Source organism: Parachryseolinea silvisoli (assembly GCF_021190955.1).
Taxonomy (GTDB): domain Bacteria; phylum Bacteroidota; class Bacteroidia; order Cytophagales; family Cyclobacteriaceae; genus Ohtaekwangia; species Ohtaekwangia silvisoli.
Genome location: NZ_JAIOAO010000004.1, coordinates 288357 through 519042, shown reverse-complemented (window position 1 = coordinate 519042; position 230686 = coordinate 288357). Strand labels below are relative to the sequence as shown.

At 53.3% G+C, this 230686-nt stretch carries 175 protein-coding genes and 1 pseudogene (2 of these 176 only partly in view); 61 read left to right on the top strand and 115 right to left on the bottom strand.

All coding sequences use genetic code 11. The features are described 5' to 3' along the window. From K7P01_RS25025 to K7P01_RS25005, 5 genes are all read right to left on the bottom strand, one after another. Nucleotides 1-2801: the 5' portion of a SusC/RagA family TonB-linked outer membrane protein gene (locus tag K7P01_RS25025; protein WP_267297399.1), read on the bottom strand. Its footprint begins 361 nt before the window's first position; 2801 of the gene's 3162 nt are visible here — the first part of the coding sequence; its start codon is at nucleotides 2799-2801; its stop codon lies off the left edge, out of view. A 96-nt stretch (nucleotides 2802-2897) separates the two neighbouring features. Further along, entirely contained in the window at nucleotides 2898-4358 is a 1461-nt protein-coding gene (locus tag K7P01_RS25020; RefSeq protein WP_267297318.1) for a glycoside hydrolase family 76 protein, read from the bottom strand. Between the two features lie 16 nt (nucleotides 4359-4374). Next, on the bottom strand, nucleotides 4375-6198 hold the full coding sequence (locus K7P01_RS25015) for a carboxypeptidase-like regulatory domain-containing protein (protein ID WP_267297317.1): 1824 nt from the start codon (nucleotides 6196-6198) through the stop codon (nucleotides 4375-4377). Between the two features lie 449 nt (nucleotides 6199-6647). Beyond that, a complete protein-coding gene (locus K7P01_RS25010) occupies nucleotides 6648-7721 on the bottom strand; it encodes a hypothetical protein (RefSeq protein WP_267297316.1) in 1074 nt (357 codons plus the stop codon). A 63-nt stretch (nucleotides 7722-7784) separates the two neighbouring features. Next, entirely contained in the window at nucleotides 7785-9044 is a 1260-nt protein-coding gene (locus K7P01_RS25005; protein WP_267297315.1) for a hypothetical protein, read from the bottom strand. A gap of 203 nt (nucleotides 9045-9247) precedes the next feature. On the opposite strand from K7P01_RS25005, the gene K7P01_RS25000 reads away from it, so the two are divergent. From K7P01_RS25000 to K7P01_RS24990, 3 genes are all read left to right on the top strand, one after another. Beyond that, nucleotides 9248-10831 (top strand): AAA family ATPase, encoded by a 1584-nt coding sequence (locus K7P01_RS25000; protein ID WP_267297314.1) that lies wholly within the window; start codon nucleotides 9248-9250, stop codon nucleotides 10829-10831. Between the two features lie 169 nt (nucleotides 10832-11000). Beyond that, nucleotides 11001-11414 carry a DUF6157 family protein gene (locus K7P01_RS24995; RefSeq protein WP_267297313.1) on the top strand — a complete coding sequence of 138 codons (414 nt, stop codon included), beginning with the start codon at nucleotides 11001-11003 and terminating at the stop codon, nucleotides 11412-11414. A 26-nt stretch (nucleotides 11415-11440) separates the two neighbouring features. Beyond that, nucleotides 11441-11869, top strand: a complete 429-nt coding sequence (locus K7P01_RS24990) for a DUF1801 domain-containing protein (RefSeq protein WP_267297312.1) — start codon at nucleotides 11441-11443, stop codon at nucleotides 11867-11869. A gap of 16 nt (nucleotides 11870-11885) precedes the next feature. Here K7P01_RS24990 and K7P01_RS24985 read toward each other — a convergent pair whose 3' ends face one another. The 4 genes from K7P01_RS24985 to K7P01_RS24970 form a co-directional block, all read right to left on the bottom strand. Continuing rightward, nucleotides 11886-12584 carry an SIP domain-containing protein gene (locus K7P01_RS24985; protein ID WP_267297311.1) on the bottom strand — a complete coding sequence of 233 codons (699 nt, stop codon included), beginning with the start codon at nucleotides 12582-12584 and terminating at the stop codon, nucleotides 11886-11888. 86 nt (nucleotides 12585-12670) lie between these two features. After that, complete coding sequence (locus K7P01_RS24980; RefSeq protein ID WP_267297310.1) at nucleotides 12671-13528, bottom strand: helix-turn-helix domain-containing protein; 858 nt, start codon at nucleotides 13526-13528, stop codon at nucleotides 12671-12673. A gap of 104 nt (nucleotides 13529-13632) precedes the next feature. Then, nucleotides 13633-14550, bottom strand: coding sequence for a helix-turn-helix domain-containing protein (locus tag K7P01_RS24975; RefSeq protein WP_267297309.1), 918 nt, complete (start codon nucleotides 14548-14550; stop codon nucleotides 13633-13635). A 12-nt stretch (nucleotides 14551-14562) separates the two neighbouring features. Next, nucleotides 14563-15459, bottom strand: coding sequence for an NmrA family NAD(P)-binding protein (locus tag K7P01_RS24970; RefSeq protein ID WP_267297308.1), 897 nt, complete (start codon nucleotides 15457-15459; stop codon nucleotides 14563-14565). 333 nt (nucleotides 15460-15792) lie between these two features. Between K7P01_RS24970 and K7P01_RS24965 the strand changes: the two genes are divergently transcribed. Both K7P01_RS24965 and K7P01_RS24960 read left to right on the top strand, forming a co-directional pair. Next, nucleotides 15793-16911 (top strand): IPT/TIG domain-containing protein, encoded by a 1119-nt coding sequence (locus tag K7P01_RS24965; RefSeq protein ID WP_267297307.1) that lies wholly within the window; start codon nucleotides 15793-15795, stop codon nucleotides 16909-16911. Next, complete coding sequence (locus K7P01_RS24960; protein WP_267297306.1) at nucleotides 16883-17212, top strand: IPT/TIG domain-containing protein; 330 nt, start codon at nucleotides 16883-16885, stop codon at nucleotides 17210-17212. Before K7P01_RS24965 ends, K7P01_RS24960 begins: the two co-directional genes overlap by 29 nt. Before the next feature lie 88 nt (nucleotides 17213-17300). On the opposite strand, the gene K7P01_RS24955 is transcribed toward K7P01_RS24960, so the two are convergent. The 4 genes from K7P01_RS24955 to K7P01_RS24940 form a co-directional block, all read right to left on the bottom strand. Next, nucleotides 17301-19544: an excinuclease ABC subunit UvrA gene (locus K7P01_RS24955; RefSeq protein ID WP_267297305.1), complete on the bottom strand. Its 2244-nt coding sequence runs from the start codon at nucleotides 19542-19544 to the stop codon at nucleotides 17301-17303. A 159-nt stretch (nucleotides 19545-19703) separates the two neighbouring features. After that, the gene (locus K7P01_RS24950) at nucleotides 19704-20957 is read right to left on the bottom strand and encodes a YdcF family protein (protein ID WP_267297304.1); all 1254 of its coding nucleotides are present in this window, start codon (nucleotides 20955-20957) and stop codon (nucleotides 19704-19706) included. Nucleotides 20958-20963: 6 nt separating this feature from the next. Beyond that, on the bottom strand, nucleotides 20964-22499 hold the full coding sequence (locus K7P01_RS24945) for a RagB/SusD family nutrient uptake outer membrane protein (protein WP_267297303.1): 1536 nt from the start codon (nucleotides 22497-22499) through the stop codon (nucleotides 20964-20966). A 14-nt stretch (nucleotides 22500-22513) separates the two neighbouring features. Further along, nucleotides 22514-25795, bottom strand: coding sequence for a SusC/RagA family TonB-linked outer membrane protein (locus K7P01_RS24940; RefSeq protein ID WP_267297302.1), 3282 nt, complete (start codon nucleotides 25793-25795; stop codon nucleotides 22514-22516). 500 nt (nucleotides 25796-26295) lie between these two features. On the opposite strand from K7P01_RS24940, the gene K7P01_RS24935 reads away from it, so the two are divergent. From K7P01_RS24935 to K7P01_RS24910, 6 genes are all read left to right on the top strand, one after another. Next, nucleotides 26296-26964 carry an RNA polymerase sigma factor gene (locus tag K7P01_RS24935; RefSeq protein ID WP_267297301.1) on the top strand — a complete coding sequence of 223 codons (669 nt, stop codon included), beginning with the start codon at nucleotides 26296-26298 and terminating at the stop codon, nucleotides 26962-26964. Nucleotides 26965-27082: 118 nt separating this feature from the next. Further along, a complete protein-coding gene (locus K7P01_RS24930; protein WP_267297300.1) occupies nucleotides 27083-28126 on the top strand; it encodes a FecR family protein in 1044 nt (347 codons plus the stop codon). A 158-nt stretch (nucleotides 28127-28284) separates the two neighbouring features. Next, nucleotides 28285-31692, top strand: coding sequence for a SusC/RagA family TonB-linked outer membrane protein (locus tag K7P01_RS24925; RefSeq protein ID WP_267297299.1), 3408 nt, complete (start codon nucleotides 28285-28287; stop codon nucleotides 31690-31692). Between the two features lie 10 nt (nucleotides 31693-31702). Beyond that, nucleotides 31703-33340 (top strand): RagB/SusD family nutrient uptake outer membrane protein, encoded by a 1638-nt coding sequence (locus K7P01_RS24920; RefSeq protein WP_267297298.1) that lies wholly within the window; start codon nucleotides 31703-31705, stop codon nucleotides 33338-33340. A 16-nt stretch (nucleotides 33341-33356) separates the two neighbouring features. After that, complete coding sequence (locus K7P01_RS24915; RefSeq protein WP_267297297.1) at nucleotides 33357-34511, top strand: SusE domain-containing protein; 1155 nt, start codon at nucleotides 33357-33359, stop codon at nucleotides 34509-34511. 34 nt (nucleotides 34512-34545) lie between these two features. Further along, nucleotides 34546-35736, top strand: a complete 1191-nt coding sequence (locus K7P01_RS24910) for a glycoside hydrolase family 76 protein (protein ID WP_267297296.1) — start codon at nucleotides 34546-34548, stop codon at nucleotides 35734-35736. A gap of 99 nt (nucleotides 35737-35835) precedes the next feature. Here the strand turns inward: K7P01_RS24910 and K7P01_RS24905 are convergent, their stop codons facing one another. Next, nucleotides 35836-36978, bottom strand: a complete 1143-nt coding sequence (locus K7P01_RS24905) for a TlpA disulfide reductase family protein (protein WP_267297295.1) — start codon at nucleotides 36976-36978, stop codon at nucleotides 35836-35838. Nucleotides 36979-37293: 315 nt separating this feature from the next. Between K7P01_RS24905 and K7P01_RS24900 the strand changes: the two genes are divergently transcribed. Both K7P01_RS24900 and K7P01_RS24895 read left to right on the top strand, forming a co-directional pair. Beyond that, the gene (locus tag K7P01_RS24900; protein WP_267297294.1) at nucleotides 37294-37686 is read left to right on the top strand and encodes a ribosomal maturation YjgA family protein; all 393 of its coding nucleotides are present in this window, start codon (nucleotides 37294-37296) and stop codon (nucleotides 37684-37686) included. Between the two features lie 46 nt (nucleotides 37687-37732). Beyond that, nucleotides 37733-38500: an oxygenase MpaB family protein gene (locus K7P01_RS24895; protein WP_267297398.1), complete on the top strand. Its 768-nt coding sequence runs from the start codon at nucleotides 37733-37735 to the stop codon at nucleotides 38498-38500. 1 nt (nucleotide 38501) lies between these two features. On the opposite strand, the gene K7P01_RS24890 is transcribed toward K7P01_RS24895, so the two are convergent. From K7P01_RS24890 to K7P01_RS24880, 3 genes are all read right to left on the bottom strand, one after another. Next, nucleotides 38502-39119, bottom strand: a complete 618-nt coding sequence (locus tag K7P01_RS24890) for a MarR family winged helix-turn-helix transcriptional regulator (RefSeq protein ID WP_267297293.1) — start codon at nucleotides 39117-39119, stop codon at nucleotides 38502-38504. A 129-nt stretch (nucleotides 39120-39248) separates the two neighbouring features. Further along, entirely contained in the window at nucleotides 39249-39506 is a 258-nt protein-coding gene (locus K7P01_RS24885; protein WP_267297292.1) for a DUF2024 family protein, read from the bottom strand. 91 nt (nucleotides 39507-39597) lie between these two features. Beyond that, entirely contained in the window at nucleotides 39598-40341 is a 744-nt protein-coding gene (locus K7P01_RS24880) for a hypothetical protein (RefSeq protein WP_267297291.1), read from the bottom strand. Nucleotides 40342-40540: 199 nt separating this feature from the next. Between K7P01_RS24880 and K7P01_RS24875 the strand changes: the two genes are divergently transcribed. Continuing rightward, nucleotides 40541-42391, top strand: a complete 1851-nt coding sequence (locus K7P01_RS24875) for a glycyl radical enzyme family protein (RefSeq protein ID WP_267297290.1) — start codon at nucleotides 40541-40543, stop codon at nucleotides 42389-42391. A gap of 61 nt (nucleotides 42392-42452) precedes the next feature. On the opposite strand, the gene K7P01_RS24870 is transcribed toward K7P01_RS24875, so the two are convergent. From K7P01_RS24870 to ric, 3 genes are all read right to left on the bottom strand, one after another. Continuing rightward, the gene (locus K7P01_RS24870) at nucleotides 42453-44261 is read right to left on the bottom strand and encodes a hypothetical protein (protein ID WP_267297289.1); all 1809 of its coding nucleotides are present in this window, start codon (nucleotides 44259-44261) and stop codon (nucleotides 42453-42455) included. A gap of 137 nt (nucleotides 44262-44398) precedes the next feature. Next, nucleotides 44399-44992 (bottom strand): Crp/Fnr family transcriptional regulator, encoded by a 594-nt coding sequence (locus K7P01_RS24865; RefSeq protein ID WP_267297288.1) that lies wholly within the window; start codon nucleotides 44990-44992, stop codon nucleotides 44399-44401. A gap of 118 nt (nucleotides 44993-45110) precedes the next feature. After that, complete coding sequence (gene ric, locus K7P01_RS24860; RefSeq protein WP_267297287.1) at nucleotides 45111-45827, bottom strand: iron-sulfur cluster repair di-iron protein; 717 nt, start codon at nucleotides 45825-45827, stop codon at nucleotides 45111-45113. Between the two features lie 159 nt (nucleotides 45828-45986). Between ric and K7P01_RS24855 the strand changes: the two genes are divergently transcribed. Continuing rightward, entirely contained in the window at nucleotides 45987-46949 is a 963-nt protein-coding gene (locus K7P01_RS24855) for an NAD-dependent epimerase/dehydratase family protein (RefSeq protein ID WP_267297286.1), read from the top strand. A 113-nt stretch (nucleotides 46950-47062) separates the two neighbouring features. Here the strand turns inward: K7P01_RS24855 and K7P01_RS24850 are convergent, their stop codons facing one another. Continuing rightward, on the bottom strand, nucleotides 47063-47845 hold the full coding sequence (locus tag K7P01_RS24850; RefSeq protein WP_267297285.1) for an ABC transporter permease: 783 nt from the start codon (nucleotides 47843-47845) through the stop codon (nucleotides 47063-47065). Between the two features lie 2 nt (nucleotides 47846-47847). Then, nucleotides 47848-48765 carry an ATP-binding cassette domain-containing protein gene (locus tag K7P01_RS24845; protein WP_267297284.1) on the bottom strand — a complete coding sequence of 306 codons (918 nt, stop codon included), beginning with the start codon at nucleotides 48763-48765 and terminating at the stop codon, nucleotides 47848-47850. 111 nt (nucleotides 48766-48876) lie between these two features. Between K7P01_RS24845 and K7P01_RS24840 the strand changes: the two genes are divergently transcribed. Continuing rightward, a complete protein-coding gene (locus K7P01_RS24840) occupies nucleotides 48877-49413 on the top strand; it encodes a DinB family protein (protein WP_267297283.1) in 537 nt (178 codons plus the stop codon). An 89-nt stretch (nucleotides 49414-49502) separates the two neighbouring features. Here the strand turns inward: K7P01_RS24840 and K7P01_RS24835 are convergent, their stop codons facing one another. The 5 genes from K7P01_RS24835 to K7P01_RS24815 are packed head-to-tail and all read right to left on the bottom strand — an operon-like array spanning nucleotide 49503 to nucleotide 56914. Further along, nucleotides 49503-50519 (bottom strand): hypothetical protein, encoded by a 1017-nt coding sequence (locus K7P01_RS24835; protein ID WP_267297282.1) that lies wholly within the window; start codon nucleotides 50517-50519, stop codon nucleotides 49503-49505. 2 nt (nucleotides 50520-50521) lie between these two features. Beyond that, the gene (locus K7P01_RS24830; protein WP_267297281.1) at nucleotides 50522-51499 is read right to left on the bottom strand and encodes a hypothetical protein; all 978 of its coding nucleotides are present in this window, start codon (nucleotides 51497-51499) and stop codon (nucleotides 50522-50524) included. Between the two features lie 6 nt (nucleotides 51500-51505). Next, the gene (locus K7P01_RS24825) at nucleotides 51506-54190 is read right to left on the bottom strand and encodes a hypothetical protein (protein ID WP_267297280.1); all 2685 of its coding nucleotides are present in this window, start codon (nucleotides 54188-54190) and stop codon (nucleotides 51506-51508) included. 7 nt (nucleotides 54191-54197) lie between these two features. Then, nucleotides 54198-55403, bottom strand: a complete 1206-nt coding sequence (locus K7P01_RS24820) for an amidohydrolase family protein (protein ID WP_267297279.1) — start codon at nucleotides 55401-55403, stop codon at nucleotides 54198-54200. 2 nt (nucleotides 55404-55405) lie between these two features. Next, entirely contained in the window at nucleotides 55406-56914 is a 1509-nt protein-coding gene (locus K7P01_RS24815; protein ID WP_267297278.1) for a hypothetical protein, read from the bottom strand. Nucleotides 56915-57277: 363 nt separating this feature from the next. On the opposite strand from K7P01_RS24815, the gene K7P01_RS24810 reads away from it, so the two are divergent. Beyond that, nucleotides 57278-57685 carry a hypothetical protein gene (locus K7P01_RS24810; RefSeq protein WP_267297277.1) on the top strand — a complete coding sequence of 136 codons (408 nt, stop codon included), beginning with the start codon at nucleotides 57278-57280 and terminating at the stop codon, nucleotides 57683-57685. Between the two features lie 172 nt (nucleotides 57686-57857). Here K7P01_RS24810 and K7P01_RS24805 read toward each other — a convergent pair whose 3' ends face one another. The 8 genes from K7P01_RS24805 to K7P01_RS24770 all read right to left on the bottom strand — a co-directional run bounded on the left by K7P01_RS24805 (nucleotide 57858) and on the right by K7P01_RS24770 (nucleotide 67380). Beyond that, entirely contained in the window at nucleotides 57858-58634 is a 777-nt protein-coding gene (locus tag K7P01_RS24805; RefSeq protein ID WP_267297276.1) for a phosphatase PAP2 family protein, read from the bottom strand. 88 nt (nucleotides 58635-58722) lie between these two features. Further along, on the bottom strand, nucleotides 58723-60000 hold the full coding sequence (locus K7P01_RS24800) for a sensor histidine kinase (RefSeq protein ID WP_267297275.1): 1278 nt from the start codon (nucleotides 59998-60000) through the stop codon (nucleotides 58723-58725). Further along, nucleotides 59997-60671 (bottom strand): response regulator transcription factor, encoded by a 675-nt coding sequence (locus K7P01_RS24795; RefSeq protein WP_267297274.1) that lies wholly within the window; start codon nucleotides 60669-60671, stop codon nucleotides 59997-59999. Before K7P01_RS24795 ends, K7P01_RS24800 begins: the two co-directional genes overlap by 4 nt. A 159-nt stretch (nucleotides 60672-60830) precedes the next feature. Continuing rightward, nucleotides 60831-61142, bottom strand: coding sequence for a hypothetical protein (locus K7P01_RS24790; protein WP_267297273.1), 312 nt, complete (start codon nucleotides 61140-61142; stop codon nucleotides 60831-60833). Between the two features lie 211 nt (nucleotides 61143-61353). Then, the gene (locus K7P01_RS24785; protein ID WP_267297272.1) at nucleotides 61354-63762 is read right to left on the bottom strand and encodes a TonB-dependent receptor domain-containing protein; all 2409 of its coding nucleotides are present in this window, start codon (nucleotides 63760-63762) and stop codon (nucleotides 61354-61356) included. After that, complete coding sequence (locus K7P01_RS24780) at nucleotides 63759-65720, bottom strand: LTA synthase family protein (RefSeq protein WP_267297271.1); 1962 nt, start codon at nucleotides 65718-65720, stop codon at nucleotides 63759-63761. The genes K7P01_RS24785 and K7P01_RS24780 overlap by 4 nt, the downstream gene beginning before the upstream one ends. 360 nt (nucleotides 65721-66080) lie before the next feature. Then, entirely contained in the window at nucleotides 66081-66884 is an 804-nt protein-coding gene (locus K7P01_RS24775; RefSeq protein WP_267297270.1) for a hypothetical protein, read from the bottom strand. Nucleotides 66885-67176: 292 nt separating this feature from the next. Then, nucleotides 67177-67380 (bottom strand): hypothetical protein, encoded by a 204-nt coding sequence (locus K7P01_RS24770; protein ID WP_267297269.1) that lies wholly within the window; start codon nucleotides 67378-67380, stop codon nucleotides 67177-67179. Nucleotides 67381-67604: 224 nt separating this feature from the next. Here K7P01_RS24770 and K7P01_RS24765 point away from each other — a divergent pair, with 224 nt between their 5' ends. From K7P01_RS24765 to K7P01_RS24755, 3 genes are read left to right on the top strand one after another with little or no spacing between them, the layout of a single operon-like run. Next, entirely contained in the window at nucleotides 67605-68366 is a 762-nt protein-coding gene (locus tag K7P01_RS24765) for a hypothetical protein (protein ID WP_267297268.1), read from the top strand. Between the two features lie 5 nt (nucleotides 68367-68371). Continuing rightward, nucleotides 68372-68806, top strand: a complete 435-nt coding sequence (locus K7P01_RS24760) for a DUF5675 family protein (protein ID WP_267297267.1) — start codon at nucleotides 68372-68374, stop codon at nucleotides 68804-68806. Then, nucleotides 68793-69044, top strand: a complete 252-nt coding sequence (locus K7P01_RS24755; protein WP_267297266.1) for a hypothetical protein — start codon at nucleotides 68793-68795, stop codon at nucleotides 69042-69044. Before K7P01_RS24760 ends, K7P01_RS24755 begins: the two co-directional genes overlap by 14 nt. Before the next feature lie 49 nt (nucleotides 69045-69093). Here K7P01_RS24755 and K7P01_RS24750 read toward each other — a convergent pair whose 3' ends face one another. The 9 genes from K7P01_RS24750 to K7P01_RS24710 all read right to left on the bottom strand — a co-directional run bounded on the left by K7P01_RS24750 (nucleotide 69094) and on the right by K7P01_RS24710 (nucleotide 78545). Further along, nucleotides 69094-69708 (bottom strand): P-loop NTPase family protein, encoded by a 615-nt coding sequence (locus K7P01_RS24750; RefSeq protein WP_267297265.1) that lies wholly within the window; start codon nucleotides 69706-69708, stop codon nucleotides 69094-69096. A gap of 94 nt (nucleotides 69709-69802) precedes the next feature. Continuing rightward, on the bottom strand, nucleotides 69803-70405 hold the full coding sequence (locus tag K7P01_RS24745; RefSeq protein WP_267297264.1) for a hypothetical protein: 603 nt from the start codon (nucleotides 70403-70405) through the stop codon (nucleotides 69803-69805). A 54-nt stretch (nucleotides 70406-70459) separates the two neighbouring features. After that, the gene (locus K7P01_RS24740; protein WP_267297263.1) at nucleotides 70460-70681 is read right to left on the bottom strand and encodes a hypothetical protein; all 222 of its coding nucleotides are present in this window, start codon (nucleotides 70679-70681) and stop codon (nucleotides 70460-70462) included. Between the two features lie 5 nt (nucleotides 70682-70686). Beyond that, nucleotides 70687-70983 (bottom strand): helix-turn-helix domain-containing protein, encoded by a 297-nt coding sequence (locus tag K7P01_RS24735; protein WP_267297262.1) that lies wholly within the window; start codon nucleotides 70981-70983, stop codon nucleotides 70687-70689. Nucleotides 70984-71146: 163 nt separating this feature from the next. Continuing rightward, complete coding sequence (locus K7P01_RS24730) at nucleotides 71147-72385, bottom strand: hypothetical protein (protein WP_267297261.1); 1239 nt, start codon at nucleotides 72383-72385, stop codon at nucleotides 71147-71149. A gap of 350 nt (nucleotides 72386-72735) precedes the next feature. Then, nucleotides 72736-74082 carry a DUF3526 domain-containing protein gene (locus tag K7P01_RS24725; protein ID WP_267297260.1) on the bottom strand — a complete coding sequence of 449 codons (1347 nt, stop codon included), beginning with the start codon at nucleotides 74080-74082 and terminating at the stop codon, nucleotides 72736-72738. Nucleotides 74083-74085: 3 nt separating this feature from the next. Then, nucleotides 74086-75531, bottom strand: a complete 1446-nt coding sequence (locus tag K7P01_RS24720) for an ABC transporter permease (RefSeq protein ID WP_267297259.1) — start codon at nucleotides 75529-75531, stop codon at nucleotides 74086-74088. 4 nt (nucleotides 75532-75535) lie between these two features. Continuing rightward, a complete protein-coding gene (locus K7P01_RS24715; protein ID WP_267297258.1) occupies nucleotides 75536-77839 on the bottom strand; it encodes a TonB-dependent siderophore receptor in 2304 nt (767 codons plus the stop codon). Between the two features lie 10 nt (nucleotides 77840-77849). Next, the gene (locus K7P01_RS24710) at nucleotides 77850-78545 is read right to left on the bottom strand and encodes an ABC transporter ATP-binding protein (protein ID WP_267297257.1); all 696 of its coding nucleotides are present in this window, start codon (nucleotides 78543-78545) and stop codon (nucleotides 77850-77852) included. A gap of 209 nt (nucleotides 78546-78754) precedes the next feature. Here K7P01_RS24710 and K7P01_RS24705 point away from each other — a divergent pair, with 209 nt between their 5' ends. From K7P01_RS24705 to K7P01_RS24690, 4 genes are all read left to right on the top strand, one after another. Then, nucleotides 78755-78985, top strand: coding sequence for a hypothetical protein (locus K7P01_RS24705; protein ID WP_267297256.1), 231 nt, complete (start codon nucleotides 78755-78757; stop codon nucleotides 78983-78985). 308 nt (nucleotides 78986-79293) lie between these two features. Further along, on the top strand, nucleotides 79294-79587 hold the full coding sequence (locus K7P01_RS24700; RefSeq protein WP_267297255.1) for a hypothetical protein: 294 nt from the start codon (nucleotides 79294-79296) through the stop codon (nucleotides 79585-79587). Nucleotides 79588-79904: 317 nt separating this feature from the next. Continuing rightward, nucleotides 79905-80675 (top strand): slipin family protein, encoded by a 771-nt coding sequence (locus K7P01_RS24695; RefSeq protein ID WP_267297254.1) that lies wholly within the window; start codon nucleotides 79905-79907, stop codon nucleotides 80673-80675. A gap of 195 nt (nucleotides 80676-80870) precedes the next feature. Further along, nucleotides 80871-81821: an alpha/beta fold hydrolase gene (locus K7P01_RS24690; RefSeq protein WP_267297253.1), complete on the top strand. Its 951-nt coding sequence runs from the start codon at nucleotides 80871-80873 to the stop codon at nucleotides 81819-81821. Between the two features lie 197 nt (nucleotides 81822-82018). Here the strand turns inward: K7P01_RS24690 and pdxR are convergent, their stop codons facing one another. After that, nucleotides 82019-83431: a MocR-like pyridoxine biosynthesis transcription factor PdxR gene (pdxR, locus tag K7P01_RS24685; protein ID WP_267297252.1), complete on the bottom strand. Its 1413-nt coding sequence runs from the start codon at nucleotides 83429-83431 to the stop codon at nucleotides 82019-82021. Between the two features lie 96 nt (nucleotides 83432-83527). Between pdxR and K7P01_RS24680 the strand changes: the two genes are divergently transcribed. The 3 genes from K7P01_RS24680 to K7P01_RS24670 all read left to right on the top strand — a co-directional run bounded on the left by K7P01_RS24680 (nucleotide 83528) and on the right by K7P01_RS24670 (nucleotide 86750). Next, the gene (locus K7P01_RS24680) at nucleotides 83528-84001 is read left to right on the top strand and encodes a cupin domain-containing protein (RefSeq protein ID WP_267297251.1); all 474 of its coding nucleotides are present in this window, start codon (nucleotides 83528-83530) and stop codon (nucleotides 83999-84001) included. A 21-nt stretch (nucleotides 84002-84022) separates the two neighbouring features. Next, entirely contained in the window at nucleotides 84023-84901 is an 879-nt protein-coding gene (locus K7P01_RS24675) for a dihydrodipicolinate synthase family protein (RefSeq protein ID WP_267297250.1), read from the top strand. A 295-nt stretch (nucleotides 84902-85196) separates the two neighbouring features. Further along, a complete protein-coding gene (locus K7P01_RS24670; protein WP_267297397.1) occupies nucleotides 85197-86750 on the top strand; it encodes a sulfatase family protein in 1554 nt (517 codons plus the stop codon). 3 nt (nucleotides 86751-86753) lie between these two features. On the opposite strand, the gene K7P01_RS24665 is transcribed toward K7P01_RS24670, so the two are convergent. Both K7P01_RS24665 and K7P01_RS24660 read right to left on the bottom strand, forming a co-directional pair. Then, nucleotides 86754-89120, bottom strand: coding sequence for an ABC transporter permease (locus K7P01_RS24665; protein WP_267297249.1), 2367 nt, complete (start codon nucleotides 89118-89120; stop codon nucleotides 86754-86756). A gap of 86 nt (nucleotides 89121-89206) precedes the next feature. Continuing rightward, on the bottom strand, nucleotides 89207-89617 hold the full coding sequence (locus K7P01_RS24660; RefSeq protein ID WP_267297248.1) for a winged helix-turn-helix transcriptional regulator: 411 nt from the start codon (nucleotides 89615-89617) through the stop codon (nucleotides 89207-89209). 137 nt (nucleotides 89618-89754) lie between these two features. On the opposite strand from K7P01_RS24660, the gene K7P01_RS24655 reads away from it, so the two are divergent. Further along, on the top strand, nucleotides 89755-90765 hold the full coding sequence (locus K7P01_RS24655; RefSeq protein ID WP_267297247.1) for a zinc-dependent alcohol dehydrogenase family protein: 1011 nt from the start codon (nucleotides 89755-89757) through the stop codon (nucleotides 90763-90765). A gap of 127 nt (nucleotides 90766-90892) precedes the next feature. Here K7P01_RS24655 and K7P01_RS24650 read toward each other — a convergent pair whose 3' ends face one another. From K7P01_RS24650 to K7P01_RS24615, 8 genes are all read right to left on the bottom strand, one after another. After that, nucleotides 90893-93946 carry a galactose-binding domain-containing protein gene (locus K7P01_RS24650; protein ID WP_267297246.1) on the bottom strand — a complete coding sequence of 1018 codons (3054 nt, stop codon included), beginning with the start codon at nucleotides 93944-93946 and terminating at the stop codon, nucleotides 90893-90895. 369 nt (nucleotides 93947-94315) lie between these two features. Further along, entirely contained in the window at nucleotides 94316-95314 is a 999-nt protein-coding gene (locus tag K7P01_RS24645; RefSeq protein ID WP_267297245.1) for a glycoside hydrolase family 43 protein, read from the bottom strand. Between the two features lie 213 nt (nucleotides 95315-95527). Further along, nucleotides 95528-96595, bottom strand: coding sequence for a family 43 glycosylhydrolase (locus tag K7P01_RS24640; protein ID WP_267297244.1), 1068 nt, complete (start codon nucleotides 96593-96595; stop codon nucleotides 95528-95530). Continuing rightward, on the bottom strand, nucleotides 96592-98298 hold the full coding sequence (locus K7P01_RS24635; RefSeq protein ID WP_267297243.1) for an exo-alpha-sialidase: 1707 nt from the start codon (nucleotides 98296-98298) through the stop codon (nucleotides 96592-96594). The genes K7P01_RS24640 and K7P01_RS24635 overlap by 4 nt, the downstream gene beginning before the upstream one ends. Before the next feature lie 176 nt (nucleotides 98299-98474). Next, nucleotides 98475-100040, bottom strand: a complete 1566-nt coding sequence (locus K7P01_RS24630; protein ID WP_267297242.1) for a RagB/SusD family nutrient uptake outer membrane protein — start codon at nucleotides 100038-100040, stop codon at nucleotides 98475-98477. A gap of 18 nt (nucleotides 100041-100058) precedes the next feature. Beyond that, nucleotides 100059-103373 (bottom strand): SusC/RagA family TonB-linked outer membrane protein, encoded by a 3315-nt coding sequence (locus tag K7P01_RS24625; RefSeq protein ID WP_267297241.1) that lies wholly within the window; start codon nucleotides 103371-103373, stop codon nucleotides 100059-100061. 258 nt (nucleotides 103374-103631) lie between these two features. Then, entirely contained in the window at nucleotides 103632-104582 is a 951-nt protein-coding gene (locus K7P01_RS24620; RefSeq protein ID WP_267297240.1) for a FecR family protein, read from the bottom strand. 74 nt (nucleotides 104583-104656) lie between these two features. Further along, on the bottom strand, nucleotides 104657-105241 hold the full coding sequence (locus tag K7P01_RS24615; protein WP_267297239.1) for an RNA polymerase sigma-70 factor: 585 nt from the start codon (nucleotides 105239-105241) through the stop codon (nucleotides 104657-104659). A gap of 65 nt (nucleotides 105242-105306) precedes the next feature. Here K7P01_RS24615 and K7P01_RS24610 point away from each other — a divergent pair, with 65 nt between their 5' ends. Continuing rightward, nucleotides 105307-105438 carry a hypothetical protein gene (locus K7P01_RS24610; RefSeq protein WP_267297238.1) on the top strand — a complete coding sequence of 44 codons (132 nt, stop codon included), beginning with the start codon at nucleotides 105307-105309 and terminating at the stop codon, nucleotides 105436-105438. Here K7P01_RS24610 and K7P01_RS24605 read toward each other — a convergent pair. Together K7P01_RS24605 and K7P01_RS24600 are read right to left on the bottom strand one after the other, a co-directional pair. Then, nucleotides 105430-107814: a beta strand repeat-containing protein gene (locus K7P01_RS24605; protein WP_267297237.1), complete on the bottom strand. Its 2385-nt coding sequence runs from the start codon at nucleotides 107812-107814 to the stop codon at nucleotides 105430-105432. The genes K7P01_RS24610 and K7P01_RS24605 overlap by 9 nt on opposite strands. A gap of 20 nt (nucleotides 107815-107834) precedes the next feature. Next, on the bottom strand, nucleotides 107835-108314 hold the full coding sequence (locus K7P01_RS24600) for a T9SS type A sorting domain-containing protein (protein WP_267297236.1): 480 nt from the start codon (nucleotides 108312-108314) through the stop codon (nucleotides 107835-107837). A 529-nt stretch (nucleotides 108315-108843) separates the two neighbouring features. Between K7P01_RS24600 and K7P01_RS24595 the strand changes: the two genes are divergently transcribed. Together K7P01_RS24595 and K7P01_RS24590 are read left to right on the top strand one after the other, a co-directional pair. After that, nucleotides 108844-110217, top strand: coding sequence for a glycosyl hydrolase family 18 protein (locus K7P01_RS24595; RefSeq protein WP_267297235.1), 1374 nt, complete (start codon nucleotides 108844-108846; stop codon nucleotides 110215-110217). A 357-nt stretch (nucleotides 110218-110574) separates the two neighbouring features. Then, nucleotides 110575-111780, top strand: coding sequence for a hypothetical protein (locus K7P01_RS24590; protein WP_267297234.1), 1206 nt, complete (start codon nucleotides 110575-110577; stop codon nucleotides 111778-111780). Between the two features lie 235 nt (nucleotides 111781-112015). Here the strand turns inward: K7P01_RS24590 and K7P01_RS24585 are convergent, their stop codons facing one another. From K7P01_RS24585 to K7P01_RS24550, 8 genes are read right to left on the bottom strand one after another with little or no spacing between them, the layout of a single operon-like run. Then, nucleotides 112016-114367, bottom strand: coding sequence for a GMC family oxidoreductase (locus K7P01_RS24585; RefSeq protein WP_267297233.1), 2352 nt, complete (start codon nucleotides 114365-114367; stop codon nucleotides 112016-112018). Further along, entirely contained in the window at nucleotides 114364-116103 is a 1740-nt protein-coding gene (locus tag K7P01_RS24580) for a metallophosphoesterase family protein (protein WP_267297232.1), read from the bottom strand. The genes K7P01_RS24585 and K7P01_RS24580 overlap by 4 nt, the downstream gene beginning before the upstream one ends. Continuing rightward, complete coding sequence (locus K7P01_RS24575; protein WP_267297231.1) at nucleotides 116093-117532, bottom strand: patatin-like phospholipase family protein; 1440 nt, start codon at nucleotides 117530-117532, stop codon at nucleotides 116093-116095. The genes K7P01_RS24580 and K7P01_RS24575 overlap by 11 nt, the downstream gene beginning before the upstream one ends. Beyond that, a complete protein-coding gene (locus tag K7P01_RS24570) occupies nucleotides 117522-117938 on the bottom strand; it encodes a DUF4345 domain-containing protein (RefSeq protein WP_267297230.1) in 417 nt (138 codons plus the stop codon). The genes K7P01_RS24575 and K7P01_RS24570 overlap by 11 nt, the downstream gene beginning before the upstream one ends. Then, nucleotides 117925-118311: a patatin gene (locus K7P01_RS24565; RefSeq protein ID WP_267297229.1), complete on the bottom strand. Its 387-nt coding sequence runs from the start codon at nucleotides 118309-118311 to the stop codon at nucleotides 117925-117927. Before K7P01_RS24565 ends, K7P01_RS24570 begins: the two co-directional genes overlap by 14 nt. After that, entirely contained in the window at nucleotides 118308-118781 is a 474-nt protein-coding gene (locus K7P01_RS24560; RefSeq protein WP_267297228.1) for a hypothetical protein, read from the bottom strand. Before K7P01_RS24560 ends, K7P01_RS24565 begins: the two co-directional genes overlap by 4 nt. Then, nucleotides 118778-119662: an acetoacetate decarboxylase family protein gene (locus tag K7P01_RS24555; RefSeq protein ID WP_267297227.1), complete on the bottom strand. Its 885-nt coding sequence runs from the start codon at nucleotides 119660-119662 to the stop codon at nucleotides 118778-118780. Before K7P01_RS24555 ends, K7P01_RS24560 begins: the two co-directional genes overlap by 4 nt. 20 nt (nucleotides 119663-119682) lie before the next feature. Beyond that, complete coding sequence (locus K7P01_RS24550) at nucleotides 119683-120699, bottom strand: alpha/beta hydrolase (RefSeq protein WP_267297226.1); 1017 nt, start codon at nucleotides 120697-120699, stop codon at nucleotides 119683-119685. A gap of 240 nt (nucleotides 120700-120939) precedes the next feature. Between K7P01_RS24550 and K7P01_RS24545 the strand changes: the two genes are divergently transcribed. The 6 genes from K7P01_RS24545 (at nucleotide 120940) to K7P01_RS24520 (ending at nucleotide 124977) form a co-directional block, all read left to right on the top strand. Further along, on the top strand, nucleotides 120940-121263 hold the full coding sequence (locus K7P01_RS24545; RefSeq protein ID WP_267297225.1) for an ArsR/SmtB family transcription factor: 324 nt from the start codon (nucleotides 120940-120942) through the stop codon (nucleotides 121261-121263). 1 nt (nucleotide 121264) lies between these two features. Next, a complete protein-coding gene (locus K7P01_RS24540) occupies nucleotides 121265-121732 on the top strand; it encodes an SRPBCC domain-containing protein (RefSeq protein ID WP_267297224.1) in 468 nt (155 codons plus the stop codon). Between the two features lie 7 nt (nucleotides 121733-121739). Next, the gene (locus K7P01_RS24535) at nucleotides 121740-122144 is read left to right on the top strand and encodes a DoxX family protein (protein WP_267297223.1); all 405 of its coding nucleotides are present in this window, start codon (nucleotides 121740-121742) and stop codon (nucleotides 122142-122144) included. A 4-nt stretch (nucleotides 122145-122148) separates the two neighbouring features. Next, a complete protein-coding gene (locus K7P01_RS24530) occupies nucleotides 122149-122724 on the top strand; it encodes a YdeI/OmpD-associated family protein (protein ID WP_267297222.1) in 576 nt (191 codons plus the stop codon). A 12-nt stretch (nucleotides 122725-122736) separates the two neighbouring features. Next, a complete protein-coding gene (locus tag K7P01_RS24525; protein ID WP_267297221.1) occupies nucleotides 122737-123318 on the top strand; it encodes a DUF4256 domain-containing protein in 582 nt (193 codons plus the stop codon). Nucleotides 123319-123408: 90 nt separating this feature from the next. After that, on the top strand, nucleotides 123409-124977 hold the full coding sequence (locus tag K7P01_RS24520; protein ID WP_267297220.1) for a glycoside hydrolase family 43 protein: 1569 nt from the start codon (nucleotides 123409-123411) through the stop codon (nucleotides 124975-124977). Nucleotides 124978-125071: 94 nt separating this feature from the next. On the opposite strand, the gene K7P01_RS24515 is transcribed toward K7P01_RS24520, so the two are convergent. From K7P01_RS24515 to K7P01_RS24475, 9 genes are all read right to left on the bottom strand, one after another. Then, a complete protein-coding gene (locus K7P01_RS24515) occupies nucleotides 125072-128977 on the bottom strand; it encodes a T9SS type B sorting domain-containing protein (protein ID WP_267297219.1) in 3906 nt (1301 codons plus the stop codon). Nucleotides 128978-129116: 139 nt separating this feature from the next. Next, complete coding sequence (gene katG / locus K7P01_RS24510) at nucleotides 129117-131360, bottom strand: catalase/peroxidase HPI (protein WP_267297218.1); 2244 nt, start codon at nucleotides 131358-131360, stop codon at nucleotides 129117-129119. Nucleotides 131361-131586: 226 nt separating this feature from the next. After that, nucleotides 131587-133749 carry a xanthine dehydrogenase family protein molybdopterin-binding subunit gene (locus tag K7P01_RS24505; RefSeq protein ID WP_267297217.1) on the bottom strand — a complete coding sequence of 721 codons (2163 nt, stop codon included), beginning with the start codon at nucleotides 133747-133749 and terminating at the stop codon, nucleotides 131587-131589. 134 nt (nucleotides 133750-133883) lie between these two features. Then, nucleotides 133884-135827 carry a tetratricopeptide repeat protein gene (locus K7P01_RS24500; protein WP_267297216.1) on the bottom strand — a complete coding sequence of 648 codons (1944 nt, stop codon included), beginning with the start codon at nucleotides 135825-135827 and terminating at the stop codon, nucleotides 133884-133886. 39 nt (nucleotides 135828-135866) lie between these two features. Further along, complete coding sequence (locus K7P01_RS24495; RefSeq protein ID WP_267297215.1) at nucleotides 135867-136169, bottom strand: YciI family protein; 303 nt, start codon at nucleotides 136167-136169, stop codon at nucleotides 135867-135869. 113 nt (nucleotides 136170-136282) lie between these two features. Continuing rightward, a complete protein-coding gene (locus tag K7P01_RS24490) occupies nucleotides 136283-137710 on the bottom strand; it encodes a TolC family protein (protein ID WP_267297214.1) in 1428 nt (475 codons plus the stop codon). 1 nt (nucleotide 137711) lies between these two features. Then, complete coding sequence (locus K7P01_RS24485; protein ID WP_267297213.1) at nucleotides 137712-140921, bottom strand: efflux RND transporter permease subunit; 3210 nt, start codon at nucleotides 140919-140921, stop codon at nucleotides 137712-137714. A gap of 23 nt (nucleotides 140922-140944) precedes the next feature. Further along, the gene (locus K7P01_RS24480; protein ID WP_267297212.1) at nucleotides 140945-142024 is read right to left on the bottom strand and encodes an efflux RND transporter periplasmic adaptor subunit; all 1080 of its coding nucleotides are present in this window, start codon (nucleotides 142022-142024) and stop codon (nucleotides 140945-140947) included. Nucleotides 142025-142197: 173 nt separating this feature from the next. Beyond that, complete coding sequence (locus K7P01_RS24475) at nucleotides 142198-142638, bottom strand: hypothetical protein (protein ID WP_267297211.1); 441 nt, start codon at nucleotides 142636-142638, stop codon at nucleotides 142198-142200. Between the two features lie 488 nt (nucleotides 142639-143126). Here K7P01_RS24475 and K7P01_RS24470 point away from each other — a divergent pair, with 488 nt between their 5' ends. Further along, on the top strand, nucleotides 143127-143582 hold the full coding sequence (locus K7P01_RS24470; protein ID WP_267297210.1) for a hypothetical protein: 456 nt from the start codon (nucleotides 143127-143129) through the stop codon (nucleotides 143580-143582). A 65-nt stretch (nucleotides 143583-143647) separates the two neighbouring features. After that, nucleotides 143648-144508: an energy transducer TonB gene (locus K7P01_RS24465; RefSeq protein WP_267297209.1), complete on the top strand. Its 861-nt coding sequence runs from the start codon at nucleotides 143648-143650 to the stop codon at nucleotides 144506-144508. Nucleotides 144509-144511: 3 nt separating this feature from the next. On the opposite strand, the gene K7P01_RS24460 is transcribed toward K7P01_RS24465, so the two are convergent. Both K7P01_RS24460 and K7P01_RS24455 read right to left on the bottom strand, forming a co-directional pair. After that, nucleotides 144512-145075, bottom strand: coding sequence for a DNA-3-methyladenine glycosylase family protein (locus K7P01_RS24460; protein ID WP_267297208.1), 564 nt, complete (start codon nucleotides 145073-145075; stop codon nucleotides 144512-144514). Nucleotides 145076-145201: 126 nt separating this feature from the next. Then, nucleotides 145202-145690 (bottom strand): methylated-DNA--[protein]-cysteine S-methyltransferase, encoded by a 489-nt coding sequence (locus tag K7P01_RS24455; RefSeq protein ID WP_397311137.1) that lies wholly within the window; start codon nucleotides 145688-145690, stop codon nucleotides 145202-145204. A gap of 162 nt (nucleotides 145691-145852) precedes the next feature. On the opposite strand from K7P01_RS24455, the gene K7P01_RS24450 reads away from it, so the two are divergent. From K7P01_RS24450 to K7P01_RS24435, 4 genes are all read left to right on the top strand, one after another. Beyond that, complete coding sequence (locus K7P01_RS24450) at nucleotides 145853-146371, top strand: DinB family protein (RefSeq protein ID WP_267297206.1); 519 nt, start codon at nucleotides 145853-145855, stop codon at nucleotides 146369-146371. Nucleotides 146372-146629: 258 nt separating this feature from the next. Next, entirely contained in the window at nucleotides 146630-147334 is a 705-nt protein-coding gene (locus tag K7P01_RS24445; protein WP_267297205.1) for a carbohydrate-binding family 9-like protein, read from the top strand. A 230-nt stretch (nucleotides 147335-147564) separates the two neighbouring features. Beyond that, entirely contained in the window at nucleotides 147565-148689 is a 1125-nt protein-coding gene (locus K7P01_RS24440) for a Gfo/Idh/MocA family protein (protein WP_267297204.1), read from the top strand. A 226-nt stretch (nucleotides 148690-148915) separates the two neighbouring features. Beyond that, the gene (locus K7P01_RS24435; RefSeq protein WP_267297203.1) at nucleotides 148916-150712 is read left to right on the top strand and encodes a right-handed parallel beta-helix repeat-containing protein; all 1797 of its coding nucleotides are present in this window, start codon (nucleotides 148916-148918) and stop codon (nucleotides 150710-150712) included. Here K7P01_RS24435 and K7P01_RS24430 read toward each other — a convergent pair. The 5 genes from K7P01_RS24430 to K7P01_RS24410 all read right to left on the bottom strand — a co-directional run bounded on the left by K7P01_RS24430 (nucleotide 150709) and on the right by K7P01_RS24410 (nucleotide 156032). Then, entirely contained in the window at nucleotides 150709-151473 is a 765-nt protein-coding gene (locus K7P01_RS24430) for a LytR/AlgR family response regulator transcription factor (RefSeq protein WP_267297202.1), read from the bottom strand. The two genes, K7P01_RS24435 and K7P01_RS24430, sit on opposite strands and share 4 nt — an antisense overlap. Continuing rightward, a complete protein-coding gene (locus K7P01_RS24425) occupies nucleotides 151470-152480 on the bottom strand; it encodes a sensor histidine kinase (RefSeq protein ID WP_267297201.1) in 1011 nt (336 codons plus the stop codon). The genes K7P01_RS24430 and K7P01_RS24425 overlap by 4 nt, the downstream gene beginning before the upstream one ends. A 21-nt stretch (nucleotides 152481-152501) precedes the next feature. Then, complete coding sequence (locus K7P01_RS24420; protein WP_267297200.1) at nucleotides 152502-152699, bottom strand: hypothetical protein; 198 nt, start codon at nucleotides 152697-152699, stop codon at nucleotides 152502-152504. 139 nt (nucleotides 152700-152838) lie between these two features. After that, entirely contained in the window at nucleotides 152839-153876 is a 1038-nt protein-coding gene (locus K7P01_RS24415) for a glycerophosphodiester phosphodiesterase (RefSeq protein ID WP_267297199.1), read from the bottom strand. A gap of 80 nt (nucleotides 153877-153956) precedes the next feature. Then, complete coding sequence (locus K7P01_RS24410) at nucleotides 153957-156032, bottom strand: helix-turn-helix domain-containing protein (protein ID WP_267297198.1); 2076 nt, start codon at nucleotides 156030-156032, stop codon at nucleotides 153957-153959. A 194-nt stretch (nucleotides 156033-156226) separates the two neighbouring features. Between K7P01_RS24410 and K7P01_RS24405 the strand changes: the two genes are divergently transcribed. The 3 genes from K7P01_RS24405 to K7P01_RS24395 all read left to right on the top strand — a co-directional run bounded on the left by K7P01_RS24405 (nucleotide 156227) and on the right by K7P01_RS24395 (nucleotide 160091). After that, nucleotides 156227-156814 (top strand): ankyrin repeat domain-containing protein, encoded by a 588-nt coding sequence (locus tag K7P01_RS24405; protein ID WP_267297197.1) that lies wholly within the window; start codon nucleotides 156227-156229, stop codon nucleotides 156812-156814. 21 nt (nucleotides 156815-156835) lie between these two features. Next, entirely contained in the window at nucleotides 156836-157885 is a 1050-nt protein-coding gene (locus tag K7P01_RS24400; protein WP_267297196.1) for an acyltransferase family protein, read from the top strand. Nucleotides 157886-158009: 124 nt separating this feature from the next. Next, a complete protein-coding gene (locus tag K7P01_RS24395) occupies nucleotides 158010-160091 on the top strand; it encodes a TerD family protein (protein ID WP_267297195.1) in 2082 nt (693 codons plus the stop codon). Nucleotides 160092-160235: 144 nt separating this feature from the next. Here K7P01_RS24395 and K7P01_RS24390 read toward each other — a convergent pair whose 3' ends face one another. The 3 genes from K7P01_RS24390 to K7P01_RS24380 all read right to left on the bottom strand — a co-directional run bounded on the left by K7P01_RS24390 (nucleotide 160236) and on the right by K7P01_RS24380 (nucleotide 167412). Next, nucleotides 160236-162830 carry a T9SS type A sorting domain-containing protein gene (locus tag K7P01_RS24390; RefSeq protein WP_267297194.1) on the bottom strand — a complete coding sequence of 865 codons (2595 nt, stop codon included), beginning with the start codon at nucleotides 162828-162830 and terminating at the stop codon, nucleotides 160236-160238. 238 nt (nucleotides 162831-163068) lie between these two features. After that, a complete protein-coding gene (locus K7P01_RS24385; RefSeq protein ID WP_397311136.1) occupies nucleotides 163069-164739 on the bottom strand; it encodes a M1 family metallopeptidase in 1671 nt (556 codons plus the stop codon). Nucleotides 164740-164907: 168 nt separating this feature from the next. Continuing rightward, the gene (locus K7P01_RS24380) at nucleotides 164908-167412 is read right to left on the bottom strand and encodes an alpha-L-arabinofuranosidase C-terminal domain-containing protein (protein WP_267297193.1); all 2505 of its coding nucleotides are present in this window, start codon (nucleotides 167410-167412) and stop codon (nucleotides 164908-164910) included. A 267-nt stretch (nucleotides 167413-167679) separates the two neighbouring features. Between K7P01_RS24380 and K7P01_RS24375 the strand changes: the two genes are divergently transcribed. Further along, complete coding sequence (locus K7P01_RS24375; RefSeq protein ID WP_267297192.1) at nucleotides 167680-168567, top strand: AraC family transcriptional regulator; 888 nt, start codon at nucleotides 167680-167682, stop codon at nucleotides 168565-168567. 13 nt (nucleotides 168568-168580) lie between these two features. Here the strand turns inward: K7P01_RS24375 and K7P01_RS24370 are convergent, their stop codons facing one another. The 8 genes from K7P01_RS24370 to K7P01_RS24335 form a co-directional block, all read right to left on the bottom strand. Further along, nucleotides 168581-170983: a glycoside hydrolase family 127 protein gene (locus K7P01_RS24370; protein ID WP_267297191.1), complete on the bottom strand. Its 2403-nt coding sequence runs from the start codon at nucleotides 170981-170983 to the stop codon at nucleotides 168581-168583. A gap of 35 nt (nucleotides 170984-171018) precedes the next feature. After that, complete coding sequence (locus tag K7P01_RS24365) at nucleotides 171019-173418, bottom strand: glycoside hydrolase family 127 protein (RefSeq protein WP_267297190.1); 2400 nt, start codon at nucleotides 173416-173418, stop codon at nucleotides 171019-171021. Nucleotides 173419-173573: 155 nt separating this feature from the next. Continuing rightward, the gene (locus tag K7P01_RS24360; RefSeq protein WP_267297189.1) at nucleotides 173574-174821 is read right to left on the bottom strand and encodes an NAD(P)/FAD-dependent oxidoreductase; all 1248 of its coding nucleotides are present in this window, start codon (nucleotides 174819-174821) and stop codon (nucleotides 173574-173576) included. A gap of 17 nt (nucleotides 174822-174838) precedes the next feature. After that, nucleotides 174839-175843, bottom strand: a complete 1005-nt coding sequence (locus K7P01_RS24355) for a 4-hydroxyproline epimerase (protein ID WP_267297188.1) — start codon at nucleotides 175841-175843, stop codon at nucleotides 174839-174841. 22 nt (nucleotides 175844-175865) lie between these two features. Next, on the bottom strand, nucleotides 175866-177350 hold the full coding sequence (locus tag K7P01_RS24350; protein WP_267297187.1) for an aldehyde dehydrogenase (NADP(+)): 1485 nt from the start codon (nucleotides 177348-177350) through the stop codon (nucleotides 175866-175868). Beyond that, nucleotides 177347-178282 (bottom strand): dihydrodipicolinate synthase family protein, encoded by a 936-nt coding sequence (locus K7P01_RS24345; protein ID WP_267297395.1) that lies wholly within the window; start codon nucleotides 178280-178282, stop codon nucleotides 177347-177349. The genes K7P01_RS24350 and K7P01_RS24345 overlap by 4 nt, the downstream gene beginning before the upstream one ends. Before the next feature lie 232 nt (nucleotides 178283-178514). Beyond that, complete coding sequence (locus K7P01_RS24340; protein WP_267297186.1) at nucleotides 178515-180128, bottom strand: RagB/SusD family nutrient uptake outer membrane protein; 1614 nt, start codon at nucleotides 180126-180128, stop codon at nucleotides 178515-178517. A 12-nt stretch (nucleotides 180129-180140) separates the two neighbouring features. Continuing rightward, entirely contained in the window at nucleotides 180141-183140 is a 3000-nt protein-coding gene (locus tag K7P01_RS24335; RefSeq protein WP_267297185.1) for a SusC/RagA family TonB-linked outer membrane protein, read from the bottom strand. Nucleotides 183141-183751: 611 nt separating this feature from the next. On the opposite strand from K7P01_RS24335, the gene K7P01_RS24330 reads away from it, so the two are divergent. Beyond that, nucleotides 183752-185383: a hypothetical protein gene (locus tag K7P01_RS24330; RefSeq protein ID WP_267297184.1), complete on the top strand. Its 1632-nt coding sequence runs from the start codon at nucleotides 183752-183754 to the stop codon at nucleotides 185381-185383. Next, the gene (locus K7P01_RS24325) at nucleotides 185380-186153 is read left to right on the top strand and encodes a hypothetical protein (protein ID WP_267297183.1); all 774 of its coding nucleotides are present in this window, start codon (nucleotides 185380-185382) and stop codon (nucleotides 186151-186153) included. Before K7P01_RS24330 ends, K7P01_RS24325 begins: the two co-directional genes overlap by 4 nt. Nucleotides 186154-186158: 5 nt before the next feature. On the opposite strand, the gene K7P01_RS24320 is transcribed toward K7P01_RS24325, so the two are convergent. Beyond that, nucleotides 186159-187034 carry an NmrA family NAD(P)-binding protein gene (locus tag K7P01_RS24320; protein ID WP_267297182.1) on the bottom strand — a complete coding sequence of 292 codons (876 nt, stop codon included), beginning with the start codon at nucleotides 187032-187034 and terminating at the stop codon, nucleotides 186159-186161. 381 nt (nucleotides 187035-187415) lie between these two features. On the opposite strand from K7P01_RS24320, the gene K7P01_RS24315 reads away from it, so the two are divergent. The 8 genes from K7P01_RS24315 (at nucleotide 187416) to K7P01_RS24285 (ending at nucleotide 196400) form a co-directional block, all read left to right on the top strand. Further along, a complete protein-coding gene (locus K7P01_RS24315) occupies nucleotides 187416-187766 on the top strand; it encodes a DUF7674 family protein (RefSeq protein WP_267297181.1) in 351 nt (116 codons plus the stop codon). A gap of 118 nt (nucleotides 187767-187884) precedes the next feature. After that, complete coding sequence (locus K7P01_RS32185; protein ID WP_397311139.1) at nucleotides 187885-187965, top strand: potassium-transporting ATPase subunit F; 81 nt, start codon at nucleotides 187885-187887, stop codon at nucleotides 187963-187965. 13 nt (nucleotides 187966-187978) lie between these two features. Then, nucleotides 187979-189694, top strand: a complete 1716-nt coding sequence (gene kdpA, locus K7P01_RS24310) for a potassium-transporting ATPase subunit KdpA (RefSeq protein WP_267297180.1) — start codon at nucleotides 187979-187981, stop codon at nucleotides 189692-189694. Nucleotides 189695-189702: 8 nt separating this feature from the next. Continuing rightward, nucleotides 189703-191772 (top strand): potassium-transporting ATPase subunit KdpB, encoded by a 2070-nt coding sequence (kdpB, locus tag K7P01_RS24305; RefSeq protein WP_267297179.1) that lies wholly within the window; start codon nucleotides 189703-189705, stop codon nucleotides 191770-191772. Between the two features lie 17 nt (nucleotides 191773-191789). Next, nucleotides 191790-192356 carry a K(+)-transporting ATPase subunit C gene (locus K7P01_RS24300; RefSeq protein WP_267297178.1) on the top strand — a complete coding sequence of 189 codons (567 nt, stop codon included), beginning with the start codon at nucleotides 191790-191792 and terminating at the stop codon, nucleotides 192354-192356. A gap of 19 nt (nucleotides 192357-192375) precedes the next feature. Further along, complete coding sequence (locus K7P01_RS24295) at nucleotides 192376-193461, top strand: porin (protein WP_267297177.1); 1086 nt, start codon at nucleotides 192376-192378, stop codon at nucleotides 193459-193461. Between the two features lie 99 nt (nucleotides 193462-193560). Beyond that, the gene (locus K7P01_RS24290) at nucleotides 193561-194685 is read left to right on the top strand and encodes a sensor protein KdpD (RefSeq protein ID WP_267297394.1); all 1125 of its coding nucleotides are present in this window, start codon (nucleotides 193561-193563) and stop codon (nucleotides 194683-194685) included. After that, nucleotides 194682-196400, top strand: a complete 1719-nt coding sequence (locus tag K7P01_RS24285) for a HAMP domain-containing sensor histidine kinase (protein WP_267297176.1) — start codon at nucleotides 194682-194684, stop codon at nucleotides 196398-196400. Before K7P01_RS24290 ends, K7P01_RS24285 begins: the two co-directional genes overlap by 4 nt. Before the next feature lie 18 nt (nucleotides 196401-196418). Here the strand turns inward: K7P01_RS24285 and K7P01_RS24280 are convergent, their stop codons facing one another. From K7P01_RS24280 to K7P01_RS24210, 15 genes and pseudogenes are all read right to left on the bottom strand, one after another. Next, nucleotides 196419-198128 (bottom strand): phospholipase D-like domain-containing protein, encoded by a 1710-nt coding sequence (locus K7P01_RS24280; protein WP_267297175.1) that lies wholly within the window; start codon nucleotides 198126-198128, stop codon nucleotides 196419-196421. A 192-nt stretch (nucleotides 198129-198320) separates the two neighbouring features. After that, nucleotides 198321-201530: an error-prone DNA polymerase gene (locus K7P01_RS24275; RefSeq protein WP_267297174.1), complete on the bottom strand. Its 3210-nt coding sequence runs from the start codon at nucleotides 201528-201530 to the stop codon at nucleotides 198321-198323. Nucleotides 201531-201549: 19 nt separating this feature from the next. Next, nucleotides 201550-203049: a Y-family DNA polymerase gene (locus K7P01_RS24270; RefSeq protein WP_267297173.1), complete on the bottom strand. Its 1500-nt coding sequence runs from the start codon at nucleotides 203047-203049 to the stop codon at nucleotides 201550-201552. A 1-nt stretch (nucleotide 203050) separates the two neighbouring features. Continuing rightward, complete coding sequence (locus K7P01_RS24265) at nucleotides 203051-203776, bottom strand: ImuA family protein (RefSeq protein ID WP_267297172.1); 726 nt, start codon at nucleotides 203774-203776, stop codon at nucleotides 203051-203053. Nucleotides 203777-203899: 123 nt separating this feature from the next. Beyond that, entirely contained in the window at nucleotides 203900-204436 is a 537-nt protein-coding gene (locus K7P01_RS24260) for a carboxymuconolactone decarboxylase family protein (protein ID WP_267297171.1), read from the bottom strand. A 350-nt stretch (nucleotides 204437-204786) separates the two neighbouring features. Next, nucleotides 204787-205956 (bottom strand): zinc-dependent alcohol dehydrogenase, encoded by a 1170-nt coding sequence (locus tag K7P01_RS24255; RefSeq protein ID WP_267297170.1) that lies wholly within the window; start codon nucleotides 205954-205956, stop codon nucleotides 204787-204789. Nucleotides 205957-205969: 13 nt separating this feature from the next. Further along, complete coding sequence (locus tag K7P01_RS24250) at nucleotides 205970-206785, bottom strand: SDR family NAD(P)-dependent oxidoreductase (protein WP_267297169.1); 816 nt, start codon at nucleotides 206783-206785, stop codon at nucleotides 205970-205972. A 27-nt stretch (nucleotides 206786-206812) separates the two neighbouring features. Further along, nucleotides 206813-208999 (bottom strand): catalase, encoded by a 2187-nt coding sequence (locus K7P01_RS24245; RefSeq protein ID WP_267297168.1) that lies wholly within the window; start codon nucleotides 208997-208999, stop codon nucleotides 206813-206815. Nucleotides 209000-209002: 3 nt separating this feature from the next. After that, on the bottom strand, nucleotides 209003-209575 hold the full coding sequence (locus K7P01_RS24240) for a YciE/YciF ferroxidase family protein (protein ID WP_267297167.1): 573 nt from the start codon (nucleotides 209573-209575) through the stop codon (nucleotides 209003-209005). 192 nt (nucleotides 209576-209767) lie between these two features. After that, nucleotides 209768-210577 (bottom strand): non-homologous end-joining DNA ligase, encoded by an 810-nt coding sequence (gene ligD / locus K7P01_RS24235; protein WP_267297166.1) that lies wholly within the window; start codon nucleotides 210575-210577, stop codon nucleotides 209768-209770. A 235-nt stretch (nucleotides 210578-210812) separates the two neighbouring features. Next, nucleotides 210813-212444: pseudogene (ligD, locus tag K7P01_RS24230) on the bottom strand (non-homologous end-joining DNA ligase); the annotation flags it as partial. Nucleotides 212445-212489: 45 nt separating this feature from the next. Continuing rightward, nucleotides 212490-213389, bottom strand: a complete 900-nt coding sequence (locus tag K7P01_RS24225; protein WP_267297165.1) for a VOC family protein — start codon at nucleotides 213387-213389, stop codon at nucleotides 212490-212492. A 202-nt stretch (nucleotides 213390-213591) separates the two neighbouring features. Then, nucleotides 213592-214173 carry a hypothetical protein gene (locus K7P01_RS24220; RefSeq protein WP_267297164.1) on the bottom strand — a complete coding sequence of 194 codons (582 nt, stop codon included), beginning with the start codon at nucleotides 214171-214173 and terminating at the stop codon, nucleotides 213592-213594. A gap of 6 nt (nucleotides 214174-214179) precedes the next feature. After that, nucleotides 214180-214917: a hypothetical protein gene (locus K7P01_RS24215; RefSeq protein ID WP_267297163.1), complete on the bottom strand. Its 738-nt coding sequence runs from the start codon at nucleotides 214915-214917 to the stop codon at nucleotides 214180-214182. Continuing rightward, nucleotides 214914-217025 carry a M48 family metallopeptidase gene (locus K7P01_RS24210; RefSeq protein ID WP_267297162.1) on the bottom strand — a complete coding sequence of 704 codons (2112 nt, stop codon included), beginning with the start codon at nucleotides 217023-217025 and terminating at the stop codon, nucleotides 214914-214916. The genes K7P01_RS24215 and K7P01_RS24210 overlap by 4 nt, the downstream gene beginning before the upstream one ends. 323 nt (nucleotides 217026-217348) lie before the next feature. Here K7P01_RS24210 and K7P01_RS24205 point away from each other — a divergent pair, with 323 nt between their 5' ends. Together K7P01_RS24205 and K7P01_RS24200 are read left to right on the top strand one after the other, a co-directional pair. Next, nucleotides 217349-218140, top strand: a complete 792-nt coding sequence (locus K7P01_RS24205) for a DUF72 domain-containing protein (RefSeq protein ID WP_267297161.1) — start codon at nucleotides 217349-217351, stop codon at nucleotides 218138-218140. A gap of 190 nt (nucleotides 218141-218330) precedes the next feature. Continuing rightward, a complete protein-coding gene (locus K7P01_RS24200) occupies nucleotides 218331-220946 on the top strand; it encodes an alpha-amylase family glycosyl hydrolase (RefSeq protein WP_267297160.1) in 2616 nt (871 codons plus the stop codon). 58 nt (nucleotides 220947-221004) lie between these two features. Here K7P01_RS24200 and K7P01_RS24195 read toward each other — a convergent pair whose 3' ends face one another. From K7P01_RS24195 to K7P01_RS24175, 5 genes are all read right to left on the bottom strand, one after another. After that, the gene (locus K7P01_RS24195; protein ID WP_267297159.1) at nucleotides 221005-222579 is read right to left on the bottom strand and encodes an alpha-N-arabinofuranosidase; all 1575 of its coding nucleotides are present in this window, start codon (nucleotides 222577-222579) and stop codon (nucleotides 221005-221007) included. 129 nt (nucleotides 222580-222708) lie between these two features. Further along, entirely contained in the window at nucleotides 222709-223398 is a 690-nt protein-coding gene (locus K7P01_RS24190; RefSeq protein WP_267297158.1) for an NUDIX hydrolase, read from the bottom strand. An 82-nt stretch (nucleotides 223399-223480) separates the two neighbouring features. Then, nucleotides 223481-224974, bottom strand: a complete 1494-nt coding sequence (araA, locus tag K7P01_RS24185; RefSeq protein ID WP_267297157.1) for an L-arabinose isomerase — start codon at nucleotides 224972-224974, stop codon at nucleotides 223481-223483. Between the two features lie 32 nt (nucleotides 224975-225006). After that, entirely contained in the window at nucleotides 225007-225708 is a 702-nt protein-coding gene (gene araD, locus K7P01_RS24180; protein WP_267297156.1) for an L-ribulose-5-phosphate 4-epimerase AraD, read from the bottom strand. 13 nt (nucleotides 225709-225721) lie between these two features. Further along, nucleotides 225722-227437, bottom strand: a complete 1716-nt coding sequence (locus tag K7P01_RS24175) for a ribulokinase (protein WP_267297155.1) — start codon at nucleotides 227435-227437, stop codon at nucleotides 225722-225724. A 355-nt stretch (nucleotides 227438-227792) separates the two neighbouring features. Here K7P01_RS24175 and K7P01_RS24170 point away from each other — a divergent pair, with 355 nt between their 5' ends. Both K7P01_RS24170 and K7P01_RS24165 read left to right on the top strand, forming a co-directional pair. Next, nucleotides 227793-228620: an arginase family protein gene (locus K7P01_RS24170; RefSeq protein ID WP_267297154.1), complete on the top strand. Its 828-nt coding sequence runs from the start codon at nucleotides 227793-227795 to the stop codon at nucleotides 228618-228620. 1 nt (nucleotide 228621) lies between these two features. Then, nucleotides 228622-229686: an FUSC family protein gene (locus K7P01_RS24165; RefSeq protein ID WP_267297153.1), complete on the top strand. Its 1065-nt coding sequence runs from the start codon at nucleotides 228622-228624 to the stop codon at nucleotides 229684-229686. A 6-nt stretch (nucleotides 229687-229692) separates the two neighbouring features. Here the strand turns inward: K7P01_RS24165 and K7P01_RS24160 are convergent, their stop codons facing one another. Beyond that, complete coding sequence (locus tag K7P01_RS24160; protein ID WP_267297152.1) at nucleotides 229693-230256, bottom strand: hypothetical protein; 564 nt, start codon at nucleotides 230254-230256, stop codon at nucleotides 229693-229695. Further along, nucleotides 230253-230686, bottom strand: partial view of a hypothetical protein gene (locus K7P01_RS24155; RefSeq protein WP_267297151.1) — the final stretch only. It continues 949 nt past the right edge of the window; the window shows 434 of its 1383 coding nt (coding positions 950-1383); the start codon falls outside the window, past its right edge — the gene reads right to left on this strand; it ends in the stop codon at nucleotides 230253-230255. Before K7P01_RS24155 ends, K7P01_RS24160 begins: the two co-directional genes overlap by 4 nt.

Genomic DNA, 230686 nt, shown 5'->3' with positions numbered 1-230686 from the left:
CCATTCGTTCCCCAAATGGCATACAGCGGCTCTTTGTAGGCCATAGAACCCATCGCAGTACCCTGGAAGAGGAAGTTCAAATCGAAATTCTTGTACGTAAAGTCAGCGCCCATGCTAAAGTTCAACCACGGTGTTTGATCGTACGCGTAGGGATGCTGATCCTGATCGTTGATCTCGCCGTCACCGTTCCAGTCTTCATATTTGTAGTCGCCCGGCAATACGTTGCGGTCTTTGTAAACCGGATAGGACCAAATGTCCTCCCAGCTTTCATAGCGTCCGGCAGATTCGAAGCCAAATTGTACGCCTTGATAGCGGTTGTTCAGGTTGTCATTGCGCCACTGATCGTACGAGTTCGCGTACGGTCCGTTGGCGGCGCCGAACAAATACTTGTTGCGCGTAATGGTCGCGATGGCTTTTACCTTGTAGGACAAATCACCGATTTTATTACGGTGATTGATCTCGAGGTCCATACCGAATTGACGGTCGCTATCCAGGTTCTCTCGGGGTGCATCCGTTCCCACAACGGTAGGAACATCGCGGTTAAGCCGCGTCAGGAGGCCCGTCCGCTTCCGTTGGAAGTAATCTACCGAGAAACCAAACAAACCGTTCCATCCTTCATAGTCGATACCGATATCGATCGTCTGAGCTTCCCACCACGTGGCCTGGTTATTCGGAACGATCAGGTCAACAGCATTGACAAATTGGCCTCCGAACATATTACCGGGAGCATATTGGTTATAATATCCCTTCTCAAAGTTCGAGTTTGTGGACGGGTATAGATAGCCGGGATACCAGTCGTACTCGAGCTGGGCATCATCGGCTGTGACGCCATAGCTTGCGCGCAATTTCAACTGATCAACAAACGACAAGGCTGAAATAGATTGGAAGAAGGGCTCTTCCGAGATCCGCCAACCAATAGACCCCGAAGGGAAAAAGCCCCATTGGTTGTCCTGAACAAATTTCGAAGAACCATCATAGCGGAACTGGAATTCAGCAATGTAGCGATCCTGGTAGGTATAATTTAACCTTCCGAACGTTGCCGCATTGGCAATTTCATAAAGATCATTCGGGTTTGGCGACATGCCGCTTACCATTCCTTCGTTTGTACCGGCCAGCAGGTAATCAATACCGAACGCCAGGTTGCGTTGTGAGAAGTAGTTATCTCCCTTCCGGTTCTGGCTTTCGTAACCTAAGAGCCCCACCACTTTATGATCGCCAAAGGTCCGATTGTAGTTCAACAAGAACTGGCCCAGCCACTGCCGTCTGTCCGTCATGGAACGTTGCAGCTGGTTCGGTGAGCTCGCTGTGTACACGCGGGAGATATACGCCCCGGTTGCAGGATCGGTGGAATACAAGGAATACTCGCGACGGAAGGCGGTATTGTTATTCTGACGATAGTCATAGCTAAACAACCCTTTGGCCGAAAAACCTTCCAGCGCAGAGGATAAAGTCGCTAAATCGAAGTTGAGGGAAATAGATGACTGGAAGTTCTTTTGCTGATACTTTCGGTAACCCGATACATCAGAAGTCATTTTCGCTACCGTGTTTTCATCCAGGTCCAGGCCTTCATAGCTCAGCATGGTATTTTCCGGGTCAGCATACGCCGGGAACAACACACCCTGTCTCCAGTAGTTCCGGATGATATCCACCGAGCTGGAGTATGGATTATTTTGCTCGTCCGCAAACCCTGCCAGGTTGAGATTCAATGACAACCCTTCGGTCAGCTCCGTGGTGATGTTGGAGCGCAGGTTAAACTTTTTGTAGTTCAAATCACCTGACTTGAAAAAGCCTTCCTGGTAAAGATACCCGCCACCGATATAGTATTGAGTCTTGTCCGTTCCTCCGGAAATACTCAGATCGTGCTGTGTTTGTGGCGCCGATTTGGCAATGATCAACGAGTTCCAATCCGTGGAGCGGCGCGTGCCATTCCGGAAGGCTTCGAAATCCGCCGCATCGTAGATGATCGACGGTTTATCAATGTCCCTCATGGTCTGCTCGTTGTAAAGCGTCATCGTTTCGAACGCATTCGCGAGCTTAGGCATATTCGACGGCGTTTGTATGGTATACGAACCGCTATACGAGATGACCGGCTTCCCTTTGCTACCTTTTTTGGTAGTCACCAGGATCACACCGCTCGCCGCGCGCACACCGTAAATAGCAGCCGAAGCATCTTTCAGGGCCGAGATATCTTCGATATCGTTCGGGTTCATCCGTTGAAAATCCTCCATCGTACGCTGCACACCGTCGATCACAACCAGCGGCGCACCCATACCACGGATGTCGAAGTTGGCGCTGTACGAACCTGGCTCAGCGCTTTTTTGCCATACACGCACACCGGCAATACGGCCCGTCAGCATGTTTTGTGGGTTTTCGTTTTTGGTTCGCAGCATTTCGTCGCCTTTGATGGCTGCCACAGAACCCGTCAACGTAACTTTTTGCTGTGTACCATACCCTACTACCACAACTTCTCCGAGCTGTGTAATATCAGACACCAAGGACACGTCGACATTGGTTTGCGCACCCACGACTACCTCCTGCTGTACATACCCGATGAAGGAGAAGACCAGTATATCCTCACCGTTGGTAACATTGATCACAAACTTTCCATCGGCATCTGTCGTGGTGCCACGGTTTGTGCCTTTGACAAGTACGCTCACACCCGGTAAGCCCGTTCCGTCATCCGATGACGTAATGGTACCCGTTACCGTAACACCCTGAAACGGTAAAGCAGTAGAGATGGCGATTGCATTTATATGTATATCTTTTCCGTTGTTTGCTTCTGATGCAAAAACAGAAGCCATCACAACGCACTGGGTCACTATTCCGTAGGCGGAATACTTCAGCAGTTTCTTTGATAATGATTTGTATTTATTCTGCATATGCTAAAGATCTTAAGTTCATTTATCCAGTTGATAGCGTGCCAATACAGCATACTCAGCGGCATAGGTAAAATTGAACATACCCTCCGCCTGGTTCTTACTGTTGTCACGATTCCATCCGAGCAGCAAATTGGTGGGCAGAAAACCCTTGTATGCAAAGTTGTCGTAACCGTAGTCCAGGTTCTTTTGGAAAGACTCGGCGTACGTACCAGCCGTGGCATATTGCGGGGCCGTCTCTGTGAAGGCACGTAGTAAAACGCCATTAAACCAGGTGCTAAAACCTCCGATGTCATACGTATAATAGCCGGTTTTAGTCTGGTCCAGTTTGGCAAAGTACTTGAAGCTGTCGTCCGACAATTTCTTAGCATCTTCCAGATAGGCATTATCGGTGGTTACCCGGTACAGATCGGCTGCGCCGGAAAGCATCGAGCCGCTGTTATACGAATACGCAGGGCCAACGCGATCCTTGCACACAATGCCTTTGCGGTAGGTACCGCCACCGACAGACTCTGTCTCAGGTCCGCCGGGTGTACAGCCACCCATGAAATCATCGTATACACCTTCGCTGCTGCGCACCAGCGCTTTCTTCTGCCAGGCATATATTTTCTTCGCAAAATCCAGGTAGTAGTCGCTCTTCTTTACCTCTTCGGTCAGGCGGGTTTGTTTGTCCGTAGCGTCGATGTACCGGCGGGTGATTACATCGGCTTTGCCTTTGTATACCTCGTGCAGCCATACCAGCGGGCTTACCATAGGACCGTTGCTGCAAGAGTGTTTAGTCACATAACCGGGTCCCCAGGTTATACCACCCACCTCTGCGCCATTGGCATCCAGGGTACAATCCCAACCATCCAGTACGTATTCGGTTAAATACTCCGCTTTGTCCAGGTACTTCTGCTCGCCCGTCAGTTTATAGGCTTCGATCATCTCGCGCACGAACCACATCTGGTCATCATACACGTTGTGAATCCCATCTACCTGGGCAGAGCCCTTGGCGCCGCCGCGGTCCACGCCGTACACCGACCAGCTTTTGGTCTGCGTGTAGGACGTCAACTGAAACGTTCCCTTGTAGAAATCCGCATTCTCGTATAAATTGGAAAGCAGGTCCTTGTACTTGCTAAAATTGGCATCGTATAGGGCGGAGTTTCCGTCGTCTTTCTGCGCTTGAAGGCCATGAAGAATGGCATTCACCGCTTCTATCCCGGCGGTATACATCCATACACTTCCCTTTTCGTCCGAACGGGCGCCAGTATACGGATTGTAAAACCTGGCCATCGCCATGCCGTCGCCCGTAAAGTGGGCAGCGACTGTAGCGTCGGTAAGTTCCATTGCACGCTTCAGGTTTTGTTCCGGCACGTTCACCTCACCGTCGCCATCCGGATCAGTATCCGGTCCATCGTCCGATGATGTATCACTACAGGCAGCGATGATGAATAACAACACAAGACTGCAGGTAGCAAAAAAATTACGAAATAGTATCATTGTATAATCTCTTCTTTTAGTTCAAGTTAATCTGATGGAAAACCAGCTTGTTCTCACCGGAGTCGGCAACACCATTGTACACACCGATGACAATCGTTACATCTTGCCCATCAAATTGTGACAGGTCATACGCGAACTTGGCGTAGTCGTCCGGATTACCGGATCCACCTTGCTGGTGGGTGAATTTCCAGGTACCATCTTCGGCGGCACTGGCATTTACCACTGCTGCATTAAACTGAGGATCTACATGTGTGACCGTACCATCATTTTGTATGGCCGTAACTTTAAAATAAGTAGGGTTATTGCTGAAATTACGCGTGCTCAAGGTGAGCTGATCGCTGCCAGAGGCGATGGAGAACTTCGCGTACAGATAGGCTTCGGGCACCACGGTGTTTACTTCGTTCGTGCCGCGTGTTTTGATCAGATAGCCTTCTCCCGCAAACACTTCCGGATCTTTCTTCAACGGAACAAAAGACCAATTTGCCCCGATATGATTATTATCACGCCAGCTACGATAGGCCTGGATATAGTTGTCACGGTTTTTGTCGCCGGTATACGTGGTAAGTCCGGAGAAGACCTTTTTGTTTTGAGGCATGGTCGAGCGCACAGTCTCAACAGACAACTTCCATCCGGGAACAACTTCAGTACCTGGCAGCCATTCCGTACCAACTACTTTCCGGTCGGCAAAGCGAATGGCCCGAAGAACAAGTTGTTTCCAATAGTCGCCGGTAGCCGCACGGTAAGTACCAATAACAATAACGACCTCTTTGCCGACGTAGGTACTTAGGTCAAAGTCAAAGTCCTGATAGGCTTCCGAATTCAAACCTTTCGTGTCGCCAATTTTTTTAGCAACAGGTTCTGCCTCGGAAAGGTCGATCACCTGTACACCCCAAACGGTAGGAGCCGCATCCGAAGCACTGTGGGTGCGCACGCGTAGCGACATGATTTTGTTGTCATCGGTAATCTTTTTGCTACCCAACACGAATGAGTCAAATACTTCCAGGTCAGCTGGATTTGTACGCTCGGCGTCACCGTTGCGGATTTGCAGCGTCGTACCTTCATTCTGTTCTTCCCAGGCGCCGCGGAAATCAAGCGTACCCATATAGTCGGTCGACCAGTCCCAGTGCGGATACGCATCGGCGTTACGGCCACCGCGATATTCGTTGTAATACCACTTTTCAGCCGACGCCAGATCGTCCGCGGTGAGACCACGCAACACTTCCTTGCCACCCATCCTTACGTCAACAGTAGCCACGCCGGTTATAGCATCAAAGTCGGTTTTGGCAACGGTCTTCGTAACGTCTACATAGTTCTTTTTGCTGAAGGTCACAGAATAGTTGTCGACAATCAGGTTCTCGATGGAGAATTTACCATCACTGCCGCTGGTTGCAGAACCTGCGACGCCTACAGTAACCGTTACACCTTCCAGCGGAGCATCGCCATTGGTGGCATCGATAATAGTACCGACAATCATCTTGGAGGCGTCCAGCATCATCACGTCGACGATCACCCGTTTGTCCTCGTCAAAGTCGCTGGCATCGACGCTCTTGCTGGTTCGCAATAGCCCGGTCTTGGAAAACGTCACAGCGTGCAGTTTCATCGACACGCCGTCTACGCTGTATTTTCCATTGGCATCGGTCGTCAGGACGATATCCTCCTCCTTAACGCCGGAAATGGTCACTGTAACATCGGGAATGGCTTGCCCATTCTCCCCTGTAACGGTGCCGGAAATGGATCCTAACTCGGTTGTGGGGCCATCGTCCTCCTTACAGGAGCCGAACGACACAGCGAATGCCCCCAGCAAAACAACGTACCGTAAGAATTGTAAAGCTTTACTCATTGGTTTTTAGGTTTAGATGAAAAACTGGTCCAGTAGCTTTTTAAAAAAGTTTTGACTTGCCAATTATCGATTGCGGGATGGTTGCTATCGATTGCAAATTGTACCGAGTTTACCAGTCAGGTGGTTAAAGAATGGGTTAAAACCGGGTTAACGGAGAGAAAAAAATCGTTAATCTGCGAATTAGGGCACTTTCGCTGTTTGCGGTGGTAGAAATATTTTGAGCGTAAAACGGAAAAATTAAACATCGCACACAGACGCGCACACCGTCGGCTAAACCGATTTATAAAGCATTCAGCAAACGTTTGGGAAGGCACCCCGACACTGAGTGTTCGAGGAAGGTTATTAACCCGATTTTCAACGACATCTAATACATTGAAAATCAAACAGTAATCTATATTAACCCGTAGATAAAGGGTCATTTTAAGGCTACAGCCGGGGACTACGGATGTTTACGTGACATCCGTTGCGGAAATGTATGCGGGGCGCGTGCGGATGACAGCAGGCACCTCCTCCGGCACGTTTACGAACTTGCAGATTACATCGCCACCGGCATTCTTCATGATCTTTTGCACAACCCCCAAATCCAGGGTCTTCAACGTCCGACACAGTGCGGAATCTTTGTCAGCCACCGTAATGGCGGAATGCACCTGATATCTTGCCAACAAGGCTTCAATTAACCGCTGCAGATCGGCTTCGCATCCATCGGCATGATAGATTCCTTCCAATGCCAGAAACGTGTACCGGTGCTTCATGACGCGGTTAAGCAATGGCAAACGCGACATCAGCGACAACAGCAATTTGCCATAACGCCCCGGCAAGGAGCGAACCTGCCAGCAGTCCGGTGTTGCCTGAACGCCCGCGACAACCTCCCCGTTCGGGTTGCGTAGCACAAAGTACTGCCCGTCCCGAAACAGGTTTTCGATACTGAACATCGTATAATCGGCGTAGAAGTACGCCAACCGCCGCTTCATATCGGCCAACGCATCGTGCCCCTGAAGCGGTTCGGGCCGCGCATCGCTTCGGAGGGTAAATCGTGTGAATATAAAAGTGGAATAGCGCCGGACCCGTTCGAAACCAAACGCACGACATAACCGGACCGACCGCACGTTCCGCGGATCCACATACGCATAGTGAAAATAGCTGCCGCTCGACCGCGCCCACGTGTCGGTCTCCAGAAGCATGGCAATCTCCTGCCGCAAGGCACTCGTACGTCGCCCAACCCTGTGCTCGCGCGGCATGCGCTTAAACTGATCCAGGAAAGCAAAATACCGGATATAAAAGGCCGGTATCCAATTACCCGCCGCAGAAACTCTCCGGAAACAAAAACAGCACGTGCCCACCGTCTGGTCACCACGCTTCAGGCTGATAAAATAAGGATCGGCAATCCCGTCGATCTTTCGCGCTACTTGTGTATGCTGATAACACATACTTAGCCCGGGTGTACCGATAACGTTGTGAGCCAGGATGTGCCGCACCTGGGCGGATGGTGAGGGATGTATGGTTAAATACCTAAACTGTGTCATGACGAACCGGGTGCGACCAAGATAGAGCACTCCTCCCGGAAAATCAATCCGCTGATTCCCCGTCTACTTTCTATTGACACCAAAGAATGCTCCAAGCGCCGAAAAGGTGCCAACAGCTACCTCATTAAACGCCTCGCTCACTTTCAAATCAAGAAGGTTCAATCCCAGCACATAATACGCCGCGGCACACAACAACCCAATCAACGCCGCATACAGGAAAGGATTAAAACTGAATTTTTTACCGCCTTTTAAGAACGTCAGCAGCGCGCCAAACAGCCCCCCTCCCAACGCCGCCACCAGGAATACCCACGGGAACGTATACGCTACCGTAATCTGATATTGCTGCGTATTATCCTCGGCCGAAATGGTCACATCGCCGATTCCCTCCGACCGCAACATCACCGTCACCGGCTCATTATATTTCACCTCCATGGCCGACGGCGTAATCGTTCCGCGCTCCGCCTGCAAAATTACCTTTCTTGACTTGCCGGAGTTTGAGCCGATATAGCGAATGGTCACGGGTACTTCTTGTATCCCCAGACCTTGTATCGATTTTCGCTCGATGGATAATTGTAACGCAGGCTTGACCGGCACAAACACATCATAGCCATTCGGGTTAAAATTGGTCACGAGCTTTACCAACGCCGAATCCTGAACGTCGCGCTCCATGAGCTCGACATCGGACAACGGCAGGAAAAGATGAGAAAGCTCGAGGCTCTTGGGAGTAATCGTACGAATGGTATTGGAGGTAATTTGCAGCGGGATCGGTTTATCCAACGCCGTCGTGGCGTCTCCCGACTCGTCTACCAATAAAAAGCTAATGGCCCCCGTAAACACATCCTTCTCGGCATTAAACTCCAACGGCACGTTCGAAGCAAACGCAATACGGTACGTCCGGCTGGTGCCATCGCTGGAAGACTTTTCAAAATGCAGCTCCGGAATAATTTTCAACTGCGACACATCAATCTTCGAGGCCAGGGAGTCTTCCATTTTACCGACTACCATCCGGGTCTCTTTTTCATCAAGCTTGCCGAGAACAGTACTGTAACGAATCGTCTGAAGCCCGTCCACTACTTTAATCTCATCGCGGCGCATCAGCTCCTTCGACCCGTCCGGCTGCAGGACTTCGACCTTTTGCGTTGGACGTATATATTCCCGTACGGCAGGTGACACGCGTTGCAACTGGGGCTCCTGCTGCCGGGGAAGGACTTGTGCAGAAACACTGGCATTGTTCAGGGTGGCGGACCGGCGGCGTTGGCTCTCGGCCGGCAACGCGACCGTCAGCAATACAACGAGTAAATAAAAAAAGGTTAGTTTCTTCATGAGCAGAGATTATATATAAAAACCCACCATGTGTCAAGTATATTGACGCACGATGGGCCCCCTCGTATAAAGATAAGAAGATTTAGGTAAACACCTCACAACCCAAAAGTGTCAAAATAGACCTGAAACACAGCCTCTTTAGGGGATTACTTATGGCAATCTTACCGTATTAAACAGCGTCTATATAACCGATTGCGCCATCCATGTCACGTGCGTTAAACAAGGAGTTTCTGCAAATTCTGCATACGCTCAACAATACCTCGGACAACCTCTATATTACGGGCCGCGCCGGCACGGGCAAATCCACGCTGCTGAAATATTTCATCCGTACCACCTCAAAAAAGCACGTTGTCCTCGCCCCTACGGGCACGGCGGCGCTGAATATCGGCGGTCAAACGATACATTCCTTTTTTCGATTTGAACCGGAAATCATTAATCCAGCCACCATTAAAATAGACCACAAAAGAGCAGACTTATTTCGAACACTCGAAATGATTATTATCGACGAGGTCTCCATGGTCCGTGCTGACCTGATGGACGGAATCGATATAGCTTTGCGCAAGAACTGCCGAAAGCCCCATACTCCCTTCGGGGGAATACAGATGGTCTTTGTGGGCGACTTATTTCAGCTCCCGCCGGTGCTACACGATAAAGACGAGGAAGTGATATATACCCGCTATGGCGGCGAATACTTCTTTCATGCGCCGGTATTCCAGAATTTCAATCTGCAGGTCCGCGAGCTTACCACGGTCGTACGTCAGTCACCGCAGCAGACAAAATTCAAAGCCCTGCTGGACAACATCCGCGTCAACCGCGTGCACGACAAAGACCTGAAGCTCCTCCAATCGCGTTGCAAGAAGCCGACGGCAGCCCACAAGCACGCCCTATGCCTGACAACAACCCGCAAAGCCGCAAATAGTTTTAATAAAAAGAAGCTGGATGAGATCGATTCGGTGCCATTCCAATTTGAAGGCACCTTACTGGGCGAATACGAAAAGCTTCAGGATTTGAGCCACCACGAGCTAAACGACAAATTTCCGGCACCCTATATACTCGAGCTTAAAAAAGGCGCCCAGATCATGATGGTCAAAAATGATCCGCAGAAACGCTGGGCCAACGGTAGCATCGGAAAAATCAGTAAAGTAGGCCGCCGTGGCATCGCGGTAATAATCGACGACAAAGAATATAAAGTAGCACCCGAGCAATGGTCGGAAATCCAATACGAACTGAACAAAGATACGGGTGCCATCGAGCCCAGGGTAGTCGCAGCGTTCGTTCAATACCCCTTGCAGTTGGCGTTTGCCATGACCATCCACAAAAGCCAGGGGAAAACATTTAGCAAAATCACCATCGATACCGGCACTGGCGCGTTTGCGCACGGACAGATGTATGTCGCGCTCAGTCGGTGTACAACGTTACAGGGGATTACGCTGGTCAACCCGGTAGACAAACGCGACATCATTGTCGACCCGCGCATCATCGACTTTTATACCGGGGGAAAAATCACCCGCACAAAATTCCAGAAACAGTCACCTGCTGTTAAAAAGGCGCTCCTGGAAGCTATCTCCCGCGGTAACCCTATCACCATCGAATACCGTAAAACCAGGGACGAGATCAGCAAGCGCACCATCAGCCGTGTGGAAATTTGTAACGACTACCAGGACAACGGCTATGAAGACGCCCACATCAGAGCCTATTGTCACCTCCGAAAAGCTGAGCGTACATTCAAGATCGACCGAATCATAACGATCAAGACACTTCGCTCGCTGGGCCGCGTATCCGCCTGAAGAACAATGGAATCTGACGTCGGTCAATAGACTACCGACAGTGGTGTAAGACTTGCGGCTATATCCCGACTTTCACTGAGCACCATACCTGATTTTTCCGGGTGTCAGTACCCTCCCGCATTTGCACTAAACCCGCCACTCACTATCTTGTAAGCCAGTTGCAAAAAATATGAAAACCCATACTACCAATTATTTCGATACGTTTATCGAGGTAGCCGAAGATACAAAGGCCGGCAGTGGCACAAAACCACCGTCGAAAGGCGACAACAAAACCGTGGCCGAAATGCAGTATGCTTTAGTCGCCAGAAGCCCGTATAAATATACCTCGGACGACGTACTCTTCCGGGTATACGCGGAGCGGAACGATATTCCCAAAGAGCAGCACAAAGAAGCCAGGGAACAATTCTTCTCAAAAGGACAGGCCTGTCTTCGCGCCTCTCCACTTACAAAAACGTATGGCTTCGGTATCCACAGCAACAGCGAAGGCAAGATCGCCCTCTATGGCATGGAAACTCCGGAGTACGAAAAACTGACAAAAGACACCAAGGTCAAAAAAGTAAAGGCCATGAAGTCAGCCCGCTAAGACCCGCCCAATAGTATTACCATAGTATGCCGCCCTTTGCAAGCGCTACCGATATTGACAACATGATCGCAGCCCTCCCACGCGACGAGCGAGTACTGGTAACCCGACTGCGTACCCTCGTGACTGAATGTCTTCCGAAAGCAACGGAGAAGGCATACAAAGACCAGGCGATGCCGTTCTATACCCGCAACCGGCTGATCTGTTTCATCTGGCCCCCGTCCGTGGCGTGGGAAGCGAACACCCACTACGAAAAGCAAAAGACCAAAGGCGTAGCCCTCGGCTTTAACCAGGGAAATCTAATGTCTAATGATAATGGCATCCTGCTGGCAGAGGGACGCAAACAAGTATACATGGTATACTTCAAAAAACTGGCCGACATAGACGACAATCAAATCCGGGCCTTGCTGTTCGAAGCGGCCCTGGTCGATGAGCAGTTTCGAAAGACTTCTCCCTAGCCAACCCTACGGTCCATCAGGACCAAAACCCGGTTGCAAACACCTTCGCACGAAATCCGGGAAGAGCCTTCAAAGCCTTCCGCACTTTTTGCACCATCGGAATGTGTCCCGCGATATACACCGCGCTATAGCCGGTTAAATCTTTTCCTTGAACAGACTTCAACAACAGCTCCGCCGGATCGGCGTCTTTTCGCATCATAAAATTAAAGCCCCCCTGCTCCACCACCAGGGACATGGGCAGCGTGTATACTTCGCTCAGATAAACAAAGGCATCCAACGGCTGGCGCTCGGAAGAGATCATTTGCCTCAACGCCATAAAGTGCCCCAGCGCACTCCCATCCCCCAGCCCCAACACAGGGCCATCCGACGAAGGTAACGATGCCGTGCTCGCAGGTGAAAACTGTATCGTGTCGCCTACTCGCAGTTGCTGCGCCCACGCGCTTCCAAACCCTTTGTGTCCGGTTTCAATCAGTACGGTGCATTGTTTCTTCTCCGCATTCCAGGTTGCAGGGCTGTAATCGCGGTATTCAAACTCGCCTACCTTGCACTTGATCCGGGGGATAGACTTCCATTTAGTCATATCGACTGTGGGAAGATAAAGCACCAGCTCCACCATGGCCGCCGGTTCCCAGTGCCGGATTTCCAACACCTCGCCCTCATCAATGAGGGCCTTCTCTAACAGATTGAATACTGCCTTCTTAATGCCATTCGCCATACCTTGTCCTTGCAATTAACACCACGCAAAGGACGGGCAACCGTCACGCGGCAACAATGGCCGATCCGCGGCAATGATAGGACAAATCACGGTAACTTGATTTTTTGCCGGAACTGCAGCGGCGTCTGCCCGGTCATCTTACGGAACAAACGGTTAAAATAGCCCGGGTCAGTATACCCCAGCTTGAAAGCGATCTCCTTTACCGATTGCGCTGTATAGAAAAGCGTGCGCTTAGCCTCCAGGATAATTTCGTGATGGATCCAATGACTAACAGGATATCCGGTGGTCTCTTTCACCACTTCGTTCAAATAGGCTGGTGAGATATGCAACGACGACGCGTATTGCGCCGGGCTTTTCATCACACGAAAGTTAGCCAGCACCAATTTCCGGAATTGCTCGGTGATCAGCGCCGGACGCGAACGGTGGCGTGTTTCCAGGTCCAGGTTCTGTTGAATCGCGCACGAAAATAAATTGAGACAAACATCCAACATCGAACGCAACGTAGGTTCTAAACGAGGGTCCTGTTGCCAACGTGCATCCAACCGTTGCAGCAACCCAAAGCTCTCCTGAAAAAAAGAAATCTGCGAAGGCTCAACAGCAATAGGCCGGTTCCGAACTGCACTTTCCATCAACACCGAACGGAACGAATGATGGATCCAATCAGCATCCACCGCGATAAACCAGAACACGGCATTTTTTGCATACGCACCATGGTGCACCTGTCCAGGCAGAATACAGAGCGCGGCACAGCCCTTCGTCTCCACTTCCTGAAAATCAACTACCACCCGACTCAAACCACGCTCCTGAAAAAACAGTATATAGTTTTCATCCCGGTGCGGCTTGTTGATATGCGACAACAAATGTTCGGAAACCTTCGCGATCTCAAACATCTCCTTGCCCCGCCCGCGAAGATTAAATGTCGGAATCCCGGCCCGCTTTTTCATAGCACCAAAATTGACAAAAGCCTGCCGTAAAGAAAAGGAATCCCGACACCCGGCAAAATAAAATCCATGGGACAAATCGTGGGTTGCAGATTCTTGCAGCTTGCTCAAAACGATTGCCTAAACTCCAACGGCGAAAGATTCGTCTTCGCCTTAAACAACTTACTAAACGACTGCGGATGCGAAAAGCCCAATTGATACGCAATCTCACTCACGGTCAGATCCGTCGTCGACAGCTTCTCCTTTGCCCGATCAATCAGCTTATCATGAATATGCTGCTGCGTATTTTTCCCCGTTAGCATCCGTAACATACTCCCCAAATACCCCGGCGACACATTCAGCTCATTCGCCAGATACGTCACCGTCGGTACGCCTTTTTCCATCAGGGTATCACTCGCCAGATACGCCGCCAACAGGTCCTCCATACGCGCCAGCAACTTATGATTGCTGACCTTCCGCGTAAGAAACTGACGGTTATAAAAACGATCCGCGTAGTTCAGCAACACTTCCAACTGCGAAATGACGATCGCCTGACTAAACTGATCCATGTTCGCCCGGTATTCATGTATAATGCTTTGCATCACCCCTATCACAATCGCTTCCTCTTTCTCCGACAGGAAGAGCGCCTCGTGCACCGCATAATCAAAAAAGGCGTATTGCTTAATAGACTTTGCCAACGGCGTATTCCAGAGAAAATCGGGATGGATCAGCAACATCCATCCCGTATGTTCAACTTCTTTGTCCGGCTCCCACTCGATGCGAAGCACTTGCCCCGGCGCCATAAACGTCATGATCCCCTCGTCGAAGTCATAAACCTGCTGACCGTATTTCATCTTCCCGCCAAAGTTCCGCTTCAACGCAATCGAATAGTGATTCAATACCATCGTCAGCGCGTTGCTCGTGTCCGAATGACGGACGTCCTCAAACCGAACCACACTGATGAGCGGATGCTCCGGCTTCGGTAGCTGCATCAGGCGATGGTATTCGCTGATGGAACGGATGTGCTGCGGTTGGCTCTGACTCATACGACAAAGGTATCAGCTTTGATGATAGACTGCTGCAAACTCCTTCGCAAAATCAGTCAGCTTAACCTTGCCAAAAACGGGCTTATGCTTGTTATAGTCCTCCGCCAGCTTTCCCGTGTGAAGACTGTCATACAAGTCCACATACAGCCGGGCTGAATGCGCGTTAAAACCTGCCTGCAGCGCACGGGCCAACATCTCTTCGTTGGAGATTACTTCCCATCGCAGACCCGGTTTGCCGATGGCATCGCCTAAGACGCGTGCAATCTCATTCGCCGTCAGCTCCTCGCTGGCCACATACCGTATCTTCCGGCCCGTGGCAGGATGTTCTATTTCATCCGCGATCGCATCCGCAATATCCAGCGGTGAAACAATGGCCACCACATCCTCCGCCCCATAATTGGAGGCGATCTTTCCCGTCACTTTGATCTGCCCGATAAAGCTCAACAGGTTGTAATGAAAAGACGTAGGCCGCAGGGTGGTAATGTTTATCTCCGCCGGCAACGCTGCGAAGACCTGCTCTACCGCGTGCGCGCCTAAAATAAATCCCGTCCCGGCGTCCAGGTCCGCGCCAAAGCTGCTCAGGTGAATCACACGCTGTACGCCCGAAGCAACAATAGCTCGTGCGTAACACTCACCCAACTGCCGGGTATACGAGATGGGCTCCAGCGACTGGTCATAGTAATAATTGGGCGGCGTCATACAATATACTACGTCGGCGCCTTTGAACGTTTCTGTCAGAAAGGAAACATCCTCCAACGATCCAATCGCGGCCACGGCGCCCAGTGATTCAATAGCGTCCTTCTTATCAGCCTTACTGCTGATCACGATCACCTGGTGCCCGTTGGCAACGATTGTTTGGGTAAGCGGCTTGCTGATATGGCCCAGCGAGCCTGTAATAACAATTCTCATATGCGTTGATTTTTTTATACCACAAATCTCCGTCAGGAATTGCCAGGCATTTTAGTCGAATCGACTGGCGTTGTAGCCATACCGAATGCTGTACATCGATCGCACGTAAACACACGGCCTGTCAGAACCTCGCTGGGTAGCCTTCATCAGCGGTTACCAATGATATACTAACTATTTATAGTCCTTCTCTTGGATATTCTGGCGGGGTAGCTACCTTCGCAACGCGATTTAGTAGTATCAGAAATTATGTTGAGGCTCTTCCAGAGCTATTGGCCAAATTTTAACTGTATCAGAAATAACGATTGTCTAATCTCAAATTAGTAAGCTGTGTTAATGAAAAAAGTACAACTCCTGTTTGTTCAGGCTGCCGTGTGTTTGTCACTTCTTGTTGCGTGTGGTGAGGACAATGACGACCTCTCCACCAATCCTGATGATGTTGCGTTTTTAGACTTTTCGCCGGCGACGGCTTTCATCGGCGAGGAGATAACGATCCAGGGTAAGAACCTGGGCACCAATCCGCATGCGCTCATCGTTACCTTCGGCGATGTTGTCGCGAACGTCGTGAGTGTGGACGGGACATCCGCCAGGGTGATTGTGCCCGATGATATAGAAGCAGCTTCTGTCGGGTTAGCGCTCCGGATAAGCCTGGCGTCTTTAAAAGCGGGTAAAGCCTTTACCCTGAAAGCGCCAGTGATCGAATCTATCTCGCCGACTTCGGTATTGCCCGGGCAAGAGGTGGTCGTCAAAGGCAACGGGTTTAGAAACTCCCAAAGGTTTGAGCAGGTAAAGTTTGGGAATACCCTGTTGAAAGGTGAATCAGTCGACCCCGGCAATACCGAGCTTCACCTATATATTCCCGCCGATGCGACGCCGGGAAAATATACTGTCGGCGTCACGGTAGCCGGATTGACCGCCACGGCCGCCGACCTGGTGGAAGTCACCGGTCCACCGGTGTTTTCAGGCTTCTCCCCGGCGACAGCGTTTATCGGTGATGAGATTACCCTGACCGGCGAAAACCTGGGTACGGATCCCGACCGGTTGGCCGTCAGCTTTGGAGGCGTTGATGCTACGGTGGTGAGCGTCGACAAGACGTCGGCAAAGGTCATTGTGCCGGATGATATAGAAGCGTCTTCGGTACAGATTCGAATCAGTATACCGGGTGAAGAGCTTCTGACCTCGGACAATAATTTTATACTGAAGGCTCCTGTCATCGAGTCGCTTTCGCTTACCCGCGGATACTCCGGGCAGTTGGTGAAGATTATCGGTAAGGGTTTTAGAGATTCTTACCGGTTCGAGCAAGTGGCCTTTGGCAGCAAAGTCATCGAGCGGGGCTCCGTTGCCAGGCCCGGACATAACGAGCTGCTCGTCAGCGTACCACAGGCTCGCGGCAGGAAAGTATCCCGTGTCTGTTACCGTAGCCGGCATGACGGCCACGGCGCCCGAGTCCTTTGAGGTTATCGTGCCATCCGTTACGTCGTTTACGCCATCCTCGGGATCCCAATACGCTACCATGACCATTACTGGAACAAACTTTATCGATAAAAACTATACCGGCAATAAGGGCGGAAATACCAGTGTCAGTTTTTCTGATTTTGCCACAGGGCTCAATTCACGGACAGGCCTCGTGACGTCAATCACCGATACGCAAATAACGGTGATCGTGCCGCAACTGTGGCCCGGGACGTATAAAGTGACGGTAGGCGTGCAGGCATCTTATGTTTCCGCGGAAGCGGCTTTTACATACGAAGAGTAGCAAAAAAGCAGCGTGAGTGTGAGCGCGAGAGCGAATACAGGTGTTCTGTATTTTTCTTCGCGCTCACACCCACACGCACACTCTTTCATCATGCCCCTATATAACCACTCGTAATCGACCCCTCCGCGTGCAGCAGCTCCTGCGGCGTTCCCTCAAACACAACGCGTCCGCCTTTATGCCCGCCGTCGGGGCCCATGTCGATGATCCAGTCTGCGTGGCGCATGACGCTTACGTTGTGCTCGATCACAATCACCGTGTTGCCGGCGTCTACCAGGCGGTTCATGATGCTCAAGAGGTGATCGATGTCCGACATGTGTAACCCCGTAGTGGGCTCATCCAGTACATAGATACTGCCTTTCTTGTGCAGCTCGCTGGCCAGCTTGATGCGCTGGCACTCCCCACCCGACAACGTGCTGAGCGGCTGCCCGAGCGTCAGGTAATCCAACCCTACGTCGCGCAACGCCTGCAGCTTCTTTTGTATCTCCTTTTGCTTAAAGAACTCGCTGGCCTCCGTCATCGTCATATCCAGCACATCGGCAATCGACTTGCCGTCGAGGGTATACTGCAGCACCTCCTCTTTAAACCGCTTCCCTTCGCAAACATCGCAGGGAACCTTTACGCCATCCAGAAACGCCAGGTCGGTATAGAGCACACCGGCGCCCTGACAATTTTCACACGCCCCGGCGGAGTTGAAACTAAACAGCGAAGCGCTTACATTGTTCTTCGCAGCAAAAACCTTTCGCACATCATCCATAATACCCGTATAGGTAGCGGGATTGGAGCGCGTCGACGTACCCACGGCCGACTGGTCAATAACCACGGCGTCGGCATGCTGCTTTAAAAAGACGTGATGAATCAACGAGCTTTTGCCGGATCCCGCGACACCCGTCACCACGGTCAGGATACCGGTGGGGATCTGGACACTCACGTCGTGTAGATTGTTGACGCGGGCGTGCCGAATGGCCAACGACCCCGTCGCCCGGCGAAATGTACTCTTGATCGGCGTCGCCTGCCGCATGTGCCGCCCCGTCAGTGTACCCGACGTCAGCAACGCATCAAACGTCCCTTCAAACATAATGGTACCGCCGCGATTGCCGGCGTGCGGCCCCACATCCACAATGTGGTCGGCGACTTTAATCACATCCGGGTCGTGCTCCACGACGATTACCGTATTGCCCTTGTCCCGCAACTTCTTCAACAGATCATTCAACCGGTGCACATCGCGCGGGTGCAGCCCCACGCTCGGCTCGTCGAAGATATACATCACATCCACCAGGCTGCTGCTCAGGTGCTTTACCATCTTGATGCGTTGCGACTCGCCGCCCGACAAGCTGCTGGTCTCACGATCGAGGCTCAGGTAATCCAGTCCAATATCCACCAGGTGTTGCAGTCTTTCTTTCAGTGTGCCCAGCATAGGCCCTGCGACGGGTGCATCGATCGCTTCGAGTACGTTGATCAGCTCGGTAATCTCCAGCGCCGAAAGCTCGGCAATATTCTTACCACCAATCTTACAGTGCAACGCCGCCTGACTCAACCGCGCGCCTTTACACAACGGACACCGCTGCAGGCCGATGTAGGGTTCCACACGCTTTTGGGTTCGCTCCGACATCGTCTTCAGGTCGCGCTTGATAAAGGCTTTCGTAAATTTCTCGATCACGCCCTGGAAAGTAATATTCATCTCACCACCACCAAACTGCATCTTCACCTTGCGGGGTTTGCTGTGCAGCAGCAGGTCCATCTCTTCGGGCGAGAAATCGCGCAGCTTCTTGTCGTTATCAAACAACCCCGAGCCCTGATACATTGCATTCTCCCAGGTCGCAAACACCGGCACCTGCACCGCCCCTTCGTTCAAGGACTTGTCCAGGTCTACGAACGAGTCGGCCAGCACGCCCATTTTTTTCCCCAGCCCATGGCATTCCGGGCACATGCCCTGGGGATCGTTAAAGGAAAACACATTGGAGTTGCCCGCATACGGCTGGCCTACGCGGGAATAGAGCAGCCGCAACACCGGGGCGATATCCGTGATCGTCCCCACGGTAGAGTGCGACCCACCGCCCAGGCGCTTCTGGTCCACGACCACGGGCATACTCAGATTTTCGATGGCATCGGCTTGCGGGGGTGCATACCGCGGCAGGAAGTTGCGCACAAACATCGTGAAGTTCTCGTACAGCTGCCGTTGCGCCTCCGTGGCAATCGTGTCGAAGACGATCGACGACTTGCCCGAGCCCGAAACACCGGTGAAGATGGTGATCTTCCGTTTCGGTACGCGGAGAGAAATGTCTTTCAGGTTGTTTTCGCGTGCGCCGCGGATCTGAATATACTCTTGCATCATAACATTTTGGGGGTTCGTGAATCTGACTTTAACGGATAACGGCCCCCTGGGGTTACAACGCTGCAAACTTCACGACGTGGCCCCCGATAAAAAGAAAACCCACCCTGCGTCATAGGCTATGACGCAGGATGGGCAAGTCTCTCTGGCAACACGCCGGCACTACGGGTCCAGCGGATCCAGGGGATCCATATGCAAACACTCCATAACCGGATAAAACTCGATGACGTGATTCGTCAGTTGTTTTTTCCGCGTGTACGGCGTGTATCCCAGCTCCCGGATATTTCGAGCATCAAAACTGTCGGCGGCGGCGTATTTGGTTTGTGACATCGATGTTACAAACAACGCTGGCCCCGTGACGGGAATTCCATACCGGACCATCAACCGCACCGCATTGCGAATATTGGTCGTCGTGTGCCGCGCCTGCGGCTCGACAATAATGGCCGAGGCGGGAATGTTATACTTCTCCATCAGGTACTTCTTCATTTCCACGGCTTCGTTGTACGGCCCCTGAAACGGGTAACAATACCCACCCGAAGGAATAATGAACGGTGCATCCCCGGCCAGGTATCGGCGCGCCGCCATATCACAATGAATTTTTCCATTCGGACTCACCGGCGTCGTGGTCAGCGCAGGCCCCGCCCCCGGCAACACAATGGCAGCATACCGGTATTTCTTCCAGTCGGTTTTTTTACTCTGCTCGAAGGCGGCCTTATTAACACCTTCTTCCAAAGGTTCCAGACGCGCCGGCTCATCCCGGTCGTTTGCCTGCATCAGCTGCATGGCCACCGCAAGCGATGGCTTGTAAAATACATCCAGGCCTTCACTCACCTCTGCCAGAGACGACATGATATCTTTCAACGTCGTGCGGTACATGCGTGAGGTCACGACATAACTAACCGAGTCGATGTGCGGATAGCGCATGCGTTTGCCCAGCCCGTATTGATTTATAATATAATCCATCCCATAAAAGCACTGGCTCCACGCCCTGGCCAGCAATACACCGTTTGCCATACCCGCAAAGCGCTGGTAATAACCCGACGGCCGCAGATGCGCATCGATCATTTTGTCAAACACCTTTTTATTGGCCGCGTAAACATGGTTTAGCTCCCCGGCGAGCGACGCCGTATCGCTCTTCCAGAGAAAGTCAGGCATCAGGCTGGCAGGATACGAGCATGTATCCGTAACGTGCGCCTTCAGAATTCCGACCTTCGCCTGTAGAAAAGACTTCAAGGCAACGTTCCCCGCCAGAACAGCCCTCACGTCCGACGTCTTGTCGATCACCGTGAGTAAATAAAAATTCTTATCCGCCGTCAGGTCGCCGGAAGACAGCCTGCGATAATTTTTATCATACCCCTGCGCGGCCGCACACGCGGCCATCAGCATCAAAACAATAATGGCGTTGATTCTCTTCATGGTATCTTATTTATATCCCTCGTTCTGATACATCTTCTCGGGATCGAGCTTGTATTCATCGAACGGTATCGGAAAATAAACATCTTTGGTGGACACGTTTTTCAGATCCGAAATGCCGTAGTCCGCCGGATTCTTGCTCTTCATATAGTCGACAAAACCCTGAGGTTCCGAGCCGAAGGTACGGAGCAGATCGAACAGGCGGTGGTTTTCAAACGCCAGCTCGACCCGACGTTCGTGCAATATAGCCAACTGCAGCGTCGGATATTTCGCGTGATACACGGGATCTGCATCCGCCGTGGCATACGGCAGAAGGCCGGCCCGCGTGCGCGCCTGATCCAGGTAGCCAATCGCCTCCGCGGTGTTTCCAAGACGCTCGTTCACCTCGGCAAGCATGAGGACGATATCGGCATACCGCATCAGGATAAAGTCGTTGCCGCCATACGCGTTGATACCCGCCGCGCCGCTTGCATCGCGATACTTGGTGATAAACCAGGCTTTTGCTTTCGCATGGTCGGCCCACTTCACCGAGAAGTCCTTCCGGATGTCGTTTGCTTCGTAGTCGTTTACCAGGTCGGTGTTGACATACGTTCCCTGCCCCGTGGCCGGTTTCTGCGAGTTGATGGTCTCCCCGATGGATTGATTGCGTGCTGCCAGGCCCGACGCGTAGTTCTGATCGCCTTGCTTGTAGACGATCTGGAAAATAATCTCGGGACAGGTATTCTTCTTCGCCACGTCGAACACGTCCGCATACGGAATTTCAGACAGCTGGCCAAAGCTACGCATGCCATACGCTGCTTCCAGGTAGGTTTTGGCGTTGGTGAGATTCTCCTGGCGGCCCGCGGTAAAGAGCTCACCCATGGTCAGGTATACCTGGCCGAGTAAACCGTTGATGGCTGCCTTGCAGGTACGCCCCTTGGCCGCAGCCGCCTGTATGTTGGGAATTTCAGATTCCAGGGCGGCTTTCAGATCGGCAACGATCTGCGCATACACATCTTCCTGTGGCACGCGATACGTGTGGGTCACGATCGCATCATAGGACGTCAGGTTTTCCGTTACCATCGGCACGTCTCCCCACTTGCGCACCAGGTGGAAATACGTGAGGGCACGCAGGAACAGAGCCTCTGATTTATAGATGGAACGATTGGCCTCGTTCGTGAATTTAATAGCAGGATTGTCCACGTACGACAACACATAATTGGCGCGCGACACCGCCACATACAGGGCGCTCCAGTGCGACTTCAGGTTGGTGTTACCCGGCAGCAATGAAAAATTGGTAAACTGAAAGGGCTCTCCCGCGTTGCCCTGGTTGTCCAGCCGGCCGGTATTGTCAGAGCGCTCCTCACTGAACAAGTCACTGGTCTCACCTAAACAATCGTTGCTCCGGATGGCACTATAGATCCCGGCCACAGCTTTGTCGACGTCGATCTCCGAAGAAAAATAACGATCGCTGGGCACCGCATTCGGGTTGGGTACATCCAGATAATCGCTGCACGATGCCAGCACCAGCGCAACGACTACGAATAGGAAACTTATATTTTTCATGGTAAAAAGTCTGTTTAGAATTGAACTCTGATTCCTGCGTTATACGATCTCATCAGCGGATACTTACCGTAATCCACACCGGGCGTCAGGTTTCCGCCATTGGCATAGTCCACTTCGGGATTATAGCCTCTGTATTTCTGAAAAGTGTGCAGGTTATCCGACGATACATAGAAACGTACGTTCGAGATCGTATTTCCCGTAAGCGCCGCCATGTTCCACGTATAGCCTATCGTTACGTTGGTAATTCTGAGGAACGAGGCATCGTTTAAATAAAATGTAGACAAGCGCGTACTGTTACTTTGTGTCCCGCCGCGTGACGCACGGTAGATCTCACCGTTACCGGGATTTTCGGGCGTGCGGAAACGCTCGTCTACGATCGCGTACTGGTTGCCCGAACCTTCCATGTTCAGGTTGTAGTAGTTTTGTCCATCGAGCACCTTGTTGCCATAGGAGCCGTTTGCCGATGCCGAAATATCGAAGCGCTTATACCGTCCCGACAAATTGAATCCGTAGATAAACTTCGGGTGCGGGTTGCCAATGATCGTCTTATCCTTGTCGTTGATAACACCGTCGGGAAACAGATCGGCAAAGTACAGGTCACCGGGCTGTATCTTGGTACTCTGCGCCGACGACGGCGCATGCCCCGTGCCGTTGTTCATGGCGTCCGCTTCCTCCTGCGTCTTCACCATACCGGCCACCTCAAATCCGTAGAACATCCCGATGGGTTGCCCCTCTTGCGTAATGTGCGTCATATACGAGCGCTCCGCGCCGTTCGTAATGATGGTCGACGCCCCGCCAAGGTCGAGCACCTTGTTCCGGTTCAGCGAAAAGTTTCCGCTCGCACGGACCTCATAATCGTCTGACGATACAATCAGTCCATCGAGCTGAAGATCAATACCGCGGTTGTTGATCTTCGAGTTGGGTAAGTTCGTGAGCATCGACGTAGAACCCGCCACCGCCGTGATCGGTTTGGAGAACAGCAGGTCGTATGTATAGCTGTCATAATAATTGGCGATCACCGACAAGCGTCCGCCGAACAAACCCACATCGACACCCAAATTGGTCTGCGAGGTAGATTCCCACCCCAGCTCGTTATCGCGGAACGGACCCGGATACATCGCCGTGGCAACATTATTACCGATCACCACGCCACCCCGGGTCATCGTCTGCTGGTAATTGTATGCGCCGATCCCGTTGTTACCGCTCAAGCCCCAGCTTGCCCGAAGCTTCAACGTGCTTTGCTCGCCCAACAGATCCCGGTAAAAAGTCTCGTCGGAAACCGTCCAGCCTCCGGATACGGAAGGGAAATAAGCCCACCGGTTTTCAGGACCGAAAAGTGAGCTGCCGTCTCCGCGGAAGGTAGCCGTGAGATGGTAACGGTCCAGGTAGGTAACGTTCACGCGACCGAAGGCCGACGCCATCGTATATTCGGTAATAGCGCTTTCTTTATTGCGCGTAAAGTTGCTGGGATCGGCTCCGCCACCCGTAACATAAGGCACTTTGTCGTCTGTAAATCCATTGGCCGAAACATCAACCAAATCCGTATAGTGCGATTGTGCCGACGCACCAAGCACACCGCTTACGCCGAACTTGTCGAATTTCTTCGTATAGTTCAACGTAAATTCCGTGAGGTAATCCCGTTCGTCCGACCGTGCATTGCGCGCGTTGGCCGCTGTAATAGCCTGAGGCGAATACGGTCCAAAATTACCCGAGGTAATGCTGGTCGGCCGGTAAAACTCCCAGTTGTCGGTATAGTTGTAGGTACCGAACGAGAGCCTCGCCGTCAGCGGCTCGATGATTTTATATTGCCCGTATACATTGTACGTGGCACGTGTGGTCTTACGCAAATTCTTTACCTGTTGCACGTACGCCACCGGGTTTTCGATATCACCCTGGAAAGCATAATCCGCCGCTTGCGATGCCATGCCATACTGTGCCGGCGTGCCGTCCTCATTGTATGCCGGCAGAAAAGGAAGGTAAATCAACGCCGTGAGTACCGGGCTTTGGTGGAAACGCCCTTCCGTCACCTCTTTCGACTCCGTATCGGTATACGCCAGACTCGCGCCCACCGTCATCCGTTTCGAAACGTCAATGTCCAGGTTCGAGCGCAGGTTATACTTCTTCAGACCGGTGTTGATAATTATCCCTTCCTGGTCCTGGTATCCGCCGGAAACGGCATAGCGCACACCGTTACGTCCCCCGACCACCGACAAATTATGACGGTTGTTGATGGCATTCCGGTAAAGCTCATCCTGCCAGTCGGTATCATACTGCGGGTCTTTGATCGTACCCGAAGCGAAGTCATACATATACTCGGGAATTCTGATCGTGTTGGCATTGGTGTTGTTGGTATAGGCCGTCCGCGTGGCGTTGTCGTCACGCACCATGTTGTCGTTCCACGCCTTGCCTTGTGAGGTCACCAGGTCTTTATAGGTCTTGTTGTGCGCGTCGACAAAGAGATCGTAGAATTGCCGGGCGTTCAGGACATCCACCTTGCGGGCAAGTTGATTGACACCAAACTGGTAGTCGTAGGTGATCGTCGGCTTTTCTTCCTTCCCTCGCTTCGTGGTGATCAGGATCACACCGCCGGATGCCCGCGATCCATAGATGGCGGCCGAAGCGGCATCCTTCAATACCTCGATGGATTCGACATCCTCCATGTTCATGAAAAGATCGCCGTTCTGCGGATAGCCATCGATTACATACAGCGGATCGGAGCTCGCGTTGATCGAGCTTGTACCCCGCACGCGGATCTTCGTGCTTTTGTAAGGAGCTCCCGTTACCTGCGAGATTTGTACGCCGGCCACTTTGCCCACCAGCGCCTGCCCTACGGTGGGCGAGGTACGATTGAGCTCACTGGCCTTCACGCTGGCAATGGCACCGGTAACATCGCTCTTGCGCATCGTTTGATAGCCTACCACTACAAATTCGTCCAACGCTTGTGTGTCGCTCTCCAGCGCTATTTGTAACATCGTGCTGGTACCGATCGCCTGTTCAACCGTTTTATACCCCAGAAAAGAAACGACAAGCGTCGTGGCATCATCCGGAACGCTCAGCGAAAAAACCCCGGCGGCATCGGTGATCGCGCCAAGCGATGTCCCCTTTATCTGGACAGTCGCACCGGGTATAGGCTCACCCGTCGCCGTGTCGGTAATTTTACCGCTTACTTCTTTTCGTTGTTGAAAAAAAGCGCCGGCGCTTGTCTCGCCCGCAGCATCCAGGGGTGCATAATAAAACACGACCGACAGCAGGCATGCGATCGCGTGTAGCAATTTGTTGGTAAATAGTTTACTCATATGCATAAAGTTTAAAGCGCTGTGAATGTTAGAGGAGTGACCACGCTCATGGGATCTTTCAAAGGCGGCAAAAATGAAAAAATCATCGGATGACTGCCGCGCAGTTTCATTAAGCAATCGTTACGCTTGATCGATTCGTTTTAAAGGCGTGTTAAGACGCACGCGTGGCAATGATTGTGATTTCGTTACCGAAGACCTCCGTCGCGGCATGACATGCCCCTCTCCACGGGCGGAGGTTGCTCATTCTTCACATAGACATAACGTTGTATCGTCGCCGGTCCTGCACATGGAGCCCGTCGCGGCGTGCGCGAATCCCATCGCGGTGGTCGCGAAAACGAATGTGCCTCCTAACGTGCCGACGAGCTTGCTGCAGGGCGCACAGGCTTGCGTCGGTTTCATATTATCTCAAAAAGAAAATCCGCGTGCTTGCCACCGCCCGCGCTGAAAACCGAATCATTTTGATTTTTCCCCAAAAAGGAATAATTTCATCATTACAAACGATGGAAAACCATTCGTACCATAGAGAAGTGAACATCTTTCTGTCCGCGAGGAAGGAAGAAACCGAGCGTGCCGCCGACAAGGCCAGTGACCTGGAGCTCTGGAGCGCCTTTCGGCAAGGCGACGAAGCCGCCTTTGTGGACATCTACAAAACCTACGTCAACAAGCTCTATAATTATGGAACCAAGTTTTGCAGCGACCGCGAGCTGGTAAAAGACTGCCTGCAAGACTTTTTTATCTACCTCCGCAAAAACCGCGAGACCCTCGGCGACACCACATCCATCAAATTTTACCTGTTTAAAGCCTTTCGCCGGCGCGTCGTAGACTACATAAAAGCACAGGAAACCGAGCAAAAGAAAAATCAGCTGGCCGACATCTTCCAGCTGCAGATCGAGGTCTCCGACGAAGTAAAGTTTATCGACCGGCAGCTCCACGAGCAACAGCTCTTGCGGCTCAACAACGCCATCGCGGCCCTGACAGAAAAAGAACGCGAGGCCATCTTCTATTACTTCTATGAGGGACTCAGCTATCAGGACATCGCCAAAATCCTGAACTTCACCCACATCGCCTCCGCCCGCCGGCTGATCTACCGCTCGCTGTCTAATATTAAAGACATGCTCATCATCCTATCCTGCCTGGTCGCCCCCGGCCTCCTGGCATTCCTTCGCTGACCCAGGCTGTCGGCCCAAAAGCCGCTTTTCACTCCGATTTTCCCACCTTTCAAAAAAAAATCAACTTTTTCGGTATCATTCCAACGTTTGCGCCCTTTTAGGGGTAAATAGTCAGAAAATGTCTGTAAACGATCCGGAAGAAGATGTTGTCGTCACACTGTTGTCTAATAAGGACTTCAAGGATTGGGTATTAAACCCTTCCGGAGATAGAGACTTTTATTGGCAGAATTGGATAAAATCCAACCCCGACAAGCTCCCGGCGCTAAACAAGGCCCGCGAGCTGGCGCTACAGCTCAAGTTCAATGAAGACCATCTCACACCCCAGGAAGTAGACCAGCTGCTGGGCGATATCATATCCGAAAAGACCTCCACCCGCGCCGGCAAAGCCGTCAGCCTCCAGCGGCATAGCTATACGCGGTGGATAAAAATCGCTGCGTCCCTCCTGTTGGTCCTCTCCAGCAGCGTATACCTGTACCGCTATGTTGCAACCGCATTCAAAGCCGAGGTAGCCGTCAAAAAGGTGCAAACGCGCAAAGGGCAGCGCCTCCGCATCGACCTGCCGGACGGAAGCGTCGCCTTCCTCAACGCCGGTAGCACATTAACCTTCCCCGAAGCATTTTCCGATACACTGAGAAGCGTCGCACTCACCGGCGAGGCTTTCTTCGAAGTCGTTAAAAATCCCGAAAAACCCTTTGTCGTCAAGACTGCAGACATTCAAACGCGGGTGCTTGGCACCTCCTTTAATGTGCGGTCGTTTGAATCCGACAGCGCCACCGCTGTATCACTGGTTACGGGAAAAGTGCGCGTCGCCCCCGAGCATCCGTCAAGCAAAAAGCAAGAATACGTGCTCGCCGCCGGCGAACGCCTGGTATACCGTCAGACGGATCACACCTTTGAGAAAGCAACCTTTGAAATAGCCGATATAACCGGCTGGAAAGACGGTGTGCTGGTATTTAGTGATACCGACTTTGCGGCCACCATCCAACGCCTGGAACAATGGTATGGCGTGGAGATCACGGTACAACATCCGCCTTCAAAGGACTGGCACGTCAACGGGCATTTCGAAAACGAACCCCTGTCGGAAGTGCTCGCCAGTATCCAGTTTGTATACGATATCAAGTATACCATAAAAGATAGTAACGTAGTCCTAACATGTAACTAACCCATGAGACAACAGACAAACCAAAGCCCCTAAAAAAAAACGGAAGATCAACACGTGACCTTCCGCATTCCTTCGCTCCGGTTGCACCAGCCGATCTCGACAATCACAGGTATACCGGAACTGCGATAAATAGTAACTATTTACCCAAACTCAAACTTATGGAAAAAAGCTTACGCAATTTGCTTTTCCGACTGGCCCGTGGCCTTTTTTTTAGTATAATCCTACAATCGATTCCGATGACGTTGCTCTTCGCCCACGAAGGCGGAGCCCAGGTCAACGAAGTCTCTCAGGATCTGAAAAAGGTCTCCATTCAGATCGATGTACAAAACGCCTCTCTCGAACAGCTCTTTAAGCTCATCGAGCAAAAAACAGAGTTCAGATTCTTCTACGACAAAAAGGCACTTGCTTCCGACAGCAAGTTCACGCTCAACAAAGAGCTCTCGCTGTTTGAGCTGTTATCGTGGATCACCGAGCGCACCAGCCTCCAGTTCAAACAGGTAAAGAAGAACATCAACGTTCGCCTCGCGCCCCCCACGAAAGCCGCTGTCGTTGGCCCACCGCAAGACATCACTGTCAGTGGCCGCGTGATCTCTGGAGACGATCAAACGGGGTTGCCTGGTGTAAACGTGGTCATCAAAGGCACCTCCGGCGGTACGATTACGGATGCCGACGGAAATTATAGCCTGCGCGCGCCCGATGATGCCGTGCTGGTCTTCTCCTTCGTGGGCTATACCCAGCAGGAAATTACCATCGGCGGTCAGACCATTATCAACGTCACGCTCCAACCCGATATACAATCACTGGGTGAGGTCGTTGTCGTGGGCTATGGCACCGTGTTGCGCAAGGAGCTTGTAGGCGCCGTCGACCAGGTCAAGGCCGACGGCATCGAAAGCCGGCCGGTATCGAACCTCACGCAGGCATTGCAGGGCCTCTCGCCCGCCCTCGTCATCCAGCAACGAAGCATGAACCCCAATGACAATACCATGAATATCAACATCCGGGGTATCAACAGCTTCAACAACAACGAACCGCTGGTGGTAATCGACGGGATGATCATGGAAGACGTAGGCAGCATGAACCTGCTCAACCCCAATGATGTGGAAAGTATCTCCGTGCTGAAAGACGCCGGCGCATCCGCCATCTATGGCTCACGCTCCGCCAACGGCGTGATCCTGATTACTACCAAGAAAGGTCGCGTAGACATGCGTCCCGTCGTGAGCTTCAATGCCTCCGTGGGAACGCAAAATCCGAAAGTTTTACTCACGCCTGTAAAAGGCTATCAGAATGCGCTGCTGCGCAACGACTCCTACGTCAACGCCGGCCTCGATCCTATTTATACCCCCGAGCAGATCGCCAATTTTGCCAAAGGCGATAGCGAGTGGGGCATGGACGCAATTATGCAAAATGCTCTGCAGCAAAGCTACAACGTCGGTGTGCAGGGTGGTTCCAAAACAGGCTCGTATAATTTATCCTTTGGGTACTTTGATCAGGAGAGTAATTTCAAAGGACCGGACTACGGAATGAAACGGTATAATATCCGCGGCAACTTTGTCAATGAAATCGGAAAGGTAAAGGTCACGACCGTCCTCGCCTACAATCGGCAGGCAGGTTTCTCTGACCGCGGCGGGCTGTTCCTGGCCGACGTTATGCGGGTACCTACGTATAACACCTACAACTTGTACCCCGATGAAAACGGGCATTATTATAACAACGATATCACGACCGGTGGTAACATGTTGGCCACACTATACCACGGCGGCAGTACGACCAACGACAACGACCAGTTCCAGGGCATTGTTACCGGCGAGCTCGATATCTGGAAAGGCCTGAAGGCCCGGGCCGTACTCGGCTACGACCTCAAGTCCGAGCACCGCGTCATCAGAAGGCGGTATTACCCGGTGTATGACTTCATCAACCGCAACAATATTGCAAACGCGGGCAGTGCCACAGACTTCCAGATCGAAGATTACAACGCCAAAATGACGACGCTCAACAGCCAATTCCTCTTGGATTACAGGAGAACGTTTAACGAGCAGCACACCATCACAGGTCTTTTCGGCTACACCAACGAATCGTGGCGTCGCGAACGCAATGAAATAAAAAAGACGTTTGTTGACGAATTGTATCAGAACACCGACAATACCATCATCGGGGCCGACAGCTACAACACGCCCAGCGGTACGGCCGAACGGGGCCTCCACTCCTGGCTGGGACGTCTGAACTACGCCTACGGCGACAAATATTACGCAGAAGTAAGCGGCCGCTACGATGGTTCATCACGCTTCCTGAGCGAACGCCGTTGGGGATTCTTCCCGGCGGTCTCCGCCGGCTGGCGTGTCTCCGAAGAACCCTTCTTCGAACCGGCCAAGTCGATCCTTGATGAGTTCCGTCTCCGCTCGACCTACGGTGTACTCGGCGCTCAAACTGTCGGTGATTATGAATTCATGACCACCTATGACATCTATACCAACCAGTATGCATTTGACAAAAAGGGCGTGACTGGTACCGGCTATACTCTCGGTAACGACCAGCTGACGTGGGAGAAAACCGCGACGTTCAACGTGGGCTTCGACGCGGCCGTATTGAACAACAGTCTGGCATTCTCCGTCGATTACTTCGACAAACATACCTCCGATATATTAATGGCACCTCCGGTACCGAAAACGCTGGGCGGCGCCCAGGCCCAGAGGAATATAGGTGAGATGCGAAACCGCGGTTTTGAGCTCAATGTAAGCTATCGCCTCAACCACGGCGACTTCAAGCACGTGATCAGCGCTAACCTCGGCGACTCGTACAACGAAGTTGTGAAGTTTGGTCCCCAGGCCATTTCCAAAGCTGACGAAGTGGAGCGCATTGTGCGCGAAGGTGTACCGCTGTACAGTTACTATGGTTACAAAACCGCCGGCCTGTTTCAAAACACCGCCGAGATCGAGAACTCCGCCGTCTGGGTGGGCGCCAACGTGCAACCCGGCGATGTCAAGTATGTCGACCGCAACAAAGACGGTGTGATCGACGACAACGACCGGTTTATTCTCGGTAATGCCTTTCCCCGGTACACTTTCGGTTTTACCTATAACATGACCTGGAAAGGTTTCGACTTCAGCATGATGTGGCAGGGCGTAGGCAAACGCGACATGGCGTTGCGCGGCGAAATGATCGAACCGTTTCACGGCAGCTACTACTACGTCATGTTCGAACACCAGCTCGACTACTGGCGTCCCGGCAACACCGACGCCCGGTACCCGCGCCTGGTCAACAGCGCGTCACCGTCGTACTCCAACAACTACGGCCACGGGTCCGACCGGAATATCTACAACGCGGCCTACCTGCGTCTGAAGAATATCCAGATCGGCTATACCGTGCCCCGCGCCATCACGCAAAAAGCGCGCATCAACAAGCTACGCCTGTATGCTACCGGTCAAAACTTGCTGACGTTCTCCAAAAACAGCTTTATCGATCCGGAATCCTCCGAATTCGGTAGCAGTATGAACGCCAGCGGTGCCAACAGCGGGCGTAACTACCCGACCTTATTGTATTACGGCGGCGGTATTGAGGTTGAATTTTAACAGCGAACGCATGAGAACCAAAAATATGAAACCGAGCATCAATTACCTGTCAGGGTGCCTGACTGCCTGCATCTTGTTGCTGGCCGGATGCGTCGAGCTCGACGTGGTGCCCACGAATAAATTTACCGACGACACCTACTGGACGTCCGTCGAGAAGGCCTCGTCCCTACTCAACATGGGCTATCGCCAAATGAACGACGCAGGGCGGATTTTCCGCGACGAGCGGCTTAGCGATAACCTGTACAACAGCTATGGCAACGACGACGCGCGCGTCATCGCCAACGGACAGGCCAACACTTCTACCGCGATGTTTGACAACTACTGGGGCGATATGTACGGCGGTATAAAAACCACGCATACCTTCCTGGCCAATGTCGACCGCGTGGAAGGCATGGATGAAGACCTCCGGAATCGCATGAAGGCGGAAGCCCGCTTCATTCGTGCGTTCCTCTTCTTCCAGCTCACGAACTGGTATGGCGATGTTCCTTTCTTTACCGAAGACATCACCCTGGAGATTGCCACCACCATCACGCCGACGCCGCAGGCTACCATTGTAGACTTTATCCACAGCGAGCTCGAAGAAATCGCCGAGATCCTGCCGACCAGCTATGGCCCTGGCGACCGGGGTAGAATTACCGCCGGCGCGGCTATGGCTTTCAATGCCCGTGTAGCCCTCAATTTCAACGACTGGGAGCGTGTCAAGACATATACCGACAAGCTCATCAACAGCACGCAATACGGCACGTACACACTCTTTCAAAACTACGAGGGTATCTTCCACTTCGCCAACCAGTATAATTCAGAGATCATCCTCGATATACAATATGCACCGGAAGTGCGTACTTGGAATGAGATTTTCACCTACGTTCCGTTCAGCCTGGCCGGTGTGCAATATATCCAGGCCAGCCCGACGCAAGACCTGGTGGACACCTACCTCATGAAAGACGGTAGCAAATGGGATGAAAGCAAAGACCCCTACGCCGATCGCGATCCGCGCCTGGACATGACCATCTATCGCCACGGCAGCGCTATCCAACAAAGAGGCAACACCGGAAGCGTCTACAATGTCAACGTCGATCCGAATGATGCCGACAACGACACCAACGATAAGATCGGCCGGGAAAACGGTACCCAAACAGGTTATTTCTACCGCAAGTTTTATGATCCAAACCCGGCCGCCTGGACCGGCGGCACGTCCTGGGATTGCAACATCAACTTCGTCGTGCTACGCTTTGCCGACGTGCTGCTGATGTATGCCGAAGCCATGAACGAGCTGGACCAAATGGATGCCGCCGTGTGGGATAAAACCATCCGGCTCCTGCGCGAACGCGCCGGCTTTGACAATACGGCCCTCGCCCTCGATTTTCCTAGCGGCGGCAAAGACGCTCTTCGCCCTATCATTCGCGACGAGCGCCGCGTAGAGCTGGCGTTGGAAGGTACCCGCGTGTATGACATCCGCCGCTGGCGCATTGCCGAGACCGTCATGAATGCGCCCCGTCGCGGAGCGAAATTCGATCTGAGCACCGGCACGCTGAAGTATTACGAATACCGCAACAACACCTTCAACGAAAACCGCGACTACCTGTGGGCCATTCCACGCCAACAGTGGCTGATCAACAAGAACCTGGGACAAAATGATGGATACTAACATTAACCGAACAAACATGAATACGCTCTATAAAAACATACTGGCCCCCGCCACGCTATTCGTCCTGATCATGACCGTGCTGATCGGTTGTAAAGACGATGAAGGTTCCTTCAACGATGTAACCGTCACCTCCGTCGGGCAATTTTACGAACCTGCCAACGCCAAACATATAACACTGCAATCCGCCGGCAGTACGTATTTCGAGTGGGAGAAAGCCATCGCGGCCGACAACAGCATCGTGTATTACGATGTGCTGTTCGATAAAGCCGACGGCGATTTCACCAACCCGGTCTACGTTGTCAGCTCCGACAACAAAGGCACGTCGACCGGCGCCACCATCACGCACAAAACGCTCAATAAGATTGCCATGATGGCCGGCATCGAGCTGGCCGAAGAAGGCGCCTTGAAATGGACGGTGCGCTCGAGCCGCGGCCTGAACTTTAACCTTGCCAATGAGAACCGCAGCATCTCGGTCATCCGCATCAACAATGTAGATGATCTCGAAGGTGCAACGTTGTATATCAACGGCGAAGGTTCAGAAGACGGCCAGCAGGTGAAAGCCAGCGGCGCGATCGGTGAATACGATATCTACACCAAACTCGAAGCAAACAAACCGTACTACTTCACCTCCAGCAGCCAGCGAACGTTCATGCTCAACCCCGATCAAACATCGTTCAAAGAAACCCTGGACGCTCCCGAAGGTGCTACCGTAAGTGAAACCGGCGTATACCACATTCACCTGGATTTTGGCGCGGCTGCCGCCACGATCGAAAAAATCGACAAGGCAGAGATCGTGGTAAGCTGGACACAGCGTCGTACTGCCTTTACATACAAAGAAAAAGGCGTATGGGAAATAAAAGACTACAACGTGCAGTTAGCGTCCGCCCCGTGGGGCTTCGACGAACGCTACAAGATCGTCTTCACCATGGCCAACGGCAGCGAACAACACTGGGGACAAAAAGGCCCGCACTTCGACGACAGACCGTCCATTAACAGACCGGGCTATCGCGACATGGCGCCGACCGAAGGCGGCCAATGGGGTGGTTCACAATTCAAATTCCCCAGCGAGCTGGCCGATGGCAATGACCTCGAAAAGTACACGGTTGACGCGACCATGTCCCTGACGGCCGACAAGAACTATACACACGACTTCACCAACGTACGGCCATAACAGGCGCCATGTATAACGCTAAAAGCTTTTAAACATGAAGAAACTATTTTTAGAAACACTTTGCGTGGCACTGCTGCTCATCTCGTGTGATTCGTACGAAGACGAATATATACCGGTGAACAAGTTTCCCACGTTTACCTGGCAACCTGCTGCCGACAGCAGCACCAGCGCGTTCGTGAGCCGCTACTTCAACGCCACGTACCACGTCTTTAATAATACGTACGACGGCCAGATTACCTGGAACGACTACTGGCCGGAAGCGCACGGCTTGGATGTCTTAGTCGATGCCTACGCTCGCACCGGTGACGATGTCTATAAACAAGCCATCTACGACTTCTACGAAGGTGTGCGCCAAAAGAACTGGTATAGCGACAACTGGAAGAACGAATATTACGATGACATGGGCTGGCACGGGCTGGCGCACCTCCGCGCGTTCGAAGCCACGGGCGACGCCCGCTACGAAGAGTCCGCACGTAATCTGTGGCACTGGATCACCGAAGGCTGGACCGAATTCGACGGCGGCGGCATTAAGTGGCGCGACACCGACGACGAGGCCGGCAACTCCAAAGGCATTCCGGCCAACGGCCCCGCGGCCATCATCGCGGCCCGCCGCTACCAGAAGTATCCCGACGAAGTCATTGACGGCCTGAATAATTTACAATGGGCGCAGCGCATCTACGACTGGATGAAATACAACCGCACCGTACTGGCGACAGGCCGCGTCTACGAGAAATTTAACGACACCAACGGCGATTACTCCTACGACGTGGGCACCTTCATCGGCGCCGCCCTCGAGCTGTACAATATCACGAAGGAACGGGTATACCTCAACGACGCCATCAAAGTAGCGAACTACCACATCGGCGCGAACATCAACACCAACAATCGCGTCATGACCGATTTTGGTGAGCAGTCCGGCAACGGCGGCGGCCACGACGTAAACCTGTTCAAAGGCATCTTCGTGCGCTACTTCACCCTGCTGATCCAGCACCCCGATCTGCCCGAAACAGCCAAGACCCGGTACATCTCGTTTCTGCAAAACAACGCCAACTATTTGTGGGCCTACGGCACCGACAAGTCCGCCGGCATAAAATTCAGCTACTCCTGGTGGGAAACCCCAACCGGCGACACCAAGTGGGGCGACCTCCGCTCCGCCATCAGTGGCGCCACCACCCTCGAGGCCATGGCTTTGCTAGAAAAAGAAGGCTACTTCACAAAAGAATAATAGTCGCGGATCCAAACAGCTTGAGTGTGGGCACGAACGTGAGCACACCCAAGCTGTTTTTTTCTTCGCTCTCACACCCGATGGCTATCGGGTCCACGCTCACTCTGATTTCCCCAACGTCTCCTCCAACGTCTTCAGCAACATCTCCCCCCGGAGGTCCTTCGCCAAAATCTTCCCCGCCGGATCAATCAAAAAATTCTGCGGAATAGACCGTATCCCATAGATCTTCGTCGCCGCATTCTCCCATCCCTTCAAATCCGAAACCTGCGTCCACGTCAATCCATCGTCCCCGATCGCCTTCAGCCAGGCAGCACGTTTCCCCGGATTATCCAGCGACACCCCCAGTACCTCAAACCCTTTTCCCTTATACGCTTTATAAGCAGCCACTACGTTGGGATTCTCCGCCCGGCAGGGACCACACCAGCTCGCCCAGAAGTCCAGCAATACATATTTACCGCGGAAGTCCGACAGCTTCACAACCTTTCCGTCTGGCGTCTTTTGCTCAAAGTCCGGCGCGACCTTGCCGATCTCGGTATTGCTGATGGACGCCAGCTGCACCGGTATACCTTTCCCCAACGGTGTATTCTTCAGCTTCTCATCCAGCTGCGCATAAGCCTCCCGTGCCCCATCCCCCACGCTCTGTTGCGGCGCAACATGCGCCAGGCTAATGACACTGAGGTACGAATGCGGATGCGCTTTGGCAAACGCCACGTGGATTTTATAAGACTCCTCCAGCAACTCCATCTCGCGGTCCATCACCGCCTTCCGGACTTCTTCCTCCTGTTGTTTCTCCGGTGCCAGCGATTGATAATACTGGATATTCTTAGCGTATTGCTTGTCGTTCTCCGCCAGCATCGCCCGAAGCTCCGCCTGTTCGCGGTTGGCCGGCGAGCCGGAGATTTTAATATTCTTCAGCGAATCCTTCGCCTGTAACGTCATCACAACCGGCTCCAGGTAAAGCCTGAGATAATCGATCTTTTCCCCTTTCGCCAGCGGTGTAACGTACGGGTTCTTGCCCAGAAAAATGCGCGCGTCCACGGGATATTCCAGCGGCCCGGTAAACGTAAAGCGGCCTTTGCGAACAAGCGTCGAGTCGCTGATCCGCTGGTCGTCTACGGCATACGACAAAAACACTTTGTCGCCGTTCTTTAACTGCGCCACATTCCCCTCCAGGGTAAAACGGCTTTGCGCACCTGCCAGCAACGGCAGCAGCCCAATGGATAATAAAAATATACGTCGCACGGTAAATTGTTTAGTCCGACAATATAGACAATCCGCTTTCACCTGTCGTTACCGTTGACAGAAGCTCCCGGTCATTTAAAACAGCCGCATGACCGCACCCTCTCCAGGTGCAAAACCATTCACGCGCAAACGCGAAAGAATGAGTTATTCACTTTTAATTACAAAGTTCTTTAATATCTTTGCAACCAACAGAAAAAAAAACCGTATCCAAGCCTAAGCACCTGGCGCAAGTCTTAGCCCGTCTCGGGCGGAGACTTGTGCCCACCCCTGGTGCCAGTCTTCAGACTGGCATGGACAATGCCAAACACTTCGTCAATGCTAACATTCAACAAAAACTACTTCGCCCTCTTCCTCCTGATTCTAACCCTGGAATTCATAATCGCCCTATACATCCACGACGCTTTCATCCGCCCTTATTTCGGCGACGTCCTCGTCGTCATTCTTCTATACTGCTTCGTCCGCGCCTTCCTCCGCACTCCCATTCTCCCAACAGCCATCGCCGTTCTGCTCTTCTCCTGCCTGATAGAAACGCTCCAATACTTCAACATCGTAGCGCTCCTCGGCCTGGGCCGATCAACCGTTGCCCGCATCGTCATCGGCAACCTATTCTCCTGGCTTGATATACTGTCGTACATCGCCGGCATCGCCATCCTCTTGTTCGCCGAAAAGTATGGCTTTAAGAAACAGCTTCGCACAAGCCCTCAATAAAAAAACCATGGTCGCACGCATCCACCCGATCCCAACTGATAGAAGTATAGAATACTTCGTAGACGAACACTCCATCGTACGAAAGATCTGGGGCAAAAGCGATACGATCCTGTTCATCTTCGCCGGCGCCTCCGCCGAGTTCGCACTCAACAAAGCCGTGGACTGGCTCTACTTCACCGGCCGCCTACCGGCCGATCCCCTCGGACGACTGTTCTCGACCGTATCCTACGCACAGGCGATCGTATTCTCTGAAAAGCAAGCCGCCCTGCGCGCCATCGACGCCATGGCCCGAATACACGCCGAGGTAGAGACCAAACGCGGCGCGAAGATTCCCGACTGGGCTTATCGCGATGTATTGTTTATGCTCATCGATTATTCCATCCGGTCGTTTGAAGTCCTCGAACGCACGCTAAGCATTGCCGAGAAAAGGGAAATATTCGACGTCTTTTATCGCATGGGAAGCCGCCTGGGCGTAAAAGACCTACCCGGTACGTTGGACGCCTGGGAATCTATGCGCCACGAGCACCTGCATCAAAACATGCACCGCTCGCACTACACCGACGACCTGTTCCGGCAATACCGGAAACACCTCGGCGCGATGCGCTATAAAATTCTCCTCGAAGCACAAACCCTGGTCGCCCCGGAACAAGTACGTCGACTCCTCGCCTTCCGGAAGACCTCACTCCTGCACCCCGTTGTTATCCTCTACAAGATCAGCCGAACCCTGCGCCTCGACGGACTGCTCAAAGCGCTGATCCTGCCGTCGAAGTATAAAAAAGAGATCGACGCGCTGGACCATGCGCGAAAACACTAACCTACGCACTCACCGCGAGCACATGCTCCGGGCAATCCAGCCGCAGGTCCGCGCCATGCAACGTCTGCCGCATCAACGCACAATAGTGTTTTACCTTTCCCTTTCCCGGCGCGAAGAACCTGCACGTCTTACACATCCGTTGTGTATGAATAACGCCCGTCTTCTGGAGTAAATGGATCACCTCCAGAAGAGCCTGGAGTAAACCCGATTGCTGACTTGCTTCCAGGGTACGAACCTGGTGTTTGATCACATTCGCAAAAACGCCGCTCGATTCAGCCACGTCCCGCCCGTTGGCCGTTAATGATAATGTATAGCTCCGATTGTCGGCTTCGTTGCCCGTGCGTACAACCAGCCCCTTCCGCTCCAGCACCTTGATGGCATCACTCACCGTCGGCTTTGTCATGTTAAACTCCCGGGCAAGAACTGTGACCGTCGCCCGCACCGTTGGCTGATACAACAGGAAGACCAGCAGCTGCACCTGAATGGGACTTAGTCCCGTACGTTTACTTTCCGCCCACAGCAACACCCGGAACGCCTCCGACACCTTCTCCAGCGAAGCCACAATCCGGTCCTCCACCGTTGCATTCTGCACCGTCAAATCAAATACCGAATCTTCCATAGCGGTTAACCTTTACACATCGTAACCTCCGGCCCCGTCTCCAGTTCCTTTGGATTCTCCTCCACCTTCCGGGTGCAGGAGCAAAACAGCACCATGCACCCGGCACATAAAATCAGGTATAGTCTCATATCAGCAGCCTTGCATTTCAAGAATATAATAGCCTTGCTGCCGGATATTGTCCTCCATGTACGACTGCAAATGCTCCACATGGCAGAACTGGCATTGTTTGGAATTGATCTCCTGTCCCTCCTGGCCCTTCTTCTTCAAATACTGCGCGCCAAACGCATATACGAGCTTTTCCGCTGTATTCGTAGGAACAATGATGTCGAAGTGCATGATGTTACCGTCGCGCTTTGTCACATAGGTATCGAAAACTGAAACTTGCATATACTTACTGGTTCGATGTATAATTTCTGTGTATGGCTCTCTCCGCGCCCGACCGTATTCATCGGCGGGTCGCGGAGAAAGCAGGTATGGTTTATTGAACTTTGTACGGCAGCAACAGATCTTTGGAAAGCACGCTATACACATTGTATACACCCAGCATCGGCATTTTCATGCTCGCCGAGTGTCCACCCTCCGGCGCACTTACCTCCATGTAACACGCCACCGCATCATACTGAAAGGACGTCCGGTTCCGCACGCGATATACCGGTACCGACACGCGGATCGTATTTCCCTCCGTTACCACCGGGAAGCCCGGCGAGTCCATATACATCGGCATGGCCGGAGCCGTCGGAGGCAACGTAACCGACTTGTCATTCTTATCAAACTCCTTCACGGACAAACCGCCCTTCACGCGATCGTCCTTCGTCAGGATCACCCAGTGCGGGTGCCATACGATGCCGTCGTTGTTAAAGATGCCGTCGCCGCTCTCGTCCCACAGCGGGCTGTCATCAAAATCCGGGTGCGCTGTCAACGCCAGGGCTACAATACCCTCCGTTTTACCAAACCCGATATCTTCTGACTTCAACGTCGTGGGAAATACATAGCCCAGCACCGGCGCGCCGTCCAGCTTTCCGGCCGGCTTGGGAACCGTCTTTCCGGCAGTACCCTCCACGGTAATCTCAAACTCCAGCTGACCGAATTTTTTATTGAGCTTCACCGCGGCCGATTTGATCTTAAAGTCAGGATTGTTGTCATACAACTTACAGCGTTCACAGGCAAACGCCACAGGCGATGCCAGCAACACAACAAATAGAAAGGCGATCATGTGTTTCATACGTAGAACTGTTTTATGGTTAATTCATGCTTCAAAAGTATTGGTTAGGACTCCTAAGCATCTGTTCCAGTTTTCCGAAAAGCACACAAAACTGGACCAGCAAAAAACAGTGTGAGCACGAAAGCCAACATGACGCCGGTCATAGGCGTCGCTCACCCCCGCGCCTATATTTGAGCCATACCACAAAACAAACACGCCTATGCACCTCAATCAGCGCATCCTCAGCGACCTCATCATACACATGAAATACGCACGCTACCTCCACGCGCTCCAGCGACGGGAGCTCTGGCCCGAGATCTGCGACCGCTACGCCACCATGCTGATCGGGCGGTACCCTGCCCTGCAGGAAGAGATCCGCGCACAGATGCAATTTGTACGCGACAAAAAAGTACTCCCCTCTATGCGTGCCATGCAATTCGCCGGACCGGCCATCGAGCGAAACAACAGCCGCATCTACAACTGCGCCTATATGCCCGTAGGCGACATCCGCGCGTTTTCCGAAGCGATGTTCCTGCTGCTCGGCGGCACCGGCGTGGGCTTTTCCGTACAACGCGAGCACATTGAAAATTTACCGGCCCTTCACAAAGCCCAAAAGCGAAGACGCTTCCTCGTCGGCGACAGCCTGGAAGGTTGGGCCGACAGCGTCAAAGTATTACTCAAAGGCTACTTCGGCCTGAGCGAATACCTCCCCGATTTCGACTACTCCGACATTCGTCCCAAAGGTGCGCGCCTTGTCACCGCCGGCGGAAAAGCGCCCGGCCCCGAGCCGCTGAAGATCTGCATCGCCCGGCTCTCCGCCATGCTCGACAGCAAACACGACGGCGAGCGGTTGTCATCCCTGGAATGCCACGACATGATGTGCCACATTGCCAACGCGGTGCTGGCCGGTGGCATCCGGCGATCGGCCATGATCTCCCTGTTCTCGTACGACGATGAAGAAATGCTCACCTGCAAATTCGGAAACTGGTGGGAGCTGAACGAGCAACGCGGCCGCGCCAACAACTCCGTCGTGCTGCCCCGCGACACCACCACCCGCGAGCAGTTTTTCGCGCTCTGGCAAAAGATTGAATTGTCGGGCGCCGGCGAGCCCGGCTTCTACTTCACCAACAACACCGACTGGGGCACCAACCCCTGCTGTGAAATCGCCCTGCGTCCCTTCCAGTTCTGCAACCTGTGCGAAGTCAACGCGTCGGACATCGAAAGCCAGGAAGACCTCAACCAACGGGCGGGCGCCGCGTCGTTCTTCGGCACGCTGCAGGCAGGCTTCACCAACTTTCATTACCTGCGCGAAGTCTGGAAAACCACCACGGAGAACGAAGCCCTCATCGGCGTCGGCATGACCGGCATTGCCAGCGGCGAAGTATTTAAGTACGACCTGCAAGAGGCCGCCGAAGTCGTCAAACGCGTCAACATGCGTACCTCCGGAAAGATCGACATCCAGTTCGCCGCGCGGTGCACAACGGTCAAGCCCTCCGGTACATCGTCGATCGTCTTGGGCACATCCTCCGGGATCCACGCCTGGCACAACGACTACTACCTACGCCGCGTGCGCATCGGCAAAAACGAAGCCCTCTACGACTATCTGCGCGACAACCACCCGGAGCTGCTGGAAGACGACCTGCTCAACTCCAAACAAGGCATCATCCGCATTCCGCAAAAGGCGCCCGCAGGTTCCATCCTGCGCACCGAAAGCGCGCTGAGCCTCCTGGAGCGTATCCGGAAATTCAACGCCGAGTGGGTCCGCAACGGCTACCGCAACGGCAGCAACGCCAACAACGTATCCGCTACTGTCAGCATCCCCGACGGCGACTGGGGGAAAGTAGGTGAATGGATGTGGCAAAACAAAGCCTCCTACAACGGCCTGAGCGTCCTTCCCTACCACAACGGCAACTATAAACAAGCCCCCTTCGAAGACATCCCCCGCGAAGAATTCGAACGCCTGGAACAAACCCTAAAAGACCTCGACCTCGCTCACGTCTTCGAACCCGACGACCTCACCGAGCTCCAGGCCGAAGCCGCCTGCGCCGGAGGAGCTTGTGCAATAGTGTGAGAGTGAGAGTGAGAGCGGGAATGAGAGCGAATACGGCGCGTTGTTTTCTTCGCTCTCACACTCACACTGACTCACACACTACCTCTAATTTCTTCACAAGCTTCCCAATCTCCCCTTCACAATCCGTCAGCTGTTCATTAAACACAGCATCATCCCGTGTAATACGCGACGATAGTTCCCGGTAATACGCAATCCCCTTCAACAGGTTCAGGCTAAAATGCAGCAAGTCCTTCGCGGCCTTCGCATCCATCTCCGTCAGTGCCGGCATCTGTCCCTCCAGGTATTTAATATTTAAAAGCAGCTCCTTTATAAACATATGCGGTCGGTTCTTAGCACGGATTAAATCTCCCCGCCCATAAATATGATCCGCCATCTCCGCCAACGTAGCAACCTGATCGAAGTACGCGATATTCGGCCCCGGACAAATCGTCACCGACTCGAGCTTCTTAAAAGGCGGCAGACCATACGCATGGATCGCCGCATTGCTCAACCCTATACACAAACACTCCTTGTTGACGATGTCGTGATACCGTTTTATATACTGCTCGGGGGGTAGCCCCAGCGAGCGCAGCTGGTCGATCTTCTTTTTCTGATACGCGTGCGACGCCGTACAGATTGGCTCCGTGGTAAACTCGGTATTGGAAACCAGGTGTTTCTCCGTACACGGACTGCCCGGCCGCCCTTGCGTCACCCGCAGGAGCCGCTCCCGTTGCCCAGACGTGCCCTTCAGATAATTGAACCGCACACCCAGGGGCGATGCATGACTCAGGATCACGTCTTCCTCCCGGGCGGCGCCCAGCAACTGCAAAGTCTCCGCGTCCACCGTTGTCGCCTCGGGGCATAACAAAAAAGGTGTACCCCACCCGATGCTCGCCAAATCGTAGTGCGTCGCCAGGAACGTCGTCTCTTCGCACGTACCGACACCACCCTGCGCCGTGATCCGAAGCGGATGCGGCGCATCAAAGGTGGGGATCCCTTTTGCCACGGCGGCGGGTTGATACAACGTGTGGAGCGACTCCACCAGCTCGGCGCGCTTCGTTTTAAACTCTTCGAGAATCGGTCCGAGCAACGTTCCGTCTGTAGCAAAGGCATGGCCGCCACAGTTCAACCCCGACTCGATCCGGAACTCGCTCACCCAGATGCCCTTCTTCGCCAGGTATTTACCCTGCACCAGCGCCGAACGATAGTCGCTTACCTTAATGACCACCTCCTTACCAAACACGCCATGCCCCCGCGCATGAAACGCATCCAGCCGCTCCAGGTAGTTGAACAACCGCGGGTTCAATCCCGCGGAGAATATAACAGACGAGTTCTCCAGCACACTATTCGCATAGCCGCGCAGCGCCGCCAGCGCATCCGACGAATCCGCCAATACACTGCCGTCTTTCGCGTAGTGATTCCGGTCCACCTTGGTCATAATGTTTACATCAATTCTTCCCGGCTGAATCTGACTGCGCAGGTATTTCTCCAGCGTCTCTTTTTCGCGTTTGTCGACACTCTCCGTCATGTGCTCATAAATACCACGCAAAGGATTACTGCCCGGTAACATTTCGAAATACTTCGAAATTTCAGAGCCTGTCGTAAACACCGCGCTGCGCAACGTTTGCATCTGCTCGTTCACCAGGTCATGAACAAGGTTCAGATAATCGGAAATACGTTTGGCCCGGTAGTCCGGCTCTTGTGGTGTGATCGGAAAAAAGGTCCGGTTGGCTTGCTTATAATAATGTTTGCGCATGGCTTCGATCAGGTTGTCCTCGATGATCGAAATCACGGAGTCGATACCGTATCGCGCCACCTTTACCGGCGTGTCGATCGTAAAAGCCAATCCCATCACCGGAATATGGAAGTTGTGTTGAGCGAGTGTTTGCATGGATGTTGATTACATATAAAGACACCGAAAGAAACAACGCCCAGGCGCAATGTGGTATGATTAAAATCACAGATCCCGGCAACTGACAAAAATCAGTACACAACCGTTGAAATGGAAGGCCGACAAAATAGGCGTATTTAAAAACGGATCTTGTGATCCTGTAGCGTCAGCTTCTTTTCCTTTTCCATTTTCTTTACCGTACGGATCACGGTCTCTACCCGCAGCCCGGTCATATCAGCCAACTGTTGTCGTGTAAAAGGAATGATTATGCCGGTACTTTGTGACATGGCGTTTTTGGCCTTATAGTGCTTGAGTAATGAAAGAATCCTGTGCTCAGGCTCATAGCTGGAGATCTCCGACAACACCATGGACTTATACCGTAGCCGCGAACACAGCACCTCGTCCATCTTCAGATGCAGATCGAAATTCTCCTTTAGCATCTGGAAAAAATAATCCGCCGGCAACTTCCACACCTGCGAGGGTTCGAGGGCGGCCACATTACCGGGATATGGAAACTTACCGATCAGCGCGGGTTCGCCAAAGCTTTCGCCGGCACCAAAAATTCCCTGGATAAATTCCTGGCCCAGCGGGTTCACAATAAACATCTTCACCGTCCCGCGCTCCACCTGCAGGTAGTCCGTTGCGGCGTCACCTTCGCACACCAGCATCTGATCTTTCCGAACCGATACCAGCTTCGCATGATACCGGACCATTGTCTTTTCAGGAAACACTTTTCTTTTTGTTTGCCCATAAAGTTACCCGCAACGCCTGCAAATAATCCTGACATACATCACTCCACGCCATGACAAACGCTGGAGCGGCAGATGAGTGCGGGCAATGCTAACCACATCACACCCAAGCCTGCTTAAACCGCTCGAATAAAATATTATTCTCCAAATGAATATGGCGCATCAAATCTTCGTCAAACTCCCGCAGCCGCTGAAATGTGATGCGAAACGTGGGGCACGCAAACTCCGGCGGTGTGTAGTTATCCGACAGCAACCGGATCTGCCTGATCAAATTCCCGGCCGCCTTGTGCTCATCTTCCATTGCCGCAATGGGCGCCTGCAGCATCCGCCCGAGGGGGTGGTGATAATCCGGCTCCGGGTTCTCCAGCCGCTTGATCGTCGGGAACAAAATAAGCTCTTCCTTCTCCATATGCAGCGTCAACTCTTCCGCCAGCTCCATAAAGGCATTCCTGATCGGCAGCAACGCCGGCGTATCCTGCCCATGCCGTTCGCACACCCGCTCCAGCAACGCCTCCAGCTCCGGTATAGCCTTTCTTACAAACGCATGATGCTGCTGCACGATAAAGTCCGTCAAAAACGCGGACCCCCACGTCTCCGGCCGCAGCACCTGAACACCCGCCGGGGCCTCCTGAATCTCCGACTGGATCTTTACTGGGTCCAACCCCATACGCATACACGCCTCCTCCAGGCTGCGATGCCCCCCGCAGCAGTAATCGATATTATACCGCGTAAACACCGACAAAGCGCCCGGGTGATCGATCGCCAATTGCGCCACCGTCGGCACTCCGCCTTCCGCAGCTGTAGATTGAATGTCCATAGTAATTTTCGTTATACGCCAAAAATAAACTATAGACTATAGGTGTCCTTATGACCTCAATCATACAGCACTATAAAACGGTTATCCTGTTTTTTCTTTGCTGTCATACTCACGCTGTATTCCCGAAACCCAAACCAAACCGGCTCCGTATTACCTTCCATGAAAATCCTCGTCACCGGCAGCGCCGGCCACCTGGGTGAAGCCCTGGCGCGCACGCTGCAGCAACTGAACCGCAATGTGATCGGCCTGGACATCAAGCCTTCTCCCTACACCACAAAGGTCGGTTCCATCACCGACCGCGCCTTCGTCAAGCGCTGCCTGGCCGGCGTCACCACCATCTTCCACACCGCCACCCTGCACAAACCCCACGTCAACACCCACAGCCGCCAGGAGTTCATCGACGTCAACCTCACAGGTACGCTCACCCTGCTAGAAGAATCTGCGGCGGCGGACGTACAGCAATTCATCTACACCAGCACGACGAGCGCCTTCGGCGACGCCCTGGTCCCACCTGTCGGCCAACCCGCCGCGTGGATCACCGAGACCATACCCAGCGTGCCCAAGAATATCTATGGTGTAACAAAAGAAGCCGCGGAGAACCTCTGCCAGCTCTTCTGGCGCAACCACAAGCTGCCCTGCATCGTGCTGCGCACGTCGCGCTTCTTCCCGGAAGACGATGACGATGCAGCGAAGCGCACCGCCTACAGCGGCGACAATGCTAAAGCCAATGAGTTCCTGTTTCGCCGTGTGGAGATCGGGGACGCTGTGCAGGCTCACCTGCTGGCGGCGGAGAAGACGCGGGAGATCGGGTTTAGCCGGTATATTATCAGTGCGACGAGCCCGTTTACGATGGCGGACTTGCAGGAGCTTCGTAACGATGCCCCCGCAGTAGTGCGGCGCGTAGCGCCGACGTACGTGGAACTATACGATCACCTGGGATGGAAAATGTTTTCGGAAATTGATCGGGTGTATGTTAATGAGAAGGCGCGCCGGGAGCTGGGGTGGAAGCCGGTGTATGACTTTGCGTATGTGTTGAAACAGCTGGAGGCGGGGAATGAATTGACAAGCCCGTTGGCGAAGGTTATTGGCGTAAAAGGATATCATGGACATGCGGCGAAGTGACTCGCCAGTCTGAAGATTGGCATTAGAGAGGCACTCCCGATAGCTATCGGGACGCCCTCCCTTCGGTCGGAAGACTTGCGCCAGATATCGTCGTTATTGGCTCAGACGTAGCGTTAGCCTTTCACCTTCTTATTAACATATAAAATATACCCCACGACCGTAAAGGCGACAAAGTATCCTACCGCCAACAAATGAAAATTAACCGCCGGCACAATCGCCTTTCCGCGTTCGCTCGCGCCTAAGAAATTAAAGATCGTGTAGCTATAGGGCATAATATAGCTATACTTCCACCGCAGCACACCGATCGATGCCACCCACAGCAGGAACCCCGCACCCACCGGCACCAGAAAGTTCCGGTAATTCAAGCTGATCAAATACTGTAACGCCACCATCGGCAGGCAATCCAAAAAGTAATACGCATTCTCTTTCAGAAAAAACAACACATCCGGGGATCCCGGAAACGGAACATGCCCCAGCACCAACGGTGGCACTAACGCGGCGATTACCATCCCAACGTTAAACAACACAAAGAACGCCACGACCAGCGTGAGGATCACCGCGAGCTTGGAGAAGTAAATCGTGGTATAGCGCAGCGGCGTTGTATGCACCTGCTTCCAGGTATTGTTCTTATACTCCAGCTGCGTAATCAAACTGACCGACAGCATCACCCCCATCGGCAACAGAAAGACCGCCATCGACTCCCACGACGTGCTCCAATGGTTCATCCAGAATCCCTCGGAAGTATACACCTTGCGAAGGCCCGGAGCATGCGCCGGCCGTGCTACCACCACCACGGCGGGTGTAAAGAACGCACCGATCACCACCAACCACGACGCCAGGCTCCTGCGGCGCTTGATCCATTCGCTTTTATAGCTATCAATAAATGTCAACCGCATCGTTAATCGCTGATTAAATCCATGAATAAAGTTTCGAGATCACGTTTGTGCGTCGTGATGCTATAAATGCCGACACCCTGGTTCACCAGGTGCGCGGCCATCGACGGTATATCTTGTCTCATCAGGCCGCCCACCGTCAGCTTTTCTCCGGCCTGCAGGCTTGTCACGCCCAGCTCCTGAAAGCTCCGCGCAGCGTTGGGCATATCGTCCACTTCGAAGGTTACCGTCCCGTCCAGGTCCGCCAGCCGGTTTAGTGCCGGAAGCGTACCCTGAAACCGAAGCGTACCGCGGTGGATGACGCCGACATGGCTCACCAGCTTTTCAATCTCCGCCAGCAAGTGACTGGAGATGACAATCGTGATGCCATGCTCTTCGTTCAGGCGCCTGAGCAGGGCACGCATCTCGATGATGCCGTTGGGGTCGAGGCCGTTGGTGGGCTCATCGAGAATGAGCAACGAGGGGCTGTGAAGCAGCGCCGCCGCAATGCCGAGCCGTTGCTTCATGCCCAGGGAAAACTGGCTGACATACTTGCGACCGGTGCCGGCCAGGCCCACCAGGTCGAGCACTTCGTGAATCCGTGACGATGGACACCGGTATAACACACGCAGTATTTCCAGGTTCTCGTGCGCGGTGAGATGGCCATACAACGAAGGATTTTCGATCAGGGCGCCTACCTGCCGAAGTATATCGATGCGATGCCGCCACAGGTCCATCCCGAAGATCGACACGCTGCCCTGCTGCAAGGTCAGGAGGCCAAGCACGAGGCGTAAGGTGGTGGTTTTGCCGGCGCCATTGGGGCCGAGGAATCCATAGATGCTCCCGGTTTCCACCTGGAGGTTGATGTTTTCCAATGTCTGCTCGGTGTTGCCGTAACGGTGTGTGAGACCGGTCGTCTCAAGACAATAAGTTGATGCCTGCATGGCGCTGATTTTCGGGCAAGACGGCGTATAGCCGCGAATGTTACAATCTATACCAGAATGGGGGAGAAATATTTCAACAACGATCGGTACCTTAGCCTAAACCTAATTCCTATGAACATGAAGAATCACATCGTTATCCTCGCCCTGACCGTCGCCCTCGCGGCATGTTCCAAACCCCAAGCCGACGAAAGCGCGCAAGACGACACACTTCGAAAAGTATTACTTCAGCAGCTCAAGAACAGCCACTCCCACGAAGAGTGGTTTGCCCCCTTTGTTCCGGCCCTCGACGGCGTCACCGCCGAACAAGCCGCCTGGATCGACTCCACCGACAACCACTCCATCGGCCAGCTGGCTTCGCACCTTGCCTTCTGGAACGGCCGCATCCTCCAGTCCTTCCAGGGCAACACCCCACCCGAGTTCAAAGACGACAACAAAACCACCTTCCGCCAGCTCAACGAACAAGAATGGAAAGCCGTTACCAAACAACTCGACAGCATCCAAACCGAAATCGAAAAGCTCGTCGAGAACGGCACCGACGCACAAGTAAAAGAATGGAGCTCTACCATCGCGAACCTGTCCATGCACAACGCCTACCACACCGGGCAGATACTATACATCCGTAAGAAGAACGGGTGGTGGAAAAAGTAGCATCATAGGGAAGCCCATCTACGAGGTCACTTCGCTCGAAGCCCCCTGTAGATGGGCCGCGTCAATTCTGAGGTCCAGCAACCTCGCGATTAAACAGGAGATTTTTGCGTTATTCTTATCTGCTTCCCGCGTTTTCCGGTGGAGCCTGGTTTACCGTCTTCACCCTTTAAGACGCTGAAGCCGTTCTCTGGATGGGGGGTTCCGCCCTTACCGCCTTTCCCTCCACTCCCTCCCTCGATATTCACAGAAGGGTTCCCCTTGTCAATAATTTCGAGATAAACCGCACCGCCATTTCCACCCGCACCGCCGCCACCACCTCCGCCTCCGGAATACCAATTGGAATCGGCATCACTTCCGCGTCCGCCAGGGCTGCCGGATACATCTATCACGCCGTGAGAAATGAAGTCTCCTCCAACATAAATATATAGCAATCCACCAACCCTGCCGGGCGATCCGCCTGCTGCACCTTTCCCAGGCGAGGAATGCCCTCCCGAAGGGCCACGGTTTGATGGGTTATCACAGGCATCACACGCATGACCCTGCACCTTATATTTTTGATCGATACACAGGTAACATTCTTCACATTTGCCCGGATTGGCACACGCCATCGCCTCTTGATTCGACATACCTCGGCTGCCACGTCCCCCCGTGCCTAAAGAGTCTCGCTTGCCCGAAAAGCAAGCGAGTTGCAAACACGAGCTCTGATGGCATTCCTGTAGCCTACCTCCATTTCCACCTCGGCCTCCTGCTGTCGGCTCATCGTAGTCATGTCCAACCCTGTTGCCGTTATAAACGATTGTATCAAGTGATTTTCCTGTCACTTCAAATCCCTTCGATCGTATCGTGCCTTCAAGACGAAAATTCCCATAACAGATTATTTGCGTCCATGCCGGAGTATCGCCGTAAAATTCCAGCACGGCGCCTTTGTGAATGAGGATTGTCTCATATTCTAATTTCTGCCCCGCCGGCAGTCGGACGGGATATCCACTTCGCACGATGAGCTGACCAAAATGGCTCCGTTTTTCTTTCTCGCCCGGAAGAAAAAACATAAACAAGAATATAACTGCGATAGCGCAGATGACCAAGGCTGACAATTTCGCGCGCATAGCTATTCAACAATTAGGGTTCGGGTTGCGGTATAATAAGTACCGTCTCCTTTGGGCGTTGATGCTGTGATCGTAATAACATCGCCCACATGAAGACTACCTTCGTTATAAACAAACTGCGTTTCCACAGTCGCTGATTCGGCCGTCGTATAAACGGACGCCGGCGTGAGATTCCCTGCAGAGGCAGTAAATATCACCGGCGTTTGAGGAGTCACCAGGCCGATGCTGCGGTCCAGCATTGCTGTCACGGGCATTTGCCCGCCAGTACTATCTACCGTGACCTGGGGAAGGTCAAGTACAATTTGCTCGGCATATGCGGCGGTCAGTGTAAATGACACGAGGGTATCGTATGACCGGTCCGCTGTCGCGATGCTTACGCGGTACAGGCCCGGCGCACGCCCTGCCGTAAAAATGGCGGTCACCTCTCCCGTTCCGACGGGGTCGATCGTTACCCGCGACAGATCGGGGCCACCGAACTCCCGCAGTGTTGCATGCTCTGTCGCAAACACCAACGGTTCGTTCAGTCCCATACTTACGTTGATCGTGCCCTCGGATGTACCATCTGCCACCATGCCTGTAAATCCTAGCAGTTCCACACTCTTTATGGCCGCGGCATCTGGCAGTTTTTCAAGCGTAAGCAATTTGGAGATCTTATATCCACCGGCGCCGCCATATACTTCAAAAACCCCCGGGCGGCTTCCGACTTTCAACAAAGTAGTGCTGCTATTCTCCAGGCGAAGGTCCATGACCATTGTCGTATCGCCGTTCTGAAATTTCCCCGCTTTCGTGGACAGCGTCACTAACCGGAAACCGGATGCGGCATCCTCCGGTAGTGAAACCGTTATTTCGATTGTGGTATTTCCATCCGCGCGGTAGGTTTCTTCTTCGTCCCATTGCAGATCAATCGTTGAGGGCGCGCTATCGTGGTCGTATCCACAAGCGCCGATACAAAAAAGTGTTATCCAAAACAGTTTTTTCATACTTCGTTATTTAGGACTTAGCAGTGTGCCCAGCTCTCCGAGGGCGCTCACCACGTCGACATCAAAAGAGAGTGAGATATAGAAATTGGCCCGAACGCGTTCCGAATCAATCAGCGGGCTCGGGTTCACATCTTTGGTCCAGATGGTGCCCATGCTCAGGCGAGCTGCGTCGGTTAACCGTATGCCGGCGCCCGTCAGCAGGTTGAGATTAGCGCCGCCGTTACTGATCAGGTTTTCACGTTTGCCATCTTCTTGCAGATTAGCGACCGTGACGCCCAACACAAAACTTGCGCCTTTCCACATCCTCCTCCAGAACGGGCATTTATGCAACAATGCCTTTTCACTTACTTCGTCATACAACAGGTATCGCTTCTTATGGCTCTTCGCCAGCAACCCGTAAAAGGCATTCCGATTGATCGGGTGGAAATTAAAATTCGCCCCGAAATACGGCGTCACCGAAGCGCCGACAGTCTTACTGGTAAGCAGGGCAATACCGACGTCGGCCGTTACCCGCCACTTGGTTCGCGTTTCGAAGTCTCCCGAGGTAAAGCCCCCGGTATTCCTGGCCGTCGCCAGTTGTATGTTCCGATTATTGTTTAGCAAAGAGTCCACCAGTTTACTGGACTGGTCATTTATGCGAAGAACATTGTCGCGATAGTTTTCGTACACGTTCCCCACACGCTGAATATCATTCCGATGGGAGTCCAGGCTATCGTAAAGAGCAGAAAATTGCCCCTTCAGTCGGTTATCCCGGGCGGTAAGTTCGCGACGCGTACTAATCGGATTTGGTGTATCGGCAAACAATTTGCGTCGTTTTCCGGCCCCTACAATTACCTCATCGCGAATAAACGCCTGAATCTGCAAAAGATACGCTTCATATTGTTGCAACGACCGGATGTATTCATTGGCGGTGGCGGTGTCAAAATCATTTACCTCATCTAACTTGCGCAGCCCAATCTTCTGAAGATTGTCGTAGGGAATTAACCCCGTCGGGACATCCCGCTTAATGTTTTGGTATAGAAGGGGAACACGTTGAAGAGAATTACCTCTGTTCGCGCCTGCGATGTCCAGCAACGTCTCGAACATCTTGTATTTATCAAGTTGGCCAGCCTCGAGAAATCGCCTTTTGCTATCTCGCAACAATGTGCCGTCACCAACAAGAAGGGTATACACATCCGGAGCTTCTTCGTTACGTTTATAGTATTTGTCGAGTTGCATCAAATAAAACCGATTCAAGATTATCTTATCTAACAGGTTTTTCCGTGTTTGCTGATCTTGGATACGGTCAATGAGAATAATCTCCGATTTCAACTGACTGCCGAATTCCAATTTCAAATATCCTGAAATAGCCTCCTTCACGATGCGAATATCCAGTAAAGGATAATTTTGATCGCTGAGATAATTCGATCGAAGTTCATCGAATTCCTTCGCCGTCGTCGGATCATATCCCCGGATCATGTTTTCAATGACACTATCGATTCGTTGCACGATACTCTTCGAAAGAAAAAAATGCAATTTATCTTTCTCACCATCGTCCATGCGACGAGTGACTTCGAAGAAAAACAGATATTCCCTATCGGGTTCGAGCGGCGGAATAGGTAACAAAAAGGCATCGGATTTACCTTGAATCTCGTTTTGCTCCCAGGGCCAGGGACAAATGGCATTACATCGTCTGCCGTCAAAATCACAGGACGGGCAAAACATGAGGGAATCCATTTTGATCATCTCCTGGTATTTGCCCGTAAGATCTTTCCATCGGCGCCCCTTTGTTTTTTCAACCATGTTCTGGTGCGCCGCAATGTATCCGTTAATCGCCGCTTCGAATTCCGAGATCGAACCCATGACGGAATAAATCTCGTTATATGCAAGAAGACCAACCTGATGTTTGACAAATCGTGACAACCTGCTGGAGTCGGCTTGCAATTCACTGATAAGATTGGATGCCTGCAATGTCGCCCCGTTTAATTGTATACTGACACGAATGGCACTGTTTTTAGTTTTATCTTGTCCATTCAGGTAAGCCTCCACCTTGCTCACCAGATCACGCAACTGTAACTTTTCTGCAAGCGCAGTATTCTCCTCCTTGAGCCGCACGGCATATCGACCGACGTCACGAGTCATATCTCTAGGAGCAGCGCCCTTACACGCATAACATATCGAATGAAGGGCATCATCTATTTTCTTTCTAGTTTCAGGTGCAAAATAACTAACGTCCTTTTTGTCATCAGGAACAAGCCATTTACTCTTATCCAGCTCTCTTAGTAACATATCCATCTCGCCCCGAATGATTCTGAGCGTATCAAGCTTTTTCGCCAGCCGTGTTATCTCCCCTGTGTGTACACTCCGTACCATGCGAAAAAATTCCAGCCGCTTATCATAGATGCTTTTACAGTCGCAATCACAATCCGCGAGTTCGTCGTCTTTATCAAATAAATCGTAACCATCTCCCTCACATGCCTGGTACGCATCATCGATGATCTTCAATCGAACAGACTCTATATTTTTCGCATCACCGGTCACATGAAAAGGAACGTCAAACGGGACATACTTTGTACCGATGACCGCACCCGGCTTCAAACTCACCTGCACCGTATCGAGAATTTCATTGCCTTTATCACGCTGTGCAAAACCTGTTACAGCGCACATTTGAACCAGGCATATTGCTGTACTTTTTATAAAAAGGTATCTCATGATCATTTTATTTCGGTGCCTCAGAAGTGAATAATTCATCTGCTATAGACAAAAACCTGCCAGGGTTTTTTGACATTATTTTTTCAAACAATTCTTCTTTGTTATCGAACGATTCCAATTTCCGCCGTAACAATATATTAGCTTCACTTTCCTGCCCCCTCCTGTAGAAGGAACTTGTACCCCAAAGAATCCGATTCTCACATTCCGCCACCGCACTGAGATTCCGCATAAATTCTTCCTGTGGGCCGCCCGACACTTCGGCATATACATTGGGAAAGGTGTTCATCAAACCAATGATTTCGTCATTTCTGCGCTTAACTTCTTTTTCCCTCATCCCGTTAGATTCACTGCCCAGCCTGAAACACGTAAAACAGAGTTTAAGCCGTGGAAATAGATTCAATACCTCCCGATAGGCAGCGGGATCTGTGAAATTGTGTCGAAACACATCCATGCTTTGCCGGACATATACCCGGGGGAGATTTGCCGCCTGAATGTGCGGGATACTAGCATCTATCTTATCAGACCGCAAATCACGCGCAAGGGCCACGGCCGAATCAAGCTCCGAAAGATGCGCCGGCGCAAGTTGTTGTCTCATAAGACTTCCCCGAAGGTGCATTTTTCCTATATTGTTATCCGTAATAACCGGTATGCTGTATTCCTCGGCAAATCTATAAAGCTCAAAGAGGGACGGGTCGAACGGGTAGAAGCCAAGGGCCGGACACAACTGAACTCCCCCGAAGCCATGCTTTTGAATATAGGTCGCTACAAAATTCGTTAGCTCAGCCCCCTGATATCGCCGAGGATCTGCGCACACAAACGGGATAATTTTATCTTTATACTTGTGTTTTAAACGGATCAGCTCATACAGTTGTGTGGGATAATTTATCAGGGACGCACCTGCTTCCATATAGTCAAAATCCAGGGGAAGCACTACAAACCGCATGTCGGGCACATCCGTATAGTTCTTCACTATTTCTTGCCAGACTTCATCCTGCGTCTCGTGGCGATTAACGACGACCATGCGCGCCAGCAGGTTCCCTTTGTCAAAAGCGTTGAAGGGATTGATAACTTTTAGGCCCTCGACGATTGTCTCCCGGATGTCGTCGATGTGGATCATCCGCCCGATAAACGACTTGGGTCGGCTACGATGGAACCGAACCGGGACGCACGCTTCGTTGAAGATATGGGTATGAATGCTGTAGTAGGAGCTCATCGTTATTCTTCTTTTTTCGGGCGTACCCCGGTATTTCTCAACTGGAATAATCTCAGCAGAATCTCAAACCAGGCTGTCGACCCCACGCTGGCGAGCAAGCCCATGACGATAGCACCCGCCAGATAGGTAATCAGCTCGCGTGGCGAGCGGATGTTATAAGCGGGAATGGTGCGGAAATAATGTATCCGTTCTTTCACCGTCTGCACAAAACTCGCCTGATAGAGCTCATCGTAAACACTCAACTCCATTTCATCTTCTGCAATCCGGTTGTGAATAGATTCCTCGATCGCGGCCTCCATATCGGTCAGATCGAGCTGGCTACAATCTTCGAGACACGCTGTGTGGCCGGTTCGCATCGCCGCGTCGGGGCGACAGGCAGCCTCTTTTACCGAGTCGATAGGAACAACAAGAAAGTGCGCAACATACCGCGCCGTGGACGGTGTCACATCGATCTTGAATTTTTTGGCATACGCAACGACGGAATCCTGTGTCAGGCTGTCGGCCGAAATAAGATCGACGGTAAGTGCATGTACGTGCGCCGGAGTGGACGGCAAAAGTGATTTAATATAGCAGTAGCGTGTCCGTAATCTCCGGACGGTATCGCGCAGCAGGCGTGAAGCCTGTTCAATATCCTGTTCCAAAAACTCCACATTGATTTCGCGGGAGGACTTGGGAAGGCTCCAGCCCATCGGGAGGCCCGAGGTCTTTAGCACCCCTCGCAAGCTATCGGCCCGCGCGATAGACAGGGCCAGGTACAGACGGTATCGCTCCTCATACTCATCGTCGGTGCACCCCTTACACGTAAAATCGGTATCCTGAAAAAGCTTGTCATGAACGGATTTCTCTGCAACCCCTACCAGGCTTTGCCGTAGATCTTTGTCGGAAAAAATCCGGAGACCAATGTGAAAGATATTTAAATTGAGGATCAGCGCCAGTGTAATCCCAAACCAGCGCAGGTCCTTGCGTATACTTTTTTTGTATTCACCCGTAACACGGTCCTGATAGTTATTGAACCAGGCTTTGATGTTATTTTGGAGCCCTTCAAGCTTCTTTTCACCGCTGATAATTAAAAATCCTGTCATTAGTCTTTTGAACTCACCGTCGTCCAGGTCCTTAATAATATCCTGATAGAGCTTGAATTCATCGCCGTTATTTGCCAGCACAGGCAGCCTGGGAATATGATTGACAACGATCGTCCGGGTCGTAAAATAATGCTCGCGCAGCACAGCCAGCAGCGTATCGGCAAACGTCGCCGCGGAGATATACGCCGGATATCGCCTGGCTTCCGACTTCAATGCCCGGACGTGGGGATGCAGATACAGCAGTGATCCCCAATTGATACCCTGTGGTTCATCCAGTGCTTTACGTATACTTAAATACAGGTACATCTGGCGTTTTTGGCGAACGTTTAGATTGTTCACCCATTCGACCATGAGCGATACGATGGAACTATAGATCAGCAACGTGACCGTAATCGCTACTATTGACTCAAGAATCGGTGAGTTAAACATTCTTTCGTTCGGCTAATAAAAAGTACATAGCAACATGGATCACCCCATGCTCGTTGGGGCGCCTGCAGTGATACATTATAACATATGAAAGGCCACGACAACGCGCGGACTTACGCCTGAAAAGGCTATTAGATGGGCTGCAATAAAGATATAATAAAAACGGCGATATTCTCGATATCGAATCAGAAATTTAATTGAGCATCAAAATCGCAGCCTCTACTATATATTATTATCTGGTAACATCTACAAGTGGCACGCCCAGGCTAACGATCGGGGCTAAACACTCGCTAGATACCGCCGCGAATCCAGAAATTATCCAGAATCACCACTGTCATTGCTCCGGAACACAATTCTGCAAGCACCATGGCCACAGCAAAAACACATTTCATTATCAGCCTGATCGCTCTACTCTCAGCCTGCCACACAAACGAAAAAAAATCCACCTCCCCGGAGGCAACGGTCCTGGAATGTGTCACGGCATTGGAAAATTTTGATATTAAGACTGTCCGCTCCTTGTTGGCGCGGAATGCGCAGAACGACGCCATGCTGGCCTCCCTGGAGTCAGCATCCGCATCAATGAGTGATGCACAAAAAGAAGTGTACAAAAGCCAGTTCAAAAACCGCCAACATCAGGTTACGGTCACGAACGAAGATGATGAGTCTGCATCCGTCACCGTGACAAGCGAAGGCGGAGCGCCTGGTATGGGATTTTCGTTTGAGTTAACGTATGAAGATACCGCGTGGAAGATCGAGAGCATCATGCCTCGCTAATACAGCACATGCAGGTACTACGTATTAGTGCTAACGCCTTTGACAACAACGTATACCATTGCGTCAATTATAACCATTGCCCACTGCGGTCGGGAGACCGCAACCATACTGGGCACAAGTGTCGCACCTGCGCTAACGCTCGGTGCTAACACTTGCGCCAGATACCGTATCATTAGTGCAAGATATGCACGACACTCAGCATGCCCGTTTTCCCGTCGTACGATGGAACGACCAATGTTTGCGAACGGCCATGCTTGTGACGGCCCCACTTGTATTGATGTGTTAAATAGACCACGTTGGTGGAAAGTATTCCCACGGCGGCACCCGCCAGCACGTCGCTTACCCAATGGCGATTGTTCATCATGCGCATCACGCCCACACCCGTCGCCACGCTGTACGCGCCAATGCTATACCATTTACTGATGTGGCCATATTCCTTCGCCATGAACGTCGCCGCAGCGAAGGCCGTGGCCGTATGCCCGGAAGGAAACGAGTTGCGCTCGCCGGTGTCCGGGCGTGGCACGGCGGTGATCTTCTTCAGGGGAAAAGTCATGGCGGCGACGAGCAGTCCCGACTTGACCATCAGCGCCGTGCGATTCGCAAAATCATTCTTCCCTTTTATCCCGGCCAAATTCAATCCATAGACGGCCGCCATCGGGGCGTATTGAAGATAATTGTCTATACGATGACGATACGTCGGAATCGTCCGGTCCCGCAACTCTTTAAACTCAACCCGGTCAAACGTTTCGTTGTCGGTATACGAAAGCAGGCTTAACGCCATCAGCGCCACGGGAACGCGGGTGGCCCTTACCCATTGATATTTCTTTGAAAGTGATAGCGTGGCGTCCTGTATATACAGATCTCTGCGAAAGTGTGTAGAATCAGATCTTTGCGCGAAGGCCGTCACCAGGACAAGCTGCCATAAGAGAACCAATGCCGTTGTCTTCATTCGATTAAGCGTTGCTATAGAGCAGACTGAATTTATTCTGCTCCCGCAAGGCTAACCAAAGACTTTGGAGAGATTCTGTGCTTTTCGGCTAATCAGAAAACGTAATCGAAAAGGTGTGCGTCATGCCATCAAATGAATACGCCAGTGTATACCCGGCACTATCGCATATTTTCTTGACGATCGCCAGCCCCAAGCCTGTGCTGTTCGGGTCGGCGCTTTCCTTGCTAAAGCGTTCGGTCATTTTCTCAAAACTGATGGCCAGCTGCTTGCCTTTGTTGGATACCGACAACGTGCGACCCTGGGTCGTTACGATAATGTCTTCGCCCCTGGTGCTGTAGCGGATCGCGTTGTTAAAAAGATTTGTGACCAGGATCTCGACCAGTGTTTTGTTGGCGTTCAGGTGAAGTGGTGCGAGGGTGGTTAAAATTCCGATACCATGGAGCTCCGCCACGGGCTTTTGACTATCGGCGTGCTGCTGCACCATGGCAGGGAGATCGACAGATTCTTTTTCCCAAAACTGCCCGTTGTCAATCTTGCTTAACAACAGCAAATTTTTGTTCAGCCGCGACATGCGCTGTGCCGTCGTCTCCAGCTCCAGGAGCGTTTCCGCCTCGGGCTGCGCCAGGTGCGGGCTTTGCATGAGCGCATCGATCTTGGTTTGAAAGATGGCGATGGGCGTCTGAAGCTCATGCGACGCATTCTCAATGAACTCCATTTGATCGAGATATACCTTCCGGCTCCTCTCGGTCAGGTAGCTCAGCGCCTTGTTCAAATCGTTGAATTCTATAATCGGCGATTCCACGAGCGGGATAGTCTCGTTCTTGTCCAGCTCAAAGGCCCTGAGCCGTTCCAGCGTGTTGTAGAAGGGCTTCCAGATGCGCTTGGCCAGCCGACGGTTGAGCAGTAATAAACCTGCGGTGAGCAGGATGGAGACAATCACCTGCACGAAGCCTATCGCCAGTACCAGGTCGTGGTTGTCTACCAGTGACGTACGCGCCGTGAGCGCGTAGGGTTTGCCCTTCACCACAAACGTGGTGGTCAGTTGTCGGAAGGGCTTTGTCTCCTTGCCCAGCTCGTCGTATAGGTAGACCGTATTAAATATCGGATCAGACGAGGATCGGTCGGCGGGCTTAATGTCGATATTGTACGACAACTGATCAAAGACCCTTAAATCCATCTCCAAATCGTCGAGGTACTCAAAACTCTGAATATGCCGGGCAAACTGATCGGCCTGCAACGACAGGGACTCATCGATCTCTTCGTTCAGAATCGCCTGAATGGACAGGAAGGAAATCGGGATACTGATCAGAAGAAGGACGAGCGAGTAGAGCAGCAGGCTTCTTAGGTTAACTTGCAGGAGTCTCATGTTGAAAATTTATAACCCAGTCCATAGACGGTTTTGATATAGTCCTCACTACCGGCATCGGTAAGCTTCCGCTTCAGATTTTTCATGTGTGAGTAGATGAAATCAAACTTATCGAGCAGCTCCGCGTTGTCGCCGGACAAGTGCTCGGCAATCGCATTCTTCGAGACAACCCGGTTTTTGTTCGCCAGCAGAAAGATCAGCAAAGCATACTCCATTTTTGTTAAATCCAGCTCCCGACCATGGACGGAAACGGACTTGCCAATCAGGTCTACGGAGATCTCCTGGAAGACGATCTTATTACTACCATCGAAACGTTTTCTCCGGATGATGGCCGACACCCGCGCGATCAGCTCGGGCATAAAGAACGGCTTCGCCAAATAGTCGTCCGCACCGAGGTTGAGCCCCATGACTTTGTCTTCCAGGGAATTCCTGGCGGTGATGATGATCACACCGTCGGTTTTGTTGTGCTTCTTGATCGTCTCGAGAATCTTTAACCCGTTGCCATCGGGCAGGTTGATGTCAAGCAGGATGCAGTCGTAGTCGAAAATCGGGATTTTCTCTTCGGCCTCGGCTGCCGTGTAGGCAATTTCGCAGACATATCCCTCTGTTCGGAGGACGGCGGCGATGCTTTTGACAAGTTGCTTCTCGTCTTCGATGATGAGGATCTTCATCTATGCTCGTGGTGAATGGGGATGAACACATCCCAAGTTAAATAATTCAGAACAGTCTGTCACGGGCCATTTTAACACGTACCCCGCATTTCTGTAAAAATGGCGAGGTTATGGCCTAAGCTACCCGGCAATTCTGTACGAAATCTGAATTTTTAAAAGCTAATCCCCTTTCTTCAGAAGCTTTCCATCTACATCAAAAGAGAGCTTATACGACGACGCCCCCTTTTCAATCTCCGCCTCATATTTAATCACGCCCTTATCCGTCACCTTATTTGCCTCTTCCAGTGTATAGCCTGCATACTCCTGTTGAATTACCTCTTGCGCGTGGCGTGGGAGGTCCGTTTTGGTTATCTCTTCTTCCGTGCCCACCATTACCCCGCTCGCAGCAAAGATGGCCGACATCTCTTTACCGTTCTTTTTAAATTCAGCCTCGAAGTTCTCGCCTTCTTTTTCCCATTTTGCGTCTTTCACCTGAAACCTCTTTTCAAGCGCGGCCTTCACAGGGACCGGCACAGTTTTCGACTCGACCTTTTGCGCAAAGATCTGCGCACCGATAAAACACAAACGATTGCGATAGCTGTTTTCATAGTTATTATTTTTTCCGGCAAGTAACAGTATGACTCTGGAGCGAATCTGTTTTTATCGACCGTTTCGTTAGCTTCTAATCAGAATATATACAACATTAAAACTTATACGTATACCCTACCCGTATTACTTGCGTCTCGTAGTAGTCCGTGCTGACATAGCGGAATCCATCGCCCAGTACACGGCGTTTTATGCGCAGGGTATTGGCCATGTCGGTGGCATTCAGGAAGAGCTCGCCCCGGTCGTGTTGGATGGGCTTTTTAACACCGGCGTCCAGCGAGAATCGCGCGTAGAGCTTGCCTTGAGGAACGATGTCGGGAGCCAGGTAGGTACCCGAAACCTGCACATCGCATTTACCGCGAAGGTGAACGACGCTCGTGAGCTTGACACTGCCCGAATAGATCTCCTGCCGTTCGGCGGAGAACGTATTTTCCTGCGGATACAGGTTCACGACGCTAAAGGCATCCATCCTGTTTTTATATCCATTCAAATTGACATTCAGATCCATCATGTTGCCAAAGCGCTGTGACACGATGATTTCGGCGCCCGTCATGCGGCTCTTGCCGGCGTTTTGAAAGATGTTATAGATCAGGGTGCTGCCCGGCACAACGCTTCCGATGCGCGTGATCGTCGCCTCCATGGCTTTATGGTAGACCGACGAATACCAATAGCCTGCCTGCCAGCTTGCTTTATACCCCAGCTCGAATGTATTCGTAAACTGGGGCCGCAGCCCCGGGTTTCCGACCTTGATGATCTCCGCGTCGTCATACTTCGGAAAAATGCGGATATCGACTTCGTTGGGACGATCGACCCGCCGGTTATAAAAAGCAGACAGGGTACTCTGCGGCGTCAACTTGTAGGCCAACCGCACGTTGGGGAACGGCTGCGTGTAGTGGTAGCCACTGCTCTTATAGGTTCTATGCTCGGGATTGACCGTGTAATAAATATCGACATACTCGACCCGAAGGCCGGCCTCGACTTCGAAATACTCATTCTCCAGCATATAATTACCATAGACCGCCGGGATCACTTCATTATAGTCAGCCCACCCGCCGGCATGTACATCCATTTGAGAATTGAGCCCGGGAATAAAGCGCATGTTCGTCGGAATGTCACGACTCCTGAACTTAAACCCCGTCTCAAACCGACCGTACCGCAGCGGCTGCACGTAGTCGACGGTAATGTCCGTTACATGCTCATCCGAGATGAGCTTAAACGTGTCCAATCCCACAAACGTGCTGTAGATGTTTTCAAAATAGTATTGCTCGTCCTCCCGGTGAAAGGTATAGCTGAAGGTTGTGTTGAGCACCCGGCCGGGTTGACGGAATTTATGCTGCCACGAGGCCGACCCGGTGGCCGTGGTCTTGAGCTCGTCTTCCAGAAATTTCCAGAGGCGCGTGCGCTCGATAAGCGACCCGTTAAAAAACGGCTCATCGCCTCGGTCCAGGATCTTCTCGCTGCTGAAGAGCCCCGAAACCGTAATCGTATTCCGGTCATCGGCATACCAGTCAACACCCGCTTTAGTAGTGACCACGTTCGTGGTACGGTTGCGCTTGGTCTGCTGCAGCACCGTGTCCCCGTTATCGTAGAACCGGTCCACGAACTCATTCTTGTTGAGCGTTTTTGTATAGAGTTCGTCCGCTTGAAAGAACAGGTTGGTTTTCTTTCTCCGGTAGTTGAGCGAAACAGAAGGGTTGATCTTGGGTGTGTTCTGATATTGGGGACGAATGGTCGGATAATTATCGCGCTTTACCCACAAGGCGCCCAGGCCGCCCGTGAGTCCCACCTTGCCGTTAAGTCCCTCCCGAACTTCCTTCTTATAGATAATATTGATAATACCCGCATTTCCGTTGGCGTCGTACTTTGCAGAGGGGTTGTTAATGACCTCGATCCGCTCGATGGCCGAAGCAGGAATGTTGTCAAGCGCACGTTGGTTGCCAAAGCCCGTAAGCGCCGTTTGTTTTCCGTCGATCAGCACGGCTACCTTATCGCTGCCGCGTATCTTGATCGTCCCCTCTTCGCTGACAGTAACACCCGGCAGGTTCTGCATCGCCTGAAGCAGGGAGCCGCCGCGTTGCGACACATTTTCGGCAATAGTAAAAGTCTTTTTATTCATCGCCTCGTCCACGGCATCCTGTGTTCCCGTGATGGTAACTTCCTGTAAGGATGTAGCGCCCTCCCGCAGCGCCAGCGTACCCAGGTCCAGGAACTCGCTGAGCTTCCCCACCAGGATGGGCATGGCAACCGGGCCGTATCCCACCACGCTGGTCTTTAAAACATAATTGCCGGGGATGATGCCACCGAGGGTATATTGACCCGCCTCCGTCGTGATCGTACCGGTTACGAAGACGCTGTCGGTAGCCGTCGTCAGCATGACGTTAACATAGGGTACCGGGGCGCTGGAAGTCTTATCGACGATCGTCCCCGACACAGTGACCCTGGTCGCCTGCGAAAACGCAGACACCACCGCCAGCGACAGGAGGAAGAGTAAGACGATTCTTTTCATGGTGCCGAATGCTTTGCCGATACTGTTGATACGCTGCTTTTGGTCGCCTTCATAAAGCCGTTCTGGAACGAGTAGCTGGCACACTCATACCAGGCAATCGCTTCTTTTGTCAAACTATCGTTGGCTACGACGCGTGCAATATCATTGTCAGGAGACAGCAGGAATGTTTCCGCCTTCGCCTGTGGCGAAAGAATGACCAGCTCGCCCCGGCGTATATAGCCCAGGCTCTGATAGGTACTCACAAACGCACGCTCCCGGCCAGGCTCAAGCTGAAACATGTCAAAGCCATAGAAGTTGCTGACATAGGAAAAATTCAGAAGGCCGAGGACCGTGGGGCCAATATCAATCTGGCTCATCAGCCTGTCCATCGTGCCGGGCGCAATGTTGCCGGGAGAATAGATCAACAGGGGAATATGATACTTGTCCACGGGCAGGTCGGTCTTGCCGGCGCTGGACGCGCAATGGTCCGCCACGATCACAAACACGGTTTTGGCAAACCACGGTTTTCTGGAAGCCTCGCGGATAAACTTGCCAATAGCATAATCAGTATACTTCACCGCGCCGCGACGCGAGGTATGCGATGGAATATCGACCCGGCCCTCCGGATATGTATAGGGCCGGTGGTTGGAGGTCGTCATGATGTGTGAAAATACTTTGTGGTGTGCGGTGTTCTTATCCATCTCCCGGATCGCCAGCTCGAAAAGATTCTCGTCGGCCACCCCCCAAATATTCTCGTAGTCGATCTCGTCGTCTTTTAAGGCAGACCTGTCCGTAATGGCATATCCATTGTTCTCGAAAAAATAGCTCATATTGTCGAAGTAGCTATACCCGCCGTAAAGGAACTGACTGTAATAGCCTTTTTCGTTAAACACGCCGGCTAAGGAAAACAGTTCCTCGTTGTTGGGCCGGCGGACGATCGACTGCCCCGGCGTCGGCGGTACACACAGGGACAATGCCTCCAGTCCCCGCACGGTACGGGTACCCGTTGCATACAGGTTGGTAAACAGCAGGCTGTGATCGGCGAGCGAATCTAAAAAGGGCGTAATGCCATCGCGGTTTCCGAAATGCTTCATAAAATCGGCGCTAAAGCTCTCGACGCTGATCAAGACGACATTCCAGTCTTTTGCAGGTCCCGCATGGTGAATGGCACGGGTGATGCTGTAGGGATTGGTGTTCGTGAACTCGGCTTCTTTCGTTTTTACCCGGTCGCGGATCAGGCTAAACGCATCCGTTGTTTTGATACTGCTATAAAACCGCTCATAGTCGAGCTCGTTGTGCCGGTACGCCGCAAACAGCTCATACATGCCGTTGCCCGCCAGCTCGCTGGCAAACGCGTTCCGGGCGAAATGATGCAGCTTGCTGTTGACCATGAGCAGCGACGCGACGAGCATGCCAACATACAGCGCGAACCCGAAGGTCCTGTTTTTAAAACATACATAGTGTACCGCAGAATTTTGGATCCACGACCGAACTCCAAAGACAATCGCTCCCGTCACGCCGATGACCCCAGCAATGATCCACGCAATCGGATACGACTGACGGATATTGCCGATCACCTCCGTTGTATAGACTAAATAATCGACGGCAATAAAATTGAACCGCGCGCTGAACTCGTCCCAGAACAGCCATTCGGCGATGCCATTAAAAACCAATATAAAGATCAGGATACTAAACCAGCCGTACAGTATATAGATATGCCCCGGCCTTGCATAAATCCGTTGCGGGATCAACCAGAGATAGGTTACGAACGGCAAACAAAAGTACACCGCCGTCACGACATCATAGAATAGCCCGATGACCGTAACCTCGGCATAGGTAAGCGCGCCAAAGTCAATCTGCGCCGACGTTTTGAACGTCAGCAGAATACGGGTAAGCGCCGAGATCACAACCAACACTGCAAAGAGCAGAAATACCAGTCCCTCACGACGATTTCTAGCCCAGGATAATGAAAGATTCATCCCGCAAAGCAGCAGGATGACTTTGTAGGAAATCTGGATTTCTAAACGTGTATAATTTGACGATAACAACTAAAAATTAAGGATACGACGTTCACGCACAACCTGCATCACTTCCTGTCTAAAATCTGTACATATTCTGGATTTTACTATTTTTAAATTTTATCTGACGTGTCACGTAAACACCGCGTCCCTCAACGCAGTCTCCAGACTGCTTTTCCGCGACGAAGTCGGGGCCGCCAGCAAATTGTTTCGCCAGTCTTAGACTGGCAACAGTTTAAGGCACAAGTACCGCGCCTGCGCTAACGCTCGGCGCTAATACTTGCGCCAGATGTCGTCCCCTTACCCTTATACCATAAACCTTTACCCCATCGCCAGCACCTTCGCTGCTCCTACCCTCCTGTTCTGCAACACCGTACCATCGCCGAGAAACATCCCATACCGTACCCCCACTGACAGCATCACACTAAACTCCAGCTCCGGCGGCTGTTGGGGAAACCGAACCTCTAAACTAGCGGCTTCAGCCGGTACGCCTGCCGACAGCCACGCTGTGGATGCCATGACGGGGGCATAGGTAGTGTCAAACCACCGTGGGGTGATGTACTTCTTCAACCCGATGTCGAACTCCGCGTCCGGCACAATGCCCAGCACCGCGGTAACGCTATACATCGATTGGTTGTCCGCGGGGTAAAAATTGATTCCGGGCAATAGCTCCGGCACCACGATCCGTGCAGACAGAGCGTCGCGGTCGATGCTTGCGGTGATCGTGCTGCGAATCGTCAGATCGAACAGCGAGGTCTTGCTGTTCAACGAAAAGCCCGCCAGGAGCTGGGGCATGTGTGAGAGGCGGATCGCACGCTGGCCCAGCTCGTTCGCGGTATCACGTCGTTGTACCTGCAACAGGTATTGATTTAGCTTGGCGCACAGACTCTGATCCGCCAGCGCGCGGTTCGGACCGAACATCATGCGGATGGCTTTGCCCGCCACCGAGCATCCGCCGAGCTCTTGTCCATAGCGGCGCTGCACGTCGAACTTCGCATCGTTCTTTACCATGGCGCGCGACGGACCACCCTTGCGCCGGAGAATGATCTTGTCACTGCCTTTCCGGGTATAGGCCGTAACGTTGCCCAGACCACCGATGAATGTAATGCCGTTAAGGTATGCCATGGCCTGAAAGTACCGGCACAAACAAGAGAAAGTCAAGCAGGAACGGGTATATATTTTCACAACACCCGGGCAGCCAATGCACAACGATATATACCGGTATACACACAGGAACCGAACATGAACCACGGATAAAGCAACGCCCCCTATGTTGGCTCATCTATGCTTTATCCATGCTATATCGTTGGAATATCGATGCTATAGCGACGGTTTTGCCCGGGCTCGTCACAACCCTTCATGACGCGATGGCTTACCAGCCTATTACCCCAACCCTGCGCATACCGGTATATACAGGTCACTTCTGTAACCCGAGGTGCCGGGCCACATCTTCCTCCAGCAAACCGGTGTACCGGCAATATTCCTGAATAGAAACGTGCTGGCGTGGCTGTTTACCGAGAGACTTGCGCACGCCGGCCAGGATCGCACGCGACTGCCGTTCACTCCGGCCGGTGATGCGTTCGATGTCCTTTGTACTTAGAATGATTCGGTTCAGACTCATGATTCGAATATACAATTTTCACAACACAAAGATAGTATATATCACCTGTTGCGCTCCGGCGAAAACAGGAAATAACAGGAAATTATATACCTTAAACGGCGGAAACCGGCAGTGCACTTTTTTATCCTTCGAATCTTTCCTGCTGTTTTGTGCTGTTGTTGCAACGACGGCTTACCCCGACTGTGCCTGACACGAGGGAACAAAAAACAAATTATACTGTACACATGGCAAGACAAGATGGAATCATCAAACTGAAAGGTCAACTGGGCGGCATTTCGTTTTACAAATCCTCCCTGAACGGACACCTGGCGCGGCAAAAAGGCGGCGTCGATGCTAAACGCATGCAAACCGATCCGGCCTTTGCACGCACCCGCGAAAACGGCCGTGAGTTCGGCCGCGCGGGCACCAACGCGAAGCTGCTGCGTACGGCCTTCCGTTCGCAGTTGCTCAGCACACGTGACGGCCGCATGTCGAATCGGCTCAGCAGCCTGTTCAACGCGGTGATCAAAACCGACGAGCTCAGCCTGCGCGGCGAACGTACCGTCGCCAACGGCGACATCACGTTGCTACGCGGCTTTGACTTCAATGAAAGCGGTAAGCTTACACATACGTTCTTCGCGCCGTATACCGCAGACGTGAACCGTGCCGCGGGCACCGTGACAATCAACGTGCCGGCCTTCATCCCCACCGACATGATCGCCTACCCGGACGGTGCCACGCACTTCCGGCTGGTAGCCTCGGCGGCGGAGGTCGACTTTGCTGAAAACGCGTACAACGTCGAGTCGCTGGAAACCGACGAGATGCTGCTTACGGCGGTAGCGGTGCCGCCGGTCAACCTGGTGCTGACGATGAGCGAGGACAATACCGATCCGCTGTTTGTGGTGCTGGGCATCGAGTTCACGCAGCTGGTGAACGGGCAGATGTATACGCTCAACAACGGCGCGTATAATGCATTGTCGCTGGTAGCCGTAGAACCCGGAGCATAGGCAGAATGGAGCTGGCACTGATCAGGACAAAATACCCTGACGGAACCAATGGGGAGTTTCGATATGAAGGCAACTTGATTTGCTATGCCATCGAGCTCCCCTGGCTCCTGAACAGGCGCAACGTGTCGTGTATACCCGACGGCCGGTATCGGCTGCTGTCGCGGTATACGCCGAAACACAAGCTTCACCTGTGCGTGGCCGATGTAACCGGGCGCAGCGGCATCCTGCTACACCCGGCCAACAACGCCAAACGTGAGCTGCTGGGTTGTATCGCGCCCGTGCTGGAACTGACCGGCCCCGGCCAGGGCCGGCAGTCGCGGTTGGCAAACGAGATACTGAAAAGCCTGGTACTGCCCGTGATCCACAGTGAAGAAGTGTGGTTGACTATTACCGCTAAAACAAGTGAAACTTTAAACGAACAAAAACATGAACATTCTTGAACGCGCAAAAGCGCCAACCCCTAAGTTCTTTCGCGTGCTGCGCACCATAGGCCTGTCGTTACTGGCAGCCGGCGGTGCGCTGGTCGCGGGCCCCATTGCCTTGCCCGCCGCCGTGGCCACGGTTGCCGGATACCTCACCGTCGCCGGTGGTGTACTGGCCGCGGTAAGCCAGGTAACGGTGGAACAGAGCGAGCGTGAGAGCGAGAGCGACGATGATCCTGAAGAGGATGTGGATTAAATGAAGAAAGGCCGTCTCCTTTCGGCGACGGCCTTTTTTTTCCCTGGTTTTACCTCCCGCGCTTGTCGGGCGCTTTTTCATCAAACGCTATCAGGTTCATTTGTTCCCGCAGCCGTGAACGCACGCGGTCGCCATACGTCTTCTCCAACAAGCCGGCTGGCAGGTTGGTCGTGATATGCGTGACCATACCCTGACTGACGAACATGTCATATCGGCTTAGCAATATCTCGCCCATGACATTGCAGTCATTACCGAAATATTTGAAATTCCGTTCTGCCCCCAGGTCATCAAAGCAATAGATCTTCGGCGTGGAGCCGTTGTACGAAAACTTGCTGTATCGTCCGATCACTTCGTATCCATCTTGTATAAAATCAAGGCTGACGTCACGACACGGCCGCACGGTATAATTACGACCGGGACCCGGAATATAATTCATCAATGTCATCAAGGCCGTCTTTCCACAGCCGACAGGACCCGAGAGCAGGATGCCCTTCGCCAGGTCGATGCCGAGCGCCATAGCCTCGCTTTCCAGTTGTAAGAAATAGACCAGCAGTTTCCGGATGACGGGATGATCTTCGCGCCGGATGAGAAACGACGGACCAAAGAGCTTCTTGCCGTGCCGTTCCAGAAACGACACGCACCAATAAAAATCAAAATTTTTCATGTAGGCTAGAAATTGAAAGTTAACGCCACCATGCGTGAGAGCGAAGAACGGGTTTGTATTTTATCCCCGCTCTCACACTCACACGCACGCTGTCTCAAAGGGGTTCAGCATAATTCTGCGGCCCTGGTGAGGCCAACGAACCGGGCGTTGGTCCGTTGTGTGGATTGAACCGTACCGCGTTCAGGATCCAGTGACGGGCCGCCGATCGCCAGTTGTGCATCGGAGATTTCTCTCCTATTCGCCAGCCTTTGGCGTTAAAGTAGTGGTAGAATTTTTCAGCTTCGACGCGCGTGCTATAGAGCGAGGCGAAGAAGGGATAGACTTCATCGAGGCTGGCGGGGATGGCTTCGGTTCCATCACCGGCGGGTGGGTCGCCGGCGCCGGGCCCGCCCCCCCGGGTGTCACTTTTTTCTTCCGCGCCGAGCGTCTGTACCGGATGGGTAAAATCGTTACCGAAATTTGAAATTGAATTGGCTTGCTCATTATCGTTTAAATTGTTTTGAATGTTTGTATTGTTTATATAGTTTATAGTAGGTGTACGGCCGGTTGACTCAGATGTTGACGCACATGCTGTCTCACCTGTTGTCTCGGAAACATGGCCCTCCGATGTACGGGCAACTGTCCCGGAAACAGACGCCTCCGGTGGATCGCCCGCGGGCCGTTCGCGGACATTTTTTAGGCCATCGAGCCTGCGCATGGCGACCAACCACGGCCCAAAGCAATGCGCTGCCGGATCATACGAAATGTAATTCTATTCGGATAGTTCCCGCATACATTTCGCATACGTATTGCGTGTTCGAATTTTTGCACGCGTCATGATCTCGTCCCGGTAAACGTGAATGGGCGTCTGAAAGCTGTGCTCATTCCACGTCTGGAACAACGCCCAATATAAACCGAGATGGTAAATCGTAACACGGCTATCCGCCTCCATCTTATACTGGATCGCGCGGAAGTGTCTGACATAGTTCACCATGGCGTTTACGCGTTTACGACCTGCTGAGAGGCCAGGAAGTTGTTGATATCGCTTACGCGCAGGTATAAGAGTCCCTCGACGCGGATCGAAGGCAAGCCGCTTTTGCGAAGCTTGTACAAGGTGCTGGAAGAAATCTGCATAAAGCGACAGGCCTCTTCCGGGCGCAGGTAGTCAGGGGGTGGCGCATTCGGTCGCTGGGCCACCAGGGTCTGTACTTCGTCGAGCAGGTCTTTGCGTAAATCGCGGTGCAGTTCTTTGCGGAGCGCCTGCAGCTCATCGGTTGTTAAAGGATGTAATGACATATACATGGATTTAAATATGTCACCAAAATACTGTGGGCCGATACTGCCGCGCCAGCGGTAAGGAGGGGGTAAAAAAAGTTACCCCCCCGTTACCCCCCGCTGTAAAAACGCCGGAACGAGGCATTGTGAACACCGGTATAGCATACTTTACCTAAAAATATTTCTACCTTTTTTTACCCTTGCGGAACGCTTCGATCTGGCGGAGCATTTCATGGCATAGATCGGATGCGTATCGACAGGCCGCTTCGGAGGGATTGTTGAACGCTTCTATAACACTTTTCCACGACGGCGCTTTGGCACACGGTGTCGAAAATTTCGCGGCGACATGCCGGCAAATCTCGCTGACATTGGTCTCTCTATAAAATTTACTTTCAAACAGAAACTTGTAAAATCCGGATGCGTTGTCGACAGACGGCGCAATATCCAGTCGCTCCTTCCGTGGCACGTCCTTCTGCGGTATGCGGTCCTGCCGGGACTTTACTTTTAGCGATGTTTCTGCCAACGTCTGATGATACGCATAATCCTCGTCCATCCATGTCATCAGCCGTGTGTGAAGCGCCTCGTTCTCCGGTAGCAACGCAATTTTCCGTGTGGGGCGGGCCTCCATAATCAAGCGACGGTAATGCCTTGTACGGACCGCGTATTCTTCCTCCGCCGATTCACCCCGGGCCAGCTCCGTCGAAATGTATTGCATGCAATAATCCAGGTATTGATCCCTATTGAAATTATAGCGTATCAGTACCTGCAGCAAAGCCTCTTCGGTGTCGGCAACCTGGGTACGTGTGAGATCCAGCAGCTGGCTCCACAGGTCACGCAGGTATTGCCACTCGCGATGGGTCAGGAGCGGCAGTCGCTCGGGCATGATCACTTCGCAGAATGGCGCGATCACGACTTCACGCAGGTATCCGGAAAGTTCCTCCGCCCGGAACCAGGTGAAGATAGCCTCCATCTCATTCGAGATTTTTGCTTTCCACACTTCGCGCTGACCGTCGCAGAGCGGTATACCGTAATCAAACTGTTTCGGATAATGATGTTCTATATACACCAGGAGCCCGTCCAGCTCTTCAAACAAGTGACTTGCGGGCGAGCGACGGTATATTCCATGCTTTTCCCGCGCCCGCTGGATTTCCTCGGCTCCGCCCCGCGCAACGACTACATTGATCAATTCCATTAGCTTCTGCTGTACCCACCGGACCTGATACCGGGAATCAACCTGTTCCGATATCCGTATGGACAACAACGCTTGTTTTATATGCTCCACCTCCAGGTGGAGCGTATCTCTTACATACTTCATGTCCTTGCCGGAGCCTTTTGCATTCCGTTTGGGTAATAGATGTTTATGCACCAATTCTGTCAACGACGTCAGAACCTGAAGAAGTGCCGGATTTTTAGAATCTTCCATACAAACAATACTTTAGCATTACGGACGACTGACGGCCATCCGGTTGAGTTAAAAAAATAAAATACTGGATCGGTCGTCTTTCGACCGATAGGTTAAAAAAAAATTATGATTGGATACTATCCTACAGATATACCATAACGACTAACATTCGGCGGAGCGAGATCCTGCCAGTAACGATACAATTGAGACATCATATAGTTTTAGGTTTAAGTGACAACAGCTATAGGGGTCTTTCGATTTATGGTGTCAATTATACCCTAAAATACACAAATGTCATATATACATGTATGTTTTATTATACTTTTACAACGTTACCGGCCGGGAACGTCCCGGCCGGTATATAGTTAATATTAAATTGAGTAAATATTTCGTGAACGAACCCAGGCCCATCCCAGCAGAACCAGGATGATGACGACCAACGGTAGCACCAGGGGACTCCAGCAAACGGTATCCCTGGGCGGCAAATATTGAGGTTTAACGGCTGCCCAGTCTTCGTTTTTCACGGCGGCGTGCTCAAAGATCTTCGGATAGAAATACAGCCGGGTTCGTTCGTGAAAGGTTGTGGTACTGTCGAGCAAGCGGATATAGTCGGCCAGGCTGGTTTGGGCCAGGTCGTTAAAATATAGTTGGGTATGCAGTGTGGGAATGGCACGCGCGAGAGAACGACTGGTCTCTTCCCGCTGGAGCATCTTTTCGCGCATGGCGCGGCTGTCAGCGCGCGCATCTTCGTCGCCCATTTGCTGCATGGCGTAGTACCACAGCCAGTGGAAGGTCTCGTCGGGCACACCGTATTTTGCAAACTGGGGATATCGGGCGTAAAACTTGTCCAGGGTAACTTTTTTGTCCTGGTCCCACTTTTCGTGGTAACCGTCCCGTTGTTTGACCAGGGTGCTGAGCGATTCGGGCACCGGGTGCAGCGTGGCAACAAGATTGTTAACCGACGCCGGCAACAGGATGGTCAGCGTCACCCAGATGGCCAGCAACGTCAGCACCGTAAACCCCGAGCTCTTTTTAAAGAGCGCCAGCCAGAAGGTCAGGGCAAACCAGCATGTACTATAGAGTACGCTTAGCACGACAAATGCCAGGTAGGACTCTCCCAACGGCAACGACAGTATGACGGCCGCCGCCAGCAGTAAAAAGAGCAGGAGCCCATACAGAAAGAACGCCCGGACCAAAAACTTCGCCAGCAAAAATTGAAACGCCGAACGCGACTGTACCACGATCGTCTTCCAGGTACCCGACTCCCGGTCTTCCGACAGGATATTGAAGGTGAAGGCAATGATGACTAACGGAAATAAATAGAGAATGACAAACCCGAGGTCGAGGTTTCCCGATTGAAGCTGAACGGGGTTCGTCAGGTCGGTGTCGTACTTTTGCCCCTCCAGGGTACGGATGGTAATGCTTTGAATACCGGGGTTAACGTCGCGTTGTCCGATGGACAGGGCCGACAGCTTGTCGGGGGGACTGATGAGGGAAAATTTGAGGTAATAAAGCAAGAGGCCCATCTCGTCGTGGGCCGCGACGTTGCGTACGATATGCTCACGTTGATGTTCCGTTACCTGGACGATCCGTTCCTGCTGCTGGGCCAGAAATTGTTTTCCCATCAGGATCGATACCAACCCCATGACCAGCAACAGTGCCAGGGCACCTAGCGTGATGCGGGACCGGATAAATTGTTTTATCAATAGTCTATACATAGCTCAAATTGCTTTTAGTGTTTTTGACAGACGACCTACCCACCAGCAGGAGCCTACGCTCCACAGCAGCAGCGCCATCGCCGAAAACCATGCGCCGCGCAACGATGCACCGATGGCAATTCCCTGCGGTTTAAAGTCGGGCAGCTCTTTCCAGTGATCGTGGCTGATGGCAAGGGGTTTATCCTGCGGCCCGGGCTTCCGGTTGCTGATCAGCTCCATCTGGAGTGCATTCATTTCCTGCGCCATGGTATAACGATAGGCTTCGGCTTCGCTTTGAAATACTTTATAGGATTCAACGTCTGTTCCGGAAAGCGCCATCGAAAGGTTTCGGATGGCAGTAAACGGATTGACCAGGGCGGCGGCCGTGGTCAGGCTGTTCTGTTTGTCGTAGAGGCGGGTCAGGGCCTGCAAATGCTGTTGATAGATACGCGCGCTGATGCGTTCGCCCTCGCGCATCACAAACCCGCTATAGTTAAAGGGAAGGTGCTCGACCGAGTCCACCGCATGTACGCGCAGCACCGAGTCGCGCAAGTGCTTGTAGTGCGGATCGTCGGGGTTGTGGCTATCGCCTTGCTTCAGCACATCCTCTTCGATCACGGTCTCAAACGCAACCCGGGAAGGCGCCGGGAAAAAGTAGCTTCCCAACGCCTGCGACGTTCGGGGAAGCAGCACGGCCAGCAGCAGCCACACCCCTAACAGCTTCATCAAGGCCGCTTTGGACGACTGGCTGCCGGCCGATACGGCTACCGTGATGACGCAGACAATCGCGTTAAAAAGAAAATACGCCAGTGCTATGCCGGCGAGCCGCCCCACCAGGTCCAGGTCAACGGAAACGCCCGAGGCGATCAACAACAGGGCGGCACAAAAAAATGCGGGAACAACGACTACCATCGCGACGGCGAACAGCCCCAGCGACCTCCCGGTCAGGATCTCGCGCCCCCTTGCACCCTGCGTTAGCAAGATTTTCAACGTGCCGTTTTCGCGATCGACGGCGACCGCGCCGAATCCCAGGAACACGATGATCAACGGCACGACCATTTGCAGCAGCATGGCCAGGCTGATCTCGCCAAACCGGAGCAGCCCGGTGGACATGCTTGCTTCTGAAAAGTTGATTGTATTTTGTTTGTGGGCTTCCAGGTACACGGCGTTGCCGGTGAAGCTCTCCAGCCCAAAATCAAACAGGCTCAGGGGGTGTTTGATGCGAAAGGCAAACGTGCCGAAGTGCGCCATGCGGTGGGGATGTTTGTCGGGATTGTCCTCCCAGCGCTCGCGCGCAACTCGTTGATAGTGCTCACGCATCTCGTTTTGAACGGTATACATTTTCCACCCGCTGTACGCCGCGTAGCCGATCATCAGGAACAAAACGACCAGGACACCATAGATCGCGCGCGAATGGAAGGCATTCTTCCAGCTTTGCCGCGCCAGTAATACTACAATAGAACGGTTCATGACGTTAGAATTTATAGGTGGCTGTCAGCATAAAATTTCGCGGCGCCGCGGGAAAGAGCCGCAGGTAGTTTTGCGCGCCGATCCAGTAGGTGGTATTCAACACGTTGTTGACATTCAACGCCAGCTGCATGTTTGCCTTTGACGGCGTATAGTATACCGCCAGATCCACGACGGTATAGTCGGGAACTTCAAACGCCCGCGTGAACCAGGGCACTTTTGCGCCGCTATACTGCACGCCCAGCCCCACCCCGATGTCGCGCAGCGCCGGCTGTGAAAAATTGTAGCGCATCCAGACGCTGGCGCTGTTGACCGGGGTATTCTCTTTACGCTTGCCGCGAAGCGTCTCATCGTCGTCCTCGATGATGCGCGCATCGATGTGACTATACGAAGCGGTGAGCTGCAGGCCCGGCAACAGGTAGCCGGCGAGCTCCCACTCGACGCCGCGGCTCCGGTCCGCGCCACGTTGTACGAGGGAGTCGGGATACTCCGGGAGGTTGGCGTTGATGAGAATGTTCTCCTGGTTGATCTCGTAGGCGGCCACGGTCATGGTAACGCTCCCCTCGAAGAATTCGCCTTTGGCGCCGAGCTCTTTTAAATCGCTGATGAGCGGTTTAAACCGCGCCGGGGAGTTCGGATCCCAAAAGAATGCACCCGTGCTGGGCATGAGCGAAACGGTATTGGATTGCGGTTGATACCCCTCCAGGTAGGTCGCATAGACATGAATTTGTTTAATCACCTCATAGGTGATGCCCACCCGGGGTATCCACGCTGCGTTCTCAAACGAGCCTTCGCCGGGTGCCTCGTAATTCGTGATGTCTTCAAACCACTCCCGGCGCAGGCTGAGCAACGCCGACCATTTTCCAATCTTCACATGCTCTTGCAGATAGACTGCGTCGGTGCGCGTCATGGCCGACGGCACGGCGGTGCGGCCGTTGAGCACATAGTCGTCTACGTTGCGAATGGTATAGGACGGATTGTTGAGATTAAAATGCGGCACGTTTGGCTTCGGCAACGTTTTGCCGTCCACCGTGATGGTTTGATAGCGGGCGGCATTCGCGGGAACGAACGCATTGGCTACGGTTCCATCGTTGAGCAGATAGCCCCGGGCGGAATTCTGGCCGCCTCCCTTGCTTTTGTGCCAGCGGCTGAGGTCATATCCTGCCAGTACTTTATGCTGTGCCCGTCCCGTCGTAAAGTCGATGGTAAAATACGCGTTCAGGTTGTCGGTGTTCCAGTATTGCTGCCGTTGAACAAACTGCATGGCGGCCAGGTTGGTCATCGATTGGTTGTCGATGTCCACGGCGAAGGCGTTGGTGGTGCGGTGTTCCTGGAGATTTTCAGTCCAGGTTTGTTTCATATAGGACACGTTCACGCCGATCTTCTCCGTGAACTTGTGCCGCACGCCGGTCATGACGATGACTTCTTTGGACTTAAAAAAGTCGTTGGCGGCGCCCAGGTTCAGGCTGATCGGCGTGCTGTTCAAATCGGTCACGCCGGCGGTAGCACCGAAAATGGGTTGTCCCCGGTCGAGCGTGCCGGTGCTGTTGCTGAAGATCATTTCTGCGTTGATGGCCGTTTTGTCGTCGGGGATATAGCTGATCGATGGCGACACCAGCAGCGCGTTGTTTTTTACCAGGTCGCGGTACGACCTTCCTTCTTGTAGACCGGCGTTAAGGCGGTAGAGAAGCGTTTTCGATTCGTTCAGCGGACCGGTAAAGTCCAGCGTGGTGCGCAGCGTGCTGAAGCTGCCTACGCTCATGCTGACCTCCCGGCGCTCGGTCGCCAGGGGCTTCTTGGTCACCATATTGATGCTTCCGCCCGGATCGACGCTGGAGAAGGTTACCGACGCCGGTCCTTTTAAAACTTCTACCCGCTCGATGTTTGATGTGATCGGCTGCAGAAAGTAATACTGCCGCGTACGCATGCCGTTGATGATCTGCCCTTCTTCGTTTTGGCTGATGCCGCGGATGTTGTATTGATTGTAAAAGCTCGACGGCGCCACGCCGCTGACGGTCTTTACCGCATCGGCCAGCTGAAACGCCTGCCGATCGGCGATCAGCTCTTTTGTAATGGTGGAAAGTGACTGTGGAAGCTCCTGGTTCCGGATGGCGGACCGGGTGGCGGAAAACGAATAGTCGCTTTGATAGTCGCGGTCTATTCTTCCCACCACTTCCACAGTCTGCAGCTCCTGGTTGTTCAGGACAATTGTGTCGGGATCGACAACCTGCTCCGGCGCGCGCGTCTGCGCAAAGGCCGGAACACCGAGCGTTGCCAACAGTATCACTATACAGTATAGTATTCTATTCATAGCCGTGGATCTAGATCGTTTCGAGGTATAATTGCTGGAGCTGGCTGGCGTTGATGTCGCGGGTAACACGTTCGTGCACCAGGCTTCCTTCCTTCATGATGCCGATGCGCGTGCCAACGTTCACGGCATTAAAAATGTCGTGGGTGGCCATGAAGATCGATTTGCCTTCCGCGACAAATTCCCGGCAGAGCACGGTAAACTCCGCGGTTGCTTTGGGATCCAGCCCCGACGTGGGCTCGTCCATAAAGATCACGTCGGCCTTTTTCGCCAGGGCGATGGCGATGCCTACTTTCTGGCGCATGCCTTTGGAGAAGGTCGACAGCCGCCGGCCGTGCGCTTCCGCTTGCAAGCCGGCCTTGCTCAGAAACCGGGTCAGCTCGCCGGAAGTATAGATAAACCCCGCCAGCCGGCTAAAAAAATCCAGGTTCTCCCGTCCCGAGAGGTTTCCATAGAGCTGTACCACTTCGGGGATATACGCGATCATTTTATTTGTTTGCGCCCGATGGGACTGCACGTCTTTTCCGTTGATGAGCGCCTGGCCGGAGGTGGCCTCGAGAAAGCCGAGGAAGATATTGATTGTCGTGGTTTTACCCGCGCCGTTCTGGCCGAGCAAACAGTATACTTCATTTTTGTCAACCGTGAGGTTGACCTGGTTTAATACCGGGCGGGCATCAAACTCTTTGGTAAGATTTATAGCGTGTAGCATATACATAAAAAGTGACACGGATGGAATACGATTGACAATACAGAACGCCGCCCTACAGGTCAATCGACCCGCTGGTGTTAGCATTTGTCGGAAAATGAATCAGGGAATAGCCTGCCGAAATGGAAAGAATGAACGGCAGGTCGGGAAAATCAGGCGTGCGCGGGAGGCGCCCGCGACGAAGACAGGACAGCCCAGTAGCTGTCCAAACGTTGTTTATAGCACGAGAAATAATGTTGGGTATAGACCGGCTGTGGAACGATCACGCTGGGAACAAGGATCTGATCGGCGTGGCAAACGCCGTCACACATCGGGCATTCGTCCGAATCAACCAAATGGGCGTCGTGATCGCAGGCAGCGGCCTCGCCGTGGTAGAGCACGCGGTGACAAGGATCATTCTCGTGCGCAACGGTGTGGGGCACTGTGACCGTGTTGTCATGTAGAAGAGCATGTAGCACCCCCGGAAGAGACGCGCATACTATATATAAAACGATTACCAGAAACGAAAGCCCCTGACGTATGCCCCGCCTGTGTCTCTTTGTGATCATTCCTGATATCCTGCTTGCATCCGGGGGCAAGATAGCGGGATGCTTTTATTAATGCAACACTATTGCATAAAGAACGTTTCGCCAGTTAACACGAATATTTTCTCTTCTATTCACTTTGCAATTAAAAGTTCTTTTCATATCTTCGATCAGTCAAACTTCAACGACTAACAAAATCACTACTACACATGACAAACCCTGTGGAAATGAAAATGAATGACCAATCGATGGGTTGGAAGTTTTTTAACGCTTTCTTCGGCGTAATCGTGATCGGCATCGGCCTGGTAAATGTTTTTTGGGGCAATGACCCTGGATTCGGGGTTTTTCTACTCGTATTATCAAGTGCATACTTTCCACCCCTGCAGGCACTTTTTAAGGAAAAGACAGGACGCAGCATCCCTGGACTTGTCAAATTCCTGCTCGGAATCTTTATCCTGTGGGCTGCCCTAGGTGTAGGCGAATTGTTCCCCAAGGTAAACCTGATGTTAAACGGGCTGTAGCCCGGCGTCACAAGATATGTCTCCCGGTCCGATGGCGCACGCCATCGGACCATTCGTTGTTTCATTAGTCGATTCATAGCGTCTACCGACGATCCATTTCCAGGGATCGCACCTCTTCCAGTGAAATCCGTGCCAATATTACTTCCCGGTGTAAATCAATCAGTTGAATAACACATGATAAAATCGACCCTTCGGAATCCGAAGGGTTTTCCGGTTTTGGAAATAGCCCTCTTGAAATCCGCTGTCAAAACGTTGTTTTTGACCTGGTATAGAAGTTGCCAGGGACCGTACTCGTATCAATAAACATACACTTCCTTATGAATATTTTAGTTTGGATCGTTATCGGTGTACTCATCATGATCTTCCTTTCCGGTTTTAGAATCGCGCAAGAGTTTGAGCGTCCGCTCGTTTTCAGACTCGGCCGGTTTACAGGGACGCGGGGGCCAGGATTGTTCTGGATCATACCCTTCATCGAGCGATCACAAATCGTTGACATCCGGACGCGCACCGTTGATCTCGAGCGGCAGGAGACCATTACGAAAGACAGCGTCACGATCAAGGTAAATGCCGTCTTGTGGTATAAAGTTATTAAACCTTCGGACGCTGTCATTCGCGTGGTAAACTTTAACCAGGCGGTCTATCAATTTGCCGTGACGACGCTTCGAAATATCATCGGTCAGCACCAGCTGGACGAAGTCCTGAAGGAGCGCGAAAAGATCAACAGGACGTTGCAGCAAATTGTCGATGCGGCGACGGTACCGTGGGGTATCAAAATAGAAATGGTGGAAATGAAAGACGTCGAAATACCCGAGCAGATGCAGCGCGCCATGGCCCGGGAGGCGGAAGCCATTCGCGAAAAACGCGCGCGGCTTATCAAAGCCGAAGCGGAATTCGACGCTTCCGAAAAGCTGGCGCTCTCGGCCAAACAGATGGCCGACAACCCGATGTCGATGGAGCTGCGACGGATGCAAATGCTGTCGGAGATCGGCATCGACAACAATACCACGACTGTTATTCTGATGCCTTCGGAATTTCAGAACGCCGCCAAGAGCTTTACTGATTTTGTAAACTTGCAGAAGAAGGATTAATATAAAATGGCAGATGGCAGGTGTTTTACCTGCCATCTGCGTTACCAGTCATCTTTTTCCGCTCTTCCCTCCCTTTTTCTCTCTGCCCGGGAAAAAAGTACAAGTGACATGGATGTTTGTCCATTTTTCCGCGGGTCCGGTTGCCCCACCTTTGTATCATCAAATCATTTACAACAACACTAAAACACAACAAATATGAATCGTTTAACAAACAACCGGCTCCGTCAACACATTGCCTTGAGAACAATCCTTTTTGCCATGCTCTTTATTATCGCGACGGCATTCGACTCTTCCGTTTTTGCACAAGGAAAAAGAGTACCGGCATCGGCCGGCCGGGAGGAATACATTGAAGTAGAAAAGAATGTGCGCCTGCACGTCACCGACCTGGGCGACGGTCAGCCCATTGTATTGATCCACGGGTGGCCGTTGAGCGACGCCATGTATGAGTATCAATACCAATACCTGGTACAAAAAGGGTTCCGCGTCATCGGCATCTCGCTGCGGGGCTTTGGCAAGTCCGACAAACCGTATGGCCGCTATGACTTCGATGTATTCTCGGACGACATCAAGGTCGTATTAGACAAGCTCAAGATCGAAAATGCCGTGTTGGGCGGATACTCGCTGGGCGGTGCCGTGGTTTTACACTATGTTACGAAGTATAACAGCGCACACATCGGCAAACTGGCCTTGTTCGCCGCCGCCGCACCGTCGTGGTTACAGCGCCCGGGCTATCCGTTTGGCCTGACGGCAGAAGGTGCCGCCGGCTTTATCCAACTGACCCGTACCGACCGTCCGCAAGTGCTCGATAATTTTGACAAGGCTTTTGGTGCTACGGAAACCAGTCTTTCGAAAGGTATGTCTGAATGGTTGAAAGGTATCAACCTGGAGGCATCGCCCTATGCTGCGACACAATCTATCTCGGCGCTGACACAGCTCGACTTGCGCCCTGAGCTGCCGAAGATCAAAATACCTACTGTGATCTTTCACGGTGTAAAAGACAAGCTGTGTGACTTTGCCTTCGCCGAAGAGCTGCACAAAGGGATCAAGAATTCATATGTGGTAAAGTTTGAAAATAGCGGGCACGCACTGTTTGTAGAAGAGATGGAGAAGTTTAATACGGAGCTGGAGAAGTTCGCGTTGAAGTAAACACTACTTGGTAACTGGCGCGCGCTATTGTTATAAAAATCAAGATCGTCCCGAGACCTCACACAAGCAAAAGAATCCATAGCCCTAAAAGGGCGAGATACAGTAGCCCAGGCTTTCAGGCCTGGGCTACTCATTTATACAAAGGCATAGCCCTGAAAAGGGCGTAACAAATCGGACACACGTGCACCCCGAATTCTCTACAGTAATTTGGCGATAGCCTTCACTCCGTCTTCCAACTGGTCATCCTGTAACGACGCATAGCCCAGGCGAAGGCCATTTACGGGCTCGCGGAAACTGAAGTCTTGCGGGGAGATGATTTGTATACCTTTCTGCAGCAACGTCTGTGATACTTTTATCAGGTCGGCCGGCTTTTTGGGCACAACCCAGAAGGCCAGTCCGCCTTCGGGTTTGTCAAACGTGACTTTGCTGCCCAGGTGTGTTTGGAGAATTTGATCAAACAGATCTCGTTTGATTTTATATACCTGGGTGGCGCGGCGCAGGTGGCGTTTGATGTGTCCTTCGTTGATGAGCTGTAAAATGGCCTGGGCCATGATGTTGTCGCCTTGCACGTCGATGATCTTTCGGAGCTGCGCTACTTTGGCCACGAAGTCCTGGGAAGATGCCAGGTAGCCGATGCGAAGCGCCGGAGCCACGATCTTACTCATCGTGCCGATGTAGACGTAGTGCTGTGCATTCTCAAAACTGCTGATGGGAAGAATCGGACGCTGGCCAAAGTGGAACTCGTTGTCGTAGTCGTCTTCGACGATGGTAAAGCCGTACTCATTGGAAAGGGCGACGAGCTCCAGGCGGCGTTGGAGGCTTAACGTTACCGTTGTCGGAAACTGATGGTGGGGAGTGGTATAGATTGCTTTTATTTTCTTGCCGCTGCGCAGGTGTTTTTTTAATGCATCGATCCGCAGCCCTTCTGCATCGACATGAATTGGAAGCAGCCTGGCTCCCGCATTTTCGAAGGCAAGCCAGGCGGGTCTATAGCCTGGATTTTCCACCACGACGTGATCGCCTTTTTCGATCAGGCAGTGGGCGGTGAGGTACGTGGCCATCTGGCTGCCACGGGTAACAAACACCTCGTCGGCCGTTAGCCGCATGCCGCGCTTATAGTTGAGCATTTGAACGATCGCATGGCGAAATTCGAGATCGCCTGCACCGGGGCTGTAGCCCATCATCTGCCATCGTCCTTTATGGTTGAAGATCTGCCGGTAAGCGCCGGCCAGCTCGTTGATGGGGGCAATGCGGCTATCGGGAAGGCCGTCGTCAAAGATGATGTTCGGTTTTTTGGCCACCGTTTTTTCGGCGGGCCTGGGAACCTCGCGTTTTATTTCTGGCAAGGTGGGTAGACGCCCGGCAACGAACGTGCCCTTCCGTTCTTTTGAGACCAGCCAACCTTCGGCCAACAACACGTCCAGCGCTTCGACAATGGTGTTGCGGTTTACTTTTAGTTTGGCGGCCAGTTGCCGGCTACCCGGCAAGGCATCCCCGCCGTGTAGTTTGCCGGTCTTGATAGCGTGTATGATCGCGTCGGCAATCTGGATATAGGCCGCTTTGTCTCCACGTGTGGAGAGCGTAATCTGAAACTCCCAGGGTCTAAGCATCTGGACTACCTGATTTTGTTATTTCTGTACCACTAAGGCAGTCCAATATTACGGCATTTTTGTGAAGCAATACTGCAAACCAAAAAAATTCTAATCATGGCTACCAACACAAAAAATGAGCAAACACCGTTTAGCTCCAAAGATTTTCATCAGACATTCGCGCGACCCCAGTATCAAAAAGCCGCCTACCTGATCCATCGCAATGTAGAGAACGCGGGCGAGCACACGCAGTTTTCGACGGAGCGTAAACACCCCGTATTCTTTGTAGACCTGCCCAGCCGGAACGTGAGCATGACCATCGGCGGGCTTCTGCCCGGTCAGATCACCAATAAACATCGCCATACCTATGAAACCGTACTTTATGTATTGGAAGGAAAAGGTTATACCGAGATCGAGGGTGAAAAAGTGGAGTGGCAGAAAGGCGATGCCGTATATATACCGGCCTGGGCCTGGCATCGGCATCAGAATCTGAGCGACCGTGAATCCGCCAAATATATCGCCTGTGAAAATGCGCCCCAGCTGCAAAATCTCGGCGTGGCACTTCGTGAAGAGGAAGGAAGAGATCTCTAATCCATCTATATAGAAAATAACATGAAACATATTCCCTTTGCAGGTATCATTGCCTATCCCATTACACCGTTTACCGCGGATGGGACGGTGGACATCCCTTTATTCAAGCGATTGGTAGAACGACTGATCACGTCGGGCGCGCACGGCATTGCTCCCCTGGGTAGCACCGGGGTGTTGCCCTACCTGACAGACGAAGAGAAGGAAGCCGTTACCACCGCCACCCTTCAGCAGGTAGCAAACCGTGTTCCCACGTTGGTGGGTGTGTCGAACCTGACGACAGAGCGAACACTCTATCATGCGCGGTTTGCCGAAAAAGCCGGTGCTACGGCGGTTATGATCATCCCGATGAGCTATTGGAAACTAACGGACGACGAGATCGTAAAGCACTATGATACGGTCGCTTCGAAAATATCCATACCGATCATGGCCTATAACAACCCCGCTACGGGTGGTGTCGATATGTCGCCCGCGTTGTTAAAGCGCCTGCTTGAAATCCCGAATGTAACGATGATAAAAGAAAGTACGGGCGATATTCAGCGGATGCATTTTCTGAGAAAGGAATTGGGCGAAGACGTTGCTTTCTACAACGGTTCGAATCCGCTGGCATTAGCGGCATTTTCGGCGGGCGCGAACGGCTGGTGTACGGCCGCACCGAACCTTATTCCGGAACTAACGGTCGCGTTGTATAACGCTATTGTAAAAAATGATTTGGTCCTGGCGCAACATGTATTTTACCAGCAACTTGACTTGCTGAAATTTATGGTTGCCAAAGGACTTCCCCGGGCCGTTAAAGCGGGGCTCCATCTTTTGGGAGAGGACGGAGGTCACTTGCGCGCGCCACTACAGCCCCTCACACCGGGTGAAGTCGCGGAGCTTTCCACTATGCTGAGCCGCGTTTAAGCAACTTCATCAAACTGGTATAACGCCGTGCCCGGTTCGGGAATCCTCTTGTAAAAGGGCTCCTGATAACCGGGCACGGTATTTTATGCCTTCGTCTATCAATCCACATAAATCACATGAATAATCTTTTCAGAGGACTTATCGCCGGGTACGGCGCAAAAAAGTTAGGCGGCGGCTGCCTGGGTACGATCGTTGTTTTTATTATCATCTGGGTGGCGCTCGGGCAGTGTAGCTAACCGCTACGTGGACGTTCGCCACAATAGGCGTATATTCCGCCATGAAAAAAATCGTTCTGATGATTGCCGCGTTGGCCCTCACGGGGTCGATACGGGCACAGGAAAAGAAAACGGCGGCACGCCCGAATGTCATTTTTATTCTCTCTGACGACCACGCCTACCAGGCCATCAGCGCATACGGCAGCAAGCTGACGAAGACGCCGAACATCGATCGCATTGCCAACGGCGGCGCGCTGTTGTACAACAACGTGGTGACGAACTCGATCTGTGGCCCGAGCCGCGCGGTGCTGCTCACGGGGAAGTATAGTCACCTGAACGGCTACAAGCTGAACGAACGCAGCTTCGACATTGCCCAGCCGGTCTTTCCCGAGCAGCTGCAAAAGAACGGATACCAGACCGCCTGGATCGGCAAGATGCACCTGGGGGCACTCCCCCACGGCTTCGATTACCTGCATGTCTTACCGGGACAAGGCTCGTACTATAATCCGGACTTTATCAATAGTAAAAATGAAACGGAGACGTATACCGGGTATGTAACGGATATCATCACCCAGTTGTCGAAGGAATGGCTTGACACGCGCGATCGCTCCAAGCCGTTCTTCCTGGTAGTAGGCCACAAAGCCACGCACCGCGAGTGGCTGCCCGCCCTCGAAGACCTCGGTGCATATGACGACGTTACCTTCCCGATACCCGCGACATTCTACGACGACTATAAAAACCGGATTGCCGCACGGAAGCAGGACATGACCATCGACAGCACGATGGTACTGATGACGGACCTGAAGGTGCACGCTGACTACGACAGCAGTACCGGTACCCGACGCTATAATCCCTACACACGGTTTACCGCCGAACAACGGGCGGCGTACTACAACTATTACGAAAAGAAAGTAAGCAAGGAGTTCGATGAGAAGAAGCTTACGGGCAAGGCGCTCGCCGAATGGAAGTATCAGCGTTACCTGCGCGATTATTTATCTACGGCCAATTCCCTCGATCGTAACATCGGGCGGTTGCTAGACTACCTGGATCAAACGAAACTGTCGGAGAACACCGTCGTGATTTATGCTTCCGACCAGGGCTTTTACCTGGGCGAGCACGGTTGGTTTGACAAGCGGTTTATGTATGAAGAGTCGCTGAAGACACCGTTTGTGATTCGGTACCCGGGCGTGATCAAGCCGGGCACCAAAGTAGACCGGCTCATTTCAAACATCGACTGGGCGCCAACGATCCTGGATATTACCGGCACCACGATACCGCGGGAGATCCAGGGCGAATCATTCCTGCCCATCGTCAGCGGGAAGCCGGTGCCATGGCGAACCGCGGCATACTATCACTACTACGAATATCCGCGTCCGCACCGCGTCGCCCCGCATTTCGGGATCCGCACGGAACAGTATACATTGGCGCGATTCTATGGACCCGATGATTTCTGGGAGCTCTACGACATCAAAAAGGACCCGCACAACCTAACTAACCTGTACGGCCAGAAGGGCTACGAAAAGGTTACGGCTTCCCTGAAGAAAGCGCTGCGCACGCAGATCCTGAAGTATCAGGACGACGAGGCGCTGAAACTTTTAGAACAAACGCCTGCCGTCACGCTGCAACCGAAATAGGCACTATTCACTCCGCAAGGAGTTTACGGGATTGGCATGTGCCGCGCGCAAGGCTTGTGTGCTGACGATGATCAACGCAAATACCAAGGATACGATACCGGTTGCCGGAAATACCCACCATTCGATCGATGTACGAATGGCATAACGCTCCAGGTATTTCGTCAACAGCCACCAGGCGACGGGTGAAGATATCGTAAAGGCTATAATCACCAGAATAGAAAAATCGCGCGAGATCATTTGTACAATGCTTGGCACACTGGCTCCGAGCACCTTGCGTATGCCGATCTCTTTGGTACGTTGCTCCGCGGTAAACGATGCGAGGCCAAATAACCCGAGTCCCGTGATCAGGATGGTGAGCGTTGCAAAGAGACTGGCCAGTTGGCTCGTCAGGTTGATGGTTGTGAATTTCTTCTGAAACTCCACATCGGCAAATCGATATTCGAACGGGTATGCCGGCGCATGCTTTTCGAAGACGGTCTTGACGGTGTTGATCGATGCCTGCAGGTCGTTGGTTTTCTTCAGGCGAATGGTGACGGCATTGCTCCACTCAGGATCCAGTATGGCAAACATCGGCTTTACAGGGTCGGACGGTGAACCCATCAATACATCCTCTACAACACCGATCAGCTTGCGTTTGCCGCCCCACAGCGGCAGCTCGGTGCCAATGGGGTCTTTCAGGTTCATGAGCTGCAGCGCAGTCTTGTTTATGATGATCGACGCGGTATCGCTTTTGAAATCTTCCGAGAAGTCACGCCCTTCCAGGATTTTGATCCCCATGGTCTTCGTCCAGTCGTATTCGGTGGCAATGGTAGTGAAGATCACCCGCAGCTCTTCAGGCTTACCGGGCCAACCGAGAAAGTTATTGGAGTTGATTTCCGTGATCGCGCTGTTGGATTTGGTCACGGCCTCGACCGCGCCCGATGCCAGCAGGTCCAGCTTCAACGGCCGGTAATTCTTTTTTACCTCGTTGGTATAATTTACCGTCATGAGGTTTTCCTGATCATAGCCGAGTGTACGGCCTTTGACAAGCTGGATCTGCTGGTATATTACCAGCGTGCCGATGATGAGCAGGATCGAGAAGCCGAATTGCAACGTCACCAATATTTTGCGCGGCAAGCTGGCGCCTTTACCCGCGGTAGGTTTTCCTTTCAACACCTTTACCGGCTGGAAGGAAGAAAGATAGAACGCGGGATAGCTGCCTGCCACCAGTCCGGTGATCAGGATAAGTCCCAGTGAAAATAGCCAGAATTCACCCGACAGGTACGGTATCGTCAGTTTTTTCTCCACCATGTCGTTGTAGTACGGCAACAGCAATTGCGCCGCCAATACGGCAATGGTGAATGCGATAAACGATATGAAGGTAGACTCGCCGATGAACTGCAACACAAGCTCCCGTCGACGGGAGCCTATGCTCTTGCGTATACCCACCTCGCGCGCACGCCGCTCAGACCGCGCCGTGGCCAGGTTCATAAAATTGATACAGGCGATGATCAGGACAAACACAGCAATGATTGTAAAGAGCTGTACATATTCGATCATGCCGCCCGATTCTACGCCGTTGTCGAACGATGATTGCAGGCGCCAGCGCAGCATGGGGTATAAAAAGAATTCGGGCTTGGTATCCTTTTCGCCATGTTCCTGTAGCATCATCTTCACCCGGCTTTCCACCGCCGCGTGATGGGCAGGGTCATTCAGCTCGACAAATACCTGGAAGGAATAGTTGCCCCAATTGGTGGTGTTACGCCGCACCCACTCCTCGGCTTGCTCGTGGAATTTCCAGGTCATCAGGAAATCGAACTGGAAGCTTGAGCTTGACGGCACGTTGCGCAGTACACCGGTCACCTTCAAATCATGTTCGTTGTCGACGCGGATTACTTTGTTGATCGGGTCTTCGTCTCCAAACAATGCCTTGGCCGTGGCCTCGGTAATGACGATCGAACGGGGGTCTGCCATGACCTGGTTTGCCTGGCCGATCAACAGCGGAAACTCAAACATCTGCAGGAAATCCTCACCGGTATAGTAACCGCGCTTGGTCAGCCGGTTCTCTCCTACCGTCAGCAGGTGGTCACCACCCCAGTCTGTCACCGCAGCCCGCTTGATGTGACTGTCGGCAGTTTTCATGGCCTCGTAGGTGGGCAGCGGCACGGAGGTCCACGACTGAATCTTGCCGTCAAACTTCGCGTTGGCCCACACCTGGTAGAGCCGGTCGGCCTTCGGCAGGAACTTGTCGTATGACATTTCGTCGTTGACCCACAACAAGATCAGGATGCTGCAGGTAATGCCGGTAGAAAGACCGGCAATGTTAATGAACGAATAGAACCCGTTTTTGAACAGGTTTCTCAGGGTGACCAGGAAGTAATTTTTGAACATAACCCAAGCTTTGCATAAAGACTACGGTTCGTTGCAAAAGGTAACAGAAAATGGAAAGTTTTTTTTCGGGGTGTCCGCTGCGACCGTTATCGGTCGGTTGTCGCGGTGACACGTCCCGCGTTGGGTGCACAAACGAGATCGTGTTCCGACGTTTTATAGTAGCGCGGAACACCGAGGGCATCCATTTGCTGCATGGCCCATTCGTTGAGCATGGTGATGAACGGAATAAGGCCCTGACCTGTGGACGTGAGTGTATACTCTACGCGTGGTGGCAGCTCAGCAAACGCCTGGCGGGTAATGAGGCCATCCTGCTCCAGCTCACGCAGCGCCTGCGTCAACATCTTGTGTGTGACGCCCAGGATGCTTTTGCGCAGCGAACCATACCGGCGTGTGCCGGTGCCAAGTTGCCAGATGATGCGACCTTTGTATTTGCCGCCGATGCGTTGAAAGGCATAGTCAACGGAACAGATCGGTGCAGGCGGGGTAGTTTCTTTCATATCGTTCTTTATATCGTTCAAAATTTTTTCTTCCTCATCCTCAGCATTACTCACCTTTTGGTAAGCAGGGAACGGAAAAGTGCATACTTGATTACAGGGGCCGGGGCCGCCAGTTTTGCCGTCATAACAAAAATGACATGAAAGCAATTCATTTAAAACAGTTCGGTATCGAAAACCTGCAGCTGGCCGATGAAAAAATTCCCACTCCCGGCCCACACCAAGTGCTGGTGCGCATCGAAGCCGTAGCCTTGAATTACCTGGACATCGCCCTGATATCGGGCACCTATAAACCATCGCTCACGCTGCCCCGCATACCCGCCTCTGACGGCGCCGGCACCATCGAACGTATCGGCAGCGAAGTAACTCGCTGGAAAAAAGGCGACCGCGTGATGGTAAATTTCTATCAGCAATGGATCGGCGGCAGGCGCACGCTGCAAAACGCCGAGAGCCAAACCAGTCAGGCCACGCCTGGCCTGATGGTGGAATACGCCTGCGTTGCTGAAGAGGCGCTTGTCAGAACACCCGCGAACCTCACGGCCGAAGAAGCCTGTACGTTGCCTATCGCCGGTGTAACCGCGTGGAACGGATGGTTTGTACATGCCGGCCTCAAGCCCGGACAGACCGTCGTCACCCAGGGCACCGGTGGTGTCTCGATCTTCGCCCTGCAACTTGCCAAGATCGCCGGCGCCCGCGTCATCGCCACCTCGGGCAGCGACCACAAGCTCGACACGCTCAAAAAGCTTGGTGCCGATGAGGTGATCAACTATAAAAAATATCCGAAGTGGCACGAAGAGGTACTCCGTCTTACGCAACAGGAAGGCGCCGATGCTACGCTCGACATCGGCGGCGCTGAAAGCATCGACAGCTCCATCCGGTCACTGCGGATGGAAGGCTTTGTGGGCCTGGTGGGATTCCTCGGCGGGCCGGTGCTGCCGGTGGATTTTTTTCGATCGGTAGTTTATACTGTACGGATGAAAGGGATCTCGGTGGGAACGCGGGAAGACTTTGAAGATTTGGCGCGAGCGGTGGAAGTGAATGGTTTACGACCGGTGATTAGTCAGGTGTTTCCGATGGAGAAGGTGCAGGAGGCGTTTCGGTATATGCAGGGCGGGAGTCATGTGGGAAAGGTTGTGGTGAGAGTTGACTGACGGTTCGAAGACGATTTGAAGCCCCGAAGGGGTGTGACATAATAGCCCAGGCTGGAGCGATAGCGAAGGCCTGGGCTATTGTATTACGCCCTTTCAGGGCTGTATTTTCGGTGTTCACGACGACTATTTATTGCACCGATAGCTTTTTCTGTTCGGGGTGGCCGTATTGTTTTAGTAAAATATCAGCGCCGCCCTGGAGCTGCGTTGCGTCGGCTTCGATGATGATGAGTTTTTCCTCGCCGGGCATGAGGGTGATATAATTATCCGAAAGGATGACGGGTAGGATGCGCTCCTGGGTATTTTGTTTTACCAGGCGCAGGCGGTTGCCGAAGGCTACGGTTTGTGAATTGTTTTTGATGGCCATGTGAAGTTTACCGGTTTCTTTGCTCCGGAGCGCGCACGTTATGTCCGCGGCGGGTAGTGTGTTAAGCGGCGTATAGTCCAGGTCTTTTACGCCGTTTCTCCAATAGAAGTTATCGGACAGCAAGGTTCCTTTGGCATCTGTCAGCTCCAGCTTGATAAAGTGAAGCGGGGTCATGTCCTGAATGGATCTGTCTTGTCCGTATACTTCCATTTCATAGATTGAATAACCGAATTGTGTTGCGCGCTTTAGGCCCAGCATGCGGACATACCGCGTCGATACCGGCTTGATGGCAATTTCTTCGGTTCCGCCTTTGCCGTCCGTGGTTTTGTAAACGGTCTTCCAGGTTTTGGCGTCGTCGGAGATTTCGAGCGTATATTCTTTGGCGCAGGCGACTTCCCACTTTAACACGACGGTTTGGATCTTTTGCTTTTGACCGAGGTCAACGTAGAGCCACTGCGCATCGCTATATTCGCTTTCCCAGCGGCTGCCGGCGCCGGCGTCTGTCGCCAGGGCGGCCGGTTGAAGAGCAGAGGATGCGGCGATGGTTTTGCCGTACGCCAGATTAGAGGGGTTGAAGTTCAACGTGAAGGCTTCGGCTATGTTGCTGGACGCAACATCGACCGTTTTCTCTTTTCTAAACTGCGACACTTCCTTACCCTGCAGGGTATAGACCCTGGCTTTTGCGATCGCACCGTTCAGATCAGTCGCAGTGGTGTTAATAGCTTTTATACTGTTGCTCGAGGCATTCCACTGAATGTGTACCGGCTCGCAGGCTTTCCTGGCGCCCCAGTAGGCGCCCGTGGCGTCATAATAATAATCATAGGTCTGCCAGACGAAGGACGGATACGCCGACTGGCTCATCCAGATCAGCAACCCTGATGCGTCGTTCCACATCCTGTCGTTCCACGCTTCGTACATGCCTTTCATTACTTCGATGTTGATGAACTGCGACTTTTCGCAGAATGCTTCCAACCCCGATGACTCGCCGAACTGAGTATTTACCGCCGTCTTATAGTGTATCGGATTGGCGTTCGAGGCTTCCTTTCCGAAGTAGTGTTTGTTCCAGACGTTGTCATCTTCGTTTTTCAATTGCTCGTCCGTGGGCAGCGGCCACAGTTTGTCCTTTGGAATAAACTGGATGACACTCTCGTACGTCGGGAAGGTCGCGGTGCCGATCTCGGAGCGCATGCCATAGCCGCGATCGGAGCCATAGGGGTATGGCGGATTGTTCCAGGCCAGGTTGCTGCCCGATGTTTCGAAGTGATGTTTCGGCGGTTGATTGCCCCACCAACCGCTGCCCGACAGGCCGTCCTGGTTGGACGATGATTTATACAGGCGATCGTTGTGATCTTCGCGGGCCACAATGGTGCGCAGGTAGTCGTCGAGCGCAGGCTTGGGATGCGTTTCATTGGCGCCGCACCACAGCGCGATACTGGGGTGATTTCGCAGACGCTTTACTTTGTCGAGGGCATTGGCCTTAAAGTCTTCGTCACTGGCTACGTCGTTGTAGGCCACGTACAACCAAAAGTCGTCCCATACCATGATGCCATACTTGTCGCAATAGTTATAAAACTCGTCGTCGGTGACACAGCCCGTCCAGAGGCGGATCACGTTGTAGTGCATGTCTTTGTGGAGCCTGATCTTTGTTTCATATTCTTTACCGTGACAACGCAGCAGGTATTCGTCCATGCCCCAGCTGCCGCCCTTGAGGAATAATTTCTGCCCGTTGATGTAGAAGGTCATCACGGGCCACCCCGCGGCATTTTTTGTGAACTGATATTCATACTTCTTGATACCAAATGTAATTTCTTTTACATCCGACGTTTTACCGTCCACCGAGCACGTTAACGTGCAGGTATACAGGTTGGGCTCGCCATAGCCGTTGGGCCACCATAGTTTGGGGTGACGCACGATGAGCTGTGAAAATTCTTTTCGGTCGATGTATACGGTTGCGGTAGCGTGTGGGTCCAGCGTTATTTTCTTTGAGAACCCGATGTTGCCGGGCTGAATCACGCCGGCCAGCACTGCTTCCTGCCTGGAGGCCGATGAGTTTTTTATAGCGGAGGAAAGGCTTAGATATGCAAACTCGTTCGATTCCAGTTCCGACCGGACCCAGGGGTCCTGCATCGTCAAGTCGCCGGTGACGGTCAGGTATACATTGCCGGTGATGCCGGCCAGCCGCCCGGGTACGTAGGGCATCCAGTCCCAGCTTGCGGCGGAGAGATAGGTCGGGCTGGCGGTCACGCCAAAGCCTTCTTTATCGGTACGATGTTTCTTCTGATCCGCATCGGTAATTAATACGGCGATGGCATTTTTACCGGGTTCGCGGATCAGGTCGGTTATATCATATTTTGTTCGAAGCATGTGGCCGCTGACGTCCCGCGTCGATGTCTTCGTGCCGGACAGTTTTGTTCCGTTAAAATAGAAGTCTGCGTAGCGGTTGGTGTTGTCGAAATGCAGCCAGATCCGGCCGCGTTTTACAAACGACGGCGGCAGCGCAAATTCAGTTCTATACCAGAAGGGGCGATTGTAGAACGACTCATCGACTTTCCAAATATTGTCGGCGTAGTTGGGATCGGGTACTTTTCCCGCTTGCACGTAGGCCGTGAAGACTACGCCGGGGACGACGCCTTTGACGGCGGTGGAAAATTTATAGCCGGGGGTGGCGATTTCGGTGCCGGCGCTGTGTACATCGGCCTGGGGTGTTAGCTGCCATTCGGTATCGGCGCTGTTTAGCGGGATTGTTTCGGTTTGTGCATGCGTGAGCAACGGCATGGCTAGGGCCATACTGATGAACAAGTGTTTGAATGTCTGCATGGTATATGAAGGCTCAGAGGCGCGTCGGGCGAATTCTGCTTAGGTTTTAGTTAATCGTTTTAGCAAATGAAACGACAATTGGGCTATAATGCAATGAAGAAGGTCGATTTTTGGATGAATGGAGTGTGTTGCCGAGCACAGGGCATTCCGGTGTTGCTGGCGCAAGTATTAGCACCAAGCGTTAGCGTAGGTGCGGTACTTGTGACTGAAACTGTATGCAGTCTTAGACTGCCGTGTGCCCCGCGAAGCGGGGCTGCATTAAAATGTTCCCCGCCAGTCTAAGACTGGCGGCAGTTTCAGTCACAAGAGACGCGCTGCGCGCTAACTCTTGCGCCAGCATTTCCATAGAGGCGCCTATACACGCACGAATTAGCGCGCTGGTATTTGCAGTACTGAATCGGCTTTCACGGGCTGCCCGAAATCTGGGCGGCCGTCTGCTGTCCAGGTGAAGGATTGCAAACGAGGTGAGCGGCGGTGGTCGCAGCCCTGGCCGGGGCCGGTGTTGGCGTGGTATAATAACCAGTTTTCTTTGCCATTGGGGGATTGGACGAAGGCGTTGTGGCCCGTGGCATAGACGTTGTGGGCGGGGGATTGTTGGAATACGGGCGTGGATACCTTGGTCCAGGTGCGTGGGTCCAGCAGGTTGGCGTTGGTTTTGGCGGCGAGCATGCCGAGGGCATATTCGTCGGCCCAGCACGCGCTGGCGGAGTAGACGATGAATACTTCGTCTTTTTTACCGGCGAGGAATTCGGGGCCTTCGAGGATCTGGCGGCCGCCGAATTTTTCCCAGGCGTGTGTCGGGGCGGCGATGATGGTTTGTGTTCCTTCGAGTGTCCAGGGGTTTTTCATCCGGGCAATGACCAATACGCTTTGCGGGCCGACATAGGCGGAGTATAGAAAGTATCGGGTGCCGCGATGTTCGAAGACGGAGCCGTCAAGGCCGGCGTGTTCGGTGTTGACTTTGCCTTTGTCTACCCAGGTGCCTTGTAACGGGTCGGCGGCTGTATTTTCCAGTACGAAGACGTAGCGGTTGGCGTCGCCGTCGTTCGCTTTGTCGGTGGCGGTGTAGTATATATACCATTTGTTGTCGAGGCGGTGTAGCTCCGGGGCCCAGATGGCTTTGGAGTTTGGGCCGGCTGATGGCGGTGTCCAGATGGTTTGGGGGGTGATGTCTTTTAGTGCTGTCAGGTCTTTTGTCTTCCAGAGGGCGAGGCGGTTGCCGAGGGTGTGGGTGTAGTAGTAATAACCTTCGTGGTAGATGGCCCAGGGGTCGGCGCCGGAGGGGAGAATGGGGTTGGTGAAGGTTTGGGCGGTCGAGGGTAGCAGGCACGCCAGGAAGAATATGAGAAGAATTATACGATTAGTCATTTCATTGCTATTTATACTTTATTGTAACCTTTCTCCACGCCAGTCTGGAGACTGGCTGCAGTTTTAGGCACAAGTACCGCACCTCTCCGCTAACGCTTGGTGCTAATACTTGCGCCAGCAACCGTTTCGTCGCTCTCACACGCACTCTGTTGCTAGTGCGGGGAATATACGCTTCTTCGCTCTCGCTCTCACACTCACGCTGTTTTATCGCGCTCACTCTGTTTTTGGTTTGCGTTGCGCGGTGTCGCTTGGGGTGGTGTTGGCGATCTGGGGCCAGTCGTTTGCCCACTCAATGCGGTCGAGCATGAGGGGGCGGCGGGTGGCGCCGTTGGGGAGTAGCGGGCGGCTTTTGTCGACGGCATGGTATAGGAACCAGTCGGTGCCTTCTTCGTCGGTGATGATCTCGGCGTTGTGGCCGGGGCCGGCGAAACCTGTTGTTACGCCGGGCGACGGATCGCCTTTGAGGAATGCGTTGCCGGTGTGCGTCAGGAGCGATTGGCCTTGTTGGTTTACGTAGGGGCCTTCGATGGATGAGGCTCTTCCGATCATCACGTTATACGGCGTCTCGCGGCCCAGGCAGCAGTGGCCGTTGGAGCCGAAGAGGTAGTAGTAGTTGTTGCGTTTTAAGATGTAGGTGCCTTCCATCCAGTCGCCGGCAATTTGGAATTTGTCGCCGGTGATGGCTGTGCCATCGGTAGTTAATGAGATGCCGTAGATGCCGCGGAAGCTGCCCCAGAACAAGTACTTTTTGTCGCCCTCCTCGTAGTAGAAGGGATCGATGGAGTTTTGCACACCGACCTCGTCGCTCAGCAGTATTTTGCCGCGGTCTTCAAAGGGGCCGGCGGGCGAGTCGCTTACGGCCAGGCCAATGCCGGGGTTGGGATCATCCCAGAGGGACAACGAGTAGTATAAATAATACTTTCCGTTGATGTGGTTGATGTCGGGTGCCCAGACAAAGGCGGGGTTCTTCCACGCGGGCTTGGTGTCGAAGGCGTCGCGTACAAACTCCCAGGTGACCAGGTCGCGGGAGCGGATCACGGGTACGATGTGCGCAGGCTTGCCGTAGTCCCAGCCGTCTTCGGTGGCGTAGGCATAAAAATATCCGTCGTTGGCCTTGATCACGGTGGGGTCGGCGAAGGTGGGTATAAAGACAGGGTTTTTATAGTATCCTTCGGGTACGTCTCCCTCCCCTTCGTCAACCCCGGTGTCGCTATTGTTGTTGCATTGTATAAAACAGGCCATCAACAAGAAGGCCATGCAGGTATTTTTCATGCTTTTCATGGATGTTCATTTTTGGCGGTAACCAGTTTTACGGAAGACCATGTATAGGGCTTCTCACGATCGTTGCCCGACAACGGTTCAGTATATGCCTGGCCGTTGGTGGCGACGTCATTCAATACAGCATGGAAGCGGATTGCCGCGCCTGGTTTTGCCCGCAGCACGGACCAGGGTATGCGCACGTCGATCTGATAGCCGCCGGATATGCGCGTGACGGTCTTGTCTATCGAAGCGGGTTTCCGGGTGGTCCATTTCCCCTTCTCCCCTTCTTCGAGCGTCAGCACTCCTGCGGCGTCTATCGAGATGTTGAAAATTCCGTTTACGGGTGCTGCCGAAGATTGATTGCCGGGGTCAAGGTAAAATCGCAGTCCATCATTCGACTTTTGGTTGTCGACGACATCCGCATCGTTTACCGTGGCCTGGAGATAAAGTTGCCGATCGTCCCAGGTTAGTCCCATGCGCGCCTGCGTGGGGCCGTAGCCGCCGATGAACAACGGATGCTTTACGCGCGCGGTATGTCGCGGTGCTGTTACCGGCGGAACGACATAGCCTTTGATCATCCACACGGCGGTGTTCGGGCCAAAGCCGTTGGTGGACCCGAGCGCTACCACGGTGGTGTCGTTTAGCACGGTGACGGAATTCCAGAGGCAGGTTTTCGTCGAGTCGGGAAAGTAGAACGGCCGTGACTTACGGTTGAAGTTCCGGGCCTCATCATCGCCGATGGCCACCACCATGTCACTGCGATCCCACGGCGCCTGGCGGCGCCACTCCGTGCTTTGATACGAGAGCAGGGTTTCGCCCGAGGGCAGCTGGCGGAGATACGGTGCGCCGGCATAGGCAGATGCCGGCACGCGGTTGCGGGCTTCCAGGGCCTGTGCGCGATCGGCGCTCGCCGCCAGCACCGGCGCATTCTTCCACGCGCCGGTAGCCGGTGTGCGAATGATCACGGGTACAAACGACTCGCCGCTCATGCCGTTGTCTTCGGTGGCATAGACGATCTCCCGACCATTCTTTAACAGCAACGGTACGGGCATGCCGTCGCGGTGCTTGCTGCGAAAGCTTACCGTTTCGCCGGTCGTCCAGTGCGCGCCGTTGTCGTGCGAGCGAAAGAGCGTGATCTCCTGCTCGTTGGTTTGCGTATAGGGACCCTCGTTGGCCGTGAACAATTGAATCTCGCCGGTCGGCAGCTGTAGTTGTGCGGGCTCCCAGCAGCCGTTTATAAATTCATGGCCCGCGGTATAGATGCGCACGGGCGCCGACCATTGCCGGCCGTCAACGCTGCGCCTGACCTCGATGGCAAAACGTTTGGAGGAATCGGTGTTGTTGCCCGGCGGGCGCAGGTTGTAGGAAACGAGGATGCTGTGGTCGCGCAGCTGCAGCACTTCCGGCACGACACGGGCAATGCCGTTCTCCGGGGCGGCGACGACGGTGGGCGCCGTCCACGTGTTGCCCTGATCGACGCTGCGAATGGCCTGGGTCGCGCCCTGGCAGTCATAGACACAGAACAAACTGCCGTCGTCCAGTACGATCATGCGGGCATAGCCGGCGTATTTCGGGGCCGTTGGCGAAAGCTGGCGCAAGGTGGTACGGTCCCACGCGATGCGGATGCCTTCGACAGGCTCTTCCCGTTGGGCCGTGTCAACGGATATCCCGGGCGTTAGACAAGACACGATCCAAAAGAAACAATACAGCGGTATGTTTGCCATGCTATGCAAAGTTTATAACGTCGGAGCCCCCTGCCATACTGGGCACAGGTGCGCACCTACGCTTCGCTTGGTGCTAACACCTGCGCCAGCAAGCGAACAGGTATTCCTTTTTTTCTTCGCTCTCACGCTCACACTCACACTATTTCCCGCTCTCACACCCACACTCACACTGTTTCCTAGTAGGGGTTGTTCTGGTCCAGGTGTTCGTTGTTGTCGACTTCGACCTGCGGAATGGGCAGGCGGTGGTTTTTGCCTAACGCAAAATTATTGAAGTCCAGGTCGCGTGTTTTCAGCTCGTCGATGCCGGCCTGCGTGGTGAGCAGATCCCAACGTTTCAGATCCATCCACCGGACGGCTTCGAAGCAGAGCTCGAGGCTGCGCTCCATTTGCAGGCGCTTTTTGAACAGGTTGTAGTCGGTGCCGATTTCGGGGTAAGCATCCTCCAGCTTGGGCAGGTTGGTGCTGGGGCGCTCACGTACCATGTTCACATACTGGTAAGCGTCGGCGGTCTGGTTTGTCTCGTTCAGCAGTTCGGCGTAGAGCAGCAGCACGTCGGCATAGCGGATAAACCGGAAGTTGTTCGGAGCATGGTAATCTTCGCGGTCGCGGTAATAATACGTCGAGTACTTTTTGATAAAAGTTTCGTTGCCCCAGTCGACGTTGTTCCAGGGGCGGTTGTATACCAACGTGTCGTTGTTGGCGGCCTCCGGAAAGTCCTTATACGCTTGCTTGTAGAATATATTGGTAAGCAACCGGCTGTCGTTTTTACCGTCTTTCGTTTTCTCTTTTTTGTATTCGTCGATCAGCCAGGCGCGGGCTTTACCATCCTGCCAGCCGATGCCGCCCGGCGCAAAGAATTGCGTACGTTGAAAGCCCATCGACGCGCTGAGGTTGTCGCCGTCACCGCCCTTGTTGCGATCGCTGAACTGGATCTCGAACACCGACTCGATGTTGTTCTCGAAGTTATGGGTAAAGTTCTCGCGGTAGTTATCGATCAGGCCGTAGTATTGTTTGCCTTCGCCCACCACGAGCCAGTCCAGCTCGGCTTTGGCCTCGGGGTATTTTTTTTGCTGCGCATAGGCGCGGGCCAGCAGCGCTTTCGCGGCGCCTTTCGTGGCACGGCCCATGTTGGGGTCATCCCATTTCTCGGGCAACCGGTCTTTGGCCCAGTTCAGGTCTTCTTCTACCTGCGCCCAGACTTCGGCCTCGGTGCGTTGCTCGGGTTGATCATCGGGTTTGGAGATCTCCAATACGATCGGTGCCTCTTCCCACAGCAGGGCGATCTGAAAATAATACAGCGCGCGGATAAAGCGCGCCTGCGCCAGGATGCGGTCGCGACGGGCTTCGTCAAAAGGAATTTGGGGCACATAGGTCAGCACCTGGTTGGTGCGGAAGATCGCTTTGTAGAAATCGCGCCAATGCCAGTTGTTGCCATCCCAGAAGTTATAGTTGGAATACTTAAAGCGTGTCCAGTCGGCCAGCTCGCCCCACGGGCTGGTGCTATGCCCTTCGTCGGAGGTGAGGTCATAGCGAAAGTAGATCCAGCGTGTCCAGGTAGACGGTTTATAGAACATGTTATAGGCCGCGTTAAGACCCATTTCGGCGTCCTGTTCTGTTTTCCAGAAACTTTCTACCGTCGGTGTATTCGGGTTCTCGATATCGAGCAGGTCTTCGCTGCAGCGGATGCTGGTCATGACGAAGGCCGCAATGAGTATAGGTATATAGAATTTGATGTTTTTCATGTCGCTGTGCGTTAGGGATCAGAAATTAAACTGCAGGCCTACCAGGAATGAGCGCGCGTTGGGATAACGCACTTCGTCGTAGCCGCGGCGCCACATGTCGGGTGCGGTGAAATCGGGGTCCAGGCCGGTATATTTAGTAAACGTCGCCAGGTTTTGCCCCGTGACAAATACACGCGCGTTGCTGACGTGCAGGCGCTGCGCGAGCGGCTGCGGGAGGTTATACCCCAGCGTGACATTGCGCAGGCGGAAGTAGGAACCGTCTTCCAGCCACCGGTCGATGTCGCCGCGGGCATTGCGATCGTCGCCGTACAGCAGGCGCGGAAAGTCGCTGTTGGGATCTTCCTGGTATGGCTTTTCATCGTCGAAGGCAAAGTAGTTCGAGTTGTCGTCAAAACGCTCGACGGCCGCGCGGGAACCGTTGTATACATCCTGACCAAAGGCGCCATACCAGATCATCGACAGATCGAAGTTTTTATACTCGAAGTTGGTGATCAGGCCCAGGTCGAAGTTGGGCCAGGGGTTGCCCACGATCTGACGGTCGGCATCGTTGATCTCGCCGCTATCGTCGAAATCGACATAGCGAATGTCGCCCGGTTTGGCATTCGGTTGAATGACCTTGCCCTGCGAGTTGACGTGGTTCAATACATCCTCTTCACTGCGGAACAATCCGTCGGTCTTGCGCAGGTAGAACATACCAATGGGCTCGCCGACCTTCGTACGGGTAATGCCGGTGAAGACGTCGTTTCGTCCGTAGCCCAGCTCGAGCACCTCGTTGCGCAGGGTCGATACGTTGGCGGTGATGCTATACTTCAACCCCTGTATATTGTCCTTCCAGGTGGTGGTGATCTCGATACCCTTGTTGCGAATGCTGGCGGCGTTTACCCAAGGGTTGCCACCGTCGTTGCCGGTAGACAGCAGGATGGGCATTTCGGTCAATACGTCCGTCGTCGTGGATATGAAATACTCGAGCGTCAGGGCGAGGCGGGAGTTGAGGAAGGCCAGGTCTGTACCAAAGTTCACCTGTTTCTTGGTTTCCCAACGCAGGTTGGCGTTCGCCAGCTTTACCTGGCCCGCACCATTTACCAGGTGCTGATCTGTGCCGACGATCGAGATGATGGTGGCGTTTACCTGCGACAGATAATCCCAGTTGCCGAGGTTGTAGATGTTCGAGCTATAGAAGCTGCCGCTATAGCCAATCGTGCGGCCGATGCTGGAATTACCCAGCATACCGATGTTGGCGCGGAGCTTCAGGTCGTCTATCCAGGGCACCTGAAAGAACTCTTCGCCGCTGATACGCCAGCCGGCGCTCACCGACGGGAAATTACCCCAGCGGTTTCCCCGGGCAAACCGCGACGAGCCATCGCGCCGGACTGTGCCGGTGAGATAGTATTTATCACCATACGAATAGTTCACGCGCCCCAGGTACGAGATCAGTGCGTCTTCGTTGTTGAATCCGCCCGACTCGGGGTCGGATGTACCGGCATCCACCACATCGTAATATTTACCGCCGATGAACAAGAGATTGCGTTTCGTACCCGACAGTTGATCGTACTGCTGCCGCTGGAAGGTTGTACCCACCACGGCATCTACTTTGTGTTTACCGAATTCTTTATTGAAGTGAAGTGTATTCTCCATCAACGTGGATACATACTGCCCACGGTTCTCAATCACGGCCGAAGGATCGAAGGGCTGGTTCAGCGTCCAGTTGCCGACGCGGCGCACGTACTTGTAATGTTCCTGGCTGGATTCCAGGCCGGCATTGACGCGATAGGTCAACACGCCCGGTTTGAGGAGCTCCACTTCAGCGTAGAGATTACCCCGCAGGCGCAGGTTGTCGTTAGTGGTCTCCTCCAACGCTTCACGGGCGATGGGGTTTGTTCCAAACGTACGGGCCTTGCCTTCATTGCCATACCCAAAGCCACCGGGATTTGCCGCATCGTGTACCGGTATGGTGGGCAGCATGCGCAACATATCCCAGAAAGGATTTGTGATCAGGTCATCGGACGCGCCACGGGCAATGGACAGATTCTCGCCGATCTTAAAGCGGCCGCGCCGGCCTTCCGTATTCACGCGGAAACTATAGCGCTCGAACGACGAACCCACGCTGGTGCCGGTGTTGCCAAAGTAGTTGCCCGATACCAGGTACGTTCCGAATTCATTTCCGCCCGAGACCGTCACGTTGTAATCCTGTGTTTGCGCGGTGCGGAATGTTTCTTCCTGCCAGTCGGTATCGACGCCGTCGGGATATTGCTGATAGCCCTGCCCGATAATCACCGGGGACTTTTCTACTTCAATGGCCTCGCGGTAGGCCATGGTATTATACTTTTTAAAATCGGCGGCATCCATAAAATCATAGCGCGGCAATGTCTGTGCGCCGTAGCGTGCGCTGATGTCCACTTTCATCGGCCCGGACTTACCCTTCTTGGTGGTAATGATAATGACACCGTTGGCCGCGCGCGATCCGTAGATGGCCGCGGCGGATGCATCTTTCAGGATCTGGATAGATTCTACGTCGCTGGAGTTAAAGTCGCGTGTGGCGATGGTCGGCACGCCGTCGATAACATAGAGCGGCTGGTTGTTGGAGAAGTTACCAAGGCCGCGGATCTCGATGGTCGACTCGCTGCCGGCACGACCGCTGTTGCGGATGTTAACACCGGGGGCCAGCCCCTGGATGGCTTCCGCCACGGTAGCGGCCTGTACGTTGGCCATGTTTTTACTGTTGATGACCGACACGGCTCCGGTCAGGTCTTTCTTCTCCTGCTCGCCGTAGCCGATCACAACGATTTCGCGAATGGTGGTGACATCGGCGAGGAGCTGTACGTTGATAGCGGTCTGCGTGCCTACGGTAATTTCCTGGCTGCTATAGCCGATGAAGGAAAAGACGAGTACGCTGTTCTCACCGGCTACGTCGAGGCTATAGTTCCCGTCAGCGTCTGTCGTGGTGCCGTTGGTGGTGCCGCGTTCCAGTACGTTTACGCCCGGCAGTGCTGTATTGTCTTCATCTTTTACCTGGCCCCGTACCGTAATGGCTGGCGGCCGGGGCGCGGGCGTTTTTATCTCCCGGGCCGTTACCGAGATGGTTTTGTTTACCAGCTGAAATTCGACGGAGGCTTGTCGCGACAGGTCTTCCAGTACACGGCGCAGGGTGGCTTTTTTGTAATGCAGGGTAACGGTGTTGCGCGAATCCAGCTGTCCCGAATACGCAAAGACAAAGTCTGTCTTTGTTTCGAGCTCTTTGAATACGGTCGACAACGTGGCGTGCTGGCATGCGACGGACACCTTTACCTTTTCCAGGCTTTGGCTGTTGATATCCGACGCAAATCCGAGGTTCATACAAACGACCTGTATGATAAAAAGACGCCATGTGTATTTTGATATAAGCATGAGCAGCTTATGTAAAAATTTCATAGGTTTGTTATGGTTTGAGTTTACGCAATAAGTCTCAGGCTGTAGTCTGGGGAAGCCATCGGTCAAAATGTCTCTTCCCCGGACTACTTTTTTTATATAGTAGTATATAGCACGTCCCGATCAGGGTGGCAAGGCATCAAAGGATTTCGGTTTCATATACTTGTTTGTTTTGGGTCTGCGGAGTTACTTACAGCCATGGCCTTGCAGCACGATCTTGTTGCCGTCCTGCCGATAGGTGATTTTGAGCGTATAGCTGATACTGTTCAATACATTTTTGAGGGTCTCCTTGCGATAGGTAGCGCTGATGGGACAAGCGACCAACGCGTCATCCAGTGTAATCTCTACGCCATACCAATTCTCTAGCACCGTGACGGCCTCGGCCAGTGGCATATTGTCAAAGCGCAGGATGTTGTCCTTCCAGTCGACGAATGCCGCGACATCGACATCGCGCACGTGCACCGGTTCGCCATGGCTGCGCGCAATGGCTTGTTGATTGGGTTTCAGGATCACCCCGTCTACATCTACTTTTCCTTCTACCAGCGTTACTTCGGCGCTACTGTCGGGCGTAAGCCTGACGTTGAACGACGTGCCCAGCACGAGGGTGTTGGCCACGGGCGTATGCACGATGAACGGATGCGCCGCGTCGTGTGCTACCTGAAAATAGGCTTCGCCGGTGAGGTATACTTCGCGTACGTCGCCCTGGAATTGCTCGGGGAATTCAAGTTTACTGTTGGCATTGAGCGTTACCTGTGTGCCGTCCAGCAATTCTATTTTCAGTTTCTGGCCCCGATCGGTGACGGCTTGCCGCAGCTGCGCCACCGCTGGTGCGGGTGAATCGCGACTAAACCGCGCGATGAGGAACCACGATACGGCGAACAACGCCAGGGCGGCCGCGACGGAATACCCGATCGTCAGAAGGGTTCTCCCCTTCCCTTGTGGTGCACGGGTAGGCAGATTGGTCGCCAGCTGACGCCAGATCACTTCCCGTGTGGCCGGGTCGGCACTGGCCGAGGGCCGGTGGAGCTCGGGATAGGTCTCAAAGAAGTCATCCAGCAGCTTCTTCTCTTCTGACGTAGCGCTGCCCCGGAGGTAGGCGTCGAGAAGTCGCTTAAAATGTTGTTCGTCTATGTTCATCTACTCCGTAGTTGCATACGATTGCATTATCCCCTACGGCACGATGAAAAAAAATGAAAAAAGAGAAAGAAGGATTAGAAGAGGTCGGCGAGCAATACGAAGGAGACCAGTTTATCGACCGAAAGCCGGAGGATGCGCAGCGCTTTCGTAATTTGGTTTTCGACGGTTTTGGGTGAGATCTGCAATTGCTCGGCTATCTTTTTATTGGGCAACAGCTCAAAGCGGCTGAGGTAAAAAATCTCGCGGCATTTCTCCGGCAACCGGTCCATGGACTGGTCGAGCACGGCCTGGAGCTCCCGGGCGTCGAATTCCTGCTCGGTGCTGGTGCTGATCTCCACCGCACGGTGGTTGATATGGTCGAGGTGTTTTTGGGAGATGGCGCCGGAGCGCAGGTGCATAAAGCAGGCGTAGCGCACAGACTGGTAAAGATACCCTCCTACATTTTCAATGTGCTGGTGGGCGCTTTTCTCCCACAGGGAGATAAAACAATCCTGTACAACGTCCTGGGCGGCGTCGGGGTCTTCGAGCAGGTTAACGGCTTTAGTATATAGTACCTTCCAATGACGGTCGAAGAGGACCGCGAATGCCCGTTGGTCACCCTGGGCGATGCCGCGGAGCAATGTGTTGTCGTCGGGTAGTTGGTCGCCTGGCCGGTGCATGCTTCATCGGCGTTACGTGGGCTTGCGTCACGCCGTGATCAAAAGTAAAACATAATCTAAATCGTTTGCAATACAAGGAAGATTATTTTGCCGGCACCGGCAACGTTATCGGCGGTATCTTTTACGAGGGTGCAGCGTCGGCCACCGACCTTTACAGAACGTCCGTGGCCGACACTACACGCGGTCGTCTATTGTGAATTCTTCCGTTGGGTGCCGGCTTCCAACGCCTGGATTCGTTGCGTGAGGGCATCGATGATAGCTTGTTGCTCTTGTAACGCCTTTACCAACGGCACAACAAATTCTGCATAGCGCAGGCTGTACATATCACCCAAACGCTCGATGCTGGGCGCATCTATGCCGCTGAAGTCGTATCCGATCGCGGCGGCGGCTTCCAATACTTCCTGGCCGGAAAAGCCTGTATAGGTTTTCCCGTCTCCGTACAGGCGTTGGAATGTGATCGGTCGCAGGCGCGTGATAAAGGCCAGCCCGGGTACATTTTCCTGCCGGCCGGTTTGTACGCGGCTGTCGGCCACGGCGCTCCAGTTCACCTCTCCGCCGATTTTCCGCACGGATGCGTTGCCGAAGCGCATCTCGTTCGTGGCCGTTACCTGCGCGCCGTTACCGATGGCGGTGGAATTGGAGACAGGGTCGAGGCCGAGCTCATTGAACGCTCCGGCACCAATCGCGGTGTTGCCAAAACCAGGGTTCCAATTGAGCGCTTCGTTCCCTACGGCGGTGTTGCCGCCCCCTGTCTTTACATTATACAATGCATAGGGGCCTATGGCGACGTTTCCTCTGCCTGTGGTGTTGCTGCCCAGGGATGCGTGCCCAATGGCAATATTCGAGTCGCCTGTGGTATTATGATTGAGACCAAGGAGGGCGATGTTGATGGAACCAAGTGTGTTTTCGCTCATGGCGCCCGCGCCAATGGCAATGTTCATTTCTCCATTGGTGTTCGCGCGCAATGCACCGACGCCAAGGGCTGTATTCGACCGACCACGCTGGTTACTGAACATCGCCTGACTCCCGACCGCGGTGTTCCCATAGGCATCGGTTGTTTTACTCAAGGCCTGCGACCCCACGGCGGTATTCGCCTCGCCCATCTGAAGGAGCGCCAGTGCTTGTGTGCCGATGGCCGTATTATCTACACCATAGGTGTTGGCCGCCAGTGCACGGGACCCAACAGCAGTGTTTTGTTTGCCCACGGTGTTCATCGTCAGCGCTTCTTTGCCCAGGGCTGTATTATCGGCGGCGGTGGTGTTTGCCGCCAGCGCTTTATAGCCCACGGCGGTGTTGCCCGGTCCTTCATTTGCCGTCAGCGCCAGCGCGCCCAGGGCGGTATTCCACTGACCGGTGGTGTTTGCTCGCAGCGCACGCCAGCCGATGGCGCTATTGAAGGCTGCTGTTGTATTCGCATAGAGTGCTTCGTATCCCATCGCGGTGTTGGAGGCTCCGCTGCTGTTCGTATATAATGCGCGGTAGCCATTCGCGGTGTTGTAGTTTGCCGGACCGGTCCCGTGCAGCGCGCCCGCGCCGACAGCGGTATTCCCTATGCCGGTGCCCACAATGAGGAGCGCCTCATGCCCGATCGCTGTATTATAGCCCCCGGTACCACTGCTGAGCATGGCGTGGTAGCCTATTGCCGTGTTAAAACTTCCCGTGGTGTTGTGCATGAGCGCCGACACGCCGACAGCGATATTACCACCGCCCTGTTGATTGTCGTATAGCGCGCTGCTGCCGACGGCCGTATTGTTTGTGCCCGTGGTATTGGAGTACAGGGCGTCGGCGCCCAGGGCGCTGTTGTAGTTTCCCGTGACGTTGCTGGTGAGGCTGCGGATGCCTACGGCAGTATTCGTGCCACCGCTTTTATTCCGATACAGCGACATGTATCCAATCGCCGTATTGAGCTTTCCCGCTTCGTTGAGCGCTCCGCTCTGGTAGCCTATAAAAACGCTCTGATTGTTGTTGCCTGTATCGTTTTGTCCGGCTTGTTCTCCTATAAAAACCGAAGCGCCGGTATTCAGCGGCTCGAGCTGGCCACGCGTGGATATACGAAGGCGCGGTATATTATTCGTACGTATGGTGAGCGGGCGATTGTCGGTCGTGCCCAGGAAATTTTGTACCGTCGTGCCCGCGTTGCCATACAGACTCCAAAGGCTGTCGCTGCCCGCCGCGGCCGCCGACTCGATCGTTCCTGCCTTGAGCGCATAGAGCGCGTAAGGAACACTCAGCAGCTGGCTTGTGCCGAAGAATGTACCATCGATCGTGACGTGTAAGAAATAGGGACCGGCCTGCCAATTGATGTCGGCCAGGTTGCTGCCGCGGTGGCTGCCTTCCCCGACCGTCAGGTTGATGAGCCCTGTTTCGGTAGACGTTGTCTGGTGTGTCTCGCTATAGACGGGCGAACCCGTGGTGCTGCCTTGTAAAATACTTAGGCCGATGACGATGGACGCGTTGGCCTTTACTTCACCGGTGGCATCGCGTATAACGGCTTGATATTTAAAGCCTGCCGGCGCTTGCGCCAGGACGGTATGGACCATCAGTATAAATAGGACGATAGACAGTGATTTCATGGATTGCTGGGTTGGGGTTGCTATTGTTTAACAATCTTAAAGGACTGCTGCTTTGCAGCGCCCGTCTTAACCTGAAGTGTATAGGTGGCCGCCGGCAGATCGTCGAAGGAAATTTCGGTGAGGTCTTTGACGATCCCCTCCCGGACTTTTATGCCGCGCAGATCCAGCACCGTATACCGCCGGGCCGCATCGGGGTGGCGGCTTTGAATATATAGTGTGGCGCCTACCGGGTTGGGGAACACCGTTACCTGACTTCTCGCTTCTTCGGTGCGTGCGATTCTTTGCACCCAAAGCATGGGCTGGTGAAATCCCTGCGTAAGCCGGTGCGGCCGTGCCGGGAGCGTCTCGATGGCAACTTCACCCAGCGTAAAGCTGAGGTGACCGGCTTCTGTCGTGAACGAATCGCCGGCAGAAGACACGATTTCATTTTTCTGCGCCAGGAGTGGCAGGGTCAGCAAGACAAAAAGCATGGTGACCGATTGTTTAGGAGGAGCCTTCATATAGATTTTATTTATGTAAACGTTTTGTGTATCGCCTGCAAATAGAGACCGCGTGTTTCACTCCAGGACAACAACGGCATGACCTGCACACGGTGCATTAGTATATCAGAATAAACAAGGAGAACGCCGCGGTAAGAAATCTTTTACACTGACTGCTGAACCGGCACAAAGAATGCGGCTTCCGGTGATTGAATATACAGAATAAAGACCATTAAAACCATTGAGCGACCATTAGCCTTGTCCTGCCCGCCGAATGAAGGCGATCCGGGCAATAGGTAAGAACAACACTTGCAAATGGTATATTCGCTGCTTACATTCGTAAACGCGGCTACCAGTACCGTGTCTGTATACCGGTAGTCTGATACGAGTTGGCTAATACTAAGGCGTTGTGCGATACCCGCCCGTTGAATTGCAATGAATATTCAACTCAACTTTTCACCCGGCGAGCGTGATGATGGAAGTGACAGTGTGCAACAACGTTGTGACCGATAACCGAACGTAGTCTTTCCACTTAAAACCAGCGTTCTATATGAAACAGAAGTATTATTTGCTTTCCATGGCTGCCGTGTTGTGCAGCCTGATGAACTCGTGCACGATGCAAGGCCTCGCTCCCGACGACGTATCGCTTCAGCCCCGCGACGTCGCGCCCCCCGCCTCCGTTCAGCCACTCGCTCTGCCTGCGGCGGGCCAGAACAAAGTAGCCTATTATGTTTTCGATGTTACACCCGCCGGCCAGGGCATATTGCCCATGACCACGTTTACCGACAATGCCAACATTGTGGTGGTGTTTGAAGGTACGTTGTGGGAACTGGCCGACACGGTGCATTATAATTCCGGCTGGATGCAGAATGCTTACTACCACAGCAAGCGCCAGATCCTGGCCGACATCCAAACGTTGCGCAGCCGCGGTATAAAAGTGCTCATGAACGTAGACGATGCACCCTCGTGGAGCACGTCGACACCCTTTACCACGTACAACGGCACGGCCTATAATTATCAGCAGTTTGCCGCCTTCATCAACACGTGTGTAAACACGGTAGGCTTCGACGGCATCTCGCTCGACGTGGAGCACGGGGCCACCGACAACAGCAACTACCGCAACCTGATCGGCGAGCTCGGCGATTACTTCGGCCCCCTGTCGTCAGACCCCACGAACAAAATGTACATCGGCGCCTTTTATTCCGGCGGCGCCCCCGGCCCGATCTTCCGCGAAGTCGCCCTCAGTCAGTACCTGAACTTTGTGATGGACATGGGCTATTTTCAAAACAACACCACGCGCTTTAATTACTGGGCCAACACACTGGGCAATGCCAAGGTCATGTTAGGCATGTCGTATGACGACAACACCCAGGCCAGCGCAATAACCGAAGCACAACGACACCCGACCCCCGACAAAGCCGGCATCATGGTGTTTGCGGCGAATAAAAACAAGACGTATACGGATGCCATCTTTGCCGCGCTCACGCCGACCACACCCCCGGCGGGGTCCGATATTACAAACTATGGCGGCACGATCACCTCACAGTATACGGATTGGCCCAGCGGGGAGGATATCAGCAAGCTGATCGATAATAGCAGCAGTACAAAGTATCTTACGCAGCACGCGGCCGCCTGGGTGCGGTATCAGTCCAACACCAGCAATATTGTGAATAAATATACCATCACGTCGGCGAACGACGTACCGGCGCGTGACCCCCGGAACTGGACGTTGCAGGGCAGTAATAATGGAACAAGCTGGACGACTATCAATACCCAGACGAATCAGACCTTTGCTTCGCGGTTTTTGACGAAGACGTATACCTTTAGTAATAGTACGGCGTATACGTATTATCGACTGAATGTAAGCGCGGTGCAGAGCGGGTCGATCATGCAGTTTGCGGAGTGGGAACTGTATAGAAATTAATCAGCGTGAGTGTGGAGAGTGAGTGCGGGGGGTGCTGCCAACGTAGTATCTGGCGCGAGTCTTAGCCCCGTCTCGGGGCGGAGACTCGTGCCCAGTATGGCGGCAGTCTCCGACTGCCAGGCGGGAACGTCGTAACCTGGGTAACCATACATGTACCTGGGGTTGCCCGACCACCCTCACCCCACACGCCAGTCTGAAGACTGGCAGCATGCAAGGCACAAGAGACGCACCTACGCTAACGCTCGGTGCTAACTCTTGCGCCAGTCACCCGTTTGGTTCTCCTTTACTCCTGCTATTCAACGGTTTTACTCCTACCATCAACAACAAAAATTTTCGTAACCTAAATTTATATATTCTATGAAGTTATCATTTCGTAAACACGCCGGCTGGGTGTCGGCATTTCTCCTGGTTATCATTCTCGGTTCCTGCTCGAATGAAGTAGATCCGGTTGTCAAAAAAGATGCCGACGGCGACGCCGCGGCCTTACCAGCAGGCCTGACTGTCTCTGTATTTGGCGGTGGGCCCATCTATAAAAACAGAACTGTTACCATTCCCGAACTAAAAGCTTCGGGCTTCACCGAAGTAGTCGTATGGAATATCGCCGTGAGCACCGCGGGTGACCTGAACTTCAACGGCGAGTTTCCCGTAGCGTCCAACGGCACCTATACCGGCGCCAATATGTACCCGAACTTTGCCAGTGATTTGCAGAGCCTGAAGACGGGTACAACGTCGGTGAACCGCGTTACCCTCAGTATCGGTTCTTCCAACGTCGGCGACTTTCAGCACATCCGCGACCTGATCAATGCGCAGGGCACCGGGTCTACAAGTATACTGTACCGAAATTTCCAGGCGTTGAAGACCGCCACGGGCGCGGATGCCATTGACCTCGACGATGAAAACTGTTACGACCTGAGCACCATGGTACAGTTCTGTGTGATGCTGGGCAACCTCGGGTATAATGTCGCTTTATGTCCCTATACCAACTCCACGTTCTGGACATCGGTCGCGTCGCAGGTGAACAACCAGCGGCCGGGCACGGTTGACCAGGTCCACCTGCAGTGTTATGCGGGCGGTGGCGGCAACAGCCCGTGTAGCTGGAACTTTGGCGGTATACCGGTGCATGGCAGCCGCTGGAGCGGTTCGACGGCCTCGGTACAGTCGCAGTTCACCACGTGGAGAAATACCTGCAACACCACCGGCGGCTGGATGTGGCTGTACGACGAGTGGGTAGGCAACGGCATGGCCGCGCAGTACGCTACGGCCATACGCAACGGTCTGAGTGGGACCACGCCCACGACCGGTGTGAAGTTCTTCCAGAACAGCAACTACGGGGGAACCGCGACCAGCTTTATTCCCAAGGGGAATTATACTTTGTCGCAACTCCAAGCCTACGGCTTTGTGAATGACTGGGCGTCGTCTGTGCAGATACCGAGCGGGTGGTCGGTAATCCTTTATCAACATGACAACTTTACGGGCACGTCATGGACGTTTAGTGCGAATAATGCCAATTTTGCGAATACTACCGGGTTGAATGACCAGGTGTCGTCGGTGAGAATACAGTAGTTATTGTATACCTGTAAGGCTTGCTGGCGCAAGTTTGAGCGCCAAGCGTTAGCGTAGGTGCGGAACTTGTGACTGAAACTGTGGCCAGTCTTAGACTGGCGTGTTCCCGCGAAGCGGGGCTGCTATATTAACAGTTCTCCCCGCCAGTCTAAGACTGGCTACAGAGACAGTCACAAGTCTCCGGCCCGGGGCGGGCCTCAGACTTGCGCCAGCAACCATTTGCGTTCCATTCCAATTACCGTAGTTTCTTAAAGTATGTTTCAAATACATTGCCTGCAAAGAACTTACCAAAGCTTGACACTGCTTTGATTTGTTCCAACTTCGTATGTGTATTAACGGCTTTCATAGTAGTCAGCTGTTTAGCAAAGTCTTTGGGCTCGATGATCAGCTGGCCTTTGCCAAGTACCTTGCCTGCGCCGTTTTCTTCGTAGACCGTGATGAAGAGCGTCGTGGTATCCTTCCACACATCCAGCCCCTTGTTGTTTTGCACGTCTTTGAACCCCTCGAAATAATACTTCTTCCCTTCGTGGCTTTGTAAGTAGATGTTATATACCATCTTTTTCTTTTCCGCGTCCTGCGCGTCTCTTACAAAGAGGTTAAACCGGCCGTTGTAGGCCATGAGCGGATAGGCAGAAAGCGCCGGCGCGGTCATGGTGCCGATCATGGGGGCGTCGTGGTCTTTGTCGGAAAGAAGTGTCTCCACGTCTTCGGAGCGGATGGTGAGCGTAAATTCAAACGGCGAGCTCTCCTGCTTGCCTTTTTCGAAGCCTCTGCCATAGTCTGCCGTTTCGTTTATCGAGAAATAGCCGCGCATGGTTTCCGTGAATTGTACACCCGGTTTTGACTGACCGTTAGACGACGATGCGCGCGGCGGTAAGTCATACGACAACGACCAGCCCTTCTCCTGCGCGATGAGCTTGCAGTTGCGTTCGGCCAGGGCGCTGATGGTTAACAGTGGATTCGTGCCGACGGGACGCGGGAAGATTGCGCCGTCCATAACATACAAACCGGGGTATAGCTCGCTGCCGGTGGCGCCTTTGAATACCTGCCCCTTGTGGTCTACGACGCCCTGGCTGGCGTCTTCGCCCATGGGGCAGCCGCCCAGCGGGTGAACGGTGACGAGATCGTAGTTCAGAATCCTGGTCCAGGTGGGATTGGGGACTACGTTTCCGCCCAGGGCCTCCGTGGCGCCGGTGAGCTCGCCGCTTACCTTTTTAAAGATGTTCTGTTTGCCGACGCCCTTCCAGTGGATGTTGACTTCATCGTCGCCACTGAGCCCGATGACACCGTTGCCGTCGTCGTGGGTCATAACCAGGTATATTTGCGTGTGATCTACCGCGCCTTTGAAGGGCCCGCGGAAGATACTCACCACCTCGCGCCACTTTTCGCGAAAGAAGTCACCCAGGCCGCGGTCGGAGTCGCGGCCCATGACGCGGGAGAACGTGACGAGCGCCGACACCAGGATGGAGCGTATAGGCCCCGGGATGCTGCCTTCCTCCAGCGTCATGCCTTCGGTAAACGGTGTGCGTTTGCGCATGTCGATTACGCTGGTGATGCAGGGCCCGACCTGGTCTATGACGCCGGGCTTGAGGGTGTCGCCTTTGCCGACGCCATGGATGGGTACGTCGTTGTTATAGCCAAACCCCAGCACGTCGCCGTTGCCGGTAAACTTCTGCCCCAGCTGCGGCGAGAGGGCCAGGCCTTTTTTGGCCGAACGCAGCAGGACTTCGGTGCTGCCCAACGAGCCACCGCTAACGAAGACCATGGCCGCCTCCACAAACAGCGACGGAGCATCGAACTTATCACGGCCACTGTTCACGGCGTTATAGTATACCCGCCATAGGTTGCGGGCGTCATCGCGCTCAATATGTTTTACGCCCACCTCGGTGTAGATCTCGGCACCAAAGTTTACGGCGTCGGGTAAGTAGTTCATCGCCGTGGTGTTCTTGGCGCCGGTGTTGCAACCGGTCACGCAATCGCCGCAGTTCAGGCACTTGGGTTGGTCGACGCCTACGTGGTTGGGGTACCGGTCTTCGAAGTTGACGTTGATGTTCAGCAGCCGGAACTCTTCGGACATAAATTTTGCCGACGTGCGCATGGCTTCGGTCTTCTGCAGCACGGGGTATCCATTTTTACCCTCGGGGTACGGATTGGGCTTCAGCATATCGCACGCGTGGCGGATGCCTTCCTGAAATCCGGTCAGGTTATTTCGAATCGCGGCGGGCCAGCTGGCATCCGCCATGACGCGGCTGTCGGGCTCGATCGCGACGTTGGCGTTGACCAACGATGTACCGCCCAGGCCACATCCTTTAAATACGTTGATCTCGTTGCCGAGTACAAATTCATACAGACCATTTTCCGATCCCGCCTCGAGCGTGCCTTTGTTGAACTGCATCTGTTTGGTCGCTTCGCGCAGGTTGCTGGGAAATTCACCCGGCAAAAACTCTTTGCCTTTCTCCAGCAAACATACCTTCTGCCCACAGCGCGCCATGCGCGAGGCGGCAATGCTGCCGCCGTAGCCGGAACCGATCACTACGACGTCGTAGTGTGTTTTTATTTCAGGAAAGGGTCTTGATAGCTTTTTCATGGTTTCAACGTAATTTCATCGATGAGGGTGTATTCGATAGTTTGTTTCGGACGGAACCTGGCCGCATGCTCGTCGACCGTTTGTTCCTCCCAATCGGTAATACTTTTTTTGATACCGATGGCATAGATCGTCGCTCCGCCCGGGGTGATCTTTATGCGCAAGAAGTTTTTATACCCCTCCCACCGGAAGGAGGAAAATGCTTCGGTCGGATGGTTTCGTACGACGAGTGTGCTCACCAGCAGGTATATGCCGAAGACCATCGTGCTGGCCCAGCCTCCTATCATGATCATCTCGGCCGAAAACAATATGATTTGCCAGCCTGACCGCACGTCCAATTGAAGATGGTGCATATTGACCACGGCAAAGGCCCAGACGGCCAGGTAAAATACCAGCAGCTGCAACAGGCCATGAAGCGCCCCGGCGATGTAATTCCATTTCTTCTTTCCCGTGGCGGTGTCGGTAAAAAATGTAAGGCCCACCAGGAGCAGCAAGTTCAGAAATACCACGGACGGGCTATGCCGGATATGGTTGTAAATGAGCGCGCACAACTTGCCGAGATCAGGCGTGCGTTTTACCGCATCCAGGAATGTTTCGGTATCGCGGCTTCCCGATTGCAGAAACCAGGTTGTAAACAAGTGGAAGGCGCCGAGGAAGAACCACATCTGTAAGCTGAAGAACGGAAAGAGCAGGTTCCACCAGGCCAGGCGTTTCGATTGTGATGCCGTGGGAAATGAGCTTTTGCGTGTAGCGTCATAGCCGCCCTCCAGGGTAATCTTCTCCTTCAGCAAATGTGTGGGATGCGCAAAGGCGCCGCCACCGCCCGCCGTGACGAGCTGCGTCACCCGGCCTGTTTGAGTATGTACTTGCTCGTAGCGCGAGTAATGATGCAGGTCGCCCGTCAGGATCGCCGCGATGCGCAGGTCCTTGTTCTTTTCATAGTAGGGACACTTCTCGTCGCCGTACAACACCCGGTCGATAAAAAACTGAATACGGCCGTGCGACTTATTTTTGTCGTCCCACGAATTATATACCCACGACGGCTCCGCCGTACAAAGAATTACCTTGCTGCCGGCTTCAAACGCCGGGGTTTCCAGAATCTTCCGGAAGTAGTCCATCTGTGGTTTGTCAATGTCGGCATTCAGTTGAATATCGATGCCGATCAACCAGTACTTATGCGGAAGCCTGACGGCAAAGTAGCTTCGGTCCTGTTCTGTCAGCCAGCGACCCAACGCCCGCTTCTGACAAAACAGCTTGATAAAATTACCCAGCCCATCGTACCAGTCATGATTACCCGGCAAGACAAACAACTGTCGGGTATAGGGCTCGTTTACGGTATGATGCGGCTTGTCTTTCCACGGGAATGCGGCGTTGTACGGCCCTTGCAGCCGGTTCTCATACTCGGCAGCCTCCGGTGTGGGATAGACCGCATCGCCGCCCATGATGAGAAGGTCGCCCTGCTTCAGCTCTTGTCCGCCCACGGAAAGCTTCGCCTGTGCCAGGGAATAGGCTACGGTATAGGTCGGGTTAAAGCCGTCGCCCAGGTCGGAGACATAGTCGACCCACAGCGCTTCTTTGTCCGCGGCGTTGTAATAAGAAGCACCGGGCGAAAGCGCGGCTTCCATCTCCCGCTTATCGGCAAAGTTTCCAAAGATGCCGGAGATCAATGTTTTCAAACCGGTAGACGCCAGTTGCTGAACGTCGTACCAATTCACCATGGGGCGTTTCTCAAATTCCATTCGAAAGTAATTTTGATATCAGATCATAACGTTTTTTCAATCCACCCATCCCCCCCTTTTCGGTCGCGACGCCGGTGGTAAACCAGCTGCGCAGGCGGTGGCGAATGGATTGGTCGAGTGTGCCTTTTACGACAGTAGATTCGTTCAGGTGAATGACCACCGCTACGTGTTTGAACTCCAATCCCAGGAGAAAATCCATCGGCGAATATAATCGCCATGTCATGTGCATGCGGTATGTACCCCCACCGTGATCGGCTTTTGCTGTTGCCTCCACCACCTGATACTTCCCGACCTTACGAGCCGACGCGGTAAGATCGTACAGGGAAATCTCCCGTCCAAGCACCGACGCCTCAAGACTGGCGTAGAGCTTCAGCACATGCTGCCCCGCCATATCGTGGTACGAGAAATAGGTATACAGCGTCATCTTTGTTTTTACGCCTTGCCAGGATACGGTACCTTCAAACGTACCGCGAAAGTTCAGGCGATGGCCAGGCTCGCGCATGCGGGTGGTGGTATGGTTCATCGGCACGCCCTCCGCGGGCATTGCGGCCAGGCAGCGTTTGGCGTCGGCGTAGCCCATGTTGATCAGCGACCGCGTATCGACCTTGCCAAAGAACAGGTCGGGATCGAGGGGCAAGGGATATTCGGGCTTGATCACAAACAGTTTGACGGGCTTCCGTTGGCCGTACGCGGAGTCGCCTCTTTTGATCGCCTCATTGATGTAGGCTATCTGTTTATATTCTTCCAGCAGGGCGCCGTTGGCGCTGATCTCGATCATGTGTACGTACTGGTTAAAAAAGCCGGGCAGGTAGGTTTGGCTATTGCCAATGGCCCACACCAGCCAGAGCTCATCGGCACCGCGTTGTACAGCTTCCAGGAGGTTGGCGTCTTTGATCCACACGGCGTCGGTATACCAGTGGCCATCGATGGGCAACGCCGGCATAAAGATGGGCAGCGATACACCGGCGATGAGATGGTCTTCGGTGACCCGCGTGTGTGGGATCGACTCGATGGTCTTCTGCGAGAAATTACAGACGTTGAAGGTGAACTGGCCGCGCTGGTTCTTCCGGATCTTTTCCAGGTCTATGCCCAACGAAGGGAATATATGCTTGCGAATGCCATCGGCATCGCCCATGCCCGCCATTTGCCACGGCTTGAGATAGCTCTTCAGGCCCAACGCCGAGACAAAATACCTTAGCTTGAGGGTACGCCATCGCCCGGCAATCTCGTCGGGCGCTAACCCAGAGGCTAGCATGCCGGTATTAAAAATCCCACCCGACGTACCGTCGACATGTACAAATTGCTGCCCCGCCTCTTGCAAGGCGCGCAGCACACCGGCCTGGTACGCCAGGCGCACGCCACCCCCGGCCAGGATCAATGACTTTTTTACGGGTGTACCGGCGGATGCCAGGAGCGAATCAGTAGTCATAATACAGCGTCGTTTTGCGGGTGTAGAGAAAGATGACGACGACACCAAGCAGCTCGTAGACCAGGAAGAAATAAAACAGCCACGAAGGCGAGCCGTCGATCACGAGGGATACCACGCGCGCCAGGACGCCGGAGAACATGATCAACAGGAAGAGGCCGTTGAACGTCTTGTGGGTGAAGATCTCTTTGGTAAACAGCACGGCGAACAACCCGTACCCCAGCTCCAGCGCCCGCAGGAAGCGGTACTGGCTGATGAGGTTGACGCGGCTGTATTCGGGCAGCGTGCTCGTATCGAGGTGGAACAACCAGGCGTGGTCCAGGCGTGGCCCGACAAAGGCGCCCCAGAATCCGGCCAGTATCACCAACCCAATGTAGGTATAGAACAAAAAATAACTAAGCGCTTTCACCCGACTTTATAGTTTTAAGATAATAGAGAAACAGTACGCCCGACAACAAGTCGAACGCCGCCACACCGGCCGCCATCTCCGAAAAGATGCCCTGCAAAATTCCTACCCCTACCGCTACACACGCACCCAGCTTTTGCAGGGCGCACCACAGGATGGCCACTGTACCGGAACGCGCACCGTAAACGGTATGCAGCATCAACCCGCCGAAGAGCGCCATGAACATGCCGACAATGGCAAAGAAGTGCGCGGTCGTGGGGGTTATCCCGGCGCCGATCACACCCAGCACAAAGGCCGGCGCCACGACTTGCGCCAGGCCGGACACAATGGTCGCCAGCGAGATGCCGACGACCAGCAAGTTTAGAAAGCGATTCATGCGCGTTGTCTTTTGAGTGCTACTGAAAAATAGAGCATCATGGTGAGCCATTGCAGGGTCCACAGGCTGACGCGAATGATATTTAAGAACATCCACTTGTCGAGTACGGTGTTGAGCTCGATGGGGTCGGTAATGCCCGCCGCCATGCGCTCGTTATACGCGATGATAAAGTAGATGGTCAGCAACGTGGCGGCTACCACCAGCAAAAGCACGACGATGGGGTACCACTTGTCGCGGCTGCGCCACGTCTCGATAATAAACACGACACTGCAAACCATCATCACCATAGTCATATAGGTGAAGAAGTGCGTGGCCGCCGTTACTTGCGGCACAAACTGGTTGTAGTAGTTATCGGGCGTGAGCTTGGGTGCGATGGGAAACGTAAAGAGCACCAGCGACCAGCCCGTGCCAAAATACATGGACACACAGGCAAACAGTAGTGCCTTGTTTAACACCAATACTGTCTTCATAGCTTATACTTTGCGTAGTCGGTAAAGGCAGGTGCGGGCAACCAATCCTCGTTTCTGCCCAGGTGGAAGACACTTTCAAACCCTTCGGGCATGGTGGCCGGCGGCGTGTCGTACGTCATAAACCAACATTGGAAATGATCGTCGAGTATGCCGTTTGCTTTGGGCATAAACATGGTAAAGAACGGATCGGGGTTGATGTCGAGGTTACGCAGGTACGACACGTTGGGATGATCGCCGATAAACAAGCGGCCGCTGGCTTTTCCAAAGAGGTTTATGCCGGCCCTGGAATTGAAGTAGATATACGACGCCATCAGCATGTTGCGGTAACAGCAATAGTTGGTGGTGCCAACCTTGAGGCCCAACGAAGCGGATTTGGGACGATCGATCTCGATGCGAAACGCGAACTGACCATCTTTTTCATACTGGGCGCTGACAGCGGTGTCGCTCACGTTGAAGTCCAGGTTGGCCTTATGCTTGGGCATGCCCCAAATGCCCTTTCCACCTTTTACGGACACTTCACTGCTGACCGGCAAGTCGAGAATATATTGTCCCACGCCATAGGCTTTCATGAACATCACATTCAGCAGTGCCGGCGCGGGCTTGCGGCCGTGGGTGCAGCCGATCGCGATGCTGTACTCGATGTATTTACCAATGCTGGTGTTCACATAGTTAATGACGGTGATGAGCAACGCGGCCCGGCCATTGGGGAGCTTCAGGGCGTGCACTTCATTGCCGGGCAGCAGGTCGTTTGCTTTTTTCCAGTCGCAGGAAAAACCCGCCATTAACGCCGGCGAGTCTTTGGCAAAGACCGGCATTTGATAGGGAATGTTATCGACCAGGGCATACCGGCCTGTATAGTGTTTGATTCTGGAGGGAGGCATTTTTTTCGAAATTAAGAGGGTTATAATTGACTAAGCTCCTGGAGCATGAGGGGGAATACATCGTGATGCGCATTCTTTCCCAGGAATACATCCAGGTGACTGTATTGTTCCAGTATATAAAGTCTGTGAATACCAGGATCGACGCGTTGCAGGTAGTCGAACGACCGCTCCTGACTTTCGGCCAGGAAGCATTTGTTCTTGCGGCCGCCAAACAGCACCACCCGCGCGGTCAGCGGCGGAAGATCGGGTGCGTAGGTGGTTGGCGTATCGTTTTGATTGGGCACCAGCACACCCGCCTTTACACAGCGCGTGATGTGCGCGAAAAATGTAAGCGGCACGTTTGCAAACTCGTGTTGAATCCAGTCCATGGTCGGCTTGTCGAGGTTGTCCAGCTCCCAGAGTGCGGGGAACCCTGCACCATACGTAAAGCTGACGAACTTGCCGACGAGCGTATCCTTCTCGCGGTGTGTGGCTTTGACAATCAGGCGCAAGAGCTTTTCTTTTATACCCGGCGCCTTCAGCCCCCACTGGGGATTGAGGTACCGAAAGAGCAGCTTTACAACGGGCACAAAAACGTTGAGCTTAAAGACAGAGTACGGTGGCACAATGGGATGCAGCGACACGGCATTGCTGATGATGAGCTTGACTTGCGGCACAAGCCCCAGCATGACCGAGATCATAAAGCTGGTGCTGCCCTGGCAGTGTATGATGGCCTTGATGGAGTTATAGCCGGTCAGCTCGACGACTTTCCGTACCGCCATGGGATGGTCATAGCGTGCGGTCTTGTCGAGGTCCCATTCGTTGGGCGTTACTTCAATACTACCGCGCCAGTTCTCGAGCCACACATCGTAGCCGGCTTCCGCGAGTGTTGTGATGAGATTCTTCGCCGTGGGAGGATTGAAGATATTCCCCCGCACACCGGCGCCATGCACCAATAACACCGGTTCACCACCCGACTTACTACGCTTTAAATGTTTCAGATTACAGGTAACACCATCCTGTGTTAAAAAGGAGATCGTTTCAAACTCGTTTACCATGCGCGTCGTGTCGTTAACAAAAAAGGGAGCCCACCTCCGCATCTTCTGCTATGAGCAGACGATGGGTAGATGGGCTCCCTCTCCACGTGAAAGTAGCCGGTCGCCTGCATTTTAACAAGCCGGATTTTTCCCCTATTCCATTTCAATAAGCGTCGTTTAACACTTGTCCTGAAAAAAAATCATGCAGCCTATTGCGCAGTCACTTAACTGCGCGTAAATTAGCAGTCAAATAGCTGCACAATGGAATTGAGAAGAGATGTGTTTCAGGCCATCGCCGACCCGACCCGTCGGGCGATCATTGCGCTGGTGGCGATGCAGGCGATGACGCCCAGCGCCATTGCCGAGAACTTCGATTCGTCGCGACAGACGATTTCCAAGCACATACAGATTCTGACGGAGTGTGAATTATTAAAGCAAGAGCAAAATGGACGGGAGATCTATTATCACTTCAATCCGAAAAAAATGAAAGAGATCGCCGCGTTCATCGACCCTTATCGTGACCTGTGGGAAGACCGATTTCAAAAACTCGAGTCCATTATGAAAAAATATAAAGCCAAGAAATAACATGGAACGCAAAACACAGGTCCAGGCCGGAAACGGCCAGCAAGACATCATCATTACCCGCGAGTTTGACTTGCCGGTCGCGTTGCTTTTTAAGGCTTATGAAGTCCCGGAAATCGTTGCGCAGTGGATGGGCACGAACGTGATCAAGCTGGAAAACAAAAAGCACGGCGGCTACCAGTTTGAGACCCGCGATCCGCAAGGCAACGTCGTAGTACGGCTTAACGGCGTCATTCATTCTTTTGTGCCTGACAAAAACATCACGCGCACGTTGGAGATGGAAAATGCGTCGTTTGGCACGCAGCTGGAGTTCCTGGATTTTGAAGCGCTGACCGACGACACCAGCAAGCTGACGATACAAAGTATATTTCGTTCGACCGCGGCGCGCGACGCGCAACTTAAGTTGCCGTTTGCGTTCGGGTTGAACATGGCCCATAACCGATTGCAAGAAATTGTTAGTCAACTAAAATAATATCCTCATGTCAAAACGAAACAAGATCATTTATTGGATTGCCACGCTCTGGCTTTGCCTGGGTATGGTGGCTACCGGCATTACACAATTGATGCAGTTGCCCTCCGACGGCGCGTTGTCACCCCCCGGTGTCTATGGCATCACACAATTAGGATACCCGGTATATTTTCTGACGATCATCGGTGTTTGGAAAATTTTGGGTGTAATCGCCATGCTTGTTCCTAACTTTGCTTTACTGAAGGAGTGGGCCTATGCCGGTTTTATTTTCTTGCTGACGGGCGCGCTTTATTCCCACATCGCCACCCACCATGCGCCGGCCGAATTGTTTCCGTCGGCGTTGTTGCTGGCCTTGACGGTGCTGTCGTGGTACTTCCGGCCGGCCAGTAGAAAAGTTGTCACCGCTAACGCATAATGTTATGAATCCGAAAGTTGATTTCTTTTTTGGCAAAGGGCCATGGCAGGAAGAGACCCGGCTGTTGCGAGAGATCGTATTAAGCTGTGGACTGCATGAAGAGCTGAAGTGGGGCGTGCCGTGTTACACACTGGAGAAAAAGAATGTCGTATTGATCCACACCTTTAAAGAATACTGTGCGGTGCTGTTTTTTAAAGGTGCGTTGATGAAGGACCCCAAAGGTATCCTGATTCAACAAACCGAAAACGTTCAGGCGGCGCGCCAGGCACGGTTTACCAACGCCAAAGAAATCGCAACGTTGAAAAGCGCGTTGAAGACGTATATCAAAGAAGCCATGACGCTGGAAAAATCCGGGCAGAAGGTGGAATTGAAAAAGACCACCGAGTTTACGATGCCGGAAGAATTCCGGACAAAACTACAAAGTAGCCCGGGTCTCAAGAAAGCCTTTACCGCCCTGACGCCAGGCCGGCAACGTGGCTACCTGCTTTACTTTTCTTCGGCCAAACAAGCCAAGACCCGCGAGGCCCGCGTGGAAAAATATATACCCAAGATTCTGGACGGATTCGGATTAGAAGATTAACGATCATACGCCATGGCAAAAACAAAAAAACAAAGCAGCAAACAGTCGCTATCGGCCGAGCAAACAGAGGCGCTACTAGACGTGCTGCAAAAACGCTTTGAGAAAAACATGAAGCGCCACAAGGGCATTGCCTGGGCAGATGTGCAGGCACGGTTAGAGGCCCACCCTGCCGGGCTGTGGTCGCTGGATGAAATGGAAACCACGGGCGGCGAGCCGGACGTGGTGGGCTACGATAAAAAGACGGGCGAGTACACGTTTTACGATTGCTCGGCCGAGACCCCCAAAGGACGCCGAAGCCTTTGCTACGATCGGGAAGCATTGGATTCGCGGAAGGAGCACAAACCTGCCAACAGCGCGCTGGACATGGCCGAAGAAATGGGCATTGAGATCCTGACGGAAGAAGAATACCGGGCTTTACAAGCCTTGGGAGAGTTCGATTTGAAGACGTCCAGCTGGATCAAAACGCCGGCGCCGATCCGGAAACTGAAGGGTGCGCTCTTTTGCGACCGTCGCTATGACCATGTTTTTGTGTACCACAACGGAGCCGAGTCGTATTACGCGGCGCGCGGTTTCCGGGGTTTGGTGCGGGTTTGACCATTCTTATTCCATTCGTCGGCTGTTTTTGTCGTTTTAACGGTGGGTCAGGCATGATAATTATGTTATCTTCGCGAACTATCCATTACCATGACCCCTGCACCCAGCACTTCATTCCCGACGGCATACATCGTATTGTTGTTGCTTTGCCTTGCCGTGCCTGTGATGGGCCAGCGCCTGGTCATGCCGGGGGATTTTCCCGATCCATCGGTCGTTCAGATCGGTGACACCTACTGGGCTTCTACATCGTCGGCAAACTGGGCGCCCGCATTTCCGTTGCTGGCATCCAAAGACCTGGAAACCTGGGAATTTCGTGGACACGTCTTTCCGCAACTGCCGGAATGGGCGGATTCGTACTTTCGGGCACCGGAGATCACGTACGACAGCACGGGTGTTTATGTTTATTATACGGCCCGCAAACGCGGTGGCAACCTGTGTGTGGGCATTGCCCGCGCCGACGGTCCCGAAGGCCCATATCAAGACCTGGGTCCCATTATGTGCCAGGACGCCGGCTCGATTGACGCCTTTCCCGTACGCGATAACGATGGCACGTTATACCTGGTCTGGAAGGAACATGGCAACAGCATCGGCAAGCCCACTCCTATCTGGGCTGCCAAGCTCACCCCTGAGCGCACGGGCGTAATCGGTGAGCCTTTCAAACTTTTTCAGAACGACGCGCCGTGGGAAAAAAGCCTGGTGGAAGGTGTGTCGATCACCCGCCACGGAAAATATCTCTATGCGTTCTATACGGCGGCTAATTGCCAGGGCCGCGATTGCGTTTATGCCACCGGCATTGCCCGCTCGCGAAACCTGCATGGACCGTGGCAAAAGTATCGCGGCAACCCGGTACTGGAAGCCGGCGCGCGTTGGAAGGGTCCGGGGCACGGCACACCCGTAGAACGCAACGGCCATTATTATTTTCTGCACGATGCACACGACGATGCCAACACCGCCTTTACAGGACGCCAGGGGGTGCTGTCGGAGTTTACATATACCAACGACGGCTGGCTGCGCTTCGAGGCCCAGGACGGCCACGATGCCCCCATTCCTGCCCGCCTGATTGACGCGTTTGATGGTGGCCATCTGGCGCCGCAATGGAGTTACTCCACTTTTCAGAAACCACAATACAATGTGGGCGAAGGTGCGCTGACGTTGAACAGCATGCCGTCGCCGTGTGGCGCCTACGTGGCCCAGAAACTTTATGCCACGGACGTAGAAGCCGAGGTAACAATGAAGCCCGCGGCCTGCACGGCCGAGTCGGGCATTGCCCTGGTCAGCGACGACCTCAACATGCTGCGCGCGACGCTGGTGGGCAGTAAGGTGTCGTTGTGGAAAATCGCCAAAGGTCATCACCCTATATTGCTGGCCGAGCGGTTCATCCGTAAAACCGACAGCGTGATGGTACGCATTGTGGTGCGCGATGGCCGCGAAGCCATCGTTACCTATAGCACCAACGGCACTCAATTCAACAAGCTCAACACCGACCCTGCGTCGCTAACGTTCCTCCAAAGCCGCGATCGCGCCATCCGCGTAGCCCTGGTTGCCATTGGCGATACGGACCGCCGGGCGTGCTTCGAGCATTTTACAACGCGTGTACGCAAGCCGGAAGTACAACAACACCTGGCACGGTCCGGGCCGTTCCGGAGACGAGAGAGGTGAAAATTCCCCATATCGGGTATAGCTATAAAACAGAAGAGGTCACCGTCGGGCGACCTCTCTTTATTTCTATGTTACTCTTTTTTCAGCAGCATCCTCACTTAACTACTTGTACCCACCCTTTTGCTGTCATCTCACGCTGCTCACAATCGGTATAGGTTACTATCCAGAAGTAAGTGCCTGAGCCTACATTCCCACCATCCCATATACCGGCGGCATTGGCGTGTACCTCCTGCCCGTATCGATTGATAATCCGGAGGTTTGTTACAGCATACGTAGTCTCTGCTTTGAAAACGTTGTTATAGGTATCATCGTTTGGTGTAAATACGTTGGGCACATAGAATACATCTTCTGAAAATTCTACAGACACGGGCTGGGAGGCAAATGAGCAGAAGCCGTACCGACCGTTGACCCGGTATACACCGTTTTCGCGGACTGTCATTTCAGGCCCGGACGTACCGGAAAGGATGCGATAAGAATCCTCCTGCGGTATTTTATATTCCCAGGTATACTGCACACCGGCACGGGATTGGACCGCCAGCGTAAATTCCTCTGCACTACAGAGCGTCACGGTGGAGTTTTCTTCCGGCAACAGTGTATACGACAGATCGTCGCTAAAACCCACGCTGACGATATCGCTCTGACCGGTGCATTCGCCGTTTGTAGCCGACGCATAGTAATAGCCTGGATCATATACTACCGCCGTAGCCTGCAGCGGTTTGTTGACCGGTTGCATATCTGCCACCGTTTCGCCATAGTACCAGGTATAGTCAAGCGATTCTGCTGTTTGCGCCTGCAACGTGGCTGCGCCCGTTTCACAATAGTCTTCTGGAATACGCGTCAGCACGAACGGTGCCACGATGTTTATTTTCACGCTGTCTTTCAGGGCCAGGGAGCATCCGCCCGGTGTCGTGATGCGGTAGGTCAGTCTGTACGTCCCGTTCGTCAATCCGGCAGGATTAAACTGGCCACCGGCTACACCCTGTCCTTCCCAGGTGCCTGCCGCGTTCGAGGTGTTCAGCGACACGGCCTGGCTGGCGTCGCAGATAACCTCTTGCGGCCCCAGGGTAATGGAAAAGTTTTCGATACTCAGGGTAAATATATCCGACTCTACGGGACATTCGGCATCGGACGTACGGGCGTAATATTGTCCGGGGTTCGTTACCTGACGCGATGGTCCCCCCACCCCCAGGGAGGTATATCCACCGCCGTTAGTAGGCTGATAGAACCACTGTACCGGTGTTGACGACGGCCCCACCCGCAGCGTCACGGGATTATTACAAAGCGTTACCGCTGCAGGTGACAACTGCTGCAGCACCGCCGGCGTTGTTACCGTAATCTGGATCGTTCCCTGGTGATGACAGCTGGGCGTTGTATAGATCAATGTACTAATACCCTCTCCCGCCACGGCGGGGTTAAACCTTCCCGCGGGATCTTCGATGCCGGGACCTGTCCATGTGCCGTTAAATGGGTAGCCTTCCAGTTGTATTGGTCCGGAGCCGATACACACCGGAGGATGGAGAAACAATACAGGGGGTGTCGGAATATAGTAGACTGCACCCGAGAACATACCGGTGGCTGAATTTTCATTCCGCGCGCCGATGTAAAAGTATTCTTCGTCAACGCCGACGTCTGCACCAAAGTGGTCACGTTCCTGGCTGGCATACCGGTCGCCCTGTAATATCAGGAATTGATTTTGCCGGGTCCAAAAATAATCTTCCGCCTGGATGACATATGTATTTCCCGGCACGGTACGAACCTGGCTATCGTTGGTCAGGAATTTTCCCGGAGCGCCCACCACAAGTGTATTGCCGATCACGTCCAGCGACGAGCCGAAGTACCCGCCTTCAACCGGCACCTTCGCGCCGACAATAGCCGAGGGCGTTGTTACCTGGTTCCAGGTTTCACCCGGCAACCGGGTATAGATAAACACGGCGCCGGATTTTGCCACACCCTGGAAGTCGTATGCAGGCACGCCGACAAAGAGGTGACCGGACTCGAGCTTCACATCGGCACCAAACCCGGAGGGGATTTCGCCCGGCAGGAAGTGCTGCGGTTCCCAGTTGCCTGTACCCGGATTTTTTTCGAAGATCGTCACACCGCCGGCTACTGTGAAATAGCTCCCCACCACGAGTTGGTTCTCGTAGAGGCTCAACCGCAGCGAAGGCCACGATTTGTCCAGGGGCCTCCCGATTTTCAAAAGCTGTTGGAACGTCCACTTGCCCGCGATCTTTTCGTATACCAGCAGGCCATTGGTGTGCTCGCCGTTAAAATTGTTATAGGCCGACGCGAACAGGTATGTATCATTCATTACCATCGCCGTACCGACGCGCGTCAGCTCCAGCGCCGGCGGTGCGATCAACGAGTCATAGAGTGTCGCGGATGTCCATGACGCGCCCGTGCGCCGGTATAAAAAGATCTTTCCGGATTGTGTGGCGTTGTTTCGAAAGCCGGTTGCCCCGACGGCCAATTCTTTGTCGTGGATTGCCAGGCTATACCCAAAGCCGTTGTCAGAACCGCCCGTCGGCCGCGTTTTCCGGGCAGACGGAAAAATTGTATGGGTCTTGACAAAGTCCTCTCCCATCTTTTCATAGATGTACACCGCACCGGCATCCTTCCCCATCGTGTCATCGTATGGTGCGCTGGCAAACAAGGCCTCGGGGGTGCGGAGAACGGCTGAGCCGAAGTTAACATTGCTGCTGCTTTGCCGCGGAAGCAAAACGTATTGCAGGCTGCCCCACACATCGGGCAGCGACATACTCCGCGTAAGCGACACGGCGGCCGATCTGCCGCCCCCGGTCGGAGCAGCGCTGATGGAGCGAATCAAGTCCGTTCCACTCCAGGCTAACTGCGCGTCAAACTCGGCAAATGCATTCAACCCGGTCTGCTGAAAGATTACCTCCGTATTGACATGTTGCCACGTGCCATCTTGCGTCGTGACGATCTGCAGCTCACCGGTATACTCCTCCTCCCCGACAGGTTGATAAAAAATACTGGCGGCGATCTCCGTGGGCGAAATGAATTGAACCGGAAAGTAGGGCTGGCGCGTTTCGAGCGTTTTGATCTGTGCCGTTTCTACAGCATCCGCCCACTCGCCGTTTTTCTTGAACACGAAGAGTTTCATCCCTGCATTTCCGAGCTCCGAGACGGCACCTGTCGTAGCAATCTGGTCACCCAGAACCGTTATATACCGGCCGAAGTAACCGGTCTGCCCGAAGGGCACTGAAATGGAAAGCTTAGCAATGTGCTGGTAGGTCGTGCCATTGCGCTTGAACACGTGGATGCCCACGTCGCCATTATCGGCGGACGCATAGATATATTCGCCCTGGATGACAATGTCCATTCCAAAGGACGAAATGTTGGTGCCGTCGGGTGGAGCGAACACCGTCTTCTGCGGCGTAGTGCCACTGGTCCAATGTGTACCCGGCCTGTCGAGCGTATAAAATTCGGAGGTCGTATATTGATTACCACTTACGGCGATTCTGGAACCGTCGTCCGTGATATCGACTGCCGCAGTATATTCCAGGTAATCGGGTAATACAACACGGGCGGTCTCGTGCATCGACTCCCATCCGGACGCAGGTTTTTCAAAGATATAGACAGTCCCTTTGGTATACCGCCTGTTCACGACAACGATTGTATTGCCGGTATCGTCTATGGCGACGTCATTGCCGAAAAAATCGTATTCGTCCGGGTCGGAAGCCGTCAGGAGCGCGCGGTAAGCCCAACCGGCAGGGGTCTTTTCATATACGTACGCTGCACCGGCGTATAGGATGCCGAGGGTATCGCTGCTTTCGGCACCGACCACCATGTACCGCTCACTCGCCGCCAGGGCGCTGCCAAAGCGGTCATCGTTATTGACGGATTTTTCGGCCAGCAGTTTCTTTAATGCCGTATTGCATTGCGCCGACGCCGGAGACATGGCCACCAGGCAAACAACAAGCAGAATTGCGCCCCGAAAAGCGGTAAAAGGCTGTGGTAGGTTCGATAGCATTTTCATCATTGCCGTCATCAGGATGTATTGAACGTCAACCCCTCTGGCCAACCTCAAAGATACGCAAATCCGGGCAGTTCCGAAACGATAAAAAGAGGCTGCCCCGGCGGGAGGCAGCCTCTACGATTATCCACGATCGTTGACCCGCTTATGCTTGCAGATCGAAGCGGTCGAGGTTCATAACCTTTGTCCAGACGGCAACAAAGTCCTGAACAAACTTGTCCTGGGCGTCAGCGCATGCATATACTTCGGCGATGGCGCGTAGCTCGGAGTTGGAGCCAAAAATGAGGTCGGCGCGGGTGCCGGTCCATTTTACGGCGCCGGTTCTGCGGTCGCGGCCTTCGAATACGTTTTGGGAATCGGAGGTCGCATTCCACGTGGTGGCGAAGTCGATGAGGTTTACGAAGAAATCGTTGGTGAGCGTCTCCGGAGCTTTGGTGAAGACGCCATGCTTCGACTTGTCGTAGTTGGTATTCAGTACACGCAGGCCACCGATGAGCACCGTCAGCTCGGGGGCCGTCAGCGTTAACAGTTGCGCCTTGTCGACCAGCATCGCTTCGGCTGCTGCAACGTGGTGCGTCTTGAGATAGTTTCGGAAGCCGTCTGCGGCGGGCTCCAGCAACTTGAACGACTCAACGTCGGTTTGCTCTTGCGAGGCGTCGACGCGGCCCGGTGTGAAAGGTACCTTCACCTCGCGGCCGCCATTCTTCGCGGCTTTCTCTACACCTACATTTCCTCCCAGCACGATCAGGTCTGCCAGCGATACGCCCTTACCTCCGGACTGCGCGCCGTTGAATTCTTGCTGTATCCCTTCCAGTGTCTTCAACACTTTGCTCAGCTGTGCGGGGTTGTTCACTTCCCAATCCTTCTGCGGGGCGAGACGAACACGTGCGCCGTTGGCACCACCGCGTTTGTCTGAACCGCGGAATGTCGAAGCCGAGGCCCAGGCAGTCGATACCAACTCCGATACTGAAAGTCCCGAGGCGAGTATTTTACCCTTCAAGGCGGCAATGTCGTTGTCGTCGATGAGCTTGTGTGTTACCGCCGGAAGAGGATCTTGCCAGAGCAGCACTTCGGCAGGCACCTCTGGCCCGAGGTAACGTGCACGCGGGCCCATGTCGCGGTGCGTAAGTTTATACCAGGCGCGCGCGAAAGCATCGGCAAACGCGTCGGGGTTTTCAAAGAAGCGCCGGGAGATCTTTTCATAGATCGGATCGACGCGCAGTGCCAGGTCGGTCGTGAGCATGGTGGGCGCGTGACGCAACGATTTATCGTGTGCGTCGGGTACAGAGCCGGCGCCGGCGCCGTTCTTCGGTTTCCACTGGTGTGCACCGGCGGGGCTCTTGCTCAGCTCCCACTCGAAGCCAAAGAGGTTTTCGAAGAAGTTGTTGCTCCACTTCGTCGGCGTTGTCGTCCAGGCACCTTCCAGACCGCTGGTGATGGTGTGTACGCCATGGCCATTGCCAAAGCTATTTTTCCATCCGAGGCTTTGCTCTTCGATGGACGCGCCGGCAGGTTCTGCGGCTACATATTTACCGGGATCGCTGGCGCCGTGCGTTTTGCCGAACGAGTGACCACCGGCAATGAGGGCGACGGTTTCTTCGTCGTTCATCGCCATGCGACCAAAGGTCTCGCGAATGTCGCGTGCGGACGCCAGGGGATCGGGATTGCCATTGGGGCCTTCCGGGTTTACATAGATCAGACCCATTTGTACGGCGCCGAGCGGCGCTTCCAGCTCGCGGCTTTTGGTGTAACGCTCGTCACCCAACCATTTGGTCTCCGAGCCCCAGTATACTTCTTCCTGTGGTTCCCATACGTCTTCGCGTCCACCGGCATAGCCGAAGGTTTTGAAGCCCATCGACTCGAGCGCGCAGTTGCCCGCCAGGATCATGAGATCGGCCCACGAGATCTTTTTGCCATATTTCTGCTTAATAGGCCAAAGCAGCAAACGCGCCTTGTCCAGGTTGGCGTTATCGGGCCAGCTGTTGAGCGGTGCGAAGCGCTGTTGGCCAGCACCCGCGCCACCGCGGCCGTCGCCAACGCGATAGGTACCCGCACTGTGCCACGCCATGCGAATGAAAAACGGACCATAGTGACCATAGTCGGCAGGCCACCAATCTTGTGATGTGGTCATCAGGTCAAAAATGTCTTTCTTGACAGCCTTCAGATCGAGGGACTTAAATTCTTTCGCATAGTCGAAGCTTCCTCCCATCGGGTTCGAAAGCGAGGAGTGCTGACGAAGGATGTTCAGCTTCAACTGATTGGGCCACCAGTCGCGGTTTCGCGTGCCACCTCCGGCGGTTTGTTTTAGTGCCCCCTGGTGAAATGGACATGTTGCTTCACTGTCATTGACATTCAGTGATTTCTGCCCTGTTGCGGTGTTGTTTTCCATGCTTTATGGTTGATTGTTTGGTGATACACTTTTTATGTCACGTGCCAAAGGTTCATAGTTCAGCGAGATAGATCAAATCGATTGTCTTTATCGATACATAGGCTGTGTCTATAACCCTCTTTTGAGACAGTAAAGGGCTGTTTATCAATTCTCCCGGGAAGATAATAGAAATGAGCGGTGATTGGTATGATATGTATCAGGCGCGTTTTACCGAGCCTGTACAAAATTATACTTCGTTGATTTTAAAGGGCAGCGTGCGGATACGCTTGCCGGTGAGGTCAAAAATAGCATTGCACAACGCGGGGGCCAGGGCGGGTAAGGCGGGTTCTCCCACGCCACCGGCCTTTTCATCGTTCTCCATGATGTGGACTTCAATGACGGGAATTTCGCCGATGCGAGGCATGGGGTAGGTGTTAAAATTCTTTTCCACCGCTTTGCCTTCTTTGAAGTGTGTAGCGTGTGTGATCGCTGCTCCTATCCCCATAATGATGCTCCCCTCTACCTGGGCGCGAATGATATCGGGATTTACATACCAACCACAGTCGATCACAGCATACACTTTATCGATCTTTACTTTATTGTCCGCCTGACGCGATACGCGTACCACTTGCCCGACGATACCGGCAAAGGCATCGGTGATCGCCACACCCCAGCCCTCGTTTTTATGCCGCGTGCTCCACTGGCTGACGGTGGCCAATTTTTCCATCAACGCCCGGTAGCGCGGCGATACAAAATGTTTCTGGCGGAACGCCAGGGGGTCTTGTTCTGCCAGGTGTGCGAGCTCGTCTATAAAACTTTCGCCAGCGAAGGCATCGACGTTGGCAATCGGCGCCCGCCACCACATGGTGGGAATAGGCGACTTGATGGGTATACCCCCGAAGCTATAGTGCGGTATTGTTTTATAGTAATCGGTGCTCAGGCCGGCAAGCCCGCCTGAGTTTGTCGAGACGGGTTGCGGTGTGGCAACTTTATCTTCTCCCTGCCCGATGTACTGCGATGACGAAATTACCTGAAGGGCGAAGATGTTTTTCTGCGCATCGATACCACCACGGCAATGGTACAGGGCGCCGGCGCGAAAAGGTCCGCCGGTCATGTCGTCTTCGCGGGTCCATACTACCTGTACGGGCGCCTTCACGGCTTGCGAAAGAAGCGCGGCTTCCATGGGGTAGTCGGGGAATGCTTTCCGTCCAAACCCGCCGCCGAGAAAGGTCATATTGACCTTTACGTTTTCTTTTGGAATGTTCAGGCGGTCACTCAGGTCAGCTTGTATCCAGTTGGCTTCCTGTATCGGTCCCCAGATCTCGATGCTGTTTTCTTTTACATCGGCCGTACAGTTGAGCGGCTCCATGCAGCTGTGCGATTGATAGGGCGTTTCGTAGATGGCCTCGATGGACGCGGCGGCCCCCGTCCACGCCGTCTCAAACGCCTCTGACGGCGGCGGCCGCTTAAGCTCTTCGCGCATGCGGGCGGTGATCTGCCCGGAGTCGAGGTGGTCAAAGCCCTCATCGTTCCATTCTACCTTCAATTGCTTGCGGCCCTGCATGGCTGTCCATAACGAGTCGGCTATTACTGCGACGCCTTCGTAGAGCAGTCCGAAGACCGCACGCTGCACGGTGACTACATGCTTCACACCGGGTATCGCCCGCGTCGCGGCGTCATCAAAGCTTTTTACTTTCCCCCGGAACCGGGGGCTGCGCTCTACCACGGCGTACAGCATGCCGGGCAGTTTTTTATCCAGGCCAAAGATTGCGCTGCCGTTTACCTTGGCCGGTATATCTTTTCGCCGAAGCGATTTGCCAATGACGGTATAGTCTTTTCGATTTTTAAGCGTAACATGCTCCGGGGGTGACAGCTGTGCCGCCTCTTGTACGAGGGCACCATAGGTCAGCTTTCTGCCTGTGGGGTGATGCACGACGATGCCACGCTTGGCATGGCACTCGCTTGCGGGTACCTTCCATTGTCTGGACGCGGCTTCGATCAGCATCTCGCGGGCGGAAGCGCCGACGCGTAACAATTGCTCATACCATCCCCGGATGGAGAAGCTTCCCTCCTGCGGCTGGGGACCATATTGCTGCGGATTGGCCGGCGCATATTGAATCGTTACCTCGTCGAGGCTTACTTCCAGCTCTTCCGCAATGATTTGCGGAATCGACTGCCAGGTACCTTGTCCCATTTCAGAACGATGGCAAAAGATCATGACCTTGCCGGCGCCGTCAATCGAGATCCAGGCCATGAGCTGCGTGGCCGCGGAGGCAGGACCTTCCAACCGAACGACATCCCGGGTATTTGCGGCTGTCGCAGGCCAATAACAACCGAGTGTCAACGCCACACCGGACAGGCCGGCTTGCCGTAAAAATGTTCTCCTGGAAATGTCCGCACGTGAATTCATAGCGCTCGAATCTCCAATAATACTACAAAATAAAAGCCGCTATAATATGCGTTTAACACGGATAGCCTGGTTCGCCCTACGAAAAGTCAGGGCGGGCATACGAAATACAGCTGCGTGCTGCTTTCTCTATCCGGTTATTTCACCATCGAGGCGAGCAGTTGCTTCGCTTGCTGATTGCCCAGTGCCGAGGCTTCTTTAAAATCGCTTTCGGCTTTGGAGGTCTTGCCCATGGCCAGGTATATACGGCCGCGCTCCAGGTAGGCCAGATCGTTTTTAAGATCGAACTTGATGGCTTCGTTGAGGGACTTGACAGCTTCGCTGGTGTCGCTGGACCGGGCCTGCAGCAGCGCGCTCATGGTCATGAGATACGAACGTGTCGGTTTGGAAATATCACTGCGGGCATGGATGACGGCCAACGCTACCTCTGGCGATATGAGCGCCCACTCGTTGCGCGCCATGTGTATTTTAAACTTCTGTATATATCCTTCTGTAAATCCCGGCGCAGCCTTAACAAACGTATCGAGATAGAACAAGGCCTGGACTGTATCTTTTACATGCAAAACAGAGTCGACTATCTTTTCCACCTGGGAAAAATTCACGGCATGAAGGTTACCGGATGCTGCAAAGTCGACGTATGCTTTCATCCACTGCTTTGACATCTGGTAGGCCATGCCCCGATTGCCAAGCACTTCGACGTTACTACTATCTTTCTTTAAGTAGGCGGTATAATCGGCAATGGCTTCCGGATAACGCTTCAGGTAATAATAGGAAACCCCGCGGATACGATAAATGAAATAGCCGTCGGGAAAGAGCTTGATATAGGCTGTAAAATCCTCGACCGATTTATCCCATTGTTGCATCTCCTGCCGATAGATGCCGCGCTTTTTGTAGGCGTCGGTAAGCTTGTCGTCCAGCCCCAGTGCAATACCATAGTATTGCAGCGCCTTGGGATGTTGCTTATCGTGTTCGTAGGCCACGGCCTTTAGGTATACCACCGAGGGCTCTTTCATACCATTGGATACCTGGTCGAGTGCGGCAATACATTTATCATGTTTTTCGACCAGTAACAAGCAAAAGGCCTCTTTGATCCGGGCGGCATCGGCATCGGGCAATCCATAGATCCGCCGCACGATATAGGCCCCCACGTTTTGCACGTTGATGATCCGATCTATACCCTGCTGTTTTCCTGTAAACTGGTTGTCACCCACGGCGGAGCGGTTGATCACCACGGTCTGAAAATCATTAAATGCGCCTTCATAATCACCGATATCGATCAGGAATAATCCGTGGTAATACCGCGGCATCTCATCGTTGGGGCGCAACCGGATCAGCGTAGATAAATCTTTTATGGACTGGCGTATATTCTTTTCACGTCCCAGAATGCTTCGGAACAACAGCGCCGTTCGCTGCAGCGAATCATTTACCACGACCCTGTTCAGGTGTGCGAGGGCTTTGGTAATATCATTCTTTTCAAAGGCATCGAGTAAGGCCAGCTTGATCCGTGCATCGTGGTAAAGGCTGTCCGCGGCCAGGCAATCTTTATAACTATTGACGGCCGGCCGGAGTTGCTGCTGCGCGAGATTGATATCACCTCTCAGGTAATAGGCCGCTCCCCGCGACCGGTCGAGGCGGATGGCTTTGTTAATAATCTGCTCGCTTTCGGCTACCCGACGACGGAGGTATTCAATTTTAGCCAGCTCGACCAGGCCTTCGTAGAAATTATCGTGTAACGTGAGGGCCTTCAAGACGTCTTCGCGAGCAGCGCTGAGGTTCTGTATTTTTTTCCGGGCGGCGGCGCGAAAGTAGTAGGCCTGCCAGGCAGCTGGATCTTTTTCGATCACCGCCGTCAGGTTTGTCTCCGCCATCCCGGGATTATCCTCCAGGAGATTATTTAATCCTTCGTTAAAATCAGCCTGCAGGGCGGGGTTCATTTTCCAATCGACGGAAAGCTGCTCAAATTCCCAAAACTGACTGGTAGAAAAGTCGCGAATGGCATCTCCTAACCATTCCAGCTGCGCAAACGCCGGACAAAGTGTAATGCTCCACAACACCAACGCGAGAAAAGCCTTGATCCTCATACAAACAGGTAGATGCCCGTGAAGATACAAAAAAACGCGCTAGCTGTTAAACACCTCTTTGAGCAGCTTTTTGAAGGCCGGATGGGTCTGCGACGTTAGAAACTCCGTTACCGTAACTTCTGCCAGGCCGTTTGTACAAAACGGATCCTCCTGCATAATTCCTTCGATCTCCTCCTTCGAGCGGCCCACGGCGAGGATAATGCCGCCGGTGCGCGGCACCTTGCGGCCGGAGGCGATAAAGACCTCCTCCTTGTAATACTTTTGTAAAAACGCCACGTGCTCTTTCATGTGGGCGTCCAACGCGTCGAGCGATACGATATAATGCAAGTTAATTACAAACATAGGCGTGCTTTTATTTTCTAAGATAACATTTCAACAAAGTAACTTCAACCATAAAAAAAGCTCCCCCGGCCGAAGCCAAGGGGAGCCCCCACATCTCAACGGAAGTTGATATTTTAGTTCCAGCCGCCGCCCAATGCCTGATAGATATTGACCATGGCGTTGAGCTGTTGTTTTTTTGTTTCGATCAGCTCGAAGCGCGACTCGAGTGCGTCGCGTTGCGTGATCAACACCTCCATATAGTCGGCGCGCGCCGATTTGAAGAGGTTGTCGGAGATCGTGATCGACACGGTAAGCGCCTGCACTTCTCGCTCTTTCAATACATAGCTTTGCTTCATGTTGTTGATTTTCGACAGCTGATTCACAACCTCGACGTACGCGTTGAGGATTGTACGCTCGTAGTTATAGATCGCTTGTATTTGCCGCGCGTTGGCGCTGTAGTACGTCGCCTTAATGGCATTCCGGTTTACCAGTGGTGCGACCAGGTCGCCCGCCAGCGAGTAAATCAACGACTCGGGTGTGCGGATCAGGTACGACGGATTGAAGGACTGGAAGCCGATGCCGGCAGAGATACCCAGCGAAGGATAGAACTGTGCCCGTGCCGATTTTACATCCAGCTTGGCGGCAGCCAGGTCCATTTCGGCCTGGCGAATGTCCGGCCGGTTGGCCAGCAGTTGTGCCGGCAGCCCCGTGTGAATGCTGTCGGGCACCAGGGTCATAAAGCTTTCGGCATTTCGTTGCACCGGCTGCGGGTAGCGCCCCAACAGGAAGTTAATGCGGTTCTCCGCTTCGACGATGCTCTGCTGAATAAGGAACAGCTGACTTTTAGTGTTCAGCACTTGTGCCTCAAACCGACGCACGGCCAGCTCGGTCACCCGCGCTGCGTCCTTCTGCATGCGTACGATCTGCAACACGTTGCTTTGAATCTCGATATTCTGCTGGAGGATCGCCATCTGGTTGTCGAGTGCCAGTAGCTCGTAGTACGAATTAGCGATTTCAGCAATCAGGTTGGTGACCATGAAGTTTCGGCCTTCCACAGAAGACAGGTAGCGGCTTACCGCAGCCTTCTTCGCGTTGCGCAGCTTCTGCCAGATGTCCAGCTCCCAGTTCGCCACGGCGGCGACCATAAAGTCGGGCAGTGGCTCGGGCGTCTCTTTACCAGGCTTGATGTCGGTCGTAGCTTCGCTGGCACCGATGTTGGTATAGCGGCCTACCTTTTCAAACCCTGCGCCGGCGCGGATGCCCAGAAACGGCAGGTACTCGCCTTTGCGTGCACGCACTTCGTTGCGGGCGATCTCGATCTCACGGATCGTGATGTTCAGCTCCTGGTTGTTCTTAAGCGCTGTATCGATCAACGCCACCAGATTCGGATCGGTAAAGTATTGCCGCCACTTTATCTTCGCGGTATTCGTAGTGTCCTGCGAGCCGTTGAAGCTCGCAGGAGTTGTTTTATTCTCTGATCGATGCACCAGAGAAGGTGGTACGCTACACGCTGTTACCAGGAAAAGGATACAGCCTATCGCTACTATGGAATTCAATTTCATCTTAATGTCCATCATTATCGTCCGTTTCAGTGGATTGAGGAAAACTGTCTATCTGGTGAACCAGGTTGTCGGTCAGGGAATCTTCGTCTTCGTGTTTAATCAGGTGACGACCATCGGCCATCTTCGCGAAGATGTAGTATAAGCCCGGAATGATGATTACACCGAAGATGGTACCGAACAACATCCCCCCGAGAGCCGAGCCACCAATGGTACGGTTACCGATCGCACCGGCGCCGTGCGCTAGGATCAGGGGTATCAGACCGGCCACGAAGGCGAACGACGTCATGAGGATCGGACGGAAACGTACGCGCGCGCCTTCAATCGCCGCATTGAAAATGGTTTCACCCTGCTGTCGTTTCTGCACGGCAAACTCGACGATAAGCACGGCGTTCTTACCCAGGAGACCCACGAGCATGATAAGACCTATCTGCGCGTAAATGTTATTCTCCAACCCCATGATCTGTAGCATGAGAAACGACCCGAACACTCCGACAGGCAACGACAATACCACCGCCAACGGTATGATGAAGCTTTCGTACTGGGCGGCCAGTACAAAGTATACGAACAACAACACGACGAGGAATACATAGAGCGCTTCGTTACCGCGGATCGATTCATCGTACGATAAACCTTCAAACGCGATGTCATATCCTTTCGGCAATGTTTCTTTTGCTACTTCACGTATAGCCTGGATGGCATCCGCCGTGGTGTAGCCTTTGGCGGGAAGGCCCTGGATAGCCGACGAGTTGTACAGGTTGAAACGGGTAATTTCGTTCGGCCCCTGACCTTTCTTCAGTTTCATGAATGCCGAGTACGGCACCATTTCGCCGCGGTCATTTTTCACAAACAGGTTCAGCAGGTCAGACGGCAGTCTTCTGAATTTTGGATCGGACTGCACATATACCTTGAAGAACTGGTTGAACTTGATGAAGCCTTGCTCATAGGTACTACCGATCAGGATGTTGAGGTTGTCCATCGCTTTGCCGATGGATACACCTTTTTGCATGGCCAGGTTATTGTCGATCTCCAGCTCGTATTGCGGATAGTTGGCCGCGAAGAATGTAAACAAGCCGGTAAGCTCTTTACGTTTGCGCAGGTTATCCATGAACTGCTTATTGATTGCGTCGAATTCGTGGTAGTCGGTGTCTGTCGTTTTATCCAACATACGCATCGAGAAACCACCCGAAGTACCGAAGCCCGGGATCGCCGGCGGTTCGAAGTATTCGACAACCGCACCAAGGCCCTTCGATTCTTCTTCCAACTCTTCCATGATCTCTTTCACCGTGTGGTGACGTTCCGACCAGGGCTTGAGGTTGATCAGACAGGTACCGGCGTTCGATCCACGACCTTCGGTCATGATCTCGTAACCGGCCAGTGACGATACGGACTCCACACCGTCGATCTCTTCGCAGATCTTCTGGAGGCGTTGAGAAACCTGGTTCGTCTTTTCGAGTGTAGAACCGGGAGGTGTTTGGATGATCGCATAGATCGTGCCCTGATCTTCGTTGGGAATAAAGCCGGACGGTACCACCTGGTTTTCATACCATATGCCCGCGCAGAACGCTGCCAGGATGAGGAATGTCACCAGGCGACGGTTAACAATCAGCTTCAACAAGCCTACATAACGGCCTGTCATTTTCTCAAAACCGCTGTTGAATTTATCGAGCCCCTTCGTCAGAAAGTTTTTCTTCCTGGCATGTCCATGGTGGTTTTTCAACAACATGGCGCACAATACCGGCGTGAGCGTAAGGGCGATCAAGGCCGAGATTACAATCGAGCTCGCCATGGTAATCGAGAACTGACGATAGAAAGTACCTACCGGACCCGACATGAACGAGATCGGCACGAATACCGACACCATGACCATGGTGATGGCGATGATCGCACCGCTGATCTCACCCAATACTTTTCGAACGGCACTATAGGGCGTGAGGTGTGGCTCTTCCTCCATCTTCGCGTGCACCGCTTCCACCACCACAATCGCGTCATCGACCACAATACCGATCGCCAACACCAACGCGAAGAGCGTTACCAGGTTGATGGAGAGCCCGAAGAACTGAATGACGAAGAACGCACCGATCAACGATACCGGCACCGCCAGGATGGGGATCAAGGTTGAACGCCAGTCGCCGAGGAACACAAACACCACGATGGCCACCAGGATAAAGGCGTCGCGCAGGGTGTGAATTACCTGCTCGATAGACGCGTCGAGGAATTGTGATACGTCGTAGCTGATCTTGTAATCCATGCCGGGAGGGAAAGATTCTTTCATTACCTCCAGCTTGGCTTTTACTTCTGCGATAACGTCACTGGCGTTACTACCATAGTTCTGCTTTAATACGATCGCGGCCGACGCGTGACCGTCCAGGTTGGAGTAGATATCGAAGAACTCGCTTCCCAACTCTACTGTGGCAATATCACGTAAGTGAATGCTCTCCCCTTCCGAGTTCGCGCGGATGATAATACCTTCATATTCCTCCGGCTTGTTATATCGTCCTTTATAGGTGAGCACATACTCCAGCGACTGCGCTGCAATACCCGAGCTTTGGCCGATACGCCCAGGACGACCGATGATACTTTGCTCACCAATAGCGTCCATGACTTCCTCTACGGAGATTTTGTACGCGCGCATGCGTTCCGGATTCAACCAAACGCGCATCGCGTACCGACGGCTACCCAGGATCTGCGCACGGGCTACACCTTTGGTCCGTTGGATCTCGGGGATCATTTTAACCGTGGCATAGTTGAACAGGAATTTTTCGTCCATGCTCTTTTCCTTGGAGTACAGGTTGACGTACATCAACATACTCGGTTGGATGGGCGTGATGATTACGCCTTCGCGTTGTACCAGCTCGGGCAAGAGCGGCATCACCTGGTCGACACGCGTCTTTACCCGGATGACGGCATCGTTTGGATCCGTGCCGGGCTCGAAGATGATACGAAGCGTTGCTTCCCCCGCGCTGGTGGCGTCGGTGGCGATGTAACGCATATCCTGTACGCCGTTGATGGCCTGCTCCAACGTAATGAGCGTTGACTTTACCAACACGTCGGCACTCGAGCCGGGGTACGCGATGAATATATTGACGGTGGTCGGCGCAATGTCCGGAAACTGCGAGATGGGCAGTTTCTTAATGGCCAGTACCCCCACAAAGACTATTACGATAGATATGACAATCGCAAAGACTGGCCTACGTATGAACTTACTAAACATGTCTTTCGCTGGTTAGGAGATGATTATTCGGCATACAGGTCTAAATGGGCGATGACCGAGTCAGGTTTCGCCACGGTAAAGTGGATCTTCTCGTTTTCCCGCACCTGACGCAATCCTTCCAGAAGGATCTTGTCATCGTCTTTCAGACCGCTTTTCACCACAAAGATGTGTGGCAGCTCTGCCGCGATAGTAATCTCCCGCGAGCGTACCTTGTTGTCTTTATCTATTACATAGACATATTTTTTCTCCAGCACCTCGAATGTGGCCTTCTGCGGAATGAGCATGGCGTTCTTCAACGGTGCCACCATCTGTATGTTACCGGTCTCACCGTGACGCAGCAGGCCTTTGGGGTTCGGGAAGGTAGCCCTGAACGCGATGTTACCCGTCTCGTTGTTAAAGTCGGCTTCAATGGTCTCTACAATACCGATGTGTGGGAACTTCTCGTTGTTGGCCATGATCAGGTTTACTTTCATGAGGCTGTCGCCTTTGGCCTTCGCCCTGAAGTCGAGGTATTCGGCTTCGGGCACGTTGAAGTAAACCCACATCTTGCTGTTATCCGACAACGTGGTGAGCAGGTCGCCTTCGTCCAGCAAGCTACCCAACCGTACCTGGAAGTGGTCCATGATACCGTTGAAGGGCGCGCGGATTTCCGTAAAGCTCAAGTGTACTTGTGCCATGGCCAACTCGGCGTTTGCTTTGTCGAGCTTCGCCTTGCTGAGCGCCAGCTCGTTCGGTGCCACGACGTTGCTATCGGCCAGACGTTTGGTATTTTGGTATTCGATCTCCACAAATTTAGCTTCGGCCTGTGCTTTTTGCAGCTCTGCTTTATACATCAGCGGCATGATCTGGAACATCATCTGGCCTTTCTTCACAGCCTGACCTTCGTCTACAAAGATTTCTTGCAGATAACCTCTTTCGAGCGCCCGCATTTCAATGTGTTGGATGGCATGTATCTGACATACATACTCCCGGATGGCTACGGTGTCTTTACGCAGCGGGTTGGTAACCAAAAATTTTACTTCCTCCTCTTTCCCTTTCTTTTCTGAATGACAGCTTGAGAGGCACAACAAGGCCGACAAACCAATGAGCATTACTTGCTTCATGACTATAAGTTAATATTTCGAGATGTGTTTGTGAGTACTTCCGTAGTAGTCTAATGTGTATAAACGACACATTAGTGCAGCCATGGCGTTGGCGCCAAAGGCTAGTGTAGTAATCTAAAAATCCTTCTGTTGAGGGTCCAGGAAATGTCAATTTCCCGAATGCGATACACGGATCAGATCCGAATGACTAACAATACGAGATAACGATCTGAGGATGTAACGGAAAAGTGTTGCGAAAACAGGAACAGCTTCTGGCCGTTGTTAAAGAAGTAATGAAGGTCTTGCAGCGGAAAGGCGGCGGTATATTTACCACTTTCTACGTGCTTGCGGAGGGAGCTGGCATTGCTTTCGTGCTCATCCTCTTCGCGTTCTTCTAATTCGGTAACCTCCGCCCGGAGGACCTCATGGTTCGAGCCGGCATCGTAGGGACGATCTACCTGCAATCGGCCTTGCACAGCGATGTCGGCATCCATCTGGGTTGTGGTGCCGGGCATCTTGCGAACAACACGGTGCGTGGTGTTCATTTTATATACGGCGCACGTCGCCCCTTGAGCGAAGCTGCCGAAGAGGACAGCGCTCAATAGAAGAAGCAACGTAAGCCAGTATCTTTTCATTGGGTCGCTAATCTATAGAAAGATGATTGTAATGGCAAGTATCCAAAGGGTGAGCGCATGTAACGAACGATTGCATTGATGTATCTTTTCATAAATTCTTTGAAAGCTCTATATGTAACCCAACCGCCTGATAAAGAACGCCTTAAAAAAAGCTTAAACCTTCCTTAAGACTGGCTGAAACCGTTCAGAATATACGCTCGTCCGCCCGACGTGCTCGCGCGGTAAGAACGTGGCGATAGTAACAAGGGTTGCGTGCAGATGCGACGATGCGCTGTACTTTTAGGAGGGATACGGAGAATGGAACGTTTCGAAGAAACATGACGAAGTATAGAAGGTTGGTAAACGGTTGTTCGTGGTGAGCACGTGGCGGGTTTAAGACCGTATGTGTTGTGGGGAAATTTTTCGCCGCCTGTTGGGAATCAGGACGTCGCGGCATACCCAGGAGGGCATGCAGGCATAATTGTTTATGGATGTATTCTAAAAAAGCTATGTCACAGAAAACCGTCAAAGAACACAACCAGCGGGAAATCAAGAAGGCCGAAAAAGACGCGCCGAGCACAGTAGATTTATTGACTGAGGCTGAAAAGTTGATGCCGGAGCTCCGCACGCTGGCTTACTGCACGACCAAAGCCGTGGAACACGGCTACAAAGAAAACTTCCAAGCTACCAAAGATGGGCTGAAGTCCCTCGAAACGTCAAGGCAATATACCCCGGAGCAGCTTCACGTAATGAACTTCTACCGGTTTGAAGGGATTACCGATCCTGCTGATATGTCGGTGCTGTATGTTATTCGGACCGATGACGGCGCAAAGGGTACGCTGGTAGATGCATATGGAACATATTCGGATGAGAATATTTCGAAAGTCATGCGTCAGGTTGAAGATATTGCGAAGCGGAATACGACTTCAGATAATAAGCAGTATAAGTCCACTCCGACGCAGTAATAATCACACGCCGCGGGTTTGGAGAAAATCGTTATCTTTGAGGTTCACAGATAACAATTAACTGCTTGAAAAACCTTCTCTTGTTGCTAGTGCCTATTTTGGTCAGCAACATCGCCCTGGGCCAAAGCGCAGAAAAGAAAATAAGCTACGTGAGCGAAAACGGCTCGGCGGTATCCGATTCCTCTATCGCGAAATCTTACCGTACGCTCGAGCTCAATGAGAAATGTTATTGTTATATCGTTCGTGAATATACGCTTTCCGGCCAGATTCGATCGATGGAAGAATATAGTCAATATGACGAAAAACATACGCAGGATGGCAAGACAATTCAGTTTTACGAAAATGGCAACATAAAGCGAGAAGGCTTTTATAAGAATAATATTCCTGAAGGTGAGTTTATCTATTACTACGAAAACGGAAAGCCCCGTGAGCGTGTCGAAAACATATTCGACCCCAAACCCCGTTACCTACAGGCATATGATACGCAAGGCCATGAATTACTCACGGATGGAAATGGCGTGATGACGGATACGAACGATGCAGGCGAAGTGATTTACAGCAAAGTCGAAGCATACAATATTAAATCCTGTTACAAAATAAAGTCGGCGCAAGACACTGTATTCCTTCCCATCGAACAACAGGCTGAATACCCCGGCGGTATGCAAGCCATGATGCGCTTCTTGAGTCTTAACGTAAAATACCCGCGCGCGGCGCGAAAGGCGCGTACCGAAGGGGCTGTTTATGCCTCGTTTGTGGTCGGTAAAGACGGTGTGCTGCAGGATTTCTTGATCGTAAAGGGCATCCATCCGGAATGCGACGCTGAAGTCATTCGCATTTTAAAGCTTATGAATCCCTGGAACCCTGGCATTCAGCGTGGTCAGGCGGTGAAAAGCAGGTTTGTCCTTCCTGTAAAGTTCCACTTTTAGCCATTACAGGATCACTGCCTTTTCAATCTTATTCGTTGCCGAAGTTTTCTTCGCGCGTATGGAAAGGTAATAATGCCACAGAATCATTGTGGCCACGGTACGGTAGGGCGCCCAGCGTAGGCTGACCTTAGCCAGCTTCTCTTTTGAAACATCCTTCGGTAATTTCTTTATCGCCTTTAGTGCATTCACTGCTGCCAGGTCGCCCGCTGGAAATAGATCGGTACGGCGTAGTACAAACATTAAATAGATGTCGGCGCTCCAATTGCCCAGTCCTTTTAGCGCGACGATCTTCTCGCGCACGGCGTCATCGGATAACGTTTCCATCGCTTTGAGACTAAACTTCTTGCTTTCGATGGCTTCTGCGAGGTGTCGCGCGTAGACGGTCTTCTGCCGGCTGAAGTAGCAGGCTTTTAGCTCTTCATCGGTCAAGCCAAGGAGATTGGCCGGCGTGATTTCCCCCAATCGCTCGCGCAGCTTGTTTAGTGCGGCCAATGCCGACGCCAAGGACACCTGTTGCTCGAGAATGATGTGAATGAGGCTTTCGAACGTGTTGGGGCGCGTCCACATCGGCGGGTAGTCGTATGCTTCTAAAATGGCTTTCAGGTCTTTGTCGCGTGCGGCTACGTGGTCGCAGAGGGGTTTGAAAGTTTCCGGTAGAAAATGTGGGGACCACCGGCGATGTTGTAGTTTTGACTAGACGCCCCATAGTGATGGATTCCTTTTTTCGTGTTCAAGCTTGAGCAGATACGCTTTGTTTTCGAGGCCGCCGGCAAACCCCACCAGTTTCCCCGTGGCGCCAATCACCCGGTGACAAGGCGCAATGATCGAAATGGGATTTTTGTTGACGGCACCGCCGATGGCGCGGCCACCGCATTGACTGCCGACTTGCCGGGCCATTTCACCATACGTGCGTGTTTCACCAAACGGAATGGTTAACAATGCCTGCCACACCTGTTGCTGGAAAGGCGTGCCCGCAAAAGAGAGCTTGAGGGTAAACTGTTCACGCTCACCGCGGAAGTATTCGGACAATTGCCGTTCGGCCTCCCCCAGCACGGGGTGATCCTCCTGTAGAATGGCCGCATCGTCGCCCTGGGCCCGTCCGGGTGTATCATGTTCCCACAGCACCGCCGCCAGGTCGTCGTTGTGAGCGATCAGCCTAAGCATGCCGACGGGAGAGGACATTCGTTTGTAATAATATTCCATTGTAACTTCCGTACTCTACGTAAACACACGGCGCCCAGGCAAAGTTTTTTTTAAAAAAAGTTTGTCGTGGCGGCGGCATCCTGACATAGGGCTGACACAGCCCCTACGTTTCTTTGCTTAACAATTATAAATTCTCACGGTATGGAAAACAAGACATTCCCCCTATCACCCGCTGTTGCAGAAACGACGGTGCTGACTTCACAAATTTTTCTGAACCACTGGCAAAGCCACCGGGGACTGACCCGACGTGTAATCGAAGCTTTCCCGGAAGATAAACTCTTTACCTATTCGATCGGTGGCATGCGCCCTTTCGCGCAATTGGCCATTGAGATGTTGACCATGGCGGGTCCGGGCGTACGCGGCCTGGCACTCGGCAAATGGGATTCTTACGACGACGTCCAGAAGAAACTACAGGGAGCGACTACCAAGGCTGCACTGCTGAAGTTGTGGGACGAGTCGACAGACGAGATCAATGAATACTGGCCGCAGATCACGGCGGAGCGTTTTCAGGAAATAGAAAAAGTATTTGGCCAATGGGAAGGTCCAGTATATTGGGCAGCAATGTATTTTATGGATAATGAGATCCATCACCGCGGTCAAGGGTATGTATACCTGCGCGGACTCGGCATCGAGCCGCCACCGTTCTGGGACAGACATTAATCAGTGTGAGCGCGAAGAAAAGAGTGGCCGCTCTCACACGTCACACTCGCTCTGCTCACATGTGTGCATGAACGCACACATGTGAGCTTAAGAGGGGGATTGCGCGTTCATATAAGTCCTGGGCGTTTTATCACAATTTCTATTCGGATCGACCGGAATTTTAGCTATCATCAACATGCTATACCGTACCCATCACGGAATAGCATCAGAACCGTATTGTTAACCCTAACATCTACTGTTATCAGACACTATCTCATCATGCTCTTTTTTGTCGGGTCCTTCCGGTTGGCGGCCCAACAGGCGGTGTCGACACAGGACACGTCACGCCTGTTCATTGTTAAGACTTCCGACTTTACTATTACCGGCGACGGCCGCGCCACGGCCTGGAATAAAACCGATTGGGTAACTTTACCCGTACAGGAAGTATCGGGCGAACCGCCCCTGACGCGCATCAAAGCGCTCTATTCGGACAAGGGTTTATATTTCCTGTTTGACTGCGTTGATCAAAAGCTGAGCACTACCTACGACAAAGATTTTCAACCGCTGTTTAGACAAGACGCTATCGAAGTTTTTCTATGGCCGGATACCTCGCAGGTGATGTACTTTGAATACGAGCTGTCGCCACTTAACTACGAGTGGCCGCTACTGATGGTTCACCTCAACGGCCGGTCCGGGGGCTGGGCGCCGATGCACTACGAAGGCGAGAAAAAAGTACAACACGCCACCGCTATAGAAGGTGGTGCCAGAAAAAGCATGGCCACCGTCACCCGCTGGCAGGGCGAGTTCTTTATACCGTACCGGGTACTGCATCCGCTTATGGGTAAACCACCACAAGCAGGCACCCAATGGCGCGGCAACTTCTACCGCCTGGACTACGACCAGGGGTATACCACGTGGACGTGGAAAAAGACCGGGCCGAGCTTTCACACCTATCAGAAATTTGGAACCCTGGTGTTCCGCTAACCCAACCTATCCTATACATTTTTACCCCTGCCGAAGTGACGGCGGTGCGCTGCGCATTGCCTGCCAAAAAATAATGCCGGGATCCTGGCGACGTGGGGATTGATCCGCGCGCTGTACCGATTGTACCGGCTGTCACCAATACAGGTACTATACCGGAAAAAACATGGATGCTCTTCTTCGCTGCGGTACAAATCGTTAACTTTTCCTAATCAAGTTAAACCCGCATGCTTATGAAAACCCGTAGAGACTTCTTACAAAAGCTCGCTGCTGCCGGCCTGGCGCTCCCTGTTATTTCATCGATGGCCAAAGGCAACACGACTTCCTTCCTCCATTCCTCCCCACCGTACCAGGGTCCCGTGCTCAAAGTAGCCATCATGGGCCTTGGCAGTTATGGCAACCGTGTAGCCGAAGCGATGCAAGATTGCAAGAAGGCAAAGATTACCGGCGTGATCAGCGGTACACCGTCCAAGATCAAAGACTGGCAAAAGAAGTACGCCATCCCCGAAAAGAATTGCTACAACTATACCAACTTCGATGCCATTAAAGACAATCCGGACATTGACGCCGTGTATGTCATTACCCCCAACGCGTTGCACCGCGAGCAGGTTATTCGTGTAGCCAAAGCCGGTAAACATGTGATCTGTGAAAAGCCTATGGCGCTGAACGCCGCCGAAGGACAGGAAATGGTAGACGCCTGTAAAAAAGCCAATGTAAAATTACTGATCGGCTACCGCATGCACCTCGAGCCCAAGACATTGGAAATCATCCGCCTGCGCAAAGAAGGAAAATTTGGCAAGATCCTGTTCTTCCAGGGGCTGTCGGGTTTCCGCATTGGCGATCCGGGGCAGTGGCGCCTGAACAAGCAGCTGGCGGGCGGAGGCGCGATGATGGATATCGGTATATATTCCGTGAACGGATCCCGGTATATGGTTGGCGAAGAGCCGGTATGGGTTACGGCGCAGGAGACGAAGACCGATCCGGTAAAGTTTAAAGAGGGCGTTGACGAAACGATCCAGTTCCAGCTGGGCTTTCCGTCGGGGGCTGTGGCCTCCTGCCTGTCTACCTACTCCATGAATAATCTCGACAGCTTCTTTCTCGACGGCGAGAAGGGCTTTGCCGAGCTGAAGCCGGCGACTGGCTATGGACCGATCGAAGGCCGTACCAGTGCCGGCGAACTAAACTTCCCCCATGTCACCCATCAGACGGTACAAATGGACGAAATGGCCGAGATGATCCTGAACGGAAAACAACCCGTGGTATCGATGGACGGCCTGGAAGGTCTGAAAGACATGAAGATCATCGACGCTATTTACCAGGCGGTTAAGACGGGTAAAAAAGTACCATTATCACTATAACAATTATACCCGGATATATCCGGGATGTTTTACGGTAACTGTTGCAACATCCTTTCCCCGTGTACCGTGGGCGTTTTTGTCACGCCCACGCTATACTTCCTCCCGACCCTGAAAAGAGCGAACCTGCCGACGCCTATATACCCTGAAAGATCGATTCTTCGGAAAGGGTTAGATTTGCCATTCCTTCGTCCTGTTGCTATGCTTTAGTACACAAAAAATTTAATCTATGAACGTTATTACGACAACCTTGTTTCGACTGGCAGTCTGCCTGGTACTGCAACTTTCCTTTATCCAGGCCTTTTCCCAAACAGTATATTATGTCGACGGCACCAACGGCAATAACAGCAACAATGGCCTGACGCCAGGCACTGCCTGGAAAACCATTCAGAACGCGGCCAATAACGCGACGCGCAACAGTACGGTACTGATCCGCGGGGGCACGTACAAGGAAAATGTTACGATCAACGTGAGTGGCGCCGCCAATGAGCCCATTGTCTTCAAGGCATATCCGCAGGAGGCAGTATTCCTCGACGGTACCGGTACATCGGGCACGACGTTGCTGAAGATTGTGAACCAAAGCTACCTAACCTTCGAGGGTTTTACCTTGCAAAACCTTACCAGGAACAACGCCCAGGGTATACTCGTCGAGTGTGAAGCGGGGGCTACGTCGACAACCCTCTCCTTTCGCAAGCTTACGGTTCGCAACATCCGCTGGACCACCAGCAAGACGGCCATTCCGGGCGATAATGACAACGCACAGCCGTTTATTGTGTACGGTCGCGGCACCACCGCGCAGCGCGCGATCACCAACCTGGTGGTTGACAGTTGCGAGTTCTACGACAACATTCCCGGCTATAGCGAAGTACTTTCGATCGACGCCAACGTCGACGGGTTTACCGTCACCAACAACCGCGTGCACGACAACATTAACATTGGCATTTACGCCGGCGGCAACTACGGTGAATGTACCGTACCCGCGCTGGACCACGCCCGCAACGGTCTGATCGAAAAAAACACCTGCTATCGTAACACGGCGCTCTACGCCACCAGCGGCGGCATCTATGCCGACGGCGCGATGGATGTTATCGTCCGCCGGAATACGTGCTATGAAAACGGCTACGGCATTGAAGTAGGCGCCGAAGAGAACGGTACAACCGAGCGCATCACGGTTGTCGACAATCTCTTTTACAACAACGAAGACGCGGGCATCGCGGTCGGCGGGTATACCAACGAGACAACGGGCCAGGTGCTGAGCAGTATTTTCAGGAACAACACATTGCTTAAAAATGACTCCAGGAAGAACGGCTCCGGCGAAATTTATGTCACCAAAGCCTCACAGTGTGTATTTCAGAATAACATCGTCTTCGCGGGCAGTGAAAACACGCTGTTGTCGCTCGAGAACATCTCACCGCAAACCGGCAATATCTTCAACTACAACCTTTATTATACTGCCCTGGGCAAACCGGATGACATCAACATCAACTGGCGCAACAAAGAATATAGCGACTTTGGCAAATACAAAACCGGTGCGTCGCAGGATGCAAACTCCCGGTTTATCGCGCCTGGCTTAATCTCCGCTACTTTGCCGACGCCCAACCTGCAGCTCAAAACGGGCAGCGCCGCCATCGACATGGGCGACCCGGCCACTGCGCTGCTCACCAACGAAACGGACTTTGGCGGCCAACCGCGCCTATTGAACAGTCGCGTCGATATTGGCGCCTATGAAGGCCTCAGCACCAGTGGTACCGTTACAGCTTCGGGTGGTAACGACATTGCCCTCATTAAGCTGAACGCCTTTCCCAGCCCGGCGCAACGGCAAATTACGATTCAAACTACGGAGGTTCCGGGCGACCGCATCTTTATACTCTACAATGTTCGCGGCGAAGAGCTGCGACGCGCGCAAACACGCGACACGGAGATAACCTGGGATGTAAACACCTTACCGGGTGGTGTCTACCTGGTGCGGGTATTGTATGGCGCCGCGCAACAAACCACACGGGTAGTCGTTGCCAACCGTCCTTAAGCTTCAAACCAACGTTTGAACGCCGCGGCTTTCTCTTTGCTCACGGCAGGCGTTTCCGATACATCGATCTTCAGGGTGAGCTGCAGCTTGCCCTGAAGATCTGTTTTATACCCCCCGATGATACGCCGGTGTACCAACAGCTGCCGGTTGGCCCGAAAGTAACGCGCCGGGTCTACAACCTCCTCCACCTCGTCCAATGACCGGTACTCCGTTACCAGCAGGCGACGGTCCAGTGTCTGGAGGAAGATCAGATCGCGTTTGATAAAACAAGCAATATCCTTTTCCTCGATGCGTTGCGCTTGCGGGCCACTGTGAATGATAACGTTTTCTTTGTAGCGCGCCGGCACGGGATTTCCTTCCAGGAAGCGTGCAAGCTCTTCCAGCGACAGCCGGCTACTGCCCTGTTGCCGTAATTCGCGAAATTTGTCGAGCGCTGCCCGGAGCTCGTCGTATTGAACTGGCTTCAGCAAATAGTCGATGCTGTTTACCTTAAAGGCACGGATGGCATATTGGTCGTAGGCGGTGGTAAAGATGATCGGGCTGTCCGGCTTCAGGTCCAGCAACAGGTCTATACTAATCCCATCCGACAGCTGTACGTCGGCTAAAATCAAATCGGGCTCCGGATGTTTCCGAAACCACGCGCGCGCTTCCTGTACGCTTGCCAGGGGGCCGGCCAACGTAGCATGCGGTGCCAAATGATGGATATGCCCCATCAACTGCTCGGCTACCAGTGGCTCGTCTTCCAGGATCAGGATGTTCATAGTAAAGGGATTTCAACCGTAAACGTGGTATCGGTACCGGTAATCTTCACGGACCGGTCACTCAGGTAGCCATACAGTTCTACCAACTGTCGCAGCCCCTGCCGCGTGGACGGCTCCAGCAAGGCTTTGGGTTGTACGTTATTTGTCACGACGAGGAAACCTTCGCGGTCAAAAATGCGGATCGTGAGCGGGCGTGCCGGGTGGATCTCGTTGTGTTTGATGGCATTGTCGATCAACATCTGCAGCGTCACCAACACGATCTTTTTCTCACCGGCCTCCGGCGACAGTGCAATGTCTACGAGGAGGGCCTCGCGAAACCGGATACGTTGCAGCGCCATGTAGTGTTGAATAAAGTCCAGCTCCCATGGCAGGCCCACCACCTCGCGCTCTTCGTGGTCCAGTACATAGCGGTATACTTTCGAGAGATGGTTGATGTAATGCGACGCCAGCGCGGGGTCGGTCTTGACTAAGGCATCCAGCGATGTCAGCGCGTTGAAAAGAAAGTGCGGGTTTATCTGATTCTTTAAATGATGATACTGCAGCTGTGCCTTTTCTTTTTCGATACGTGCTATACGCAGCAGCTCTTCTTTCCACTGCTGTATAAAGTGCGCGCTGATAAAGATCATGTTGATAGCAATGGCGATGCCGATATGGGCGATTAACATCACGGTCACCACGTCGTCGCTAAAGACTGTCGGGAAGCGATGTTGCAACGGGTACATCATCGCCCACCGTAGCACCATGATGATGGCGACGCCCGAGGCCAGCTGAACAACGATGCGCCCGTACAGGTATCGCGAGAACGGCATCCAACGGTTTAGCGCCCGGTGCACGCGCTCGTAGATTTCCCACACGATCTGAATGAACACGATGAAGGCGATCGTTGCCACGATGTGCTGAAACAGCTGCATGTCGGGCATCAGCGCCTGGCGTATGAACCAGCCTGCTGCCGCGACGACCGCGGTGATGCCGATGCGCTGCACATATTTATTTTCGATCCAGGTCATGATGTTACAAATTCGATATTCTTACCGGAATAACCGCTTTACCCAGGGGCCTTTCCATAACCACAATCCGGAGAGTGCCACCGCGGGCAGGATACCCCAACGCACGGCAATGACCGCTTCGGGGATGGTCGATACAGGGCCGTAGACATAGCCGATGATGGGAATGCTGGCCAGGATGTGAAGCCAGCGGATGATTTTTCGTTCCAGTGCTGCGTTCATGTGATTTGTTTTTTAGGCAAGAACGCAGGGTTGTGAGAATTCGGCGAGGTTTAGGAGGGCATAGGCAAGGAAGCGGAACGATTTCGCATCGAGGCGGAAAAAACAATCATTCTCGTCGCGACAGTAGCCATTACTGTTATTACTTCAATAGTGACAATAACAACTCCGGTTCGTTCGTAGTAATAAAGTCAACTTGCTGACGCAGTAAATCTTCTAACAGCGCCTTGTCGTTCGCCGTCCAGACATTGACAGTAAGCTTATGTTGTTTAGCGCTTGCCACCCAATCCGCGTTCTTTTGCAACACGTTGAAGTGGTAATCTAAGCCAAAGAAATGATCGGCCGCCAGCTCCGCGGGAGTCTTATCTCCCTTCAAATAGGCAACATGCGCATACGGCGCCAGCTTCATCACTTCCAAACACACATCGTAATCAAAGCTGATATAGTCTACCCACGCCTGTGCTTGTAAGTCCTCCACCAGGGCTACAATCTTGCGTGTAAGGGCTATCGAATGTTCTTTCCCTAATTCAGATGCTTTGATTTCGAGAATGAGCTTTGTCTTCTGTTGGTCAAGGCCTGCTTTCAAATACTGTTCGAGCGTTGGCATCGGCTCGCCGTTGGAAAGTTTCAGCGCCAGCAGCTCGCGTGACGGCGTCCTGGCAATGGAGGTATTTTGTATCGATGCGTCGTGGTTGATGACCGGCAATGAATCAGCCGACATGTGTACGTCGAACTCGCTGCCCTCGCAGCCCAACGTTACGGCATGGCCCAGTGCGGCGATGGAGTTTTCAGGGGCACCTGTGTTTTTCCAGGCGCCGCGGTGGGCAATGACTTTATTGCGAATAAAATTGTCATCTAAAAGCGTAAAGGCCTTTGTGAGGGCCTGGCCGGAGGTGGTAGTCGCCGTTACGGTTAGGGCATAGCGGCCCGCTTTATTGCGTTTGCCTTTTTTGACCAACAGCCGGTTTTCCTCGTCGACCGTAAACGCCGCGGCGTCGGGGCCGCTCAGCGCCACGGTGCGTATGGCCGCGTCCGGTGTGAGCTTCACTTGCCCGACGACATCATCTTTCGCCAGTGTGTAGTTTGTCAGAAACAGACGTACGGCGGAGCCCGATTGCGCATGGCCCGAAAACACCGACATCAACAGGAAGCATCCCAGCATGATACGTGACTTTTTCATAATTCAATCGTTCGAGGCAAGATAACGATCACCTGCACGACGCGCCAACTTCCAGACTTTTCGAAATTGTTATCTTTTATTCAGAGCAGTCCCTTCTCTTCCAGGTTCGCGCGTACCTTTTTATGATTCTCCCAGAAGCGATCGCGCACCATCTGCATGGCTTTCTTGAACTCCGGCAGGTCTTCGACCGAATCAGCAATCGGATCGACGGTAAAAAAGAGGACCCAATATTGGTAGTCCTTTTCCCCCGAAAACAACTTCAGGTGCTCGATTGCTTTCGGCGCATCGCCGAGGTAAGAATAGTAGGCCGCCAGGCTGGCGTGTCGGTAGATGGAGCTGTCTGTTTCTATATACCGCTGGAAGGCTTCGATACGCTCCCGCCCTTTCTTTTCCTGTCCCACCTTCTGCAACACGATGCCGATCTTCAGGTTTTCGTGTTTGAAGATATCCATTCCTTTCGCCTCCGTAATGGCGAGGTAGCGTTTATAGTATTTATAAGCTTCGGCGTAATTACGCTGGAAGTAATACATCTTACCGACTTCCTGCAGCATGATAAAATTTGTAGTATCCTTTTGAAATTCCTTTACCAGGGCACTGCAGGTGCTTTGCACGTCTTCGTGCTTGGCATACAGGATGTAAATGCGCAGGTAGCCGGAGAACGGATTGTCGGGCTTATAGGCCAGTGACTTGTTTATGTATTCCAGGGCCTCGTCGATAAAACCCGCCTGCATCAGCGCATTGCTCAGATGCAGGTATTTATAGCTGACGGTAGAGGAGTCGCCGGAGCCGCCATCGATCCGCACCCCCAGCAAGGCGTACTCGATGTATTTCTCCGCATTGGGTAAGTAGCCATTGTATAGCTCTGAGAGAAAGTGCGCTACGATGCCCGAGTTCGGATTAAACTCCAGCGCTTTCTCCAGGTACGGCGCAGCTTCTTTATATTCTTTCTTGTGCATGAAGAACAGCGCTTTGGCGATTAAGCTCTCGGCCGACTTTTCGTCGTACAGCAGGGCTTTGTCTGCATACTCACTGATCTCTTTTGCATACTTCTTGTTGATCTGGAACAAGTCGAGGTAATAGTAGGCAATGGATGCGGCAGCATAGGCCTGCGCAAAATGTGGATCCCGTTTGATGGCATCCTGAAACAAGTTGATCGACTTCTGCAACGACCCCGTTGAGCTTTCGTACAGCAGCTCCCGTCCTTTCATATACTCATCGTATGCTTCCAGGTCTTCCGTTGGAATCTTCTCGATCTGTTGTGCTTCTTCCGGCGTAATAAAGGCCTGAATCTCTTTGGCAATGCTATGCGCGATTTCTTGCTGCAAGGCAAAGATATCTTTGGCCTCGCGTTTATATTGCCGCGACCAAAGGTGTCTGTCGGTGGTGCCTTCGATTAGCTGGATGTTAAGCAAGATCTGGTCACCGATCTTCTGCCCGCTGCCCTCGATAAAATAATTAACGTTTAGCTCATGCGCCATTTCCGGAATGGACTTGGCGGTGTTCCGGTATTTCTCCGATGTCGTACGGCTGATCACCCGCAGATCACGGATCTTCTGCAGGTTGTTTAGCGTCGACTCCATCAGACCGTTGATCAGGTACAGGTTGGTGGAGTCGCCGCTGTCGTTCTTAAAGGGGAGTACGGCAATGGATTTTTCAAGCAAAGGCCTGGTGGCCGTGCGGTGCCACATGTAATATCCCATCAACAACGCGGCAACTACGATGAGCGCCACGACGGCCCAACGTAGCCGTGCGGACCAGCGCCCGGGCGTACGTTCCAGCCGGACCGGTGGTTCAACGACGGCGGCTTCCGTCACAGCCGCCCGCTTTCCTGCCTCCCCCGGCGGATAGCCGTAATACTCCCGAAAACATTTGATGAAATACGACACGCTGCCAAAGCCCACCTGGTCCGAGACCTCGGACACATTCAGCGCCGTCGTCCGCAGCAGCGCCATGCCCCGCTTCAACCGCACCTCGCGGATGAGCTGGTTTACGGGCGAGTCGGTGTGCTTTTTAACCTTGCGCAACAGGTTTGACCGGCTCATGTTCATTTTCTCGGCTAACTCCGATACTCCGAATTGCTCGTTGGCAATGTTCTCTTCGATCAGCGTGGTGATCTCCTGCAGAAATTCGTTGTCGGAAACGGGCATAGGCGACATGGCGGCTATTGGGCTATTTCACGTACAATTTACCCTTTGCGCCATCATTTGCATCAAATTTTATATCGATTCATCATAATTTATACCGGCTCCCGCAAACTTGACGGTTTTGGCTGCGCGCGTGTTTAGCCTGCGGCGGCGATCTGCCCCACCTTTACAGCATAAAAACACACAAATCCGAAACCGTCAAACACATGAAAACAAACCGCTTTAACATCGCATGTTTCGCTGCCGCCCTGTTCGCGGCCGGCGCTCTGTTGACCCTGCAGTCGTGCAAAGGCCCCGCCGAAAAGGCCCAGGCCGACAACACTGCCACAAGTGTCTCCGCGCCACCGGTCGATATCCACACGGCAGTCCTGACCGAAAACCTGGGCGCACTGCAACAACACATCCAGGCGGGCACCAACCTGAATGAAAAAGATCCCTTTGGCGGGTCGAGTCCGCTTATTACGGCCGCAGTCTTTGGCAAGACCGAAATGGCCCGCACCCTGATCGAAGCGGGCGCCGACCTCAACTTTATCAACAACGACGGTTCTACGCCCCTGCACACGGCAGCTTTCTTCTGCCGCCCGGAGATCGTGCGCATGCTGCTCGACAAAGGCGCCGACAAGACCATTAAAAACAAGTATGGCGCGACACCCTACGAGTCAGTGGCCGGCCCGTTTGCCGATGTGAAGGACGCGTATGATATGATGGGCAAGATGCTCTCGCCTATGGGCCTGACGCTGGACTACGCCTATATCGAACAGACGCGTCCGGTCATTGCCGACATGCTGAAGTAACCACACCAACCCTTCCGCCAGATGTTACCGACGAGCAGACGTTACGATATCGACTGGATCCGGGTGATCGCGATCGGTCTTCTCCTGATCTACCACGTGGCCATTGCCTTTCAATCGTGGGGCATTATGCTGAGCTTTATTACCGCCCCGACTCCGTGGCCTGCGCTGTGGTTGCCGATGGGTATGCTCAACATCTGGCGGATACCCTTACTATTTTTTGTCTCGGGCATGGGGGTATACTTTGCCCTGCAGAATCGCACGGCGGGGCAACTGCTCTGGGAGCGCACGCGCCGCATTCTTGTGCCGTTCCTTGTTGGGTTTGTATTGATTGTACCCGCCCATATATACCTGTGGCAGCGTTACAATGGGTTTAAAGAGTCGTACACCCCCAACCCCGGTCATTTGTGGTTTCTCGGCAACATCTTTGTCTACGTGGTGGTGTTACTGCCGGTGGTGTATTACCTCCAACGTCGTGAAGACGGTCGCGTAGCCTGCGCGATACGGAAATTGTTTAGCACACCGCTTGGTTTGCTGGTGATGGCAGGGGCTTTTATCCTGGAGGCCCGGCTGACTGATGCTCATCCTTATGAGCTGTATGCATTGACATGGCATGGGTTCTTTCTGGGTATGCTTGCCTTTTTCTTCGGATTCTGTTTCATATTGAGTGGGGAGCCGTTTTGGAAGATGTTGCTACGGTGGCGCTGGGTGTTTCTGACGTTGGCCGTGACACTCTTCGTTGTTCGGCTGGTGAAGTATACTATGATGGCCCCCGCTTATCTGGTGCCGGAATCGCATGGATGGATTTTATCGGTCTTTGCGTTTGGCTATCGGTATTTGAACAAGCCAGGGGATCGCTTGCGGTATTTGAGCGAGGCAGCGTATCCGGTGTATATTCTGCACATGGTTTTTCTGTCGCTGGGATCATTTCTCATCTTTCTGCTGGATGTTCCTGCGCCGGTGCAGTTTGTGCTGTTGGTGCTGTTTACGGTTGTGGGCTGTTTTGTTTTTTATGAAGGCGTGGTGCGACGAATAAATGTGGTGCGGGTGTTGTTTGGTTTGAAAAGGAAGTAGCCGGGGTAGTCGCACATTTTTTTTACTACGCAAATAGACTGCGCAGGCATGATTCAGCTTTGTAGCACGATCAGGAAGATTTTAAAAGTCCTGATTTCTTTGTTACTTCAGGCTAAATCGCTTCATGAATCACGAGATCTACATCGCGCGCAAACGCAAGGTTTTTCTGCCGCCGGGTACTGCGACCCAACCCGATCACTATGTACAAAGCTTGCTGGAGAACATTGGAAGCCTGGGCTTTACATTTTCGAAGGCGCTGGCGGAGCGTGTAGCCACCCTGTCGCTGGAAGAACTGGAAGCATTTTACAAGACGCTCATCCCGGCCTTAAAAACCTCGGTAGGAGCGCATGTCGTCCACACACCGATGTATCCGAATTTTCCGTGGCAGGTGATGGAAGCCTCCCAGGCCGAGCTTTGCACCAACGCCTGGCTACACTACCTGGGCGATGCGCTGGACATGCGCATCTTGCCGGAATACGATACGGAAGAACGTGCGCCACTACACGGCACGCCACCGCGTAAAATCATCGACCTCGGCACCCTGGAAGATTTTGAAAGTATCTTCACAGATCTCGCAGGCTCCAAAGTATCCACCTCCAATTCCGATAAACACACGCTGCTCTGGTTTGCACAACACTACCAGAACGACATCGGGCGCCTGGTGCCCGACGTTATGCCTCACAAAGAAAATATGGCCTTCGTCGGAGCACTGCTGTTGCTGTATACCACAGCGGCCGACCGCCTGTTAACACGTCACTGCAAAACGGCGACAGACGTGTTGCGTCTGGTGGTCGCCTATTTTAACGGCGACGTGAGCCTGGCGGAAAAGACCCGCTTTCACAAGCTGAGCCGTCCGCGCCGAAAGATGCTGTTGCATCTGCTGGAGCAGTCCACATGCTCCCTGGACGACATGCTGAAATACCGCGAGGTGTGGAAGCGGCTGGGCGAAAAGTTGCACCCGTCGGAGTATACGAAGCAATTCCCGCGCAGCGCACAAGCCTTTGAGACACTGCGCAACGACAAACACTACCGCACATTCTACAGCAAGGTAGAGATGGCCGTGGAACAACACGATATACCGGCGGCCACCACGCTACTGGCTACACGCCCCGGCGAGCTGGCCCGTCGACTGGATCGGCTGCTGCGGAACACTACGGATCCACACGCGGTAATAAATGCGTTCGACGCCGTAGGCGACCGCGTGTCAACGGCTGTATTACTGCAAGTGCTCACGCACTTTGAATACCGCCTTACGCCAAATAATCTGCGGGTGTTCTTTCCCAAAGGCGAGGCCAGCAAGGCGTTTGCACTTCCGTACAACCTGCCGGTGTTATCATCCGAAACCTGTCAGGCGGTTAAAGATGCTTGCCGCAAGCATCTGGTCAATCGCTTTGCCACGTTGCCGCCCCTTGGCAAAGTTTTTTTGGACGAAGCCCTGCATAACTTTACGGTGCCGTTCACATTGCGCTCTGCGTCGAAAGCGTTGCGCACCGTCTCGCGCGGCAGCAAGCTGCCGTTGCCGCAGGGCAACATCATCCGGTTCTTTGTCTGGTGGCGGGAAGGCAGCTCGCGCGCGGACATTGACCTGAGCGCAGTGGCCATTACCGGCGAGCACCAGCTGGTAGACGAGTTAGCGTACTACAACCTGACAACACTGGGCGGCTATCACAGCGGCGACATTACCTCTGCCCCAACGGGCGCCTCGGAGTTCATTGACATCGACATCAGCACGTTGCACGAAAAGGGCGCGCGGTATATCATCATGTGCCTGAATGCCTACACCGAGCAACCCTTCTGCAACCTGCCCGAATGCTTCGCCGGTGTGATGATTCGCCAGGAGGCCAACAGCGGTGAGATCTACGAGCCCCGCACGGTAGAAAACAAAGTGGACATCACGGCCAACGCCCGGGGATGTATCCCCATGATCCTCGACCTGGTCGACCGGCAAATTCTCTGGACCGACCTCTCGCTGAGCAGAATGCCGCCCTTCGCGCCCAACAACGCTGCCACCAACATGCCCGCCATGATGGTCCTGACGCGTGCCATGACCTCGCTGGTGAAAACATCACTCTACGATTTATTCTCATTACACATCGAAGCCCGCGGGGAACGCGTGTTGGAAAAAGAAAAAGCAGACACTATCTTTGCCGTAGACGCGGGGATTACCCCGTTTGACACGCAGGTCATTGCCGCAAGGTTCTTATAAAGAAACTGCAGAGGGCTATTGGATCACTTCCTTCTATGCCATTTAGTGATCAAGCTTCCCCTCTGCTTTTTTTATTTCCTTCCTATATAAAAACCCGGGACGAGTGGTCGTCCCGGGTTTTTTACTATTGGTGATCGTTGGGCCCTACTGCACAATCAACGTCTGCGTCGTACTGGTCTTACTATTGGAAATCTTCACGATATAAGATCCCTTCCGCAAGTTCTTCGATTCGACCACGTAGTGCTTATCCGTCGTTACGGTCTCAAACACCTTCCTCCCCTGCGTTGTCAAAATAGCAATGGCGGTCTCCTCCCCTTCCGCATTTGCAAACTCCAACGTTACATGGCTGCTCTCTGCCACGGGATTCGGATACATTTGAAAAGTATTGGGGTTAATAATCTTCTGCACCTCGGCCACTTCCTGTGTATGCTGATACGAGTGCGTACAATACTTCGACATATCAATCCCGACCTCGGCTCCTGCCGTACGTGCGCCGGCCAGTGATACCGATGTGAACCACTTGGTTGTAACGCTCGCAGTACCCGTAACCCCAGTCACCAACTGCAACCGATAGTCATAATGCGCTGTGCGCGTGCTCTCGCCATTGTATATATAGTCGGTGTTCGTAATCACGGCGATGACTACATTGTTCGCCGGAGGCAAATCCAGCCGTAGGCTTACATTGCCACTCGATACAAAATCGCTATAGACCGGCACGCCGGTGGTAGAGCGGTATACTAACTGACATGTCATATTCGCACCGATGGGTTGAAAGTTTACCGTCACCATATTGCCTGTCACGAGCAGCGGTATCTGGTTGGCGCCTGACCACCCTGGCAGCGTGCGGGCTTCCGGGGTCAGCACACCGCTGTTGTTCGTGGTCTGCACATAGGGTGTAGCATTCCACACCGCCGGGTTCAGCCACGAGGGCTGCCACTCAGCTTGTATAGCCTGACCAAAGTGTGCGTTCATCAGTGCCAGGATGGCGTTGTTCCACGGACCGAAGTCGATCAGCGCTTGCTTGGCACGATACTCCGTAATCAACCGGCGCATCTGCGCGGCGCCGATGCCCGATGCGATGCCGGCCAGCACGCGGTTAGGGGCGTTGCGCCAGATCCACGGCACGGAGGCATCGCCCAGGGTGTTGCCCAGGAAGGTCGGGAACGAGCTGCTATACTGGTGACCACCGAGGTAGGTGCGCCAGGTGCAGATCTGCTGGTTGCCGTTGAACATGTTTACCCCTTCGGCCGATGGTCCGCCAAAGCTGCCGTCTTGCAGCCAGCCGGAATAACATTCGATGGGCATAAATGGAGCGATGAAGTCTGTGCCGTTCAGGTCGCCCATGCTGCCGAAGTTGTTGGTGCGTCGGGCATCGGCCGTCTGTTGCAGCCATACGTTGCCACCTTCGTGGAACCATGCCGATTGTTTAACACCGGGCAGGTCGGCCAACAGTGCGTGTATACCTTCGTGCACCATAGCGCCCTGCTGCGCCAGCCGGTCGCCGTATGTACTGGCCGGGTCGAAGCTGTAGATGGGATAATAAGAGGCCAGCACCATGGGCCAGCTTACGCCGTTGTAGCTAATCGCACTCTGCCAGCCGCCCAGCTCAGTATTGGACGCATTATCGGTGCACAACCCCGAACCATACAGGTATACCGCGCTGCGATACCCGTTCTTAGCACGCAGGTCGGGCGGCCAGCCCATCTCGTCACGGAAATACGCGAAGTCCGTGTTCATCCGTGCCAGCATGGGTGTCACGGCGGCGCTCGTCACGAGCGCGTTGGCCGTGGGCCCTTTGCGGAAGCACCACCAGTTGGAGGACTGCGTTGACACCACCTGCGGACAATCGTTCAATACTTGTGTCGGTGTACTCAGTGCGGGGAACTCATCGCGGAAGTTGTAGGCAATGGTGGGCGAGTACGCAGGCCAGCTATAGGGATTGCCGGTGCCGCTGCCGCTCAGCGTAATGGTGAAGTTTTGCGTGGTCTGTGTACCACAACTGTTGGTATACAGTGCCACGTACGTGCCTGCCTGCGCGCCTTGTACATTGCTGATCAGAATCTCGCGCGTAGTCGCGGTAAAGCCATTCGGACCCGTCCAGCTCCAGGCCCCGCCGGAAGAGGGTGTCGGGCCAAAACGCACGGAGCCACCCGCGGCGATCGTAGCGGATGCGGTCTGCGTCCAGCTGCCGCCGTTGATTTGTGTTTGGGGCACGATGGTGGTGCCGGGACAGTTGGTCACGGGCGTACCGAGCACACGCCATTCCAGGATGCCCGTGGATTGGGTGGTGTTCAGCATCGACACGCGCATGCGGCTCAGTGCCACCGAGGAGAATGACGCCACGTTAAAGGTATTGATCACCTTTGGAATGGGCGCGAGGGTCACCCATGTGGCGCCGTTCCAATATTCGACGTTGGCCGTCGTCGGTACGCGCACACCGCCGCCATCGTCGAACCAGTATACTTCGATCGAAGTGACCTGGTATGTTGTGGTCCAGTCGTATTGTACCCATTGTGTGGAGTTTGGGTTGTTCCAGTTGCCGTACGCGCCGTGCGATTTGTCATTCGAATTCGCCGGGGTAAAACCGTCGTTTACGGCCGCCAGGGTTTCCCAGGACGACACATACGACGTGGACGATGTGGCCGTTAAGGCCACGTTGGTCTGCGCCACCGCCTGCTGCGCCCACGCGCAACACACCAGCAGCCATACTACTAACTTCAGCGAAGTAGATTTTCTCATAACGAACTGTTTTTAAGGTTGAAAAAGAACTCTATATAGAACTATCACCAACTATACATGGGAATATCTGTCATGCGCGTTCCAACGATGATTCATCCAACGCCATCAGCGACATGATCGTACTCTTGCGATGCTATACATAGCACACACACTACATCACAAAGCACAAATGAAATTACATAGCGAAGCAGGGGCCTGCTTCGCTGATCTTAGCTGATGATAATAGGATATTAGCCGGTTATTGAGCGGTATCGCGCACGGTGATATAGTACATGCGCTCGAGGTATTTGGCATCGATCGGCTTGTCGATAATCGGCTCTTGTGATTGCCACTGGGCCGTTGGATATAATACAATAGCCCCCGCACCATCCGACAGACGGAGGGGCAAGTCAAAGCCGGACACGATGTTGGACCAACGGTAGAATAGTTTATTACCCGCGTAATAGTATTCGAATTGGGGAACTTTTACCGACCGCAGGTATTGATCAAATACTTTTGAGTAGTCGCGTCCGGCTCGTTTTGAGATATACCCTTCGATCTGTTCCGTGCGCACCGTTTGGTGATAGAAGGTTTTGTTCATACCCCGCAGGATATCGCGGAATAACACATCATTGCCAATGCTGTGCCGGAGGGTGTGCAGCATGTTGCCCCCCTTGGGATACATGTCACCAGAGCCGCTTTTGTTGACATTGTAAACGCCAATGATCGGCGTATTGTTCTGAATGCCCCGCCGCGTGCCGACCACATAGTCCGTGGCCGCTTCCTTGCCAAAGTAATACTCGGTGTACAAACCTTCCGAGTAGTTCGTGAAGGATTCGTGAATCCACATGTCGGCTATATCCCGATAGGTAATGTTGTTGGCATACCACTCATGCCCGGATTCGTGGATGATGATAAAGTCCCATTTCAAACCGTATCCCGTGCCCGACAGGTCGCGCCCGCGATAACCATTGCCATAGCCATTGCCGTACGTGACCGAGCTTTGATGTTCCATGCCCAGGTAGGGCGCTTCTACCAATTTGTAGCCGTCCTTGTAGAACGGGTACGGACCGAACCAATACTCAAAGGCTTTTAGCATCAGCTTGGCTTGTTTGAACTGTACTTTGGCCTTCTCCAAATTCTCGGGCAGCACATAGAAATTCAGATCAAGGGTACCCGCTTCGCCGTGCAGTGTGTCGGCAAAGTGCGCGTATTTAGCAATGTTGAGGTTTACACCGTAGTTGTTGATAGGATTGCCGACAAACCAGTTATAGGTTTTTGTCTTAGCCTTTTTGTTTTCGACTACACTGCGCAGCCGGCCGTTGGAAACATCCATCAGGTCTTCCGGCACGGTGATGCTCATGAGCATACTGTCGGGCTCGTCATACATATGATCTTTGCACGGCCACCACACGCTGGCCCCGAGGCCCTGGCACGAGGTTGCAATAAACGGCGAACCGTCGGTGGCCTTGACCCATTGAATGCCACCCTGCCACGGTGGGTTCTTGGCTACTACCGGGCTGCCGTTGTAATACACATCCAATGATTGGATGGCATCCCTGGCGGGAGCCTGCGGCAGCGTAATCTTATAGGCATTGCTGCCGTCGCGCGTGAACGTAAGCTTCTTTTTGCCCATCAACACCTGGGTGATTACCAGGGGCTGTTGCAGATCGATCTGTAATACGGTATAGGGCTCCAGTACTTTGTATTGCACCGTCACTTTGCCCGACAACTGCTTCTTCGCCGGATCGACGTTAATATCGAGATGATAATACAACAAGTCCCACCACGCACGCTCACGGGTGATGGTGCCACGCAGGGTATCGTCGTGGGTAAACACAGGCGCCTGTGCTTGCAGGCAACCCGGAACAAAGGTGAGCATCAGGAAGATCGCGCAGGCGATCCGGACGGTGTAAGACGAAGAGAGCATAGGGCTAAAGTTAAAGATCGGTACATCCGATTCATGGATCGTAAATTAGCGAATCCTGATAGTATCTTAACCGCCTTCTATCAAAAAGCCCCGTCCGGACAGACGGGGCTCACCCAAACCAAATAACTCCAATCGGCGTTATTCGATGGCGTTGCCGCGTCGCCGCGGTCAGGGTCGTTTGATCCGGGCCCGCAACACCGTCACGGACCAGGGTTTCACTACATACTCAAAATGTTTTGCGATGCTGTGCACGGACTCCGTCTGTGGCACGAACCGCTGCGGCGACTCGAATGAGTTCTCGTCGTCCGGCGACTCTGCCGCCAGCACCACGGCGGTACCCGTCGGCTCCAGGGCGAGATCGTTTACCGCGATCGACACCGGTCGGGCATGCCCGACGGCATTCACTATTTTGATCACCAACTCCCCCGTCTTGTCGTCGCGGCCGGCAATTGCAAACAGGTCGGCCGGGGTGTGATAGGTCATCAACCGTTTGCCGTCCAGGTAACACTCCACCGTGGTGGCATTGACACGCAGCTCGATGGCGTACCACCGGTTCAGCTCCACGGGCTTTTCCAATCGCACGGGCTGCGATACGATCGCATCGGCGCCTTTTGTGACGGTCTCAAAGGCTGCCACCTTGTTGAGCCAGGCGCCCAGGTGCACGCGCATGTATTGCTGATCGTCGCGGAACGCAAAAGGTATCATGAACGCATTATGGCCACCCGTCTTACGAGCCTTCAACTTTAAGGTATACCTGTCGAATGATTTCGTATTCAGCAATGCCAGCGGCCAGGCACCTTCCTTCGTTTGGGCGAGGACACTGTCGCGTACCTCCCACTGTCCGCCGGTCAGATGCCAATCCTCCTTCCGGATCACGCCGGACTGGTATACTACCTTGCCGTCTTGTATCACTTCCACATCCTTATACTCGGTTTGCGTGTCCCACGTACTGAGCCCGATCTTGCCGGTAAACGCCGCCGTGACTGTGTCTACCGGCACCGCTACCTGCGTTGCCAGGTTTACCGAGGCTTTGTGCTCATTTAGCATTTTGATGGCATAGTAGGATATGCGGGCAAAGCTTCGGCCGGCATCAAACCGGATCAGGTTTACCGGCCAGTCGGTGTCGTGTATATTCTCCAGCAATGGCGCATAGCTGCTCATCGTCACCAGGTCGGAGTTTCGTTCCATGCCCAGGATGAACGTGGCGTCATTCAGAGCTGCGGCCATGTTGCCCGCGCCGACACCGGCGTTGCAGGCGTACTCGCCGACATAGAGCTTCCAGTCCTTTCGCGGATATTTGTCGTACCAGTCCGCATACGCCATGGCCCACCCCGCGGCTTTGTACGCATGCTCGTCGGCGATGTCCATCTTCTCGACCGTGCGGATCGTGGGTTGGCTGAGGTGGGCTATGCCCATCGCCGCCAATATTTCGAGTTGCGGGTACTTTTCTTTAATGGCTTTATAAAAGATGTTAAACCGTTTTGCATACCGCTCGCCCACTTGCTCATTGCCTACCTCCACGTACCGCAAGGGAAACGGTTCCGGATGGCCTTGCTGCGCCCGGACCTTGCCCCAACGGGACTCCTGCGGGCCAATGGCATATTCGATCGCCTCGAGAACGCTGGCCACGAGGGTGTCGACGTGCGCGTCTTCCACATATACACCGCTGCGCATTTCGCACGACACGCCGCAATTAAATACATACAGCGCGTCGGCACCGATGTCTTCACAGAATTGCAGGAACTCGTGGTAGCCCAGTCCATCGCTGGACCAATAGCCCCACGGACTGTATGTGCCGGGGCGCCGTTCGACGGGGCCGAGTGATTTTTTCCAGTTCGGCGCGCTCTGGGGACTGATGCCCTCCACAAAACATCCACCGGGCCATCGCACAAACGCCGGCTTCAGATCGGCCAGGTATTGCGCCAGATCCGGCCGCAGGCCGTTGGGCCGGTTACGAAACGTCTCTAACGGAAACAACGAAACAAAATCCAGCCACACGGTGCCCGGCCGGGACAATACTACTTGAAATGTAGCCTGTGCATCGCTCGCCTGTGCGCGTAGCGTGGCCGTGTATTTTTTCCAGCCACGTCCCTGCACACGTTCGAAAACATGCTCGGCCAATGTTTTGCCGTCAGCACTCACCAGGCGTGCCGTCATGCCACCGTTGTACTTTTCCGCGCGGCTATAGAAGGTCAGGGTATAGGCAGCACCCTGTTGCACGGAGATTCCCCAGAACCCTTCGTTTATCACGGCAACGTTCGCGGTTCGCGGCATCGATGCTATAGTAATTTTCAACGAACGCGGCGTCTCGGGGTATAACGGTTGCGAAAGGTCTACTGCCAGGTGCGCGATGGCGCCACCGCTGGTTGCCAGCGACCAGCCGGGATAATCGTTCTTCGCTTCAAACGGCATCTTCCAGTCTACGACCTGGTCTGCGCTATAATGCGGCGTGCGCGGAGGGACCAGGAAACCCGAATCCAGCGTACAGCCCTCGGGTATTTTACTTTCCTCAAAGCCGCGGTTTTGAATCAGCTCGCCATACAACCCGCCCTCACCGCCGTGGCTGATCTCTTCGAAAAAGATACCGTGCAAATCACGGGATACCGTCGCACCCGTTGTCGCACCGGATATCGAGATTCGGGCAGTCTGCGCCATCGCAAGGTGCACACTCACACAAACAACTATACTTAAACAAAAACGCTTCATCTGTAGGCTCGAAATTATGTCCATCGCTCCAGAAAGCGTTTCATGGATATTGCCGCCCATCGATACAATTTTACCTGAAAAATCCGACGTTTTGCGTTTGCGCAAACAATCGAATAATGTGAATAAAGTAGTATTATGCATAAGCAAAATTGAGTGCGTTGCAATTTCGTTAATTGTAAACTTCACAATTAATAATAAATTTATTATATTTATTATTGTAATCATACCACCCTTATGAAGATTCTACCCTTTAAAATTCCGAAGACATCGCAGGAATCTTTTCGGCTGCAGGAAGACCATGAGGTTCATTTTTACGACAACCTCCACCAGCATCCGGAAATACAACTTACGCTGATCCTTGAAAGCGACGGTAAAGTAATCGTCGGCGACTTTATCGGAGCCTTCAAACCCGGTGATATATTCCTGATCGGCCCGAACCTGCCCCACGTTTTCCGCAACGACCGGAAATATTATGAACACCAACGGGAGGGGCAAGCGCACTCGCTCTCGCTCTTCTTCGAGTGGAAGACCTTCGGCGAAACGTTTCTTTCCATGCCGGAGATGGCGCACCTGAACGAGCTCGCCAAAAGCAGTGAGCGCGGCCTGCTCATTCAGGAACCTATCAAAAGCCGCGTGGCGCAGCTCATCAAACACCTGTTCAAAAAGACGGGCATGGACCGCATCATCGTGCTGCTGAAAATCCTTAGCATCCTGTCGTCGAACAAAAGCCTGGAGCCGCTGGCCTCCTCCGGCGTATACAGTGACTTTGATGAGCAGGACGGCCGCAAGCTGGCCGACATCTACCGCTTTACGATGAACGAGTTCCACCGCAAAATCTCGCTGGATGAAGTAGCTTACCTGGCGCACATGACGACCAACTCGTTTTGCCGCTACTTTAAAAAACGCACGCGCAAGTCGTATGTCGATTTCCTGACGGAGATCCGCATTGGCCATGCGCGCAAGCTGCTGCAGCAAAACGACCTGAGCATTTCGCAAATATCGATGGAGGTGGGATTTAACAATCTCTCAAACTTCAACCGGAAATTCCGTTCGGTGTGTTCGATCACCCCCACGGAATTCCGGAAGCTACAGGAGAATAAAATGGACGTCGTGTTACGGTAACGTGCTGTTGCGGCTATTGTGATTCTTTTACGAGCCGTACGCCATAAACAGGTCCGGCCTGATTCTTCGCCTTCGCCTGGAACGTGACCTTTACGCTCGTCTTGTCTGCGACAAGGTGCGAAGGGATTCTATACGTAATGTCGTAAAACTTACTTTCCTTGAACTTGTTCAGATCGACGCTGGCAATCTTTTCGCCATCCACCAGGATATCGAAATTCCGCCCGCGGTTGTCCATGCCCCAATAGGTGCCGACCAGGTTGTACGAGAAGCCGGGTATTACCTTCATAGTAAAGCTGAAATGCCCACCGTCGTTCGCCACGCGGAACTTGCGTGTATGCAGCTCGCCTGTTTCTACTTTATCGCCCGTGAAGTTGTGGTCGCGCTCGGGCTGCATCTCTCCTATCCGCAGGATATCGACGGTACTCTTCTCCAGGGCATAGACCTCCCGTTTGCGCGCCTCGTAGCGCTGCTGCTCTTCTTTCCAGGCGGCGGGTGTAAAGACGTCCCAATACACCGAATAATACTCGTCGTCGAGGTTATAAAAAGGCTGCAGCGTAACATCGGCGGGTGCACCGATGCTTCGGGTACGAAAGGTCAACGAATCGCCGGGGAGTTTCTCCAGCATCTTATTTGCGCTCTGTTCCGCCGCGACCAATACCGTTATGCCGGTGGAAGGGTCAGGCTCCTGCTTACCGAGGTTTCCGGCCAGCAATACCGGCCCATAAAAGAAGGCTTGCCGTGCGGCATTGTCGGGCATTGCGACAGTATAGAGTGACGACTCCAGGTCGATCTCCACCACGTCGTTGTTTTTCCATGTACGACGCAGGGTCAGATAGCCATCCGCATCCAATGGCGCCTGCACCGCTTTGCCGTTCACGCGGACGGCCACGGTCGCGGGTGCCCATTGTGGCTTCCGGAAGCGCAGGGTACGTTCCTGTGCTTTGCCAGTACCGATGGTGAGCGTAACCGTTTTACCCTGCGGTATGCGGCTGTTCAGCGTGATGCGAAAGTCTTTCGCTTTCCAATGCAACACCGACGGGATGAACAGATTGACATATACACTACCATCCTTACCGCGGAAGTAAATGCTCTCGCCATACTTCACGTGGTTTTCGATGCCTGATCCTACACAGCATGTAAACGTATTAAACTCATCGCTGAACTCTTTAATCGTGCCCATCCGCAGCGGTACGAAATAACACATCATGCCGGTCTTATGATGCTGAGACGCCAGGATGTGGTTGTACAACGCCCGTTCGTAAAAATCCATCAGGCCGGCCGACGGCTGCAGGGCAAACAGGTGCCGCGTCAGCTTGAGCATGTTGTAGGTATTGCACGTCTCCATGGTATTGTCCGTCAGCTTGTCGTTTAGCTTATCGCGATCACCCAGGTATTCGTAGTTGCTGTTGCCACCCGGTGCGTAAGAATGATGTTGTACGACCGTCTTCCAGAAAAAGTCGCCCGTCACCAGGTCATTGCGGTTGCCTGTCAACTGATAGCGTCGCACGGTACCAATCACTTTGGGAATTTGGGTGTTGGAATGTCGCCCCGGAAGGTTATCTACCTGGTGCGCCAACGAGTCGAGCACTACCCGGTCGTGAAATTTATACGACAGATCCAGATACTTTTTGTCACCGGTAAAGGCATACGTATTCACCAGCGTCTCATTCATGCCGCCGTATTCACACAACAACATCTTTTGAATCTGCGCGTCGTTCAGGTCTTTTAATACCTGCCCCGTCCAGTCGGCTATGCCTTTCTCTACTTGTAACGCCCGGTCATTATGGCAATACAGGTATGCATCGAGCAGCCCGGCCATGACTTTGTGAATGGTATACCACGGCGACCAGCTACCATTCAGGTCGAAGCCACGCGACCGGATGTCGCCTTGTGATACTTCCAGGAACACCGAGTCCTCCCGCGGGATAGCGCCCACGTAGCCTGTCTTGCGTGCGACCTGGCACGCATACAGCTCGTCGACGATATAGTTGACGCGCCTGAGCATTTCGGGATTACCGGAAGCCGCATAGTCCAACGCACAGGCTGACAGGTAATGGCCCAATGTGTGCCCCGCCAGACCGTCGCTCTCCCATCCGCCATATTTATCAGCCTTGGGTGTTAACCCCGAGTGGGATCGGAATTGCGACAGCAGGCGATCCGGCTCGATCTTCAACAGGTACTGCCGGTCGGCATCCCGCGCCTCGGTAAATACACTCGGCAACAAGCTCACCTCCTGCAAGGAAAAGGGATAGACCGCCACCGGCATCTTATCGGCAACCTTTACCCGCGGGTTAGCCTCCTCCGGAATATAAGACTGCGCACTGACACACCAGGCGGACAGTACACTGATGGATAACGTCACACTGCGGCGGACGAGGGCCGATACACGGGGAAAACGGTTCAAATAAAAGAACATAGGTTTTGGGTAATGGATATAGATAAACAAAAAGATTACTGCACAGACCACTCCAGGATGCCGGCAGAATGTTCTTTGGGCAACGTCACCTCCAGGCGCAAGGCGTCGGTCGTCACGGGCTCGAACGACACGCCCGAGTAACGGTCTTTCTCCACGCCGTACGGTGCAGTATTTTTCACCGGCAGCCATTGTTCGCCCTGGCGGTATAACAGCCGCCATCCCAAAGGCAAGCGACAGTCGCCAAACGGGCTGTCGTCAAACCAATATACCTGCGAACCGCCGACACGCGCCGGTTTCTCAAAATCGTATTGTACCCACTGCACGGTGTCCTTCAGCGGCCACCAGTGGTAAAAGATAATGCTCTGGTCGTTGGAGCTGCGCGGCACCATCTGATCGTTCAGGGCCATCAGCGTACGCGCTTTGTGTGAAGCCGACAGCTTACTCTTCGAGGCAATTGTCGGCGCGGGCGTAGGTTGTGCCACACCGGCCTTGCGCGGAATCCATACCGTCATCTCTCCCGCCCCCCGGTGGGCCCAGGCAAAATAGGGTATGAGCGTTACGTCGACAGGTTGCGTTTTAATCTCGGTTTCGGACGCGCGGGCCGCGGCCTCGCCCTTTGTCTGGAGCCGGTACACGCCGTTAAACAAGTCGGGAGTATAAACGGCTTGCATCCTGGCATCGTCGGGCACGACGATGTTCAGTACTTTCTTTTCCGCGTAGTCGGGCCATTCGGCACAATATACCAGCGGGCCACGTTGATAGGCATATTTGTCCTGGTCGGCGGCAATGTGTGTATTACCGACTACCCGCCGTACAGGCATCGGTAACGTGATACGAATGACGTCGCCTTTCTTCCATTTACGATCAAGTACCGCGTATCCCTTATTGGTCGTCAATGGCACGGCTTTGCCGTTTACCGATACCTGCGGTTGCGCCGTAGCCTTATCGCGGAAGCGGTAAAGATCACCTGCCATTGGCGTGTCTTGCGCCCACCCGGGAATACGCAGACGAATATCAAACGTCGCGGCCTGGGCCGGCGTCACCTCGATTTGTATATCACCCTCCCACGGGTAGTTTGTTTTTTGCTTCAGCGTAACCGGCGTCTTGCCCACGGCAAAGTCGGCAGTGCTTTCGCCGTATAAGTTTACGTAAAGCGATTGATCCTTCTGTGCATAGAAATAGCCACCTATCGAAGGCACAAAACGCGTCACATTGCTGGGACAGCATGCGCAGCTAAACCAGGGGCTACGCTGATGCTGTCCGTGCGACTCCAACGGGTTCGGATAAAAGAACCGGTCGCCGGTCAGCGATACACCCGACAGGAAAGCGTTGTACAACGTACGTTCCAGTACGTCGTAGTATTTTGCATCACCGTGCAGGAGAAACAAGCGGTAGTTCCAATATACATTGGCAATGGACGCACACGTCTCGTTATATGCCGACATGTTGGGGAGCTCATACGCCGCGCCAAAAGCCTCGCCGTTGCCCGTCGAGCCGATGCCACCCGTGACGTACATTTTTTTATACACGGCGTCTTCCCAGATGTCATCAATCGCTTTGATATACCGCGCATCGGATGTGAGGGCGGCGATGTCGGCCATTCCGGCATACATATACGCCGCCCGTACGGCGTGGCCGACGGCCTCGTGCTGGTCCACCACGCTTTTGTGGGCCTGGTTGTAGGCATCGCCGCCCGGTCCACGGACGTCGAGCAGGAACTTGCCCATCTCCAGGTATTTCTTGTCACCCGTTACTTTGTACAGCTTGGCCATGGCCAGCTCGATGATCTGATGACCGGAGTAGGTATGCAGTTTGTCCGGACCGAAGTCGGCGCATACGCGGTCGGCCGCTTTGATGGAAATATCGAGCAACGCCCGTTTGCCGGTGGCATGGTAATGCGCAACGCCCGCTTCGATGAGGTGGCCGATGTTGTACAGCTCGTGACTGAGATCGGCTTCTTTCTCCCACCGCCTGGTACCGGCCCATTCATGGCCCTTGGCGCCCATGATGGTGCGGTTCGTATAGATATAACCGTCGGATTCCTGGGCTTTGCCGATCAGCGCCACAAGCGTATCGACTTTTGCCTCCAGGGCGGGGTCTTTGAAGATCTGCAGCGAATAACTCGCGCCCTCGATGATCTTGTAAACATCGGTATCGTCGAAGGGGAATTCCGTACCAAAGACTCCGGTCTTTAGCCCCGCGGCGATCTCGAAGTTTTTGATCCGTCCCGTCGACTCGCATTTCCCCAGGGTAAAGGGGATCGTTACTTCATGGTTGGTTTTAATGCGCGGCGCCCAGAAATGATCTTGCAATTTTACCGCGTTGAACAGCACAGGCTGAATGGGATAATCACCCGCCTGCAAGGGGGCTGTTTGTGCGCCTGCCGTTCGCGCGCCGAGCCATAGTAGTATGGCGAGTATATTTCTGCCTGTCATGGTATAATAACGCATAGGTTCTGTTCGATGGTATTCCAAACTTACCCCGAATCCCGACACCGATTTTGGTCGATATTATCAACTGCCGGTAGGATTTTACCCCTCCAACAGGGGTTGCGCTATTTTCCGGGATAAGATGTTCCCGGCAGCAGGTATTAATCGAACCGTTCCGGGTCAAAGGCTGTAATGTCCATGCTGGTCGGCGTGTTGTCTACGATCTGGCTGACGAGCTTGCCCGTGGCCGGCGCCAGGCTGACGCCCATCATGGAGTGGCCTGTGGCCAGTATCAGGTTTTTATACCGCCGCGAGCGGCCGATATAGGGTAAGCCATCGGGTGAGCACGGACGCAGGCCGCTCCACACCGTGCTGACATCCGGTATTCCGACGTTCATGTCGGGGTAGTATTTCGGAATCGTTTCGACAATGCCCTGCACGCGGTTCATGTTCACCGATCGGTCGGTGCCGGCAATCTCCATGGTTCCGCCAAAGCGCAGTGCATTCCCCATGGGCGTTACCGCCACGCGGCCTTCCAGCAACAGCGTGGGAATGCGAATGTTCCTGGCGACATCTTGCAAGGTAAAGCTATAGCCTTTGCCCGATTGCATGGGCAAGCCCAGGTTGAGCTGCGCGCATACTTCGCCGGACCACGCCCCCGTAGCGATGATATACTCGTCAAAAGCTTGTGGCACGCCACCTGTTACGATGTGTACAATACGGTCATTCTCCGTGCGGATCGTCTCTACGCCCTGGTTGGTATGGATCGTGACCCCGTTTTGCTGCAGGTGTGCAGCCAGGCCGGCCACTAACTGCTGTGGTATCAATTGCGCATCCCCTGGAAAGTACACTCCGCCCCGGGCTGTTACGCGTACATCGGGTTCCAGTTTCTGCACTTCGGCCAGGGTTAGTATTTCTGCTTTCACACCATGACGGTTGGCCAGGTGGGCAGCTTCGATCTCTTCCCTTTCCGTTTCAGCTGTCTGGAACAACATCAGCAAGCCACGTTCTTCGTAGCCGAAATCGAACTCTCCCGCTTGCTTCAGTTGGCGGAACAGGTCCCTGCTCATCAGACTGATTTCCTTCAGCAACGGCGCGGAACGGTGCACGTGATCGGCGTTGGCATGATTATAAAACTTCAGACCCCACTTGATCAGGTCGCCGCTCAGGCGCGGGCGCACATAGAAAGGGCTCTTGGCATTAAACATCCACCGGATGCCTTTGGCAATCATGCCCGGCGCGGCCAGCGGCACGATGTGGCTGGGCACGACCATGCCCGCGTTGCCGATGGAGCAGGTGTCGTCGAGCCTGCCTTTTTCAAAGATGGTAACACGATGTCCCGCCTGTTGTAAATAATATGCGGTGTTGAGTCCGATTACACCGCCGCCGATTACTGCTATATGTTTCATGCCGCTCTGTCGCGCTGTTAGATTACCTGGAAGCCGTGTTTATAGGGATCGTTGTCGTCCATGATGATGGTATTATACCCGGTCACCACGGCCCATCCTTCGATGCTGGGCACAATGGCAGGCTTGCCATCCAGCGTGGTGCCCTCTTCCACCCGGCCGATAAACTTCGACCCGATGATGCTTTCATGGATAAAGGGCTCGCCCGCTTTCAATTTTCCTTTGGCATACCACTGTGCCAGGCGTGCCGAGGTGCCGGTGCCACACGGCGAGCGGTCGATGGCCTTGTCGCCGTAAAACACGGCATTGCGTGCCGTGGACGCAGGGTCGATCACCAGCCCCGCCCACAGGATGTGGCTACAGCCGTTGATGGTGGGATTCTCGGGATGGACGAAGGTATACTTCGCGTTGATGTTCTTGCGCAGCTCGCGGCTCCAGCCGATGAGCTGCTCGGCGCGGAAATGTTCCAGGCCCGGGAAGTTCTCCTGCACGTCGACGATGGCGTAGAAGTTTCCACCGTATGATACGTCGAGCCGCAGCTCGCCGAGGTCCGGGCATTCGGCCGTGAGATTCTCGGCCGCCAGGAAAGATTTGATGTTCCGGATCTTGACCGACGTTACTTTGTTGTCGCTTTCGCGCTGGGTATATTCAATACGGATCAGCCCGGCAGGCACCTCGACATTCAATACACCCGGCTGTTTGGGTACAACAAGTCCCTCTTCGATGGCGATCGTTACCGTGCCGATGGTACCGTGTCCGCACATCGGCAAACAGCCACTGGTCTCAATGAACAGCACGGCCACATCGTTCTGCGGATCACACGGCGGGTACAGTATACTGCCGCTCATCATGTCGTGACCGCGTGGCTCGAACATCAATCCTTTGCGTATCCAGTCGTATTCGCGCAGGAAGTGCTGCCGCTTCTCACTCATGTTTTTCCCTTCCAGGGCCGGGCCGCCACCGGCCACCAACCGCACCGGGTTGCCGCAGGTATGGGCATCGATACAAAAAAATGTCTTCTTCATGGTCGCTTCTACAAGATAAGGATCAGGTTAATGCCAGGACCTGTTCAGTAGTCCATTTATTGTCTATACATCGAAGAATCTGCTGCGGGTTGTCGTTGCGCAGCTCCGGCGGCAACAAGGCTTCCGGCGCATCCTGATAACTGAACGGCCGCACAAACCGATAGAGTGCATCCGTGCCGACGGATGTAAACCGCGCATCGGTAGTAGCCGGAAACGGCCCGCCATGCTGCATGGCTTTGCACACCTCTACGCCGGTGGGCACACCGTTAAAGATCATTCGTCCACACCGTTTTTGTAACGCCGCCACCAGGCCTGCCTGTTGTTCCAACTCTGCGGTTGTTCCAAACAGCGACGTGGTGAGCTGTCCCGGCAATGCTGCCAGCGCTTCCCGCAGCTCGTCTATACTATCACAGGTGACCACGAGGGAGAAAGGTCCGAAAACTTCTTCGTGCAGCGCCGGATTATGAATAAAATCACGCGCATGTACACGTGCCACCGTCGGCACGCCCTGGGTGTCGCCGTGTGCATCCATCGCGGTCCCGAGGACTGAGACGCCGGCCTGCGCCGTGGCGTTCGCTTTTTTTATACTATAGTTTTTGGCAATGCCGGTGTGGAGCATCGTGCCCGGCGCACTGTTGTGAATGGCATCGCCCAGCGCCGTCAGAAAACCACCCAACCCATCGCCACGTAGAATAAACAGTAACCCGGGGTTGGTACAAAACTGTCCGACGCCCTGTACAATGGATGCGGCCACTATAGCAGGCAACGCCGTGTTAGTCTGTACTATCCCGGGCAATACGACGACGGGATTGACACTGCCCATTTCGGCAAACACCGGGATCGGGTCGGGCCGTTGCGCGGCGAGATGATATAACGCCATACCGCCTTGCTGTGAGCCAGTAAAGGCCACGGCTTGCGTCAGCGGGTGTTTTACGAGTTGTTGCCCCACCTCGATGCTGGAGTCTTCGATGTGTTGGAATACATCGGCCGGCATACCGGTCGCACGGGCCACTGTGGTGATCACCGCCGCCACCCGTGCCGACGTATTCGGATGCGCCGGGTGACTCTTTACGATCACGGAACATCCCGCTGCCAGGGCCGACGCTGTGTCGCCCCCCGCCGTGGAAAAGGCAAAGGGAAAATTGCTCGCGCCAAAGACTACCACCGGCCCAAGGGGCACCAACATTTTGCGCAGGTCGGGCTTCGCCACAGGCTTGCGCTCCGGCCGCGCGGTATCGATGGTTGCCTGTACCCAATGTCCTTCAGCCACCAATGCGGCAAACGCGCGTAGCTGCCCCGTCGTGCGTCCGATCTCGCCGCGCAGACGTGCCTCGGGCAAGTGTGTCTCTGCTTGTGCCAGGGGCACCAACTCGTCGGTGATCGCTTCAATACCGGCGGCAATCGCCTCCAGGAATGCCGCCTTGCGCGCACCACTCACGGCGCGGTACACGTCAAACGCCTGCGCAGCCTGCTGCACAACGTTGTCGAGCTGTTGCTGGCCCATCATGTTGTAAGCGCGGTAGGCTTAACGGACTGGCCATTGCTGCGTGGCAGCACGGGTCGTTTCTTCAGCGCATCGCGGATGATCGTTAATACCTCGGTGCGCTCCTCTCCTGCCAATACCAGTCGCGGCGCCCGTACCGTTTCCGTGCCCAGGCCCACTTCGGCTTCGGCCAGCTTGATATATTGCACCAGTTTGGCAAACGTATCCAGCTCCAACAGCGGCATAAACCAGCGGTTGATTTCCACGGCCTCCTGGATACGGCCTTCCTTCACCAGGTTATAAATGGCGACAGTCTCTTCGGGAAAGGCACACACCAGCCCGGCTACCCAGCCCTTAGCGCCCACGACCAGGCTCTCCATCGCCAGTGTATCCACACCACTCATGATGCTGAAGCGGTCGCCAAAGCGATTCACCATGCGCGTGATATTCACTACGTCACGCGTCGATTCCTTTACGGCGTCGATATTTTTGCTTTCGGTCAGGTCTTCGAACATATCCAGCGTCACGTCTACTTTGTAGTCGACGGGATTGTTATAGATCATGATCTGCAGGTCGGTGGCTTTGGCAATGGTCTTAAAGTATGTGACTGTCTCACGGTGATCGGATTTATACCGCATGGGTGGCAACAGCATGAGGCCGTCCAGGCCGTTCTTCTGCGCGCTCTCGGCAATCTGTACGGCGTCGCGTGTCGCGCCTTCTGCGATGTTGAGGACAACGGGCACCCGTCCCCCCACGGTCTGCACCGTGAACTTCAACAGCTCCTGCTTTTCTGCCGGCGACAGCACACTGGACTCCCCCAACGTTCCGCCAATGATGATGCCGTGCACACCGGCCTTCAATTGCGCCTCTACGTTTTTCTCAAACGCCTTAAAATCCAGTTTGTCATCTGCCGTAAACTTCGTCGTTACCGCAGGAAACACTCCTTTCCATGTGATCATGATGAATATGGTTAAAATACCTATAGACAAAAATAGGGCAAGAACCAGCCCCCTGGGTTATACGTCTTTACCTTCTACTAATACGATTTATTCCCAAATGACTCTATTTTCTACAACTTGAAGAATATCTGGTATCGATCCCAGGAGGGTTACAGCCCAATAGTTGGGAATTGCAGGGCAACTGGCGCGAGATGCACCCGCGCCAGTTATCTGCCATCTTCATTATTCGTTAGTACCCGTCATTCTGCCCCAGGTTGGAATTCGTCTCCCGTTGCGGCTGGGGTATAGGATAGACTTCCCGAAACTTCGCGCTCGGCTTGTGCGTCAACCACGACTTGGCGATATACACGGATTTGTCCTCCTCCGTCGTCTTAAAGCGAATGAGGTCCTGCTTCCGGTGATGCTCTCCTACAAACTCCCACGCCAGCTCGTCCAGGAACCGGCCATAGACGATATCCTCGCCGCCTTCTTCCTCCGTAATCACACCCGCCTCATACGGCCCGTAATTATACCGGCTCCCTTCCAGCAATTCCGCCCCTGTCACGATCGCCTTCTCCGGCTCACTGCGGAAGTTCCGCTGCCGCACCTCCGTCACGATCGCCGCCGCCTCGTCGGCACCGCCCGTACGCAACAAACACTCCGCCTTGATCATCAATGCATCCGCATACCGGTAGAACGGCACATCGTTGCCCTTACCATCCAACCCCGCAATCTGATACTTGATAAACCGGAAGCCTTCATTAAACTCGGCTGCATCCGCACTGGTCACGTAGTTGATATACTCGAATTGCACATCCCCCGCCATGATCGGCGCGCCGCCACTCGTAAACTGCGGCCCACCCAGCCAGCATTCGGCCAACCGGCTGTCGTCTTCGTCATAGGTATCGATAAACTGCGGTATCCCACAGCTTCCACCCCACGGCGATTCCCGCATGTTGTACGTCGGCTGACTCAACGCATGCAGCGTCTTATACGGATAATAAGATCCCGGCGCATTAATATCGTCAAAGGGGATCGAGAAGATCTGCTCCAGGTTAGACGCCACATCATTCGCTACCTTGAAGTTGTCCGCATAATTTGCCTGTAAGGAAAACTCGCCGCTCTCAATGATATCCTGCACCTGCGCTTTGGCATCGTCCCAGCGAGGGGTGCCGAAGTATACCTCCGAGTTCAAATACAACTTGGCCAACGTCATCTTGGCGGCCCACTTCGTTACCCGGCCATAGGTTGTGCCATCGGTCACTTCACTCAACAACGGCATGACCTCCGTCAGCTCGCTTTCAACAAAGTCGTACACTTCCTTGCCCGTATTATGCTCCGGCAGGTAGCCCTGCGGTAAATCGAACCGCGTCACCAGCGGCACACCGCGGAAGTTGTCAAACAAAATGTAGTAGTAGATCGCCCGCAACCCCCGCAGCTCCGCGAGGGCCTTGTCTTTGCCTTCCACGTCCGCAAGGCCCTCGATGGTGAGCATGGCTTTGTTCGTATAGGTAATGCCGTTGTAAACGTTTACCCACAGGTTGTTGGCGTGCTCGATAAAGGGACCCCACGAATGCTTGTGCAGATCCAGGTACAGGTCGCCCCACCCGTTGCCGACGCGGAACGGCGTCACGATGAGGTCGGATGATTCTTCGTATACATCAAAGAGGCCGTTCCATCCCCAGTATACTGTCTGGAACCGGGTAAAGGCCGGCGCGATAATCGTGCTCAGGTCGTCTGCCGTAAGCTCGGTTTCTTCGGCTGTGATGATGTCGTACAGGTTCTCGTTCAGATCGGTACAGGAAAACATCGCCGTCGTAAATGCCAGGCCTGTAAAAAATCGTTTTATCGTTAGCATGTTCATAGTCTGTTGCTGTTAGAAGTTTACATTCACCCCCAGGGTATAGGTCCGGATGGACGGGAACTTGTCCCGGTTGTCGTTGCCCTGGAACAACAGGTCGTCGCGCCGGATCTCCGGGTCCACGCCCTTATACCCGGTAATGGTTGCCAGGTTCGAGCCTGACACATACAACCGCACGCCCCGGATAAACTTGAGGTTCGATACATTGAAGTTATACCCTAGCGTAGCGTTGTCTACCTTCAGGTAATCGCCGTCTTCGATATAATAGCTCACATACGCCTGACGCGTGTAGCCCAGCAGCCGCTTGCCGTATACATTATCGAACGCTGACTCCAGCACGTTGTAGTTGATGTTGGGATTTTCATAGAACATGCGTTGGAAGTTCAGGATCTGGAAGCCGAAGGCACCGTTCATCACCACGCTCAAATCAAAATTCTTGTAGCGGAAGGTGTTGGTCCAGCCCATGCGGTATTTGGGAATGCCGTTGCCCAGGATCTGGCGGTTGGGATCCTGCGACAGTACGTTGTCGTCCATCACGCGGCGCTCGCCGTTGGGCAGCTCGATCACCCACAGGCCGTCTTCGCTGATGTCCACCGACTTCAGGCCCCAGAAATTACCCAGCGGTTGTCCCACTTTCACACGGTGTGTAGTCATCGAGATCGGGTCGCCGGCGTCGCCGGTGTTGATATAGTCGCCCTCGATCTTATACAGGTCGTTGGACAAGCTCAGCAGCTCGTTGCGGTTGTGCGACATCGTTACCGTCGAGTTCCACTCGAAGTTGCTGGTACGCACCGGCGTACCGCGCAGCAGGATTTCGATACCCTTGTTTTCCATCTCACCCACATTGGCCAGCGTGCGGTCGGCCAGGTTTGGCGGCGTGGGCACACGGTACTCGAACAACAGGTCTTTGGTCGTCTTGAAGTAGCCATCTACGCTACCGGTCAGCCGGCGGTTGAACAGCTCGAAGTCCACGCCGATGTTCACCTCCTGCGACTTCTCCCAGCGCAGGTTGGGATTGGGGTTCCAGCTGTTCTGCAGCGGCGGTACCCACTTGCCGTTGTTATAGAAGAAGCTGCCCGAATAGTCCAGCGCTGTCTTGGACCGATACGAATCAGCTGGAATCACGCCCGTCACGCCGTAGCCTGCCCGTAGTTTAAGCAAGGTAAGACCCGACACATTCTCCATAAATGACTCACGGTTGATCAACCAGCTGGCCGAAGCCGACGGGAATGTACCCCATTTATAGTTGGTGCCGAACTTCGACGAGCCTTCGCGCCGCACACTGGCCAGCACGTTGAACTTGTCGCGGAACGTATACCCTGCCCGGGCAAAGAAACCGACCAGCGTGTTGTCGTCCTTATAGCTCGACATCCGGGCCAGCCCGTCGCGCATGGCATTGCCAGCGCCCAGGTTGTTATACGAATATTTGTCTGTCGGGAAGTCGTAGTTGTTGGCCCAGCCCCCCTCGTTCACATTGTACTGGTAGCTGTAACCGCCCAATACCGTAACGTGGTGGTCGCCCATCAGCCGCTCGTACTGCGAGGTCAGCTCCAGGTAGTTGGTTTTGCTGTGGATGTCGCTGCGCGAAGCAAAGCCATTGCGGCCATTGCGTGTAGTGGAATAGTGCTTTTTAGTTTCGGCATACCCGGCGAAGCCATCCTTTATTTCCTGGGCCACCATAAGATTTGTCTTCCAGCCCGCCAGTGGCTCCACGGTGACGTTGGACGTTAACCTTGTCCAGGAATTGTTGAGCTCGCCGTTCGTTTCTTCGATCATGGTCAGCGGGTTGTAGTATTGGAACTTGACTGGGTCGATCCAGTTGCCTTCATCGTCCTTCACTTTCAATAGCGGGTTGCGGATCAGGGCATTGCGGTAAATGAGCGGGTTGAACGAGCTGCCATCGCCCAGCGCACCACGCTTCTGCACCCCACGCAGCAGGTTGACGTTGATCTTGACCTTGTCTTCCAGCAGGTACTGGTTCAGGTCCAGCGACACGCGAAATTCGTCGTTGTCCGACTTGAGGAAGATCCCTTCCTGCGAAATATAGTTAACAGCCAGCGCGTAGGTAGACGACGCGCCGCCACCCTGCACCGACAGGTTATGATTCTGCGTATAGGCTGTGCGGGTGATGAGGTCCAGCCAGTCGGTGTCGCCCACGCCGCCATTGGCTTCGGCCTCTTCCACGTAGTTACTGACGAAGTCGAAGGTTTTGGCGCGCTCGAGGTATTCGCCCGCGTTGAGGAATTCCGGTTTGCGGTAAATATTGGAAACCGCCGAGTAGTGGTTGTAAACTACCGAGGGGGCGCGATCGCGGTCGCCGCCACGGGTAGTGATCAGAATTACGCCGTTGGCGCCCCGTGTGCCGTAGATGGCCGCCGCGGAAGCATCTTTCAATACTTCGATCGAAACGATGTCGGCCGGCGCCACGGTATTAAAATCGCCGGGGATGCCGTTGATCAGGATCAGCGGCGTGGTCGACCCGCTAATGGTCGCGATACCGCGCAGCGAGATGTTGGGGCCCGAGCCCGGATCACCGGATCCGTTGTCGATCACGAGGCCCGCCACCTTGCCTTTGATCAGTTCGGATGCATCGCGCATAGCCCCCGTGGTGAAATCCTTTTCCTTGACACTGGCAATGGCGGTGGTAACATTTTCTTTCTTCTGCGTGCCATAACCGATCACGACAACCTCTTGTAATGACTGCAGGTCGGGCACCAATCGGATCTCCAGGCTGGTTTGACTGCCCACCGGTACTTCTTCGCTTACATAGCCGACAAAGCTGAGGATCAACACCGATTCGGATCCTGGTACCGCTATAGTAAAGCGTCCACCGGCATCTGTCGTCGTTCCCAGTGATGTTCCTTTCAACATCACGCTCACGCCCGGCAGTGACTCGTTATCTTCGGAAACTACCTTTCCGGAAACGGTCACCTGTGCCGCGGCCTGCTGATACAGCAACGCCGACGCTAAAAGCGCCAACGCCGCCATCAAGCGTTTGGTAAAATACTTTCTCATGCAATCTTAGGTTTAATTAGGTCTATTATGATGCATTGAAAGTAGAGAAAACACAGACACACGTTTTTCCAGAAATTATCCTGACGTAATACGATTTATTCTGAATACAGGAACTATATCCCTGAATGTTGGAATATATACCTCATGTTGCGGGATAATCCACAAGTATATACCCCAAAACCAATACCCGGCGGGTATACTTTTTCATGCCCGGCGATCGCCGGAAACCAGGTCCTACGGGCGGCGAACGGATGAAAAAAGCCAACCGGCGATGTAAATCGGAGGGGGTGACACTTACAAAAAAAAGTTCGCTACGGGCTATGTTGACCAACCCCACCCCAAACACCCCGCTCCTATGACGGTTGGAATGTTCATGCTCCAATCCCGAGACTAAAATATCTCGGCTCGAAATTTTGTCATTTCCGGGTTATTTACGAGATTCAGTAATGATTATGAGCCCATCATAACCTCTTGGACAAAGAGTGTGTGATGGGCTTTTCTATTGGCTTTACTCTAACTTCACTATGAGCTCCAAATACCTCCGAGGACGTCGTCGTTATGCCAGCACTCGGCCTCAACAACGGATCCACAACACCAATCAAAAAAGAGAATTGTACCTATCTTCTTTCCAGGAGAAAGTACACGGCGTCCTCAATGACAAGTTCGGCGACGTTCTGAAGCTGGTCGTACTGGGGTTTATCTCGTTTGACTTTTTCCATCCGCTCACCTTCAAATTTATCGCGGAGCTCTTCAAGGACGCAAACGATCGCACCAACCTTTTTGTCATCTTTAAAATCTGCTACCTCACGCTACCCCTTATACTCTATATTGTCTATCTCTATGCATTCAGCAAAATCCAACTTCCCAAGAACATAATAAAGGATGGGCTACGGATACGGTTACCCCGAAAAAAGCCCATTCAGATCGTGATACTGCTTTTTATTCTCGTGATCGTGTGTATCGATGTCTGTGTTCCGTCTCAATTTCAACGGGATCGTTTCGTTATTACCATTGTAGTGCTTTGGATGTTACTGCTGCTGGTTCACTTTACAGATCAGCCAACGACAGCATCGCAAGACGGAAATTCGTCCCGATCACCCTTTATCCAGCGTGTGATGATAACACTCCGCACAGTGGCGGGGGCAAAAGGGCTATCGTTTGTCACGTTGTGCATGGCTGTCTTCTTCGCCTGTGGACTCTATGCTATGCATACATTACCGAAACCGGAAAAGCCTGCGGATGATCAGAAAGCTCCTTCCAACCGTAGCACAGAAGTAACTATCACTGTGAAAGCAAGTAATACGACAACACTTCCGGCTAAAAATATATCGACAAAAGATTCTGCAAAGGTTGATTCATCCTCCTATTGGCACCTCTATCTAAATCCCTTCGTTTTGCAGGATTTGCTCAAAGAAGATGAGAAATATTATACAACATTGAAGGAGACCGACCAGCTGATCCATCAAGGAGCCCTTCGAACAGAATACCTCCTTAATATAGCCATTGCCGATTCTGTGTCCAGGGGCGTAAATCCCTTCGAAAATTTTAACACGCAAAATCTTCAAAAAATCACACCGGCTATAGTGGCATCGCTTAAACATGAATTTAGTGATACAACGCGGCGCATAAACCGTCTCCGAGTCATCGGTCAGCAATTCCTGGCCACCCGTTCCTATACCTCCTATTACCGGGCAACCCTGGAGCAAGCTATCAGCAAACGGCAAAAAGAATCCATCGAGGCGGCCTCCAACTTGCTGAAACACGTACAGAAAATTGACCTGCTGACATTGTTCTCCATTACCTTTGCGTTACTCATCTTATATCAGGCAACACCACAGCTGCAGAATGCCGGATTAAAATCGCTTATCCTCCTATATTTTCTCATGTTTCTGCAGGGATTAAAACCGGTCAATCCTAATCATATCAATCTGAGTGACCCCGCGTGGCCTTATACGTATGCCAACTGGTACATTCCGGGGTATATCAGCGAGATTGGAAGTATCGGTACTATTGACAACTCCCGGACTGTTTATGGTAGTGACAATATCGACAACTCTATCCGGACAACAGAAACTGTCTATGGAGATGATGGAGATCTGGTCATTGGAGGGTCGGGTGATATCTATGTTACTACGATCCATGAAATTGAGGCAAATTTGCAGGTCCTACTCGCAAGAACCGACAGTATCAATCGACGAACACATAAGATGTACAATATGAACTACCAAACACCCCCACTATGATTCGCTTCACTTTCATTTTACTCACCACTCTTTGTCTCTGCTGCGTCCAAATGTCACACGCGCAAAGTCGCTTTAAACGCCTACGCAATGCCTTAGAAGCTCTTAAACAAAGACAAGAAGTACCTTTGGAGATGATCTACTCCCGAGAAACCGAGGGCTTGCTAAGAAGCTACAATCAGGAGATCAAATTTCTTGATTCCTTACAGGCGTGGAAGAAGGAAGGTTGCGTTCAGGCGAATCCGAATATTAATTTGGATATTGATTATCCATTGCATAAAACTCCTGACCCCATCAAAATGCCCATTTATAACGGCAAAAAAATAACTTCGTTTGAGTCTTTAAAATTTCCCGATCTCAAATACGTCATGGAATCCCTCAATGATATGATTAAACACGTCGAAAATCTTACAACTGCGGCTCATTCATTCCAGTCACGTATAACTGCCAGGGACCTTGAATACAGGGCGGAGATTTCAGACTATAACAAGCGTTTCAGGCAATATGCAGAAAATGAGCTTACAAAGCAGATTCAGAAGAATTGCGAAAATCGTAACAAAAACATCCAGATTCTGATCACGCAACAATATCAACACCTGGAAACGGCACGCATCAAGGCAGCCACTGCATTACGCCCCAATTTGCTCCAGCGTTTTTTATCGAAGAAGTATAGCACTGCCTACAAGAATGTCTGGAAAGAATATCCACCGAACTATATACCGGATAAGAATCCCGCCATTCCCGTAAACAGCACACAGGTCACATCAAAATAATCCAATTACGCCATTTCGTGTTCCTGGTTTTTCACCAGGTTGTCAATATATTCTTCCAGGGTAATATTACCGCGCTTCGGCGTCTTGCCTACCTCGAAGTTTTGCTCCAACGTAACGGCCGTCATGTTGGCCATAGACGTGGCAGACGCTTCGGAGAAGCCGGCTTTCATCAGGAACTCCTGCCATTGGCGGCGTTCTACCGCGACGGCTTCTACGGGGTGGCCGAGGGCTTTACTGAATGCGTTGGCTACTGCGCGTGGTGTGTAGTCCTGTGGACCCGTGATGTAGTGCAGCCCCGTATTTTCTTTGGCTTCCAGCAAGAGGTCTGCGGCGAAGTGCGCAATATCCGCAGGAGCGACCATCGGAATTTTAAAGTCGACGGGAAAAAGTGTATAGATCTTACCCTCGGAGCGGGCCGTGCCCAGGTCCATATCGAAGTTGCTCATGTAATACGAACCACGCAAAATGGAAACGTAACGTGGGGTCATGGCCAACGCTTGCTCCATACCGTATAATACATCCAGGTCGCCGAGCTGGTCGCCTGGCTGCGCGCCATAGGTCGATTCGGCAACGATCTTTTCAATAAGCGAATCTACCAATGCCGACAGGATCGAGCTGATCGACTGTTTTTCCTCGGCCAGTGAATCGGCTGCAAAGTTGCCGGGAGGATTGAGTAAGTAAAGACGCGTGCCTTTTTTAAAAAGTGCGCGTAGCCCATTCGTATCCTGTATGTCGACGACCGCGGCTTTTGCGCCGGCGGCTTCGATCTGTTTTACTTTACCACGGTTATGTGTCACGCCTGTGACCTGCTCGCCCCGTTCCGCCAGCAGTTTGATTAACACCGACCCAATGTGGCCGGTGGCTCCCAATATGATATGCATATGCGATCGGTTTAATGTTCACCCAAAAGCAGTAAAAAACCGTACCGCCAAACACCTATCCATGATGGTGTCCTCCTCTTCGTTGTTGTTCATTTTCGACAACAGGTCGTAGGCTCCTTTCAACACACTGTTGCGCGTGTTGCGGGCGATGGGCGAGATCACCGGGATAGACGATTACAATGTTTCCGTTGTCCGGTTTGCCGCGCGAATGTTCAGCAAGAGGCGTTTCTGTACGGTAACTCCCCTTCCGTTTCTGCACATACCCTTCGGAATCCGAAGGGTTATTACGAGTCAATAATAACCAAGGAATTGATTTTCAGGCAATTAAAAACCTTGCATAGTCTTTGGCCTATGGGGCTTCGATTGCAAATAACAACGACTATGATCACTGAAAAAACCGCGTTAGTCATGCTGGACGGCGAAGTCCCTGCCTGCAGCGACAGCGCTCAACTTGCCCGCCAGTACTATACTTCTATCCAGCATTTCGCAGAGGCATCGGTACAGCTGTGCGAAGAGAATAAATTCCGGAAGCTGGAGCGTTTCCTGGTAGTGGCCTGTAAGCTTTTTAAGGAAGGTAATCAGACGGTGCGCAACGGCATCGTGAATGTATACCTCTATACCCTGTCGCGTTCGATCGATCTGCGCCCGGCGGCACACAAGTCGATCGAGCCCTTTATGCCCCGGGAATTACGGCTGGAGTATGCGCGCCAGCTGTACGCCAGCGGCGTGTAACCCTGTAACCATAAACCATAACTATACGGATATGATCACAATCATTCTTTTATTGGCGGGCATGGTGTGCTTCGCGCTGCTCTACAAGTCGGTCGATTACTTCGAAAACATTTAACCTATGATGATGTTCCTGTTTTTCATCGCCATTGCCGTGTTATGCTACCTGCTGTACGCGTTGGTGAACCCGGAGAAATTTTAATGCATAACCTATTATGAATACTGAAATCTTGGGTGTGATCGTCACCTTTCTTATCACGGTCCTGCTGGCATATCCGCTGGGAGTATATATCGCCCGGGTGTTTAGCGGCGAAAAAACGTTCTCCGACTTTTTGCTGCCCGTCGAACGATTCCTGTACCGCGTGTGCGGCATCAATCCGCAGGAGCCCATGAACTGGAAGCAGTTTCTGAAAGCCATGCTGACCATCAACCTCGTGTGGTTTGTCTACGGCTTCTTTTTATTACTCTTCCAGGACCGGCTGCCGCTGAACCCCGACGGCAATCCCGCGCAAACTCCCGACCTGGCCTTTAACACCATCATCAGCTTCCTGGTGAACTGCGACCTGCAACACTACTCGGGCGAGTCGGGTGTAACGTACTTCACACAATTGTTTGTGATCACCTTCCTGCAATTTGTGAGTGCCGCTACCGGTATTGCCATGCTGATCGGTGTACTCAACAGCCTGCGCGCAAAGACTACCGACAACCTGGGTAACTTCTGGGAGATCTTTCTGAAAACCAACACCCGCATCCTGTTACCCTTGTGTATCGTCGGCGCGGTATTGCTGGCCTTTAACGGCGCGCCTACGAGCTTTGACGGCAAAGATACCATTACCACGCTGCAAGGCGACACCGTACAAGTGTCGCGCGGACCGGCGGCCGGTATGATCGCCATCAAACACATCGGTACCAACGGCGGTGGTTGGTTTGGCGCCAACTCGGCGCACCCGCTCGAGAACCCCACCTATTTCACCAACATGCTCGAACTGCTCATGCAAATGATCATTCCCATTGCGGTGATCTTTGCGCTGGGCCTCTATATCCGCCAGAAGAAGTTTGCCTATGTGATCTTCGGCGTGATGACGGTCGGTATGCTCTTGCTGGTGATCCCGACGATGGTCTATGAGATCAACGGCAGCCCGGCCATCGCCAACCTGGGAGTATCGCAAACTACCGGTGCGATGGAAGGGAAAGAAGTACGATTCGGTCCCGCGTCTTCGGCATACTGGAGTATTGTCACGACAATCATTTCTACCGGTTCGGTAAATTCCATGCACGATAGCTCCATGCCTTTGTCGGGTATGATGCAAATGCTGGGCATGATGGTGAACGCCTTCTACGGCGGCTGCGGAGTGGGTATTCTGAACTACTACATCTACATCATCATCGCCGTCTTTATCTCCGGATTAATGGTCGGCCGTACACCTGAGTTTATGGGACACAAGGTGGAAGCACGCGAAGTAAAGATCGCGATGATGGTAACATTGCTGTCGGCCTTTCTGGTAAAAGGTATGACGGGTATAGCCGCTTACTTTGTCGCAAACCAACCGGACATTGCCTGGACGGTGAAGCCGTCGGCATGGCTAAACAACCCGAGTTTCCACGGCTTCTCGGAGATGTTGTACGAGTATACTTCGGCCAATGCCAACAACGGCAGTGGTTTTGAAGGCCTTGGCGACAACAATATTTTCTGGAACGTAACCACGGGCTTTGTGCTGATCCTGGGTCGCTTCCTGCCGATTATCGGTCCCGTAGCGATTGCCGGCCTGCTGGCCCGCAAGAAGTATATACCGGAAGCCGCCGGCACACTTCGCACGGACTCCTTCACCTTCGGCATGATGACCTTTGCGGTGATCGTGATTGTTACGGCCCTGTCCTTTTTCCCGCCGCTGGCCCTGGGTCCGCTGGCCGAATATTTCTCGCTTAAATAACCTGAGTCATGTCACGTAAACGCAATATAAAATTATTTGAGCCGGCGTTGGTCGGCACCGCCCTGCGGCAGTCGTTTGTCAAACTGGACCCGCGGCTGATGTGGAAGAATCCCGTGATGTTTGCCGTCGAGATTTGTACGGCGGTCATGCTGGCGGTTGTACTGAACCAGATGATTACCGGCGACGCTACGCAAGGTACGCTGTGGTATAACGTTACCATCTTTATCATCCTGCTGATCACCGTGCTCTTCGCCAACTTTGCCGAAGGGCTGGCCGAAGCCCGCGGTAAAGCGCAGGCCGAAAGCTTACGTAAAACCCGCGAGGAGACCCGCGCGAAAAAGATCACCGACGGCACAGGCCATATCCAGGTCGTGGCTTCGTCGCAGTTGAAAAAAGGCGACGTCTTCGTTTGCGAAGCCGGCGATATTATCCCGATCGACGGTGAGATCGTAGAAGGCATTGCCACCGTGGACGAATCTGCCATTACCGGTGAGTCGGCCCCTGTGATCCGCGAGGCGGGTGGTGACAAATCATCGGTAACGGGTGGTACAAAAGTACTCTCCGACCGCATCCAGGTGCGCGTAACGACGGCGCCAGGCGAAACCTTTCTCGACAAGATGATCGCCCTGGTGGAAGGCGCTTCACGTCAGAAGACACCGAACGAAATCGCGCTGACAATCCTGCTGGCGGCTTTTACCATGATCTTTCTGATCGTGTGTGTAGCGCTGAAGCCTTATGCCGATTATGCCGGCACACCGATTACTATTGCTGCCTTTATTTCACTCTTTGTGTGTCTGATCCCGACCACTATCGGTGGTCTCTTATCCGCTATCGGCATTGCCGGTATGGACCGTGCGCTGGGCGCAAACGTGATTGCCAAAAGCGGTAAGGCCGTAGAGACAGCAGGCGATATAGACGTGCTGCTGCTAGATAAGACCGGTACTATTACCATCGGTAACCGCCGCGCCACGAAGTTCCACCCGGCAAAGGGTATTACCGAAGACGACCTGATCGAGTGCGCTACGATCGCTTCCCTGGCAGACGAAACGCCCGAAGGTAAATCGATCGTAGAGCTGGCGGCTTCGCGTGGGTATAAACATCCTGCACTGGTGGGCAGCAGCAGCGACCTGACCTATGGTGTGCCGAATGCGCGCATCATCAAGTTCTCGGCCGAGACGCGTACATCCGGCATCGACCTCGACGGCCGGGTGATCCGCAAGGGCGCGTATGATGCGATCCGCAAACTGGTGGAGAAAGCCGGTAACCGGGTGCCTGAGGATATCCACGCGGCCGTAGAGAAAATCGCTGCCAATGGCGGTACACCGCTCGTCGTAGCACAGAACGACATTGTATACGGCGCTATCGAGCTGCAAGACGTGATCAAGCCCGGCATTACCGAGCGCTTTGAGCGCCTTCGTAAAATGGGTGTAAAAACGGTGATGGTTACGGGCGACAATCCGCTAACGGCAAAGTATATCGCCGAAAAAGCTGGTGTCGACGACTTCATTGCCGAGGCGAAGCCCGAGGATAAGATGGAGTATATTAAAAAAGAACAGGCTTCCGGTAAGCTGGTCGCGATGATGGGTGACGGTACCAACGACGCCCCCGCCCTGGCACAAGCCGACGTCGGCGTATCGATGAACAGCGGTACACAGGCCGCGAAGGAAGCCGGCAACATGGTGGACCTGGACAACGATCCGACCAAGCTGATTGAAGTGGTGGAGATCGGCAAGCAGCTGCTCATTACCCGTGGTACGCTGACAACCTTCTCGGTCGCCAACGACGTAGCGAAATATTTTGCCATCGTGCCGGCGTTGTTCATTACCTCGATCCCGGCCTTGCAGGCACTAAACATCATGAGCTTGAAGAGCCCCGAGTCGGCGATCCTGTCGGCGATCATTTTCAACGCCATCATCATTCCGCTGCTGATACCCCTGGCGTTGCGGGGCGTGGCGTATAAGCCCATCGGCGCATCGGCGCTGTTACGCCGCAACCTGCTGATCTACGGCGTGGGTGGTATCGTGGTGCCTTTTATCGGCATCAAGTTGATCGACCTGGTCCTGGGAGTGTTCATTTAACGCACAAAAACATTGGTATGAAAAAAAATCTGTTAATATCCCTGAAGCTGACGGTGGCCCTGATCATTGTGCTGGCCGTGCTTTATCCGCTCTTTATTGCTGCCGTAGGCCGGTTGACCCCGGGTGGTGGCCGCGGTGAGACGCTCTCCACCAACGGTAAGGTTGTGGGCTACGCCCGCATCGGTCAGAAGTTTACCGATGACAAATATTTCTGGGGCCGTCCATCGGCCGTGGACTATAATGCGGCAGGCTCTGCCGGTAGCAACAAGGGTCCGAGTAACCCTGACTACCTGGCGGTAGTAGCGGCGCGTATCGACACCTTCCTGGTGCATAACCCGACTGTCACGAAGGAACAAATTCCCGCCGACCTCGTGACGGCCTCCGGCAGCGGTCTTGATCCACACATCTCGCCACAAGCGGCGCGGGTACAGATTGCCCGTATCGCACACGTGCGGGGCGTGACACCACAGGTACTCGAATCGCTGGTGGACACCTATACCGAATCACCGATGTTGGGTCTGTTTGGCCCGGCACGCGTGCACGTACTGCGCCTGAATATTGCCCTGGATCAACTAAAACCATAATTTTGAAACAATCATAACTATGAAAAAATCGTTCGTTATTGCCCTTCTATGTATTACCGCAGCGGCTGAGGCGCAAGAAGCACAGGATACACTCAAGCCTTCGCCCTTTACAGTAAGCGGTTACGTAGAAGCCTACTACTTATATAATTTCAACCAACCCGATAACAATACGCAGCCATCGTTCGTATACTCGCACAACCGGCACAACGAAGTAAATGTCAATCTGGGCTTTATACGGGGTGCCTATACAACCGACAACGTACGCGCCAATCTGGCCATCATGACCGGCACGTATGCCAACGCCAACCTGGCAGCCGAGCCGGGCGTACTCAAGAATATCTACGAAGCCAATGCCGGTGTCAAACTGTCGTCTACCCGAAACCTATGGATCGATGCCGGTATCTTTGGTTCACACATCGGCTTTGAGAGTGCCATCGGTAAAGACTGCTGGGCGCTGACGCGCAGCATCATGGCCGACAATACACCCTACTACGAGGCGGGTGCGAAGGTTTCGTACACCACCGACAACGGCAAATGGTTTCTATCAGGATTGATCCTGAACGGCTGGCAGCGCATCCAGCGGGTGGACGGTAACTCACTGCCCTCCTTCGGCACACAGATCACCTTCAAACCTTCTGATAAGATAACGCTGAACAGCAGCAGCTTTATTGGTACTGACAAACCTGACAGCGCCCGCCAGATGCGGTACTTCCATAACTTTTATGCCATCCTGCAGGTATCGAAAGCAGTAGGTATTACCGTCGGGCTCGACTATGGTATGGAAGAAAAGAACCCGGAGAGCAGCTCCACCAACTCCTGGATTTCACCCATCATTATCGCCAGGTTTGCCCTAAGCGAAAAGCTGGCGCTTGCAGTGCGGGGTGAATATTACCAGGACGAGAACGGGGTGATCATTGCCACGGGCACGCCGAACGGCTTTAAGACTACGGGTGTTTCCGCCAACTTCGACTATCAGCTGAACGCCCATGCCGTGTGGCGGGTCGAAGCCCGTCACCTTACCGGTAAAGACGCCATCTTCGAAGAAGGCAACGATGTTTCAAAAAACAATACCTTTGTGACTACCGCGCTGGCGATAAGTTTTTAGGGTATGATACACCCGGCATGGATAACCATTATAGAAGCCCCCATGCCGGGTGCTTCTATGCTATTTTAAAGTAAGGCTGTGACTACTACTGACTCCATCATGCGCGAAAAAGAAGAATCTGTTCAGCATTTCCTGGGCTTGATCCGAAAGTCCCGGCGCGGCAAGTTTAAAGTATATATCGGCATGAGCGCCGGTGTCGGGAAAACGTATCGCATGTTGCAAGAAGCCCATAGCCTGATGCGCAACGGCGTCGATGTGCAGATCGGATATATCGAGACGCATAACCGGCGTGAGACGCATGTGCTGGTCGATGGGCTGCCGATCATCGCGCGCAAGACCGTTTTCTATAAGGGTAAGGAGTTGGACGAGATGGATCTACAAGCTATCTTAAACCTCCATCCTGAGCTCGTCATCGTCGACGAGCTGGCGCACACGAACATTCCCGGTAGCAAGCATGAAAAGCGCTGGCAAGATGTATTGGAAATTCTCGATGCCGGCATCAGTGTAATCAGTGCGGTAAACATTCAGCACATTGAAAGCATCAACGAAGAAGTGCGGTCGATCACGGGCATTGCGGTCACCGAGCGTGTACCGGATAAAGTATTGCAGCTGGCCGACGAAGTTGTCAATATCGACCTGACGGCGGACGAGCTGATCGCCCGTCTGAAAGAGGGCAAGATCTATGAAGCTTCGAAGATCGAGACCGCGTTAAGCAATTTTTTCCAGTCCGATAAGATCTTACAGCTGCGCGAGCTGGCGCTGAAAGAAGTAGCCTCACAGGTCGAGCGCAAGGTAGATTCGGAAGTTACTGTCAACGCACGGCTACGGCATGAACGCTTTCTGGCCTGTATCAGCAGCAATGCCGACAATGCCCGGATGATTATTCGTAAGACGGCGCGCCTGGCCAGTTATTATAATTCGAAGTGGTGTGTACTCTATGTTCAGACCAGCTCCGAAGATGTAAACCGCATCAAGCTGTCGGTGCAGCGACACCTGATCAACAACTTTAAGATGGCGACGGAAATGGGAGCGGAAGTGATTCAGGTAAAAAGCGACAATATACCATCGTCTATCATCGACGTGGCGGAGCAACGCCAGATCACCACGATCTGCATGGGCATGCCCCGGCTGCGGCTCTGGAAGATTCTGACGCGTACGTCGTCGTTTACCCGGCTGGTCAAAAAACTTTCGGGGTCGGATATAGATTTAGTCATACTATCATGAGCATCAAAACCAAAGTAGCCTGGGGTGTTACCTTCCTCTTTGCGCTGATCCTGGCCATTGGCGGACTGGGCCTGTATTCCCTGCACAACCTGGCGCGGTCATCGCAGCAAATCCTGGTGGACAACTACGAGTCGATAGAGTATGCGCACCAGATTCTCGCGGCGTGTGAGCAGTTGCGTACGGACCCGGCAGTAGCCATGAAAAGTATCGAGACCAGCCTGACGCTGCAAGAGACTAACGTGACGGAGCCCGGCGAACGCGAAGCAACCCTGGCCCTGCGGTCTGCCTTTGAGAAACTGCGCAACACCGGGTTGTCCGACAGCGTGGTGGCGCGCATCCGTCATGCATCGCTCGCGCTGGAGAACATCAATATGAAAGCGATCGTGCGAAAGAATGAGACCACGCAAGAGACGGCACACGACGCCTCTACGTATCTCATTATCATTTGTACGTTGTGTAGCCTGGCGGCCTTCACGTTTATTGTAAACTTTCCCGGCTATATCGCCAACCCCGTTATTCAGCTGACGAATAGCATCAAGTCTATTGCCGGCAAGAATTACGAAGAACGGCTGCACTTTGATCGCCGCGACGAGTTTGAAGAGCTGGCCGAAGCGTTTAACCAGATGGCTGAAAAGCTGGATGAGTACGAACACAGCAACCTGGCACGGATTCTCTTTGAGAAGAAACGCATCGAGGCCATTATTCACCGGGTGAGCGACCCCGTCATTGGCCTTGACGAAAAGAGCCGCATCATCTTTGCCAACGAGCGGGCACTTGATATCCTTAATCTTTCACGGGAGGAGCTATTGGACCACTATGCGCCCGATGTCGCCGTGAACAACGACCTGTTCCGCAGCCTGATCAAAAGCGCCGCAAGCGACAACCCGGAGAAGACACTGATCAAAGCTATGGTGGGGCTTAAAGAGAACTTCTTTACCCAAGAAAGCGTGCGCGTGAGCTACTCGCCTACCGGCGAAAAAGAACGCGTCGATATTGGCACTGTTATTTTGCTGAAGAACGTTACGACTTATAAAGAACAGGATCTGGCGAAGACTAACTTTATTGCAACGGTGTCCCACGAGCTTAAGACACCGATCGCTGCTTTGCAGATGGGGGTGAAGTTATTACAGGATACGCGTGTGGGTGCGTTGAATGACGAGCAGGCGAACATCACCCGTACGTTACACGACGAGATTTGGCGGCTGTCTAAGATCACGCATGAGCTATTAGACCTATCACAAGTAGAGACAGGCAATATTAAACTGGATATCCGCAAGACTACCCCGGCTGACATCATACAAATGGCCACTGAAGCGGTACAGCTACAAGCCGAGCGCAAGCCGGTATACATGGCGCATGAGCTCGCGGCAGATCTGCCCCCCCTCCTGGCGGATGCAGACAAGACCACGTGGGTATTGGTAAACTTTCTGACGAACGCCATTCGCTATAGTCCTGAGCGGGGTACCATCCTGATTCGCGCAGCGCGTGTGGGGCATCATGTGCGGCTATCGGTGCAAGACAACGGGCCAGGCATCGAGGCCCGGTATAAAGCGCGGATCTTTGAGAAATATTTTCAGGTGCCGGGTACACCGACGGGAACGGGGTTGGGACTCGCTATTTCTAAAGAGTTTATTGAAGCGCAGGGCGGTGGTGTACAGGTGGAGAGCGAGCCGGGGAAAGGAAGCACATTTTCTTTTCATCTGCCGGTAGCATGAGGGTGATTTGCATTGGAATCAGGTACTCATCGGGCCTGCGAAATAGATTCTACGGCTATAACGCGCAGATGGATCGCTTTTTGTGAAATAGGGTCGCATCCAATCGTCTGATGTCTCCAGGAACTGCGGTCTCCAATCCGAGGGGTTACCAGCTTTTTCTCTTTCCAACGCCCGCTGCACTGCCTCCCGAAAGGCATAGTGCGTGTATAGCCGCATATACTCCCCGAAATAAATATCCGCAATACGTTTATCTCCCTTGATGACCAACATATTCTCATCGTTCGTATCGGTACTTGCCTTGCTGAAGTTTGCGCTCCCACTAACAACAATAGGATCTTTGCCCAAGGGATCGACAATCATATATTTTGTATGAATCCAGTATACGTGCTTGCCTTTTCCGTCGACAGAACGCATTTCATCAAGCCAACGATCAAAGGCGTTTGTGACAATGCGATTGCCCACAGCCACAACAACGTTGGGCAACTTTCGGATAGCACGGATATCTTTTTCATCGCGGTCCTTGACTGTCCCCGAGGCAAAGGTTTTTTCCATCAGTGCCATCCGAAGGATCTCATCCTGCTGCCGGTATACATTCTTAAATTTTTCATGCATGCCAAATGCAAACGTCATGAATAACGCATCACCAGCCGATCCTGCGATTTGCGCATACCAATCCAGAACGTCCAGGTTCGTCCTTCGGGGTGAAAATATTGCATAGGTGCCACGGGCAAATTTGGCTGGTATCATAAACGCTTCGACATTCTCATCGCGGTAAGCGTTGTCTATCTTCAGGTCTTTTTTCAGGCGATCCCAATATGCTTTAAACCCGATGGCGATGTTTGGATCCTCTACGATGTGTGCCAGATTGGAATGCCCGTAGATACCGTTCAACGTGATATTGGTAGAACCCGTCAAGACCCGCACCGGTTTCTTTCCCTTACTATGGACTATGAATTTGTTATGCATCAGCTTCGCGTTAGCGCGACCAGAACATATTTTTCCAATTCCCATGGCCTTAATTTGAGTCCGATTAGGTGTCCACGGCCCGGTAGGTTTCTTTTCCTTGTCATAGTTTTCAACATCATCAAAAATGACGGTGACTTTAACGCCCCTTGAATTTGCGCGTTTAAATGCCTCCAGTACCTCCGACCATTGAAACTCGTAGATCGCAGCATGTAGCGAGTCACCCTTTTTTGCTTCATCTACAAAGGCGATGATCGACTCCGCCAGCCCTCTTGATAGCCATTCGTAAGCCCCCGGGCCGGCTTTTTCAGGAGGTTTATTCAGAAAACGTCGGGCATATTCCTGCGTAGCGACAGCGCCACGATTGAAGAATACGGAGTGTACGCCGCCAAGCTCGGACTCTGTCGTAATTTCGACCGCTGCTTGTCGCCTTGATTCGAGCGCCTCCGGTTTTCCATACATCGCATGAACCGTATATGTATAGCGATGCCCCGGCTTGGCACTATAGTCTGCCCACTGAAAGCCCTGCCAGGGATGTTTGAGCGTCGAGAAAGTCTCGCCCTGTTCCGGCGTTGGTTCCGTTGCTTCGAAGGTTTTCATACCGCGTGCCCACGTTAGCTCATCCTCGGCATGGTCCTGCCGCTGAATGGCAAATCCGCGAAAGCCTTTCCTGGCGGCGGCTTCAATATTAAGACCCAGGAATACAACATACGTCCCGGCAATGGCATTGATGGTAATGCCTTTAGCTTGTTTACGCTTTCTCATCAGGTTAGGGGTTAGCATTATCCGCAACAAAAAAAGAGCCCATCCAGCACGTCAACAAGTAGTAGACATGCTATGATGGGCTCTACCGGAAGATATACATTCCGTCTGACATCACCAAGACTTTTGAGGAAGAATGTTTCGCCCGGCTTTTCCAGCACCGGGTAACGCTTGCTTTGTAGGTATATATTCCCTTTACCGGAAGTTTCTCCCTTCCGGAAATATATTTCCTTGTAAAACAGCTTGCCGGTCTTTGCTGACCCCCGCGGGTTCTGTTGTCTCGTCGGCGCGCGAGCGGGGGCCGAGCTCCATTGTTTCGCGCGGCGCTATTAACCCCTGCAATAAGGCCGATATATTAAAGCAGCGTTGTACGATAACGTGTATCACCTCGCCCTCGCGTTGCACTTTGCCTTCTACCATCAGCAACTTGGCCTGGATGATTTCCTTGCGGTATTTGTCAAACAACCGCTGGAAGACAACCAGGTTGCCGGGGCCGGTCTCGTCTTCGAGGGTGATAAAACAAATTCCTGTCGCTGTACCTGGTCGCTGGCGGACCAATATCAGGCCTGCTACTTTTACTATATCGCCATCTTTCGCCATTGCCAGACTGCCCAGGGGTGTGACGCGCAGTTGATCCAAAGAAGAACGAACAAAGCTGACAGGATGGGCTTTGAGCGACAACGCCATAGCGGCGTAATCTTGTACGACATGCTCGGACAGCGCCATCGGCGGCAATGTGATCTTTTCTTCGATGGCCTCGCGGGCGTGCTGACCGGGAAACAGTGCTTTCGGGCCGTCTTTCACGGATACTTCCCACAACGCCTGGCGACGGTCGAGGCCTACGGAGCGAAAGGCATCGGCATCGGCTAAAGCTTCAAGTGCTGCCTGGGGCACGCCTACTTCACGCAGGGTATGAATGGAAGTATATCCACTCTTACGCTGCCTGATAAGATCCTCCATATCCTCTTGCCGAAGGCCGTTAGCTTGCCGGAAGCCCAGGCGCAGGGCGCAAAATTTACCGACGCGTTCTTCGAGTGTGTTATCCCACTGAGAATGGTTGATGTCGATGGAGCGGACTTCTACGCCGTGTTTGCGCGCGTCGATGATGAGCTGCGCGGGCTGGTAAAATCCCATGGGCATGCTGTTGAGCAGTGCGCAGGCAAAGACGTCGGGATAATAGCACTTCAGCCACGACGATACATATACCAGCAGTGCAAAACTCGCAGCATGGCTTTCGGGAAAGCCATAACTACCGAACCCCTCCAGCTGCCGGAACACGCGCTCGGCATATTCCTGCTGATACCCTTTCCTGATCATACCACTGATGAGCTTCTCGCGAAAATATGAAACCTTGCCTTTGGCTTTGAACGTGGCCATGCTGCGGCGCAATTCGTCAGCTTCGGCCGGCGTAAAGTTCGCCGCCACGATGGCGATCTTCATGGCCTGCTCCTGGAACAATGGTACCCCCATGGTACGATGGAGAATTTCTTTCAATTCTTCCGAAGGATATTCCACTTTCTCTTCACCGTTACGGCGGCGCAGGTAAGGATGCACCATGTCGCCCTGTATGGGACCGGGTCGCACGATGGCCACTTCAATCACCAGGTCATAAAAACATTGAGGTTTTAAGCGCGGGAGCATCGACATCTGTGCCCGGCTTTCGATTTGAAAGACACCAATGGTATCGGCATGACTGATCATTTTATATACTTCCGGGTCGTCTTGCGGAATATTCGCCAACGTAAGATTTAGATTATGGTGTTTCTCCGCCAGAACAAACGCTTTACGAATACACGTGAGCATGCCGAGCGCAAGCACATCGATCTTCAAAAACCCCAGCGCTTCGATATCATCTTTGTTCCATTCTATACACGTGCGGTTTTCCATGCGCGCATTTAATACCGGGCACAAGTCAGAAAGCTTACCCTGCGTAATAATAAAGCCACCGGTATGCTGCCCCAGCTGGCGGGGAAAACCGATGAATTGAGTGGTTAGCTCCAGCACCTTTCGCAAGGTTGGTTCATCCGGGTTGAGGCCCTGACTGATGATACGGTCGCGATCAAATCCTTCTTCACGAAAGCTCCAGATCAGGCCGGCCAGACGGTTGATGGTATCGACCGACAGCCCCATCGCTTTTCCCACATCGCGGATAGCGCCCCGGTGATGTTGCTGCGTCACCGTGGCAACAATAGCGGCACGATGGCGACCGTATTTGTTATAGATGTATTGCATCACTTCCTCGCGCCGTTCGTGCTCAAAGTCCACATCGATGTCGGGAGGCTCGTTGCGCGCCGAAGAAATAAACCGCTCGAACAACAGGTCGAACTTGGAAGGATCTACCGAGGTAATGCCCAAACAATAGCATACCGTGGAGTTGGCGGCGGAACCACGCCCCTGGCAAAGTATTTTCTGCTTACGGGCATACCGTACAATGTCGTATACCGTGAGGAAATAGGTAGCATAGCTCATCTGCTCCATAAATGCCAGCTCATACCGGATAGCATGTTGAACTTTTTCGGGAATGGTTTCGCCGAAGATTTCCCGGGCTCCTTTCCAGGCGAGATGGGTCAGCTCTTCCTGGGGCGTACGCCCCTCCTCGGTGAGCTCTTGCGGATAATGATATTTCAGCTCATCGAGCGAGAAAGTGCATGCCGTGGTAATCTCCTGCGTGCGCTGCAACGCGTCGGGATATTGTCGAAACAGCCGCGCCATTTCGTCTACAGTCTTGAGATAACGCTCGGCATTCGGGTGCAACCGGAAACCTGCCGTATGAATGGTACATTTCTCACGCGCACAGGTGACGATGTCCTGCAGCTCGCGCCGTTCGGGTGCGTGGTAATGCACGTCGTTGGTCGCCACCATGGGGATATTCAGTTTCCGGGCCAACTGGTCAATCCGAAAAAGACGTTTGGCATCATCCCCCCGGTAGGTACGGCTGGCGGCAATGTAGAGCACATCGCCGAGCGCTTCGCGGTATTCCTGTACATCTTGCAGAAAGGTGGCATCCAGCTCGAAGCGTTCGTTGAGCGGCGACGGCAATACGACAAGCTTACAATCTTGCAGTTGGGTATAAACATCATGTTTATAGAGATGACAATCACCCTTTTCGGCCCGTAGGTTCCCCGTGGTGAGCAGACCCGACAGGCAGGCATATGCTTGTATCGTCGTGGGAAACGCCAGCAACGACGGGCCATCCTGCAGGTCGAGTCGGCATGCCGGTATATACCGGATGTTGGCCTTCTTCGCCGCTACGTGTCCGCGGACAATGCCCGCCAGTGTGTTGCGATCGGTGACAGTAATCGCGGTATATCTCAGTTCTGCGGCTCGCTGCACCATCTCCTCGGGATGTGACGCCCCGCGCAGAAAACTGAAGTTCGTTGTTACCTGTAGCTCGGTGTAAGACATGTTTCCTCCTCTTTTTATATCAGGCCAGGAAGCCGTGGATGAACCATTGGTAGATTTTTTCGTGGTAGTGCCCCAGGCGGAACAGCCAGTACCGGCGTCCCGCATCGTCTTCCACACGGTAATAGTCGCGGTGCTGACCTTGTTGCAGCCACCACTCCTGCTCGATGCGCTCCGGGCCATCGGCACGCACAATGGTATGCAGCTGTCCTTTGTACCGAAACAGCATGGGAGGATGGTCGGGCGTGAGCGCCGTGACCTCGATACGCTCCGGCACGGCCAGCAATTGCAGCGGACGCAAGTGCCCGATACACCAGGGTGCCGTGGGCTGCTCTTGCAACGAGGTGGCCCGGCGGAAGGAGCGCTCCGGCCAATAGTGCTCGTCGGGCAGGTACCGGTGTATAACCTCTGTGCCCAGGCGACTGGCCAGGCGATCCACCAACTCCGACAGACGCTGGTCGTCTAGCCCACCATAACCTTCCCACAACTTCTCCTGGTGGTCATAATGTTCTTCTACCCTGGGTGCTTCCAGTATAAACAGCTCGATGCCGAGCGCCGGCTCGATGGTGGGCAGCGACGTTTCGAATAACTTAAACAAGTGCCGCGGGTTGTGCGATGGGCGATGTGTACCAATGGCAACCTGCTCCACTTTGCCATCCACGCGATACCCTTTCAACACTGCGGTGCGTAAACCTTTTTGCTCCTGCTGCAGGCGTTGACACAAGGTCTGTAGCAATTGCTCTAAGGCGATGGCAATGCCCGTGGCCGTCACAATCGGCTCCAGGCAGGGCAAGCGCTCCTGGTATGCTTCGACCGGTTGTACGGATTCCAGTATTTCTTCTTCGTGCCCCAGTGCCTGTCCCAGCCGTTGTAAAAAATGCCCGCCAAAACGGCGGCGTAGCGATGTGCGCTGTACGTGCATCAACTGACCGATCTGATGCAGCCCCAGCTTGTGCATGCGGGCGACAGCGTCGGCCTCCAGCCGCAGCGCTTCGGGTGGCAGTACTACCAGCCTGTCGAGGTGGCGGCGAGGCTCGATCACCCACGGCGCACAACCAAAACGCGCCACGCCCCACGCAACGCCTGCCGTATCGGCCATGGCGGCCTGTACGTCGTAATGACGGGCTTGCAGCTTTTTGACGATCGTCTCCAGGTACGGTGTTTCACCACCCCACAGGTGGGCACACCCCGAGACGTCCAGGAGTAATCCATCGGGGGAGTCTACGGCTACGACCGGCGTAAACCGGATGCACCATTCGGCCAGGCGGTGCAGTAGTTTATTCGCGAGCTCCGGTTTTTCAGGCAATGCCTGCAACGTGGGTTCTACTGCGCGGGCGTCGGCCAGCACCATGCCGGTATGGATGCCGCGGGCCTCTGCTACGGCATTGGCCGCTACGATCGTGACCCGGCCGTGTACCGGGGCGGTGAGCACGAAAGGTTGCTTGCGTCGTTCGGGATCCCGGAGCGAGAACCAATCCGTCGTTAAGTGCCGGAACCAAATCGATACATACCTGCCCGCCATATCATCCCACTTGCTGTTGTTGTTCGTGAATCTGTACTGTTGTATATACCGGTGTGAACGTGCCGTCTTCCCACCGTATATTCCACACGCCGGTCTTGCCATTGCGCATGCGCAACAACTCGACCTTCCATTGGGGGAATCCCAATCCGGGTAAACCCTCTTCCGGTTCACTCGCCAGGGACGTAATGCGCCACCGCGACACGCACGCTGTAGTACCCACGTTGCGTTGCGCATGCCGTAGCACAAAGCCCGTTACCCGGCTCTGCTCTACGGCCAGTTGTAACCGGCGGGAGGCGGTAAAGCTTATCTCGCGCACTTCGCCTACGACGGCCGCCAGGGCACCACACTTGAGGGCCTCTTCCATGGCCCACAATACATCACGTTCTTTTTTCAGATCCAGAAAGATGAAGCGGTCGGGGGAGATACCAAACCCCTGCAAAGCCGGAGGGAAAAGTCTGCGCGCAGCGCTGACCCAGATGGCGACACCTTTGTCGCCCATTAGCGGCGCCAGCAGGCCGGCCATGAAGCCGCTGGTAGCAGCGCCTTGTTCCATACTGGCAGTCAGAAACTCGTGCACGGCACCGACTGGAAAGGTACCATTGGGAAATGCTTCCTGAAAAGGCCCCAAACTAACATCTACTGCCGCATGGCTGCCCGGCCGGAATCCTTCGAGGCGAAGAATCTCGCGTTGCAAGGCTGCAATGATATCGGCTTTTTCCGCAGACATGGTGGGCTCTTTTCATTTTGTTGGGAAGAGCAAAGCTAGACAAAAACTAATATCATTAGCTACAAAATCTAATAATATTAGTTGATTGATAGACTTTAGGCGGAACTGGCCTGGAAAAACCGATTACAGCGCTTCGGCAGCGGGAAAGTCGACCGGCACGTCGGTGAGGGCATAGACATAATTGGTGAAAATTCGGATGGCCACCAGGCCTGTTAACTCCACCAGGGCAGCTTGCGGATACCCCGCCGCAAAGAAATTGTCTACCAGGTCTTCCCCAACATGCCCCTGGTTTTCAACAATGGATTTTGCCAGACGAAGAATAGTGTTTAGCCGTGCATCGTTTGTTTCACCACGACGAATGTCAAGTGTCTGTGCCTTTGTGAAACCTTTGGATGTGGCAAGAATCGTATGGGCCGCAAGACAGTAGGCACATTGATTTACTTCCGACACGATCAGCGCGATGGCTTCACGTTCTTTCGGTGTGAACATGCCAGTGTTGAGCGATGCTTCAAACTCGAGAAAGCCTTTTAAGGCGGGAGCAGAATAGCCAATGGTGGCGTACAGGTTGGGAAGCTTGCCTACTTTCTTTTTGATTTGATCAAAGAGTATCTGGGATGTGGGACTTACCTCTTCGGTGATCGGTACTTGAATGGTTTTCATACATAATTCGAAATTGTTACCGAGGTATACGTGTTGACGATCAACGATGGATACATGAAATACAGGACAAAAGGGACTGTGTATAGGACAATTTCGCCGTGAAGAAAATTATGATGATAGCAGGAACTTTGATACTCTGTGGCGTGTTTGAAGAAATATAAGTGTATGAATACTTTTTTTCACTGCTCATTCATTACTGACCTTCTATAAAAAAAGAGACCATCTTTCTGAGACGGCCTCTTCTGTTTAGAATGTTTACGTTGTCCTTATTTGCTGGTTATAATATACTTCCCAGCTGTATATTGTTTGCCATGCGAGACGCCCTCTTCACGCTAAGGTTTCCCCATTTCTTACTTCCAGGGATCGAGCACTACTTTTACGCAATCCTCTTCTTTTTCCTTAAATATCTTATACGCATGGGATACCTGAGAAAGTGGAAGACGATGTGTGATGATATCATCCAGCTTTACTTTTCCTTCCACGACATATTGCAACAGCAAGTCGATGTGTTTGTGTGCGGGAGCCTGGCCACCTTTCAACGTAATGCCTTTGTCAAAGAATTGGCCTATGGGAAAGTTGTCATAGGTTGTGGGATAGACGCCCAGCACGGAGACAATACCGCCACGACGGACCGCACTCATACACGCTTCCAATACTTTCGGCGAGCCTTTTTCCAGGTGGATAACCGCTTTGGCGCGATCCAGCAGCGTGCGATCGGGCTCAAATCCAACGGCCTCGATACACACGTCGGCACCACGGCCCTGCGTCATCTCACGGATCTTTTCAATCACATCCTTGCCATCACCTTCCCAGAGAATCGTTTCGCATGCGGCGGAAGCCTCAGCTTTGGCCAGGCGATACGGTAATGTATCTATTACTATCACACGACCGGCACCGCGTAACCAGGCACTTTTGGCCGCCATAAGGCCTACGGGACCGGCACCAAAGATCGCGACCGTCTCTCCGCCTTTTACTTCACCCCAATCCACACCGCTATAGCCGGTGGGAAATATATCTGTCAGGAAAAGCACCTGCTCGTCGGTGAGATTGTCTGGGACAATGCGTGGGCCAACATCGGCATAGGGTACGCGCACGTACTGGGCCTGGCCACCGTCATAGCCTCCATAGAGATCGGTATAACCGAAGAGGGCACCACCTTTTTCCTTTAGCAAACCACCTTCTGGACCGTAATGCTCAGGATTACTATTCTCGCAATGCCCAGGCAAGTGATTGGCACAAAAGAAACAATGGCCACAGGCAATCGGAAAAGGTACGACTACACGGTCACCGCGCTTGAGCTTAGTAACCGTCGAGCCCACCTCCTCGACAATGCCCATGAACTCATGTCCGAGCACCATGGGCCGCGGTTGTGGCAAGCCGCCGGAGTATATATGCAGATCTGAGCCACAGATGGCCGTGGCCGTAACTTTCAGGATTACATCGCTGTTCTCCTTAACAACAGGATCGTCAACAGTATCGTAGGTAACGGACCGGGGTCCATGGATGCGAGCTGCCTTCATTCGTATCGGAAGATTAGTGAACTTGTTTTTCTTTCTTCTCCCTTGCAGGACCTTGCTGTTTTTTCATTTTGTCGGCCAGTGCACTATCGGGCGTTACGTTGCTCATGGCAACCTGCATTTTGTTTTTCATGCCCGATACCACCATGTCGTCGCCGTTCATCATGGCTTCATACCCATCCTTCGCGGCGTCGGCTGCGTTGTCAAGCTTGCCCTCTTGTACGATCCTGGAATCGTTCATGTCGGCTTTATTGAAGAAGTCGGTGTCGGTAGCGCCCGGTAGCAGGGCTGTAATCGTGACACCTTTGTCTTTTACCTCGCTTCGCACAGCTTCGGTAAACGACTGCACAAAGGCCTTAGTGCCATGGTATACGGATTGCCACGGGCCGGGCATTTTGCTGGCGATAGACGAAAGGTTCATGATGCGGCCATGTCCCTGGTCTACCATGTCGCGCAGGAAAAGCTTCGTCAGGATCACCAGGCTGGAGATGTTGAGGTTAATGATATCCAGCTCACGCTGCAGATCGGTGTCGAGGAATTCACCATATTGACCTTGTCCCGCATCGTTGATCAGTATTTCGATGCTAAGATTTTTTGTTTTAATGTCATTGTACAGCTCAAAGGCATGAGCGGGTACAAAAAGGTCTTTCGAAATACGGATCACGTCTATACCAAATTCGGTTTTAAGCTCGTTTGACACACGGATCAGATTTTGCTCACCGCGTGCCGCCAAAATCAGGTTATAGCCATCCTTTGCCAGCAGCCGGGCCAGTTCGTAACCAATGCCACTGGTGCCGCCGGTAACGACGGCATATTGATTTGTAGCTTCCATAGTGTACAGGGTTTATTTTATAATTGTTTATGCCGGCACCCTTCTGGGTTTTTCACGCTCCCAGAAACGGTGCTGTTTCATTGCGAGTATAAACTTGTCAGACAGCGCCTTCAAATCCTGCTGGACGACCACACCTTCGCGCAGCACGGTATCCTCATCGGCATCTGGCGGCAACTTTTTATGGAAGTATGTCGCCTCGAGCACCTGCCGGGCAGCTTCATCGGCTGCAATAGGCTTGCAATGTTTAAAGGCTTCGTTGAGAAAGTGTACAGCATTGGCCTCTGCCGCCAATGTGGCAACACTGTTTACTCCACCTGGTACATATACAGCATCGTAGAGTACAGACGCTCCCGTGAGAAAGCTATGGTGTACTTCAAGCGGTTTTTGATCTTCGCTCAGGATAAAACCTTGTTTCGGAGCGATGATCTCTACGATGGCGCCTTCTTTCTCCAGGGCTGTCCGGACAATAGAAACGGCGGCCTCATCAAATCCATCGGCCACAAGAAAGGCCACCTTACGCGTACGAATGCTGTTCTTGAGCGTGTTGGCCATACTTAGCGCTTCTGAACGGGCAAGCTTTCCTTCCGGGTTGACCGACTCATATGATAGGGGATCGGCATCAGCGGGAATGCTCTGGTTAATTGTTCCGGGCAGTTCTTTGGGAATGGAAAGGCCCAACCCATAGGCTACCTCATTCGCGAGGCCGTTGTCGATATTTGCCAGAATCACCAGCATACGCTCGCGGATCGCCACAGTCTTGACTTTGCCCAGCTCAAAACGGAGCGCGTCGATAATGTGGTTCTTCTCGGGCTCGGACTGACTATTGAAGAACAACCGCGCCTGGCTGAAGTGATCGCGGAAGCTGGGACTGCGCTCGCGTACCTTGTGGGCATCGATGCGCTCGGCGTACGAGGTAAATCCACCCTCGGCAAACTTGGCCTGGAAGGGACACCCGCCGCCCAGCGTGTTAGGATTATAGCTGGATTTGCCACGGTTGATCATATGCCGCCCGTAGCCATCACGCTGATTGTTATGCAGCGGCGCGATGGTGCGGTTGATCGGCAACTCGTGGAAATTCGGTCCACCCAGGCGGATCAGCTGAGTATCGGTATAGGAGAACAAACGACCTTGCAACAGCGGATCGTTTGTAAAGTCAATGCCGGGCACCACGTGGCCGATGTGAAACGCCACCTGTTCGGTCTCGGCAAAGAAATTGTCGGGATTACGGTTGAGCGTCAGCTTGCCCACCCGTTGTACAGGCACTAATTCTTCCGGAATGATCTTGGTAGGGTCAAGCAAGTCGAAGTCGAACTTGTGTTCATCCTCTTCGGGCACGATCTGCAAGCCCAGTTCCCATTCGGGAAAGTTGCCACTGGCAATGGCATCCCACAGGTCGCGGCGGTGGAAGTCGGGATCTTTACCGGAAATGTTCTGTGCTTCGTCCCACGCTACGGCGTGGACACCCAATAGCGGCTTCCAATGGAATTTGACAAAGTGAGACACTCCCTGATCATTGACAAGCCGGAAGGTATGGACACCAAAGCCTTCCATCATGCGGTAGCTGCGGGGAATGGCACGGTCGCTCATCGTCCACATAATCATATGCGCAGACTCGGGCATGAGGGATATAAAATCCCAGAAGGTATCATGTGCCGACGCCGCTTGTGGGATCTCGTTGTCAGGTTCCGGCTTGACGGCATGAACGAGGTCGGGGAACTTCATGGCGTCTTGTATAAAAAAGACGGGCATGTTGTTGCCGACGAGGTCAAAATTTCCTTCCTCTGTATAAAACTTCACGGCAAAACCCCGCACGTCACGTGCGAGGTCTGTAGAGCCGCGGGAGCCTGCTACAGTGGAGAACCGTACAAATACCGGTGTCTCTTTGTTAGGATCTTGTAGAAAACCAGCACGGGTATACGGCGCCAGTGATTTATATACTTTAAAGACACCGTGCGCGGCAGAGCCACGGGCATGCACAATGCGTTCAGGAATGCGTTCGTGATCGAAGTGAGTGATCTTCTCACGCATGATGAAATCCTCCAGCAGCGTAGGACCACGGTCACCGGCCTTCAACGAATTTTGATCGTCGTTTATCCGGACTCCCTGGTTGGTGGTCATGAACTCGCCGGTGCTTACTTCAATGTCCGGCGCGAGGTCTTTTGCTTTGTCGTTATCGTTCGGCAAAGGTTGCTTACCCGTAGTTTCTTTGCTCATACGCTACTCTTCGTCTTCTTCTGCTGCCTCGTAATTGATATCATTCTCTGCAATGCCTGTCAACAGCTCATCCGTTTCTTTTTCTTCTTCCAGTGTCTCCGCGAGGATGTCCGCAATTTCATCATGACCGAGTGTACGGGCCAATTGTGCCAAACCACCATAGGTGGCAATTTCATAGTGCTCTACTTTCTGGGCAGCGAGGATCAGCCCCACGTCACGCGTTGCAGTACCTTTTTCAGTGTCTTCGATAATGCTTTCGGCTTCTTGTACCAGGCCTTCCATCGCATCGCATTTCTTCGCTTGTGCTTTGGTCTCCAGCAGCTCAAACACTTGTTCCAGGCGTGCTACATGTTCCTGTGTTTGCTCCAGGTGGGTCTCGAAGGCCTCTTGCAGCTCGGGAGAAGTGGCTGCCTTTCTCATTTTCGGCAGTGCTTTCGTCAGGTGCTTTTCAGCCCAGTAAATGTCTTTGATGCTGTCTTTAAAGAGTACGAGCAGTGCTGATTTCGGATCGCTCTCAGTTGCAACGGATGCTTTTGCACGGCTAGCGCCGGCTGATTTTTTTGCTGTCTTTGCCATAATCATTAAATGTTTATTGGGGTTGTATTAGAAGGAAGAACGAAAAAATAATGCCGTCAGAAAACGATGAAATGTTGTGTCACATCGGAAACACCGGGGGCAGGTATTACTCACTCGGCAATAGTGCTTCCCCAACATTACTGGTATTCCCGGAGAATTATTGAGACGCATTCACCCTGCACGTGCAATGCCTCAATCGATGTCTTTTACGGCACTTAACTGTATACCTTTTCCGAGCACGGGCTTGAACAGATCGCCTGTCTCACGCAGTCGTTGTACAGCATTATGAATGGTGAAGTCTTTCATTTTCAGCTTCGGTGTCACTTCGTCCCAGAGCAACGGCATCGAGACCGTGGCGCCCGGCCTGGGACGCAAAGAATAGGGAGCCGCAAGCGTAGCCTTCGGACGGTTCTGTAAAAAGTCGAGGTACATCTTACCCCCCCGGTTTCCCACCAGACGCTCGATGCTGGTGTACTTCGGTATCTCGTGGTGTACATGGGTGACGATCACGCGGGCAAACTCTTTCGACTGCTCATACGTGTATTTTGCCCCGAGCGGAATATAAATATGCAGGCCGGTGGAGCCGCTCGTTTTACAATACGATGGTATGTCTACACTCTCGAGCACCTGCCGGGTAACGAGGGCTGCTTCGATAACCTGTTTAAAGGTGTTGGTCGGCCCCGGGTCGAGGTCAATGATACACCAGTCCGGATGGTCGGGTTTATCAATGCGACTACTCCACGGGTTAAGCTCAATACAGCCCAGGGACGCCATGAGCAATATGTCGGCCTCACTCTTGGGAACGAGAAAGTGTTTATCAACGTCCAGCTCGTCACTGCTGTGGTACTGGTAGGTCGCTACCCAGTCCGGCACTTTGCCAGTAACATCCTTTTGGTAAAAGCTTTTGCCGTGGATGCCGTTGGGGAAACGGTTGAGGGATTGCGGCCGATCCTTGAGGTACGGCAGGATGATCGGTGCTACCTGGTAGTAATAATTGAGCATGTCGCGTTTTGTCACACCGTCGTCCGGCCAATATACCTTGCTCAGGTTGCTGAACTTCATCTTTTGGATTCAGTAACGTGTTGCGCGCACGTTTCCCGGCAGGTTTAACCAGGATTTTGTTTTCTTCTTCGGCTGCCTGTTTTACCGCCTTTTTTGCAGACTGAGGTTTTTCGCGTACAACCTCATCCGCCTTTTTATCAACACGCATACCTTCAAACGAGGGATGGCGCATAACGCCGTCGGTCGTCATCTCGGCAAAGCTCACTTCGCACACCAGCACGGGCTTGAGCCATGTGGCCGTGGCCTTTGCCGGACGGGGATTAAACCGTGAGGGTTTGTTGTAGTCGGGCTCTTCGGCAAACGGTGCGCCGTCTATGATCAGCGGTTTGAATTGCGCCAGCATTTCACGTTGCTGCTTTTGGTTAAAGCCCGTGCCAACCTTACCCGTATAAACCAACTCCTTCCCTTCCCACACGCCAACCAATAAAGAAGAGAAAGGCTTGCTGGAACCTTCATTGTTGGTAAAGCCGCCGATGACCATCTCCTGGCGTTTGTTGGCTTTGATCTTCAGCCACCGGGTTGTGCGTTCGCCGGACATATATTCACTATCGGCTTTTTTTGCAATGATACCTTCCAGGTTCATGGACTGCGCCGCCTGAAAGAACTCCGAGCCGGTGGCATCAAACGCATCGCTAAGGCGGATAATACCCTCCTGCGGGACAATACTTTTTAGGATCTCCCGTCGCTCGGACAACGGCAGCCCACACAGGTTGCGGCCGTCCAGCCAGAGTATATCAAATACATAGTACATGAGATCGCCGTCGGCTTCGCTTCGCCAGTTCTGCAACGCGCCAAAGTCGGAGACTCCGCTTTCTTTTAACACGATGATCTCACCATCGACAATGGCGTTGACATTCCAATCGAGTAACGCCTGGTAGACAGGATAAAACTTATCGTTGAAGGATTTGTCGTTGCGCGACTTGAGTACTACCTCCCCTTTATTCATGCAGGCCAGCGCGCGATAACCATCCCATTTAATTTCATAGAGCCATCCCGGTTCATCGAACGGTTTGTCGACAAGTGTAGCCAGCATTGGCTTAAGCCGCTCGTCAAACGCCGCCTTCGGGGCGCTCTTGATTAAACGCTCAACTGACTGGGCTTTTTTTTTACCGGCGCTGGGAGTCGGCCGCTTTACTTTTTTAGGATGCGTCGCCCGTGTTACTTTTTCGAGGGTTTTCTTCTTAAACGAAGGTGTTTTCTGTGCGGCAGCAGTTTTCTTTTTTACGGGTTTACCCGCAGCGATCTCTTCTACCGTTTTACCGGAGGCTACAGATTTATCGTGCTCCAGTATATCGTCGTGTGTTGCGTGGTCGTCGGCGAGCTTCATCAGCAGCCAGGCATTATCGCTTTTGCCCTTAGCCTTTACCAGCGCAAATTCTCCCTTGAGCTTTTTGCCTTGCAGTACGAACTTCAGCTTGCCGCTGTATAGCTGGCGGCGAAGCGCTTTGTCCGCGTCGGCTTTTGTTTTGAAGGCGCCTTCGGCAGGTTTATAGGATCCTTCATCCCACACGATCACCGTACCCGCGCCGTAGTTGCCCTCGGGGATGGTCCCTTCAAAGCTGTGGTAGTCATAGGGATGATCTTCTACCATCATGGCCAACCGCTTGACGGCGGTGTCCATGCTGGGGCCTTTCGGCACGGCCCAGCTTTTTAGTACGCCGTCCATTTCGAGGCGGAAGTCATAGTGCAGGTGTGAGGCCTGGTGCTTTTGCACAACAAACCGCAGCCGTGCACTCGCGGCCTTGCCGCCGGCCGGCTCGGGTGTTGTGTCGAAGGTCCTTTTCTGTTTGTAGCGTGTGAGGGTCATACACCCCGATCGCAAAAATTCCATGCCCGGGTGTTATTATACAGGCTATTGATGTGTCTGCGGTGTTCCCGCCGGCATGGAAAATTCCAGGAAGAGCGCGTAGGGTTGTAGCAGCGCATAAAGCTTGTCGTCTTTGCGCAGCGTAAGCATGCCGCGTTTTGAAAGGGTGCGAAGTCGTCTTTCGAGCACGTCCAATGACGATACGGTGATGGAGATGCCACAAATGCCGGTGTATCCGCGGCTGCTAAAGACGTCGGCCATGCGGCCCGGCTCGGACGTGTCGAGAATCACCAGCCGGCTGCGGCCGATGGTCATGGCGCGGGCAGGTGCTTGCAGCGACGTCGTGGGGCCTGCGTCCGTAAAGCCGAGGTCCTTAAAATGCTTCGTGGCGTTGTTTAGATCGGTCGCCAGGTAGTAGACCGGCCCAAGCCCGGTGGCGTTGTTGATGTGGGTGGTGTATTCGGGTTTGTCCCGCCAGTTTTTGTCGGCGTATTCGGTATAAAAGATGCCGGCGCCCGGCTGTGTGGGTGTGACATTTTTCCAGACGCGGTTATGGTCCCGGGTAAAGAGAATCCGCCGACGCTGCAGGTACTGCGCTACACTGTCGGAAGACTCCACCTCTACCGCCAGCTCCGAGGCGCCCGGACGCGTTTTGAGAAAGTCATGGTAAAAGCGGCCGATCTCATGTGTGGAATCCAGTGGCTGCACAAACTCCAGGTACGTGCCATCCGAGAATTTCACAAAGCAGTTGGTGATCCCGGCGTGTACGCGACCTTCTTTGATCGTAAATCCCAGCGAAGAAAAGACCTTTTTCACGGCGGCCAGATCGGTCACCGCCACAGGCACGTGATTGATGGCCACCGCCGTAATGGCATTTTTCGGAAGCTGCGCCAGCGTGCAGAACGGCAGGCAAAACAATAAAAAGTATACAATGCGACGATGCATGTCGCCAAGTTAAAATGTATACTCCTGAAAAGCGACAGAAATACCCTAATTCAAAGGATAATAAAGAATAATAACGTCCCTGATTCGAATATGATGCACCTAAATCACGGAACGATCGTGATCAACGTATGTGCCCTCCTACTGCGATGATCCGGGTGGGTTAGCGGCGCCAGATTTATCTGCATTATTCCGGTTCCTCCGGCTATTGACACCGGATGCGTCCAGAGACCTTGTGATACGTTGTGCCGGTGCCATTCCATACGTTTGACAGCGTAATATCACAAAACTCCGCGATCACCTTTCCTCCCTTCACACGAACATACAACGTCCCTTTTTCACTGGAGAAAGGTCCGTTGGAACCTTCATAATACTCGATCGATGCTTCGCCGGCCTGGGGAAAAGAAACGGGCACAAGCGAGTAGACTTGCTGATCTTTGTATGGCGTGTTACCGCCTATTACCACGAAAATCTGTGTGTTGCCTTGCTGAAAATATAATCGATACCCTTGCGAAGTAACCTGACATATGCTATTTCGGCTGTCGGCTGTCATCTCAATACCGTCGAGCTTGACCACGTTGTCCTTTAAGGAATTTGCACAGGGCGTCACAACAGGTGTTCCGAGAACCTCGCACGCCTGGCAACGGCCACCACAGTCGATCTCTTCTTCGTCCTGATTACGAATGCCATCGTAGCACGTAGGACCGACGAACGGATTATCCTGCTCCTCCGGAGTACAAGCGCCGGCTGCCAGTGCCAGCAAAATATAGTATAAACTTTTACGCATATTGAATTAGAACAGAACGTATCCCACACCGAGTGTAAGGTTGAAGAAATAGTATCCCATGAGGCCCTGGTGTACTTTGTAGCCCGAAAATTCCTGGGCACTCCAGTCACCGTTATTCTCGGTAAGAAAGTTACTGGGTACAAACGTCCAGCCCATCTCAAAACCGGCACGCACCAACAGGTTCTTCAGCGGCATGCTCTGACGCCCAAGTTGCATGGTAACCGTGGGGTATTTAAAGTCGTCGCGGAACTGCCGGGTGCTGGACTTCTTATCATCGAAGGTATTGACACGGCTGTAGTATACCGACAGGGTTTGATAGTAGCCGATCGGCGCCACGGTGGTACTGTAGTAAAATTTCAGGTGCACGCCGAACGCATCTCCCCGCACGACGTCCGAATCGTATTCATAACTATACTCCTGCCCTTCCACAGGCTCGGACCTGTAATATCCCCGTGTCGTACCGAAGCTGAGCCGGTTGTACGAAAGACCAATACTGTGACGCTTAAAAAACTGATATTCCACCGTGACCTGTGGGCGGGTGTTGAAGGCAAACTGGTTCGTTGTCGCGGCATGCGTTTCTCCCTCCAGGTCCACCATTAACTTATTGCTGGTACTCTGCGCAAAGATTGCCGGCGACGGGTTGGCATCGAGGAACACCGTAAAGCGTTTCCCCAAGAAGCCGGGAACCTGGGCCTGACTGCTTAGCGCGCCCAGGATAAATAGGGTCAGACAACAGAGCCTCATACTTTTACTTTGGTTTTTTTAAGTTTCAGGAGTGTGTAATAGATGTTGGACTGAAGGATGTTGGCATTGTCGCGTACCGACATACCGCGCACGTCCAGAACTTCCAGGGCTTGTGTGCGTACGTTGAACACCAGGCTGAAATACAGATTCCGGCCTTTCGGCGTAAACACCAGCGGTATCAACAACGGTGCTGCGGGCGGCACTGCCGCGCTGGCCAAAACTAACCACACCTTACCACGGCGTTTGCGGGTAACGGTAACGCCGCCCATCCACACAAAGTGGTCGGTCTTATAGGAATCTGCCAGCGCGGTGATCTCATTGTAGATCGAGCTGACCTGCAATTTTTCCGAACGCATCTGCTCATCGATCCAGTCGTTGAGGATACTGTTGGATTGCATCGTGCGAATGCTGCCAGACGTCAGGTTATTCGGGTTGATCACTTCCGAGCTCAAGTCGAGTTTGCCTGCGGCTACGCCAATCTTTTCATCAATATCCAGCAATACCTCTTCGGCCTCGATGTGGCGCACGCGTTGTTTTTTACGCACGTCGATCTTTTTATAGATCGGGTTTACCACCACCACTTTGTTTACCTCCAGGGGCTTCTCTTTGACTTTTACTTTCTTTTTCTTTCGGCTGATCTTTTTATCTTCGGCAATCTCCTTGCGGACGATGGCAATCTGTTTATCGAACCGGTCAAAGAATTTGTTACTGTCTTTGAAATCCAGGAACGCATATTGTGTATAGGGATACTCCAGCTCGGGAACATCCTTCTCACTCGCGGTACGCACGAAGCTTTCCTCCAGGTCCTCCTGTTCAGCGGCCAACGAACGAATAAGGTCATTGAGCATCAGCGATATCTCCTTATTGTCAGGCTCTGCTTCCAGGCATTTGTTAAGCTCGCGCATAGCGGTAACGCTTGTTTCATATGCCGTCTGACGGTTGAAGAATTCGGCCAGGTATGCTTCGGTGCTGGCCCAGTTCTCCTGGCGCTGATATTCGTCTTCCGCCAGCTTGGCTTTGGCCAGGCCGTACAACGCTTTTGCTACTGTTTCTTTTAGAAATACGGAAGTGGGGTCCTGTTCCTGCAAGCTGGTGGCCAGGGCCAACGCATCAAAGTACAGGTGTTCGAGCAGGTACAGGCGGCAAAGCTCAAAACGCGCCATCTTGCGCACCTTTTCAAACCCGGTTTTAGAAACGCGATACAGATCGCCTGGTCCGCCGTCGCGAAATTTGCGGGCCACAACACGCTTGCGTTTGCGCACGTCGGGGTGTGTGCTTAGCGCATCATCGTCGTCTTCCTGTGGATAGGTGCTCTTGACAGACGTGGCTACCAGCGTGTCGGGGAATATATAGCGACCCGACTCAAGGGTGCGTTTGTCAAACCGTGTCCAGAAGATCGGGTGATCGCCGTTGCGCAACACGTCAAAGATAGACCCGACAGAATCTTTGCTGTATGCCGACTTGGTATAGATGTCGATAGCACCCAGATCGGCTTCCGTTTCCAACTCGCGCGAATACGAGCTTTTGGCAAACTCTTTATCCGAGGAAGACAGCTTGCGATAGTCACGCGATTGTTCGATCACGACGTTATTCACATAACTGTTGATAACGTGTTTCTTTTCGTAGTGGGTGGCCTCGTGGCCGAGTACAAAGGCCAGCTGCGCTTCATTCTCCAACCGCGCCAGCAAGCCCAGGTTAATGAATATGATACCGTTGTTGGTGGTGAAGGCATTGGTCACGGGCGACTTTACCGTATAGACGCGCAACTTGCTTTGTATGGCAGGGTACGGTTTCAAGACCTCCTGTAATACGCTGTTGGTATACACCGAGATCTCGTCGTTAAACAGAACGTTCCCGCTTCCGAGAAACTCGTCCAGGTTAAAGGTACTTTCGAGGTAAAACTTTTTCCGCCCCCGGTGTTCGCGACGCGTCTCCTCCTTGTCGCGGCTCAGGTTCGTAAGTTCCTGGGCGTACTTGGCCGCCGAGCGGTCGGTGAAGTCTTTCGGCACGGGTCCCTGTGACTGGACCGTTTTGTAATGGTTAAAGTCTTGAAGGAAGGCCGGCGTACAACATAATGCTACGAGGGCAACCGTTAGTATACATCTCATGATAGAGGCTATTGGGCTGCAAATCTGTCTAGTATTCCGGGAATTCCCGAGGACATGTATGAAATTCCATTACTCTACAGAATCCGTTTATCTATTTCTTCGGGCATTCCGTCGCGTATTTTGTCTCTCTTGTAGAAATCGGAAGCAGCGATGCGTGTAGCAAGCTACCCGACTACCCGGCTCCACCGGAACATGCCTCGTGACCCGGTATCTTACGAAGTACGAAATGATACAGGAATGGTAAATTTTGCCCGTTTATGGTGTCGGTACCCCTGTTTCCCGTCGGGTACAGTTTTTGAAAACGCTGTTTCGACGTTCCCTATATGCACAAAACCCCCGGCACCCTATACATTGGTACGAGCAACATTGTATTGCCAGGACCGAAGGCAACCTTTCCGGAAGCTTACCGGTCCGGCAGCCGGCTACATTATTATAGCAGTCTATTCAATAGCCTGGAGGTTAACAGCACCTTTTACAAACTGCCGCTGGCGTCCACGTTGGAGAAATGGGCCGCCGATGTACCCGACGATTTTACCTTTACCCTCAAGCTGTGGCGCGAAATTACCCACGCCCGTCACCTTACGTTTACCCCCGAGCATATCGAACGCTTTCTGGAGATCGCCGAAGGCATCGGCAGGAAGAAGGGTTGTCTGCTGATTCAATTTCCCGCGAGCGTTACCACAACCAGTTTCGCGTGGGTAAAGGATATTCTGGAACATATAACGACGCTCAACACCACTCCGACCTGGCGCGTGTGTGTCGAGTTCCGTCATGCCGGCTGGTATGAACACGAGGCTGTCGCCCGGCTACTGCATCGACTCCGCATCTCGATCGTACTGCACGATATGCCCCGGTCGAAACCTCCCCTCGATACCGTGCCCGGCCCGGCAGTGTACTTGCGCTTTCACGGCCCCGCGGGAGACTACAAAGGTGGCTATAACACGCCCACGCTTCACGAGCATGCTGCCTATATCGCCGCCAGCCTGAAGGCCGGCCAGGACGTGTATGTATACTTCAACAATACCCTGGGCGACGCGCTGCAAAATGCCCACTGTCTGCAGGCATTGACCGACTACCCTGCCGTGAACGACGCTCATATTCTTAATCGCCATTAGATTGGCATCGTCGCCAACGCACTCTGAGTGAACGCCTTAGTCGTTTTCCAGGCATCTTATTTCTAGATTTTTCGCCGACAAATTGATTCCAGGGGTGTGATGGGCGTGCTTTGATTATGCTCACGCAAACGTTTGTACCTATCCATTCAAACGTTAATTCCAGATTCTATAAAAACTAAACACCACGCTTATGAAAGTACGTTTCCCCTTGTTTTATGCACCCTTCCGGGCATGGCTCCGCGGATTGGCGGCACTCCTGATGCTGCTGAGCCAGGCGCTGTACGCCCAGGATCCACCCCAATATGGCACCCCGTTTTCGGCCGTACCCGATGCCCGCGATGTGAACATGTACCAGGTACACATCCGTCCCTACAGTGCGGCCGGCAACCTGGCCGGCGTCATTAGCCGCCTGGATCAGATCAAGGCCCTCGGCACCAACGTCATCTACCTCATGCCGATCTATCCGCATGGCACCGACGCGCGCAGCTCACAGTCCCCCTATTGTATAAAAGACTTTAAGGCCGTCGGCTCGGAGTATGGTTCATTGACTGACCTGCGTGCCCTCGTAGACGGTGCGCATGCCCGCGGCATGGCCGTAATGCTTGACTTCGTTGTCAACCAAACCTCGTGGGACCACCCGTGGATCACCCAACACCCCGACTGGTATGTACGGGTAAATGGCGTCATTCAACAACTCGCAGAGTTTACCGACGTCGCCGCACTCGACATGAACAATACTACCCTGCGCGCCGCATTGATCGACGCCATGCGCTACTGGATCCTGGCGGCCAACATCGACGGCTACCGCTGCGACTTTGCGAACAATGCACCGCTGCCCTTCTGGACGGCCGTCATCAACAACCTGCGCGGCATCACCTCGCACAAGCTACTGATGTTTGCGGAAGGCGATCGCGTGGAGAATTTCCAGGCCGGCTTTGACCTGAACTTCGGCGACAAGTGGTTTTACGATGCCCTGGAAGATGTCGCAAAAGGCGGATCGGTATCCCTGTTTCAAAGCGTCACCAATACGGAATATACCTATGCCGGCGCTGCCCAACAGGTCGTACGCTATACCGCGAACCACGACACGGAAACCCGGACCGATGGGTTCCTTCCGTTCCAGCTGTTTCAAAACCACGCGGGCGTTGTTGTCAACTTCCTGGTCTCGGCCTATATGCGCGGCGTTCCCTTTCTGACCAGTGGTCAGGAGGTAGATTTTAACCAGGCCATTCCCTGGCCGTACACCACTGTCAAGATCAACTGGGGCGCCAACCCCACGGCAGCCGCGGACTTCACGAAGATCCTAACCTTCCGCACCAACAGCACGGCCATACGGCGGGGCACGCTCACGAACTATTCTAACAACGATGTTTGCGCGTTCACCAAAGTATCAGGCAGCGACAAGGTTGTCGTGATGGCCAACCTGCGGAACAACAGCACAAGCTTCGTTATACCGGCCGCGCTGGCCGGCAGCTATGTCGATGCGTATACCGGTTCCTCCGTCACGCTCACGGCGGGCGCCACACAGTCGCTGTCAAACTTTCAATATCGGGTGCTGACCAATGCCAATGTGCCCAACGTGCCGGTAACATGGGTGGCCGTTAGCCCGGCAAACGCCAGCGTCAAAGTAGGACTCACCCAACAGCTTACAGCAACGGTAAGTCCGGCGAATGCCACGAACCAGGCTGTTACGTGGTCGTCGGGGAACACCGCCGTCGCGACGGTCAACAGCAGCGGGTTGGTCACCGGCGTGTCGGCCGGCAACGCCATGATCACCGCCACTACGGTAGACGGCGGTAAGACCGCCACCGCCGCTGTTACGGTGACACCGGCTACGTCGTTCACTGTATACTTCTACAAGCCGGCCAACTGGGGCACCAACATCCGTCTCTACTATTGGAACACGCTTCCCGCCGGATCGCTCCCCACAGTCACCTGGCCGGGCGTGAGCATGACCAACGACGGCAGCGGCTGGTATAGCTATACGTTTACAAACGTTACCTCCACGAACCTGATCTTCAACGACGGCACCAGCCAGACGGCCGACCTGATGCGCAGCACCACGGGCTGGTATCAAAACAACACCTGGTATAATTCAAATCCCGGTACACCGCCAGTTACCGAAACATACTATACCATCCGTAATCGCTGGAAAAACACCTATTTGTACGATGCCGGTGCAACCGTAGGCTACGGCACCACGGCGGCCAACAACAACTACCAATGGCAGAAGGTGCCCGGCGACGCCAGTTACTTCTGGCTCAAAAACCGCGGCACCGGCGAGTATATGCACATCGAAAACCAGACCGGTTCGGTACAATGCACCGCCGTGACACTTGACTGGTGGAGCGCCCAATGGTCGCAGGACAACGTAGACGGCACATACGCACGACTGCGCAACCGCTGGCAAACCGGCAGTATCGTACACGTGGAAGGCCAAACCGGCTCCGCGCAATATGCCGGTGCACAAGATGGCTGGTATAGTGCCCAATGGCAATTGATCCCCGCCAGCGTAGGTGGACGCACGGCGGCACCGGAAGTAGCGGTATACGACGAAACCACATCATCGGCCGTGGTGGTATATCCGAACCCGGCCAAGGGCAATCAACTATATGTACAAGTGCCTGGATTGCCAGAGACGTCAGAAGCCGCTGTGTTGATACAGAACGTGCAAGGACGGCCTGTGCTGGAGACGAAAGTGAAGCGCTCAGGGGTGATTATCCATGACTTGCCGGGAGGGCTGTATTTTGTGAAGATAAGGACGGCGAACGCCGTGGTAGTGGAGAAGGTTGTTATTGAGCGATAAGAGATTTAGAAATATTTAAATGAAAAAAGGAGGCGTTAGCACCTCCTTTTTCTATTTACTATTTCAATTCCAACACAACCACCGAAAACGGCGGCACCGTCACATTCAACGCTCCTCCTTTCAACTTAGCATCATTAAACGCCGCCGGCTTTATATTCCCCGGTTTATCGAATGTATTATGATCTGTCAGCGCCTTCGCCGTAAGCACACGCCCCGACACGGTCTTGTATGTCGTGCCGCCAAACAAATCAACACTCACCTCCTGCGCATTCTTGGCATCGATATTCACGAGTGATATGTGCGTGCGCCCCTGTACATCCACGGAGGCGGACGCTGATACTGCCGGCAGCTTATCATTACCGAACGTATAATCTTTCGTCTGCAGCGTAAGCGGCAGTAGCTTGGCGTCCTGGTGCACTTTGTACATTTCCATGACATGATAGGTGGGCGTCAGGATCATCTTTTCTTCGTCCGTGAGTATCACGGCTTGCAGTACGTTGATGGTTTGGGCGAGGTTGGCCATGCGCACACGGTCGGCGTGGTTGTTGAAGATGTTCAGGGTCATGCCGGCGATCATGGCGTCGCGCATGGTGTTTTGTTGGTATAAGAAACCAGGGTTGGTGCCGGGCTCGACGTCATACCAGCCACCCCACTCGTCCACGACCAGGGCTACACGTTTTGCCGGGTCGTATTTGTCCATGATCGTGCTGTGCCGCTGCACCAGCTCTTCCATGCGCCAGGCTTGTTTCATCGTCTTGAAGTACTGCTCTTCGCTGAAGCCCACAGCGGGGCCTTTGCTATTCCATTCTATGACGGAGTAATGGTGCAGGGCCAATCCGCCGAGCATGTTGTGCGGTATGTCGCGCATGAGTACTTCCGTCCAGTTGTAGTCGGCGCCGTTCGCGCCGGAAGCAATGCGAAACAGTTTGTTGCTGTTGCTCCAGTCTGTCATGAACGTGGCATACTGGCGGTATATATTGGCATAGTGCTCGGGTTTCATGTTGCCGCCACAGCCCCACGCTTCGTTGCCCACGCCCCAATAGCTTACCTTCCAGGGGGTTTCGCGGCCGTTCTCCTTTCGCCATGCCGACATGGGACTAACCCCACCAAAATTTACATACTGCAGCCACTCCGTAAGCTCCTGCACCGTACCGCTGCCGACGTTGGCAGCCAGGTATGGCTCGGTGCCCAGCAGCTCGCACATGTCGAGGAAGTCATGCGTGCCAAAGCTGTTGTCTTCCGTCACACCGCCCCACCACACGTTGACGATCTTCGGACGTTTGTCTTTCGCGCCTACGCCGTCCTTCCAATGGTAGGTATCGGCAAAGCAGCCACCGGGCCACCGCAGGTTAGGTATATTTAGTTGCTTGAGCGCTTCAATGACATCTTTACGAACGCCTTTCACATGCGGTATTTTGGTATTACTCTCGCCGACATAAAAGCCGCCATATATACACCGACCCAGGTGCTCGGCAAAATGACCATAGATGTGTTTGCTGATGATAGTTTGCGGAGAGCTTGTTTGTATCGAGATTTTATTCGTAGTACTCTGCGCAAAAACAGAGGCAGCCGCGAAACATGCCACAAACAAGCATGCAAGTCTTGCGGTAAATGTGTGAAGAGAAGAAGACATGGGTTATCTGGTTTAATTGTACAAATTACAATTTAATATAAACAATCGTCCTGAACTATAGAGACAGTAGCACAAAATATTTTAATCATTCAGGCCGGCGCTGACGGGTGGGTATACCGGCAGCGGGCACTATATGAACTTCAGCACGTTTGATTCCAACTTGCGGTATTTGACGGCATCAAACACATAATAAAAGGCACCTTTCTTCGAAGACTCCCGTTCCTTTTCATCCAGCTTTTTTAAAATGCCCAACGAAAGCATCTTCTTGGCAAAGTTGCGTTTGTCGAGCTCCGTCTCGTAGATCGCTTCGTATAGGTTCTGCAGCTGCGGCAGAGTAAACTTCTTTGCCAGCAGCTCGAATCCTACCGGATGCGTCGCTACCTTCTGACGCAGCATGCCCTTTGCTTTCTCTACCATCTTTTTATGGTCGAAGATCAACGCCGGCATTTTGTTGAGCGGGAACCAGTGCGACTCGTGCTCCTGTTCCAGCTGCCTATTATATCCGGCAATGTTGATCAGCGCAAAGTATGCAATCGAGATAACCCGCCCTGCGGTATCCCGGTTGATATCGGTGAACGTATGCAGCTGCTCGACATAAACATCCTTCATACCCGTGAGCTGGTGGAGTACACGGAGCGCAGCCTTGTCGGCATTTTCATTCTCCCCCACAAAACCACCCATCAGCGACCATTTGCCACGCTCTGGCTCGAAGCCACGTTTGATGAGCAACGCCTTTAGCTCGCTGCCGTCAAATCCAAAGATGATACAGTCGACCGCTACGAGGATCTTCTTGTGATGTTTATAGTTCTGGATGTCCATACCCACGAAGGTACCCTATCCTTCGAACTTTCACCACAATTTTCCATTACCGGTCTGTCAAAATAAATGTGCTGGTCCCCGGTCAGGGCCGGTAGTACAGCTCATTCCAGCGCAGCTCATTCCGGAACTGGCGCAGGTCGGTATTTTTGCCAATGAGGGTATACTCTATACCGGCCATATCGGCAAAGTCCTGCAAGTGCTCGGCGGTCAGGTTCTGGCTATAGCAGGTGTGGTGCGCACCGCCGGCCAGAATCCACGCCGCGCAGCCTTCGTGCATCGTCGGGTACGGTTTCCATAACACCCGGGCTACGGGCAGTCGGGGCAGATCTTGTACAGGCGTGACTGCCTCCACCTCGTTCACCAAAAGCCGAAAGCGATTGCCCATGTCGATGACCGATGCATTCAGGGCCGGGCCGGCCGCTGCGTTGAACACCAGGCGTACCGGGTCGGCCTTACCACCGATGCCCAGCGGATGGATCTCGCACGAGGGCTTGCCGTCGGCAATGGACGCACAAATTTCCAGCATGTGCGCGCCCAGCACCAGCGGGTTGGCCGGATCAAAATGATAGGTATAGTCTTCCATGAAAGAGTTTCCCCCCGGCAGGCCGCTGCCCATGGTTTTCATGGCGCGCACCAACGCGGCCGTCTTCCAGTCGCCTTCCGCACCGAACCCATAGCCATCGGCCATGATGCGTTGTACCGCCAGACCCGGCAATTGTACCAGGCCATGCAGGTCTTCGAACGTATCGGTAAAGCCCTTGAAGTTTCCCGCCGTCAGGAATTCCCGTAGGCCCAATTCAATCCGGGCAGCTTCCTGTAGGGAGGCCTGCTGCGCACCGCCCTTGCGCAACGTGTCTGCCACCCGGTAGCTCCCTTCGTATTCGTCCACCAGAGAGGCGACGGCCGAATCGGATATGGACCGGATAACCTGTACCAGGTCGCCCATACCATAGCCGTTGACCGAATAGCCGAATTTGATCTCTGCTTCTACCTTATCGCCTTCGGTCACGGCCACCTGGCGCATGTTGTCGCCAAAGCGGCAGAACCGCGCGCCTTGCAGATCGTGCCACCCCGCGGCGGCGCGCATCCACACCTGGAGGCGCTCGTGCACGTACGCATCCTGCCAGTGGCCCACGACCACCTTGCGCTCCAGGCGCATCCGCGACATGATAAATCCAAACTCACGGTCGCCGTGCGCGCTCTGGTTCAGGTTCATAAAATCCATGTCGATACCCGACCACGGAATGTCGCGGTTAAACTGGGTGTGCAGGTGAAGCAAGGGCTTCTGCAGAATCTTCAATCCACCGATCCACATTTTAGCGGGCGAGAAAGTATGCATCCAGGCCACCAGGCCGATGCAGGTCGCGTGCCGGTTGGCCTCCTGGCATACCTGGTATATCTCCTCGGGCGTCTTCAGCACCGGCTTATATACCACTCGCACGGGAATTGCCGGCGTGGCATCCAGCGTCCGGGCGATCTCCTCGGAGTGGGCCGCCACTTGCTTCAGTGTTTCTTCACCATACAAAAACTGGCTTCCCGTTAGAAACCAAACCTCCAGCGTCTTCAGATTCGTCATGATTATTGTCGTTTGTCTATATCGTTGTTTTGTTATTGTCCGTAATAAGAATGGGGGCCGTGCTTACGCTCGTAGTGTTTGCGAATAAGCGACTCCTTCAGGCGTGCGGCATCGGGCTGTATCTGGCGTGTGAGATAGGCCATCTGCGCGACCGACTCCAGCACCGCGCTGTTGTAGACAGCTTTGTGACAATCTTTGCCCCATGTAAACGGCGCGTGATTTCCTACCAGGATCATTTCCATGTCGCGGTGGCTCAGCTTGCGCTCCGCCAGGCAGTGGAGAATCTGGAAGCCTGTTTGATATTCATAGTCTCCCGCGATCATCTGGTCGTCCATGGGTGGCGCGCACGGTATGTCGGCCGTGGTATGGTCGGCATGGGTCGTGCCGAAGATGGGAATGTCTGACAGCGCCTGCGCCCAGGCGGTGGCATAGGTAGAATGTGTATGGACAATGCCGCCGACGTCGGGCCAATGGCTGTATAATACCGCGTGCGTCTTTGTATCAGACGAGGGGCGCAACGCACCGTCTACTACATTTCCGTCGAAATCCACGATCACCATCTTGGCCGGCGACAGCTCGTCGTAGGGCACGCCGCTGGGCTTGATGGCAAACACACGCTGCTCGTGATCGGCGGCGCTGACGTTCCCAAAGGTAAACAGCACCAGCCCAAGCTTGGGCAGCTGCAGGTTGGCATCGTAGGCTGCCGCGCGGATCGCATCATATTGTTTTTTCATGGCAGGCTATACATTAGGCGAAGGCTCCCTGTACACGTTGTGAATCGGCCTGTACGGGTTGAACCGACTGTTCGATCATCGCGCCAAAGGCCTGATATTTTTTATACCGTGATTGATAGTAGTCCACAGTCGCCGGTTGCGGCTCGAAGGCAAGGTCAAACCCCTGCCCCATCGCCTGCATAGCCACCTCTACGGAGGGGTGTATTCCGGCGGCCGTGGCGGCGAACATTGCCGCCCCCAGGGCACAAGTCTGTTCCGAGCGATGGATGCGGATGGATTTGTTCATGACATTGGCCATCACCTGCATGACATACGGCGCCTTGCGCGCCACGCCACCCAGGGCGATGATCCCTTTTACCGGTATACCTTCGTATTGGAAGCGGTCGGCAATGGCCTTCGCGCCAAAACACGTGGCCTCCACCCAGGCTTTGAACAATGCCGGCGCATCGCTGCCCAGGCTTAAGCCCATTAGTCCGCCGGTCAGCATTTGATTTGCATCCGGCGTGCGCCGGCCATTGAGCCAGTCGACGGCCAGCTCGTCGTGCTCGTCCAGCGGAAGTAATGCCGCTTGTGCCGCAAGCGTGGCGATGAGTTTGTCGCCCAGCTCGGTCTTTAGCTGCCGGGCTGTTTCCGGGGGCACCAGCGAAGAGCTTTCCAGCAAGGTCTCCACCGGCCACAGCAATAGTTTTTTATACCAGGCATATACATCGCCAAAAGCCGATTGCCCGGCCTCCAGTCCGATCATGCCCGGCAATATCGATCCATCCACCTGACCGCAGATACCGCTGATCAGCTTGTTCTCCATATCCTGGTGGGGGATCACCATCATGTCGCAGGTAGAGGTACCCATGACCTTGCTGAGATAATATGGCTCGATCTGGCCACCTACCGCGCCCATGTGGCAGTCAAATGCACCAATCCCCACAACAACATTCGTCGACAACCCCAGCCGCGCTGCCCATGCGGAGCTTAGCCGGCCCGCCGCGTGTGAGGCCGTGTAGGTAGTGCGCCCCAACGTCTGCACATATCCTTTCAACAGCGGGTCGAGTGAAGTAAAAAAGTCTTCGGGTGGATAGCCGTCAAACGCGGCGGACCACAAGCCTTTGTGTCCGGCGGCGCATACACCACGTTTTATTGCGTCGGCGTGTTGCCCACCGGTCAGCAGGAAGGGTATCCAATCGCAGTGTTCCACCCAGGTATAGCACGCCTCGCGCACCGCGGCGTCTGCACGCAAGGTGCGCAGCAGTTTGGCCCAGTACCATTCCGACGAGTATATGCCGCCGACGTATTGTAAATAGTTGCCGCCAAATACCTGCGCATGCGAATTAATCTCGGCGGCCTCGCCGACGGACGTATGGTCTTTCCACAAGAGAAACATAGCGTGCGGGTTCTCTTCAAAGCCGGCCGTCAGCGCCAGCGGCGTACCGGTGCGGTCGACCGCGACGGGCGTCGACCCCGTGGTGTCTATGCTGATGCCTTTGACGTGAGCCGGCGCATTACCACCCGCCTGTGCCAGGCACGCGCGGACCGTATACTCAAGCCCTTCGATGTAATCTTTCGGGTGTTGCCGGAACTGATTCGTCGCCGGGTCGCAATACAGGCCGTCGCGCCAGCGCGGATAATAAAATACGCTCGTCGCGAGCTCTTCTCCGTTCGTGGCATTTACCAGCATGGAACGAACCGAGTCCGTTCCAAAGTCAATTCCGATCACCAATGAATCGTGCGCCATAGTGGTTATATCATTATACTATTTCTTGTACCAAATACAATTAATAAAACACAAATTTTAACTGACACCTTTTCTGCACCACCCATCGTTACCTGTTTGCTTTCGTACCGAAATACATCTTCGGGCTGTAGCCCCTTGCTATTTCACGCGTTATACGTAGCCAGTTATCAGAAATATTAATTATATTATTAAACGTAACGTTTACAATTAATAAAACAAAATTCTACTTTAGATTTTTCCAATCAAAACCATTCGTCATAATTTTTACCGATGGGAGAAATGACCCGATCAATCCATGCACCGCAAGCTTACGGAACGGCTTTTATGCCCTTTTGCATTTTTGTACCTTTGTTTTATGAAAACATGCCTCCTTTCCGTACCGTATGACAGTGGTCATCACCGTAAACGCCTGGCCGTAGGGCCGCCCATCCTGATCGATGCCGTTGCACAACAGTTACCCGCATGGGGGCATAGCGCCCGGAAGGCCGAGGTCTTTGTCGACGCGCCGTTCTTTACCGAGGTCACCACGAGCTTTGCCGTGGCCCGTGCCGTGGCGAAGCAGGTGGCCGAAGCCAAACAACGGGGAGAGTTTCCCATCGTGTTCAGCGGAAATTGTAATGCTGCCGCACTGGGCACACTCAGCGGCCTGCAGGAAGACCTGGGCGTGATCTGGTTTGATTGCCACGGCGACTTTAACACACCCGAGACCACCATCGGTGGCTTCCTCGACGGCATGGCGCTGTCGATTGTCGCCGGACAATGCTGGACACAACTGGCCGAATCGATTCCCGGCTATGCCCCCGTGGCAGAAGACAAGATCATCCTGGCCGGCGCCCGCGACGTCGACGCCCTGGAAGCCCATCGGCTGGCAGCCTCCGCCGTACGGTTGATCACCCCTGCCACCCTCGCCCAACCCGAAAACGCGTTTGACGATTTCACGCTTCCCGTGCACGCAGTATACCTGCACCTTGACCTGGATGTGCTCGATCCTGACTATGCCCAGGTTAACGAATACAGCACGCCGGGTGGCTTGTCGCCGGAAACCTTGTACCATGCCATCGACAGCATCCGCCGCCGTTATACTATTGCCGGCGTAGGTATCACTGCCTACGATCCTTCCCTTGATCCAAATGCACGCATACCCGAAGTCGCTGTAGAGGTGATTAAACGAATCGTTTCATGATATGAAGCTATTCCGCGAGCTGGTTGAATTTAAGAAAACCGATCGCACATGGCATTTGCCCGTGCTGGCCGGCCTGTGTGTAGGCATACCGGTATTAGCCGGCTATTATACAGGCCACCTCGTCGACGGCAAGCTGGCGTCGATGGCCGGTTTGGTGATCTTATACCTGCAGGTTCAACAACAAGTGGCCAACCAGCTGATAAAGCTCATGGCCTGCTCGTTTGGTTTGATGGTGTCGTTTACGATCGGCGCCATTGCCAGTTTCCATCCGTTGTGGTCGTGCCTCATTCTCGGTATATATGCCTCCACCGTTCACCTGGCGCTGTTTTACCTCAAGATGAACAAGCCACCCGGCAACTTCTTCTTTATCATGATCGCTTCGGTGGCCGTGTGCCTGCCACACGACCTGGCCATCGTGCCGCACCGCATTGGCCTGGTAGGCATTGGCACGATGACCTCCTGCCTCCTGGCCTTCTTGTTTTTCCTGTTGATGAACAGACGCATGCCGGCAACGCCTGAAACCATCACGGTGGCGAAGAGCCGGTACGTAAACCTCATCGAATCTATAACATTCGGCTTCTTTGTCGGCGCCGCATTGCTCGCCGGCCGCCTCTTAAAGCTTGACAACCCCTATTGGATCCCTACTTCCTGCGCCGCCGTCATGCAGGGTGTCAGCGTCAAACACATCTGGCAGCGCAGTGTGCAACGTATTCTGGGAACCTTTGTCGGGCTTGTGTTAACATGGGCTATCCTCTTGCTCCATCCGCCGGTGCCAGTACTGTGTCTGAGCATTGTCTTGTTGCAGATTATCGTCGAGATCCTGGTGGTACGCAACTATGGGCTAGCCGTCATTTTCATCACCGTGCTCACCATCTTCCTGGCAGAGTCAGGGGCTGCATTGGCGAGTGATCCGAATACGTTGCTCGCCACGCGGTTCATCGACATCTTCCTGGGCAGCGCCATGGGCTCACTGGGGGGATGGATCCTCTACAATGAAAAACTGCAGTTTGCTGCGACGAGGCAACTCCGAAAAACAAAGGTGATCTTGTCGAAGCTAAAAGAATAGTCCTTGTCAGGGCGCTGTATAATGGTCAATGACCACATCGTAAACGAACAGTTCGGCATAGCCCGCGGCGACGTTGTTGGATAAGAATGCAAAATTGAACTTGGCGACATCGGTCAGGTCGAGTGGTTTCAGTCCACCGGTAAACTGCGTAAAGGGCACTGTCACGGTTGTGCTCTTTGCCGACGCCGGTAACTCGATATGATTTTGAATTCCGCCGTGCACCCCCGTCTGACGCAACTGAACAAGGAAGGTCTGGTTTGCTTTGTACGTGATGCGTATAGCGTTGCTGCCGGAAAGATCGACACGGGGCGCCTCCACATCCGGCGGCGTGTTTGCCAGCGGAAACGATACTTCTCCATATTCCCGTACATCGAATTTCACCTGCATCCAGGTGGAATCGTTCTGCTGGACCAACGCATTTGTACCGGTGGCCGGGATGCGCTGTACGGTTTGAGCATCGTGACCCGTTTGCCATGTTGTAAACCCGCCAACCGATGCTGACCGGTGAAGCAACCGCTTCGGACCGGCGCAGGCCATCAGCAACAACAGCATACCAACGATATTTCTCATTCTACGACAGGGGGTTTGTCAGTCGCCAGCCACCGTTCGACAAATTCAAACACCGTACGGCTCCATATGCTGGCCGCACAATATAATAACATTAACGGGATGAAGTTAAACAGCCCTCGGCGGTATGCGTCGCCGATCCAGTCCGTAGAGTCCGGCATAAAGTCCGTATCCAGCTGATAGAATACCAACAAATAAAGTAACCACGCGACTGCGATGATACCCAGTAGGGGTAGTGTCTGCCGTTGTTTTCCGAAGTAAGGTATATTCAGGAACACGATCGCCACGAACAAATACACCACGGCACCATAATACGCCCCATGAAAGGTCACTTCCAGCACACGGCTCCACATACGGGAGAGCTTGCCGGCATCCCAGGTGAGCATGAAGTCCATGGGCTGATCACCCGTTACCTGCAGCACACCGTGCAGAT

What these genes read in the sequence shown, in the direction of transcription:
- K7P01_RS25020 (WP_267297318.1), bottom strand. Translation starts at nt 4,358, where the DNA reads ATGATACTATTTCGTAATTTTTTTGCTACCTGCAGTCTTGTGTTGTTA.
- K7P01_RS25015 (WP_267297317.1), bottom strand. Translation starts at nt 6,198, where the DNA reads ATGAGTAAAGCTTTACAATTCTTACGGTACGTTGTTTTGCTGGGGGCA.
- K7P01_RS25010 (WP_267297316.1), bottom strand. Translation starts at nt 7,721, where the DNA reads ATGACACAGTTTAGGTATTTAACCATACATCCCTCACCATCCGCCCAG.
- K7P01_RS25005 (WP_267297315.1), bottom strand. Translation starts at nt 9,044, where the DNA reads ATGAAGAAACTAACCTTTTTTTATTTACTCGTTGTATTGCTGACGGTC.
- K7P01_RS25000 (WP_267297314.1), top strand. Translation starts at nt 9,248, where the DNA reads ATGTCACGTGCGTTAAACAAGGAGTTTCTGCAAATTCTGCATACGCTC.
- K7P01_RS24995 (WP_267297313.1), top strand. Translation starts at nt 11,001, where the DNA reads ATGAAAACCCATACTACCAATTATTTCGATACGTTTATCGAGGTAGCC.
- K7P01_RS24990 (WP_267297312.1), top strand. Translation starts at nt 11,441, where the DNA reads ATGCCGCCCTTTGCAAGCGCTACCGATATTGACAACATGATCGCAGCC.
- K7P01_RS24985 (WP_267297311.1), bottom strand. Translation starts at nt 12,584, where the DNA reads ATGGCGAATGGCATTAAGAAGGCAGTATTCAATCTGTTAGAGAAGGCC.
- K7P01_RS24980 (WP_267297310.1), bottom strand. Translation starts at nt 13,528, where the DNA reads ATGAAAAAGCGGGCCGGGATTCCGACATTTAATCTTCGCGGGCGGGGC.
- K7P01_RS24975 (WP_267297309.1), bottom strand. Translation starts at nt 14,550, where the DNA reads ATGAGTCAGAGCCAACCGCAGCACATCCGTTCCATCAGCGAATACCAT.
- K7P01_RS24970 (WP_267297308.1), bottom strand. Translation starts at nt 15,459, where the DNA reads ATGAGAATTGTTATTACAGGCTCGCTGGGCCATATCAGCAAGCCGCTT.
- K7P01_RS24965 (WP_267297307.1), top strand. Translation starts at nt 15,793, where the DNA reads ATGAAAAAAGTACAACTCCTGTTTGTTCAGGCTGCCGTGTGTTTGTCA.
- K7P01_RS24960 (WP_267297306.1), top strand. Translation starts at nt 16,883, where the DNA reads ATGACGGCCACGGCGCCCGAGTCCTTTGAGGTTATCGTGCCATCCGTT.
- K7P01_RS24955 (WP_267297305.1), bottom strand. Translation starts at nt 19,544, where the DNA reads ATGATGCAAGAGTATATTCAGATCCGCGGCGCACGCGAAAACAACCTG.
- K7P01_RS24950 (WP_267297304.1), bottom strand. Translation starts at nt 20,957, where the DNA reads ATGAAGAGAATCAACGCCATTATTGTTTTGATGCTGATGGCCGCGTGT.
- K7P01_RS24945 (WP_267297303.1), bottom strand. Translation starts at nt 22,499, where the DNA reads ATGAAAAATATAAGTTTCCTATTCGTAGTCGTTGCGCTGGTGCTGGCA.
- K7P01_RS24940 (WP_267297302.1), bottom strand. Translation starts at nt 25,795, where the DNA reads ATGAGTAAACTATTTACCAACAAATTGCTACACGCGATCGCATGCCTG.
- K7P01_RS24935 (WP_267297301.1), top strand. Translation starts at nt 26,296, where the DNA reads ATGGAAAACCATTCGTACCATAGAGAAGTGAACATCTTTCTGTCCGCG.
- K7P01_RS24930 (WP_267297300.1), top strand. Translation starts at nt 27,083, where the DNA reads ATGTCTGTAAACGATCCGGAAGAAGATGTTGTCGTCACACTGTTGTCT.
- K7P01_RS24925 (WP_267297299.1), top strand. Translation starts at nt 28,285, where the DNA reads ATGGAAAAAAGCTTACGCAATTTGCTTTTCCGACTGGCCCGTGGCCTT.
- K7P01_RS24920 (WP_267297298.1), top strand. Translation starts at nt 31,703, where the DNA reads ATGAGAACCAAAAATATGAAACCGAGCATCAATTACCTGTCAGGGTGC.
- K7P01_RS24915 (WP_267297297.1), top strand. Translation starts at nt 33,357, where the DNA reads ATGAATACGCTCTATAAAAACATACTGGCCCCCGCCACGCTATTCGTC.
- K7P01_RS24910 (WP_267297296.1), top strand. Translation starts at nt 34,546, where the DNA reads ATGAAGAAACTATTTTTAGAAACACTTTGCGTGGCACTGCTGCTCATC.
- K7P01_RS24900 (WP_267297294.1), top strand. Translation starts at nt 37,294, where the DNA reads ATGCTAACATTCAACAAAAACTACTTCGCCCTCTTCCTCCTGATTCTA.
- K7P01_RS24890 (WP_267297293.1), bottom strand. Translation starts at nt 39,119, where the DNA reads ATGGAAGATTCGGTATTTGATTTGACGGTGCAGAATGCAACGGTGGAG.
- K7P01_RS24885 (WP_267297292.1), bottom strand. Translation starts at nt 39,506, where the DNA reads ATGCAAGTTTCAGTTTTCGATACCTATGTGACAAAGCGCGACGGTAAC.
- K7P01_RS24880 (WP_267297291.1), bottom strand. Translation starts at nt 40,341, where the DNA reads ATGAAACACATGATCGCCTTTCTATTTGTTGTGTTGCTGGCATCGCCT.
- K7P01_RS24875 (WP_267297290.1), top strand. Translation starts at nt 40,541, where the DNA reads ATGCACCTCAATCAGCGCATCCTCAGCGACCTCATCATACACATGAAA.
- K7P01_RS24870 (WP_267297289.1), bottom strand. Translation starts at nt 44,261, where the DNA reads ATGCAAACACTCGCTCAACACAACTTCCATATTCCGGTGATGGGATTG.
- ric (WP_267297287.1), bottom strand. Translation starts at nt 45,827, where the DNA reads ATGGACATTCAATCTACAGCTGCGGAAGGCGGAGTGCCGACGGTGGCG.
- K7P01_RS24855 (WP_267297286.1), top strand. Translation starts at nt 45,987, where the DNA reads ATGAAAATCCTCGTCACCGGCAGCGCCGGCCACCTGGGTGAAGCCCTG.
- K7P01_RS24850 (WP_267297285.1), bottom strand. Translation starts at nt 47,845, where the DNA reads ATGCGGTTGACATTTATTGATAGCTATAAAAGCGAATGGATCAAGCGC.
- K7P01_RS24845 (WP_267297284.1), bottom strand. Translation starts at nt 48,765, where the DNA reads ATGCAGGCATCAACTTATTGTCTTGAGACGACCGGTCTCACACACCGT.
- K7P01_RS24840 (WP_267297283.1), top strand. Translation starts at nt 48,877, where the DNA reads ATGAACATGAAGAATCACATCGTTATCCTCGCCCTGACCGTCGCCCTC.
- K7P01_RS24835 (WP_267297282.1), bottom strand. Translation starts at nt 50,519, where the DNA reads ATGCGCGCGAAATTGTCAGCCTTGGTCATCTGCGCTATCGCAGTTATA.
- K7P01_RS24830 (WP_267297281.1), bottom strand. Translation starts at nt 51,499, where the DNA reads ATGAAAAAACTGTTTTGGATAACACTTTTTTGTATCGGCGCTTGTGGA.
- K7P01_RS24825 (WP_267297280.1), bottom strand. Translation starts at nt 54,190, where the DNA reads ATGAGATACCTTTTTATAAAAAGTACAGCAATATGCCTGGTTCAAATG.
- K7P01_RS24820 (WP_267297279.1), bottom strand. Translation starts at nt 55,403, where the DNA reads ATGAGCTCCTACTACAGCATTCATACCCATATCTTCAACGAAGCGTGC.
- K7P01_RS24815 (WP_267297278.1), bottom strand. Translation starts at nt 56,914, where the DNA reads ATGTTTAACTCACCGATTCTTGAGTCAATAGTAGCGATTACGGTCACG.
- K7P01_RS24810 (WP_267297277.1), top strand. Translation starts at nt 57,278, where the DNA reads ATGGCCACAGCAAAAACACATTTCATTATCAGCCTGATCGCTCTACTC.
- K7P01_RS24805 (WP_267297276.1), bottom strand. Translation starts at nt 58,634, where the DNA reads ATGAAGACAACGGCATTGGTTCTCTTATGGCAGCTTGTCCTGGTGACG.
- K7P01_RS24800 (WP_267297275.1), bottom strand. Translation starts at nt 60,000, where the DNA reads ATGAGACTCCTGCAAGTTAACCTAAGAAGCCTGCTGCTCTACTCGCTC.
- K7P01_RS24795 (WP_267297274.1), bottom strand. Translation starts at nt 60,671, where the DNA reads ATGAAGATCCTCATCATCGAAGACGAGAAGCAACTTGTCAAAAGCATC.
- K7P01_RS24785 (WP_267297272.1), bottom strand. Translation starts at nt 63,762, where the DNA reads ATGAAAAGAATCGTCTTACTCTTCCTCCTGTCGCTGGCGGTGGTGTCT.
- K7P01_RS24780 (WP_267297271.1), bottom strand. Translation starts at nt 65,720, where the DNA reads ATGAATCTTTCATTATCCTGGGCTAGAAATCGTCGTGAGGGACTGGTA.
- K7P01_RS24775 (WP_267297270.1), bottom strand. Translation starts at nt 66,884, where the DNA reads ATGGCATACCTTAACGGCATTACATTCATCGGTGGTCTGGGCAACGTT.
- K7P01_RS24770 (WP_267297269.1), bottom strand. Translation starts at nt 67,380, where the DNA reads ATGAGTCTGAACCGAATCATTCTAAGTACAAAGGACATCGAACGCATC.
- K7P01_RS24765 (WP_267297268.1), top strand. Translation starts at nt 67,605, where the DNA reads ATGGCAAGACAAGATGGAATCATCAAACTGAAAGGTCAACTGGGCGGC.
- K7P01_RS24760 (WP_267297267.1), top strand. Translation starts at nt 68,372, where the DNA reads ATGGAGCTGGCACTGATCAGGACAAAATACCCTGACGGAACCAATGGG.
- K7P01_RS24755 (WP_267297266.1), top strand. Translation starts at nt 68,793, where the DNA reads ATGAACATTCTTGAACGCGCAAAAGCGCCAACCCCTAAGTTCTTTCGC.
- K7P01_RS24750 (WP_267297265.1), bottom strand. Translation starts at nt 69,708, where the DNA reads ATGAAAAATTTTGATTTTTATTGGTGCGTGTCGTTTCTGGAACGGCAC.
- K7P01_RS24745 (WP_267297264.1), bottom strand. Translation starts at nt 70,405, where the DNA reads ATGCGCAGGCTCGATGGCCTAAAAAATGTCCGCGAACGGCCCGCGGGC.
- K7P01_RS24740 (WP_267297263.1), bottom strand. Translation starts at nt 70,681, where the DNA reads ATGGTGAACTATGTCAGACACTTCCGCGCGATCCAGTATAAGATGGAG.
- K7P01_RS24735 (WP_267297262.1), bottom strand. Translation starts at nt 70,983, where the DNA reads ATGTCATTACATCCTTTAACAACCGATGAGCTGCAGGCGCTCCGCAAA.
- K7P01_RS24730 (WP_267297261.1), bottom strand. Translation starts at nt 72,385, where the DNA reads ATGGAAGATTCTAAAAATCCGGCACTTCTTCAGGTTCTGACGTCGTTG.
- K7P01_RS24725 (WP_267297260.1), bottom strand. Translation starts at nt 74,082, where the DNA reads ATGTATAGACTATTGATAAAACAATTTATCCGGTCCCGCATCACGCTA.
- K7P01_RS24720 (WP_267297259.1), bottom strand. Translation starts at nt 75,531, where the DNA reads ATGAACCGTTCTATTGTAGTATTACTGGCGCGGCAAAGCTGGAAGAAT.
- K7P01_RS24715 (WP_267297258.1), bottom strand. Translation starts at nt 77,839, where the DNA reads ATGAATAGAATACTATACTGTATAGTGATACTGTTGGCAACGCTCGGT.
- K7P01_RS24710 (WP_267297257.1), bottom strand. Translation starts at nt 78,545, where the DNA reads ATGCTACACGCTATAAATCTTACCAAAGAGTTTGATGCCCGCCCGGTA.
- K7P01_RS24700 (WP_267297255.1), top strand. Translation starts at nt 79,294, where the DNA reads ATGAAAATGAATGACCAATCGATGGGTTGGAAGTTTTTTAACGCTTTC.
- K7P01_RS24695 (WP_267297254.1), top strand. Translation starts at nt 79,905, where the DNA reads ATGAATATTTTAGTTTGGATCGTTATCGGTGTACTCATCATGATCTTC.
- K7P01_RS24690 (WP_267297253.1), top strand. Translation starts at nt 80,871, where the DNA reads ATGAATCGTTTAACAAACAACCGGCTCCGTCAACACATTGCCTTGAGA.
- pdxR (WP_267297252.1), bottom strand. Translation starts at nt 83,431, where the DNA reads ATGCTTAGACCCTGGGAGTTTCAGATTACGCTCTCCACACGTGGAGAC.
- K7P01_RS24680 (WP_267297251.1), top strand. Translation starts at nt 83,528, where the DNA reads ATGGCTACCAACACAAAAAATGAGCAAACACCGTTTAGCTCCAAAGAT.
- K7P01_RS24675 (WP_267297250.1), top strand. Translation starts at nt 84,023, where the DNA reads ATGAAACATATTCCCTTTGCAGGTATCATTGCCTATCCCATTACACCG.
- K7P01_RS24670 (WP_267297397.1), top strand. Translation starts at nt 85,197, where the DNA reads ATGATTGCCGCGTTGGCCCTCACGGGGTCGATACGGGCACAGGAAAAG.
- K7P01_RS24665 (WP_267297249.1), bottom strand. Translation starts at nt 89,120, where the DNA reads ATGTTCAAAAATTACTTCCTGGTCACCCTGAGAAACCTGTTCAAAAAC.
- K7P01_RS24660 (WP_267297248.1), bottom strand. Translation starts at nt 89,617, where the DNA reads ATGAAAGAAACTACCCCGCCTGCACCGATCTGTTCCGTTGACTATGCC.
- K7P01_RS24655 (WP_267297247.1), top strand. Translation starts at nt 89,755, where the DNA reads ATGAAAGCAATTCATTTAAAACAGTTCGGTATCGAAAACCTGCAGCTG.
- K7P01_RS24650 (WP_267297246.1), bottom strand. Translation starts at nt 93,946, where the DNA reads ATGCAGACATTCAAACACTTGTTCATCAGTATGGCCCTAGCCATGCCG.
- K7P01_RS24645 (WP_267297245.1), bottom strand. Translation starts at nt 95,314, where the DNA reads ATGACTAATCGTATAATTCTTCTCATATTCTTCCTGGCGTGCCTGCTA.
- K7P01_RS24640 (WP_267297244.1), bottom strand. Translation starts at nt 96,595, where the DNA reads ATGAAAAGCATGAAAAATACCTGCATGGCCTTCTTGTTGATGGCCTGT.
- K7P01_RS24635 (WP_267297243.1), bottom strand. Translation starts at nt 98,298, where the DNA reads ATGGCAAACATACCGCTGTATTGTTTCTTTTGGATCGTGTCTTGTCTA.
- K7P01_RS24630 (WP_267297242.1), bottom strand. Translation starts at nt 100,040, where the DNA reads ATGAAAAACATCAAATTCTATATACCTATACTCATTGCGGCCTTCGTC.
- K7P01_RS24625 (WP_267297241.1), bottom strand. Translation starts at nt 103,373, where the DNA reads ATGAACCTCGGATTTGCGTCGGATATCAACAGCCAAAGCCTGGAAAAG.
- K7P01_RS24620 (WP_267297240.1), bottom strand. Translation starts at nt 104,582, where the DNA reads ATGAACATAGACGAACAACATTTTAAGCGACTTCTCGACGCCTACCTC.
- K7P01_RS24615 (WP_267297239.1), bottom strand. Translation starts at nt 105,241, where the DNA reads ATGCACCGGCCAGGCGACCAACTACCCGACGACAACACATTGCTCCGC.
- K7P01_RS24605 (WP_267297237.1), bottom strand. Translation starts at nt 107,814, where the DNA reads ATGAAATCACTGTCTATCGTCCTATTTATACTGATGGTCCATACCGTC.
- K7P01_RS24600 (WP_267297236.1), bottom strand. Translation starts at nt 108,314, where the DNA reads ATGAAGGCTCCTCCTAAACAATCGGTCACCATGCTTTTTGTCTTGCTG.
- K7P01_RS24595 (WP_267297235.1), top strand. Translation starts at nt 108,844, where the DNA reads ATGAAACAGAAGTATTATTTGCTTTCCATGGCTGCCGTGTTGTGCAGC.
- K7P01_RS24590 (WP_267297234.1), top strand. Translation starts at nt 110,575, where the DNA reads ATGAAGTTATCATTTCGTAAACACGCCGGCTGGGTGTCGGCATTTCTC.
- K7P01_RS24585 (WP_267297233.1), bottom strand. Translation starts at nt 114,367, where the DNA reads ATGAAAAAGCTATCAAGACCCTTTCCTGAAATAAAAACACACTACGAC.
- K7P01_RS24580 (WP_267297232.1), bottom strand. Translation starts at nt 116,103, where the DNA reads ATGGAATTTGAGAAACGCCCCATGGTGAATTGGTACGACGTTCAGCAA.
- K7P01_RS24575 (WP_267297231.1), bottom strand. Translation starts at nt 117,532, where the DNA reads ATGACTACTGATTCGCTCCTGGCATCCGCCGGTACACCCGTAAAAAAG.
- K7P01_RS24565 (WP_267297229.1), bottom strand. Translation starts at nt 118,311, where the DNA reads ATGAATCGCTTTCTAAACTTGCTGGTCGTCGGCATCTCGCTGGCGACC.
- K7P01_RS24560 (WP_267297228.1), bottom strand. Translation starts at nt 118,781, where the DNA reads ATGAAGACAGTATTGGTGTTAAACAAGGCACTACTGTTTGCCTGTGTG.
- K7P01_RS24555 (WP_267297227.1), bottom strand. Translation starts at nt 119,662, where the DNA reads ATGCCTCCCTCCAGAATCAAACACTATACAGGCCGGTATGCCCTGGTC.
- K7P01_RS24550 (WP_267297226.1), bottom strand. Translation starts at nt 120,699, where the DNA reads ATGGTAAACGAGTTTGAAACGATCTCCTTTTTAACACAGGATGGTGTT.
- K7P01_RS24545 (WP_267297225.1), top strand. Translation starts at nt 120,940, where the DNA reads ATGGAATTGAGAAGAGATGTGTTTCAGGCCATCGCCGACCCGACCCGT.
- K7P01_RS24540 (WP_267297224.1), top strand. Translation starts at nt 121,265, where the DNA reads ATGGAACGCAAAACACAGGTCCAGGCCGGAAACGGCCAGCAAGACATC.
- K7P01_RS24535 (WP_267297223.1), top strand. Translation starts at nt 121,740, where the DNA reads ATGTCAAAACGAAACAAGATCATTTATTGGATTGCCACGCTCTGGCTT.
- K7P01_RS24530 (WP_267297222.1), top strand. Translation starts at nt 122,149, where the DNA reads ATGAATCCGAAAGTTGATTTCTTTTTTGGCAAAGGGCCATGGCAGGAA.
- K7P01_RS24525 (WP_267297221.1), top strand. Translation starts at nt 122,737, where the DNA reads ATGGCAAAAACAAAAAAACAAAGCAGCAAACAGTCGCTATCGGCCGAG.
- K7P01_RS24520 (WP_267297220.1), top strand. Translation starts at nt 123,409, where the DNA reads ATGACCCCTGCACCCAGCACTTCATTCCCGACGGCATACATCGTATTG.
- K7P01_RS24515 (WP_267297219.1), bottom strand. Translation starts at nt 128,977, where the DNA reads ATGATGAAAATGCTATCGAACCTACCACAGCCTTTTACCGCTTTTCGG.
- katG (WP_267297218.1), bottom strand. Translation starts at nt 131,360, where the DNA reads ATGGAAAACAACACCGCAACAGGGCAGAAATCACTGAATGTCAATGAC.
- K7P01_RS24505 (WP_267297217.1), bottom strand. Translation starts at nt 133,749, where the DNA reads ATGAATTCACGTGCGGACATTTCCAGGAGAACATTTTTACGGCAAGCC.
- K7P01_RS24500 (WP_267297216.1), bottom strand. Translation starts at nt 135,827, where the DNA reads ATGAGGATCAAGGCTTTTCTCGCGTTGGTGTTGTGGAGCATTACACTT.
- K7P01_RS24495 (WP_267297215.1), bottom strand. Translation starts at nt 136,169, where the DNA reads ATGTTTGTAATTAACTTGCATTATATCGTATCGCTCGACGCGTTGGAC.
- K7P01_RS24490 (WP_267297214.1), bottom strand. Translation starts at nt 137,710, where the DNA reads ATGAAATTGAATTCCATAGTAGCGATAGGCTGTATCCTTTTCCTGGTA.
- K7P01_RS24485 (WP_267297213.1), bottom strand. Translation starts at nt 140,921, where the DNA reads ATGTTTAGTAAGTTCATACGTAGGCCAGTCTTTGCGATTGTCATATCT.
- K7P01_RS24480 (WP_267297212.1), bottom strand. Translation starts at nt 142,024, where the DNA reads ATGAAGCAAGTAATGCTCATTGGTTTGTCGGCCTTGTTGTGCCTCTCA.
- K7P01_RS24475 (WP_267297211.1), bottom strand. Translation starts at nt 142,638, where the DNA reads ATGAAAAGATACTGGCTTACGTTGCTTCTTCTATTGAGCGCTGTCCTC.
- K7P01_RS24470 (WP_267297210.1), top strand. Translation starts at nt 143,127, where the DNA reads ATGTCACAGAAAACCGTCAAAGAACACAACCAGCGGGAAATCAAGAAG.
- K7P01_RS24460 (WP_267297208.1), bottom strand. Translation starts at nt 145,075, where the DNA reads ATGTGGACGCGCCCCAACACGTTCGAAAGCCTCATTCACATCATTCTC.
- K7P01_RS24455 (WP_397311137.1), bottom strand. Translation starts at nt 145,690, where the DNA reads ATGTCCTCTCCCGTCGGCATGCTTAGGCTGATCGCTCACAACGACGAC.
- K7P01_RS24450 (WP_267297206.1), top strand. Translation starts at nt 145,853, where the DNA reads ATGGAAAACAAGACATTCCCCCTATCACCCGCTGTTGCAGAAACGACG.
- K7P01_RS24445 (WP_267297205.1), top strand. Translation starts at nt 146,630, where the DNA reads ATGCTCTTTTTTGTCGGGTCCTTCCGGTTGGCGGCCCAACAGGCGGTG.
- K7P01_RS24440 (WP_267297204.1), top strand. Translation starts at nt 147,565, where the DNA reads ATGAAAACCCGTAGAGACTTCTTACAAAAGCTCGCTGCTGCCGGCCTG.
- K7P01_RS24435 (WP_267297203.1), top strand. Translation starts at nt 148,916, where the DNA reads ATGAACGTTATTACGACAACCTTGTTTCGACTGGCAGTCTGCCTGGTA.
- K7P01_RS24430 (WP_267297202.1), bottom strand. Translation starts at nt 151,473, where the DNA reads ATGAACATCCTGATCCTGGAAGACGAGCCACTGGTAGCCGAGCAGTTG.
- K7P01_RS24425 (WP_267297201.1), bottom strand. Translation starts at nt 152,480, where the DNA reads ATGACCTGGATCGAAAATAAATATGTGCAGCGCATCGGCATCACCGCG.
- K7P01_RS24420 (WP_267297200.1), bottom strand. Translation starts at nt 152,699, where the DNA reads ATGAACGCAGCACTGGAACGAAAAATCATCCGCTGGCTTCACATCCTG.
- K7P01_RS24415 (WP_267297199.1), bottom strand. Translation starts at nt 153,876, where the DNA reads ATGAAAAAGTCACGTATCATGCTGGGATGCTTCCTGTTGATGTCGGTG.
- K7P01_RS24410 (WP_267297198.1), bottom strand. Translation starts at nt 156,032, where the DNA reads ATGTCGCCTATGCCCGTTTCCGACAACGAATTTCTGCAGGAGATCACC.
- K7P01_RS24405 (WP_267297197.1), top strand. Translation starts at nt 156,227, where the DNA reads ATGAAAACAAACCGCTTTAACATCGCATGTTTCGCTGCCGCCCTGTTC.
- K7P01_RS24400 (WP_267297196.1), top strand. Translation starts at nt 156,836, where the DNA reads ATGTTACCGACGAGCAGACGTTACGATATCGACTGGATCCGGGTGATC.
- K7P01_RS24395 (WP_267297195.1), top strand. Translation starts at nt 158,010, where the DNA reads ATGAATCACGAGATCTACATCGCGCGCAAACGCAAGGTTTTTCTGCCG.
- K7P01_RS24390 (WP_267297194.1), bottom strand. Translation starts at nt 162,830, where the DNA reads ATGAGAAAATCTACTTCGCTGAAGTTAGTAGTATGGCTGCTGGTGTGT.
- K7P01_RS24385 (WP_397311136.1), bottom strand. Translation starts at nt 164,739, where the DNA reads ATGCTCTCTTCGTCTTACACCGTCCGGATCGCCTGCGCGATCTTCCTG.
- K7P01_RS24375 (WP_267297192.1), top strand. Translation starts at nt 167,680, where the DNA reads ATGAAGATTCTACCCTTTAAAATTCCGAAGACATCGCAGGAATCTTTT.
- K7P01_RS24370 (WP_267297191.1), bottom strand. Translation starts at nt 170,983, where the DNA reads ATGTTCTTTTATTTGAACCGTTTTCCCCGTGTATCGGCCCTCGTCCGC.
- K7P01_RS24365 (WP_267297190.1), bottom strand. Translation starts at nt 173,418, where the DNA reads ATGACAGGCAGAAATATACTCGCCATACTACTATGGCTCGGCGCGCGA.
- K7P01_RS24360 (WP_267297189.1), bottom strand. Translation starts at nt 174,821, where the DNA reads ATGAAACATATAGCAGTAATCGGCGGCGGTGTAATCGGACTCAACACC.
- K7P01_RS24355 (WP_267297188.1), bottom strand. Translation starts at nt 175,843, where the DNA reads ATGAAGAAGACATTTTTTTGTATCGATGCCCATACCTGCGGCAACCCG.
- K7P01_RS24350 (WP_267297187.1), bottom strand. Translation starts at nt 177,350, where the DNA reads ATGATGGGCCAGCAACAGCTCGACAACGTTGTGCAGCAGGCTGCGCAG.
- K7P01_RS24340 (WP_267297186.1), bottom strand. Translation starts at nt 180,128, where the DNA reads ATGAACATGCTAACGATAAAACGATTTTTTACAGGCCTGGCATTTACG.
- K7P01_RS24335 (WP_267297185.1), bottom strand. Translation starts at nt 183,140, where the DNA reads ATGAGAAAGTATTTTACCAAACGCTTGATGGCGGCGTTGGCGCTTTTA.
- K7P01_RS24325 (WP_267297183.1), top strand. Translation starts at nt 185,380, where the DNA reads ATGATTCGCTTCACTTTCATTTTACTCACCACTCTTTGTCTCTGCTGC.
- K7P01_RS24320 (WP_267297182.1), bottom strand. Translation starts at nt 187,034, where the DNA reads ATGCATATCATATTGGGAGCCACCGGCCACATTGGGTCGGTGTTAATC.
- K7P01_RS24315 (WP_267297181.1), top strand. Translation starts at nt 187,416, where the DNA reads ATGATCACTGAAAAAACCGCGTTAGTCATGCTGGACGGCGAAGTCCCT.
- K7P01_RS32185 (WP_397311139.1), top strand. Translation starts at nt 187,885, where the DNA reads ATGATGATGTTCCTGTTTTTCATCGCCATTGCCGTGTTATGCTACCTG.
- kdpA (WP_267297180.1), top strand. Translation starts at nt 187,979, where the DNA reads ATGAATACTGAAATCTTGGGTGTGATCGTCACCTTTCTTATCACGGTC.
- kdpB (WP_267297179.1), top strand. Translation starts at nt 189,703, where the DNA reads ATGTCACGTAAACGCAATATAAAATTATTTGAGCCGGCGTTGGTCGGC.
- K7P01_RS24300 (WP_267297178.1), top strand. Translation starts at nt 191,790, where the DNA reads ATGAAAAAAAATCTGTTAATATCCCTGAAGCTGACGGTGGCCCTGATC.
- K7P01_RS24295 (WP_267297177.1), top strand. Translation starts at nt 192,376, where the DNA reads ATGAAAAAATCGTTCGTTATTGCCCTTCTATGTATTACCGCAGCGGCT.
- K7P01_RS24290 (WP_267297394.1), top strand. Translation starts at nt 193,561, where the DNA reads ATGCGCGAAAAAGAAGAATCTGTTCAGCATTTCCTGGGCTTGATCCGA.
- K7P01_RS24285 (WP_267297176.1), top strand. Translation starts at nt 194,682, where the DNA reads ATGAGCATCAAAACCAAAGTAGCCTGGGGTGTTACCTTCCTCTTTGCG.
- K7P01_RS24280 (WP_267297175.1), bottom strand. Translation starts at nt 198,128, where the DNA reads ATGAGAAAGCGTAAACAAGCTAAAGGCATTACCATCAATGCCATTGCC.
- K7P01_RS24275 (WP_267297174.1), bottom strand. Translation starts at nt 201,530, where the DNA reads ATGTCTTACACCGAGCTACAGGTAACAACGAACTTCAGTTTTCTGCGC.
- K7P01_RS24270 (WP_267297173.1), bottom strand. Translation starts at nt 203,049, where the DNA reads ATGGCGGGCAGGTATGTATCGATTTGGTTCCGGCACTTAACGACGGAT.
- K7P01_RS24265 (WP_267297172.1), bottom strand. Translation starts at nt 203,776, where the DNA reads ATGTCTGCGGAAAAAGCCGATATCATTGCAGCCTTGCAACGCGAGATT.
- K7P01_RS24260 (WP_267297171.1), bottom strand. Translation starts at nt 204,436, where the DNA reads ATGAAAACCATTCAAGTACCGATCACCGAAGAGGTAAGTCCCACATCC.
- K7P01_RS24255 (WP_267297170.1), bottom strand. Translation starts at nt 205,956, where the DNA reads ATGAAGGCAGCTCGCATCCATGGACCCCGGTCCGTTACCTACGATACT.
- K7P01_RS24250 (WP_267297169.1), bottom strand. Translation starts at nt 206,785, where the DNA reads ATGGAAGCTACAAATCAATATGCCGTCGTTACCGGCGGCACCAGTGGC.
- K7P01_RS24245 (WP_267297168.1), bottom strand. Translation starts at nt 208,999, where the DNA reads ATGAGCAAAGAAACTACGGGTAAGCAACCTTTGCCGAACGATAACGAC.
- K7P01_RS24240 (WP_267297167.1), bottom strand. Translation starts at nt 209,575, where the DNA reads ATGGCAAAGACAGCAAAAAAATCAGCCGGCGCTAGCCGTGCAAAAGCA.
- ligD (WP_267297166.1), bottom strand. Translation starts at nt 210,577, where the DNA reads ATGCTCAATTATTACTACCAGGTAGCACCGATCATCCTGCCGTACCTC.
- K7P01_RS24225 (WP_267297165.1), bottom strand. Translation starts at nt 213,389, where the DNA reads ATGCATCGTCGCATTGTATACTTTTTATTGTTTTGCCTGCCGTTCTGC.
- K7P01_RS24220 (WP_267297164.1), bottom strand. Translation starts at nt 214,173, where the DNA reads ATGCGTAAAAGTTTATACTATATTTTGCTGGCACTGGCAGCCGGCGCT.
- K7P01_RS24215 (WP_267297163.1), bottom strand. Translation starts at nt 214,917, where the DNA reads ATGAGGCTCTGTTGTCTGACCCTATTTATCCTGGGCGCGCTAAGCAGT.
- K7P01_RS24210 (WP_267297162.1), bottom strand. Translation starts at nt 217,025, where the DNA reads ATGAGATGTATACTAACGGTTGCCCTCGTAGCATTATGTTGTACGCCG.
- K7P01_RS24205 (WP_267297161.1), top strand. Translation starts at nt 217,349, where the DNA reads ATGCACAAAACCCCCGGCACCCTATACATTGGTACGAGCAACATTGTA.
- K7P01_RS24200 (WP_267297160.1), top strand. Translation starts at nt 218,331, where the DNA reads ATGAAAGTACGTTTCCCCTTGTTTTATGCACCCTTCCGGGCATGGCTC.
- K7P01_RS24195 (WP_267297159.1), bottom strand. Translation starts at nt 222,579, where the DNA reads ATGTCTTCTTCTCTTCACACATTTACCGCAAGACTTGCATGCTTGTTT.
- K7P01_RS24190 (WP_267297158.1), bottom strand. Translation starts at nt 223,398, where the DNA reads ATGGACATCCAGAACTATAAACATCACAAGAAGATCCTCGTAGCGGTC.
- araA (WP_267297157.1), bottom strand. Translation starts at nt 224,974, where the DNA reads ATGACGAATCTGAAGACGCTGGAGGTTTGGTTTCTAACGGGAAGCCAG.
- araD (WP_267297156.1), bottom strand. Translation starts at nt 225,708, where the DNA reads ATGAAAAAACAATATGATGCGATCCGCGCGGCAGCCTACGATGCCAAC.
- K7P01_RS24175 (WP_267297155.1), bottom strand. Translation starts at nt 227,437, where the DNA reads ATGGCGCACGATTCATTGGTGATCGGAATTGACTTTGGAACGGACTCG.
- K7P01_RS24170 (WP_267297154.1), top strand. Translation starts at nt 227,793, where the DNA reads ATGAAAACATGCCTCCTTTCCGTACCGTATGACAGTGGTCATCACCGT.
- K7P01_RS24165 (WP_267297153.1), top strand. Translation starts at nt 228,622, where the DNA reads ATGAAGCTATTCCGCGAGCTGGTTGAATTTAAGAAAACCGATCGCACA.
- K7P01_RS24160 (WP_267297152.1), bottom strand. Translation starts at nt 230,256, where the DNA reads ATGAGAAATATCGTTGGTATGCTGTTGTTGCTGATGGCCTGCGCCGGT.